Origin of the sequence: Streptomyces vietnamensis, assembly GCF_000830005.1 — a bacterium.
Classification (GTDB): domain Bacteria; phylum Actinomycetota; class Actinomycetes; order Streptomycetales; family Streptomycetaceae; genus Streptomyces; species Streptomyces vietnamensis.
This window is the reverse complement of sequence record NZ_CP010407.1, coordinates 7860314-8087960: the sequence shown is the minus strand read 5'-3', so window position 1 is coordinate 8087960 and position 227647 is coordinate 7860314. Positions and strand designations below refer to the sequence as shown.

Below are 227647 nucleotides of genomic sequence, written 5' to 3'. Positions count from 1 at the left end.
CTCGTACACGCCGCTCGGGTACTCGCTGTGCGGGGTGGTCGAGCAGGTCGGCGCCGGGATCCACGACGTGAAGGTCGGCGACCTCGTGGCCTGCGCCGGCAACGAGCACGCGCTGCACGCCGAGCTGAACTGGGTGCCGAAGAACCTCTACACCCCGGTGCCGGACGGCCTCGCGCCGCGGCACGCGGCCTTCGGCACCGTCGGGTCCATCGCGCTCCAGGGCGTCCGCCAGGGCGAGCCGCAGCTCGGCGAGGTGGCGCTCGTCATCGGCCTCGGTCTGATCGGGCAGCTGGTGGTGCAGCTCCTCACCGCCGCGGGGGTCCGCGTCGTGGGCGCCGACCCCGACCCGGCGCGCTGCGAGCTCGCCGAGCGCCTGGGCGCCGCGGCCTGCGGCGATCCCGGGTCGGCCTCCGTGGAGGCCGCCGTCGCCGAGCTCACCGGTGGTCACGGGGTGGACCAGGTGTATCTGGCGGCCGGTGGCGGCAGCAACCAGCCCGTCGAGCTGGCCGCCCGGCTGTGCCGGGACCGCGGACGGGTCGTCGACATCGGCAAGTGCCGTCTGGACCTGCCGTGGAACGCGTACTACGAGAAGGAGCTCGACGTCCGGTTCTCCCGCAGTTACGGCCCGGGGCGCTACGACCCGGAGTACGAGCTGGAGGGCCGGGACTACCCGATCGGCTACGTGCGCTGGACCGAGCGCCGGAACCTGGCGTGCTTCCTCGACCTCATGGCCCGGGGCAGCGTCGACGTGGAGCCCCTGGTCTCGCACGTCGCCGCCTTCGACGACGCCGTCGAGACGTACCGGTCGCTGAAGGACGGCGAGCTGAAGGCCGTGGCCGTGCTGTTCCGGTACGCCGAGCAGGCGGAGAAGGCCGCGGAGGCGCCGGCGGTGGCCGTGCCCGCGGTGAACGTCAAGCGGACGAAGGCCCGGCCCGCCGGATCGCCGGTACGGCTCGCGTTCGTCGGCGCCGGAAACTACGCCACGTCGATGCTGCTGCCGCACCTGACCGGGCGCGAGGGCGTCGAGCTGTCCACGGTCGTCACCACGACGGCCCTGTCCGCGGCCAACGCCCAGCGGAAGTTCGGCTTCGCCCGGGCCACCACCGACCTCGACGCCGTGCTCGGCGACACGTCCATCGACGCGGTGTTCGTGGTCACCCGCCACAGCTCGCACGCCGACCTGACGAAGAAGGCGCTGCTCGCCGGCAAGGCCGTGTTCGTGGAGAAGCCGCTGGCGCTCGGCGAGGACGAGCTGGCCGGTGTCCTGGCGACGGTGGAGGAGTCCGGCAACGACCGGCTGCAGGTGGGCTTCAACCGCCGGTTCGCGCCGCTGCTGCAGGAGGCGAAGAAGCGGTTCGGTGCCAGGACCGGTCCGGCGAACCTCCGCTACCTGGTCAACGCCGGCCGTCTGGAGCACGGCAGCTGGTACCTCCGGCAGGGCAGCGAGGGCTCGCGGTTCGCCGGCGAGGGCGGGCACTTCGTCGACACGGCGAGCTGGCTGCTCGACGCCGACCCCGTCTCGGTGTACGCGGTGGCCACCCCCGGCAACGAGGACCTCCAGGTCGTCCTGCGCTACCCGGACGGGTCCACCGCCACCATCAGCTACGTCACCACCGGTGCGTCCGGCTTCCCCAAGGAGACCCTCGACCTGGTCGCCGACGGCAAGGTGCTGCGGCTCGACGACTTCGTGCGTGCCTCGGTGTACGGTCCCGAGAAGTGGGTCAGTTCGCGGCTGCCCAAGGCCCGCGACAAGGGCCAGAACGCCGAACTGGCCGCGTTCGTCAGGGCCGTGCGGACCGGCGGGCCGATGCCGGTGCCGCTGGAGTCGCTCGTCGCCACCACGGCGGCCACCCTCGCCGTGCCGGCCGGTCTGGCGGGCGGCGCGCCGGTGACGCTGGAGAAGCGCCGATGACGATGAGCGCGGGCTGGTACCTGCGCCGACTGTCCGCCATGGGGCCGCAGGAGGTCGGCGGCCGGGCGGTCGACGCGGTGCGCAGGCGGCGGTGGCGCACGGCGCGGCCGGACTTCCCGGGCGTGACCGGCGCCCGGTTCACCGCCGTGCTCCCCGCCGGGGCGCTCGACGGGGTGGCTCCGGACGCCGCGAAGCGCCTCGTCGCCGAGGCGGACCGGCTGATGGCCGGGCACGCCGAGTACTTCGGGGTGGAGCGCGACGACCTGGTCGACCCGGACTGGTTCTACGACCCGAAGACCGGGCGGCGGGCCCCGTCGGGGTACGCCTTCGACGTGCCGTACCGGGACGAGGAGACGGTCGGGGACATCAAGCAGATCTGGGAGCCGTCCCGGCACCAGCACCTCACCGTCCTCGCCGCCGCCTACGCGATCACCGGGGACGAGCGGTACGCGGAGCGGGTGGCCGGCCACCTGCGGTCGTGGTGGGCGGCCAACGCGCCGCTGCGCGGGGTGCACTGGACCAGCGGCATCGAGCTGGGCATCCGGCTGCTCTCCTGGGTGTGGGTCCGCCGGCTGCTCGACGGCTGGCCGGGCGCGGCCGCGCTGTTCGAGGAGAACCCGGTGGCGCTCCGCCAGGTCTGGTACCACCAGCGCTGGCTGGCCGCGTTCCCCAGCCGGGGTTCTTCGGCGAACAACCACGTCATCGCCGAGGCCGCCGGGCAGTTCGCCGCGGCCTGCGCGTTCGACTGGTTCCCCTCCTCGGCGCGCTGGCGGGAGGACGCGCTGCGGTCCCTCGACCGGCATCTGCGGAGCAACACCTTCCTGTCCGGCCTCAACCGCGAGCTGGCCTCCGAGTACCACGGCCTCGTCCTCGAACTCGGCCTGGCCGCGCTGGCCGAGGCGGACGCCGCCGGCGTGCCGGTGCCCGCGACGGTCCGGCTCGTGCTGCTGCGGATGACCGACGCGCTCGCGGCCGTCGTGGACGGCCGGCTGCGGCCGCCGCGCCAGGGGGATTCGGACGACGGCCACGGACTGATCGTGGACGGCGCGGGCACCGACCGCTGGGGCTCGCTCCTCGCCACCGGCGACGCCGTGTTCGGCCGGCTCGCCTGGTGGCCGGAGGTGACCGGCACCGATGTGCGCACCCCGCTGCTCACCGCGCTCCTCAGGCCCGCGGAACCGGCCGTGAAGCGGCCGAAGAGCCGACCGGTCCACTTCCCCGACGCGGGCATGACGATCCTGAGGGGTCCCGGAGGGATCTGGGTCCGCTGCGACGGCGGCCCCCACGGCTTCCTGTCCATCGCCGCGCACGGGCACGCGGACGCCCTGTCCGTGGAGGTCCGGCACGACGGGGTCGACGTGCTCGCCGACCCCGGGACGTTCTGCTACCACGGGCAGCCCGAGTGGCGGCAGTACTTCCGGTCGACCCTCGGCCACAACACCCTGCGGCTCGACGGCCGTGACCAGTCCGTCTCCGGCGGTCCGTTCCTGTGGACCCGGCACGCCGAGAGCCGTGTCCTGGTCGCGGACACCTCGAACCCGGAGGTGTCCCGCTGGTGCGCCGAGCACGACGGCTACCGGCCCTCCGTGCACCGCCGCCGGGTGGAGCTGACGGCCGCGAGCCGGGAGCTGCGGGTGGTCGACGAGGTGCGGGGCGACCCGCGCACGGCCGTGGAGCTGGCGTTCCACCTCGGCCCGACGGTCGCCGCCGAGCTGGTGGGGAGCCGGGCGGTGCTCACCTGGACCGTGGACGGCGAGGACCGCTCCGCGGTGCTCGACCTGCCCGCGCAGCTGTCCTGGCGGGCGCACCGCGGCGAGACCGAGCCTCCGCTGGGCTGGTACTCCGCGGGCTTCGGGCGCAAGGAGCCCGCCACCACGCTCGTCGGCACGGGCTCCGCCGACGGCGCGGAGTTCGTCTCCGTACTCGGGTTCCACGGCTAGGGAGGAGGACCTTGGGGATCACGTGGCGGCACCGGGCGGTGCCGGCGGCACTGCTGGCGCTTGCGCTGCTCACGGCGACCGGCTGCGAGAGCGGCACGCCGGACGCGGGGTCGAAGCCGGCCGCCGGCCCTTCGACGTCCGCGTCCGTGGCCGTGGCCCGGGTGTGCGCCGAGCCCGCGGCCGGGCCGGCGCAGGCGCCGGCGGGCGCGGTGACGGTGGACCCCGGGGTCGTCGGTGACCTGGCCGCGAAGACCGAGGACAGCCCCCCGCACACCACGTTCTGGCTGCGGCCGGGCCGGCACAGGCTGGACCCGGGCGAGTACGACCAGGTCCTCCCCAAGGAGGGGAACACGTACCTCGGGGCGCCGGGCGCGGTGCTCGACGGCGCGAAGACCAACGACTACGCGTTCGGCGGCACCGCCCGCGACGTCACGATCAAGTACCTGACCGTGCGGGGTTTCACCGCGCCGCAGGACGAGGGCGTGGTCAACCACGACTCGGCCGACGGATGGGTGATCGAGCACGCGACGATCCGGGACAACTCCGGCGCCGGTCTCATGGCCGGTGCCCGCCAGCAGGTCCGCTCCAGTTGTCTGCGGGACAACGGGCAGTACGCGATGAACGCCTACAAGGCCGGTGACTCCATCAAGGGCCTGGTCGTCGAGGGCAACGAGATCACGGGCAACAACACCGACGACTGGGAGCGGAAGCAGCCGGGCTGCGGCTGCACGGGAGGCATGAAGTTCTGGGCGGTCGACGGCGCCGACGTCCGCGGCAACTGGGTGCACGACAACCGGGGCGTCGGGCTGTGGGCGGACAACAACAACAACGACTTCCTCTTCGAGGACAACGTCCTCGAAGCCAATGACGGTGCCGCCCTGATGTACGAGACCAGCTACAACGCCGTCATCCGGAACAACACGATCCGGCGGAACAACTGGGTCGAGGGCCGCGCGGGCGTCAAGGACGGCGACGACTTCCCGTACGCGACCGTCTACGTGTCCGAGGCCGGCGGCGAGCCGCGGATCCACGCCCGCACGGACAGGATCGAGATCTACGGGAACCTGCTCGAGAACAACTGGTCCGGGATCACCCTGTGGGAGAACGCCGACCGGTTCTGCAACAGCCCGGCCAACACCTCGACCGGCTACTGCACCCTGCTGGTGAAGGACGTCAAGCGCTGCGCGCAGCCCGGGATCGCGACCGCGCCGCTGTACGCGGACTGCCGGTGGAAGACCCAGCGGGTGGACATCCACGGCAACCGCTTCGTCCTCGACAAGTCCGTCCTCGACTGCACGGTCCTGTGCGACCGGATGGCGGTGCTCTCCAACGACGGCACCTCTCCGGACTGGTCGCCGTACAAGGGCGACCGGGTGGCCCGGGCGATCACCCTCCACCAGGACAACCGCTGGCACGACAACGTCTACGTCGGGCCGTGGACGTTCGTCGCCCACGACGCGGGCCGGACGCTCGGCTCCGGGCAGTGGCAGGGCGCGCCGTACCGGCAGGACGCGGACAGCACCTTCCGCACGCAGGACGGTGGTTGAGATGCGTACGGACACCGTGCCGGCGGCCGTCGAGGCGGGCACGGACCACACCCCGAAGGCGGTCGGGACGGCCTGGGCGCTCCTCGCCCTCAACGTGCTCGGCTCCGCCGGGGCGAAGACCGTCGTCCCGATCCCCCGCTCCCTCATCCAGATGGTCACCATGGGAGCGCTGGTCGGCGCGTTCACGCTGGCGCTCACGGTCAACCTCCGGCTGCGGATCCGGCCCAGCGCCTTCGTGTTCCTGCTGACCCTGCTGCTCGTGCCGAGCCTGATCTCCAGCGTGGACGCCGGGGCCGGCGCGCTGTTCCGCTGCGCGCGCCTGGCGCTCTTCGTCGGCACGCTGTGGCTGCTCAGCCGCTGGTGGGACGGCAGCCCGAGGTTCGTCCGGTACCACATCCGCTGGTACTTCGCGGTGCTCGTCCTGGTGGCCGCCGGCCTGGTCATCTCGCCGGGCACGGCCATGCCCGAGTACTACGGCGGGCGTCTCGTGGGGGCGTTGTGGCCGCTGACGCCGCCGCAGATCGGGCAGTACTCCGCGGTGATCATCGGGCTCTCCGTGCTGCTGCTCCTCGGCCGCCGGACCACCGTGGCCGGCGCGGCGGTGGTCATCGTGCCGTCGTTCGTGCTGCTCGCCATGACCCACACCCGGACGGCGACGCTCGGCATGATCATCGGCCTGGTCCTGGCGATCGGCTCCCTGTTCCTGACCAGCGCCGCCGCCCGCCGGTTCTTCGCCTGGGCGGTGCTGTGCGCCGCGGTGGCCGCGGTGGTGTTCGGCTCCGCGCTGCGGACGTGGTTCCTGCGCGGGCAGAGCCAGGAGAACTTCTCCAACCTGACCGGCCGGGCCAAGGTCTGGGACTCCCTCCTCTCGGCGCCCCGGACGACCGGGGACACGGTCTTCGGCCTGGGCCTGGGCGACAAGTCGTGGGACGGGCTGCCGATCGACAACAGCTGGCTGGCCGTCTACAACGAGCAGGGTCTGCTCGGCGTCGCCGTCGTGGCGGCGTTCCTCCTCGCGCTCGGCGGCATCGCGCTGCTGCGGCCGCCGTCGCTGTCGAGGGCCTGCGCGATCTTCCTGATCAGCTACTGCGCGATCTCGTCGTACACCGAGGTCGGTCTCGGCGACGCCTCGGCGTATCTGCTGCACCTGGCCCTGGCCGCCTCGCTGCTCGCGGCGCCCGCCCCGGCCGCGCCGCTCCCGGCGACCGGCATTCCCCGTCAAAAGTCCGACATTCCCCGACGACGCGTCCCTCGATGGGCCCGGAGGTGATCTGAGCATGCATGTCCTGGTGGTGCACAACCGCTACTCCTCGGCGCAGCCGAGCGGGGAGAACAGGGTCGTCGACGAGGAGGTGGGGCTGCTGCGCGCGGCCGGCCACCGCGTCGAGCTGTTCGAGCGGCGCAGCGACGACATCGCCGCCCGGTCCCTGCTCGGCAAGGCCGCGGTGCCGCTGCTCGTGCCGTGGAACCCGGCGGTCCGTACGGAGCTCGCCGCCCGGCTGCGCGCCGAGCGGCCGGACGTGGTGCACGTCCACAACGTCTTTCCGCTGCTTTCGCCCGCGGTGCTCGCCGCGTGCGCCGACGTGGGCGTGCCCGTCGTCGCGACGCTGCACAACTACACGCAGGTCTGCCCGCCCGGCACGCTGCACCGGGACGGCCGGCCGTGCACCGAGTGCGTCGGGTCTGCGGCGTCGCTGCCCGCGATCCGGCACGGCTGCTACCGGAACTCCCGGCTCGCGACGGTTCCGCTCGCGGTCAGCCTGTCGGTCAACCGGCGGCGGTGGTGGTCGGGCGTGGAGCGGTTCTTCTGCATCTCCGCGGCGCAGCGCGACCTCCTGGTGCGGTCCGGCATGCCGGCCGAACGCCTCACGGTGAAGCACAACTTCGTGCCCGACCCGGGCACCGTCCGGACGGGCGCCGGTGAGCATCTGCTCTTCCTCGGCCGCCTCGCGGAGGCCAAGGGCGTGCGGCTGCTCATGGCCGCGTGGGACGAGATCGCCGCGGACGGCGGGGTGGGCGTGCCGCTCGTGCTCGCCGGCGCGGGGCCGCTGGAGCGGGAGGTGACCGCCTGGGCGGCGGGCCGGGACGACGTCCGGTACGCCGGGCTGTACGACCCGGCGGAGGTCCGGAAGGCCGTCGCGCGGTCGGTCGCCGTCCTGGCCCCGTCGATGGCCAGGGAGACGTTCGGCCTGGTGGTCGCGGAGGCCATGGCGGCGGGGGTCCCGGCCGTCGCCGCCGGTCACGGCGGCTTCGTCGAACTCGTCGAGGACGGGGTGACCGGGCTGCTGCACCGCCCGGGCGAGCCCGCCTCGCTCGCGTCCTGCATACGCCGGATCACGGCCGAGCCGGACCGCAACCAGGAGATGGGCCGGGCGGCCCGGCGCCGTTACGAGCAAGGGTTCAGCCCCGCCGTCGGCCTGGAGCGCCTGCTGGAGGAGTACCGCACCGCGATCGCGGGGCGGTCGGGCGGCGGGCACAGCGCGCCGCCGGTGGGGAACGACAACGCCGACTCGCGACGGGTCACCCGCGCGAGCGGAGATGGGGGGAAGTAGATGACACGATGCCGACTCTGCGGTTCGGCCGCTCTGGGGAGCGTCGTCGATCTGGGGGCGACCCCGCCGTGCGAGAGCTTTCTGACCGCGGAGCAACTGGACCGGCCGGAGCCCGCGTACCCGCTGCACCTGCGGGTCTGCACCGACTGCTGGCTCGCGCAGATACCTCCGCTGATCACGCCGGAGGAGACGTTCAAGGAGTACGCGTACTTCTCCTCCTTCTCGACCTCCTGGGTGGAGCACGCGCGCGTGTTCGTCGCCGACGCCGTGCAGCGGGCGGGCCTCGGCCCCGACTCCTTCGTGGTCGAGGTCGCGAGCAACGACGGCTACCTGCTGAAGCACGTCGTGGACCGGGGGATCCGCTGCCTCGGCATCGAGCCGTCGGTGAACGTCGGCGCCGCCGCGCGGGACGCGGGCGTGCCCACGCTCACGGAGTTCCTGTCCCCGGACACCGGTGCGGCCGTCCGCGCCGAGCACGGCCCGGCGGACCTGGTCGTGGCCAACAACGTGTACGCGCACATCCCCGACGTCGTCGGCTTCACGCAGGGCCTCCGGGCCCTGGTGGCCGACGACGGCTGGGTCTCCATCGAGGTGCAGCACCTGCTGACGCTGATCGAGGAGAACCAGTACGACACGATCTACCACGAGCACTTCCAGTACTACACGGTCGCCTCCGCGATCCGGGCCCTCGCGAGCGGCGGGCTCACGCTCGTGGACGTCGAGCTGCTGCCCACGCACGGCGGTTCCATCCGGCTGTGGGCCCGGCCGACCGCGGCGGCCGGCGAACCGTCCGGCCGCGTGGCCGAGGTCCTCGACCGGGAGAAGGCCGCCGGGCTGCAGGAACTGTCCGGGTACGCCGAGTTCTCCGCCCGGGTGGCGAAGGTGCGCCGGGACCTGCTCAAGTTCCTCATCGAGGCGGCCGAGCGCGGCGAGACGGTCGTCGGCTACGGCGCCCCGGGCAAGGGCAACACCCTGCTCAACCACTGCGGCATCCGGCCCGACCTGCTCGCGTACACGGTCGACCGCAACCCCTACAAGCACGGCAGGTACACCCCGGGCACCCGCATCCCGATCCTGCCGCCCGAGCGGATCGCCGAGGACAAGCCGGACTACGTCCTCGTCCTGCCGTGGAACCTGCGGGCCGAGCTGGTCGAGCAGCTGTCCTTCGTGCACGAGTGGGGCGGCCGCCTTGTCTTCCCCATCCCGGAACTGAGCATTGTCGAGGTCGCGCGATGAAGGTCGTACTGTTCTGCGGCGGTTACGGGATGCGGATGCGCAACGGAACCTCCGACGACGTGCCCAAGCCGATGGCGATGGTCGGCCCGCGGCCGCTGATCTGGCACGTCATGCGCTACTACGCGCACTACGGGCACACCGAGTTCATCCTGTGCCTCGGGTACGGGGCCCACCACATCAAGGACTTCTTCCTCAACTACGAGGAGACGACGTCCAACGACTTCGTGCTGCGGGGCGGGCGGACCGAGCTGCTGTCCACCGACATATCCGACTGGACGATCACGTTCGCGCAGACGGGCATCGAGTCGCCGATCGGGGAGCGGCTGCGCCGGGTGCGTCACCACCTGGACGGCGACGAGATGTTCCTCGCCAACTACGCCGACGTGCTCACCGACGCGCCGCTGGACGAGATGATCGACCGGTTCGCCGCGCGCGACGCCGGTGCGTCGATGATGGTGGTGCCGCCGCAGTCCTCCTTCCACTGCGTGGAGTTGGGCGAGGACGGCCTGGTGGGGGGCATCACCGCGGTGGCCGACATGCCGCTGTGGGAGAACGGCGGTTACTTCGTGCTCCGCCAGGAGGTCTTCGACCACATACCGGAGAACGGGGACCTGGTCGCCGACGGCTGCTCGGGCCTGGCCAAGGAGGGCCGTCTGGCGGCGTACCAGCACCGTGGCTTCTGGAAGCCGACCGACACCGTGAAGGAGCGGGCCGCGCTCGACGAGGCCTACGCCCGGGGCGACCGGCCGTGGGCCGTGTGGGAGCGGGACAACGCCGGGGTGGGCGCGTGATCCGGCTCAAGACCGGGCGTCTGGACCGGATCGTCGCGGTGGGGGCGCACTGCGACGACATCGCCATCGGCGCCGGCGGCACCCTTCTGACGCTGTGCCTCGCGCGGCCGGGCATCCGGGTCGACGCGCTGGTGCTCTCCGGCGGTGGCGGCGAGCGGGAGGAGGAGGAGCGGGCCGCGCTCGCCGCCTTCTGCCCGGGCGCCGACCTGCACCTGACCGTCCTCAAGTTGCCGGACGGCCGGATGCCCGTGCACTGGGACGAGGCCAAGGCCGCGGTCGAAGAGCTGCGCGCGGGGACGGACCCGGATCTGATCCTGGCCCCGCGGACCGACGACGCGCACCAGGACCACCGGGGCCTGGCGCAGCTGATCCCCACCGCCTTCCGCGACCATCTCGTCCTGGGCTACGAGATCGTCAAGTGGGACGGCGATCTCGGCCGCATGTCGGCGTACCAGCCGCTGTCGCCGGAGGTCGCCGAAGAGAAGGTGCGGCTGTTGCAGGAGCACTACGCCTCGCAGCGGCACCGGCCCTGGTACGACCGGGAGGCCTTCCTCGGCCTCGCCCGGATTCGTGGCATCGAATGCCAGGCGCGGTACGCCGAGGCGTTCGCCGTCACCAAACTCACTCTCAACCTGGGGGAATGAACCTTGCGCGTACTGCTGACCGGACACCAGGGCTACCTGGGCACCGTGATGGCCCCGGTCCTCGCGGCCGCCGGGCACGAGGTCGTCGGCCTTGACTCCGGCCTGTTCGCGGACTGCGTCCTCGGCCCGTCGCCGGCGGACCCGGCAGGGCACCGGGTGGACCTGCGGGACGTCACGGCCGAGCACGTGGCCGGAGTGGACGCCGTGATCCACCTGGCCGCGCTGTCCAACGACCCGCTGGGATCGCTGGCGCCCGACCTCACCTACGACATCAACCACCACGCGTCGGTACGGCTCGCCCGCCTCGCCCGCGACGCCGGGGTACGGCGCTTCCTGTACGCGTCGACCTGCTCCGTCTACGGCGCCGCCGGCGGCGACGAACTGGTGGGCGAGGACGCCCCGCTGCGCCCGGTGACGCCGTACGCGGAGTCCAAGGTGCGGGTGGAGGACGACCTGCACGCGCTCGCCGACGGCGACTTCACCCCGGTGTACATGCGCAACGCCACCGCCTTCGGCTACTCGCCCCGGCTGCGCGCCGACATCGTGCTGAACAACCTGGTGGGCCACGCCCTCCTCTCCGGCGAGGTGCTCGTCCTCTCCGACGGCACCCCCTGGCGCCCCCTGGTGCACGCCGCCGACATCGCACGGGCCTTCACGGCCGCGCTGACCGCGCCGCGCGAGGCCGTGCACGACCGGGCGTTCAACATCGGCAGCGAGGCCAACAACGTCACGGTCGCCGAGATCGCCGAGCAGGTCGCCGAGGCGGTGGACGGCGCGAAGGTGCGGATCACCGGGGAGAACGGCGCCGACCCGCGGTCGTACCGGGTGGACTTCTCCCGGTTCCGCGCCGCGATCCCCGGCTTCGACTGCGAGTGGACGGTGGAGCGGGGCGCGCTCGAACTCGCCGACGCATACCGGAAGCACGGGCTGAGCCGGGAGGACTTCGAGCGGCGCTTCACCCGCCTCGCCGTGCTGCGCTCGGCGTCCGAGACCGGTTCCGTCGACGACACCCTGCGGTGGCGCCGATGACCGTGTCCGATCCCGGCAAGGAGATGCACGCGCTGGTGGAGCGGTTGTACCCGCTGTGCCGGAGCATCACCGGCGACGGTGTGCGCGCCACCCTGGACATCGTCGGCGAGTACATCCCGCTGCAGGTGCACGAGGTGCCGACCGGGACCCAGGTGCTCGACTGGACGGTGCCGCAGGAGTGGAACATCCGGGACGCGTACATCGCCGACCCTGCGGGCAACCGGGTCGTCGACTTCGCCGCGTCCAGCCTGCACGTGCTCGGCTACAGCGTGCCGGTGGCGGCGACCATGCCGCTGGCCGAGCTGCGCGAACACCTGCACACGCTGCCGGAGCACCCGAGTTGGGTGCCGTACCGCACCAGCTACTACAAGCCGGAATGGGGGTTCTGCCTGGCCCAGGAGACCCTGGACGCGATGCCGGACGGCGAGTACGAGGTGCGCATCGACTCCACACTCGCCGACGGCCACCTCACCTACGCCGAGCACGTGGTCCCCGGACAGGTCGCCGACGAGGTGATCGTCTCCTGCCACGTCTGCCACCCGTCGCTGGCCAACGACAACATGGCCGGCGTCGCGGTGGCGGTGTTCCTGGCCCGGGAGCTCGCGGAGCGGAAGCCGTACCACACCTACCGGTTCCTGTTCGCGCCCGGCACCATCGGGGCGATCACCTGGCTGGCCCGCAACGCGGAGCGGATCGACCGGGTCAAGCACGGCGTCGTGCTGGCCTGCGCGGGCGACCGGGGCAGCCTGACGTACAAGCGGAGCAGGCGCGGCGACGCGGAGATCGACCGGGTGATGCAGTACGTCCTCGCCGCCTCCGGACGGCCGCACAGCATCAACGAGTTCACGCCGTACGGCTACGACGAGCGGCAGTTCTGCTCGCCCGGGTTCGACCTCGGGGTGGGCTCGCTCACCCGGACCCCGTACGCCGGCTACTCCGAGTACCACACCTCGGCGGACAACCCGGACTTCGTCTCCCCGGAGGCGATGGCGGACACGCTCGCCGTCTGCCGCGAGGCGTTCGCCGTCCTCGACCGCAACCGGCGGTACGTCAACCTCAGCCCCTACGGCGAACCGCAGCTGGGCCGGCGCGGGTTGTACGACGCGCTCGGCGGCCGCAGCGACACCAAGCAGGCCCAGATGGCCATGCTCTGGGTGCTCAGTCTCTCCGACGGCGAGCACAGTCTGCTCGACGTCGCCGAGCGGTCCGGACTGCCGTTCGACACCGTCGCCGCCGCGGCGGACGCCCTGGGCGCCGCCGAACTGATCAAGGCATGACGCCGATGACCACCGAGGAGGAGAAGACGACGACACCCGCCGGGTCCGCCCGGCGGGCCGTCGTCGGCCGCCTGTCCTGGGGCCTTGCCGACCAGGCGGCCTCCAGCATGAGCAACTTCGCGGTGGGTGTCTACGTGGCGCGCTCGCTCGGGCCGACCGCGTTCGGCGTGTTCAGCCTGGCCTGGGTGACGTACGGCGTGGTGCTCGGCGCCTCCCGCGGCCTTGCCACCGACCCGCTGATGGTGCGGTTCAGCGCCGTGCCGGAGGCGTCCTGGCGCGCGGCGGTGGCCCGGTCGTCGGGCGCCGCGCTCGGCCTCGGCACCGCCGTCGGCGCGGTGTGCCTCCTGGTCGGGCTCGCCCTCGGCGGCAGCGTGGGGCCGGCGTTCGCCTGCCTGGGCGTCGTCCTGCCGGGACTGCTGCTCCAGGACGCCTGGCGGTTCGCCTTCTTCGCCGCCGGCGCCGGGAAGAAGGCGTTCGTCAACGACCTGGTGTGGGGCGTCGCGCTCGTCCCCGCCATGGTCGTGGCGGACCGCGTGGGCAGCGTGGCCGCCTTCGTGCTCGCCTGGGGCGGGTCCGCGGCGGTGGCCGCGGGCTACGGCTCCCTCCAGTCCGCCATCCGGCCCCGGGTCGCGCAGGCCCGCGGCTGGCTCCGCGAGCAGCGCGATCTCGGCTACCGCTACCTCGTCGAGAACAGCAGCCTCAGCGGCGCGGGCCAGCTGCGGGCGTACGGGCTCGGCGCGATCGCCGGCGTCGGCGCGGTGGGCGCGGTCCGGGGCGCGGAACTCCTGCAGGGCCCGTTCCTCGCCCTCCTCATGGGCCTGTCGCTCGTCACCGTCGCCGAGGCGGCCCGGGTGCTGCGGCAGGCCCCGCACCGGCTCGGCCGGTTCTGTCTGCTGCTCGGCGGCGGGCAGGCCGCCGCCGCACTGCTCTGGGGCGCGGCGCTGCTCCTCGTACCGGACCGGCTCGGCGAGCTCGTGCTCGGCGGCGTCTGGCACTCCGCCTCGGAGCTCATCGTGCCGGCCACGCTCAGTGTCGCGGGCGCCGGCCTCGGCACCGGCGCGGCGGCCGGGCTGCGCGCGCTCGGCGCGGCCCGGCGCAGCCTGCGCGCCCAGCTCTTCGCCTCCGTCTGCTACGCCGGCGGCGGGCTCGGCGGGGCGGTCGTGGCCGGCACGGTCGGCTCGGCCTGGGGCGTCGCCGCCGCGACCGTCGGCAGCTCGGCCGTGTGGTGGCTGCACCTGCGCGCCGGCCGGCGCGAGCACCACGTGAACTCGATCCCCGAAGTGAGGACCTCATGACCGCCCGACCCAGGCTGACCGTCGGCCTGCCCGTGTACAACGGCGAGGAGTACCTCGCCGAATCGCTCGACGCCCTCCTCGGCCAGACCTACGGGGACTTCGAGCTGGTCGTCTCCGACAACGCCTCGACCGACGGGACCCAGGAGATCGCCCGCGCGTACGCCGCGCGGGACCCGCGCGTCCGGTACATCCGGCTGCCCCGGAACATCGGCGCCACGCCGAACCACAACCGGGTGTTCGCCGAGTGCCGCACCGAGCTCTTCAAGTGGGCCTCGCACGACGACCTGTACGCCCGGGACCTGCTGCGGCGCTGCGTGGAGGCGCTCGACGAGCGGCCCGAGGTGATCCTCGCCCACGCCGACCAGGCCGTCATCGACGAGGACGGCCAGGTGAAGGTCCCGTACGACTACAAGCTCGCCACCGGCTCACCGAAGGCGCCGGTGCGTTTCCGCAGCATGCTGTTCGAGCCCGGCGGCGACGACTTCTACGGGGTGATCCGGGCCGATGTGCTGCGCCGGGTGAAGCCGATGGACAGCTACCACCACGCGGACCGCACCTTCGTCTCCGAGATCGGCCTGCACGGGCCCTTCCACCAGGTGCCGGAGCTGCTGTACTTCCGCCGCGACCACCCCACGCGCGCCGAGCGGGCCAACCCGTCCAAGCGCTCCCGGTGCGTCAACCTGGACCCGCGGCGGGCCGGCCTGCTGCACCCCACGCCCCGGCTGCTCGCCGAGTACGTCTGGGGCTTCATCGACGCGATCCGGCGGGCGCCGCTGTCCGCGGCCGACCGGCGCGCCTGCTACCGCCACCTGGTCGAGTGGGCGGCCAGCCGGGCCCGGCCGAGCGCCGGCGAGCGGGTCGAGGACCGCGCGCCGGTCGACCCGGCCCTCCTCACCGTCTCCGTCGACGCGCTCGTCGCCGGGCGCGAGGGCCGTGCGGGGAGGAAGGCGTGACGCCGGTGCGCGTCGGGGTCTTCGGCCTGCTCGGCTCCGGAAACCTCGGCAACGACGGATCGCTCGAAGCCGTGCTCGGGTACCTGCGCGCCGAGCACCCGGAGGCGGTCGTCGACGCGCTGTGCGGCGGCCCCGAGGCCGTCACGGCCACGTTCGGGATCCCCGCGACGCGGCTGCACTGGTACCGCGGGGAGTACCGGACCGCCTCGCGTGCGGGCGCGGTCGCGGGGAAGGGCCTGGGCAAGCTCGTCGACGCCTTCCGCACCGCCGCCTGGGTGCGCCGGCACGACGTGGTGATCGTGCCGGGCATGGGCGTCCTGGAGGCCACGCTGCCGCTGCGGCCGTGGGGCTTCCCGTACGCGCTGTTCCTGCTCTGCGCCTCCGGGCGGCTCCTTCGCACCCCGGTGGCGCTGGTCGGCGTCGGTGCCGCGCCGATCGTCGACCGGCCGACCCGGGCCCTGGTGCGCTGGTCGGCGCGCCTGGCCGCGTACCGCTCGTACCGGGACGCCCAGTCCCGCGACGCCATGCGGGCGATGGGCGTGGACACCGCGCGCGACGAGGTCCACCCGGACCTCGCCTTCTCCCTGCCGGCGCCGCCGGCGAGCGCCCCCTCGGGCCCGCCGGGCGTGGTCTGCGTCGGCGTCATGGCCTTCCACGGGGGCAATGACGACCGCGCCCGGGCCGAGGAGATCCACCGGCGCTACCTCGACGGGACGATCCGCTTCGTCCGTGCCCTGGTCGAGGACGGCAGGCCGGTCCGGCTGCTCACCGGCGACGAGGTCGACCGGCCGGTGGTCGCCGCGATCCTCGACGCGGTGGACTCGCCGCTGGTCACCGCCGCCGAGACGTCCTCCCTCGCCGATCTGATGAAGGAGATGGCGGCCGCCGACAGCGTGGTGGCGATCCGCTACCACAATCTGATCTGCGCGCTGAAGACCGGTACGCCGGTGCTCGCGGTCACCTACGCGGCGAAGAGCGACGCGCTCATGACCGAGATGGGCCTCGGCGCGTACTGCCACCCGGCGCGCGAGGTCGACGCCGACCGGCTGCTCGAACAGTTCCGGGACCTGGAGAAGCGGTCGACGGAGCTGCGGCAGACCCTCGCCGACCGGAACCGGGCCGCGGCACGGCAACTGGCCCACCACTTCACCACCTTGACGACGACCCTGTTCCCCGCGTACCGGAAGGCCTCATGAAAGCGACCGAAGTCCCGGAGATCACCGGCGCGTTCCTCTTCGAACCGACGCCGTACGCCGACGAGCGCGGCTTCTTCTGCCGCACCTTCGACGTCGACGTGGTCCGCTCGGTGGGCCTCGACCCGTACGCCTTCGTCCAGGACAGCGTGTCCCGCTCGGTCCGGGGCGTGCTGCGCGGCATGCACCTGCGCTCGGGCGCCGGCGAGGCCAAGCTGGTGCGCTGCTCGTACGGGAGGATCTTCGACGTCGTCGTCGACCTGCGGCCGGACTCGCCGACCTACCGGAACGTGGCCACCTTCGACCTGTCCGGCGAGACGCAGACGACCCTGTACGTCCCGGCGGGGTGCGCGCACGGCTTCCAGGCGTTGACCGAGACCGCCGACACCTCGTACCGCATCGACCGCCCGCACGATCCGGCCGAGGACGTGACGATCGCCTTCGACGACCCAGAGCTCGCCATCCCCTGGCCGCTGCCGGTCACCTCGATGTCCCGGCGGGACCGGGAGGCACCGAGCCTCGCCGAGGCCCTCAAGCAAGCAGAGAAGTGAGATCAGCATGGACACCGAAGACACCGGAGAGCTCCTCCTGCCCCGCTCGCGGCAGGCGAACGAGCGGCTGCACGCCCTGATCCCCGGGGGCGCGCACACCTACGCCAAGGGCGACGACCAGTACCCCGAGCACCTGGCCCCGGTCATCAGCCACGGCAGCGGTGCCCATGTGTGGGACATCGACGGCAACCGGTACATCGAGTACGGCTCCGGCCTGCGGTCGGTCAGTCTCGGCCACGCCCATCCGCGCGTCCTGGAGGCGGTGCGGCGGGAGCTCGACCGCGGCAGCAACTTCGTCCGGCCGTCCGTCCTGGAGGTCGAGGCGGCGGAGCGGTTCCTGGCCACGGTGCCGACCGCCGAGATGGTGAAGTTCGCGAAGAACGGCTCCGACGTCACCACCGCCGCGGTGCGCCTCGCCCGCGCCGTCACCGGGCGCCCGCGGGTGGCGATCTGCGGCGACCATCCGTTCTTCTCCGTCGACGACTGGTTCATCGGCACCACGCCGATGTCCGCCGGCATCCCGGCGTCGACCAACGAGCTCACCGTGGCGTTCCCCTACGGGGACCTGGTCGCCACGGAGGAGCTGCTCACCCGGTACCGGGACGAGGTCGCCTGTCTGATCCTCGAACCCGCGGGCCAGACCGAGCCCCCGCCCGGGTACCTCGCCGGCCTGCGCGAGCTGGCCGACCGACACGGCTGCGTCCTGGTCTTCGACGAGATGATCACCGGCCTGCGCTGGTCGGAGGCGGGTGCCCAGGGGCTGTACGGCGTCGTCCCCGACCTCTCCACGTTCGGCAAGGCGCTGGGCAACGGGTTCGCCGTCTCCGCGCTCGCCGGGCGCCGCGAGCTGATGGAGCGGGGCGGGCTGCGGCACTCCGGCGACCGGGTGTTCCTGCTGTCCACCACGCACGGTGCGGAGACGCACTCGCTCGCCGCCGCGATGGCCGTGCTCACCACCTACGTCGAGGAGGGCATCACCGCGCGGCTGCACGCCCTCGGCGAGCGGCTGGCCGCCGGTGTCCGCGAGGCGGCGGCCGGCATGGGCGTCGGTGACCACATCGTCGTACGGGGCCGGGCCAGCAACCTGGTCTTCGCCACCCTCGACGGGAACGGGCGGCCTTCGCAGGAGTACCGCACCCTGTTCCTGCGCCGGCTCCTCGCGGGCGGGGTGCTCGCCCCGTCGTTCGTGGTGAGCAGCGCGCTCGACGAGGCCGACATCGACCGCACCGTCGAGGTGGTGGCCCAGGCGTGTGCGGTGTACCGGAAGGCGCTGGACGCCGGGGACCCCACGCCGTGGCTGGCCGGGCGGCCGGTGAAGCCGGTGTTCCGCCGCCTGGCATGAGGTCATGAGGTGACGTGACGTCGGCGGTGGCGCCGTCGCCCCTCAGCGGCGCCGCCACCGACCGTCGTCGGCGATCCGGTCGACCAGCCACGCGGTCGCCGGTGCCACCACGAGGGCGGTGCACCAGCCGCCGAGGGTGTCGGTCGGGTAGTGCGCGCCCGTGACGACCTGCGCCCAGCCCATGGCGGCGCCGGCGACCAGCGAGGCGGCGAGCACGAGTGCCGTGCCGGCCGCCCTGCCGAGGCCGAGCCGGCCGGCCGCGAGCAGGGCCACCATGAGGGCGAGCGCGCTGAGGAAGGCGGTGTGCCCGCTCGGGTAGGACAGGTAACCGCCGTGGATGGTGCGTCCCATCAGGGGCTTGAGCAGCGTCGTCGTCGCCACGGTCGCGCCGGAGCCGGCGACGACGAGCACCGCCGCGCGGGGACGCCGCAGCAGCAGGCAGGCCGCCACGGCGGCCAGGACCGACATCGTCGCTCCGACGGGCTCCCCCAGGAAGTCCAGGGCGTCGGCGACGTTCCACCACGGCGGCCGCACGCCCTCCGCCATCGGCTGGATCCACCTGTCCACCCTGCCGGGCCCGCCGTGGCCGGCGTACAGGCCCCCGAGTGCGGCGGCCGCCGCCGCGGCGAGGGCGGCGATCGGCCCGAGCGACGCGCGCAGCGCCGAGGGCAGCGCTGCGGGCGCGCCAGGACCTGAATATTCCGACACGAGTCCCCCGTCGTGTTCAACGGCCCGCCCCCCAGCGGCTTTTACTGCGTCAGCCTAACCCTAACCGTGACGCATCAGGCGTTTGACGAGGCGGAGTCCGAGCTCGTCGAACGGGGGCTGTACGAAGCGGAGGGTGTCGGGCCTCAGTGGCTTCCTCAGGACGGGCTTGAGGTGGGAGAAGGTGCGCCAGGAGTACGCACCGTGGTAGGCGCCCATGCCGCTCGCCCCGACGCCGCCGAAGGGCAGCCCGGTCGTCGCGACGTGCACGATCCCCGCGTCGTGGACCACCGCACCGGAGGACGTGTTCTGCTCGAACAGGCGGCGGGTGCGGGCGGAGGAGCTGAACACGTACAGGGCGAGCGGCTCGTCCCAGCCGTTGATCACCTCGACGGCCTCCTCGGCGGAGGCGACCGGGACGATCGGGAGGATCGGGCCGAAGATCTCCTCGCGCAGCACGGGGTACGCCGCGTCCGGGCCGATTCCCGTGCCGCCCGTGCCGACGGGAAGGGTCACTACCGTGGGCGCGAAATAGCGTTCCGCCCGGTCGTGCTCGCCGCCGACGACCACGTCCGCCCCGTCGAGGAGGCCGACGAGGCGGTCGAACTGGCGCTCGTTGACGATGCGGCCGTAGTCCCGGCCCGCGCGCGGGTCGGCGCCCCACATGTCCTCGATCGCCGCCCCGAGCGCGGCGACGAGCGCCGGGACCCGGTCCGGCGTGGTCATCACGTAGTCCGGGGCGACGCAGGTCTGCCCGGCGTTGGTGAACTTCGCCCACGCCAGGCGGCGGGCCGCCTGGTGCAGATGGGCGTCGTCGTCGAACCACACCGGTGACTTCCCGCCCAGCTCGAGGGTGACCGGCGTCAGGTGCTCGGCCGCCGCACGCATCACGATGCGGCCCACCGTCCCGCTTCCGGTGAACACGATGTGGTCGAACTTCTGCGCGAGGAGTTCGGTGGTCTCCGGCACTCCTCCCTCGACGACGCGCACCACGCCGTCCGGGAAGTAGCGGGGCACGAGCCGGGCCATCAGCTCCGAGGTCGCCGGTGCCAGCTCGCTCGGCTTGAGCACCGCCGTGTTCCCGGCGGCGAGCACGCCGACCAGCGGGGCGAGCAGGACCTGCACCGGGTAGTTCCACGCGGAGATCACCAGCACCACGCCGAGCGGCTCGGACACCAGCCGGGCCCGCGCCGGCCACAGCGCCACGGGAACGGGCCCGCGTTTCGGTCGCGCCCACCCCCGCAGCCGCCGCAGGGTGTGCTGGAGCTCGGCGAGGACCACGCCGATCTCGGTCGACTGCGCCTCCGCCCGGCCCTTGTGGAGATCGCTCCACAGGGCGGCCTCGAACGCGGCCTCGTTCTCGGTGACCATCGCGCGCAGCGCGTGCAGGGAGCGGATGCGGGCGGGAAGCGGGCGGGTCGCTCCGGAGGCGAAGAGGCGCCGGGCGCCGGCGACCGCCTCGGGAATCCGGGTGGCGGTCGGGAGGACCCTGCCGGGTGTCGTCGTGGGCATGGAGTCACACACCTCAATACGAAACGAAAGCTTTTCGTTTACTGTAGCGGAGAGGGGAGGGCGCGTGCCGCGATGCGAGAGAATCGGTCCATGACGACCAGGGACGACACCACGTTGAAAGGGCGACCGAAGGACCCGCGGGTGGACGCGGCTCTGATCGACGCGGCGGTCGAGGTGCTGAACGAGTCGGGATGGGCCGCCTTCACCACCACGGCCGTGGCCCGGCGCGCCGGCGCCTCCACCGCCTCCCTCTACCGCCGCTGGCCCTCGAAGCAGGCGCTCGCCGGCGCCGTGGCCCGTCGCATCGCCCTGGACGAACTCGGCGGCATCGACACCGGCTCCCTCGAAGGCGACCTCCGGGAGTTCCTCGTCCGCAAGCAGCGGATCCTGGGCGCCTCCACCGGCCCCGCGCTGCTGTCGCTGATGGGCCAGGCCGCGCACGACGCCGAGCTGCGCCAGATCCTCCACGACGACGTGTACCTGATGGTCCGCGAGCAGCTGGACGCCCTCATCGCCCAGGCCGTTCGCCGCGGCGAGCCGATCCGGGGCATGGGGCCCGAACAGATCGGCGTCCTGACCCTGGTCCTGATCGGCACCGTCGCGGCCCGGTCGGTCTTCCTCGCCCAGCCGGCCGCGTCCACCCCCGAGGAGTCCCCCGCCACCGACACCGCCACCGACTTCGTCGAGGCCGAACTCCAACTGCTCCTCGCCGCACTCGGCCGTGCGGCGGGTGCGGCCGAGCGCGGCACCGAGGGCTGAACGCCGCCTGCCCGTACGGGGACGCAACCCCGGAGGCGGTCGGCGCGTCCTCCCCCACACGATGCGCCGGCCGCGCCCGCGCCCGGCCCCACCCGACAGGACACGTGATGAGCGACAAGGCCCGCATCCTCTTCGATGCGCTCGACCTCGACCAGGACGGCACGCTGACCCGTACCGAGGTCATCCGCGCGCTGCGGGAGAAGGGACCCACCCTGGCGGCGCAGGGCGTGATCCCCTTCTGGGGAGTCGGGGACGTCGACGACTCGGCGGCCCTCTTCGACGAGGCCGACCAGAACGGCGACCGCGTCCTGAGCTTCGAGGAGTTCGCCGCGGTGGTCGACCGCCGCTTCGGCTGGTGACCTCGGCCCGCGGCCCACAACGCGTACAGTGGGGGCGGGCGCGGCGTGATCACGAGGAGTATGTGTGACCGCGGTCAGCCTTGAGCACGCCACCGTCCCCGCCGACACCGGCGAGGTGACCCTCCTGATAGCCCGCCGGGTGGAGCCCGGCCACGAAGCCGCCTTCGAGCGGTGGGCGCGGGGCATCCTCGACACGGCGGCCACCTTCCCCGGCCACCTGGGGTACGGCCTCTTCCGCTCCTCCGGCGGCGACGCGCCCTGGTTCCTCGTGCACCGGTTCCGGGACGCGGAGGCCTGCCGGACCTGGCAGGAGTCTCCCGAACGGGCGGCCTGGTTCGCCGACTGCGAGGGACACCACCACACCGAGATCGCGCGGCGCAAACTCACCGGCATGGAGACCTGGTTCGCCAAGCCGGGCTCGACGCGCCCCGCACCGCCCCGGTGGAAGATGGCGATCAGCGCGACCCTGGCGATCTACCCGATCTCCGTGCTCGGCAGCCTGTTCCTCGTGCCCCACCTGACCGCGCTCCCCCTGCTGCTCAGCAGCGCGGTCGTGGCCTGCGTCTTCAACGTCCTGATGACGTACGTGGCGATGCCGGCCGTGAGCCGTCTCCTGCGCGGCTGGCTCACCCCGTAGCGCCCGCCCCGGCTTCGCCCGTCAAGCCCGTCCGACCGCTCACTGCGCCGCGCCGACGGGGTCGGAGGCGCCGAACGCGCGCCGGTAGGCGGCGGGCGAGACGCCGAAGGCCGTGCGCATGTGCGCGCGCAGGGAGTTGCCGGAGCCGATGCCCGCCCGGTGCGCCACGAGGTCGATGGGGAGGTCGGTGGTCTCCAGGAGCTGCTTGGCCAGTTCCAGGCGCTGCGCCGTGAGCCACTGCACGGGCGTCATCCCGACCTCGTCCCGGAACCGCCGGGTGAACGACCGCAGGCTCATCCGGGCGTGCTCGGCGAGCCGGCCGAGGGTGAGCGGCTCCCCGAGGTGCTCCAGGGCCCAGGCGCGCGTCGCGGTCGTACTGGCGAGGGTCGGCTCGGGCACGGGCCGGTCGATGAACTGGGCCTGCCCGCCGTCCCGCCACGGCGGTACGACGCACATGCGGGCCGCCCGGTTGGCGGCCGCGGCACCGTGGTCGCGGCGGATCATGTGCAGGCACAGGTCGACCCCGGCGGCCACCCCGGCCGAGGTGAGGACGTCGCCGTCGTCGACGAAGAGCACCTCCTCGTCGAGCTTGACCTCGGGATACGCCTGCCGGAACTCCGGGGCCAGGTTCCAGTGGGTGGTGGCCGGCCGGCCGTCGAGCAGACCTGCGGCGGCGAGCACGTACGACCCGGAGCATATGGAGACCAGTCGGGTGCCGGGCCGGATCCCGGCGATGGCCCCGGCGACCTCGGGCGGCAGCGGGCCGCCCCGCCCCAGCTCCGGCATGGCGTGCGTCGGCGGGACGACGACGGTGTCGGCGGCGGCGAGCGCCTCGGGGCCCGCCGCCGGCTGGACGACGAAACCCGCGTCGCTCAGGACGGGCGCGCCGTCGGCGGTGCAGACGGTGACCTCGTACAGGGGGCGACCCTCGGCGTCCTGGACGCTGCCGAAGACGCGGGAGGGGATGCCGAGCTCGAAGGGCGGCACTCCCGGCAGGGCGAGCACCGCGACGCGGTGCACCGGCTCGTTCTGGGCCATCTCGGTCATGGCCAAATCCTGTCACATAGTGGCCGGAGGGCCAACACCGTGAGGGGCCGCGGGACGGGATCGTGAACGGGTCGCCGCCGGAAGGGTTCCGGCGGAAGCCGACCGAGAAGGAACGAGGCGGAGAGCATGCGTGCGGTGGTCGTGGAGCAGTGGGGCGGTCCCGAGAAGCTCGTCGAGCGCGAGGTGGAGCGCCCGGAGCCGGGCCTGAACGAGGTCCTCGTGCGGGTTCACGCCGCCGGCGTGAACCCGGTGGACTGGAAGACCCGCGCGAGCGGCGCCCTCATCGCATGGGGCCCGCTGCCGGTCCTCGGCTGGGACGTCTCCGGCACGGTCGAGGCCGTGGGGCCGGGCGTCGGGAACCTCCGCCCGGGCGACGAGGTCTTCGGGATGCCGCTGTTCCCCCGGCAGGCGGGCGGATACGCGGAGTACGTCGTGGCGCCGGCCCGCCACCTCGCGCCGAAGCCGAAGTCCCTCACCCACGTGGAGGCCGCGGCCCTGCCGCTCGCCGCGCTGACCGCCTGGCAGGCCCTGGTCGACGCGGCGGACGTACGGCCCGGCGAGCGGGTGCTCGTGCACGCCGCGGCCGGCGGCGTGGGCCACTTCGCCGTCCAGATCGCCAAGGCCCGCGGCGCGTACGTCATCGGCACGGCCAGTGCCGCCAAGCACGAGCTGCTCCGGGAGCTCGGCGCGGACGAGGTGATCGACTACCGCGAGGCCCCGTTCGAGGACGTCGTCTCCGACGTCGACGTCGTCCTCGACGGCCTCGGCGGCGAGACGGCCGAGCGTTCCCTGAAGGTGCTGCGGGCCGGGGGCCGGCTCATCACCCTTCCCGGCCCGGACGACGTGCCCGCCGCGCCCGAGGGCGTGCGGGCCGCATGGGTCCTGGTCGAGCCCGACCACCTGGGCCTGCGCGAGATCGCCGCCCTGGTGGAGAGCGGCGCGCTGCGCCCGGTCGTCGACGCCGTCCTGCCCCTGTCCGAGGCCGCGAAGGCCCACGAGCTCGGCGAGCGGGGCCGTACGACCGGAAAGATCGTCCTGTCGGTCGTCTGACGCCCGGTCCGGCGGCCCGTCCCCGACCGGCTCCGTCCCCGGCCGGGGACGGGACCGGCCGGGGACGGGCCGAGAATGGCTCGTTACAGTGGGTGGCATGCCTCGAACCTCTCCCTCGGTCGCTCTCGACGCCATGCTCGCCGGCAACGCGCGTTTCGTCGCCGGAACCCCCGACCACCCCAATCAGGACGCCGCACGTCGTGCGCAGCTCGCCCCCGGACAGGAGCCGTTCGCGGTCATCCTCGGCTGCTCCGACTCGCGCCTCGCGGCCGAGATCATCTTCGACCAGGGGCTCGGCGACCTGTTCGTCGTACGGACCGCGGGCCATGTCCTCGGGGCCGAGGTGCTGGGCAGCGTCGAGTACGCCACGAGCGTGCTCGGCTGCCGGCTCGTCGTCGTCCTGGGGCACGACTCGTGCGGCGCCGTCGCCGCGGCCCGGACCGCGGTGGAGGACGGACTGCCGGCGGCCGGATTCGTACGGGACGTGGTGGAGCGGGTGACGCCGAGCATCCTGGCGGCCCGCGCCGCCGGTCTGACGGAGGACTGCGACATCATCGACGAACACATAAGGCACACGGCGCAGTTGCTCATGGACCGTTCCCGCGTCCTGTCCGAGCAGGTGCGGACGGGCGAAGTGGCCGTCGTGGGCCTGGCCTACCAGCTCGCCGAGGGCAGCGCCCGGCTTGTCACCTCCCACGGCGTCGAGAACACGGAGTGCACGACCTCATGACACAGCGATTCGACTGCTCGGATCCCTCGGCCCGCCGGGCCGGCATCGACGCGGCGGTGGCGGCGCTCGGACAGGGGCGGCTCGTCGTCCTCCCGACGGACACCGTCTACGGTGTCGGCGCCGACGCCTTCGATCCGCGGGCCGTCGCCGGTCTCCTCGCCGCGAAGGGGCGGGGCCGCCACAAGCCCTCCCCCGTGCTCGTCGGCTCGCGGGACGCGCTCGACGACCTGGTCGCGGACCTGCCGGAGACGGCCGAGGCCCTCATCGAGGCGTTCTGGCCGGGCGGTCTGACGCTGGTGCTCCGCCACCGGCCTTCGCTCTCCTGGGACCTGGGCGAGACCGGCGGCACGGTGGCCGTGCGGATGCCCGATCATCCCCTCGCCCTCGACCTGCTCGCCGCGGCCGGTCCGATGGCCGTCTCCAGCGCGAACCTCACCGACCGGCCCTCGCCGGAGGACTGCGACGCGGCCCTCGGGATGCTCGGGGACTCCGTGTCGGTGTACCTCGACGGCGGCCGGACCGCCGGACCGGTGTCGTCGTCGATCGTCGACCTCACCGGCGACGTCCCGGTCCTCGTACGGGAGGGCGTCCTGTCCTTCGAGCAGCTGGCGAAGGTCGTACCCGGTCTGATCACGCGCTGACCGCTTTCCTGCCGCTTCGCCGGAAGAGGTCCCGGCGCCGGAAGAAGTCCCGGCGTCAGAAGAAGTCCCGCCACCTTCCCGGTGAGCGGGAACCGGCCCCTGCGCCGGGACCCCCCTCCCTGACAGGCTCCCCTCCGCTGTGGTTCCACCGCCCGCGCCCCGCCGGGGGGCGGGACAGCAGGGAGGACGTGACAGATCATGAGGGGCGCGCAGACCATCGCCGGGCTCGCGGACTGGGCCGCCGAGCGGTACGGGGATGAGGAGGCCCTCGTCTTCGGCGAGGAGCGCTGGACGTTCGCGGAGTTGCGCGACCGGGTCGACCGGGTGGCGCGCGCGGTGATCGCGCAAGGGGTGCGCCCGGGTGACCCGGTCGCCGTGTGGGCGCCCAACAGCGCCCGCTGGGTGGTGGCCGCGCTCGGCGCGGTGGCGGCCGGCGGGGTCCTCGTCCCGGTGAACACCCGCTACAAGGCGGCCGAGGCCGCCGACATCCTGCGCCGCTCCCGCACCCGTCTCCTTTTCACCGAGCACGACTTCCTGGGTACGGACTACCGGGCGCTGCTCGCGGCCTCGGGGGAGGAACTCCCGCTCCTGGAGCGGACGGTGACCCTGCACTCCGCGGACTGGTCGGACTTCCTCGCGGGCGCGGACCGGGTGACCGGAGAGGACCGGCTCGCCCGTACCGCCGCCGTGCGCCCCGACGACACCGCCGACGTCCTCTTCACCTCCGGCACCACCGGCCGCCCCAAGGGCGTGCCCACCACCCACGGCCAGAACCTGCGCGTGTACGACGCCTGGGCCCGTACGGTGACCCTCCGGCGCGGCGACCGCTATCTGCTCGTCAACCCGTTCTTCCACACCTTCGGCTACAAGGCCGGCGTCCTCGCCTGCCTCCTGCACGGGGCCACGATCGTCCCGGAGCGGGTCTTCGACGCCGATGCCGTCCTCGCCCGGATGCAGGACGAGCGGATCTCCGTCCTGACCGGCGCGCCCACGGTCTTCACCTCTCTCATCCACCATCCCGAGCGCGCGGCGTACGACCTGAGCGCGATGCGGATGGCGGTCACGGGCGCGGCGAACATCCCCACCGCGCTCATCGAGGAGATCAGGACGTCCCTCGGCGCGCGGAGCGTCAACACCGCGTACGGTCTCACCGAGTCATCGGGCGTGGTCGCGATCTGCCCGCCGCACGAGTCCCCGGAGACCCTGGCCCGCACCTCCGGAACGGCCCTGGAGGGCACGGAGCTGCGCGTCGACGCCCCGCCCGGGGAGCCCGGCGAGATCCTCACCCGCGGTTACCACGTGATGCACGGCTACCTCGACGACCCCGAGGCCACCGCCCGGGCCGTCGACGCGGACGGCTGGCTGCACACCGGGGACGTCGGGGTGCTCGACGAGCGCGGCTTCCTGCGGATCACCGACCGGCTGAAGGACATGTTCGTCGTGGGCGGGTTCAACGTGTACCCGGCGGAGGTGGAGCAGGTGCTGCGCGGCCACCCGGCCGTCCTGGACGCGGCGGTCGTCGGCGCGCCCGACGCACGGCTCGGGGAGGTCGGCGTCGCGTACTGCGTGCCGGCGTCCGGCGCTCCGATCGACGCGGCCGAGCTGACCTCGTACACGCGCGAGCGACTGGCCAACTTCAAGGTCCCGCGCGCCTTCCACGCCCTCCCGGCCCTGCCGCACAACGCGGCGGGCAAGGTCGACAAGAAGGCGCTGAGGCGGTCGGCGGGGACCACCACCCGATGAGGAGAGTACGAACGTGAACGACAGCAAGATCCAGTCCGTCGATGCCGTCGATGTCGTCGTCATCGGCGCGGGCGTCACCGGTCTGTACGCCGTGCACAGGCTGCGCGGTCTCGGCTTCAGCGTGCGCGGCTTCGAGCGCGGGGACGACGTGGGCGGCGTCTGGTACTGGAACCGCTACCCCGGCGCCCGCTGCGACGTGGAGTCCGTGGACTACTCGTACTCCTTCGACGAGGAGCTGCAGCAGGAGTGGGACTGGAGCGAGAAGTACGCCGCCCAGCCGGAGATCATCCGCTATCTGCGCCATGTCGCCGACCGCTTCGACCTGCGCCGCAGCTACACCTTCTCCACCTCGGTGACCTCGGCCGAGCTGGACGAGGAGACGCTGCGCTGGACGGTCCGCACGGACGGCGGCGAGGTGGTGTCGGCCCGGTTCTGCGTGTTCGCCGTCGGCTGCCTCTCCAGCACCCACATGCCGGACATCCCGGGGGCCGGGGAGTTCGCGGGAGCCACGTACCACACCGGCGCCTGGCCGCACGAGGGCGTGGACTTCGGCGGGCTGCGCGTCGGTGTGATCGGCACCGGCTCCTCCGGCATCCAGGCCATCCCGCTGATCGCCGAGCAGGCGGCGCACCTGACCGTCTTCCAGCGCAGCGCCAACTTCAGCATCCCGGCGGGCAACAGGCCCCTGGACGAGGAGACGCGCCGCCGGCAGAAGGCCGGCTACGCCGAGCGGCGGCGGCTTTCGCGGCTCAGCGGCGGCGGCTCGCCCCACGCGGCGCACCCGTCGGCGACGTTCGAGGTGTCCGCCGAGGAGCGGCGGGCCGCGTTCGAGGAGCGCTGGGAGCTGGGCGGCGTCCTGTACTCGAAGACCTTCCCCGACCAGCTGACCGACCTCGCGGCGAACGAGGAGGCGCGCGCGTTCTGGGAGGAGAAGGTCCGCGCCCTCATCGAGGACCCGGCCACCGCCGACCTCCTCGTCCCCACGGACCATCCGATCGGCACCAAGCGGATCGTCACCGACTCGCACTACTACGAGACGTTCAACCGCGACGACGTGCGTCTCGTGAGCCTGCGGGAGAACCCGATCGAGCGGATCGACGCCGCCGGGATCGTGCTTGCCGACGGCACCCGGGTGGAGCTCGACGCGATCGTGTTCGCGACCGGTTTCGACGCGATGACCGGCGCGATCGACCGGGTGGACGTCCGGGGGCGGGGCGGCCGGCCCCTGAAGGAGGTCTGGAGCGGGGGTCCTCGCACCTATCTGGGCCTGGGCGTCGACGGCTTCCCGAACCTGTTCAACCTCACGAGCGCCGGCAGCCCGTCCGTCATGGCCAACGTCGTGCTCTGCGCCGAGCAGCACGGCGACTGGCTCGCCGACTGCCTGCGCCATCTGGACGAGCACGGCTACCGCGCGATCGAGGCGAGCGCGGAGGCCGTCGAGCAGTGGGTCGCGCAGTGCCGCGACCGGGCGGCGGCGACGCTGTTCCCGGCGGCGAACTCCTGGTACCTGGGGGCCAACATCCCGGGCAAGCCGCGGGTGTTCATGCCGTTCATCGGTGGCTTCGGGGTGTACGGGGAGATCATCACGGACGTCGCGGCCTCGGGGTACAAGGGGTTCGAGCTGATACGCGGCTGAGGCCGGCGCCGCCCCGCAAAGCGCCCCGCCCCTCACCCGATCGGGTGAGGGGCGGGGCGCAGGCGCGCGTACGCGTCGGTCAGCGCGCGGCAAGGGCCTCGCGCAGGGCGGCGAAGGCGGTCTCGCGGGCCTCGGCGGCCGCGGGCAGGGCGCCCGCCATGGAGAGGAAGCCGTGGAACATCCCGGCGTGGTGGCGGGCCTGCACCGGGACCCCCGCGGCGGTCAGGGCTTCCGCGTACGCCAGGCCGTCGTCCCGGAGCGGGTCGAAGCCGGCGGTGACGAGCTGGGCCGGCGGGAGTCCGGACAGGTCGGCGCCGGCGAGCGGGGCCGCGTAGGGGCTGGTGCGGTCCACGGGGTTCTGCAGGTAGCCGTCCCAGTACCAGCGCAGGTGGTCGGCGGTGAGGAAGTAGCCCCGGGCGTTCTCGCGGTGCGAGGGGCGGGAGCGGGTGGGGTCGAGCATCGGGTAGTACAGCGCCTGGCAGGCGATCTCGGGGCCGCCCCGGTCGCGGGAGAGCAGGGTGAGGACGGTGGCGAGGTTGGCGCCCGCGCTGTCCCCGGCGACGGCGATCCGGCGGCCCGGGAAGGTCCTCGCCGCCCAGAGGAGGGCCGTGTAGGCGTCCTCGGGGGCGGCGGGGAAGGGGTGTTCGGGGGCGCGGCGGTAGTCGACGGAGACGACGATCGCCTCCGTGGCGCGGGCGAGGGCGCGGCAGAAGGGGTCGTGGCTGTCGAGGTCGCAGAGGACGAAGCCGCCCCCGTGGCAGAACACGATCACGGGGGCGGCCTCGTGGACGGCCGGGTCGTAGACGCGTACGGGCACGCCGTCGGCGTCCTCGTCCGCCACGCGGGCGACGGGGGGCGGGGGGACGGCGGGCCGGGGGCGGGCGGCGAAGAAGGCGCGCACCTCGGCGATGTCCGTCATCTCCGTCGCCAGCGGCGGGAAGCCGGCGGTGGCCAGGTCGATGACGGCCTGGACGTCGGGGTCGGGTCGGTTCACTCGTCGGTTCCCTTCGGGGTCTGGTTCACGCGTCCGTTCCTTTCGGGGTGAGGAGCGGCATGCGGCCGGCCGACGCGCCGCCGTCGACGGCGAGTTCGGCGCCGGAGAGGTAGGAGGAGTCGTCGGAGGCGAGGAAGGCGACGAGACGGGCGACCTCCTCGGGCTCCCCCACCCGTCCGAGCGGCGCGGCGGGATGTTCCTTGGTGCCCAGGTGGGCGGTCATCGCGGTGGTGATGGCCCCCGGATGGACGGAGTTGACCCGGATGCCGTCCGGACCGAGTTCGAGCGCGGCCGTCTTGGTCAGACCGCGCAGCCCCCACTTCGCGGCTCCGTACGCGCCGTGGCCCCAGATGCCCTGGAGGCCGGCCTGCGAGGAGATGTTGACGATGGAGCCGCCGCCGCTCTCCCGCATCGCCCCCGCGACGGCGCGGATGCCGAGGAAGGGGCCGATCAGGTTGACGCGGAGGATCGCCTCCAGGCGGGCCGGGTCCTCCTCGGTGATGGGCGAGGCGGAGTAGATCGCGGCGTTGTTGACGAGGACGTCGAGCCGGCCGAAGGCGTCCTGGGCGGCGGCCACGGCGGCCGCCCAGGACTGCTCGTCGGTCACGTCGTGGCGTACGAAGCGGGCGGCGGCGCCGAGGGAGGCGGCCGTCGCCTCTCCCTCCGCCTCCAGGACGTCGGTGAGGACGACCTTCGCCCCGAGGGCGGCGAACAGGCGGGCCTCGGCCTCGCCCATGCCGCGAGCCGCGCCGGTGACCAGCGCGACCTTTCCTGTCAGATCGACGGGCATCAGCGGTTCTCCTCGGTCGGTTCCTCGGTCGGTTCCTCGGTCGGTTCCTCGGTGGGTCGGAGGGTCGGGCCGGTCGTCCACCCGCCGTCGACGGCCAGTTCGGCGCCGGTGACGTACGAGGCGGCGTCCGAGAGCAGGAAGGCGACCGCCCGCGCGATCTCCCGGGGCTCGCCGACCCGGCCCATCGGTGTGTCGGGGTACTTCCCCTCGCCCCGCTCGATACCGACGTGCGCGGTCATCGGGGTGTGGATCATGCCAGGGTGTACGGAGTTGACGCGGATCCGGTCGGCTCCGAGTTCGACCGCGCCGAGCTTGGTGAGCCCGCGCACGCCCCACTTGGCCGCGCCGTAACCGGCGGTCCTGGCCAGGCCCATGAGGCCGGCGGCGGAGGAGATGTTGACGATGGAGCCGCCGCCGTTCTCCCGCATAGCCGGGATCACGGCCCGCATGCCGAGGAAGACGCCGGTGAGGTTGATGTCGAGGACCTGCCGGAACGCCTCGGCCGTCTGCTCCTCCAGGAGGTGCGAACCGCCGGAGATCCCGGCGTTGTTGACCAGGCCGTCCACCCGGCCGAAGGCGTCGACCGTGAAGTCGACGACCTCGCGCCAGTCCTCCTCGGAGGTGACGTCGTGGCGGAGGAAGCGGGCGTGGCCGCCGAGCTGCTCGGCCGCGGCCCGCCCCTCCTCCTCCCGTACGTCGGTGAGGACGACCCGGGCGCCCGCCTCGACGGCCGCCCGTCCGGCCTCCGCGCCGATCCCCCGCGCCCCGCCGGTGATGATCACCGTCCGGCCCCGCAGATCCGTCACCGGGACGCTCACCGCGCCTCGGCGGAGCGCGTACGGGCGATGTCGTCGACCGCGAGCCAGCTGAAGGTCATGGCGGGGCCTATGGTCGCGCCGGGGCCCGGGTAGGTCTCGCCCATGACGGCGGACGAGACGTTGCCGGAGGCGTACAGGCCGTCGACGGGGCTGCCGTCCTCCCGCAGCACGCGGGCCGTGGCGTCGGTGACCAGGCCGCCCTTGGTGCCGATGTCGCCCGGGTGGACGGGGATCGCGTAGTACGGGCCCTTCTCGAGCGGCGCCAGGTTGGGATTGGGCAGCGTCGGGTCGCCGTAGTAGCGGTCGTAGACGCTGTCGCCGCGGTGGAAGTCCTCGTCACGGCCCGCGCGGGCGAAGCCGTTGAACCGGTCCACGGTGGCACGAAGCCGCTCCGGGGCGACGTCGATGCGCGCGGCCAGCTCCTCGACGGTCGCGGCCTTCTTGATGAAGCCGCTCTCCAGCCACGGCTTGGGGAACGCCTGGCCCGGGAACAGGCCCATGAAGATGTAGCGGGCCCTGGAGGTGGCGTCGAGGATCAGCCAGGACGGCACGGTGCTCGCCCCGGGCCTGTCGTTGGCGTACATGGCATCGACGAACTCGTGGTACGGGGCGGCCTCGTTGGCGTAGCGCTCCCCCGCCGCGTTGACGATCACCATGCCGGGAACGCCGCGGTCGGCGACGAGGAAGAACGGCTTCCCCTCGGGGGGCACCACCGACGGCGCGCCCCAGACCTTGTCCATCAGGTCGGTGGCGGCGCCGAGGGCCGCGGCCGGCTCCAGGGCGTCGCCGGTCTGGCCCTCTGCGGCGGAGCTCCACTCGGTGGAGGTGGGCGACGGCAGGTGCTTCTCGCGGAGCCGCTGGTCGTGGGAGAAGCCTCCGGAGGCGAGGACGACACCGCCCTTCGCCCGGACCGTGAGCTCACGGCCGTTCCTGGTGATCCGGACGCCGGTGACCCGGCCGTCCTCCTCGACGAGGCCGGTCATCGGGGCGGAGAGCCACAGGTCCGCGCCGAGGGCGTCGAGCGAGTGCCGCATGCGGGCGATCAGCGCCTCGCCGAGGGAGAGCGGTTCCCTGCCGGTGAGCTTCGCCCCGACCGCCTGGGCACCGACCTTGAGCGCGGTGCGGCGGCCGGCCCAGGTGCGCGCCACCATGTTCAGCTGCCGGAAGTCCTTGGAGGTGATGGTGAGGCCGTACGTGGGCAGCCCGGCGCGGCGCATGGTGGCGCGCTGCTCGGGGCCGAGCTTCTTGAAGTCGAAGACCTGCGGTTCGATCGAGCGGCCCTGCGGGTAGCCGCCGAGCCGCTCGGGGTAGTAGTCGGAGTAGCCGGGGGTGTAGACGAAGCGCACGTCCGTGCGATCGTGGAACTCCCGTACCATCCGCGGTCCGTGGGTGACGTAGGCGTCCTTGCGCTCGGCGGTGACCCGGTCGCCGACCGTGGCGTCCAGGTAGGCGCGGGCCTTCTCGGGGGTGTCGCCGAGCCCGGCCTCGTCCAGGTGGAAGTTGTCCGGGACCCAGATCGCGCCGCCGGACAGGGCGGTCGAGCCGCCGTAGACGTCGGTCTTCTCCAGCACCAGGGCGGTCAGGCCGCGCAGCCGGGCGGTGATGGCCGCGGCCATGCCGGCGGCGCCGGAGCCGACGACCACCACGTCGTACGTGTGGTCCCACTGGTCGTTCATGCGGTTCTCCCTGGTCGTGTCAGGTGGGTCGACGGCCGGGGCGGGCCGTCCTCCGCCCCGGCCGCCGGGTCATCGCGCGGTGATCCGCGCGTCGGTGAGGACCGGCGCGTCCTCGCGGTCCGCGGCCGTGGCCGTCAGCCGGTAGCCGTCGGGGGTCTTCCAGACCCGCAGCCGCAGGGTCTCGCCGGGGAAGAAGACCCCGGCGAAGCGGGTGCGGCAGCCGGTGACCGCGCTCGCGTCGCCGTCGAGCAGCCGGTCGGTGACCGCCTTGACCGCCATCCCGAAGGAGCAGAGTCCGTGCAGGATGGGGCGGTCGTGGCCCGCGCGGCGGGCGGTGGCCGGGTCGGCGTGCAGCGGGTTCCAGTCCCCGGTGAGCCGGTAGAGCAGGGCCTGCTGACGGAGCGTCGGGACCTCGGCCACCAGATCGGGTTCCCGGTCGGGTGCGGGGAGGCGCTCGGAGGGACCGCGGTCGCCGCCGAAGCCGCCCTCCCCGTGGACGAAGATCTGGTTCCGCTGGGTGATCAGCGGCTCGTCGTCCTCGCCGATGAGGGTGGACTCCTGGACGATGACGGCGGCCTTGCCCTTGTCGTGCACGGCCACGGCCCGGGTGACCGCGGTCGCCCGTGCGGCGGCGGGCAGCGGGCGGTGCACGGTGATCTCCTGGCCGCCGTGCAGCACCTTCGCCAGGTCGATGTCGACGCCCGGCAGGTCGAAGACCTGGAAGCCGACACCGCCGGTGCCGCCCGCGACGACGCCGAAGGTGGGCAGGACCTGGAGGCCCCGCTCGTGTCCCTCGTACGCGTAACGCAGTTCGCGCGGGTCGGTCTCGGGGACGCCGGCGCCGAGCGCCAGGTGGTAGAGCCGTACGTCGCGCTCGTCCCACCCGACCTCGGTGCGCACCGGCGGCGCGGAGAGCGCCTTCTCGACGTCGAGGGGCATCAGAACGCGCCCACGGCGTAGCGGCTGCGGAAGAACAGCAGCGGCCGGCCGTCCTCGCCGGCGTCGAGCGCCACCACCTGTGCCGTGACCAAGTGGTGGTCCCCGGCCTCGTACACGGCGTCCAGCTCGCACTCCACGTGGGCGAGGGCTCCGTCGATGCGCACGGTGCCGTGCTCGCCGGTGCTCCAGGGCACCCCGGCGAACTTGTCGGGGCCGCTGCGGCCGAGGGCGGCGCAGGTGGCCTGCTGGTCCTCGGCCAGGATGTTGACGCAGAAGCGGCCCGACCGCTCGATCCTCGGCCAGCTGGTGGAGTTCTTGCCGACGGCCAGCATGACCAGCGGGGGGTCGAGGGAGAGCGAGGCGAAGGACTGGCAGGCGAATCCGACCGGTTCCAGGGTGTCGGCGTCGAGCGTCGCCACGACCGTGATGCCGCTGGCGAAGCGGCCGAGGACGTCCCGGAACTCGGACGGCGGGATCAGCCGTTCCACCGGTGGCCCCAGAAGCTGTCGGCGGTGATCTCCTTCGCGACCCAGGTGGCGGGGTCGACGACGAGGCCGTCCCAGCCGTACTCGACCTGGAAGCCGCCGGGGGCCTGGGCGTAGAAGGACACCATGCGGTCGTTGGTGTGGCGGCCGAGGCTGGACGCGATGGGGATGCCCGCGGCCTGCATGCGGTCGAGACCGCGGCCCACGTCGTCGAGGGTCTCCAGCTCCACCATGAAGTGCACGATGCCGGGGGGCAGGGCGCCGGGGTAGAGGCCGAGGCTGTGGTGGCGGCGGTTGGGGCTCAGGAAGTGCATCCAGTGGAAGTCCCGCTGCTCGGTGGCGGTCGGGACGGCCTGCGGCGGCAGCTTCATCGAGTCGCGCAGCTGGAAGCCGAGCAGGTTCTCGTAGAAGTCGAGCGCGGCCTCGATGTCCGGCACCGGGAGCACGACGTGGCCGAGGCCGAAGTCCTCCCCTGCGGGGGTCCCGGTGACGAAGCGGTTGCCGTACGGGGTGCCGAGCGCGGTGTGGTCCTGGGCCTGGCCCCAGTAGATCTCCAGCGGGTTGCCGCCGGGGTCCGTGACGTGGATGAGGCCCTGGACGCGGCGCTCGGCGAGTTCGGCGGGGTCGGCGGCCTTGACGGCGACGCCGGCGGCCTCCAGCTCCTCGGCGGCGCGGGCGAGTGCGGCGGAGTTCGCCACCTCCCAGCCGGCCGCGAGGAGCCGGTCGCTCTCGCCGGCCTGGATGACGATGCGGTAGGCGCGGTCGTCCAGGCGGAGGCAGAGGGTGTCCTCGGTGGTGCCGGTCGCCTCCACCATGCCGAGGACGTCGAGCGCGTAGCGGCGCCACTCGTCCAGGGTGGTGGTCTCCAGGCGGAGGTATCCGAGAGCACGGATGTCCATGGTGTGCACCTCTTCTGTGGAAGGTGTCAGAAAGTTCAGAAGGTTCAGCGGGGTCAGTGGGTGAAGAAGTCGACGGCGAGGCGGTTGAACTCGTCGGCCTGCTCGGTCTGCGCCCAGTGGCCGCAGTGCGGGAAGACGTGCAGACGCGCGTCGGGGATGGTCTTGAGGGCGACGAGGGCGCCGTCGAGGGGGTTGACGCGGTCCTCGCGGCCCCAGGTGAGCAGCACCGGCTGGGTGATGCGGTGGGCCTCGCGCCAGAGCATCGTGGCCTCGGCCCAGGCGGGGTTGGCGAAGGAGGCGCCCATCCGGGCGCTGCCGAGCCGGGTGTCGGGGTCGGTGGCCGAGGCCCAGCGTTCCTCGACGAGCTCGTCGGTGACGATCGACTGGTCGTACGCCATGACGCCGAGGAAGGCGCGCAGTTGCTCCTTGGCCGGCTCGGGTGCGGAGTTGAACTCGAAGAGCCGCTTGATGCCCTCGGTCGGGTCGGGGGCGAAGAGGTTGACCGAGACCCCGCCGGGGCCCATCAGGAGGAGCTTGCCGACCTTGTCCGGGTGGTTCAGGGCGATGCGGACGGCGGTGCCACCGCCGAGGGAGTTGCCGATGAAGTGCGCCCGCTCGATGCCGAGTTCGTCCATGAGGGCGGCGACGGCGTCCGCGCTGTAGCTGAAGTAGTCCTTGTCGAGCTCCGGCTTGTCGGAGCGGCCGAAGCAGGGCTGGTCGACGAGGAGCGTGCGGAAGTGCTCGGCGAACACGGGGAGGTTGCGGCCGAAGTTGCTCCAGGCGGAGGCGCCGGGCCCGCCGCCGTGGAGCATGATCACGACGGGTGCCTCGGCGGCCCGGTCGGCGGGTGCGGCCTCGTGGTAGTGGAGGGTGAGCCCGGCCGCCTTGACGGTGCGGGAGGTCGACTCGTAGCTGAGCTCTGCCATCGTCAACGCCTCTCAGGCCATGGTGTCTTGGATGTCGATGCCGAGCGCGGCCTGCCCGTACATGACCAGGGCCCGCTCGGGGTCGTTCGCGGCGTGGCCGCGGCCGGTGTGGGCGTCGCGCCAGGCGCGCTGGACGAGCCCGGGGCCGGTGCGCATGGCGCTGCCGCCGGAGTTCTCCATCAGCAGGTCGACGGCCGCGACGGAGCGTTCGGTGGCGAGCACCTGGTCGCGGCGGGTGCGGGTGCGCAGCTCCATCGGGATCTCCTCGCCGCGCTCGGCGAGGGCGTACATCTCGCCGATGTTGCGGGTCAGTTGCAGCCAGCTCGCGTCGATGTCGCTGGCGGCGCGGGCGATGCGGACCTGCGCGAAGGGGTCCTCGGCGACCTTCTGCCCGTACGAGACGCGGAACCGCTGCCGGGTGGCCTCGGCGTACGACTCGAAGGCGCCCTCGGCGATGCCGACGATCGGGGTGGAGATGGTGGTGGTGAACACGCCGGCGTACGGCAGCCGGTACAGCGGCTCGGGGTTGACCTCGTGTCCGGGCACGCTCAGGGCGGTGACGGGGCCGAAGCTCAGGGCGCGGTGGTCGGGGACGAAGACGTCCTCGACGACGACGTCGTTGCTGCCGGTGCCGCGCAGGCCGACGGTGTCCCAGACGTCGTCGACGCGGTAGTCGGACCTGGGGATCAGGAAGGTGCGCATGTCGACCGGGTTGCCCTCGCCGTCGGTGACGAGGCAGCCGAGGAGCGCCCAGCGGGCGTGGTCGCAGCCGGAGGAGAAGTGCCACCGGCCGGAGAGCCGGAAGCCGCCGTCGGCGGCGGTGGCCTTGCCGGTGGGGGCGTACGAGGAGGCGATGCGGGTCTTGGGGTCCTGGCCCCACACCTCCTGCTGGGCGCGGGGGTCGAACAGGGCGACGTGCCAGGGGTGGACGCCGACCACGGAGGCGACCCAGCCGGTCGATCCGCATGCCTTGGCGATCTCCTTGACCGCCGAGTAGAAGACCACCGGGTCGGCCGCGCGACCTCCGAAGGCCTTGGGCTGGAGCAGCTGGAAGAAGCCGGTGTCCTCCAGTTCCTTGACGGAGGTGTCGGGCACCCGGCGCAGCGTCTCGGCCTCGGCCGCGCGGTCGCGCAGGGCGGGGGCGAGGTCACGGATCGCTGCCAGGACGTCATCGGCCATGGGGGCATCCCCTTTCGGGTCGTGGTGGGGGAATGCCAGGACCGTACGGCGTGCCGTACGGCAGCGAAATGCGCTGCTCCCACTGAGCGGGAACCCTCGTGCGGGAGGGTTCCCCGCGGGTCAGAGCATGGGGTCGTGGACGTCCATGCCGAGGGCGTCCTGGGCGTAGAGGACGAGCGCCCGGTCGACGTCGTTGGCGGCCTGGCCGCGGCCGGTGTGCAGGTCGCGCCAGGCGCGCTGGAGGACGTCGTCGCCCACGTGGAGCGGTCCGCGGCCGGCGTTCTCCATGAGCAGGTCCACGGCCGTGATGGCGCGTTCGGTGGCGAGGGCCTGGTCGCGGCGGGTGCGGGCGCGCAGTTCCCTGGGGATCGGGGCGCCGTCGCGCGCGAGCGCGTACAGCTCGGTCATGTTGCGGTGGAGCTGGAGCCGGGCGGCGTCGATCTCGCCGGCGGCGCGGGCGATGCGCGCCTGGGCGAAGGGGTCCTCGGCGGCCCGTCGGCCCTGCGGGGCCTTCAGGCGCTCGCGGGCCGCGTCGACCTGGTCCTCGTGGGCGCCCTCGGCGATGCCGACCATCGCGGTGGAGATGGTGGTGGTGAAGACGGCCGCGTACGGCAGCCGGTAGAGCGGCTCCGGGTGGACCTCCTGCCCGGGGCAGCTCAGCGTGGTCACCGGGCCGTAGCCGAGCGCCCGGTGGGCGGGGACGAAGGCGTCCTCGACGACGACGTCGTTGCTGCCGCTGCCGCGCAGCCCGACCGTGTCCCAGACCGCGTCGACGCGGTAGTCGGCGTACGGCACCAGGAAGGTCAGCATGTCCACCGGCCGGCCCTCGGCGTCGGTGACGAGGCCGCCGAGCAGCGCCCACCGGGCGTGGTCGCAGCCGGCCGAGAAGTGCCAGCGGCCGGAGAGCCGGAAGCCGCCGTCGACGGTGGTGACCTCGCCGGTGGGGGCGTGGGAGGAGCAGATCCGGGTGGATCCGTCCGCGCCCCAGACCTCCTCCTGGGCCCGCGGGTCGAACTGGGCCACGTACCAGGGGTGGACACCGAGGACGGCCGCCGCCCAGCCGGTCGAGCCGCAGGCCTTGGCGATCTCGTGCACGGCGGCGTAGAAGACGGCCGGGTCGGCGGCGAGTCCGCCGTACGCCCCTGGCTGGAGCAGCCGGAAGAAACCGGCCTCCGTCAGCTCCTTCACGGAGGCGTCGGGGACCCGGCGCAGCTCCTCCGCCTCGGTCGCGCGCTCGCGCAGGGCGGGGGCGAGGGCGCGTACCGCCGCGAGAACGTCCTCTTCGCGCATGGGCGCACCTCTTGCATTCCGGTCTCGTCGTGCCGTGACGACAGGGAACCTACGCGTTACTGTTCCGAGACGGAACTCCCTCTTCACAGCGCTGTCATCCTCTGGCAATCTCCACGCAATACCGGAGATTACGGACCCAGCCAGGGGTCGATCGGCTGGGCTGTCCGTGTGGGAGGTGCCGATGACGACCAGTGCTGTCGAGGCTGTCGAGGCCGGGATGGCGCCGCTGTCCCTGCTGGAGAAGGCGGCGAAGGTGCTGAGCGCCTTCGAGAGCGCGGGGCCCCGGCTGACACTCACCGAGGTCGTGCAGCGCTCGGGCATCCGCCGCTCCTCCGCGCACCGCATCCTCGACCAGCTGGTGCAGCTGCGCTGGCTGGAGCGCGAGGGCCGCGACTACCGGCTGGGCATGGGCATGCTGGAGCTCGGCGCCATGGCCTCGCACCACAACCGGCTCCGGCGGGCGGCGCTGCCCCATCTGCACGCGCTGCACGAGTCCACCGGCCATCTGGTGCACCTCACCGTGCTCGACGGCTCCGAGGTGGTCTATCTGGAGCGGATCGGCGGCTCGGACGACTCCGTCGTGCCCTCGCGCATGGGCGGGCGGCAGCCGGCGTACTGCACGGCCTCGGGCAAGGCGATCCTGGCCTTCGGGGACGCGGGGCCGGTGGAGCAGGTGATACGGGACGGGCTGCGGCCGCGTACCCCGCGCACCCTCACCCGCCCCGAGTCCTTCCGGCGTGAGCTGGCGATGACGCGGGAGCGCGGCGTGGCCTTCGACCACGAGGAGGGGTACCGCGGGGTCTTCTGCGTGGCCGCTCCGCTGCGCGGCGCCGGCCGGGCCATCGCCGCGATCTCGGTGAGCGGCCACGGCGTCCACCGGGAGATGGAACGGCTCGCCCCGGCCGTACGCGGCTGCGCGCGGTCGGTGTGGCAGTCGATGTTCGGTCCCGGACGGCAGTCGGAGAAGCGGGACCGGTCGGCCGGTGCGGGGGCCGCCGAGGCGCTGCCGCAGCCCTCGATGGACAACATGATGGCCTGGCTGCGGTTCAGCGAGTGGATGTGAAGCGCGCCCGCAGGGCGGCGAGCCCTGTGCCGTAGGTGCCGTCCCCGAAGACCGCCTCCACCTGGGCGACGACGTCGTCCGCGCTCCGGTAGGCGGCGGACCACCGGACCTCGGCACCGTCGGGGTGCGAACGCACGGCGAGCGTCGCCACGTAGTCGTCCACCGGGAGCATGACGGGGTCGAGGAGGGCGTAGCGGTACGAGCGGGCGGCCTCGTCGCGGTCGAGCAGACGCTCCCGGGCGACGGTCACGCCGTCGACCGCGAAGACCCGGACGGTGCCGGGGGCGGCAGGGTCGCCGCCGTCCTCCAGGGCGGACGGCGGCACGTGGGGGTGCCAGTCGGCAAGGGCGCCGAAGTCTCCGACGACCGCCCACACGGCGTCGGGGGCGGCCGGGAGGACGGCGGAGCGTTCGAGCGTACGGGGATTCACGGGCGTCTCCTCGGTAGGGGTACGGCAAGGGGATACAGGGAGGGGCACCCGTGCGGGTGCCCCTCGTTCTCTTGTCCTGGTGTCCTGGTACGGGTCGTCACCAGGTGCGGTCGCCGCGCAGGAGCGCGTCGGCTCCCCCGTCGGCGAAGACGACCTGCCCGGTCACGAGGGCGTTCTCGGGCGAGGCCAGCCACGCGATCAGCGGGGCCAGCTGCTCGGGGCGGGCGTGTCCGTGCAGCGGCATCGGCACGCTCTGCTCCACGAGCCCCCGCATCTCCGGGTCGTCGAGCATCGGCCGGGTCAGGGGCGTGACGACCACGCCGGGGGCCACCGCGTTGAGCGGGACGCCCGCCCCGGCCCACGCGTCGGTGGGTGCGGCGCGGCGGACCCAGCGGGAGATCGCCGCCTTGGAGGAGGAGTAGACGAGGTGCCCCTCGCCGCGGTCGACGGCCGCGCGCGAGGCGGCCACCGCCGCCGTCTCGTCCCCGGCGAGCGCGGCGTCCACGATCGCGGGGTCGGTGGGGTGGACGGAGTCGATGGAGCCGACGACCACGGCCCGCGGATCGGTGCCGGCCGCGAGGAGCGGACGCAGACCGTCGAGCGTGGCCACGGCGCCGAAGTGGTTGACCCTGATCGTGAGGGGGTCGAAGTGGGCGACTCCCGCGCAGGAGACGACGGCGTCGAGACGGCCGCCGGTCAGCTCGCGGGCCCGGGCGACGAGTTCGGCCCGGCCCTCGGCCGTGGACAGGTCGGCGCGGATGTCGCCCTCGGTGAGGTCGGCGCCGATGACGGTGTGACCCTGCTTCCGCAGCAGGGCGGCGGTGGCCTCGCCGATGCCGGAGGCCGCTCCGGTGACCAGACAGGTTCGGGACATGGCGGTCCCCTCCTCAGGAATAGGTGATCTCGACCCGGTCGGTGAGCGGGAGGGCCTGGCAGGCCAGGACGTATCCCTCGGCGACGTCCTGGTCGTCCAGGACGTCGTTGCGGAGCATCTTGACCTCGCCCGTCACGACCCGGCAGGTGCAGGCGCTGCAGGCGCCCTCCCGGCAGGAGTACGGGGCGTCCACGCCCGCGGCCAGGAGGACGTCGAGCAGGGGGGTCGCCGCCGGCCAGGCGACGGTGTGGGTCTCGCCGTCGAGCTCGACCTCGGCCGTGCCGGCGCCCTCGGTCTCCGTGCTGTGTGGCACCGTGGGGGCGTCGAAGACGTCCGCGCTCAACGAGAAGAAGCGTTCCCGGTGGATGCGGTCGCCGGGCGTGCCGAGCGGGCGCAGGGCCTGCTCGACGGCGTCCATGAGCGGCTGCGGGCCGCAGACGAAGGCCTCGCGGTCGGCGTACGGCGCGAGCGCGGCGGCCAGCAGTTCCGCGGCGGGCAGGCCCTGGAGCGACTCCAGCCAGTGGATCACGAGGAGCCGGTCCGGGTGGTCCTCGGTCAGCTCCCGCAGCTCGTCGCGGAAGATGACCGAGGACTCGTCGCGGTTGGCGTACAGCAGCACCACCCGGCCCCGGCCTCCGGCCAGCGCCGATTTGGCGATCGACAGGACGGGGGTGATGCCGCTCCCTCCGGCGACGAGCAGCAGGTCGCCGTCGAGGGAGTCGGGGGTGAAGGTGCCGGCCGGGGGCAGCACTTCCAGCTCGTCGCCTGCCGCGAGCCGGTCGCAGACCCAGTTGGAGCCGTACCCGCCGGCGACCCGCTTGACGGTGATCTTCATCGGCTCGCCGGTGTGGGGCGAGCTGGCGAGGGAGTAGCAGCGGGCCGCGGGGTGACCATCCGCGCCGGGCAGCTTCAGGGTGAGGAACTGCCCGGGGCGGTACGTGAAGCGGTCCGCGCTCTCCGGTGGTGCCTGGAGCACCAGGGAGTGCGCGTCGGCCGTCTCTGCGATGACCTCGACGACGCGCAACCGGTGGGTGCGAGGGCTGGTCGTGGGCTCAGGCATCGCCGGCCTCCGTGGTCGCGGTGCCTGCCATGTCGTACTCCCGGGTGCCGGACTCCGGGCCGACCGGCTCCAGGGTGCTGACCGTCAGGGTGCCGTCCTCGACCGCACGGTCGATGCTCGCCCGCAGGGCCCCGCAGGTCCGCATCCGGGCGGTGTTCCCGCCCCGGCCGACCCGTTCGCCGAACTCCGTGCAGACGACGGCCGCGTCGGCCGTCCACTGCACGGAGGTGTGGGCGATGCTGAACTTCTCGCACAGGACCTGGTTGCCGCAGGCCGCGCACTCCACCGCTTGCATGTCAGGCTCCGGTTTCCGTCTCCGCCGCGCGGCGCGCCAGGTTCTCCTCGACCTCGGCGCGCCATGCCGCGTTGGCGCGCTGCGTGTCGATCTCGAACTCGAAGCGGCGGGTCATCTCGTCCTTGACGTCGGCGACGTCGACGTAGAACTGCTCGTACCAACGCCGCAGTTGGTAGACGGGGCCGTCCTCCTCGGTGAGCAGGGGGTTGTCGATCCGGGTCTTGTTCTGCCAGATCTCCACGTCCTGCTCGAAGCCGACGGTGGCTCCCTCGGCGGTGAGCCGTGCGGCCTCGGCGGCCTGCTCGTCCGTCATCCCGGGCAGCCGCTTCACGATCGCCCCGTACTGGAGCAGGAAGCTGTTCTCGTCGATCGGGTAGTGGCAGTTGATGAGGACGATCTCCATCTCCGCGCCGCCGCCGACGTCGCTGTAGAGGTGGTCGATCATGTAGGAGGGGCCGAAGTAGGAGGCGTCGGAGCGCAGGCGGCCGGAGCTGAGGGTGCCCAGTTCCATGTCCCCGCGGGGGCTGCTCTCCATGTACTGGGTGGCGACGTGGCCGTCGAAGACGTTCTTGAAGTACTCGGGGAACGCGTAGTGGACGTAGTAGAAGTGCGCCATGTCCACGACGTTGTCGACGATCTCGCGGCAGTTGGCGCCCTCGACCCGGAGGGTCTTCCAGGTCCAGTCGCTCCACTGGTCGGCTTCCGGGCCGTGGATGCCCGCGATCTCGGGGACGGTCACCTCGGGGGGCGGGGGGTTGCCCTCGGGGTCGTTCCAGACGAAGAGCTGCTTGTTGCGCTCCAGCGAGATCCAGGCGCGGGTCCTGGCGCGGGGCGGGACGCGGCGGGCGTACGGGATGCCGGCGCAGCGGCCGTCGCCCGACCAGCGCCAGTCGTGGAAGGGACAGGCGACGGCGTCGCCCTTGACGGTGCCCTGGGCGAGGTTGCCGCCCATGTGGGGACAGTAGGCGTTGAGGACGTGCAGCTGTCCGTCGTCCTGGCCCTGGAAAACCACCAGCTTGGTGCCGAAGGCCTCGATCTCGTGCGGCTTTCCGTCCTTGAAGGCGTCGGCGAGGCCAAGGCAGTGCCAGCCCCGGGCGAACCGCGTCGGCGGCCTGCCCGCGTCGATGACCCGGACCTCGTCGTTGAGAGCAGTCATCTCGTCCCTCCTGATGTGTGTCGGTTCAGTTCTGCGCGGCGAGTTCGACGGCGATGTCGATGAGCTGGTCCTCCTGGCCGCCGACCAGGCGGCGTTCGCCCGCGCGCAGGAGGATCTCGGCGCCGGAGACGCCGTAGCGCTCGGCCTGCCGGTAGGCGTGCTTGAGGAAGCTGGAGTAGACGCCGGCGTGGCCCATGAGGAGGGCGAGCCGGTCGAGCCGGCACTCGTCGTCCATGACGGGGCGGACGACGTCCTCGGCCGCGTCGATGATCTTCAGTACGTCGATGCCGGTGCGGATGCCCATCTTGGCGCAGACCGCGACGAGGGCCTCGACGGCGGTGTTGCCCGCTCCGGCGCCGAGCCGGCGGGTGGAGCCGTCGATCTGGAGGGCTCCGGCCTTGACGGCGGCGATGGAGTTGCCGGTGCCGAGGGCCAGGTTCTCGTGGCCGTGGAAGCCGACCTGGGCGTCGTCGCCGAGCTCGGCGACGAGGGCCTCGACGCGGGCGGTGACGTCGTCCATGACCATGGCGCCGGCCGAGTCGACGACGTACACGCACTGGCAGCCCGCATCGGCCATGACGCGGCCCTGGCGCGCCAGCTTCTCGGGGGTCGTGGAGTGGGCCATCATCAGGAAGCCGACGGTCTCCAGGCCCATCTCGCGGGCGAGTCCGAAGTGCTGGTCGGCGATGTCGGCCTCGGTGCAGTGGGTGGCGATGCGGCAGATGCTCGCGCCGTTGCCGTGGGCGGCCCGGATGTCGTCCTTGACGCCGAGTCCGGGGAGCATGAGGAAGGCGATCCTCGCCGAGCGCGCGGTCTCGACGGCGACCTTGATCAGCTCTTGCTCGGGGGTCCTGGAGAACCCGTAGTTGAACGAGGATCCGCCGAGTCCGTCGCCGTGCGTCACCTCGATCACCGGGACGCCGGCGCCGTCGAGGGCGGCGACGATCGACCGTACGTCGTCGGCGGTGAACTGGTGGCGCTTGGCGTGGGAGCCGTCGCGCAGCGAGGAGTCGGTGATCCGGATGTCGAGGGTGTCCGAGTAGGGCATGCGGGGTGCTCCTTACGCGCCGACGGCGAGGATCGCCTTGGCGAACTCCTCGCCGACCTTGGTGGCGGCGGCGGTCATGATGTCGAGGTTTCCGGCGTAGGGCGGCAGGTAGTCGCCGGCGCCCTCCACCTCCAGGAAGATCGCGACGCGGGCCATCCCGCCGCTCGAAGGGCTGGGGTCGTCGAACTGCGGTTCGGCGCGCAGCCGGTATCCGGGGACGTACGAGGCGACCTGCTCGGCGATCTCCTTGACGGAGAGGGCGATGGCGTCCCGGTCGGCGTCCTCGGGGATGGCGCAGAAGACGGTGTCGCGCATGATGACGGGCGGCTCGGCCGGGTTGAGGATGATGATGGCCTTGCCGCGCTCGGCGCCGCCGATGGTCTCGATGCCGCGCGAGGTGGTGCGGGTGAACTCGTCGATGTTCGCCCGGGTTCCGGGGCCGGCCGAGACGGAGGCCACCGAGGCGACGATCTCCGCGTACGGGACGGGGACGACGCGGGAGACCGCGTACACCATGGGGATGGTGGCCTGTCCACCGCAGGTGATCATGTTGACGTTCGGCTGGTCCAGGTGCTCGCGGAGGTTGGCGGGCGGTACGACGGCGGGGCCGACGGCCGCCGGCGTCAGGTCGACGGCCTTGATGCCGAGTTCGGCGTAGCGGGGGGCGTTGGCCCGGTGGACGTAGGCGCTGGTGGCCTCGAAGACGATGTCGGGCTTCTCGTCCTGGGCGAGCAGCCAGTCGACGCCTTCGTGACTGGCCTCCAGGCCGGCCCGGGCGGCGCGGGCGAGGCCCTCGCTGTCGGGGTCGACGCCGATCATCCAGCGGGGTTCGACGTACGCGGAGCGCTGCAGCTTGTACAGCAGGTCGGTGCCGATGTTGCCGGATCCGACGATGGCGGCGGTCGCCTTTGTCTTGATGGTCATGATCACCTCAGATGAACGAGAGGGAGACGGAGCCAAGGCCGGCGAACTCGGCGGTGAAGGTGCCCCCGGCCGCCACGTCGACGGCCCGGGTGCAGGAACCGGGCAGCACCACGTGCCCCTTCTTCAGGGGCACGCCGAAGCGGGCGACGGTACGGGCCAGCCAGGCGACGGAGAGGACCGGATCGCCGAGCACGGCGTCGCTGCGCCCCTCGGCGAGCAGCTCACCACCGCTGCTCAACCGGGCGTCGATCGCCTTGAGGTCGAGCTCGCGGGGATCCCGGCCCTCGCCGATGACGTATCCGGCGGAGGAGGCGTTGTCCGCGATGGTGTCGGCGATGGTGATCCGCCAGTCGCGGATCCTGCTGTCGATCAACTCCAGGGCGGGCACGACGCGTTCGGTGGCGGCGAGGACGTCCGCCGGGGTGCAGGTCTCGCCCGGCAGGTCGTCGCCGAGGACGAAACCGACCTCGACCTCGACGCGCGGTCGGCAGTAGCGGGCGGCACGGACCGGGACGTCCTGGTGGAGCTCCATGTCGTGGAGCAGATGGCCGTAGTCCGGTTCGTCGACGCCCATCATCCGCTGCATCACCGGGGACGACAGGCCCACCTTGTGACCGCGCACCGCCGCGCCGGCCGCGAGGCGGTGGCGGATGTTGAGGAGCTGGATCTCGTACGCGTCCTCGGTGTCGATGCCGGGGAACGCCTCGGTCAGCGGGGCGATCGGTGCGACGTGCTGTTCGGCGGAGCGGAGCAGCTCGGCCGCCTCTTGTCTCTGGCGGTCCGTGAGCATGGCGGGTCCCTCCTGCGGGCGGTTGGGGCTGTCCGGCGAGGCTAGGCCGGGGGCGCGGCGGCCGGGGAGCGCCCGCTCCCGCTGAGCGGGAAACCCCACCGGGCCCCGCGCCATGGGCCTCGGTCCCGCCGGGCCCGCGTCGTGGGCCTGCGCCCGCCACCCGCTGCGGGCTGCGCCCCCGCCGTTGTGGGCGGCGCCCCGCCGTTGTGGGCGATCGTTCCGCTGGGGCGGTGCCCACCCGCCCGGCCGGCGCCGTCCCCGTTGTGGGCGCCTCGTGCCGCCCCCGTTGTGGGCAGTCGTTCCGCTGGGGCGGAACGGGTGGGCACAACGGACCCGCGCCCTGCCGGCGCCCGAGGCTCCCGCGCCCGAACCCGCACCACGTCGTGCGGCGCCGCTGAGGTGCGGGTCCAGGCGCGGAACGCCTAGGCCCGGCCGGGGGCGCCGTCCCGTGTGCCCACCCGTCCCGCCCCAGCGGGACGATTGCCCACACGGGGGTGGGCAACGCCCAGCCAGGCGCGGGCCCACGGGCGAGGCGGGGCGCCGTCCAGCACGGCGCGGGCCCGCACGGGGCGGGGCGACGCTCAGAGGGCGCGGGCCCCGCGCGGGCGGGGGCGACGCCCGGCGCGGGTCCGGGTCCGTGGGGGCGTTGTCTCGCCGGGCGCGGGGGCGTCAGTGGGCCCCGTACACCGGGTGCGGGGGTTCCGAGGCCGCCAGGAGCTTCAGGGTCGTTTCGCCCGCCTCCGTCGGGGTCCAGCGGGCCCCCTTGTCCGCCGTCGGGCCCGGGCGCCAGCCCTCCATCACCGTGATCCGGCCCGCCTCCGCCTCGAAGACACGCCCCGTGACCCCCGCCGAGGCCGCCGAGCCCAGCCAGACGACGAGGGGGGAGACGTTCTCCGGGGCCATGGCGTCGAAGGCGTCTCCCCCCGGCGCGGCCATCGTCTCCGCGAAGGTCTGCTCCGTCATCCGCGTCCGGGCCGCCGGCGCGATCGCGTTGACCTGGACGCCGTAGCGGGACATCTCGGCCGCGGCCACGAGGGTGAGGCCGACGATCCCGGCCTTGGCGGCCGCGTAGTTGCCCTGGCCGACGCTGCCGAGGAGGCCGGCACCCGAGCTAGTGTTGATCACGCGGGCGTCGGGCGTACGGCCCGCCTTGGCCTCCGCCCGCCAGTACGCCGCCGCGTGCTTCAGCGGCAGGAAGTGGCCCTTGAGGTGGACGCGCATGACGGCGTCCCAGTCGTCCTCGTCGAGGTTGACGAGCATGCGGTCGCGCAGGAAGCCGGCGTTGTTGACGAGGGTGTCGAGGCGGCCGAAGGCGTCGAGCGCCGTGGTGACGAGTGAGGCCGCGCCGTCCGTCGTCGCGATGTCGCCGCCGTGGGCGACCGCCTCGCCGCCCGAGGCGACGATCTCGTCGACGACCTGCTGGGCGGGCCCCGCCCCGCCTCCGGTGCCGTCGAGGCCGACGCCGAGGTCGTTGACGACGACCTTGGCGCCCTCGGCGGCGAAGGCGAGCGCGTGCGCGCGGCCGAGCCCGCGGCCCGCCCCGGTGACGACGACGACGCGTCCGTTGCACAGTCCGGTCATGGTGGGTGCCTTTCGAAGAGGGATGGGTGGGTTCAGTGGTTGACCGTCGCCGCGTCCAGGAAGGCCGGGCGTTCCCCGGCCCCGTGGACGAGCAGGCTGGCGCCGCTGATGTACGCGGCCCGGTCGGAGGCGAGGAAGACGCAGGCGTCGCCGATGTCGGCGGGCTCGGCGAGCCGGCCGAGGGGCACGGTGCGGCCGACGGAGGCGATGCCGTCCTCGTCCCCGTAGTGCAGGTGGGAGAGTTCGGTGCGCACCATGCCGGGGACGAGCGTGTTGACCCGTACCAGCGGTGCCCATTCCACCGCCATGGAGCGGGCGAGGTTGTCCAGGCCCGCCTTGGCGGCTCCGTAGGCCGCGCTGCCCGGTGAGGGGCGGGTGCCGCTGACGCTGCCGATCATGATGATGGTCCCGCCGCCGGGCTGATGGCGCATCACCTCGTACGCGGCGAGGGAGGCGGTCAGCGGGGCGACGAGGTTCAGTTCGAGGACGCGGGCCTGTTGCTCGGCGCTCCCCTCGTCGAGCATCCGGAACGGGGTTCCCCCCGCGTTGTTGACCAGGACGTCCAGCCTTCCGTGGTCGTCGCGCACCCGGTCGAAGAAGCCGGCGACGGCGGCCGGGTCGCGCAGGTCGACGGGGAGGAAGCGGGCCGTGCGCCCGGCCGCCTCGACGGGCTTCTCGGGGGCGCGTCGCGCGCAGGTCACGACCTCCGCGCCCGCTTCGAGCAGAGCGCGGGCGATTCCGGCGCCGACGCCCCGTGTGCCGCCGGTGACGACGGCGACGGATCCCGACAGATCGATGGTGACTGGCAAGGGACACCTCCCGCAGCGCGCGAACCGCTGCTATCTTCCACCTAACAAACGTTTGGTGGAAAGGTAGCTGATCTGCTCATGGGTGTCTCCACCTCCGCCCCGGACAAGGGCGACAAGGGCATCGCCGTCGTCACCGTCGACTTCCCCCCGGTCAACGCCCTCCCCGTCCAGGGCTGGTACGACCTCGCCGCCGCGGTCCGCGCCGCAGGGGCCGATCCCGAGGTGCGCTGCGTCGTCCTCACCGCGGAGGGCCGCGGCTTCAACGCCGGCGTCGACATCAAGGAGATCCAGCGCACGGCCGGGCACGACGCCCTCCTGGGCGCCAACCGCGGCTGTTACGAGGCCTTCGCCGCCGTCTACGACTGCGAGGTGCCGGTGGTCGCCGCCGTGCACGGCTTCTGTCTCGGCGGCGGCATCGGCCTGGTCGGCAACGCCGACGCGATCGTCGCCTCCGAGGACGCGACCTTCGGCCTGCCCGAGCTGGACCGGGGCGCGCTCGGCGCGGCCACGCACCTGGCCCGGCTGGTCCCGCAGCAGCTGATGCGGGCGCTGTACTACACCTCGCGCACGGTCACCGCCGAGGAGCTGCACCGGCACGGCTCGGTCTGGCGGGTCGTCCCGCGCGAGCGGCTGCTCGACGCGGCGCTCGAACTCGCGCGGGAGATCGCCGCCAAGGACGGGCAGCTGATCCGGCTGGCCAAGGCCGCGATCAACGGCATCGACCCGGTGGACGTCCACCGCAGCTACCGCTTCGAGCAGGGCTTCACCTTCGAGGCCAACCTCAGCGGCGTGGCCGACCGGGTCCGCGACACCTTCGGCAAGAACGACACCGTGGACACCGGAAAGGAGCAGCAGTCGTGAGCAGGGACAAGACGATGACCGCCGAGGAGGTCGTGGGCCGGCTCCGCAGCGGGATGACGATCGGCATCGGCGGCTGGGGCTCGCGGCGCAAGCCGATGGCCCTCGTACGGGCGCTGCTGCGCTCCGACCTCACCGACCTGACCGTGGTCTCGTACGGCGGCCCGGACGTCGGGCTGCTCGCCGCGGCCGGGAAGATACGCAAGCTGGTCGCGGCCTTCGCCACGCTCGACTCCGTCCCCCTGGAGCCGCACTTCGGCGCGGCCCGGCAGCGCGGTGACTTCGAGCTGGTGGAGCTGGACGAGGCCATGGTGATGTGGGGCCTGACCGCCGCCGTGCACCGGCTGCCCTTCATGCCGATCCGGGCAGGGCTCGCCTCGGACGTGATGACCGTCAACCCCTCGCTGCGGACGGTCACCTCCCCGTACGACGACCGCGAGGAGCTCGTCGCCGTCCCCGCCCTGCACCTGGACGCCGCGCTCGTCCACCTCAACCGTGCCGACGTGCACGGCAACGGCCAGTACCTGGGCCCCGACCCGTACTTCGACGACCTGTTCTGCGAGGCCGCCGACGCCGCGTACGTCTCCTGCGAGCGGATCGTGGAGACCCCGGAGCTGCTCAAGGACGCGGGACCGCAGTCGCTGCTGCTCAAGCGCGCGTTCGTCGACGGTGTCGTGGAGACCCCGAACGGCGCGCACTTCACCTCCTGCGCCCCGGACTACGACCGGGACGAGGCCTTCCAGCGCGCCTACGTCAAGGCGGCCCGGGACCCGGAGGCCTGGCGGGAGTTCACCGCCCGGTTCCTGTCCGGGGACGAGGACGCCTACCAGGCCGCGGTCGCGGCGTTCCAGAAGGAGGAAGCGTGAGCGGCACCCTGACGAACGCGACGCGGGCCGAGTACTGCGTCGTCGCCTGCGCCGAGGCCTGGCGGAGCGCGGGCGAGGTCCTGGCCAGCCCGATGGGCACCGTCCCGATGATCGGCGCCCGGCTCGCGAAGCTCACCTTCTCCCCCGACCTGCTGCTGACCGACGGGGAGGCGCTGCTCATCGCCGACGTGCCGGCGGTCGGCGCCGCGCCGGGGGTGGTGGAGGGCTGGCTGCCGTACCGGCAGCACCTGGCCATGGTCGCCACCGGGCGCCGGCACGTGATGATGGGCGCGAGCCAGCTCGACCGGTACGGCAACCAGAACATCAGCTGCATCGGCGACTGGGCGCGGCCGAAGCGCCAGCTCCTCGGCGTGCGCGGCGCGCCGGTCAACACCCTGAACAACCCGACCAGTTACTGGGTCCCCAAGCACTCGACGCGCGTCTTCGTCGAGCGGGTCGACATGGTCTCCGGCGTCGGCTACGACCGGGCGGCCGCGGCCGGCCCCTCCGCGACCCGCTACCACCGCCTCCCGGACGTCATCAGCGACCTCGGCGTCTTCGACTTCGAGACCCCGGACCGCACCATGCGGCTGCGTTCGCTGCACCCCGGCGTGACGGTCGAGGAGGTCCTGGCGGCGACCGGCTTCGCGCTGACCGTGCCCGACGAGGTGCCGTACACCCGTGAGCCCACCGCCGAGGAACTGCGGCTGATCCGCGAGGAGATCGACCCGAAGGGGCTGCGCGACCGGGAGGTCCCCTCATGAGCGACGTCACGATCGGCACCCGGCTCACCGAACTCGTCGGGGTGCGCCACCCGGTCGTGCAGACCGGCATGGGGTGGGTGGCCGGTCCCCGCCTGGTCTCGGCCACCGCCAACGCCGGGGCGCTCGGGATCCTGGCCTCGGCGACGATGACCGTCGACCAGCTCCGCTCCGCGGTGCGCGAGGTCAAGTCCCGTACGGATGCGCCCTTCGGCGTGAACCTGCGCGCGGACGCCGGGGACGCCGCCGAGCGCGTGCGGATCATCATCGACGAGGGCGTGAAGGTCGCCTCCTTCGCGCTCGCGCCGTCCCGCGAGCTGATCGCGCGGCTCAAGGACGCGGGCGTCGTCGTGATCCCCTCCATCGGGGCCAGGCGGCACGCCGAGAAGGTCGCGGCCTGGGGCGCCGACGCGGTGATCGTGCAGGGCGGGGAGGGCGGCGGCCACACCGGCAGCGTCGCCACCACCGTCCTGCTGCCGCAGGTCGTGGACGCCGTGGACATCCCGGTCGTCGCGGCCGGCGGCTTCCACGACGGGCGCGGCCTGGTCGCGGCCCTCGCCTACGGCGCCGCCGGGATCGCCATGGGCACGCGCTTCCTGCTCACCTCCGACAGCACGGTCCCCGACGCGGTGAAGGCCCGCTACCTCGCCGCGGCGGTCACGGACGTCACCGTCACCACGAAGGTGGACGGACTGCCGCACCGGATGCTGCGTACGGAGCTGGTCGACGCCCTCGAACGCTCGGGCCGGGCCTCCTCGCTCCTTCGCGCGGTCCGGCACGCGTCGGCCTTCCGTCGCGAGTCCGGCATGAGCTGGCCGCAGATGGTCCGTGACGGCCTGGCGATGAAGCACGGCAAGGACCTGACGTGGAGCCAGATCCTGCTGGCGGCCAACACCCCGATGCTGCTCAAGGCGTCCATGGTCGAGGGCCGTACCGATCTGGGCGTGATGGCCTCCGGGCAGGTCGCCGGCCTGATCGACGACCTGCCGTCCTGCGCCGAGCTCGTCGACCGCCTGATGGCCGAGGCGCAGGCCGCGCTCCGCGCCCTGCCCGCCGTGGACTGACCCGTCACCCGCACGAACGTGTCCGCCGGGGTACCTTCACCCCGGCGGACACGTGTTCCCCCTGATCTGCCCCGCACCTACCCCGAACGGAACCGCCATGCCGATCCAGCGGCTGAACCACGCCGTCCTCTTCGTCTCCGACCTGGAGCGCAGCCTCGCCTTCTACCGCGACGTCCTCGAATTCCGGCCGCTGCCGCAGGCGTTCCCCGGGGCGGCCTTCCTCCAGGCGGCGGGCTCCGCCAACGACCACGACCTCGGCCTGTTCCAGTCCCCCGGCCCGGGCTCCGGGCAGCGCACCGGGCGGGTCGGCCTGTACCACCTGGCCTGGGAGGTGGACACGCTGGCGGAGCTGCGCCGGATGCGGACCCGGCTCGCCGAGGCCGGGGCCCTGACCGGGGCGAGCAACCACGCCTCCACCAAGGCCCTGTACGGCCGCGACCCGGACGGCATCGAGTTCGAGGTGTGCTGGCTGGTCCCCGACCACGCGGTGGCCAAGGAGCTGTCGGCGATGACCTCGCCCACCCTCCCGCTGGACATCGACGCCGAGATCGCCGAGTACGGTGCGGAGACCCCCGGCGGTCCCCGCACCGATCACGCGGTGTGGCAGAAGCTCTTCGGCTCCGAGTTCGGGAACGTCACAGACGCTCGATGATCGTCACGTTCGCCTGACCGCCGCCCTCACACATGGTCTGGAGGCCGTACCGGCCCCCGGTGCGCTCCAGTTCGTGGAGCAGGGTGGTGGTCAGCTTGGTGCCGGTCGCGCCGAGGGGGTGGCCGAGGGCGATGGCGCCGCCGTTGACGTTGACCTTCTCCGGGTCGGCGCCGGTCTCCTTCAGCCAGGCGAGGACGACCGAGGCGAAGGCCTCGTTGATCTCCACCAGGTCGATGTCGTCGAGCGTCATCCCGGCCTTCTTCAGCGCGTACGCCGTCGCCGGGATCGGGGCGGACAGCATGCGGATCGGGTCCTCGCCCCGGACGGACAGGTGGTGGACCCGGGCGCGCGGCGTCAGTCCGTGTTCGCGTACGGCGCGCTCCGAGGCGATCAGCATCGCCGAGGCGCCGTCGGAGACCTGCGAGGAGACCGCGGCGGTCAGCCGGCCGCCCTCGACCAGCGGCTTCAGGCCGGCCATCTTCTCCAGGGTGGTGTCGCGGCGCGGGCCCTCGTCGGTGGTGACGTCCCCGTACGGGACGATCTCGCGGTCGAAGCGGCCCTCGTCGATGGCGCGGGCGGCCCGCTGGTGCGAGCGCAGGGCGAACTCCTCCATGTCCCGGCGGGAGATGTCCCACTTGGCGGCGATGAGCTCGGCGCCGTGGAACTGGTTGACCGGCTGGTCGCCGTAGCGGGCGCGCCAGCCCTCGGAGCCGATGTACGGGCCCTCGGTGAGGCCGAGCGGGTCGGCGGCCTGGCGGCTGGCGAAGGCGATGGGGATCATCGACATGTTCTGCACGCCGCCGGCGACCACCAGGTCCTGGGTGCCGGACAGGACGCCCTGTGCGGCAAAGTGCAGGGCCTGCTGGGAGGAGCCGCACTGCCGGTCCACGGTCGTGCCGGGCACCTCCTCGGGCAGTCCGGCGGCCAGCCAGGCGGTGCGGGCTATGTCGCCGGCCTGCGGGCCGACGGTGTCCAGGCAGCCGAAGACGACGTCCTCGACGGCGGCCGGGTCGGCGCCCGAGCGCTCCATGAGCGCCTTGAGAACATGGGCTCCGAGGTCGGCCGGGTGGACGGCGGAAAGGCCGCCGTTCCGCCGGCCGACCGGGGTGCGTACCGCTTCGACGATGTATGCCTCGGCCATGACGGCTCCTTCTTCTCTGTCCACGATGTCATGTCATGTACGGGTGATGAAGGCGATGCCCTCCAGGACCATGGACAGGTACTGGCGGGCGATCTCCTCCGGGCTGTGCTGTCCGCCCGGCCGGTACCAGGACGCGGCGACCCAGACGGTGTCGCGCACGAAGCGGTAGGTGAGGCGGACGTCGAGGTCGGCGCGGAAGACCCCGGCGGCGACGCCGCGCTCCAGGGTCCCGAGCCAGGCCTCCTCGAATCGGTGCTGCGCGTCGGCCAGGTAGCCGAAGCGCGGCAGTTCCTGGAGGTGCCGGGACTCCTTCTGGAAGATGGCGACGGCGGCGCGGTGCCGGTCGATCTCGCGGAAGGACTCGGTGACGAGGGCCTCGATGGTCTGCCGGGGGTCGAGGCCGGCGGCGAGCACGGCGTCGTATCTGCCCCACAGCTCGCGCAGGAAGGACGCGAGGATCTCGTCGAGCATCGACTCCTTGGAGTCGAAGTGGTAGTAGAGGCTGCCGGCGAGCAGGCCGGCCGCGTCGGCGATGCGGCGGACGGTGGTGGCGTCGTACCCCTGCGCGGCGAAGACCTCGGCCGCCGTGTCCAGGATCTCGCGGCGCCGCTCGGGCGCCGGTCTCACGGGTGCTGACTGCTGACGGAGAGGACCTCGCCCGTCAGGTACGAGGAGTAGCCGCTGGCCAGGAAGACGATGACGTTGGCCACCTCCCACGGCTCCGCGTAGCGGCCGAAGGCCTCGCGGGAGGTCAGTTCTTCGAGGAGTTCGGGGGTGGTCACCTTCACCAGGTGCGGGTGCATGGCCAGGCTCGGGGAGACGGCGTTGACCCGTACCCCGTACTCGGCGGCCTCCAGGGCGGCGCAGCGGGTGAGGGCCATGACGCCGGCCTTGGCGGCGGCGTAGTGGGCCTGTCCCTTCTGGGCGCGCCAGCCGATCACGGAGGCGTTGTTGACGACGACTCCCCCGGCGCCCGCTTCCTTCATGCGGCGCAGTGCGGCGCGGGTGCAGCGGAAGGTGCCGTTGAGGGTGACGTCGAGGACCTTGTCCCACTGTTCGTCGGCCATGTCGACGAGGTCGGCGGTGCCGCCGAGGCCGGCGTTGTTGACGACGATGTCGAGGCGTCCGTGGCGCTCGACGGCGAGGTCGAACAGGGCGGCGACCTGGGTCTCGTCGGTGACGTCGCAGGGCAGGGCGGCGACGCGGTCCGCGCCGAACTCGGCGGCGAGTTCGGCCTCGGACTCCTTGAGCCGGCGGGCGTGGGCGTCGGAGACGACCACGCGTGCGCCTTCCTCCAGGAGGCGTCGGGCGGTGGCGCCGCCGATGCCGGCGCCCGCGGCGGCGGTGACGACGGCGTCGCGGCCGGCGAGCAGACCGTGGCCCGGCACGTAGGGGGGTGGGGTGCCGGTCATGGGCGGACCTCCTTGGGCAGGCCGAGGACGCGCTCGGCGATGATGTTCCGCTGGATCTCGTTGGAGCCGGCGTAGATGGTGTCGGAGCGGGAGAAGAGGTAGAGCCGCTGCCAGTCGGTGAGGTCGTACGGCTCGCCGTCGGCCAGCATTCCCCCGGCTCCGCAGACGTCCATGGCGAGTTCGCCGAGCTCGCGGTGCCAGGTGGCCCAGAAGATCTTCCCGATGGAGGCCTCGGGTCCCGGTGCTCCGGCGGCGACGCCGTCGAGCATGCGCAGGGCGTTGAACCGGATGGTCTCCAGGCCGATCCAGGCGCGGGCGATGCGGTCGCGGATCAGCGGGTCGGCGGCGGCGCCGTTGCGCTTGGCCAGTTCGACGAGGGCTTCCAGCTCGCGGCGGAAGCCGACCTGCTGGCCGAGGGTGGACACGCCCCGCTCGAAGCCGAGGGTGGCCATGGCGATCCGCCAGCCGTCGCCGGGGGCGCCGACGACGTGGGAGGCGTGGGTACGGGCCCCGTCGAAGAAGACCTCGTTGAACTCGGAGGTCCCGGTGAGCTGGACGATCGGCCTGATCTCGACGCCGGGCTGGTCCAGGGGGACGAGCAGATAGGACAGGCCGTGGTGGCGGGTGGAGCCGGGTTCGGTGCGGGCGACGACGAAGCACCAGTCGGCCTCGTGCGCGAGTGAGGTCCACACCTTCTGCCCGGTGACCACCCAGTCGTCGCCGTCCCGCTCGGCGCGGGTGCGTACGTTGGCCAGGTCCGAGCCGGCGTCCGGCTCCGAGTAGCCCTGGCACCACTGCTCCTCGACGCTGACGATCTTCGGGAGGAAGCGCTCCCGCTGTTCGGGGGTGCCGAAGGCGATGAGGGTGGGTCCCAGGAGCTGCTCGCCGATGTGGCTGACGCGGGCGGGGGCGTCGGCGAGGGCGTACTCCTCGTGGAAGGCGACCTGCTGTTCGAGGCTCGCGCCCCGTCCGCCGTACTCCTTGGGCCAGCCGACGCAGGTCCACCCGGCGGCGGCCATGTGCCGCTCCCAGGCGAGGCGTTCGGCGTGCGCCTCGTGTTCCCGTCCGGGGCCGCCGCGCCCGCGCAGGGCGGCGAACTCGCCCGTGAGGTTGGCGCTCAGCCAGCCGCGGACCTCTCTGCGGAACTCCTCGACGTTGCTCATGGCCGTACGTTAACCTACCAAACACTTGTTAGGGAAGGAGGGCGGATGTCCGCTGCCCGCACCGCATCCACGGGCCCGGTCCGCTACGAACGCCTCGGCCCGGTGGCCGTGGTCACGATGGACCGGCCCGATTACCGCAACGCCCAGAACTCCGCGATGACCTACGCCCTCGACCGCGCCTTCTACCGCGCGGCCGACGACGACGAGGTGAAGGTCGTCGTGCTCGCCGGAGCGGGGAGGCACTTCTCCGCCGGCCACGACATCGGCACCCCCGAGCGGGACGCCCATCTGCCGTTCGACCGGCGGGCCGGGCTCTGGTGGGACCACTCGGACAAGCAGGGCGCGGAGAGCCGCTTCGCCCGTGAGTCCGAGGTCTACCTGGGCATGTGCCGACGCTGGCGCGAACTGCCCAAGCCCGTGATCGCCTCGGTGCAGGGCGCCTGCGTCGCGGGCGGCCTGATGCTCGCCTGGGTGTGCGACCTCATCGTGGCCTCCGAGGACGCGTTCTTCGCCGACCCGGTGGTCCGCATGGGCATCCCCGGCGTCGAGTACTTCGCCCACCCGTGGGTGATGCCCCCGCGCATCGCCAAGGAGTTCCTCTACACCGGCGACCGCATGGACGCCCGGCGCGCCTACGAGGTCGGCATGGTCAACCGGGTCGTGCCGACCGGGGAACTCAGGGAGAGGACCTTGGAGTTGGCGAACCGCATCGCCGAGATGCCCCGCATGGGCCTGGCCCTGACCAAGCGCGCCGTCAACCAGGCCGAGGACCTCCAGGGCCTGCACACCGGCATGGACTCGGTCTTCGGCCTGCACCACCTCGCGCACGCGCACAACGCCGAGACCGCCCCCGACGCGCTCGGCGGCATGGACATACGCTCGATGAAGGCGGCTGGAGCCTGATGGACCTCGACTTCACCGCGGCGGAGGACGCCTTCCGGGCCGAGGCCCGCGCCTGGCTCACCGCCCACGTGCCCCACACCCCCCTGCCCTCCCTGGAGACGGAGGAGGGCTTCGCCGCCCACCGGGAGTGGGAGGGGACCCTGTCCGCCGACCGCTGGTCGGTGGTCTCCTGGCCCGAGGAGTACGGCGGCCGGGGCGCCTCCCTCCTCCGGTGGCTGATCTTCGAGGAGGAGTACTTCGCGGCCGGCGCCCCCGGCCGGGTCAGCCAGAACGGCATCAACCTCCTCGCCCCCACCCTCTTCGAGCACGGCACCGACGAGCAGCGCGCCCGCGTCCTGCCGTCCATGGCGAGCGGCGAGGTCATCTGGGCCCAGGCCTGGTCCGAGCCCGAGTCCGGCTCCGACCTCGCCTCGCTGCGGTCCACGGCCGTGCGGACCGACGGCGGCTGGCTCCTGCGCGGCCAGAAGACCTGGTCGTCCCGGGCGGCCTTCGCCGACCGCGCCTTCGGCCTGTTCCGCAGCGACCCCGACGCCGCGAAGCCGCACCAGGGCCTGACGTACCTGATGTTCCCGCTCGACGCCGACGGGGTGACCGTACGGCCCATCGGGCGGCTCGACGGCAAGCCCGCCTTCGCGGAGCTCTTCCTCGACGACGTGTTCGTGCCCGACGAGGACGTGATCGGCGCGCCGGGGCAGGGCTGGCGGGTCGCGATGAGCACCGCGGGCAACGAGCGGGGGCTCACCCTGCGCAGCCCGGGCCGGTTCACGGCCGCCGCCGAGCGGCTCACCGGGCTGTGGCGGGAGACCGCCGACCCGTCCGACACCGCCCTGCGCGACCGGGTCGCCGACGCGGTCGTCAAGGCCCGCGCCTACCGGCTGTTCGCCTACGCGGGCGTCTCGCGCATCGCCGCCGGGGGTTCGATCGGCGCCGAGTCCAGTCTCAACAAGGTCTTCTGGTCCGAGCTGGACATCGCGCTCCACGAGACCGCCCTCGATCTGCTCGGACCGCTGGGCGAGCTGTCCGACGGGGCCGCGGACGCGCCCGCGCACGGAGGCTGGGCCGAGGGCCACACCTTCTCCCTCGCCGGGCCCATCTACGCCGGCACCAACGAGATCCAGCGCGACATCATCGCCGAGCGGCTGCTCGGCCTCCCGAAGGGACGCCGGTGATGCGGTTCCTCCTCGACGACGAGCAGCGGGAGTTCGCCCGCTCCCTCGACTCCATGCTCACGGCGGCCGACACCCCGACGGCGGTACGGGCCTGGGCGGCGGGTGACACGGCACCCGGCCGCGCGCTCTGGTCCCGGCTCGCGGAGGCGGGGGTGTTCGCCCTCGCCGTGCCGGAGCGGCACGACGGGCTCGGCCCACTGCCCGTCGAACTGGCCGTCGCCTTCACGGAATTGGGCCGCCACGCCGTGCCCGGTCCGGTGGTCGAGACGGTCTCGGCGGCCGCGTTCCTCGACCGGCTCGACGACGCCGCGGCCGCCGCCTGGCTGCCGCAGATCGCCTCGGGCAAGGCGGTCGTCTCCCTGTGCCTGCCGGCCGCCGGCAGCCCCTACGCCCTGGACCCGGACGCCGCCGACGCCGTGCTCGTCGTCGAGGGCGACACCGTACGCCTGGCGGAGACGGCAGGACCCGTCCAGCCCTCGGCCGATCCCGCGCGCCGGCTCGCCCGCCCGCTCGGCGGAACGGTCCTGGCGCAGGGCCCTGCGGTGGCCGCCGCGGCCGCGCACGCCGCCGAGGTCGCCGCGCTCGCCACCGCCGCCCAGTCCCTCGGCCTCGGCCGCGCGCTCCTCGACCGGACCGTGGAATACGTGAAGCAGCGCACCCAGTTCGGGGTCGCCATCGGCTCCTTCCAGGCAGTGAAGCACCGCCTCGCCGACACGCTCATCGCCCTGGAGTTCGCCCAGCCCCTGCTCCACTCGGCCGCCCTGGCCCTCGCGGAAGGGGCGGACCACCGCTCCGCCGAGGTCGCCGCGGCGAAGGTCACGGCGGGCGAGGCCGCGTACGCCGCCGCCCGCACGGCCCTCCAGCTCCACGGGGCCGTCGGCTACACCGAGGAGCTGGACCTCGCCCTGTGGATCCGCAAGGCCCGGCCCCTCCGCGACGCCTGGGGCACCCCCGCGGCCTGCCGCGCCCGCGTCCTCGCGTCCTGAGCGGTTCCCGCGTCCTCGCTCCGCAAGCGGTGCCCGCTGCCCCGGGCCGGGCAGCGGGCACGTACCCCCACACGTACCCCCAGGCCCAGCACCGCTCATCCCTCCCCACCATCCCTACCGCACCCGGGAGTCAGCGTGTCCCCCGCACCGTCCCCGCACACCCCCGAGAGATCCTCCGACCCCGCCCTGCTGCGCAGGGTGGCCCTGTCGAGCCTGCTCGGCACCGTCATCGAGTACTACGACTTCCTGCTCTACGGCACGATGGCCGCGCTCGTCTTCGGCGAGCTGTTCTTCCCCGAGTCCGATCCCACGGTCGGCACGATCGCCGCCTTCGGGACGCTCGCCGCCGGCTATGTGGCGCGCCCGCTCGGCGGCGCCGTCTTCGGCCACTTCGGCGACCGGCTCGGCCGCAAGTCCATGCTCGTCCTCACCATGGCCCTCATGGGCGTGGCGAGTTTCCTGATCGGCGTCCTCCCGACGTACGGGACGATCGGCGTCGCGGCGCCCGTGCTCCTGGTGCTGTTCCGCGTCGTCCAGGGCGTCGCCATCGGCGGGGAGTGGGCCGGCGCGACGCTCATGGTCGTCGAGCACGCCGATCCGAAGCGCCGGGGCCTGTGGAGCGGCGTGATGCAGATGGGCTCCCCCATCGGCTTCCTGCTCTCCACGGTCGCCGTCACCCTCGCCTCGCTGCTCCCCCGCGACTCCTTCCTGTCCTGGGGGTGGCGGGTCCCGTTCCTGTTCAGCGCGGTGCTCCTCGGGATCGGTCTGTACGTGCGCGTCAGCATCTCGGAGAGCCCGCTGTTCCGGCAGGCGGCGCAGGAGAGCGGCGCCGGTGGGGCTCCCGGCGTTCCGCTGGCGCAGGTGCTGCGCAGGCCCCGCAACCTCGTCCTCGCGTGTGCCGTGGGCATCGGCCCGTTCGCGCTGACGGCGCTGATCAGCACGTTCATGCTCACGTACGCCACGGCCATCGGATACGCCACCTCCGAGGTGATGACCGGGCTGCTCTTCACCTCGGTCACGGGCCTCGTGTCCATCCCGCTGTTCTCCGCGCTCTCCGACCGCGTCGGCCGCCGAGCCGTGGTCCTGGGCGGTGCGGCCGGCATCGTCCTGCTCGCCTTCCCGGTCTACGCCCTGGTCGACGCGCGTTCGACCACGCTGCTGATCCTCGGCATGGTCATCGGCCAGGTGGTGCAGTCCGCGATGTACGCGCCGCTCGGGCCGCTGCTCTCGGAGATGTTCGGCACCCGGGTCCGCTACACCGGCGCCTCGCTCGGCTACCAGCTGGCCGCGCTGATCGGCGGCGGATTCACCCCGATGTTCGCCGGGAGCCTGCTCTCCGGCTCCGAGGACATCCGCAGCACGCCCCTCGTGGTGCTCGCCGTCGTCTGCGGGCTCGTGACCGCGCTCGCCGTCTGGCGCACGGCCGAGACCCGGGGCCGGGACCTGTCGGCGGAGGACCCGGAGGACCCGGCGACGCCGGACGAGCAGCCCCGTACCCGTACGACGTCGAGAGGAGCAGAGGCATGAGGCCGACGGAGGAACAGGAGGAACTGCGGTCCGCCGTGCGGGCCGTGCTCGGACGGCACCCGGGGGAGGCGGCCTGGCGGCCGCTGACCGAGCAGATCGGCGTCGCGGGTCTCGCCGTCCCCGAGGAGTACGGCGGCGCCGGGTACGGGGCCGGGGAAGTCCATGTGGTGCTGGAGGAGCTGGGACGGGAGCTGAGCCCCGTCCCGTACCTCGGCTCCGCGGTCCTCGTGACACAGGCGCTGCTCGCCTCGGGCGACGGGGAGGCGTGCGCACGGCTCCTTCCCGACCTGGCCTCGGGCGCCGTGGTGGGGGCCCTGGCGTGGGCCGAGGCCGGCTCCTGGGACCCTTCGGCCGTACGGGCGGAGGCCACCGCCGGGCCCGGCGGCACGTGGCGGATCACCGGCACCAAGGAGCACGTCCTCGACGGCGCGACGGCCGGGGTGCTGCTCGTGGCGGCCCGTTCGGGAGCGGGCGTCTCGCTCTTCGAGGTGCCCGTGGACGGCGCGGGCGTGGGGCGCGGGGCGACGGTGACGATGGACTCCACCCGGGCGCAGGCGCGCGTGGTGCTCACGGAGGCGGAGGGCCGTCTCCTGGGGGCGGAGGGCGCGGGCGACCGGGTCCTCGCGCACGTACTGGACCTGGCGTGCGCAGCGCTCGCCGCCGAACAGGTCGGCGCCGCCGCGCGCTGCCTCGAAGTCACCCTCGCCTATGCGCGGGAGCGGGTCCAGTTCGGCCGGGCCATCGGCTCCTTCCAGGCGGTCAAGCACCGCCTCGCGGACGCGTACGTCCTGGTGGAGTCGGCGCGTTCGGCCGCGCTCGGCGCCTCCTTCGCCGCCGCCGCGGACGACCCGGAGCTGACGCGGCTGGCGGCCGCCGCCAAGTCCGCCTGCTCGGAGGCGTTCTCGGCGGTGGCGGGCGAGATGATCCAGCTGCACGGCGGCATCGGCATCACCTGGGAGCACGACGCCCACCGCTACTTCAAGCGGGCGCACGGCTCGGCCCAGCTCTTCGGCCCGCCGGCCTGGCACCGGGCCCGTCTGGCGGCCGATCTGGGTCTGGTCACGGCCTGACGGGCCGCGACCGTGGGGGGGCGGGGTCCCCGCCCCCTACGGGAAGCCTTCCCGTCCGTCACCCGGCGCGTACGGTGTCGATGTGGGCGAGCACCGGCGCCGCGCCGTCCTCCGCCGCGATCCCGCGGGCGAGTTCGGCCGCGCGGCGGCGGAGGGACGGCTCGGACAGGCAGGCCGTGATCGCGTCGCCGAGGGCTTCGGCGGTGAGGTCCTGGAACGGCACGGGCCGCGGGGCGACTCCCAGCGCGTGCAGCCGGGACGCCCAGAACGGCTGGTCGTACATGACGGGGACGGGCACTGCGGGCACACCGGCCCGCAGTCCGGCCCCGGTGGTGCCCGCCCCGGCATGGTGGACGACGGCGGCGGTGCGCGGGAACAGCCAGTCGTGCGGAACGTCGCCGACGGCCAGGAGGTCGGAGCCGTAACCGCTCAGTTCTGCCCATCCCGCCTGCACCACCGCGCGCACGCCCGCCCGCTTCACCGCCGCGGCCACCAGCTCGCCGAGCCGTTCGCCCTCCCCCGGCGCCATGCTGCCGAACCCGAGGAACACCGGGGGCGGGCCGGCCTGGAGGAAGTCGACCAGTTCGGCCGGGGGTTGCCAGGCGTCCGGCCGCGCGGGCCACCAGTAGCCCGTCACGTCGACCCCGGAGGGCCAGTCCCCGGGGCGCGGCACCACCAGCGGGCTGTAGCCGTGGAAGGCCGGCCGGATGTCGGCCGCCGCCGAGGGCGTGCCGTCGGGCAGCCCGAGGCGGTCGCGCAGCCGGGTCACTCCGCCGGCGAAGACCCCTTCGGCGCGCCTCATGACGTCCCGGCCCGCGGCGAGGTTGCCCTCCGGGCCCTGGTCTTCGGTGCTCCGCGCGTGGGGCAGCGGGAACTCCCGGGTCGCGAAGGACGGTACGAGGTAGGTGCCGATGACGGGGATGCCGAACGCCTCGCCGGCCGTCCGGCTCAGCGGGGCCGGGCCGTGGGCCGTGAGCAGCAGGTCGGCCCCGCCTTCCACGGCATCCGCCACCCCGTCGGCGAGCCCGTCCGCGTACGCCCTCGTCAGCGCCTGCGCCTCCTCCCGCGAGGCCGCCCGCGACCAGCCCCGGAGGAGCTCCTGGGGGTCTCCCGGCATGGGCCGGTGTTCGAGTCCGCATCCGCCGACGAGTGCGGCGAAGGACGGGTGGGCGGCCACGGCGACCTGATGGCCCGCGTCGAGGAGGCGGCGCCCCAGGCCGGTGAAGGGCGCGACATCTCCCCGGGAGCCGGCGGTGATGATCAGAATGCGCATGGCCCGATTCAACACCCGGCCGGCATCGGCGGGATCCCCGATCAGCCGAGCCCGTCGAAGGTGAGGACCGCCTTCCCGTGCAGGCCGCCGGCGCGCAGGGCGGCGACCGCGTCCGCCGCGTCGTCCCAGCCGCCCCGCCAGGTGATGCCCGGGTCCAGGGTCCCGTCGGCGACGCGGTGGGCGAGCCAGCTCAGATCGCGGTCGAGGCCGGTGCAGTTGAGCAGGAAGAAGGTCACGACGGACCGGTCGTGCCGTCCCTGGTCGCCGAACAGCGCCCCGAACGGGAAGTCCTCGCCCGTGCCGGCGGAGTGCCCGAGGGCGACGAGCGTGCCGCCCTCGCCGAGTGTGTCGTACGCGTCCACGAGGAGCGGGCCGCCGACCAGGTCGATCACCCCGTCCACCGGCCGGGAGACCTCCTTCGGCGCTCCGACCACCTCGTGTGCCCCGAGGTCGCACAGGAGTTCGCCGTTGGCGGCCGGGGAACTCGTGGACGCCACGACACGGGCGCCCGCGGCGCGGGCGAGCTGGACGGCGTACCGCCCGACGCCGCCGGTGGCCCCGGTGATCAGGACGTCGCGCCCCAGGAGCGGGCCGAGGCGGTGCAGGGCGCGCAGGGCGCTCGCGCCGGCGACGGGGACGGTCGCGAGGGAGGCGGGGTCGGCCCCGGTGGGGGCGGCGCCGATCAGGGCGGTGTCGACCGCGCGGAGTTCGGCCCAGGCGCCGTCGGGCATCAGGGTCACCACGGGGGTGCCGGCGGCGGGTCCCGAGCCGTCCGCGGCGGCCCGTTCGACGATCCCGGCGGCGTCCCAGCCGAGGACCGAGCCGGCCGGGGCGGCGCCGAGGCCGAAGGCGATCTCACCGTGGTTGAGCGAGGTCGCGGTCACCCGGACCAGGGCCTGGTGGGGTGCGGGCTCGGGGTCGGGGACGGCGCCGAGCCGGAGGCCGCCGGGGGCGGAGGGGTCGACGAGAAGCGCGCGCATACAAGACCTCCAAGAATCTGCCACTGAGTGGCATAAGCCTATAGGTAGCGTTTGCCGCTCCGATACAGTGGTGGTGATGACGGCCGAAAACTCCTCCCCGCTCCCGCTGCGCGAGCGCAAGAAGCTGCGCACCCGGCAGACGCTGATCGACACCGCGCTCGACCTGTTCGGCACCCACGGCTTCGACGGGGTGACGCTGGACGGGCTCTGCGACGCGGCCGAGGTGTCGAAGCGGACCTTCTTCCGCTACTTCGACAGCAAGGAGGACGTCGCCATGGCCCCCACGCAGGACCTGTGGGCGGCCTTCCTCGACGTCCTGGAGACCTGCCCGGCCGACGGGCGGCAGCTCCTCGCGCTGTTCGAGGACGCCCTCGCCGAGGCGGTCGGCCGGATGCCGGCCGACGGTTGGGCCGGGCGCGTCCTGGCCAGCCGCCACCTCGCCGCCCGGACGCCCTCCACGGACGCGCACGGCCTCGCGTTCTGCGACCGCACCACGCGTTCCGCGCTCGCCGTGGTCGAGCGGCGCTTCGCCCTCCCCCGCTCCGGCGGGCAGCTGCACGCCCGTCTGGCGCTCGACCTCCTCGTCGTCCTGTTCCACCGGGCCCTGGACGCCTGGGTGGCACAGCCGGCCGGACACACCCCCGAGGACCTCGTGCGCCGGCTCCGCGCCACCGCGGCCGAACTGCCGGCGGCGCTCGCCGCGACGGCCGAGCCGTCCGCCTGAGGCCTGAGGCCTGACGTCTGAGGCCTGAGGCCGCGCCGTACAGACGAAGACTCCGGCCCGCCGAGGTGCGTCGGCGGGCCGGAGTCGGTCGAGCGGGCGGATCAGGAGAGCGGGCGGCACAGCAGGGCGTCGGGGACGCCGCCGTGGTTCCACTTCCAGGTGTAGGCGACGCCGGCGAGGTACTCGTCGTCGCGGCACTGGCCCTTGTAGTAGCCCGGCGCCCAGTCGCTGGCGGTCGAGCCGCCGGTCGCGGGCCGGTTGTCGCCGTGGTCGAACCAGAGCACGCGTCCGCCGGTGGGCAGGGCGGTGGCCGCGGGGGCGCACAGGAGGGCCGCCATGGCGGCGCCCCGCACGCTGTAGCCGACGGCGAAGGTGCGGTCGGGGCACTGGAGCTTGCTGTAGCCGCTCGCCCAGTCGCCTCCGGTCACGTACCGCTCGTCGGTGACGACGGTCCAGGCTCCGCTCGCCTTGGCCGGCTGCCCGGCGTCGGTGCACAGACCGCGGCCGCTGCTGCGGGCGAGACCGGTCACGCGCTGGCTGTCCGGGCAGTTGCCCTTGCGGTTGCCCGGGGACCAGTCCGGCTTGGCGAGCATGGTGGCGGAGACGTCGTAGTCGGCGTGGTCCAGGTCGAGCATGTTCCAGCGCGGGGCGTCGGCCACCCTGCCGGTCTTGCCGGGGGCGTTGACGAGCTTGTTCCAGTCGGTGGCGCGCCAGTCGCCGGCGTCCATGACGCCGAGCCGGGTGCCGTCGGCGCTGTAGTTGACCATGGCCCAGTTGTCCTGCGGCGTGCCGTTCGCGTCGGTCCAGCCGACCAGCGGCCAGATGGCGAAGTCGGCGTCGTTCCGCACCAGGATGTCGGTGAAGTTGGTGAACCAGGCGCGTTCCCTGGCGTCGACGTCCCCGCGGCCCGCGGCGCCGAACTCGCTGATCCACACGGGTGCGGTGAAGTGCTGCCCGGACCGGGTGACGAACAGGGCCTCGTCGTCGACGGCCTGGGCGAGCTGTGCGGGGGTGAGCTCCTCGTAGCGGAGGTCGTGCGTCTCGCCGGTGCCGGTGGCGCCGGTGTGGTTCGGGCCCGTGTAGCCGTAGAAGTGGGCCGCGTAGACGAGCTTGTCGGAGCGGATCAGGGTGTTGGACAGGGTGGCGACCGGGGTGAGCATCGGGCGGCCGTGGGGGGTCAGATCGGTGGGTATGCCCTGCCAGTTGATGCCCTCCATGATGACGAGCATGTCGGGGTTGGCCTGGAGGATCTTGTTGCCGGCCTCTTCCATGGCCTTGTTGAGGTCGTGTTCGTCGCCCCAGCCCCAGTTGGGGTCGTCCCAGGTGTCGCGGCGGACCTCGTTGCGCAGGTCGGCTCCGACGACCCGCTTGTCGGCCTGGTAGCGCTTGGCGAGGAAGACCCAGTCGTCGATCCACTCCTTGCTCGACTGGCCGCTGTTCCAGCGCTCGTTGCCGTCCAGGCCGCAGCAGAAGCGGTAGCTGGTGGTGTGGTTGTTGAGGATGACGGCGAAGCCGTCCGTGGTCAGGGCCGCGACGACGGCGTCGAGCACCTGCAGCGGGGTCTTGCCCTTGAGCTGCGGGTTGGCGGCGACGGCCGAGTCCGGTACGACGCTCGTGTCGTGGACCAGCGCGTTGGCGAAGGGCAGCCGGATGCTGTTGAGGCCCAGGGCGTGGAAGTCGGCCAGGATGCCGGCGATCGGCTTCCTGTCGAGGCCGAGCGGAATGTTGTGCGACATCTGCCGGGCCTGGTGGTTGGCGACGTCGCCGACGTCGCCGCTGCCCTGCCAGGTGCCCTGCGCACCCGCCCAGTTCCCGGACTTGAGCTTGAACCGGTCGCCGTCGGCGTCGACGACGTACCGGTCCCGGGTCGACAGCGGGGCGGTCCACGAGGCGGCGAGCTGCGCGCCGGTGAGGGCCGGGGGCGGCGCCGTCCCCGTGTCCGCGACGGCGGCGTTCGGGGTGAGGGTGCCGAGGAGGAGTGCGGACGAGGTGGCGAGGACTGCGGTCGCGCGTCGGAGCAGGGTGAAGCGGGGTGTCACGGGGGCTCCTTACGGGTGGGGACGTACCTGCCTTGTGCGTGGTGCGGGAGGGTGCGTGGTGCGGGAGGTCGGTGCGGTGTGCGGGTCGGCCCCGTCTGCCTGGTGAGGAGAGGGGTGTCGTACGCGAGGGCTGCGGGATGTTCAGCCGGCGCCGGTCGTGGTGGTGACCGCGTACTGCGGGAAGAGGGCCTGGATGGCCACGGCGGCACCGCCGCGGGCCCAGTCCTCCCAGGGGAGCGGCCGCAGCGACAGCGGGCAGCGGGAAGCCGCCCCGAAGGCGTGTGCGGCGTACGCGTCCTGGATGTGGCGGCTCAACAGGTCGTAGGCGTCGACACCTTCGCCGCTGACGACGACCCGCTCCGGGCCGACGAGGTTGACGAGCGCGGAGATGCCGACCCCGATGGCGTGTCCGGCGCGGGCGAAGGCCTCGCGGGCCGCCGGATGGTCGCCCCGGGCCAGGTCGGCGACCTCGCCGAACGTGAGGTGCGGGTTCCCGGTGGCCTGCCGGACTTCCGCGAGGATCGCGTCGGTCGAGGCGATCGCCTCGACGCAGCCGCGCGCGCCGCAGCGGCAACGCGGGCCGCTCGGGTCGACGCAGAGGTGTCCGACCTCGCCCGCGACCCCGTGAGCGCCCCTGAGGAGCTGCCCGTTGACGACGAGGGCGGAGCCGATGCCCGCGCCGATGGTGACGAGGGCGAAGTATTCGGTGCCGATGCCCTCGCCGAACCAGTGCTCCGCGACGGTCAGGGCCCTGACGTCGTTCTCGACGGTGACGGCCAGGCCGGTGGCGGCGGTGAGGAGTTCGGCGAGCGGGACGTCGCGCCAGCCGAGGAGGCCGGAGTGGCGGAGCCGGCCGCCGTCCCGGTCCACGTCCCCGTTCACCGCGACGCCGATGTGGCGCGTACGGGACCGGAACGCGGGTTCGGCGTCGAGGAGTTCGCCGACGAGCCCGGCGGTGAGGGCGGCGGCGGCCTCGGGGGTGCAGTCGTCGAGCGGGCGGACGGCCGTGGCCCGGATCCCGGCCCGCAGATCGCACACGGCGCCGAAGACCTGGTCGGAGCTGATCTTCAGGCCGATGAAGTACTCCCGGTCGGGGGCGACCGCGAGCGGGTTGACCGGCCGGCCGGCGCCGGGTGCGGTGCGCTCCGGCGGGAGTTCGTACAGATAGCCGTCGTCGATGAGGGGCCTGGCCGCCTTGGTGACGGCGGTCGAGGAGAGTCCGGTCCTCCGCGCCAGTTCCACTCGGCTGAGGGGGCCCTCCGCGAGGAGCAGGGCGAGGACCGCGGTCTCGGCGGGTGCACTGACCAGAGGCTGGGCGCGATGTCGCAACACGCGAGCAACATAGAGCAAATAAATAACTTACTCCAGTATTGATTTGACGCCTCGTCATGTGATCGTCCGGCCATGGGTCAACCGCCGACCGCCCGCATCCCCGGCCCCCGGACCCCGACCCCCGGCCCCCACCCCCCGACGAGCAGCCGTACGCCGGACACGCGGAGGGCCGTCCGGATCTCAGCCGAGGCGCTTGGCCATGACGACCACGCCCGGGCCGACGTGTTCGTCCGCGGGGAGCCGGAGTTCGGCGACCGGGTGCAGGCCCGCCTTCTCGATCAGGTCCACGAGTTGCTCCGGACGCCACTGGTGGGTCGTCCAGCTGACGGAGGCGACTCCGTACGCCTCGGTGCGCTCCAGGTCCTCGTCGCCGACGTGCGTCGCGGCGATGAGGTGTCCGCCCGGCTTCAGGGCGCGTGCGAACATGCCGAGCACCTGCGGCAGGATCTCGCGGGGGAGGTTGAAGAGCGACCACCAGCCGAGCACGCCGCCCAGGGACGCTTCGGCCAGGTCGAGTTCCGTGGCGGAGGCGACGTCGAAGCGGCACTCCGGGTGGAGCCGGCGCGCGTTCTCGATCATGCGGGGGGAGAGGTCGACCCCGGACACGTCGAGTCCGCGCTCGGCGAGGTACGCGGTCACCGTTCCGGGGCCGCAGCCGACGTCGAGGACGGGCCCGAGCCCGCCCACGCTGTCGGCGAAGGCGTCGATCGACGCCTTGAGCCACGGGTGGCGACGGATGTCGCCGATTCCCGTCGTCACCACCATGTCGGCGTAGCTGTCGGCCACCCGGTCGTACGACTCGCGGACGACGTCGAGATCTGCCGGACGGTCAATACGGTGAGTGCGCATCCGCCGATGATAGGAGGGCGCGACGGCCTGCCGTGTGGATCTTGTGCGGATCGGCGGCAGGTCTTGTACCGAGCGGGCGTCCCCCGACCGTCCCCCGGCCGTCCCCCGCGTCGACCTCGGTCGTGCGATACGGGCATTTCGCCTTCAAGTGCGCCATAACTCCACCCCATTGACGGTATATCGATCAAGTTTGCGTTTCGCTTCGGCGCTCTGGAACCCTCCGTTCGACTTGTCCGACACATGACCAACGGAGGCAACCCCGTATGCCCTCAAGGCGCATACGCCGCGCCTGGCTCACCGCAGCCGCCGCGGCCTCGCTCGCGTTCACGGGCCTCACGGCTCCGGCCCAGGCCGAGGACGTTCCGCAGGACTTCACGGTCCAGGAGCCCCTCGCGGCCGAAACCGCCCCCTCCTCGTTCGCGGCCACCGCCTGGAGCTCGCCCGGTGGCGCGGCCTCGCCCGGTGACTTCACGATGTCGCCCGGCGCGCTGAACGCCGAGACCGCCACCCGGGTCGCCCGCCTCGACGCGGTGCTCCCCAAGTCGGGTGTGCAGAACCTCCTGGCCGGGGCGAACCGCACCGTGACGCCGTGGTGCTCCCGCGACCCGTTCGGCACCGCCACGGATCCGGACATCAAGTACTGCCTGCAGAACGACGACTCCACCTCGCAGGAGTGGGTCCCCCAGGGTTTCTCGGGCGTCTCCGACGCCCAGGACGACGAGCTGTGGGGCACGGCCGGGAACATCCAGCTGTTCGCCTCGTACGACGGCTGGGACCCGGGCCGCGAGACCGACCCGGACCCGGCGACCGGCGACTGCACCGCGGCCGAGCTGGCGGCCAACGACGCCTGCAACCAGAAGGGCGTCCGTATCACCTTCGTGCAGAGCCGCACGAACCCGGCCACGGGCAGCCCCGAGGTCAAGTACCGGCACGTCCTGCTGGGCTGGACCTACATCAACTCGGCCGACCACGTCTCCTTCGACGGGCTGCACGCCTCCGAGTACCCGATCCAGAAGGGCGTCCACGCCGGCGGCATCGTCTGGTACGGCAACTACCTCTACGTCGCCGACACCCGCAACGGCCTGCGCGTCTTCGACATGCGCTACATCATGGACCTGGACCCGGACGGCGACCCCACCACGCACGACGCGATGGGCAGCGACACCGACGGGGTGCAGACCACTGCCAACACCGAGGACAAGACGAAGGTCGGCCGGCACGACAACGTCTGGTACAGCTTCGGCTACCGCTATGTGATGCCGCAGGTCGCCGCCTGGAAGTTCAAGGCCGCGCAGGGCAATCCCGCGGGTTCCTACGCCTGTGTCGACACCGGCGCCCCGAAGGCCTCCTACATCTCGCTCGACCGCAGCACCACCCCGGACCGCCTGATCATGGGTGAGTACTGCCGTCCGCAGAGCGGCTACCCGTCCACCGGCCGCATCGCCTCCTACTCCGTCGCGGACCTGGAGAGCCGCTCCGCCGACGCGACCGCCCAGGGCTGGGCCAACTACCTGCCGCTGACCAACGGCGGCGCCCAGGGCGCGACGGCCTACAACGGCACGCTGTACGTGAACGAGTCGAAGGGCACGGACGAGCCTGGCAACCTCTGGCGCTTCAACTGGAGCAACGGCCAACTGGTCACGAAGGGCCAGGCCGTCAAGACCGCCCGGGGCGCCGAGGACCTCTACTTCGAGCGCGGCACGGGCCGGCTGTGGTCCCTGTCCGAGCACCGCCCGGGGTCGGCCACCGACTGCACGGCGAACCGGGACGCCGCCGACCCGGTCGGCACGGACTACTGCCAGCGGGTGCTGTACGGGCACAAGCTGAGCTGGCTCGACGGCCGGCCGTAGCCCGGGCCGGAAGTCGTCCCCGCCGTACCCGGACGGAGAGCCGTTCCATCCGGGTACGGATACGGCCAAGGGGACGGGCGCGCTTCCGGCGCACGGGGACCGGCCCCCGACAGGCCCGCGGGGCCTGGCCGGGAGCCGTCCCGGCCCACACCGCTGTCGCGCAAGGATCGCCCCGCCGTCATCGTCCCGTCACACCGTCATCGTCGCCCCATCGCACTCCGCCACCGCACGATGGCTTGAAACCATGTGAATCGACTCCCCCCTCCCCCACCCGCGTTGATCACGTCTTTCTCTCCTCACATACTGCGCTGACCGGCGGCAGGCGTCTTCGTACCCCGGCCGGAATCGACCATTCGACCTCATCCCAAGCTCCTGGGGGAGACTTGCGCGCACACGTGCAGAGAGCACGCGCCTTCACCGTCGCAGCGGCCACATCGGTGGCCCTCGTCGCAGGCATGACCGGACCCGCCACGGCGACGACCGCACCGGACACCACCTCACGCATCGGCGGCACCCAGCGGATCCCGCTCGTCACGGGCGACCGCGTGGTGGTGGACGCCAAGGGCCGGATGGTGGGCTTCGAGTCCGCCAAGGGCCGTGAGCACATACCCGTACAGGTGCAGCGCACCGGGGACCACACGCTCGTGGTGCCCGCCGACGCGCGGCGCCTGATCGCCACCGGCCGCCTCGACCAGCGGCTCTTCGACCTCTCCCTGCTCACCGACCCGCGGCTGCGCAAGAGCCACCGCGACGGTCTGAAGTTGATCGTGCAGTACGAAGGGGGCGCCGGCGCCGCACGCGCCGAGGTCCGCGCGGCCGGTGACACCCGGCTGCGGCGTACGTTCCCGACGATCGACGCCGACGCCGTCCGTACGTCCCGGGACGACGTGGCGAAGGTGTGGGAGGCGCTGACCAACCCTCAGGCCGGCGGGCTGCGCGCCGTCGCCTCCGGCATCGACAAGGTGTGGCTGGACGGGGTGCGCGGCGCGAGCCTGGACCGCAGCGTCCCGCAGATCGGCGCCGACAAGGCCTGGGAGTCCGGGTTCGACGGCACGGGCGTGAAGATCGCCGTCCTCGACACCGGCGTCGACAAGACCCATGACGACCTGAAGACGCAGATCGTCGGCGAGAAGAACTTCTCCGCCTCCGCCGACGCCGTGGACCGCGTCGGGCACGGCACGCACGTCGCGTCCATCGCCGTCGGCACCGGCGCGAAGTCTGGCGGCCGGTTCAAGGGCGTCGCCCCCGGCGCCAAGGTGATCAGCGGGAAGGTCCTCGACGACGAGGGATACGGGGACGACTCGGCAGTCATCGCGGGCATGGAGTGGGCCGCCGCCGAAGGCGCGGACGTCGTCAACCTCAGCCTCGGCGGCCCCGACAGCCCCGGCGTCGACCCGCTGGAGGCGACGGTCGACCGGCTGTCCGCCGAGAAGGGGATCCTGTTCGCGATCGCGGCGGGCAACGAGGGCGAGTCCGGTGCGTCGAGCCTGGGTTCGCCGGGCAGCGCGGACGCCGCGCTGACCGTCGGCGCCGTCGACAAGGACGACAGGCTCGCGCCCTTCTCCAGCACCGGCCCGCGCGTCGACGACGGCGCCGTCAAGCCCGACGTGACCGCGCCCGGCGTCGCCATCACCGCGGCGGCCGCCGCCGGCAGCGCCCTCGACACGCGCCCCGGCATTCCGCACCCCGCACCGGGCTACCTCCAGCTCGACGGCACCTCCATGGCGACCCCGCACGTCGCGGGCGCGGCCGCGATCCTGAAGCAGCGGCACCCCGACTGGAAGTCCGCCGAGCTCAAGGGCGCGCTGACCGGCTCCGCCGAGGACGGCGGCTACACCGCCTTCCAGCAGGGCGCGGGCCGGATCCGGGTCGACGAGGCGCTCGCCCAGAGCGTCGTCGCCGAGCCGGTGTCGCTGAACTTCGGCACGGCCCTCTGGCCGCACGCCGACGACAAGCCCGTGACGAAGAAGGTCGCCTACCGCAACCTCGGGGCCACGGACGTCACCCTCGACCTGTCGGTGTCCGCCCTCGACCCGTCGGGCAAGCCCGCCCCGGCCGGGTTCTTCGCGCTCGGCGCCTCGAAGGTGACCGTGCCCGCGGGCGGCACCGCCGAGGTCGACCTCATCGCCGACACCCGGATCGGTGACGTCGACGGCGCCTACTCGGGCTACGTCACCGCCACCGGCGCGGGCCGGTCCGTCCGCACGGCCGCGGTGGCCGTCCGGGAGGCCGAGTCGTACGACCTCACGGTCCGCACCCTCGGCCGCGACGGCACCGACGCCCCGAACTTCTCCACCACCCTGACCGGCGTCGGCGGGCCCGCCGCGAACTTCCAGGCGCGCGTCGACAACGAACCGGGCGCCCACACGATCCGGGTGCCCAAGGGCTCGTACACGCTCAACACGGCCGTCTACCAGGACCCGTCGGACTACACGGCGGGCACCGACTGGATCGCCCGGCCGAAGCTCGACGTCTCCGCCGACACCACGGTCGTCGCCGACGCCCGCACCACCAAGCCGGTGGACCTCACCGTGCCCGGCCTCGACAAGGCCGACTACGCGGGGACGTACTACGAGCGCGCCACCGACATCGGCCGGGTCGGCAACGGCTGGGTCCTGCGGGGCTTCACCGGCTTCCGCACCGCCCACCAGGGGCCGGCCGTCACCGACGGCTCCCTCCTGCAGACCTGGGACGCGCACTTCCTCAAGGACGCCACCAGCCAGTACTCGGTGGCCTTCGGCGGCAAGGTCGACACGGTCGCGACCGGCTACACCCGGCACGTGAAGGCGGACGAGCTGGCCACGCTGAAGGTCGGTCTCGGCGCCTCGGCGCCCGGGAAGACCGCGCTCGCCTCCCCGTACGCCCATCTGCCGGGCGCGCCGGAGGGCAACGGCTTCTCCGCGCCGCAGCCGGCGCCGGGCACCCGCACCTTCTACGTCTCCACCGCCGACGGCGCCACCTGGCTCACCCGGTTCAACCAGCTGGGCGCGCCGGACCAGTGGGGCTACCCGGCCTTCGAGGGCGCGTACGAGATGGTCCGGCCGAAGCGCTACGAGGCCGGCAGGACGTACCGGGAGACCTTCAACGCCGGTGTCTTCGGGCCGCTCCTGGGCGAGGGCATGGGTGTCTTCCGTACGGCTCCCGACCCGGCGACGGGCGAGCAGCAGCTCGTGGGCGCCGTGCCGCTGTTCACCGACGGCCAGGGTCACCTGCCGGCACTCCCGTACCTCTCGGCCACGACCACGCTCTATCGCGACGGCGTGAAGATCGCCGAGAACGACGATCCGCTGAGCGGCTCGAAGCCGTTCGCGGTCGACGCCGCCGACGCCGAGTACCGGCTGACGACGTCCGCGGAACGGCCGGCGAAGGTCGCCGGGGTCTCCACCCGGATCGAGACGGGCTTCACGTTCCGCTCGAAGCAGGTCGCGGCGACGACGCCGCTGCCGGTGTCCACGGTCCGCTTCGGTGCGCCCGTCGACCTCGCCTCGCGGATCCCGGAGCGCACCACGGTCCTGGTCCCCGTGACCGTGCAGGGCGCCGCGGCCGGGGCGAACCTGAAGTCCCTGGCGGTGTCGGTGAGTTACGACGACGGGAAGACCTGGCAGCCCGCGAAGGTCGTGGGCGGCCTGATCTCCGTGAAGAGCCCGGCGAAGGACAGCGGCGTCTCGTTCTCCGCCAAGGTCACGGACAAGCAGGGGAACACGTCGACGCTGACGATCCACAACGCGTGGCTCGGCAAGTGACCGATCGAAGCTGACGCGGCGTCACCACCTCGGGTGGTGACGCCGCTTCGGCGTGTGCGTCAGGCCCGCCGCAGTGCGGAGCGGCCCGCGAAGCGCGCCGAGTCGCCCAGTTCCTCCTCGATCCGGATCAGCTGGTTGTACTTCGCCGTGCGGTCGGAGCGGGAGAGCGAGCCGGTCTTGATCTGGCCGCAGCCGGTCGACACCGCCAGATCCGCGATGGTGGTGTCCTCCGTCTCGCCCGAGCGGTGCGACATGACGGCCGTCCAGCCCGCCCCGTGGGCCGTGGCGACGGTGGCCAGCGCCTCGGTCAGGGTTCCGATCTGGTTGACCTTGACGAGGACCGAGTTGCCGACGCCGGTACGGATGCCCTCGCGCAGCAGCGTCTCGTCGGTGCAGAACACGTCGTCGCCGGTGAGCTGGCAGCGGTCGCCGACGCGGGCGGTCAGCTCGCGCCAGCCGTCCAGGTCGTTCTCCGCCATCGGGTCCTCGATGGAGACGATCGGGTAGGTGTCGATGAGCTTGGCCAGGTAGTCGGCGTTCTCGGACGGGGTGCGGCGCACCCCTTCGCCCGCGTAGTCGTACACCCCGTCGCGGAAGAACTCGGACGAGGCCGGGTCCATGATGAGGCCGATGTCCGTGCCGGGGCGGTAGCCCGTGCGCTCGATGGCGGACATCACGAAGTCGAGCGCCTCCTCGGCGGTACGCAGCGCGGGCGCGAAGCCGCCTTCGTCGCCGACGCCCGTGGAGTGCCCGGCGGCCAGCAGATCGCGGCGCAGGGTGTGGAAGACCTCGCTGCCCATGCGGACGGCCTCGGCAAAGGTGTCCGCGCCCACGGGCGCGATCATGAACTCCTGGAAGTCCAGCGGATTGTCGGCGTGGGCGCCGCCGTTGACGATGTTCATCATCGGCAGCGGCAGGAGGTGGGCCCCGGGCCCGCCCAGGTAGCGGTAGAGGGGCAGGCGGTGGGCCGCCGCGGCCGCCTTGGCGGCGGCGAGGGAGACGCCGAGGATCGCGTTGGCGCCGAGCCGGGACTTCGTGGGCGTTCCGTCGAGGGCGACGAGCGCGGCGTCGAGACCGGCCTGGTCGGCCGCGTCCCGGCCGCGGACGGCCGCCGCGATCTCCCCGTCGACGTGGGCCACCGCGCGGTCGACGCCCTTGCCGTGCCAGCGCGCGGAGTCTCCGTCGCGCAGTTCCACGGCTTCCCGGGCGCCGGTGGAGGCGCCGGAGGGGACGGCCGCGCGCCCCAGGGACCCGTCCGTCAGGACGACGTCGACCTCGACCGTGGGGTTGCCGCGGCTGTCGATGATCCGGCGGGCGGTGACGGTCTCGATGGTGGCGTCGACGGTTCCGGCTTCCTTGGTGGACATGGTGGTTCCTCCCCGTGGTGGCGTGCCGTGGCCCCGGCTGCGACAGCGCTGGCGCTGAGCCCGACAGACACAGACTCTACAGCAATGCTGTTCAGTTTCCCTGTTCAGTTTGGCTGTACAGCATGGCTGTGTTCGCCGTCCGGCATTGCTGTGCAGGTCAGCCGCACGGCGCGGTCGGCGCGCGGGGTAAAGTGCCGTATGCCCACCCCGGAAGCCGCCGCCATCGCCACCGAACTGCGCACCGCGATGGGCAAGCTCACCCGACGCGTCAAGGACGAGGACCGCATCCCGCTCGGCCAGGCCGCCGTGCTCGGCGCGCTCGACCGGAACGGCGCCATGACGACCAGCGACCTCGCCGCCGATCAGCGCGTGCGCCCCCAGTCGATGGCCCGCGCGGTGGGTCTGCTCATGGAACAGAACCTGGTCACGCGCCGGGCGCACCCCACGGACGGCCGCAAGTCGCTGGTCGAGCTGTCGGACGCGGGCCGGTCCGCACTGGAGGCGGAGCGCGGCCGCAGGGCCGGCTGGCTCGCGCAGGCCATCGAGGCCGAACTCACGGATGAGGAAAGGGCGTTGCTGGCGCGGAGCGCCGCCCTGCTCGAGCGGCTCGCGGCACGCTAGGGCCGGTCCGACCCCGATCCGCCGGACGGGACCTAGCCGCCCAGCACCCGTACGGCCTCCACGATCAGGTCCCAGAACGCGTCCGTGTCGACCTCCATGCCGACCTCGGTGTCGGCGGGTCGGCCCGTCACCCCGTGCAGGTCCACCACCGTCGCGCCCCGCGTGTGCGTGCCGTTCAGCTCCACCGTCACCGCCGCCCGTGCGAGGCTGACGAGGGACGGGTTGATCAGGTGGGCGACGGTGAGCGGATCGTGCAGCGGGGGCGCGTCGAAGCCGTACACCTCGCGGTACGTGGACGCGAAGTAGGTGAGCAGGTCGACGCAGAGCCCGCTGAGCGGGGTGCCGAGCGCGGCGATCCGGGCGACGACCTCGGGGGTGGCCCGCACTTGGTGGGTCGCGTTGAGGCCGAACATCGTCACCGGCCGTCCGCTGCGGAAGACGATGTCCGCCGCTTCCGGATCGCAGAGGACGTTGAACTCGGCCGCGGGCGTGGTGTTGCCGCGTTCCGTCGAGCCGCCCATGAGCACGATCCGCTCGATCCGGTCGGCGAGCTCGGGGTGGGCGAGCAGGAAGACCGCGATGTTGGTGAGCGGCCCGGTCGGTACGAGCGTGACCGGCGCCGGGTGCGCGAGCAGGGTGTCGCGGATGAGGGTGAGGGCGTCGCGCGGGTCCTGCGGGACGTCCGGCTCGTCCTTCGCGAAGCCGGGCCCGTCGAGACCGGAGTCGCCGTGGATGTTCTCGGCGACCCGGGGCGGTCCGTGCAGCGGCCGGTCGCGGCCCGCCGCGATCGGTACGCCCCGGATCCCGGCCGCCGAACAGACCCGGCGGGCGTTGAGCGTGGTCTTCTCCAGCGTCTGGTTGCCCGCGACGGTGGTGATCGCCAGGAGGTCGATCGCGGGATGCGCGGCGGCCAGGAGGATGTTGAACGCGTCGTCGTGACCGGGATCGCAGTCGAGAATCACGGGAACCGGCATGGGTTCACCGTCCCACATCCGGCGCGGTACGCGAAGGACGCCGCCTCAGGAAACGGACGTGCTGCCGGTTCCCGAGGTCGGGGCCCGGGAAGTTCACGTACGCGGCGTCCGTCCGCGGGCGATGCCGGAGGGCGCGGTGGGCGGTACGGGTCCGGGCCAGGAGCGCGGCGACCGGCCGCGAGGGTCCGCGTGCCTTCGCGGCGTCCCCGGAACCCTCCCGTCCGGGCGTACGGGCGTTCTAGCGTGCGGGGCATGACCTCGCTCAGGCACTGGCGTGCGCCGTTGCTCGCCCTCGCGGCCGTTCTGCTGCTGCTCCCCCGGACGGCCGCCGCGGAGGAGCCCGCGGCCGTCCCCGAGGGGGCGGCGACACCGGACCGCCCCTCGTACGACGTGTCGCTGCGCGCCGACGCCGACGGCTCGCACTGGACCGGCCACCAGACGGTGTCGTTCCGCAACTCCTCCCGTACGCCCCTGCGTTCGGTGGACGTACGGCTCTGGGGCAACGGCACCGACGGCTGCGGCACCCCGGGCGAACCCTCCCCGGTCCGGGTGAGCAAGGTCGCCGGCGGCACCCCGCGGGCGCTCACCGTCGGCTGCACCGCACTGCGGATCGATCTGCCCGCGCCACTGCCGTACCGGGCGCGGACGAGCGTCTCCTTCGACGTCGCTCTCACCGTCCCGGCCCGTGTGCACCGCTTCGGCCGGGACGGGGCGTACCGCTACCTCGGCAACGCGCTGCCGCTGCTCTCGGTACGCGACGCGCAGGGCCGGCACCTCGACCCGGACGTCGGTTTCGGCGAGAGCTTCTACACCCTGTCCGGTGACTTCCGGGTCGTGCTCGACCACCCGAGCACGCTCGTCGTCCCCGCGACGGGCACCACCACCCGGCACGCGGGCGCACCCGGCCGGACGGTCAGCACCAGTGTCGCGCACGGGGTGCGGGACTTCGCGTGGGCGGCGGGCCCCTTCCGGTCGAAGTCGGTGACGACGCCCGGCGGCGTGCGGCTCAACGCGTACTGGACGGCCACCACGTCCCGTACGGGCGTCGACGCCGGCCTGAAGGACGCCGCCGGCTCGGTCGACGCGTTCGGGAAGCGGTTCGGACGCTATCCGTACGGGGAGCTCGACCTGGTCATGAGCGACCGCCTCGACGACTTCGGCAGCATGGAGTTCCCGGGTCTCGTCCTGCTGTGGACCGAGCCGGAGGCGTCGGGCGCCGTGCACGAGATCGCCCACCAGTGGTTCTACGGCATCGTCGGCAACGACCAGTTCTCCTCGCCCTGGCTGGACGAGTCCTTCGCCCAGTACGCGACCCAGTCGTACTACCGGGAGCCCACGGCCGGCTGCTGGGAGGACCAGGGCGAGTGGCCCAGCGACACGGCCGCCCTCACCCGGTCCATGGGCTATTACGCGGACGGGCACCGTTCCGAGTACGTCCGGGTCGTCTACATGCGCGGCGGCTGCGCCCTGCACGACCTGGAACGCGTCCTGGGCGGCAAGGCGATGGCGGCCATGATGCGCGGCTACGTACGGGACCACTGGCGGGGCGTCGCCACCACCGCGGACTTCAAGCGCGCGGCGCAGGCGGCGACGGCGAAGGACCTCGGCCCGTTCTGGAGGCGGCACCGGATCCTCTGACGACGGAACCGACGCCGGGCGGGACCGTACACGGCCCGGCCCGGCGTCCGGCGTCCGGCATCCGTTCAATGCGACGGTTCGTCGCCGTGCATCGGTGCGTCGGGGCCCTCCCTGCGGGCGATCGCCAGGCCGACGGCTCCGACCAGGAGCAGCACGGCGACCGTGCCGAGGGTGAAGGCCTCGAACGCCGCCCGGGACATGCCCCAGATGTCGTCGAAGGCGTACTCGATGCCGAGGAGCGCCTCCAGGGTTCCGGGGAAGAGGGCGCACCAGGAGCCGACGAGGATCCAGGCGTAGACAAGGACCGCGCAGGTCATGAAGCCGCGGTTGCCGAAGGGGACGCGGTAGGGCCGTACGACCTCGGGTCGGCGCAGCCGGAGCAGGACGAGGGCGGGGACGATCACCAGGTAGGACAGCAGGAGCGTGGTGACCGCCACGGTGAGGACCACGGCGAAGACCGCGCCCGCGTCGCCCTCCGCGACCCGCATGGCCACGATCATGAAGACGGTGGCCACCGCTCCGGAGAGCAGGTTGGTGCGCACGGGCGTGCCGAGCCGGGGGTGGAAGGCGCCGAGCCTGCGGGTGAAGGAGCCTCCGTCGGCGGCGGCCATCGCCTGCATGCGGTCGCTGACGATCATCCACGCGCTGCCCTGGGTGAGGAGGGCGAGGACGAACATGACGGCGGTGAGCGTCAGGAGCGGACCGGCCGCGGGGCCGTAGATGCCGAACACGAGGCGGGCGCCCTCCATGAAGCCGCCGATGCCGGTGACCTGGTGGGCGGGGACGACGGCGAGGAGCGCGAGGACCGGCAGCAGGTAGCAGCAGGCGGCGACGGACGCGGAGCGTCCGAGGGCGGCGGGCACGTCGCGCTGCGGGTCGTGCATCTCCTCGCCGGCGGCGTTGGGGGCCTCGAAGCCGACGTAGGCGAAGAGCAGGATCGGCACGAGGGCGAGGAATCCGGCCGTGGTCGGGGCGAAGTGGGCGTCGGTGAGGCCGTGGAAGCCGTGTTCGAGCCCGTAGAGCAGGGCGGTCAGGGTGAACACCGCGAGGGTGAGGACCTTCACCGCGGCGCCGAGGGTGGTGATCCATTTGCCGCGGCTGAGGGAGACGACGGCGGTGAGGATGGCGGTCCACACGAACAGCAGCTTGAACGTGTAGTCGGCGAAGGTGCCCGAGCCGAGGTGGAAGACGAAGCCGTCCCAGGTCTCGGCGGCGAGGAAGACCAGGGAGCCGCCCAGCCAGATCGGGTTGGTCACCCAGTAGAGCAGGGTGGTGAGCGCGGCCGCCGAACGGCCGAGGGTGAGCTTGACCCAGACGTACGGGCCGCCCTCCTGCGGGAACGCGGCGCCGGTCTCGGCGAACAGCAGGGCGTAGGGGACGAGGAAGAACAGCGCGAGGGCCGCCGTCCAGGTGGCGGCCTCGCCGCCGCCGGTGGCGATCTGCCCGACGGTGTCGAAGGAGATGACGGCGGCGATGGCCAGGGCGGTGATGTCGAGGCGCTTCAGGCTGCGCCGCAGGGCGGTCGTGGTGTGGGGAGCGCGCGAGTCGGTGGACGACAGGTGGGAGGACACGGGCAGTTCCTAGCGGGGAGAGGGGTACTGCGAGCAGGCGCGAGCGCGGTGACGGCGTGGCGGCGTCCGCGCACGAGCACGGTGACGGCGTGGCGTCCGTGTCGGGGAGGCCCGGCGGGGCACCGGGCCTCCCGGGCGGTGTCAGGCGGGGCGGATCTCGCCGGTGGGCGTGGTGCGCTCCAGGACGCCGCGCAGCGCGGTCGCGACTTCCTTGGCCTCGGTCTCGGTCATGACGAGCGGCGGGGACAGGACCAGGCTGTGGGCGGAGTCCCGCACGATCACGCCGGCTTCGCGGCGGATGACGTCGTGGGGCATGCGGGCCGGGTCGAGGGGCAGGGGTGCGCGGGTGGCGCGGTCCTGGACCAGTTCGACGGCCAGCATCATGCCGACGGAGCGGATCTCGCCGACGATCGGCAGGTCGCCCAGCTGCGCCTTCAGTTCGCCGTGGAGGAAGGAGCCCACGCTCGTGGCGCGGGCGAGCAGCCCCTCCCGCTCGATGATGTCGAGGTTGGCGAGGGCGACGGCGGTGGCGACGGGGTGGCCGTTGTACGTGTAGCCCATGGGGAAGCCGTGGTCGCGCAGGAGCACCTCGGCGAGGCCGTCGCTCACCAGGAGGGCGCCGAGCGGCACGTAGCCGGAGGTGATGCCCTTGGCGGTGACGATGATGTCCGGGGTGACGTCGAAGTACTGGGCGGCGAACCACTCCCCGACCCGGCCGTACGCGGTGACGACCTCGTCGAAGACGAGCAGGATGCCGTGCCGGTCGAGGACCTCGCGCACCCGGGGCCAGTAGTCGGCCGGCGGGACGAGCATGCCGCCGACGCCCATGATGGGCTCGCCGATCATGGCGGCGATGTTCTTCGGGCCGATCTCGGCGATGCGCTCCTCGAGTTCGCGGATGAGGAAGTCGGTCGGGTCCTGGCCGTCGTAGAGCTCGCTGCGGTACGGCCACGGGGGCGTGAGGTGGGAGACGTGCGGCATCATCGGGGCGAAGCCCTCGTGGTAGACGGGGAAGCCGGTGGCCGAGCCGCCGCCGTAGCCGATGCCGTGGTAGGCCTTGCTGCGGGCCAGGATCCACGTCCGGCTGCCCTCGCCGCGCCGGTGGTGGTAGTAGCGGGCCATCTTGATGGCCGCCTCGTTGCCCTCGGAGCCGCCGGAGGTGAAGTAGACGTGGTTGAGCGGGTCGGGGGCGATCTCGGCCAGGCGGGCGGCGAGCTCAATGGCCGGCTCGTTGGAGAACTCCCAGAAGCTGGTGAAGTACTCGAGCTTCTTCATCTGCTCGTGGGCGACGTCGGCGACCTCCTCGCGGCCGTGGCCGATCTGGGCGAGCCAGAGGCCGCCGGTGGCGTCGAGGTAGTCGCGGCCCTCGGTGTCGGTGAGCCGGCAGCCGGATCCCGAGGTCATGATCACGCGCTCGGTGGCGGTGCCCGGCAGGTAGGGGTGGATGATGTGCGCCCGGTCGAGGCGGGTCAGGTCTGCGGTGTGGTCGCTGGTCATGGTGGTGAGTCCCTTGCTGGGGTGAGGGTGTCGGTGCAGGTGTCGGTGCAGGTGTCGGGTCGGGTGCTGCGTCGGCGTCGTTCCGGTCGCCGGCGGGTCAGCCGTACGCGATCCAGGTGGTCTTCAGGCCGGTGTACTTGTCGAAGGAGTGCAGGGAGAGGTCACGGCCGTGGCCGGACTGCTTGAACCCGCCGAAGGGGGTGTACGGGCTGAGCGCGTCGACCGTGTTGACGGACACGGTCCCGGCGCGCAGGGCGTCGGACACGCGGTGGGCGCGGCCGAGGTCCCGGGTCCACAGGGAGGCGGCGAGGCCGTAGGCGGAGTCGTTGGCGAGGCGGATCGCCTCGGCCTCGTCCCGGAAGGGGAGCACCGTGAGCACGGGGCCGAAGAGCTCCTCCCGGACGAGCGGGGCGTCGGGGCCGAGGCCGGTGACGACGGTGGGGTCGAGGTAGGCGCCGTCCCGGTCGGGTCGCGTGCCGCCGCACACGAGCGTGCCGCCCGATGACCGCACGGCTTCGAGGACGCGTACCGCCTGGGCCTCGTCGACGAGCGGTCCGAGGCGGGTGGCGGGGTCGAGCGGGTCGCCGGGCAGCCAGGTGCGGGCGTGTTCGGCGACGCGGGCCGTGAACTCCTCGGCGACGGAGGCCTCGACGAGCAGCCGGGTGTTGGCGGAGCACACCTGCCCGGCGTTGTAGACGAAGCCCCAGGCGGCGCGTTCCGCGGCCGCGTCCAGGTCGGCGTCGGCGAAGACCAGGTGGGGGCTCTTGCCGCCGGCCTCGGGCCAGACCTGCTTCATGTTGGACTCGGCGGAGTAGGCGAGGAACCGCTTGGCCACGGCGGTGGACCCGGTGAAGACGAGGGTGTCCACGTCCGGGTGGAGGCCGAGCGCCCGCCCGGTCGTCTCCCCCGGGCCGGGGACGACGTTCAGCACGCCGTCCGGCAGGCCGGCCTCCGCGGCGAGCTCGGCGAGGAGCAGGGCAGAGAGCGGGGACTGCTCGGCGGGCTTCAGTACGACGCTGTTGCCGGCGGCCAGGGCGGGCGCCAGCTTCCAGCTCGCCAGGTCGAGGGGGAAGTTCCAGGGCACCACCGCGCCGACGACGCCCAGCGGGGCGCGGCGCACGAGGGCCAGGTTGCCCGGCGGGGCCGGGGCGACCTCGTCGTAGAGCTTGTCGACGGCCTCGGCGTACCAGGCGAAGACGCCGGCCGCGCCGGGGACGTCGGTGCCGTACGACTCCGCGATGGGCTTGCCCATGTCGAGGGTGTCGCAGAGGGCGAGTTCCTCGCCGTGCTCCTCGATGAGGCGGGCGAGGGCGAGCAGGACCCGCTTGCGCTCCGCGGGTGCGGTGCGCGACCAGCGGCCGTCCTCGAAGGAGGTACGGGCCGCGGCCACGGCCCGGTCGACGTCGGCGGCGGAGCCGGCCGCCACGTGGGCGGTGGTCTTGCCGGTCGCGGGGTCGACGGTCGGGATCCACCGGTCGTCGGTGGGGTCGGTCCACGCTCCGTCGATGAACAGGCGCGTGCGGGGCGTGAGTGCGGCGGCGCGCTGCTGCCAGTGGGCGTACGTCTGCATGGTGTGGCCTTCGATTGCGTCGTGGGACGTGGGCGAGCCGGTGCCCGTGCGGGGGACGGGGAGGTGCGGCCCGGGCGGTGTGCGGGGGCGGCGGAGAGGGAGAGGAGTCCGGCAGGGAGCATCCGCGCCGACTTCTTTGAGTTGGGATTCAAACAATTGGTGAACCGGCCGTCAATGCTCTGGACGAGAACTTCTTGCACAACCTGATACGGGCATCAGAGAATGGGCGTCATGAGGAAAGCGGGCAGACCACGCGACCAGACGGCACGACGGGAGGCCCTGGTCTCCGCCGCGGGACGGGCCATCGCGGAGCGCGGCCTAGAAGGCCTGCGCATCAAGGACATCGCGGAGGCCGCGGGCGTCTCCCAGGGCTCGGTCCTGTACTACTACCCCGAGCTCGACGACCTCGTCCTGGAGGTGCACCGGGACGCCGTGGAGGGCTATCTGGCCTCCCGGCAGCAGGCCTACGACGAGGCGGCCCCCGACGATCCCGCCGCGCGACTGCGGGCCCTCCTGGACAGCGGCCTGCCGAGCATGACGGACGACCCGGTCCACGGGCTCCTGTACGAGCTGCACCGGCGCGCCGGCCGCAGCCCGGGCCACGCCGAGCTGATGGCCTCGCTCTTCGCCCGGGAGGTCGCGCTCTACACGACCGCCCTCGCGGTGGGCGCCGCGACCGGCGGTTTCACGCTCGCCGCGCCCGCGTCGGACCTGGCGCACGGGCTCGTGGCCCTGGAGGACGGCTACGGACTGCACATCGTCAGCCGCAACGCCGCACTGCGCCCCGACAGGGCCCGTGAACTGCTCCTGGCCCACGCCCGGACGGTGACGGGCCGCGCCGACCTCTGAGTCCGGACGGCGACGGGCCGCGCCGGCCTCTGAAGCGCGAGGTCGCCGTTCAGGCCCCGGCGGGCCGGGCGGCGATCTCCCGCAGCAGGTCCATCACCGCGCGGGCGCGGGCGGTCTGCGCCACGCCCCCCACCGTGGCGAGCTTGACCTCGAGCGGCGGGCCGCCGTCCCGGAGCCGGAGCTCCGCGATCTCGCCGCCGCCGTACGTCTGGCTGGTCGCCGGCCGCTGGTTGAGCACCGAGTAGCCGAGTCCGCGCGCCACCAGGGAGCGCACGGTCTCGTAGCTCTGGGTGCGGTAGCGCACGTCGGGCGCGGTGCCGGTGGCGGCGACCAGCGAGCGGAAGTAGTCGCGACTGTGGGGCAGGTCGAGGAGGACGAGCGGTTCCCCGGACAGTTCGGCCAGCTCGACGCCGTCCCGGCCGGCCAGCGGGTGATCGGCCGGGACGATGACGTACGCCGGGGCCCGGGCGACCGTCTCGGCGTCCAGGTCCGGCTCGGCCGACAGACCGAGGTCGTAGGTGAGCGCGAAGTCGACGCGCCCCGCCGCCAGGGCCTGGACGAGCTGGTCCGACTCCGCCTCCACGACGTCGAGCTCGATGCCGGGATGGCGCCGGGTGCACTCGCTGAACAGGGCCGGCAGATAGTACGGGGCCAGGGTCACGAAACAGCCGACGGCCACCGGCCCGGACAGGGACTCGCCGTCTCCGCGGGCCTCCCGCTCGACCTCGCGGGCGCGGGCGAGGAGCTCCCGCGCCTGCTGCCGGAGCCGCTCCCCGGCGGGGGTGAGCACGAGGCCCCGGCCCCGCCGGCGGATGAACAGCTGGACCCGCAGGTCCTGCTCCAGGTTGTGGACGGCCGTGGACACGGCGGACTGCGCGATGTGCAGCTCGGCCGCCGCCTCCGTCATCGAGCCGCGCTCGGCGGCCACGAGGAAGTAGCGGAGCTGGACGAGTGTGAAACCCACTGGTGACGTCATGCGTGGCCCTCGCGCCTGGTGATCCGGTCGGTTCCGACCTTATGCGGCGCCGGTCGGCGACAGGCCCGTCAGGGCTGCGGGGCTCGTCAGCCCGTCGAGTTCCGCCTCGGTCAGCAGCGCCCGCTCGCGTACGAGGTCGAGCGCGGGCCTGCCGGTGTGGTGGGCCTCCAGGGCGAGGGCGCAGGCGGTCTCGTAGCCGAGTGCGGGGCCGAGCGCGGTGACGAGACCGGTGGAGGCGGCGACGGTCTCCGCGAGCCGTTCCCGGTTGGCGGTGATGCCCCGCACACAGTGCTCGGTGAGGACGCCGATGCCCGCGGTGAGGTGGTCGAGGCCGGCGCCGAGGCTCCGGTGGATGACCGGCCCGAAGGCGTTGAGCTGGAGCTGGCCGCCCTCGGCGGCGAGGGTGACGGTCACGTCGTTGCCGATGACCTCGAAGGCGATCTGGTTGACCGCCTCCGGGATCACCGGATTGACCTTGCCGGGCATGATGGACGAACCGGCCTGCCGTGCGGGGAGGTTGATCTCGCCGAGTCCGGCCCGCGGCCCCGAGGACAGCAGGCGCAGGTCGTTGCAGATCTTGGACAGCTTCACGGCGACGCGCTTGAGCACCCCGGACAGGTGGACGAAGACGCCGACGTCCTGGGTGGCCTCGACGAGGTCGGGCGCGGACTGAAGCGTCGGGATGCCGGTCAGCCGTCGCAGGTGTTCCACCGCGCGCTCCCGGTAGCCCGGGCGGGCGTTGAGTCCGGTGCCGATCGCCGTGCCGCCGAGGCCGAGCTCGTGCAGCAGCGGTCTCACCTCGGCGAGCCGCTGCTCGTCCTCGGCGAGGGTGGCGGCGTACGCCCCGAACTCCTGGCCCAGCGTCATGGGCACGGCGTCCTGCAGCTGGGTGCGGCCCGTCTTCAGGACGTCGGCGAACTCGGCGGCCTTGTCCTCGAAGGCGCCGCGCAGGCCGGCCAGGGCGCGGAGCAGCTCGCCGACGTGTGCGTCGAGGGCGAGTCTCAGGGCGGTCGGGCAGACGTCGTTGGTGCTCTGGCCGAGGTTGACGTGGTCGAGGGGGTGCAGGACCGCGTACTCGCCGCGGGAGCGGCCGAGCAGTTCGAGGGCGCGGTTGGCGATCACCTCGTTGGCGTTCATGTTCGTCGACGTGCCCGCGCCGCCCTGGAGGAGGTCGACCACGAACTGCTCGTGGAGCGCTCCGTCACGGATCTCGGCGCAGGCGTCCGCGATCGCCGTGGCGCGCGTGCCGTCCAGGGCGCCGACCTCGGCGTTGGCGCGGGCCGCGGCGCACTTGACCGCCGCGAGGGCGCGGATCATGTGCGGGCGGGAGGCGAGGGTCTCCCCGGTGAGGGGGAAGTTGACCAGCGCCCGGGCGGTGTGCGCGCCGTAGTAGGCGTCCGCCGGCACGTCGACGTCGCCGAGCATGTCGTGCTCCGTCCGGTACGCGCGGTCCGGCGGGACGGTTCGGCTGGGGTCGGGGGTCGGGGTCATCGGGGTCCTTCGGACGGTCGGGAGTCGAGTGCTCGGTCCACGCCGGTCCAGGCCAGCGCGATCGCCCCGTCGAGCAGGGCACGCTCCGCCGTCCCGCCCACGCAGTACGCGGCGAACTCGTGCTGGTGGTTGGTGGCGGGCAGGGAGCCGATGCCGATGTACGGGTGGATCGCGGGCACGACCTGGGAGACGTTGCCCATGTCGGTGGAGGCGCGGCTCATCCGTGCGGCCTGACCGGGCGGCGCGAACTCCCGTCCCAGGGCGAGGGCGTTCGTGCGGTAGTGGCCGAGGGCGGTGGCGTCGGTGCGGAACTCCGCGTACGGCTTGCTCTCCGGCTCGATCCGGAGCTCGCAGCCCGTCGCGAGGGCCCCGGCCTCGAAGGCCCGCATCACCCGTGGTTCGAGTGCGGCGAGTTCCGCGAGCGTCTCCGCCCGTACGTACCACCGTCCGGTCGAGCGCTCCGGGATGGCGTTCGGGGCGTCCCCGGCGTGGGTCACCACGCCGTGCACCCGGGCGGAGGACGGGAGTTGCTGGCGGAGGAGGCCGATCGCGACCTGGGCGACGGTGAAGGCGTCGGCCGCGTTGATCCCGGCCTCCGGGTAGGCCGCGGCGTGCGCGGACTTCCCGGTGTAGGAGATCTTGGAGTGGCTGACCGCGAACGGGCGGGCCTCGGCGACGTCGACCGGCGCCGGGTGCACCATCATCGCGAGGTCCACCCCGGCGAAGGCACCCCGGTCGAGCAGCTCGATCTTGCCGCCGCCGCCCTCCTCGGCCGGGGTGCCGTAGACCTCGACGGTGAGGCCGGCGTCGTCGGCGACGGCCGCGAGGCCGAGCGCGGCCCCGACCGAACTCGCCGCGATGAGGTTGTGCCCGCACGCGTGGCCGAGGCCGGGCAGCGCGTCGTACTCGGCGCACAGGGCGATCCGTACGGGCCCGCTGCCGAACCGGGCGTGGAACGCCGTCTCCAGGCCCAGGTGGGAGGAGGTGACGTCGAATCCGGCCCGGTCGAGGAGTTCCGGCACGGCGGCCGCGGCCCGGTGCTCCTCCCAGGCGGTCTCCGGATCGGCGTGCAGCCGCTCGGAGAGCGCGATCAGCTCCTCGGCCCGGCGGTCGACCGCCCGCCGGGCGGCCTCCTTCATGTCCCCCGTCACTGGTCCCCCGGGACGCCGTACGAGGGTGCGGAGGCGGGGTCGAGTCCGCGCCGCACGTAGTCGTCGCGCTGCGGCAGCCAGACGTCGAGGAGTTCGCCGAGCCGGTCGACGGGGTCGTCGGCCCAGTCCACCCGCAGATCGGTCACGCGCCAGTCGACGTCCGCGACCACCGCCAGGCCCGCGGAGTGCACGGGCCCCTCCTCGCCGCCTGCCGCGACGGCGGCCTTCAGGGCGGTGAGGAGACGCTCTTCGAGCTCCCCTTCGGCTGCGGCGTAGGCGTCGAGGAGGACGCCGGGGATGTGCGTGCCGGACAGCATGTTGCCTGCGGCGACCGCGCCGTCCGCGGTGGCCGAGGCGTACGTGCCGAGCGTCCGCGCCCCGCTGTGCGCGAAGCCGGGACCGGAGCGGCCGAGGACGGTCAGCTGCCGGTACGCGATGGTCTCGGCGTTCCGGGCGGCGCCGGTGACGTCGGCCAGGGCGCGTTCCGGGTCCGCGTGCTCGGCGAGGCCCGCGAGGAGGCTCGTGCCGAGCGTGGGGTCGGTGATGTTCTGCGAGGTCGCCGCGCCGACCCCGGGCCGCAGATGGGCGACCCGGGCGAAGACGGCCGGACTCGACGAGCTCGCCACGACGCCGAACCGCGCACCGTCGCGTACGAGAAGGGAGAAGGTCATGCCCGTGCCTCCTCGGGGATCACGGCGATCGCGTCGATCTCGCACAGCCACTCCGGGCGGGCGAGGGCGGAGACGACCAGACCGGTGGAGATGGGGTGCACGCCCTTGGTCCAGCGGCCGACGGTGCGGTAGACCGCCTCGCGGTAGCGGGGGTCGATGAGGTAGATCGTCAGCTTGACCAGGTGCTCCATGCGGCTGCCCGCCTCTTCGAGCAGCATCTTGATGTTGGCCATGGCGCGCTCGGCCTGGGCCTCGGCGTCGCCGATGCCGACGGATTCGCTGGTGTCGAGGTCCTGGCCGATCTGGCCCCGGACGTACACCGTGTTCCCGGCGACGACGGCCTGGCAGAGGTCGTTGTCGAGGTTCTGCTCGGGATAGGTCTCGCGGGTGTTGAACGGGCGGATCCGGGTGTGACCGCCGGCGACGATCGGGGCGTTCGGGGCCGTGTTCGAGGTCGTATCCGGGGCCGTGTTCGGGGTCGTGGAGGTCATGGTCTGCTCCTCAGTGCTTCCGGTCGGTGGGGGCGTACGCGAGATAGCCGCGCTGCCGCGCGATGTGGTCGGCGACGTACCGGGCGTCGTGCCAGACGCCCCAGATGAAGCTCGACCCGCGGCGGGACAGCCAGGGCAGGCCCAGGAAGTACACGCCGGGCTCGACGGACACACCCCGCTGCTGGTCCGGCCGGCCGTTCTCGTCGAACGCGTCGACGTCGAGCCAGCCGTAGTCGCTCGCGAAGCCCGTCGCCCAGACGATGGAGGTGACGCCGGCCTCGGCGAGGTCGAGCTCCAGGCGGGGGCTGGTCACGCAGTCCGGGTCCGGCCCGAGGACATGGGCCTCCGGCTCCTCGGGGAGGTCGAGCCCGTTGCGCTCGACGTACGCGTCGGCGGCCCGCAGGAACTCCAGGTACTTGGCGTCGCCGGAGGCGATGTTCTCGGCGAGGTCCGGTGCGAAACGCAGGACGCCGTCGTCGTGGGACGCGGTCAGACCGACGAGTTCGATGCCGGCGGCGGCCAGGTCCCGGAAGTCCACCGTGTGACCGCCGCGCGCACCGCTGACCGCGATGGTGACGTGTTCGGCGCCCCGGGGAGGCGTCTGCGCGTCCCAGATCCCGAGCACACCGAGCCACCAGCAGAAGTCGCGTCCCCGGTACGCGCGGGGCGGACGGTCGTGCGGACCGACCGAGAGGAGGACCCGGCGCCCGGAGCGGCGCAGTTCGTCGGCGATCTGGACCCCCGAGGAACCGGCCCCGACGACGAGGACCGCGCCCTCGGGCAGCTGCCCCGGGTTGCGGTACGCGCTGGAGTGGATCTGCGTGGGGACGGCGCCGTCCGGCACGACGGGCGGGATCACGGGCCGCTGGAACGCCCCGGTCGCGGCCACGACGAAGCGCGCGTCGATCGTGCCCTGCGAGGTCTCGACGCGGAAGCCGGGCCGGCCGGTGTGCTTCCGCACCGAGGTCACCTCGACGCCGCTGCGGACGGGGGCGCCTATCTTCTCGGCGTACGCGACGAAGTAGTCGGCGACCTGCTCCTTCGACGCGAAGGCGTCGGGGGCGAGGCCGGCGAACTCCAGGCCGGGGAAGCGGTCGTGCCACGCGGGCCCGTTCGCGACCAGGGAGTCCCACCGCTCGGAGCGCCACCGCTCGGCGATCCGGTGCCGCTCCAGGACGGTGTGCGGGATGCCGTGGGCGCCCAGGTGCTCGCTCATCGCGACGCCCGCCTGGCCCGCCCCGACGACGACCACTTCGGTCTCTTCATGCTCTTCATGCGGCACGTGTGCCTCCGCTCTCGTGGACTGTGCTACCGCACGGCACATCCTTGGAGCGGCCCATGGAACTGTCCAACAGATGTTTTCGTTGGGGGTCATCTGATTCTCAGATGTACGCAGTTCGGACGGCTCTTGACCTCGGTGATCGCCGGGCATTAATTTGCAGCCTCGACCCATGACGACCGAGAGGAGGCGACCGGCGGATGAACACCAGCTCCGACCTGAGCCGCCTCGCCCACATCACGGTCTGGGTTCCGGGTCGCATCGCCCACGGCTGCTGACGACGCCGTCCCGCCGTGCCCGTCCGCGGGCACGCCGCTGGTTTCCCCGGTCTCCCCGGTTTCCCTTCACCGCTTCCCGGCACGCCGCTGTCGCGTGCCGTTCCGCGCCCGCTTCTCCGCCGTGGCGCGTCTGAACACAGAAAGCTGCCCGACATTGGCGAACATGATGAACCGACCCATCGCGCACGGAAACGAGGGCCCGTCATGGTAGCGGCGCGTATCACCGTCAACGGCGAAGAAGCACCGATCGCACCCTCCGCACCCCACACCACGGTGCTCGACTTCCTGCGCGAGCGCGGCCTCACCGGCACCAAGGAGGGCTGCGCCGAGGGCGAGTGCGGCGCCTGCTCGGTCCTGGTGGCCCGCCCCGGGGTGAACAAGCCCACCGACTGGGTGGCGGTCAACGCCTGCCTGGTCCCGGTCGCGGCGCTCGACGGCCAGGAGATCGTCACCTCCGAGGGCCTCGCCACCGCCGGCGCACCCGGCACGCCGCCCGCCCTGCACCCCGTGCAGGAGGAGATGGCGGTCCGCGGCGGATCCCAATGCGGTTACTGCACACCGGGGTTCGTGTGCAGCATGGCCGCCGAGTACTACCGGCCCGACCGGTGCGCCCACGCGGACGCCGGCACCGATGCCGACGCCGACGCCGAGCACGGTCCCAACGGTTTCGACCTGCACGCGCTGAGCGGCAACCTGTGCCGCTGTACGGGCTACCGCCCCATCCGCGACGCCGCGTTCGCCGTCGGCACGCCCACCGACGAGGACCCCCTCGCGCAGCGCCGCGAGCAGGCCCCGCCCGCGCCGGTCGCCACCGAGTACGCCCGGGACGACAGCGTGTTCGTCCGGAAGGACACCCTGGCCGAGACGCTGCGGCTGCTGCGCGAGCGGCCGGACGCGGTGGTGGTCGCCGGTTCCACCGACTGGGGCGTGGAGGTGAACATCCGCTCGCGGAGGGCGGGTTGCGTGGTCGCCGTCGACCGGCTTCCCGAACTGCGGGAGCTGCGCGTCGCGTCCGACTCCATCGAGATCGGTGCGGCGCTCACCCTCACCGAGATCGAGCGCCGCCTCGACGGCGAAGTCCCGCTCCTCGCGGAGCTGTTCCCCCAGTTCGCGTCCCGGCTGATCCGCAACGGCGCGACCCTCGGCGGCAATCTGGGGACCGGCTCCCCCATCGGCGACAGTCCGCCGGCGCTGCTCGCGCTCGACGCGTCGGTGGTGCTCGCCGACGCCGACGGCGAGCGCGAGGTCCCCCTCTCCGCCTACTTCACCGGCTACCGGCAGAGCGTGCGCCGTCCCGGCGAGCTGATCCGCGCGGTGCGCGTCCCGCTGCCGCTGTCGCCGGTCGTGGCCTTCCACAAGATCGCCAAGCGGCGCTTCGACGACATCTCCAGCGTCGCGGTCGCCTTCGCGCTCGACGTCGAGGGCGGGATCGTCCGCAAGGCGCGCATCGGTCTGGGCGGCGTCGCCGCCACCCCGATCCGCGCGCTCGCCACCGAGGCGGCCCTGGAGGGCAGGCCGTGGTCGGCGGAGACCGTCGAGGCCGTGGCGCCGGTGCTGCGGGAGGAGGGCACGCCGATGAGCGACCACCGGGCGAGCGCGGCCTACCGCTCCGCGATGCTCGGCCAGAGCCTGCTGAAGCTGTACGCGCGAACCACCGAGGCGGTGTCGTCATGAGCCAGTTGTCCCAGCGTCCCGAGAAGTCCGTCGTCGGCCTCTCCATGCCGCACGAGAGCGCCGTCCAGCACGTCACCGGCACCGCGCTCTACACCGACGACCTGGTCCACCGCACCAAGGACGTGCTGCACGCCTATCCGGTCCAGGTCATGAAGGCCCACGGCAGGATCACCGCGCTGCGCACCGGGCCGGCGCTCTCCGTGCCCGGCGTGGTGCGCGTCCTGACCGGTGCCGACGTGCCCGGCGTCAACGACGCCGGGATGAAGCACGACGAGCCGCTCTTCCCCGACGTGGTCATGTTCCACGGGCACGCGGTCGCCTGGGTGCTCGGCGAGACCCTCGAGGCGGCCCGGCTCGGTGCCGCGGCCGTCGAGGTGGAACTCGACGAACAGCCCTCCCTGATCACGCTCCAGGAGGCGATCGCCGCCGACAGCTTCCACGGCGCCCGGCCCGTGATGGTGACCGGCGACGTCGACGCCGGGTTCGCCGACTCCGCGCACGTGTTCACCGGCGAGCTGCAGTTCTCCGACCAGGAGCACTTCTACCTGGAGACCCACGCGGCCCTGGCCTATGTCGACGAGGCCGAGCAGGTCTTCGTCCAGAGCAGCACCCAGCATCCTTCCGAGACCCAGGAGATCGTCGCGCACGTCCTCGGCCTGCACAGTCACGAGGTGACCGTGCAGTGCCTGCGGATGGGCGGCGGCTTCGGCGGCAAGGAGATGCAGCCGCACGGCTTCGCGGCCGTCGCCGCGCTCGGCGCCAAGCTGACCGGCCGCCCGGTCCGGGTCCGGCTCAACCGGACCCAGGACCTCACCATGTCCGGCAAGCGGCACGGCTTCCACGCCTCGTGGCGGATCGGCTTCGACGCCGAGGGCCGCATCCAGGCCCTCGACGCCACCCTGACGGCGGACGGCGGCTGGAGCCTTGACCTGTCCGAGCCGGTGGTGGCCCGCGCGCTGTGCCACATCGACAACACGTACTGGCTGCCCAACGCCCGTATCACCGGTCGCATCGCCAGGACCAACAAGGTCTCCAACACCGCGTTCCGCGGCTTCGGCGGACCGCAGGGCATGCTGGTGATCGAGGACATCATGGGCCGGTGCGCACCGCTGCTCGGCCTCGATCCGGCGGAGCTGCGGGAGCGCAACTTCTACCGGAAGGGCCAGTCGACGCCGTACGGGCAGCCGGTCGTCCAGCCGGAGCGGATCTCCGCCGTCTGGGAGCAGGTCAAGGAGAACGCGGACTTCGCCGACCGCCGGCGCGAGATCGCCGCGTTCAACGCCGCACACCCGCACACCAAGCGGGCCCTCGCGCTCACCGGCCTCAAGTTCGGCATCTCCTTCAACCTCACCGCCTTCAACCAGGGCGGCGCGCTGGTGCTGATCTACAAGGACGGCTCGGTCCTGATCAACCACGGCGGCACCGAGATGGGTCAGGGCCTGCACACCAAGATGCTCCAGGTGGCCGCGACCACGCTGGGCATCCCGCTGCACAAGGTGCGCCTCGCCCCGACCCGTACGGACAAGGTGCCCAACACCTCCGCCACCGCCGCCAGCGCGGGGACGGACCTCAACGGCGCGGCGGTGAAGAACGCCTGCGAGCAGCTGCGCGAACGGCTGCTCCAGGTGGCCGCCACCCAGCTCGGCACGAACGCCTCGGACGTACGCATCGTCGAGGGCGTCGCGCGCGGCCTCGGCAGCGACGGGGAGCTGGCCTGGGACGACCTCGTCCGCACCGCGTACCTCCAGCGGATGCAGCTGTCGGCGGCCGGTTTCTACCGGACCGAGGGGCTGCACTGGGACGCGAAGACCTTCCACGGCTCGCCGTTCAAGTACTTCGCCCACGGCGCCGCCGCGGCCGAGGTGGAGGTGGACGGCTTCACCGGCGCGTACCGCATCCGGCGGGTGGACATCGTGCACGACGTCGGCGACAGCCTGTCCCCGATGATCGACATCGGTCAGGTCGAGGGCGGTTTCGTGCAGGGCGCGGGCTGGCTGACCCTGGAGGACCTGCGCTGGGACGCCGGCGACGGGCCGCACCGCGGCCGTCTCCTGACGCAGGCGGCGAGCACGTACAAGCTGCCGAGCTTCTCCGAGATGCCCGAGGAGTTCCACGTCACGCTCCTTCGGAACGCCGCCGAGGAGGGCGCGGTCTACGGGTCGAAGGCGGTGGGCGAGCCTCCGCTGATGCTGGCCTTCTCGGTACGGGAGGCGCTGCGGCAGGCCGCCGCCGCGTTCGGTCCGGGCGGGATCAGTGTCGAGCTGGCCTCGCCCGCGACGCCGGAGGCGGTGTACTGGGCGATCGAGGCGGCGCGCGACAGGGCCCGGACCGGTGCGGAAGCACTGAGCGGTGCCTGACATGACGTGGTTCGCCGCGGTCGCGCGGCTGCGGGCACGCCGGGAGTCCGGCGTGCTCGTGACCGTCGCGACCGTGCGCGGCCACGCCCCGCGCGACGCCGGCGCGAAGCTCGTGGTGGGACGGACCGAGACCTGGGGCTCGATCGGCGGCGGCAACGTGGAGGCCGTCGCGATCGACCGGGCTCGGGAGATGATCGCCGCGTCCGGGGCGGAGCCGGAGCTGCTCGATTTCGCCCTGAACGACAAGGTGACCAACCGGCACGGCGTGCAGTGCTGCGGCGGCACGGTCTCGGTGCTGCTCGAACCGCTGCCGGTGGTACGGGCGGTGGCGATCTTCGGCGTCGGGCACGTCGGCCTCGAACTGGCCCGGATCCTGGCCCGTCAGGACCTCGACCTCCATCTGATCGACAGCCGCGCCGACACCCTCGCCGAGGAGCGGCTCGACGTGCTCGCGGACGCGGTGGCGCAGGTGCGCGTGCACCACACGCCGCTGCTGCCCGAGGAGGTCCTGGAGGAGCTGCCGCCCGGCACCCACGTCCTGATCATGACCCATGACCACGCCGAGGACGCCGCCCTGTGCGACGCCGCCCTGCGGGCGCCGCACCTCGGCTCCGTCGGTCTCATCGGGTCGGCGGCCAAGTGGGCGAGGTTCCGCAAGCGCCTCGCCACCGAGGGCGGTCACGACGAGGCCGTCATCGACCGGATCAAGACCCCGATCGGTCTCGCCGACATCACCGGCAAGGAACCGGCGACGATCGCCGTGAGCGTGGCCGCCGACCTGCTGCGCACCTTCGAGACCGAGGGGAGCTGACGCCGCGGCGCCCTCACGCCCCGGTCCGTACCCGGGGCGTGAGGGCGTGAGGGGCCCGGGGGCTACAGGCCGCCGGTGTACAGCAGCTTGTTGGGGGTGCCGCCGCTGACGTTGGTCAGGAGGCCCTTCGTCGTGTTGTCGAGGATCCACCCGGCGACCTCGGCCGGGCCTGCCGTGGGGTGCTCGGCCTTGTAGAGCGCGGCGACGCCGGCGACGTGCGGGGCGGCCATGGAGGTGCCGTTCTGGGCGACGGAGCCGCCGCCGATCCGTGCCGAGACGATGGCCTGGCCGGGCGCGAAGAGTTCGACGCACGGGCCGTAGTTGGAGAAGGAGGTCTCCTCGTCCCAGATGTTGGAGGCCGCGACGGTGAGCGCGCCCGACGCCGACGCGGGCGAGACGTCGCAGGCGTCCTTCGAGGAGTTCCCCGCCGCGATGACGGGCAGCACGCCGGCGTTGTAGAGCGCGGTGGCGGCGGCGTTCAGGGCCGCCGACCGGTCCCCGCCCAGGGAGCCGTTCAGGACCGCCGGCTGCCTGGCGTTCCTGGCGACCCAGTCGAGCCCGGCGATCATGCCCGAGTACGCGCCGCGCCCGTCGCAGCCGAGGACCCGGACGCTCACCAGACCGGCCTTGCGGGCGACCCCGTACGTCTTGCCGGCGACCGTGCCCGCGACGTGCGTGCCGTGGCCGTTGCAGTCCTGGCCGAACCGTCCGTCGCCCATCGCGTCGAAGCCGAAGGTGGCGCGGCCGCCGAACTCGTCGTGCTGGTAGTCGATGCCGGTGTCGAGGATGTACGCGGTCACCCCGGCGCCGTTGCCCCGGGTGGTGAAGTCGTTGTCGAGCGGCAGGTTCCACTGGTTGATCCGGTCCAGGCCCCAGGAGGCGGCCGGGCTCCGGGTCTCCGGCGGCGTGGCCGGCTGGGGCGGGGCGAGCGCCACCGCGTCCTCCTCGACCGACGCCACCCCCGGGGTGTTCCTGACGGTGGCCAGCTGAAGCTCGGTCAGCGGGGCCGCGAACCCGTTGATGGCCTTCTCGTAGACGAACGTGGGCCTGAGGTTCAGCTTCCGGGCGGCCTCGGCGGCGTCGACCGTCCTGTCGAGGGTCACGATGTACTTGCCGGGCACCGCGTCGGCGGCGGTGACGAGCGGGGCCGGGGTCGGCTCCGGTCCGGCGGCGGCCCCGGACGCCGCCGTCGGGGCGGTGACGGCGAGGGCGGTCAGGGCGGCGCTCGCGAGAGCGAGTCCGGTACGTGTGTTCATGCCGGTGAGGGCACCATGCAGAAACGATCAGCCCCTACGACATTTCTGAGCGATTCCGATCGATTCCAACGGATGCCGCACAAATCACCGCCCCTTTGCTCCGCCGGTGTCACGATTTCGCCGTACCCGAGATGTCAGGAGACCCCGCATGGCGATCCAGCGGATGGACAACGTCCTCATCGTCGTCGAAGACCTCGACGCCGTCGTGTCGTTCTTCGTCGAACTCGGCATGGAGCTGGAGGGCAGGATGCCCGTCGAGGGACGATGGGTGGACCGGGTCATCGGAATCGACGGCTCCCGGCAGGACGTCGCCATGCTGCGGACCCCGGACGGCCACGGGAAGATCGAGCTGGCGAAGTTCCACGCCCCGAAGGCGATCGGCGACGGGCCGCGGGACACACCGGTGAACACGCCGGGCATCCGGCGCGTCATGTTCGCCGTCGACGACATCGACGCGACCGTCACCCGCCTGCGCGCCTCCCACGGCGCCGAGCTCGTCGGCGAGGTGGTGCGGTACGAGGACGTCTACCGGCTCTGCTACCTCCGCGGCCCCGAGGGCATCGTCGTCGGACTGGCCGAAGAGCTCGGCTGAGCCGCTGCCGACCGGGCGGGTATCACTGGCGCCCCGCACCGGAGTTGTGTTTTCCTGAACCCATGAGCCTTCTCGTGACGCGCCGACACGTGGACTACGTGCGCGTCACGACCATGGCGTGTTCCCGCTGACACCGAGGCCTCGACCCGGCGTCCGGACACCGACGCACACGCCCCCACGACCCCTGGGCGCCCCCTGACGGCCTCGTCCTGCCTTCACACCCTTTCACCCTCAGCAGGAGGAGACGCATGAGCGTCCATGACACCACCCATGCCCCCGAGGCCGCCCGCGAGACGGTCGACGTCGATCCGGAGCTCTTCGCCACGGAGTGGGAGAAGTGGCACCGGGACAAGGACGCCCGGCTCGCCTCGGCGCACGGCTTCCTCGCGATCACCGGTCTGCACTGGCTGTCCGCCGAGCCGCAGGGCTTCCCCGGCGTGCCGGGGACCTGGTCGACGGGCCCCGAAGGCGTCGCCGTGGAACTCGACGAGGGCACCGAACTCGTCGTCGACGGCGTGGCCGTACGAGGCCGGCACCTCTTCGGCGTCATCCCGGAGCGCGGCGGTGTCGACGCCGTCTGGGGCGACACCGTGATCGAGGTCGCCAAGCGCGGCGGCAACGACATCATCCGCCCGCGGCACCCCGGGCACCCGCTGCGGGTCGCCTTCGCCGGCACGCCCGCGTACGAGCCCGATCCGCGCTGGGTGGTCACCGGCCGGTACGAGGTCTTCGACGAGCCCCGGCCGACGACGGTCGGCGCCTCGGTGGAGGGTCTCCAGCACGTGTACGACGCCCCGGGGCGCGTCGCCTTCCGGCTGGACGGACGGGAGTTGAGCCTGACCGCGTTCAACGGGCACGCGCCCGGCAGCCTCACGCTGCTGTTCACCGACGAGACCTCGGGCGTCACCACGTACGCGGCCAACCGGAACCTCACGGTGGAGGCCCCCGGGCCCGACGGCACCGTCGTGCTCGACTTCAACCGCGCGGTCAACCTGCCCTGCGCCTACACCGACTTCGCGACCTGCCCGCTGCCGCCGTCCGAGAACCGGCTGCCCGTCGCGGTCGAGGCCGGCGAGCGGATCCCCCACGAGCGCGGCCCGGTCGACTAGCGGGGCCCGTGGGCGGTGTCGCCGTGGAGTGTTGCCAGGACGTGACGGCGTCGTGGCAACCCCGTGGCGATCCCGTCCGCTTCCCGGCGGCGCGGCCCCGACTCGCCTAGCATCCCGGGACACGGCCCCGCCGCCGGCGCGTTCCGTTTCTCGCAAGGACGCGCAAAGACTCCCAAGGACAGGTTCCCCATGGGCATTTCCCGCACCCTCAGCGTCGACGAAGCACTGCCACGACTGCCCGAGCTGAACGTGATCGACGTCCGTACTCCCGGTGAGTTCGCCTCCGGCCGCCTGCCGGGTGCCGTCAACATCCCCTTCGAGCGCATCGACGGCAGCCTGGCGGAGCTGCGGCAGGCCGCCGAGAGCGGGCCGCTGCTCCTGGTGTGCGCCTCCGGCACCCGCTCCGGCAAGGGCGCCGCGGTCCTCGCCACCCACGGGATCGCCGCCGCGAGCCTCACCGGCGGCACCCGCGCCTGGGCCGACGCCGGGCACGGGCTCGAGTACCCGCCCGGCCCCGTACGAGCGGTCTGGGGGATGGAGCGCCAGGTGCGGTTCACCGCCGGGGCCCTCGTACTGCTCGGCCTGGTCCTCGGGCTGCTCGTGCATCCGGCGTTCCAGTTCCTGTCGGCGGCGATCGCGGGAGGGCTGGTGTTCTCCGCGCTCACCGACACCTGCGGCATGGCGGTGGTTCTGGGCCGGCTTCCCTTCAACCGGCGCGGCTAGAGACCTCCGTACTTCCGGACCGGATGCGGCCGAGCAGCGCGGTGAGGAGGACCGCCGTCAGGGTTCCGGCGACGACGCCGCTGCCCAGGATCGTGCGGGCCCAGCCGGGGAACCCCGCGTACAGGTCCGGGCTGAGCAGCGGGAGCAGTCCCGCGGTGAGCGCGAGCGCGGCCGTCAGCGAGCCCGTGCCCGTACCGGACAGATCGGCGCGGCGGAGCATCTCGACGCCCATGACGGCGATCACGGCGTAGACGACGAGGGCCGAGCCGCCGACGACCGCTTCGGGTATGCCGGCCAGTGCCCGGGAGACGGGCGTGGCCAGGCCGAGGACGACCAGGAGCGCTCCGGCGCCGGCGGTCACGAAGCGGCTGCGGACCCCGGTGAGCCGGCCGATGCCGATGTTCTCGGCGCTGGTGACCATCAGGGAGGTGCCGAACAGGCCGCCGACCAGGGACACCAGGGCATCGGCGCGGGCGACGCGCGGAACGTCCCGCTCGGGAGCCGGAGTCCGGCCCACGGTCTCGCTGTTGAGCACGGTCTGTCCGGTGATCTCGGCCAGCGTGGTGAGGCTGAACACGAGCAGCGGAAGCGCGGCCACCAGGTCGAACCGGGGCGTGCCGAAGGGCAGGAGCACGGGCAGTGCGAAGCCGCTGCCGGCGGCCGGGCCGAAGGAGCCCAGGCCGGTTCCCGCCGCGATGGCGGTTCCCGCCGCCATTCCGATGAGGACGGAGGTCTGTCGCCAGACGCCGCGCAGGAACACGTACGCGGCGACGGTCGCCGCCACCGTGAGCGCGGCGAGGAGCACCGCGCGCGGCTCCCCCGTGCCGTCGGGGCCGGTGACGAGCCGGGCGGCGACCCGGATCATCGCGATCCCGATGAGCAGCACGGTCACGCCCATGACCAGGGGCGGGAAGAGCCGTACGACACGGGCGTACACGGGAAGGACGGCGAGCAGCAGTCCGGCGGCCAGGAGGACGGCGCCGGTGGCGGTCGCCGGCCCGTGCTCCTGGGCGATCTGGAGGAACAGCGCGGTCGCCGCGCCGCCGGGCAGCATCACGAACGGCAGGCGGCCGCCGATCCGCCACACGCCGAGGGACTGGAGCAGGGCGCCCGCGCCGCACAGCAGCAGGACGGTGCTGAGCAGCGAGGCCGTCGCGCCGGGCGACATCTTCAGGCTGCCGGCGACGAGGAAGACGGTGGAGACCGGAGCGGCGATCATCGCCAGGACGTGCTGGGCCGCGAGGGGGGCCAGGCGCCGGAACGGGACGCGTGCGTCGACGTCCTCGGTCCCGGGCCGGTCGGTGGTTCTGATGGCGGTCGTCATGCCGTCGCCTCCAGCCACGGGATGTCGGCCGCGCTGTAGCGGTAGGCGCGGAAGACGGCGTTCGGCTCGGACGGGAAGAGGCCGCGGACCTCGCTCTCGCCGTAGCCGGCGAAGTACGGGACGACGTACTCCCAGCACAGGTAGCCGTCCTTCGTCACCTCGAAGAGGCGGCCGGACGGGGAGTCGGTGACGAGCGTGTTGCCGTTCGGCAGGCGCTGCGCGGAGCCCATGAAGGGCGCGAAGAAGAACTCGCGGGCCGGGTCGTGGTACTCCCACACGATCTCGCCGTCGGTCCGGTCGATCTCGATGACGCGGGAGTACGGGACGTCGTGGCCGGGCCGGAAGACGCCGTTGTCGAAGACGAGGAACCGGCCGTCGTCCAGTTCGGTGGGCGCGTGCTGCTGGCTGACGGTGCCGGGGCGGCTGCGCCAGAGGATCTCGCCGGTGTCGCGGCTGATGACGACGACGGCCGAGACGCTCCGCAGGCTCGCGAGGATGTTGCCGTCCCGCAGGGGCGTGACGCTGTTGATCAGCGGCCAGTGCTCGCGGGCGTAGGCCTCGTGCAGCGGGAAGGACTCGCGGTCGAGGTGCTCGGCGGCGCGCCAGGACCACAGGAGTTCGCCGTCGGGGCCGACCTCCTTGATGGTGTCGGCCCAGACGAGGCCGCCTTCGGCCTCGGAGCCGGGCACTCCGCCGCGTACCGCCGCGGCCTCGGCCCCGGCGAGGGGTTCCAGGGCGGTGTAGAGGATGCGACCGTCGTCGAGGTGGTGGGCGTCGTGGTGCTGGAGGGGGTCCCGGTGCTCGCTCAGCACGGTTCCGTCGGGTGCCGCGCGGAGCATGACGCCGCCCCGGTACTTGTGCCACATCGGGAAGAGGGCCTTCTCCCCCGGGAGGACGCCGTTGTAGGCGAGGGTGCCGTCGGCGAGGAGCCGGGCGTGGCGGCCGGGGCGGTACGGCAGGTCCCACCGGTGGACGGTGCGGCCGTGGAGGTCGATCAGGTGGACCTCTCCGGTGCCGGTGAGCGGTGCGTAGAGGGTGTAGCCCTCGGACGCGGCCGTCTCGTCGAGGGCGATGAGGCCGGTGGGACGGCGGCGGCGTGAGTTCTGGTCGATCGGGGGCACGTCGGAGCTCCTTCTTCAAACTTTCTTTGATGAGAACAACCGACTTTGACGTTAGAGGCGTTGTGTGACGGGCGTGTGTCGGGAGTACGAAACCGTTTCCGGGCTCCGGCCTACCGCCGCGTAGGGTGCGGTCATGCGTCACGGGGCGGGAAAGGACGGGACATCCATGGAGGCCACGAACACACCGCGGGTGGGTGCCGCCGTGCGCCGCCGGCGACGGGCGCTCGATCTGACGCTCGCCGAGGTGGCGCGGAGCAGCGGGCTCTCCTCCCCGTTCCTCAGCCAGATCGAGAACGACCGGGCGCGCCCCAGCATGCGCTCGCTCCAGCGGATCGCGGACGCCCTCGGGACGACGGCGGTGCAGCTGCTCGCGGCCTCGGACGAGACCCGCACGGTCGACGTGGTGCGGGCCGACGACGACAGCGGCCTCGACCGGGAGGCGCGCGTCCGGCCGGTGGTGCGCGGCCGCCATCAGCTGCACGCGCTCGAGTTCGTCGGCGCGCACGAGGCGGACCGCGAGTTCCGGCACCGCAACGACGAGCTGCTGTACGTGGCGGACGGCGCGGTGGAGGTGGAGGCCGACGGCCGCGTCCACCGCCTCGGCCGCGGGGACACACTGCTCCTGTCCGGCGGCGTCCGCCACCGCTGGCGCACCACCGAACCGGGCTCGCGGGTCCTGGCCGTCGCGATCGGCGACCACGTGGAAGTACTGGAGTCCTGAGGAGGGGCCGGGCTCACCGCCCGGGCGAACGCCCTGAGGACGGCCCCGTCACAGCGCCCGGGCCAACGGGGGCGGGGGTCAGGCCTCGCGGGTGCCTTCGTACATGGCCTCGACGAGTTCGGCGTACGCGCGCTCCACGACCGGTCGCTTGACCTTGAGGCTCGGGGTCAGCTCGCCGTGTTCGACGTCGAGGTCGCGCGGCAGGACCGAGAACTTCTTGATCGTCTGCCAGCGCTGCAGGTCGTCGTTGACGCGCCGCACGAAGCCGTCGATCAGCGCGTGCACCTCCGGCGAGGAGACGACCTCCGCGTAGGTGCGGCCCCCGAGGCCGTTCGACGCCGCCCAGGGCATGATCACGCTCTCGTCGAGTGCGATCAGGGCGGTGCAGTAGTTGCGGCCGTTGCCGATGACCAGGATGTTGCTCGCGAACGGGCAGACGGCCTTGAACCGGCCCTCGATCTCCGTGGGCGCCACGTACTTGCCGCCCGAGGTCTTGAACAGGTCCTTCTTGCGGTCGGTGATCCGGACGAAGCCCTCCTCGTCGATCTCGCCGATGTCCCCGGTACGGAACCAGCCGTCGCTCTCCAGGACCTCGGCGGTCTTCTCCGGGAGGTTGTGGTAGCCGCGCATGACGCCCGGGCCCCGCAGGAGGATCTCCCCGTCCTCGGCGATGCGGACCTCGGTGCCGGGCAGGGGCCTGCCGACCGTGCCCACCCGGTGGTCGTCGGCCGGGTTGACCGTGCAGGCCGCGCTGGTCTCGGTCAGGCCGTAGCCCTCCAGGACGGGCACGCCCGCGCCGGCGAAGAAGTAGCCGATGTCGGGGGCGAGTGCGGCACTGCCCGAGGCACTGCCGCGGAGCCGGCCCCCGAACGCCGCCCGGATCCTGCCGTAGACCAGCTTGTCGGCGAGGGCGTGCTGGACGCCGAGCCACAGGGGCACCGTGCGGCTCCCCGTCGCCGCCATGCTCTCCTGCCCGGTCCTGGCGTAGTCGCGGGCGACCTTCGCCGCCCACAGGAAGATCTTGTACTTCGCGCCGCCCTCGGCCCTCGCCCTCGCCGCGATGCCGTTGTAGACCTTCTCGAAGACCCTCGGCGCCGAGGCCATCACGGTGGGCCGGACGACGGGCAGGTTGGTGACGATGCGGTCGACGCGCCCGTCCACCGCGAGCACGTGTCCGGTCCGCACCTGACCGGATATCAGGGCGTTGCCGAAGACGTGGGACAGCGGCAGCCACAGGAACTGCACGTCGTCGGGTTCGAGGAGGCCGCTGACCTCCTGCACGACGCCCTGGTAGGACCAGCAGTCGTGCACCAGGCGCACGCCCTTGGGGCGGCCGGTGGTCCCGGAGGTGTAGATGAGGGTGGCGAGCTGCTCCCGCTCGATGGCCCGGACCGTCGTGTCGATCGCTTCCGGGTGCTCCTGGAGGTAGGCCGTGCCGCGCTCCTCCAGTTCGGCGAGGCTCAGCACCTCGAGCCCCTCGGCCCGGGGCGGGTCCGTCTCCGGGCCGGACTCCGGGCCGGATTCTGGGTCGGACTCCGGGTCGGACTCCGGGTCGAAGAGGATCGCGTGGCGGAGCCCGGGCAGGCGGTCCGCGTGCTCGACGACCTTGGCCAGTTGTCCGGCGTCCTCGACGAAGACGGCCCGGCTGTCGGAGTCGGAGAGGATGTACGCCGTCTCGTCGGCGTTGGTGCTCGGGTAGACGGCCGTCGCGGCGGCGCCCGCGCACATCACCCCCAGATCGGCGAGGATCCACTCCATCCGGGTCGAGGAGGAGATGGCCACCCGCTCCTCGCTCCGCAGCCCGAGGGCGAGCAGACCGGCCGCGATCGCCGTCACGCGCTCGGCCGTCCGGGCCCAGGTCAGCGAACGCCACTCCTCCGCACCGGACGCGCCGTCACCGGTCGCCACGGGGTAGCGGTAGGCCTCCCGGTCGGGTGTGGCCTCGACCCGTGAGAGGAAGAGGTGCGCCACGGAGGGCGGCCGGTTGTCGAGCAGGTACTGCGCGGAACTCATGGCGACCTCCGGACCCGGTGCGCCCGTCAACGTTCATTGACCGGCAGGCGACTTGCACGCGGAGGTGAGGCTACGGGGGAAACCCGTAGCCCCGTAAGGGGTCGGCGCCTGCCCGTCCCCCCGTCCCTACGGCCGGAACTCCCAGGAGCCCGGGCCCCGGTCGTTCAGCAGGGCGCAGACGAACTGCTCCTCGGTCGCGCGCAGTCGGGCCAGCAGGGCCGGGTCCGTCGTGACCTGGCTGGAGACCGAGACCGTCACCGTGCGTCGGCCGTCCCGCGTCGACGCGGCGAACTGCGTGTAGCCGGGGGTGTTGCCGGTGTGGCCGAGGACCGTGCCGCAGCGGGTGGTGTAGCGGAAGAGGCCCAGGCCCGCCGCGTTGGCGCCGGGACCGGCCGGTTCGGAGGCGCCGCCGGGGAGGAAGTCCTGCTGGGCGTGGCGGGTGGTGGGGGTCAGCAGCTCCGGTCCGGCGTAGCCGCCGATGAACCGGCTCAGGTCGGCCGGGGTGGAGACGATGCCGCCCGACGCCCAGGCGCCGGAGGCGCTGACCGCCTCGCTCACGTCCTCCGGCTGCTCGCCGGGGGCGGTGAAGTAGCCGTGCAGGAAGGGGCGGGGAAGCCGGTAGTCCTGGGGGAGGCTGGTCTCCGTCAGATCGAGCGGACGGTACACGAGCTGCCGAAGCAGCGACTCGTACGGGCGGCCGGTGGCCTGCTCGGCCATCAGGGCGACCGCGATGTTGTCCGAGTTGGAGTAGGCGTACCGGCTGCCCGGCGCGAAGGCGAGTGGCCGGTCGGCCACGAAGTCGAGGAGGCGGCGGGAGTCGAAGTGGTGGCGGGGGTCGGCGCGGACGATGTCCTGGAACGCCTTGCTCTTGCTGAAGTCCGGAAGTCCACTGGTGTGCTGGAGGAGTTGACTGAGGGTCACCGCGTGCCAGTCGGAGGGAAGTCGGGGCAGGCGGCGACCGATCGTGTCGTCCAGGTCCAGGGCGCGCCGGTCGACGAGGCTCAGCGCGACCGCGCCGCTGAAGGCCTTGGCCACGCTGGCGATGCGCATGTGGTCGTCGGGCCGGGGCGGGCGTCCCGTGCCCACCTCGGCCGTGCCGGCCCGGTAGACCTGCCGCAGGCCGTCCCGGGTCAGGACCGCGATCGCGCCGGGCGGGCCGCCCGGCGCCGCCACCAGGTCGGCGAGGGCCTTCCGCAGCGCCGGATCTCCGTGACCGGTGTCGTACGGGGCGGCCGTGACCGGCGCCGTCGCCGCGCCGCTCAGGACGGCGCCCGCCACGACCGCTCCGAGGGCCGCCGTGCGCCATCGGCGCCTCGGGCGGGGTCCGGTGCGGCCGCGGACGGAGCTCGTGGAAATCCGGCCGGCGAACGCGGCGGGGACACATCGGGGCATGCGCTACCTCCTCGGTTACGGGACCGGGAACGACGGACGGCGGACGGTGGCCGCGGTCCGGATCCGACCGGACGACCGGCCGTCCGGACCCTCGTCGGCCACTAGGGCCTGTCCGACGGATCAGGGTCGGACAGGCCCTGGGCCGTCCTGTCCCAGGATCCGGCCACCGTCTCGCGGTACGGGCTGCGCCGCGCGCCGCCTGCGCCATCCGGCCCACACACACGCACGCGCGTGGGGCGGGCCCCTCAGCGGGTGGCGGCGGCCCCGCCGGACCCGGTCCGGTAGCCGACGGTGACCAGGACCGTGGCGACCAGGACGACCGCGCCCACCGTGCGCAGCGCCGGGCTCATCGCGTCGGCGAAGGAGCCCGCACGGGCGTCGGCGGCGTGGACGGCGAGTACGGTGCCGGTGACGGCCACGCCGAGGGCGGCGCCGATCTCCCTCGCCGAGGTGCCGAGGCCCGAACCGAGGCCGGCCTGGTGCGCGGGGAGGGCGGAGACGACGCCGACCGTCAGGGCCGGCATGCACAGGCCTGTTCCCGCCGAGATGACGAGCAGCCAGCAGGCGTACAGCGCGTACGGTGTGGCCGCGTCGGCGGTGGAGGCTCCCAGGAGTCCGGCGCCGATCAGGAAGAGTCCGGTGGCGACGGCGGGGCGCGGTCCCGAGGCGGCCTGCCAGCGGGTGGCGACCTTGGGGAAGAGGGCCATGCCGATCGTGAGCGGGACGATGGCGAGGCCGGTGACGGCGGGGCCGTACCCCTTGACGTACTGCAGGTACTGCGAGTTGGCGTAGAAGAGCGAGAAGAGGCCGAAGAAGCCGGTGGCCGTGCCCAGGACGGCGGCGCGCAGCCGCCGGGAGCGGAAGACCCGCGGGTCGAACAGGGCGGCCGGCGAGCGGAGCGCGTACCAGGTGAACAGGCCGGTCAGGGCCGCGCCCACGGCGAAGAGGACGAGGATGCGGGGTGAGGTCCAGCCGTACGTCGGGCCTTCGATGATGCCCGCGAGGAGGGCGACCAGGGCCGCGACGAGCAGCAGGGTGCCGCGCGGGTCGGGGCGGCCGTGCGGGGAGCGATCGGTGCGCGGCACGGCGACCGCGACGGCCCAGGCGAGGAGTACGGCCAGGGGGACCATCAGCCAGAACAGGGCGCGCCAGGACAGGAACTGCCCGACCGCTCCCCCGCCGGCGTTGCCCGCGAGGCCGCCCAGGCCGATGGCGAGGGTCCAGGAGGCGAGGGCCCTGGCCCGGTGTTCCGGTCCGGCGAGCTGGACGAGGATCGACATGGTCGCGGGCGTGATGCAGGCGGCTCCGGCGCCGGACACCCCGCGGCCGGCGATCAGCAGCGCGGGCGAGGCGGCCAGGGCGCTGAGTGCCGCTCCGGCGGCGAACAGCGCGAGTCCGGCGAGCAGCACGCCCTTGCGGCCCCGGCGGTCGCCCAGGGCTCCGACGGGGATGAGCAGTCCGGCGAAGACGATGACGTACGCGTCCACCGTCCAGAGGAGTTCGGTGGCGGACGGATGGAGGGAGGAGGCGGCGAGTTGGGGGATGAGGAGGTTGATGGCGGCGACCATGCTCTGTGCGACGAGGACGCAGGCGCACAGGGCGAGCAGGGTCGACCGCTTGAGCGGGCTCGGCGGGGAGTCCACCGGGGCGTCGGCCGGGGTGGAGGAAGGCGGCGAGAGGGCAGGCGAGGACATGGCTCCTCCGGGGAGCGTCGTGGTGAGGGGATGTGCGCCCACCGTAGGCTCGGCCCGTGGATTACTTCCAGTGCATCTTTCGCAAGGAGTGAGTGCGTATGACGCAATCCGTGGAGGCCGGCGGTCTCGACCTCAATCTTCTGCTCGCCCTCGACGTCCTTCTCGAGGAGCAGAGCGTGCGGGGAGCGGCCCGGCGGCTGCACCTGTCCGAGCCGGCCACCAGCCGCACCCTGGGCCGGATCCGCAAGGCGCTCGGCGATCCGATCCTGGTGCGCGCCGGGCGCGCGATGGTGCCGACGCCGTACGCGCTGTCCGTACGGGCCGAGGTCGGGGCGGTGGTGGAGCGGGCCAGGGCGCTGTTCGCGGCGTCGGGCCCCACCGATCTCCGTACCGTCGCGCGCACGTTCACGGTGCTCGGCCAGGACTCCCACCCCGCGCTGCTCGGCCCCGCACTGCTCGAGCGTGCCGGGCGCGAGGCCCCGCAAGTGCGGCTGCGGTTCCTGAACGAGAGTCACATCGACGCGCCGACGCTGCGGGAGGGCGTCGCCGACCTGGAGATCGGTGTCATCGACACCGTCCATCCCGAGGTGCACACCGAACACGTCCTGGACGACCGCATGCTCGCGGTCGTCCGGGCGGGGCATCCGCTCCTCCGGGGGCGGCTGACGCGGCGGCGGTTCGCGGCGGACGCGGACCATCTGGTCGTCTCGCGCCGGGGACGGCTGCACGGCCCCATCGACGCCGCGCTGGCCGAGCACGGGCTGCGGCGGCGGGTCGTCGCGAGCGTCGGCACGTACCCGGCGTCGCTGTTCCTCCTCCGCGACACCGATCTCGTCGGCCTGATCGGCGCGCGGAGCCGCTCGCTGGCCGACGCCCTCGGCCTGGTCACCTTCGAGGTCCCCCTCGACCTGCCGCTCCTGCAGGTCGGCCTGGCCTGGCATCCGCGGCACGACGCCGACCCGGCGCACGCCTGGCTGCGCGGCTGCGTACGGGACCTGCTGCTCGACCGGTCCGGTTGAGCCGGTCCGCCCCGGACGGCGCTACTGGGGGTCGGCGGCCACCCGGAAGCCGATGTTGCCGGTCGAGCTGTCGGGCGTGTTGGAGCTGCGGGCGGCCACCCGGTACCGGTTGCAGTAGGAGTCGTGGCACAGGTACGAGCCGCCGCGCATCGCCCGCGCGGTCCCGTCGCCGGGGGTGAACGGGTCCGCGCTCCACTCCCAGACGTTGCCGACCGTGTTGTAGAGGCCGAAGCCGTTGGGCCGGAAGGACTTCACGGGGGCCGTGCCCGCGTGCCCGCCTCCGGTGGGCAGGTCCGGGAAGTCGCCCTGCCAGATGTTGCACAGCGGGCGGCCGCCGGACGTGAGTTCGTCGCCCCACGGGTACCGGCGCTGCTCCAGGCCGCCGCGGGCCGCGTACTCCCACTCGGCCTCGGTGGGCAGGCGGGTGCCGGACCAGCGGCAGTAGGCCTGGGCGTCGTGCCAGGACACATGGACGACGGGGTGGTTCTGCCGGTCGGTGACGTGGGAGCCGGGGCCCTCGGGGTGGCGCCAGCCGGCCCCCTCCACCGCCCGCCACCACGGGACGGCCGCCACGGACGCGGAGACCGCGGCGACCTCGTCGGCGAGGAAGGCCCCGAAGACGAAGGAGAAGCCGAAGCGCTCGGCGTCGGTGACGTGTCCGGTGGCTTTGACGAAGGTGGCGAACTGCGCGTTCGTCACCGTCGTGGCCGCGATGCGGAAGGGCTCCACGGCCACCTCGCGGACCGGTCCCTCGGCGTCCGCGGGGAAGCCCTCCGGGTCGTCGGTGCCCATGAGGAAGCGTCCTCCGGGCAGGGCGAGCAGCTGCCGGGCGATCCGGGAGGGGCGGGCCGGCGGGAGGGGCGGGGCGAGGGTCAGGACGGCATGGTGGGCGCGGCCTGGGGTGCAGCATTCGGGCATGACGACTCCGGCGGAATCGGAAGGGTGGGCGGCCGGCCCCGTGCGTCGCGGCACGGGGCCGGCCGGTGGTGCGGTGATGCGGCTCAGGCCACGCGGTCGGCGGCGAGCTGCGCGGCCAGGGCGGGGATGCCGAGGGCCTGCTCGTCGGCCGGTGTGGCCTGGTAGAGCTTGTTGGCCAGCTGGTACGGGTCGTCGACCAGGTCGTAGTACTCGCGGAACTTCACCTGGCCGGTGCCGGACACCGTGCCGTTCACGTCGGTCGTCAGGTCGTAGTACTCCGTGTACTGCTTGTCCTTGGCCACGTACGAGGACCAGGTGGGCGCACCGCCGGTGGTCGTGCCCTGCTTCCACCACTCCACCAGGAGGTGGTCGCGGCTGTAGCCGGAGAGCAGGGACCGGCCGTCCTGCGGTGCGGCCGGGGTGATGCCGGCGGCGTCGAGGATGGTCGGCGCGATGTCGATGTTCGCGACGATGCGGTTGTCCACGGTTCCCGCGCCCAGCCCGCCGGCCGGCCACGAGAGGTAGAACGGCACCTCGTGCGCCGGCCGGTAGGGCACCGACTTGGCCGTCCAGCCGTGGTCGCCCCAGCTGAAGCCGTTGTCGCCGATGTAGATGACGAGGGTGTTGTCGAGCTGGCCCAGGGCCTGGAGCTTGTCCTTGAAGGCCTGTACGGCGTCGTCGACGGAGAGCAGGGTGCGCAGCTGCTCGGCGCGGATGGTCCGGCCGTCGGCGAGGGTGCCGGTGGCGTTCTTGATGTACGCCGGCTTGTCGCTGCGGTCGTTCTCGGGGACCGAGGGGCGGCCGTTCCAGTCCGGGACGACGGTGTCCGCGTACTTCGCCTCGGGGGTGCGGGGGCCGTGGGAGGCGTACGGGGTGACGTACGCGAACCAGGGCCGGGTGTCGGTGGCGGCCTTGTCCAGGAAGTTCAGGGTGCGGTTCTTGACGATGGTCGTGGTGTAGCCGTTGATCGTCTGGACGGTGCCGTTGACGTTCCACTGGGCGTCGACGTACGCGGGCTGGAGGAGGGCGAAATCCTCGAAGTGCGGCGGATTGTCCGCCAGGGTCCAGGAGTTGAGGTACTTGCCGAACAGGCCGGTGCGGTAGCCCGCCTGCTTGAGGTACTTCTGCAGGGTGGTGCTCTGGTCGAGCGCGTACGAGGCCTTGTTGTTGCGCACGCCGTGGTTGTGGGCGTGACGGCCGGAGAACACGCTGGAGCGCGAGGGAGCGCAGAGCGGGGTGGTGACGTGGCCGTTGGTGAACTTCACGCCCTGGTCGGCGAGCCAGGCGACGGTCTTGGGCAGCGCCCATTCGGTGTGCTTGGGCTGGTCGTCGGTGACGATCAGCAGGATGTTCGGCCGGCCGGCGGCAGCGGCGGGGCCGGCTCCGGCGACCTGCGCGAGGGCGGGTACGGCGGTCGCGGCCGCGACGGCGGCGGCGCCGCCGAGGAAGCCGCGGCGGCTGACCTGCGGGCGTCGGTTCTCGCTCATGATGTCCATTCCTCTGGGTGCGACAGCACAGGGGGGCACAGCGGCCGGACGCACGGGAACGTGCGGTCGGGCCGTCGTGGGAAGGGGAAGAGACGGGAGTCGGGCGGGGGCGCCAGGTGGGGATCCCGTGGGGGGAGGGGCGCGTTCAGCGCGCCGGGGCGACCGTACAGAGGGCGCTCGCCAGGTGCCCTTGGTCGACGTGGCGGCGCGCAGTGAGGATTCCTGCTGCCATGTGCACGACAGTATGCGGAATGGATCCGCGGTTCCATGTACGGCGGATGAAAAGGCGGACGGCCGCGTCACCGACGGGCGGGAAGCGGTGCCCGGTGCGAGGCTGATCCGTACAGGACCGCGAAAGGGAACCGTCATGCTCACCACCGCCTTCGTGCCGGGCGCCCCCTGTTGGCTCGACCTCGGCGCCCCCGACGTACCGGCCGCCGCCGCCTTCTACGGCGGCGCGTTCGGCTGGGAGTACGAGTCCATGGGCGAGGGCCGGGACGCGGAGGGCGGGATGTTCCGGAAGGACGGGAAGATCGTCGCCGGGCTCGGCAGGCTGACCGAGCAGGGCGCCCGCTCGGCCTGGATGATCTACTACGCCGTCACCGACGCGGACGCCACGACCCGGGCGGTGGAGCGCGCGGGCGGCACCGTACGGGTGGAGCCGAGGAGCTTCGGCGATGAGGGCCGGATGGCCCAGTACAGCGACCCGCTGGGGGGACAGTTCGCCGTCTGGCAGGCCGGCGACACCAAGGGCTTCGAGCTCGTGGACGCGCCCGGATCGCTGAGCTGGACCGAGCTGTACACGAGCGACGCGGCGGCCGCGAAGGAGTTCTACGGCGAGGTCCTCGGCTGGCAGTTCGCCGACATGGACCTGCCGGGCGATGCGGGCACGTACACCCTCGTCACCCCCGCGGGACTCCCCCAGGAGCGCATGCACGGCGGTCTCATGCAGGTGCCCGCCGACGCCCTCACCCTCGCGAACGGGCGGCCGTACTGGCACCCCGTCTTCGACGTCGAGGACTGCGACGCCACCCTCGCCAAGATCACCGCGATCGGGGGCGGGGTGCAGATGGGGCCGCAGGACATGGAGGGGGTGGGCCGGCTCGCCGTCTGCCTGGATCCGTCGAACGCCGACTTCGTCGTCCTCACCCCGCCGTCCGGCTGAGCGGTCTCCGCCCTGGTCCCCGGACGGCGGTCACGTGAGAATGCCCCCATGACCGATGCAGCAGCGACACCGGCGGACCAGGACGCCGTCCGCGTCGAGCGCTCCGGGCCCGTGACCACGGTGGTCCTGTCGCGGCCCGCCGCGCGCAACGCCGTCGACGGACCGACGGCCGCCCGACTCGCCGACGCGTTCCGCGCGTTCGAGGCCGACGAGGAGGCCTCGGTCGCGGTGCTGTGGGGCGAGGGCGGCACGTTCTGCGCGGGCGCCGACCTCAAGGCCGTCGGCACCGAGCGCGGGAACCGGGTGGCGCCCGACGGCGACGGCCCGATGGGGCCGACCCGGCTGCGCCTGACCAAACCGGTCATCGCGGCCGTCACCGGCCATGCCGTGGCCGGCGGCCTCGAACTGGCCCTCTGGTGCGACCTGCGCGTCGTCGAGGAGGACGCGGTCCTCGGGGTGTTCTGCCGCCGGTGGGGAGTGCCCCTGATCGACGGCGGAACGGTCCGGCTGCCGCGGCTCATCGGCGAGAGCCGCGCCATGGACCTGATCCTGACCGGCCGGCCGGTCGCGGCCGCGGAGGCGTACGAGATCGGGCTCGCCAACCGTCTCGTGCCGAAGGGCCGGGCCCGGGCCGCGGCGGAGGAACTCGCCCGGGAGATCGCCGCGTTCCCCCAGCTGTGCCTGCGCCACGACCGCCTGTCCGTACGGGAGCAGCACGGGCTGCCCGAGCCCGAGGCCCTGGCGGTCGAACTGCGGCACGGCATGGTGCCGCTGTCGGCCGGCGAGACCCTCTCGGGCGCCGCACGCTTCGCGTCCGGGGCGGGACGGCACGGCTCCTTCACCACCTGAGCCGGACGGACCGGGAGGCGGCACTCGGCCGCCGGGCGACGCCGGACGTTGGTGAATGAACCGGAAGATGCATCCCGATGTCTCGTAGCAAGCTCACAATTGCACGGACGCAGGGCCGATTCACCGGGCAGTCATGGTTCCCGCTCCGCGCGGTCGGGTATCACTGGGCGCAGTCGCCGCACCGACCGCCCGAGGGAGATTGACGATGAGTCGCCGTACCGGAGCCTTCGCCGTCTGGGGAGAGGTGGCCCTCCCGGCCACCCTGACCGTCGCGGATCTGCGCAGGGACTGGGCCCAGCACCGGGCCGAGGTCGTCTTCGACTGCGCGACGGCCGGTCCCCGGCGGCACGCCTTCGAGGGCCCGCTGCTGCGCGACGTCGTGGCGGCGACGCGTCCGGGGTTCGATCCGGCCCGCCGCAAGGAGCGGTCCCGTTTCCTGCTCTCCGTGACCGGCGACGACGGGCATCACGCGCTGCTCTCCTGGGCGGAGATCGACTCCGACTTCGGCGCCGCCCCCGTCCTGCTCGCGACCCGGATGGACGGGGAGTGGCTCGACGGTCCCGGTGCGCAGCTCGTCGTCCCCTCGGACCGTTGCGGCGCCCGCTACGTGAGCGGCGTCACCGGCGTCTGGATCGGCGCGTTCCGGGCGCCGCGCTCCCCCGGGGCCGGGGTCACCCGCGTATCCGGTAGAGCCTGACGTCCCGGTTGACGAAGAGGTGGACGTAGCCGCACGACCAGCAGATCAGACCGGTCGCCGACTCGTTCGCCCAGGCCATGTTGAAGAACTCCATCCCCGTGCTGTTCAGCTTCACCTCCCGCTCGCGGAAGGTGTCGTTGTCGCACACCTGGCAGCGGATCGGCTTCTCGCCGATCGCCGCGTGCACGGGCTTGGCCATGCCGTCTCTCGCTTCCTCCGCCGGCTCCGGCGGCGTTCCGGTGCGCGCGGCACGCGTCGGCCGGGCCGTCCTGGTCGATTCCGGCCCCCCGACCGCCCCGCTGCTTGTACCGTGGTGGCTACGGGTCCGGTGCCGCCAACTCCCCCGTTTGCCGGCACCGGACCCCCTGTGATCCTGAGGCATGATCACCCGCTTCGCACTGCCGTGATCCGGCAGTGTTGGACGCCTCCTCGATGCCGGTTCCCCACCCCGGCCACGGGCATGTCACCCTTGATCACCGCGCGTCAAGAACTCGTCAGGGACGCGTCAGGAACGGGGGAGGAACCGTGTCGGAGCGGGAGTCGGCCGAGGAGTACCTGGAGGGGTACGCCGAGATCCTGGCGGGGGTGTGCGCGACCCGTCGAAGACTCAGCCGGGAGGAACGCGAAGCCCTGGGTGCGCTCGGCGAGCGGGCCGCGGAGGCCGGCATCGGACTGCGGGCCCTCGTCCGGGCCCACCTCTCCGCCGCCCAGCGGGTGCGCCCCGGCCTGCCGCCGGCCGTCGCCGACCACCTCCTGAGCGCCGTCGAGCAGGCCGTGGACGCCTTCGCCGAGGGGCACGAGCGGGCCCAGTACCTGGCGATGCGCCAGGAGGAGGCGGCGCGCCGCGAGTTCATCGACGACCTGCTCTACGGCCGGAGCGACCTCGGCCGCCTGGCGGAGCGGGCCGAGCGCTTCGGACTGCTCCTGTCCCACGCCCACGCCGTGGCCGTCGCCCAGGGCCCGGAACCGTACAGCGACGGCTCCGCGGTCACCCGTACCGTCGAGTCCTCGCTCGTCGCCCGCTTCGGCAACCGCCGCATCCTGCTCACCACCAAGGACGGACGGCTGATCTGCGTCGCGCCGGGCGACGAGCCCGAGGTGCTCACCCACTTCGCCAAGCAGGCGTACGCGGCGACCGACGGCGGCCAGGTGGCCATCGGCCGCGCGCACCCGGGCGCGGGCGGCGTCGTCCACTCCTACGAGGAGGCCCTCAACGCCCTCGCCCTCGCGGCCCGCATGAACCTGAACGAGCCGGTCCTGCACGCCGCCGACCTGCTCGTCTACCCCGTCCTCACCCGCGACCGGCAGGCCATGGCCGAGCTCGTCCGCACCGTGCTCGGCCCGCTCCGGCAGGCCCGCGGCGGCGCGAAGCCCCTCCTCGACACGCTCACGGCGTACTTCGACACCGGCTGCGTCACCGCCCAGGCGGCCCGCAGCCTCAGCCTCAGCGTGCGGGCCATGACCTACCGCCTGGACCGCATCCACCGTCTGACCGGCGCCGACCCGGCCGATCCCGTCCAGCGCTACACCCTCCAGACGGCCGTCATCGGCGCCCGCCTCCTCGACTGGCCCGATCAGCCGCTGTAACACGGTCCTCCGCGGCAACGGCCGTGGCAGCGGTCTCGGCAGCGGTCGTGGCAACAGAAGGATCGTTCCGTTCCACGAGTGACCCCGAACTGATCGCCGACGGTGGACAGTTGTCGGTTTCCGGTCGTCCCTGGCGGGCAGGTTTGGAGAGCCGCAGGCCGGGCAGCGCCCGGCCGCGCGGCGTACCGATGAGGGCCGAGGACAGAAGGAGGTCGGTCCCCATGACCGTGCGTGCCGTCGAAGTCCCCCTGCTGTGGATGCCCTACGCGCTGCGGGTGAACCCGCATCTGCCGGCGCTGCACGAGGAGAGCGAGTCCTGGGCGCGCGCCATGGGCATGCTGGACGGCTACCGGGGGCCGTCGGCCCGTCCCGCGATCTGGAGCCGCTCCACGTTCCACGCCATGACCGTCGACCAGCTGACCGCCTGGACCCTGCCCGACGCCTCGCTCGCCGACCTCCGGCTCAACCACCGGTTCAACATCTGGGCCCTGGCCTGGGACGACTACTTCGCCTCCGCGTTCAAGCAGACCGGCGACCTCGCCGGAGCACGGGCCTTCACCACCCGGCTGCACGCCTTCCTGCGGCCCGAGCGCGGCGCCCGGCTGCCCGAACCGACGAACGCCGTCGAGCGGGGAATAGCCGATCTGCAGCAGCAGCTCTTCCCGCCGCGCCTTGCGCACTGGCGGACGGAATTCAACCGGGCCCTGGCGCGGTACATCGACGCGGGGGTCGAGGAACTGGTCAACAGCCGCAGCGGCCGCATTCCCCATCTGATCGATTACGCCCCGTTCCGACGGGAGAGTTTCGCCGCCTATACGGCCCCCTATTCCGTCGAATTGGCGACCGGCGCCCGCATACCCGAACAGATACGGCACACGCGGACCGTCCGCGCCCTGCTCGACGCCTTCATGGATTTCATGGGTCTCGCGAACGACATCGCGTCCTATGAAAGGGAGGTGCACGAGGAGAAGGACGTCAACAATCTGGTTCTGGTCGTCGGAACGTCCCTGGGGATCTCCCTCCGCGACGCCGTGCCCGCCGCGCTGAACCTGGTGAACGCCCGCCTGCGGGACTTCGAGCACCTCAGACGGAGCGAACTGCCGCTGCTCGTGCGCCGGGACGGCCTCGACCGCGAGGAACGGGCCGAGCTGGAGACCTGGCTCCGGGGAGCGTGCGGATTCCTCTCCGGCCTCCACGCCTGGTACACCGGAGCCCCCCGCTACGCCTCGTTACCGGACTGAGGGCAGCGGGGTCGCCCCGGAACGCGCCTATCCCCAGCCCAGGAAGCGCTTGACGCGGATCAGCCACGAGACCCGGGGCGCAGGTCCTCCCGCCGGCGCGTCCGTGACCGGCGGCGGGGCCACCGCGGGGCTCCTCCCGCTCCGGGCCGGCGGGGCCGGCAGCGGGGCCGGGAGGTCGTCGGCCTGCGGGGGGCGCGGGAGGAACTCCACGGGCAGGGCCGTGAGGTGCCGGGCCCAGGTGGAGGAACGCCAGCTGAGGCTCTCCTCGGGGACGGACAGGGCGACGTCGGGAAGCCGGGTGAGCAGGATGTCGATGCCCGCGTCGGCGATGATGCGGCCGATGTCCTGGCCCGGGCATTCGTGCGTGCCGGCGCTGAAGGACAGGTGCGCGCGGTTGTGGTGCACGGGGGTGTCGGCGGTCGGGCGGATCGTCTTGTCGACGTTGCCCGCCGCCAGGCCGAGCAGGAGCATGTCGCCCGCCTTGATCTGCTGGCCCCCGAGGGTGGTGTCGCCGTTGGCCCAGCGGCCCGGGCACACCATCAGCGGCGGTTCGTCCCAGAGGACCTGCTCCACCGCCTCCGGCAGGGTCATCTGGCCGCCCGCGAGGGAACCGCGGAACCGGGGGTCGGTGACGACCATGCGCAGGACGTTGGCCATGAGGTTGGCGGTCGTCTCGTAGCCGGCGAGCAGGATCAGCCGCAGGTGGTGCTGGACCTCCTCGTCGTTGAGGCCCGCGGGGTGGGCGAGCAGCGCGGAGGCGATGTCCTGGCCCGGCCGGCTGTGCTTCTCGACGACGAGCTGTTCGAGGCACTCCAGGACGTAGGCGTTGCTGGCGAGCGAGGTCTCAGTGGCCTTGAACAGGTCGCGGGCGGCGTGCACCAGCTTGGGGGCGGACTCGTCCGACATCCCGAGCAGATGGGTCAGGGTGAGCATGGGCAGGTGCTCGGCGAACTGCTCCACCAGCTCCGCCTCGCCGCGCTCGCAGAACGTGTCGATCAGCTCGTGCGCGAAGCGGGTGATGAGGCGCCGCAGGCCGCGGTGGTCGAACTGGCCGAGGCCGGCCGTGACCGCGCCGCGCAGCCGCTGGTGCTCCTCGCCGTCCGCGCAGACGCAGTCGGGACGCCAGCCGATCATCGGGACGAGCGGGGAGGTGGCGGCGTCGATCTCCCCGCTGCGCCAGCCGTGCCAGACGCGCGGGTCGCGGGAGAACTGGGTCGGGCGGCTGGCCACGTCACGGTTCTCCAGGTACCCGAGGACGAGCCAGGCGCGGACGTCGCCGTCGAGCAGGACGGGCGCCACCGGACCGTGGGCGGCGCGCAGCTGCTCGTACAGACCCATCGGGTCCGTCTCCGCGGCGGGTCCGAAGAGCCGGGTGGCCCCGCCGGGGCCGTCGCCGATGTGGGCCGGGCAGCCCGGGGGCGGGATCGCCCCGGGCTGTGCGGTGGCGTGTTCGGTGGGTGGGACGGTCATGCGGTCTCCTGGGCGGCGGCGAGGGTGCACAGGTAGTCCATCAGCGAGAGCAGGGCGTCGCGGCAGGACGCCCGGTTCCGTGCGTCGCAGGTGACGATGGGCACGGAGTTGCTGAGGGCCAGAGCGGTGCGCAGATCTGCTACGGGGTACTGCGGGGCCTCCGGGAAGGCGTTGACGGCCACGACGAACGGGACGCGGCGGTCTTCGAGTCGGGTGATGACCTCGAAGGAGACTTCGATCCTGCGGGTGTCGACGAGGACCACGGCGCCGAGCGCGCCTTCGAAGATGCCGTTCCACAGGAACCAGAAGCGCTCCTGTCCGGGGGTCCCGAACAGGTAGAGGATCAGCTCCTGGTTGATGCTGATCCGTCCGAAGTCCATCGCGACGGTCGTGGTCTTCTTGCCCCGGGCGCCGGGGTTGTCGTCGATGCCGACGCCCGCCTGCGTCATCGTCTCCTCGGTGGTCAGGGGCGGGATCTCGCTCACCGCCCCGACCATGGTCGTCTTGCCGACTCCGAAGCCGCCGACGACCACGACCTTCACCCCCCTGGCGCCGTGGGGCAGTGGCAGGTCGATGTCGCGCCGGCCGGCATCGAGTACGTCAGAGCTTGCGTAGTCCATGGATCACCGCCTCCAGTAGGCCGCGTTCGGGATAGGCCGCCACGGGCACGGGCGCGATGGCCTCGACCCGCTCCTCCTCGACGAGCTTGGAGAGCAGCGTGGTGACGACGCTGAAGGGAAGGCTGAGGTACGCGGAGAGCTCGGCCACCGAGAGCGGGTACGTGCACAGGGTGAGGACGGCCGCCTGCTCGGGCTGCATGGCGGGGTCGGGTTCGGACCGCGTCGCGATGAGCGTGACCAGGTTGAAAGCTCCGGCCGCGGAGTCCGGGCCGCCGGTAATGACGTAGAGCGGGACGGGATTGCCTTCATTCCAGGGGTCCTGGTTCTCCGATGTCACATCGCCTGCCCGACGTCCTCACGAGGCGGGCTCGTCATGTAGTGACCGATCCGGGTGACCAGCGTCCGCATGCGGCTGCCGAGGAGTCCGGCGTCCACCTCCTGGTCGGCGAGGACCGCGAGGTAGGCCCCCGGTCCGGCCGCCATCAGGGAGAAGTACCCGCCGTCGGCCTCGATCCCGACCATGTGCGTCGATCCGTCGCCCTCCGGGAACATCTGCGCGATGGCCCGCGCGAGGCTCTGGATGCCGGAGCAGGCGGCGGCGATCGCGTCGGCGGTGTCGGGGGCCGTGTTCGCCTGTCCGATGCACAGGCCGTCCGACGACAGGGCGACCACGTGTCGCACGTACGGGACCTCGCCCAGCAGGTCCGTGAGGATCCAGTCCATGTTCGGCAGTGGCTGCATGTTACTCGTCCTCATCTGACGGCTCGCTGGGGGAAAGGGAAGGGGCGGCGACCGGACTCCTGTCGCCTCTGTCGGCGTTGAAGGCCTCCCACATCAGTCCCGGCTCGCGGTGACGGCCGGAGGTGCCCCGGGAGGCCGCCGTGTCGGCGGAGGGCGCGGGCCCGGTCTGGACGATCGGGATCGGTACGGGCGACTCGCGGCGTCGCTGCGGGAGCGCGGGCCCGGGCGACTCCCGGCGTCGCTGCGGGAGTCCGTTGGCGGTCTTCCTGACCTCGACGGATTCCGCGGTGGCGTCGGGCGCCGGCGTGGGCCGGGGCAGGACCGGCCCGCCCGTACGCCGTCGGGCGTGCTGCGGGAGCTTCAGGGCGGACGGCGGCACCGTGGTGATCAGGTCCCGGGGGACGAGCACCACGGCCCGTACGCCTCCGTAGGCGGAGATGCGCAGGTCGACGTCGCAGCCGTGCTGGCGGGCCAGTCGGCTGACGACCGGGAGGCCGATCTGGGTGAGCTCGCCCAGGCCCGAGAGGTTGACGCCGGTCTGCGACTGCGCCATGACGCGTTCGACGCGCTGCCGGACCTCTTCGGTGAGTCCGATCCCGCGGTCCTCGATCTCGATCGCGATGCCGGTCGGCACCTCGCTCGCGGTCACCTCCACGGGGGTGTGGGGCGGCGAGAACGTCGTGGCGTTGTCGAGGAGTTCGGCGAGGAGGTGCATCAGCGGCTCGGCGCCGGGGCCGATCACGGCCACCTCCGCGATCGAGGTCAGCTTCACCCGGGGGAAGTCCACGATGCGTGACATGGCCCCGCGCAGGACGTCGTAGAGCGGGATCGCCTTCGACCACTGGCGGCCGGGCCGGGCGTCGCCGAGGACCGCGACGCTGGCCGCGAGGCGGCCGATCAGGGCGTTGCGGTGGTCGACCTCCTGCAGGCCCCGGGAGACCACGAGGTCGTTTCCGTGGAGGATCTGCATGGCGTGGAGGTCCTTGGCGAGCTGGTGCACGATCGCCTGGACCCTGCGCGCGATCGCCACGAGGGCCCGCTGGGAGGCGTCCCTGGTGTTCTCCTCGGCCTCCACGGCTTCCAGGGAGGTCCGCAGGGCCTCCCTGAGCGCCTCGGCGTAGTCGGGGTCGATGTGCTTGCCGAAGGTGACGGCCCGCAGGATCTCGGAGGAGGAGTCGCCCTTCTGCAGTCGGGCGACGGCCGCGGGGAGGAGCTCCTCGGCGAGCCAGGCGACGGTGGTCCGCTGGTCGTCCAGGCGGGTGAGCAGCGCGGCCTCGCGCTGGGCGTGCTGCTCCGCCGCCTCGACCCTCGCCCGCGTGTGCCGCTGCGCCTCCGCCGCGCGGGTTCGGCGCGCGGCGATGGCCGAGGTGGCGACCGTCAGGAGGACCCCGGCGAGTCCGCACCAGGCGACCGGTGTCCGTATCTCCGCGGAGGAGAAGAGCAACGCTATTACGGAGGCCACGGCCAGAATTCCGGGGGGGAGGAGCCACACCCGGGCGGCCGCGGTCGGCCGGGATCTGGGAATTGAACCTGCACGAACCATCAAGGGGTCCCTAAACCGTCTGAAATGAACGGACTGAGGTGATGCGTCGCGCCGACGGTGACTCGCTGTGAGCGCGGCGCAACACATCGGGGAGCATAGTCAGTTCGGGTTCGCCATGTGACCTTGCTGGAAGGACAGCCTCCAGCGGTCATTGCCGACCTATAAAACGACCATTCGCCGAACGGAAATGTGCGGGACCGATCACATTCTGGCGTCCGTGGTGATGGGTATGCCCCCGGCCCGGCACACATGTGCGCCGGGCCGGGGGCAGCTGCGTCCGGTCGTCCGTCAGGCCGGGGTGCGGGCTCCCCTCGCGCGCCGGCGCAGGTGGATCGCGCCGCCCGCGACGGCTCCGGCGAGCAGGAGGCCGCCGCCCGCGGCGAGCGGGATGCGCAGGGAGTCCGTACCGGCTTCCGCGACGGTCACGGCGGAGCCGGCGGCAGCGGTCCCGGCGGCACCGGCCGCGGCGGCGGGTCCGGCGGGGCGGGACGCCACGGCGGTCCCGGCGGAACCCACGGCGCGGGCCGCCCAGCCGAAGCCGGCCTCGACGCCGCCGTGGGGCCGGCCGGAGATGCGGTACGTGACGGTCTGCTTGATCCGCGGCGGGCACTTCAGGGTGATGGTGTCCGTACCGGAGGCGTCGTCCGGGACGACGAACTCGCCCACCAGGACGCCCTTCCGGTCACCCGGCAGCAGGTGGAACTTGCCGCCCACCTCCGACTCCCCCTTGCCGTAGGTCTCCTTCCCGCAGGCGGTGGTGCTGACGGTGACGGTGGTGCCGGGAGCCGCGTTCTGCGGGGTGATCCGGACATCGGGGTCCTCGGCGGCGAGAGCCGAGGGGGCGGACAGGACGACGGCACCGACGATCAGGCTGACCTGCAGACCGATACGTGCGCGACGCATGCTTTCTCCTTCGGTGGAGCTTTCCGGCCGGCTCCTTAGCGCGGCACCCGTGCTGTGCTCCGTGCACGAGGCAAAGCCCGGTGCGTGACCCCCGCAACCGGGGGAGCACGTTCGGCCGTCCTCCGGCCGGGCTCACTCACGCCACCGTCCGGACCCGTGACAGCAGGTCACCGCGGTGGAGGTGCGTCCCTACGGGTGATCCCGCCCGGCACGCGAACGGACCAGTGCCCGTACGGCCCCGCGGCAGGGGCCCTCGGTCGGCCCCGGCCCACCCGGGGGATCAGCGGTGGCGGGCCGGAACACGCGCTCATAACTTCGCGATATGACGAAACGACAGATCGCCCTCCTGGCGTGCACCGCGGCCCTCACGGCCTCGGGACTCGGCGCCGCCGCACCGTCGGCCGGCAGCTGGTCGGTGCACCGCGTGAAACCGGGCGAATCGATCCAGCAGGCCGTGGACTCCGCGCGCCCCGGCGACACGATCGTCCTCGCCCCGGGCACGTACCGCGAGAGCGTCCACATCACCACCTCGAACCTGACGCTCCGTGGTTCGACCGTCTTCCCCACCGTCATCGTGCCCGCCGCCACCCCCGGCACCGACACGTGCGCCCGGGCGGGCAACGGCATCTGCGTCACCGGCACCGCGGACCGTCCCGTCGAGAACGTGACCGTGCGCTCGCTGACCCTCCGGGGCTTCGCCAAGAACGGCCTGTGGGCCAAGTGGACCGACCGCCTGGAGGTCAAGCGGGTCACCGCCGAGTCCAACGGCACCTGGGGCATCGCCCAAGAGCGTTCCGTACGCGGCGTGTTGCGCCACAACACCGCCCGGAACAACGGGGACGCCGGCCTGTTCCTGGCCAACACCGTCACCGAGGAGGGAGGAGCCACCGACACCGACGGCACGGTCGTCAGCGGCAACCGCGTGTCCGGCAACCGGATCGGCATCACCGTGCGGCGCCTGCGGAACCTGACCGTCGACCACAACGAGGCCACGGGCAACTGCGCCGCCGTGTTCGTGGTCGGCGACGAGTCCACGCCGCGCGCCGGGGCGATGACCCTGCGCCAGAACGACATCCACGAGAACAACAAGCTGTGCCCGAAGACCCCTCGCCTGCCCTTCCTCCAGGGCTCGGGCATCGTGGTCACAGGCGCCGAGGACACGGTCGTCGCGCACAACCGGGTCGAGGACAACGTGGGCAACTCGCCGCTGTCCGGCGGCATCGTGCTCTTCAAGAGCTTCGTGGGCGTCCCCAACGAGCGGATCGAGATCCACGACAACGTGGTGCTGCGCAACGGCACCGCCGACCTGGCGAACCGGGACATCGGCAAGACCAACACCTTCCGCCACAACACCTGCGGCGTCTCCGAGCCCGCGGGCATGTGCTGACCCCCTCTCCCCTCCCCCACCCCTACGGCACGACAGCAAAGGCAAGGCGAAACAGATGACGACCGTCGATTCCGCTCCCCCGCCGCCCATGCGGCTGCGAGAACTCGTCTTCGGCGCGGCGTGCGCCGCCGCCGTGCGCGCGGCCGCCCGCCTGGGCGTGGCCGACGCGCTGGGAGACGCGCCCATGACCGTGGAGGACCTCGCGGCCGCGGTGAAGACCGAACCGCGCACCCTGCGACGCCTGCTGCGCGCCCTGTCCTGCCAGGGCGTCTTCACCGAGCAGCCCGACGGCACCTTCGCCCACACGGAGATGTCCCGGCTGCTGCGCGAGGACGACCCGCACAGCCTGCGCTACATCGCGCTGTGGTGCACCGAGCCCTGGACCTGGGACGTCTGGCCCAAGCTCGACGAGGCCGTGCGCTCCGGCCGCAACGTCTTCGAGGACGTGTACGAGCGGGAGTTCTTCTCGTACCTCAACGAGGACGCGCCCGAGTCCGCGTACGTGTTCAACCGGGCCATGACCACGTCGAGCAGGCAGTCGGCCGAGGACGTCGCCGAACTGCTCGATCTGCGCGGGGCGTCCTCGGTCGCGGACATCGGCGGCGGTCAGGGCCACGTCCTGGCGAGCCTCCTGGAGAAGCACCCCTCGCTCCACGGCACGCTGCTCGACCTGCCGGCGGTGGTCGGCAACGCCGATCCGCGGCTGCGGGAGAACGGCTCGCTGGCCTCCCGCGTGCGCATCGTGCCCGGGGACTGCCGGGAGGACATCCCGGTGCGGGCCGACGTCTACATCATCAAGAACATCCTGGAGTGGGACGACGACAGCACCCGCAGGTGCCTGGCGAACGTCCGGAAGGCCGCGCAGCCCGGCGCCCGCGTCGTCGTCATCGAGAACCTCGTGGACGACACCCCGTCGATGAGGTTCACGACGGCCATGGACCTGCTGCTGCTGCTCAACGTCGGCGGTGCGAAGCACACCCGGCAGAGCATGGTGGAACGGCTCACGGCCGCCGGGCTCGTCATCGGCGAGATCCGCCCGGTCAACGCGTACCTGCACGCCTTCGAGTGCACCGTGCCCGGCTGATCCGGCCGGCCGGAAAACTCAGGCCGCCCGCTCCGCGTCTGTCGCGGGGCGGGCGGCCTCGGGTTTCACCGGGTTCCCGGCTCAGGAGCCGGCGTCACGCTCCCAGCGGTAGAAGCAGTGCGCCATGGCGTCCTTGGGGCTGCGCCAGGTCGTCGGGTCGTACGCGCTGACGTACGCCGACAGACGCTCGCTGACGCCGCGGAACTCGGGGTGTCCGGCCAGCCTGGCGACGTTGGGCGCCGGGTCCTGCTCGGACTCGATCAGGTGCAGGTAGACGTCGCCGAACTGGAACAGGCTGCGCCGGGCGACCCCGACCAGGTGCGGCAGCTCGCCGCGGTCGGAGTCGGCGAACACGTCCGCGATCGCGGGCGCCGAGCCGGGCGCCATGCGGGCGACGATCAGTGCGTGGTGCATCGGTTTCCTTTCTGGGCCGTCAGGCCGGCGTGACCGGCGCGGTCCGGCGCTCGCGCGCGGCCTCGACGAGACGGTCCCGGATGAGGGCCATCTGGATGCGGGAGTTGCGGTTGATGTTGTCCGTCATCCAGGCGTCGTCGACGGGGGCGTCGGGCTTCATCGCGAAGTCCTGGACCCAGCGCATCTGGACGCCGCCGGGCAGCTCCGTGTACTCCCAGGCGATGTTCATGTGCGCGAACGGGCCGGTCTCCACACGGCGGGCCCGCACCTTCCGGTTCTCCCGGTCCACGGTGCGCTCCGACACCCAGCTCCAGACCTTCCCGTTCTCGTCCGGGTGCATGGTCAGGCGGAACCTGGTGGTGTCGCCCTTCCGTTCGAGGACTTCGACGGAGGCGTACTCGCTGAAGAGCTGTGGCCAGTTCTCGATGTCGTTGGTGATGTCCCAGACGAGGTCGAGGGGGGCGTCGATGGTGATGCTGTTGTCGGTGTGTCCGGACACGTCAGACTCCTGCGAGGGCGTTGTTGACGAGGGCGATGAACTCGGCCGGCGTCTTGCAGCGTTCGGCGTCGGTGGGCAGCGACTTGCCGTGCCGGTTCTCCAGCTCGCCGACGATGCCGAGCAGGCCGAGCGAGTCGACGCCGAGCTCGTTGAAGGGGGTCTCGGGGGACTCTTCCAGCCGGGTGGGGTCGACGGTGACGCCGGCCGACTGCTTCATCAGCGTGGCCAGTTCGCCGAAGGTGAGTTCCGTGGTGATCATCTGTTTCTCCTTCCTCGCCCGGTCTAGCGGGCGAGTCCGCCACCGCGGCGCACGACGAGCGCCGCGTTGGATCCCATGAGTCCCCTGCTGAGGACGAGGGCCGTGCGCAGCTCGGCGGGCCGGGCTGCGGACATGACCACGTCGAGGTCGCAGTCGATGTCGAACACGTTGGGGGTCGGGGGCACCAGGCCGTGTTCCATGGCGAGCACGGCGGCCGCGGTGTCCAGTACGGGGGCCCCGCAGTAGGCCCGGCCGTAGCCGGTCTTGGGGGCCGTCACGGGGACGCGCGTGGCGTGCGCGCCCAGGGCGTCGGCGATCGCGAGGGCCTCGGCGCGGTCCGCCTCCGGTACGCCGAGGGCGTCGGGGAAGACGACGTCGATCTCCTCCGGGGCGCAGTCGGCCTCGTCGAGGGCGACCCGGATGGCGCGGGCGAGTCCCTCCCGGGACTCGTTCCAGCGTGAGGCGCCGGTGAAGGTGGCGCCGTGGCCGGCGATGGTGGCCCGTACGGTCGCGCCCCGTTCGAGGGCGCGGGTCTCGTCCTCGACGACGAGCATGCCGCCGCCCTCGGCGGGGACGAAACCGCAGGCCTTCGCCGTGAAGGGGCGGTAGGCGCGGTCCGGGTCGTCGACGGTGCTGAGCTCGGGGTAGCCGAGCTGGCACACCATCGAGTACGGGGCGAGGGGCGCCTCCGCTGCTCCGACGACGACCGCGCCGGTCCCCCGCCGGACGGCGCGGGCCGCGTGGGCGAGGGAGTCCAGGCCGCCGGCCTCGTCGCTGGCGACCACCCCGCACGGGCCCTTGAAGCCGTGCCGGATGGAGATCTGGCCGGTGCTCGCGGCGTAGAACCAGGCGATGGACTGGTACGGGCCGACGAACTTGGAGCCCTGTCCCCACAGTTTCTGCAGCTCGCGCTGGCCGAACTCGCCGCCGCCCGATCCCGCGGCGGTGACGACGCCGATGGAGAAGGGCTCCTCGGGTCCTTCGTCGTGGCCGAGGCCGGCCTCGTCGAGGGCGAGGGAGGCCGCCGCCATGGCGTAGTGGGTGAACCGGTCGGTCTGGACGAGGAAGCGCTCGTCGATGAGGGCCGAGGCGTCGAAGCCCTCGACCTGGCCCGCGACCTTGAGGGGCAGGTGTTCACAGCCCTCGCGGGTGATCCGGCCGAGAACGCCGAGGCCTTCCCGTACGGACTTCCAGTAGGCGTCGGTACGCAGTCCGTTGGGGGCGATCACACCGATGCCGGTGACGACCGCCCGCGGCGACCGCTGTGTGCTCATCGTGTCCTCCCGCCCGGCCCGGTCAGGAGCACGGCGGACTGGAAACCGCCGAAGCCGCTGCCCACGGAGAGCACGTTCCTCAGCTTCCGGGGGCGGGCGGTGCGCGGCACGTAGTCCAGGTCGCACTCGGGGTCGGGGATCTCGTAGTTGGCGGTCGGGGGCACCACCTGGTGCTGCAGGGCGAGCACGCAGGCGGCGACCTCTATCGCGCCGATCGCCCCGAGCGAGTGGCCCACCATGGATTTGATGGAGCTCATGGGCGTGTCGTACGCGTGGGAGCCCAGGGACCGCTTGACGGCGGCGGTCTCGTGCCGGTCGTTCTGGCGGGTTCCCGAGCCGTGCGCGTTGACGTAGTCGATCGACGTGGGGTCGAGCCTGGCCTGGGCGAGCGCGGTGTCGATCGCCCGGGCCATCTCGAGTCCCTCACCGGTCAGACCGGTCATGTGGTAGGCGTTGCCGTAGGTGGCGTAGCCGCTGATCTCGCAGTAGATGTGCGCGTCCCGGGCCCTGGCGTGCTCGTACTCCTCCAGGACGAGGACCGCCGCGCCCTCTCCCATGACGAAGCCGTTGCGGCGGTTGTCGAAGGGCTTGGAGGCGTGCTCGGGGTCGTCGTTGTCGGGGGACGTGGCCTTGATGGCGTCGAAGCAGGCCATGGTGATCGGGGAGATCGGCGAGTCCGACGCCCCGGCTATGACGACGTCCGCCCGGCCCTCCTCGATGGTGTGGAAGGCGTAGCCGACGGCGTCGAGGCCGGAGGTGCAGCCGGTGGAGACGGTCTGCACCGGGCCGCGGGCCCCGAACTGTTCGGCGACCACCGCGGCGAGCGTGCTGGGCGAGAACGCCAGGTGCAGCTTCGGGTCGGCGGCGCGGTGGTCCACGTCCCACCGCTGTCCGCCCGCGCTGACCTGCACGTAGTCGTGTTCCAGGCGGGTGGTGCCGCCGACGGCGCTGCCGAGGCTGACGCCGACGCGCCAGGAGTCCTCGCCGGCGGTGTCGAGCCCGGAGTCGCGTACGGCCTCTCCGGCGGCGACGGCGGCGAACTGGACGTACCGGTCGGCGTGTTGGACCAGATCCGGTGGCAGACCGTGGGCGTACGGGTCGAAGTCGCACTCGGCGGCTATGCGGGAGCGCAGACCGACCGGGTCGAACAGGGTGATGCCGCGGGTCGCCGTACGTCCCTGGGCCAGGAGGTCCCAGAATGCCGCCGTTCCGGCGCCGCCCGGGGCGACCACGCCGATGCCGGTGACGGCCACGCGGCGGGTCACTCGAGGGCCCCCTCGACGGCCTTCGCTGCGGCCTCCTCGGCGGTCTCCGTGTCGACGTGGCCGAGGCTCGGGTGCGGGGCGAGCGGCCCCAGGTGGAAGACCATGCGGGCCTCCACGTCGCCGACGTTGCGGAAGCGGTGCCGGACGCCGATGGGGATCAGGAGGCCCTGGTCGGGGACGAGCGGGTGCGTCTCGCCGTCCAGGTCCACTTCGAACCGGCCCGAGACGACGTACACGAACTCCTCGGAGTACGGGTGGTAGTGCTCGGCGATGCACTCGCCCGGCTGGGCGATGGCCATCCCCATGAAGCCGCTGGTCGACTTCACCGTGGCGGGCGTGAGCATGGCCCGCACGTCACCCCCGCGTCTGCGGTTGGGCTCCGTGTCGCTCAGGTTCACGATGAGCCGAGTCTGCTCGAGCATGGTTGATACCTCCGAGTGTTGCGATGAGATGTGACGGACGGTCGGGGCCGGTGGCCGGGGCCGGTCTCCCGGGAGCGGTACGGCCGGTGGCCCCGGTGCCGTCCTCTCAGGAGTCGGCCGCGCGGCGGTCGGTGACGGGCAGCATGTCGGCGTGCGACAGGAGCCGGTTGAGGTTGCGTTCGTTGTCCAGGGACCCCTCGACGCCGATCGCGGCGCCGTCGAGGAGGCGCTCCAGGACCTTGGCCTTCCTGGCGCCCTTGACGCCGAGGGCGGCGACGGGGTCGAGGTCCAGTTCGCCCTCGACGTCCACGAGCCGCACCACGACGTCGTCGCGCTGGAAGACGGTGCTGCCGTACACGGGGCTGTCGGGATCGACCGCCGCCTCGGCGTCCTGCTGGGCGAGCAGCCGGGCCAGGTCCGTGCCGCGGCCCTCCTTGGCCGGGTAGTACAGGGCGTGGCGCCGCAGGCCGGCCGGCTCGGGCCGGGCGGAGACCACGTGGTGCACGGCCGGGAGGGCCGCCCGGGTGAAGAAGACGCGGGCCGACTCGGGGTCGGTGAGGTCCCGGTCCTGCTCCAGGTAGGGGTTGATGGCCTCCTCGACGGCCCGGACCCCGGGCTGCCGGGCGACGTGCCGCAGGGCGGACAGGAGGTCGCCCTCCACCTCGACGGCCCGCACGACGCGGTTGCCGTGCATGAACAGCGAGGTGCGGCGGAGACGGGTGTTCTCGTCGACCTGGGCCTCGGGCGACTCGTAGCCCGCCAGGAGCTCGGCGACCTTCGACTCGGAGCCGGGCTTGACGGTGAAGGTGAGCGCGTGGCGGGTCACTCCGTCGCCCACGCGGGCCGCCACCTGCTCGCCTGCGGCCGTCTCCGGTGTGAGGGGCCGCTGTGCGCCGGTCTCCCGGAGGATGCTGTAGCGCATGGACCGGGTGTCCCGGACGCAGCTGTGCATGGGCTTGACCATCTCGACGTGTTCCTCGCTGTTCACCCAGGCGAGGAAGGGCGGGGCGCTCTCCCACTCACTGGTGATGAGCCACTGCGAAGGGTTCTCGATGGACTGGCAGAGCTGGTCGCTGATGTGGCCGGGGACGCCGGCCACCTGCTTGCGCATGACCTCGTACGCTTCGAGGAACTGCTGCTGGGCTCCGTCGTACAGGTCGAGCAGCAGGATCACCCGCAGCCTGGACCCGTCGAACACCGACTGCGATATACGCGCCCTGCTGGTCGTCGTGCTGGTCATACGGCGCACCTCATTTCTCGTCTGCGGGAGCGGGGGAAGGACCGCCGGGCCGGCAGGGCCGGGGTCGTCATGTACCGAACGTTGGCTCGGGCGCACGTTCTACGCGAGTCCCACGGGGCGGATGAGTGAACCGCGCGTCATTCGGGTGCCCTCCGCGCACGGTCGGGGGCTCGGGAGGGCAGGCATGTCCATCCCATCCCCGACCCGCGTCACCGGTGACGCTGGAGGCCATCGATGAACCGAAGCGAAGCGACCGGTGAGAACAGACACCGCACGCCCGTCCTCATCGTGGGCGGCTCTCTGGTGGGCCTGTCCACCTCGCTCTTCCTGGGACGTCTCGGCGTGCCGCACACGCTCGTCGAGCGCCATGCGGGCACCTCGGTCCACCCGCGCGGACGCGGGAACAACGTGCGGACGATGGAGGTCTTCCGCAGCGCCGGTGTCCGCGAGCGCATCCACGAGGCCGCGAAGATCCTGTCGGCGAACAACGGGATCCTGCAGACGCCGACCCTGGTGGGCGATGCCGGCGAATGGCTGTTCCGGCACATCGACCCGGGCGGCGGCCTGGCGCGCTTCAGCCCCGCCGAATGGTGCCTGTGCAGCCAGAACGATCTCGAACCGGTGCTGCTGCGGAGCGCGCGGGAGCTGGGCGGGGACCTGCGGTACTCGACCGAGCTGATGTCGTTCGAGCAGGACGCCGAAGGGGTGACCGCGCGGGTCAAGAGCCGGGAGACCGGCGAGCACACCACCATCCGGGCGGACTACCTCGTCGCGGCGGACGGCCCGCGCAGCCCCATCCGCGAGCAGCTCGGCATCGGGCAGACCGGCCCGGGCGACCTGTTCCACAACGTGAGCATCACGTTCGAGTCCCGTGACCTGGCGGCCGTCGTCGGCGACCGGCGCTTCATCGTCTGCTACCTCACGAGCCCGGAGGGCGACGGGGCCCTCCTGCCGGTGGACAACGCCGAGCGGTGGGTCTTCCACGCCCCCTGGCACCCCGAACACGGCGAAACCCTCGAGGAGTTCACCGACGAGCGGTGCAGGGAGCACATCCGGCGCGCCGTGGGCGTCCCGGATCTGCACGTGGAGATCACGGGCAGGGCCCCGTGGCACGCGGCCGAGCGGATCGCCGAACGGTACGCGGACGGGCGGGTGTTCCTCGCCGGCGACTCGGCCCACGAGATGCCGCCCACGGGGGCCTTCGGCTCCAACACCGGCATCCAGGACGCGCACAACCTCGCCTGGAAGCTCTCGGCGGTACTCGGCGGCTGGGCCGGCCCCGACCTGCTCGCCTCGTACGACGCGGAGCGCCGGCCCGTCGCGGAGGCGACGAGCGCCCGCGCCTCGTCGCGTTCGGTCGAGCACAGCCACCCCGGGTACGCCCCCGGGCCGGGCGCGGGCGGGAAGCGGGGCGGGATCCTCAACGTCGCCCTCGGCTACCGCTATCCGCAGGGCGCGGTCCTGGGCGCGGACCCGGCGGTGCCGGTCGTGCCGGACGGGCTCCGTCTGACGGGCGAGCCGGGCAGCCGGGCGCCGCACCTGTGGCTGAACCGCGCGGGTGGGCGGATCTCCACCCTGGACCTGTACGAGCGGCACCCGGTGCTGCTGAGTTCGGCGGGGGCCATCGGCAGCTGGCACACCGCGGCCGCGCACGTCGCCGAGCGCCTGGCGGTGCCCCTGGACTCGTACCGGATCGGCGACGGGCCGGACGCGGAGCTCTCCCCCGTGGACGGCGAGAACTGGGCGGAGGCCCACGGCGTCACGGCGGACGGCGCGGTGCTGGTCCGTCCGGACGGATTCGTCGCCTGGCGGTCCGAGGGCACGTCGGAGGACCCGGAATCGGCGCTGCGGGCGGCCCTCACGGCCGTACTCGGCCTGGACTCCCGGCCCGACGTCCGCTGAGCCGGGCGTGACGGTCCACGCGCCTCAGGGCGGGACGATCCGCGCGCCTCAGAGCGGGATGGTCCACGAATCTCCGGGCAGGGCGGTCCGCGCACCTCAGGGCGGGACGGTCCGTGAACCTCCGGGCGTGGACCGTCCCGCCGGCCGGGAAATCCGTCAGGTCGTTCGCCGGTCTCAGCCGTGCGAGAGGAGCGCCGCGGTGAGTTCGGCCGCGCGCCGGTGCCAGAGGTCCGCGCCCCGGAGCATGGCGTGGCCGCCGGTCGGCATCGGGATGCCCGCCGCGTCGGCGCCCGCCTCCCGGGCCCGGCGGACGAACTCCCAGGACTGCCGGGCCGAGGTGACCCGGTCGGTCTCGTCGTGGAGCAGGTAGAGGCGCCGGCCGCCGAGGTGGTCCACGGGCTCGTCGGTGGGGCACCACGGCGCGAGCGCGACGACCCCGCGCACGGCGGGGTCGCCCGCCGCGCGGAGGGCCGCCCGGCCGCCCATCGAGTGGCCGAGGAGCACGACGGGCACGGGCCCGGCCAGCTCCCGGAGCCGCCCGAGCGCGACCTCGGCGTCCCGGGCCGCGTCGGCGCGCGCTCCGTTCCAGCCGCGGTGGCGGTAGCGCACCTCGGCGACGAGGACCCCCCGGCCCCGGACGGCCCGGGTCACGGCACCGGCGAAGGGGCGCATGCGCAGCGCGGGCAGGTTGAGGGCGGGCGGCGGCTCGGGGCCCTCGGCGCGGCCGCCGTGGAGCAGCAGCACGGCGGCGGTGGGCACGGCGGGCGCGCTGCGGACGACGAGCGCGGTCGGATCGGCACGCCGGGTACGGCACAGCGTCATCGCGCGGCCTTCCCGCTCGGGCGGGCCGGGTGACCGGGCCGCTGCGCCATGGGACCTCCAGGGGTGGTGAGGACGGGACGACCGTGCGGGCCGAAGTCTGCCAGGCCGCCCGGCCTGTCAGGTACACCGCGCTCCCACCTCGCCGAAGTGGAGGTGCGGGGGTGTCCCGCCCGGAACCCGGCTCGGTTCGCACCCTCGACTCGAACGCGCGCACCCGCAAGGATGAGCGCCGTCGGTCCCCGGCTCCGCTTGCGTGGCCGAGGAGGCGGGGGGTCGGAAAGTGGTCGCCCCGGCCTGATCCGAAGGACAGGCCCCCGCCGTCGTCGCGTTCGAGCAGGGAGCCAGATGGGCAGCCGCCTGATCCGTCGTTGCCGCAACACCTTCCTCGTCACGGTGCTCGCCGTCGTGACCGCCGCCGCGCCCGGCGTGCCGGCCCCGTCGGGTGCCGCCGCCGCGCCCGCCTTCGACCCCAGGCCCGCCCGGGCGGCCCTGGAGCGCCTGCTCGACTCGAGGGCCGCCCAGTTCACCCTGGTCCCCGTCGAGGAAGCGGACACCGGGGACTACTTCTCGGTCTCCGGCGAGGCGGGCGCGATCCGGGTGCGGGGCACCTCGCCGGCCACGCTGCTCACCGGGGTGGGCTGGTACCTGGAGCGGGTCGCGGGGGTCGACATCGGCTGGCCGGGCGACAGCGTCGGCCGACTGCCGGACACGCTCCCCGCCGTCTCCGGCACGATCACCCGGTCGGCGGCCGTGCCCCACCGCTACGCCCTGAACGACACCGACGAGGGCTACTCCGGCGCGTACCGCGACTTCGCCTCGTACCGGCGCGACATCGACCTGATGGCGCTGCACGGCGTGAACGAGGTCTTCGTGCCGACCGGGGCCGAGTACCCGTACTACCGGGCGCTCCAGGGGTTCGGCTACGACGCGGCGGAGCTGCGTGCCTGGATCCCCGGTCCCGCGCATCAGGCCTGGTGGCTGCTGCAGAACATGTCGGGCTTCGGGGGGCCGGTGTCCGAGCGGCTGATCGAGGCCCGGGCGACGCTGGGCGGCCGGATCGCGGGGCACCTGCGCGCCTTGGGGATGACTCCCGTGCTGCCGGGCTTCTTCGGCACGGTGCCGCCGGACTTCGCCGCCCGGAACCCGGGCGCGGTCACCGTCCCGCAGGGCAAGTGGGTCGGGTTCGCCCGGCCCGACTGGCTGGATCCGACCGGGCCCGTCTTCGGTGAGCTGGCGGCCGCCTACTACCGGGTGCAGCGGCACCGGTTCGGTGACAGCGACACGTTCAAGATGGACCTGCTGCACGAGGGCGGCACCCCCGGTCCCGTCGACGTCACGCGGGCGGCGGAGGCCGTCCAGGGGGCCCTGGACGCGGCGCACCCCGGTGCCACCTGGGTCATGCTCGGCTGGCAGAACAACCCTTCCGCGAGGCTCCTGGACGGTGTGGACCGGAGCCGGGTGCTGATCGTCGACGGCCTCTCCGACCGGTACGAGGGGCTGGACCGCGAGAAGCAGTGGGGCGGTGCGCCGTACGCCTTCGGTGCGATCGCCAATTTCGGCGGCCACACCAGCCTGGGCGCCAACACCGGTGTGTGGACGGACCGTTTCCACACCTGGCTGACCAGGCCCGACAGCGCGCTGCGCGGCATCGCCTGGCTTCCGGAGGGCACCGGCGGGAACCCCGCCGCGTTCGACCTGTTCACCGAACTCGCCTGGGAGCCGGGCCCGGTCGACCGGCGCGCCTGGTTCGCCGGGTACGCGGCCCGGCGCTACGGCGGTGCCGACCCGCACGCGGCCGCCGCGTGGGAGCAGCTGCGCCTCGGCCCGTACAGCGGGGCCTCCGGTACGTGGAGCGAGCCGCAGGACAGCCTCTTCACGGCACGGCCGAGCCTGACGGCGGCGAAGGCGGCGCGCTGGAGCCCGAGCGCCATGCGGTACGACGCCCGCACGGTGGAGCGTGCCCTGTCGGAGCTGCTCAAGGTGGCCCCGGCGCTGCGGACCTCGGACGCGTACCGCTACGACGTGGTGGACGTGGCGCGCCAGGCGCTCACCAACCGGGGCCGGGTCCTGCTGCCGCGGATCAAGGCGGCGTACGAGGCGAAGGATCTGGAGGGCTTCCGGGAGCTGGTGCGCGAGTGGAACGCCGACGAGGAACTGCTCGGGCGGCTCGTCGCCTCCGACCGTCGTTTCCTGCTCGGTCCGTGGCTCGCCGACGCCCGCTCCTGGGGCGCCGACGCGGAGGAGCGCGACCGGCTCGAGTACGACGCCCGCTCGATCCTCACCACCTGGGCCGACCGGGGGCCGAGCGAGACCGGCGGCCTGCACGACTACGCCAACCGTGAGTGGGCCGGTCTCGTCCGGGACGTGTACGCGCCGCGCTGGGCCGCGTACTTCGCGGGGCTCGACACGGCGCTCGTCCAAGACACGGCGCCGGTCGCCGTCGACTGGTTCGCCCGGGAGGACGCCTGGGCCCACGGCCACCAGGCCTACCCGACGGCCCCGTCCGGTGACCCGGTCGCCCTGGCGGGCGAGGTCGAAGCGGCTCTGGCGCTGTCGTAGCCGGGAAGTAGGCTTCGGTCGACGGAGACGGGACGGGGACGGGGCGGGGGCGCAGATGGCAGACGGAACGGCGCGGAGGTGGGGATCCACCCTCGACTCGGTCGTGGTGTACGCGCAGGGCGCGCTCTGCCGGCGCCTGGCCCGGGGCACCGTGCCGCCGGACGGCCGGGTGCGGGTGACGGGGCTGCCCCGCTCGCTCGACCCGGGTTCGCTGCGGGCCCGGGTCCTGGGCGCCTCCGGGGCGCGGGTCACCGAGGCGCGCGTGGAGGTCGAGGCGGAGCCGGGCGCCACGGGCGCGCCCGACGCGTTGCGGCGCGAGGTGGACCGGCTGCGCGAGGCCCGCGCGGCGGCGCGGGCGCGCCGTGACCGGCAGCAGGGCCTGATCGCCGAGGTCGGTGCCCTGCGGCCCATTGCGCCGAACCGCAAGCGCGACGACCCGCACCGCCGCACCCCGGTCGACGCGTGGCTGGAGCTCGCGGACTTCGTCGACGAACGCCTTACCGGGCTGCACGCCCGGCTCGCCGAGCTCGACGAGGCACTCCTGCGCGTCGAGCACGAGTTCGACGTGGCCTGCGACAGGCTCGACCGCGCCTCCACCGACGCGCCGTCGGCCCATGTCGAGACCACGGTCTGCGCCGTCCTGACCCTCGACGGCACGACGGAGGCGGAGGAAGTGGAACTGGAGCTGGAGTACGGCGTTCCGGGTGCCGTCTGGGTGCCGACGTACCGCCTCACCCACCGTCAGGGCGACAGCGGCGGCCGTCTGGTGCTGCGCGCCTCGGTGGCCCAGCGCACCGGCGAGGACTGGACCGGGGTGCGCGTCGCCCTGGCCACCGCCGATCTGCGGCGCCGCACCGATCTCCCGGCGCTCCGCTCGATCCGGATCGGACGCCGCCAGTCCGCGCCCGCGCCGTCCGGCTGGCGCGAACCGCCGTCGGGGCTCGCCGACCTGTTCAGCGGGTACGAGGCGGCCGGCCCGGCACCTCTCCGGGGCGGTTACGCGGTGGGGGGCGCCGTGGCCGGCTCGGCGGCCCTTCCCGTGGCGGCGCCCGCTTCCGTACCGCCCCCGCCCCCGCCCCCGGCGTTCACCGGGCCGCCGCAGCCCGGTGCCGCGTACGGCGCCGCCCCGGAGTTCCTCGGGGGCGGGACGCCGGACGTCGCACGGGCCGCGGCGCCGCGACCGGCCGGCCGGCCGCGCGCCGGTGGTGGCAGGCCCGGCTTCGGGTCACGCCCGCCGCAGGCCGCCGCGCCCCAGGCTCCCGTGGCTCCGGGCGCGGCGGCGCCACCGCCGCCACCGGCGGCGGGCCCGCCGCAGCCGAGCGGTGCCGAACTCGACTACGCCGCCCTCGTGCTGGCCGGGCCCGAGGAGCCGGGCGCCCGTCGGGGCCGGCTGTTCCCCGGCTCCTCCTCCGACGCGGTGGCCGACGAGTACCGGCGCCGCGCCGAGGCGGTGGCGGGGCTGCCGCTGCCCAAGCACGCGGTGCGCCCCCGCACGTCGGCGGGTTCCTTCGACCACCGCTTCGACGCCGCCGCCCGTGCCGACGTGCCCTCGGACGGCACCTGGCACACCGTCACCGTCGGCGAGATCCCGGTCGTCCTGCACACCGAGCACATCTGCGTGCCGTCCGTGGAGCAGACCGTGTACGCCTCCCTCGCGGTCTCCAACACCACCCGTCAGGCGCTGCTCGCCGGCCCGGTGGAGGTCACCGTCGACGACGACTACCTGCTGACCGCCGCCCTGCCCACGCTCGCGCCCGGCGCGGTCCGCCGCCTCGGACTCGGGGTCGCCGAGGGCATCCGTGTCACCCGCCGCACGCACCTCAAGGAGTCGACGGCGGGCCTGCGGAACAACGTCACCGTGCTCGACCACCGCGTCCACGTCGAGCTGGCCAACCGGCTCGCGGGGCCCGTCACCGTCGAGGTCCACGAGCGGGTGCCGGTCTCCTCCGAGCCGGACGTCCGCATCGAGGAGCGCGCCGACTGGACGGCACCCGAGGACGGCATCGCGCCGGAGCACCACGCCCCGGGCACCCGCGTCTGGCGGGTGGAACTGCCCGCCGGCGGCACCGCCGCGCTCGACGGCGGCTACGAGATCCGCATCCCGGCCGGCAAGGCCCTGGTCGACGGCAACCGCAGGAGCTGACACCCACCATGTCCACGGACCTTCCGCCGATCGCCCTTCCCGTCACCGCCGTCACCTGCCTGGAGGACCGCGCCCACATCGAGCGCACCGCCGTGCTCGACCTGGAGGCCGGCGTCCAGCGCCTGCGCCTCGGCCCGGTCGGCGCGCTCGCCGTCGACCGCACCCTGCACGCCGAACTGACCTCCGACCATCCGGCCGCCGTGCTCGACGTGCGGATCGTCCGCGACTGGACGCCCCGCGGACCGGGCCGGCCCGCCGAGGAGGACTCCGCCCTCCGCCACCGCGAGCACGCCCTCGAAGAGGAGCGCCTCGCCGTGGAACAGCGCCGCGACCGGCTGCGGACCCGTCTCGACGTGCTCGGCCGGCTCGCCGGCGATCTGCTGCGGGAGATCGGCGAGGGCGCCGGGTTCGGCGAGTCCGAAGGGCCCCGCTGGGGCCGCGAACTGGACCGCGTGGACGCCGAACGCGACACGTACGGCGAGGAACTCCGCGCCGCGGAGGCCCGGTTGACGGCCCTCGGCGCCGAACTGGCCGACATCCGGCGGGCGAGGGAGCTCTCCGAGGAGGAGCCCGCCGAGCTGGTCGCCCATGTCGAGCTGACCGTGGAGGCCGCGGCCGCCGGACCCGTACGGCTGCGGCTGAGCCACCTCACCCCGTGCGCGCTGTGGCGGCCGGCCTACCGGGCCGTGCTCGACGGGGACTCGCTGACCCTGGAGACCGACGCCGTGGTCTGGCAGCGGACCGGCGAGGACTGGTCGGACGTACGGCTGACGCTGTCGACCGCCCGGTCGGCGCTCGCCACCGAGCCACCGCGGCTCGTCGAGGACCGGCTGACGCTCAAGGACCGCACCGCGGCGGAGCGCCGCACGATCGACGTCGAACTGCGCGAGGAGGAGATCTCGACGCTCGGCCCGGCCCCGGTGGTCGGCCTGCCGGGTGTGGACGACGGCGGCGAGGCGCGGGTCCTGCACTCCCCCGCGCCGGTCTCCGTGCCCGGGGACGGCCGGGCCCACCGGGTGCCGCTCTCCTCGTTCACGACGGCCGCGCGCAGCGAGTACGCCTGCTCGCCCGAACTGTCCCCGCTGGTCACCCAGGTGGTGCGCTTCGACAACCTGTCCGGCCACGCGCTGCTCGCCGGGCCCGTGGACCTGGTCCGGGGCAGCGGATTCACCGGCCGCGGCACGCTGGACTTCGCGGCCCCCGGCGCCGCCGTCGAGCTCGCCTTCGGCAGCCGCGACGACCACCGGGTGGTCCGGTACGCCGAGGAGTCCCGCGACACCACCGGCCTCGCCCAGCGGACGGTGGTCACCCGCACGGTCCGGCTGCACCTGTCCCGGTTCTCGCCGCCCGGGGAGCAAGGCGACCGGCTGATCGCCCTCCGGGAGCGGATCCCCGTCTCCGAGGTCTCGGCGGTGGAGGTGCGCCTGCGCAAGGAGGCCTGCTCCCCGGCGCCCGACACGGTCGACGACGAGGGCATCGTCCACTGGGACGTCGCGCTTCCGCCCGGCGGCCGCCGTACGGTCACCCTCGTCTACGAACTGACGGCGACGTCCAAGGTCGCGGGGCTCTGAGCCCCGGGGTTCCGGTCTCCGGGCTTCCGAGCCCCGGAATTCCGGGCGCCGGGGTTCCGGGCGCCGCGCACCCTACCAGCGCGGCGCCCTCCCCATCCGGAACTCCCCCTACTCTCCACAACCGTGCGGATGCGTGCGGTAGTCATGGGGGCGGGAGGAGTCACCTTGGTCTTCAGTCTGGGGCGCCGCCGCAAGGCCGCCACCGTCAGCGCCTGTCCGTTCACGCCCGCGCCCGTACCCCCGCCCGGCGGGTGGGCCGTACCACCGCACACACACGCGTCTCCCGTGACGGACCGTCGGGAGGCGGAGAGCTTCGTCCGGCAGTTCCACCACGAGCAGCCCGACGCCGGGGACGTGGAGCGCCGGGTCCGGGAGGTGCTCGCCGACATCGACCGGACCGGTACGTACGCGCACACCCCGGACGAGCTCTCCTTCGGCGCCCGCGTCGCCTGGCGCAACGCGGCCCGCTGCATCGGCAGGCTCTACTGGCGCAGCCTCGTGGTGCGCGACCTGCGGGACGTCACGGCGGCCGACGACATCGCCGCCCACTGCTTCGAGCACCTGAGGCTCGCCGGGAACGGCGGCCGGATCCGCCCGGTGATCTCGGTGTTCGCCCCCGACCGGCCGGGCCGTCCCGCGCCGCGGATCGTCAACGACCAGCTGGTCCGCTACGCGGGGCACCGCACCCCCGAGGACCGCTGGATCGGCGACCCGCGCGGCGCCGCGTCGACCGCCCGCGCCCGCGGCCTCGGCTGGAAGCGGGACGAGGACCCTTTCCAGGTGCTCCCGTTGATGGTGGAGGAGCGTCCGGGCGCGCTGCCGGAGTGGTACGAGGTGCCGGAGGGTTCCGTCATGGAGGTGCCGCTCCGGCATCCGGACCACGGGTGGTTCGCGGAGCTGGGGCTGCGCTGGTACGCGGTGCCGGCGATCAGCGACATGACGCTGGAGATCGGCGGGGTCCGCTATCCGGCGGCGCCCTTCAACGGCTGGTACATGGGGACGGAGATAGGCGCCCGCAACCTCGCCGACGCCGAGCGGTACGACCTCCTCCCGGTGGTCGCCGACCGCCTCGGCCTCGACCGCTCCTCGGAGCGGACGCTGTGGCGGGACCGGGCGCTCGTCGAGCTGAACGTGGCGGTGCTGCACTCCTTCCAGCGGGCCGGGGTGACGATGGCGGACCATCACACCGAGTCCGAGCGGTTCCTGCGGCACATCGCCCAGGAGAGCCGGCACGGCAGGCCCGTGCCGGCCGACTGGAGCTGGATCGTCCCACCCGTGTCCGGCTCCACGACTCCGGTCTTCCACCGGTACTACGACCCGGTGGACACGTCGCTGCGGCCCGCCTTCCTCGCCCGGGGGCGGTAAGGGAGGGGCGCTTCCCCGTCGGCAGGCGTCAGGGCGCGTACGAAGCCTTCCCGACCGGCACCTCTGCCGAGTGGTCCCGCCGGAAGGGAAGGAGGACGCTGGAACTGAGTGCGTCCGGGGCCCGGGCGCCCTGAACGGAGCGCCCGCCCGGTCGGGAAAGGCCGCGTCATGCGCATGCTGCTGAAGGTTGAACTGGACACCCAGGCCTCCAACGAGGCCATCAAGCAGGGCAGGCTGCTGAAGCTCATGGAGGGAACGGTCGAGGAGCTCGACGCGGAAGCCGCCTACTTCACCGTCGAGAACGGCTGTCGGACCTGCTACATCTTCTTCGACATGGCCGACCCCTCCCTGATGCCGAAGATCTCGGCACCGTTCTTCATGGAAGCCGGCGCCAAGGTCTACTATTCGCCGGTCATGAACGCGGAGGACCTCCGCAAGGGCATCTCGGCGATCACGCCCTCGTGACGGGCTTTTCCCAGGTCAGGGAGTACCGGCGAAGCACGTGCCGGCGATACCGCACGCCGGGGAGCAGTCCTCGCGCCACGGCGCGCACTTCTCCGTAGCTCGTCCGCGGCTCGGCGACGGGCATGCCCTCCGGATCGCGCGCGCCGCGCAGCACCTTGGTGATCCGGACGACCGGGGCGGCGGCGATCCTCGCCGTCCAGTCGGCGACGCCCGCGTCACGGGCCAGGCCGACCACCACCAACGTGCCGCCGGGACGCAGCAGTTCACGCATGCGGTTCAGGGCGGCCCCGAGGTCCATGTGATGGACGGTGGTCACCGAGCAGATGAAGTCGTAGCCCTCGGCGGGTAGGTCCGCGGTCAGGAAGTCGCCTTCCACGAAGGCGGGTTCCGGACGGCCGTCGGAGGACCCGCGGGCGCGGGCGATCATGTCCGGGGACAGGTCGATCCCGGTGACGTGCCGTGCCCGTGCGGTGAGTTTCCGCGCGAGCAGGCCGTCGCCGCAGCCGATGTCCAGGGCATCGCCGCAGCCCTCCGGGACGGCCCGCAGGATGCCCGCGTGCCGGGCGACGTTGGTGTTCCAGTACGGCTCGGGGGCGGCCTCGCGCATCGGGCCATCGTAGGGCGGTGCGCCGGTTCGCGGGCTCAGGCGGCCTTCTCCCGGCCGACGTGGCGGACGACCTCGCAGTCGTCGAGGATCACCAGGCCCTCGTCGACCATCTCGTCGAGCCGGGGCAGGAAGGCGCGGATCTTCTGCTCGGTGTCGACGATGACCACGGCCACGGGGAGGTCCTCGCTCAGCGAGAGGAGCCGCTGGGTGTGGATCAGGGAGGAGGCGCCGAAGCCCTCGATGCCGCGGAACACGCTCGCGCCGGCGAGGCCCGCCTCGCGCGCCCGGCGGACGATCTGGGTGTAGAGCGGCTTGTGGTGCCACAGATCGCTCTCTCCCACGAAGACCGTCACCCGCAGGGCCCTGCCCGTCAGCCTGGTCATACTTCGAGTCTACGGTCGTGCCTCCGGGGGGAGGGGCCGGCCTGGATGCCGGCCCCTCCCCTGACGGTGGTCCGTCAGCAGCCGCTCGTGAGCCAGCGGCAGGCGGTGATCAGCGCGGCGGCGTGCTCCTCGCCACGGGCGTCCTCGGTGCGGACCTCCTCGGGCAGGACCTGCAGGGCATCGATGTCGTACTCCGTCATGACGGTCTCCTTCTTCGGGTGTGATCGGATGTTTCCGTGGGACGCCGGCGGCCTGGGGCCGCCGGACACTCAGGGGTGGGCCGGCCTGCCCTCGGGCAGCCAGGCCCGCGGGCCTCCGCACCGCATGCGCAGCAGCAGGGAGAGGCTCCCGGCGAGGCCGGTGGCGTACTCGGCGAGGACGGTCCTGCGGTTCTCGTCGGGCACCAGGAGACGTCCGTCGCGCAGGACGGCCTGCGCGGCCAGGTGCTCGACGAGGAGTTCGGCGGCGGCGCGGTGGCTCTCGTCGCCGGTCCGTTCGGCGGCGTCGAGGAGGAACTCGGCGTTCCCCGCGAGCCCGTGGCAGGTGGCCGGCGAGTCGGTCGCCCTGCCCGCCCGCACCGCGAGCGCCGCGCCGTCCACCAGCTCGCGCAGGGCCTCGTCGGACGTGCCGGTCGCCGCCCAGAGCCGGACCAGGAAGGTGCCGACGCCGGAGGAGCCGCTGCACCAGTGCCGGGCGAGCTCCGGGGAGTCGGAGAGGTGGCGGGCCCGGTCGACGGGCCACAGCGTCCCCGCCGGTCCGCTGCGGGCGGCGGTCACGAGGGTGGCCCCCGCCTCGGTGGCCGCGGTGAGGAACCGTTCCTCCCCGGTGGCCTCCGCCGCGAGCAGGAGGAACGTGCCGACCCCGGCCACGCCGTGCGCGAAGCCGTAGTGCCAGGCTCCGGCCAGCGCCGACCCGTAGTCCTCCGGCACCGGCCAGAAGACCCCTTCGGGGGTGCGCCGCGCCGCGTCGAGCAGTCCGTCCGCGGTCTCGGCGGCGCGGTCCAGGAACCGCGGGTCCCCGGTGGTGCGCCAGAAGTGCAGCTGTGCGAGGCCGGAGCCGGCCACGCCGTGGCAGACGTCCGGGTTGGGCCCGTGCAGGGGCAGACCGAGGGCAAGGGCGACGGCCCGGTCCGTCAGGGCCGTGTCGTCCAGGGCCCGGGCGGCGTCGAGCAGGGCCCAGGCCGTGCCCGCACGCCCGAAGTGCAGCCCCGGGAGCGCGCTCGGCAGCGTCTCCTGTCGTTCCGCCGTCCAGCGGGCGGCGGAGCGGAGGCCTTCGGCGAGTGCGTCACGGGTCACGGCACCGTTCACGGAGGTGGAGAGCCCCGCGTCCCAGTGGTCCAGTGCCCGGGCGAGGAGGGCGACGCCGCCGGCCGAGCCGTGCTGCACGGCCACCGGGTCGCAGGTCTCGCCGAACGAGTCCGAGACCCACAGCCGTTCGGGGTCGTGCGGTCGCATCGTGGCCAACAGGTGGGCGATGCCGTCGTGCAGGAGACGCGCGCGCGTGGCCGCCGCGTCCGGGCGTGCCCCGGGGGCCCGGCCCGCGTCCGGGTGTTCCCCCGGAGCCCCGTCGCCTCCTCGGCCTCCGTCGAGGAACTCCCGTGCCCGGTCCAGGGTCCAGCGGTCTTCGGGTGCGTCCCGCATCAGCCCCCGGATCAGCGGCGAGAAGCGTCGTACGAGCGGGTGGTCGCGGGCCAGGAGGTCCACGAGGTCCGCCAGGCGCCGTTCGTCCGGTCGGGCCGTCTCCCGCGGGAGGTCCTCCGCGAAGAGCGGGTCGGCGCCGCTCAGGGCGTGCAGGACGGTGGCGCCGAGGGCGTACAGGTCGACGCTCGGCGGCAGGGCGGGGGCCACCTGGTCGGCGGCGCGCAGCTCGGGGGCGGTGTAGCCGGGGGTGGCGCCGAGCACCCACCGTTCCCCTTCCCCGGCCGCCATCTCCAGGTCGATGAGGACGAGCCGTCCGTCCGGGGTGACCATGACGTTGTTGGGGTTGAAGTCGTGCAGGGTGACGCCGAGTTCATGGGCGGTGGCGACGAGCTCGACGAGCTGCCGGACCAGGGAGTCGGCCGTACGGTCGTCGGGGCGGCCGCCGCCGTCCCGTGCGAGGCGCTCGGCGACGGTGCGCCGGAGCGTCGCCCCGGGGACCGACGCGGTGGCCAGGAACACGCTGCCCTGCTGCTCGAACACCTCGACCGGCTCGGGGACCCGGTCGGGGCGCACCCGCCCGAACCGTTCGAGCAGCGCGGCCTCGCGGCGCAACAGGTCCCGGACGTCGAGGCCTTCGAGGCCGGCGCCCACGTGGGGCCGTGCCTGCTTGACGACGACCTGCGCGCCGGTGCGGGTGTCCTCGGCCCGGAACACCCCGCCCTTGTTGGAGTGCTGGATCGCGCCCCGTACGAGGAAGCGGTCGCCGAGAAGGACGGGCCTGGCCGTGGCCGTGCTGCGGGCGGGTGCGGCGGGACGGTCGGGGAACGGGTCTCCGGCCCAGGCCGGCGGGCTGAACCAGGCGTTGCGCTCGTCGGCGACCGGCCGGCCCTCGGGGTCGGTGAGACGGGCGGCGAAGGAGCCGTCGGGCGTCAGTTCCCGGACGCCCTTGAACACTCCGTACCGGTAGAAGACCTGGCTGCCGGGGCGGTAGCGCCGGTCGGAGAGGACGGCGGGGCCGGGCAGGCCCTCGGTGGCCCGGTGGAGTTCCTCGGCGAGCCGCCGGAACTGCTCGTCGTCGGCCGGGTACACGGTCAGGAACTTGCCGCCCCCGCCGCGCGCGAAGCGCCCGGACACCAGCGCGGCCGCCTTGGCCGGAGTCCCGGCGAACTTGAAGGCCGCGCGGTGGGCCACGAGCACCTCGGCGGACCGGGCCAGGACCAGGGGCGCCGAGAGCGGGGTGGCCGGGACGTGGAGCTTCCAGCCCTGGGCCCGCGCGACGGCCCCGCCGGGCACGACGTGGCACCAGAACTCACCTGGTTCGACGCTCCAGTCCGAGCACTCGGCCTCGGGTGCGCTCCGGGCGATCACGGCGTGCACGATGTCGGTCAACAGGGCCCGGTCCGCGGCGCTTTCGGTGCGCGACCGCCGGGGGCCGGCCGGGTCGGGATTCGTGGTGGGTGACGACACGCTCTTCGTCCTCGTGTTTCGCAGGGGTGACGAGTGGGAGGGCAGCGTGTCCCTACTGCTCGGGCCGGACGTACTCGTCGCCCCAACTGGTGTCCATGGGGTCCGCGGCGACCGTCCGCGTCGTCTCCGGTGCGTCGTCCGCCGGGGCGACGGCCGTTCCGCCGGCGAGCAGGACGGCGAGGAGAAGGAGGCAGCGGACGGCAACGGACATGGTGCGGCTCCTGGTTCGGGAGAGGAGTGGGGCGGGCGGGAAGCTCCGTGTCTGGCGCGTTCACGCCGTATGTCGGCCTGATGGGGTTTCCCTCGGCCGGACACCACCAGTTCATCCCGGCGAGCCCGCTTGGTCCAGCGCCATGACCTGGCAATACCCTGCATGGCACGGAAGTAGCAGGGCCGCATCACGGGGGAAATGCGTGACTACTGGGGTGGATGTGGACGGAATGCCTCGGCTGGACGCCGGGGCCGTCGCCGTCTTCGCGTACGTACTGGAACACGGGGGCCTCGCGAACCGGCCGCCGGACGGGCTTCCCGACCTCGGCCTCGGCCGGGAGGAAGTGGAGGCCGCCTGCCGCACCTTGAGGCGGCTCCGTCTCCTCCGTCCGGCGCCCGGCCGGCCCGAGGAACTGATCCCGGTGAACCCGGACGCCGCCGCGGCGGAAGTGGTCGGCCCGCTGGAGGCGGAGCTCGCACGGGCCGCCGCGCACGCCCAGTCGCTCCGCGACGATCTGCACTCCCTGATGCCGAGGTACCGCGCCGCCCGGCGCGAACAGGGCCGTCGGGAGGGCCTCGACGTGCTGCCCGACATGGCGGCCGCCTCCGCGATGCTCACCGAGGAGTCGGCCCGCTGCCGGGAGGAGGTGTTCAGCATCCAGCCCGGCGGCGGGCGGGCCGCGCACCGCCTCGGGGACGCCGTCGAACGGGACGTGGCGATGCTCCGGCGGGGCGTGCGGATGCGCACGCTGTACCAGCACTCGGCGCGGTCCAGCCTGTCCACCCAGGGGTACGTGGAGCGGCTCACCGAGGCGGGCGCCGAGTACCGCACCGCCGCCGAACTGCCCGACCGGGCCGTGGTGTTCGACCGGTCCGTGGCCTTCCTGCCCCGGCGTGCCGACGGCGGTACGGGCGAGGGGGCGGTCCTCGTCCGGGACCCCGACGTGGTGGCGTACCTCTGCCGGGTGTTCGAGCAGCACTGGTCGGGGGCGGTGCCGTTCCGGGGCACCAGCGGGGCCGCGTACAAGGAGGTCGGGCCCAGTCTGCGGCGGGCGCTCGTGGGGCTGCTCGCGGAGGGCGCCAAGGACGAGGTGATCGCCCGTCGGATGGGGATGTCGCTGCGCACCTGCCGCCGTCACATCGCCGATCTCCTGGAGGAGTTGGGGGCGGAGAGCCGTTTCCAGGGCGGTGCGCTCGCGGAGCGCGCCGGGCTCACGGGCGCGGAGGTCGGGACGGAGGAGTCCGAAGGCGCGGACCACCGGTAGGGTGCCCTCCTGCAAACAGTGTTCTGCGTGGGGAGACATGGGTTTCATGGGCGGTCAGCAAGCGGACCGGGGCGGCTCCGAGGTGTTCAAGGCGCTGGAGGCGGACGACCCGACGACGGTCGCCGGCTATCGGCTCGCCGCCCGGCTCGGCGCCGGCGGCATGGGCAAGGTGTACCTGTCGTACACGCCCGGCGGCCGGCCGGTCGCGATCAAGCTGATCCGTCCCGAGTTCGGCGAGGACGCGGAGTTCCGCCGCCGGTTCGCGCAGGAGGTGCGCTCCGCGCAGCGCGTCCAGGGGCTGTTCACCGCGCCCGTCATCGACGCGGACCCCGACGGCGCGCAGCCGTGGCTGGCCACCGCGTACGTGCCGGGGCCCTCGCTCGCCGACGCGGTCGTCTCGCACGGCGCGCTGCCCGTGGAGACGGTGCTGCTGCTCGTCGCGGGCATGGCCGAGGCCCTGCACGTCATCCACGGCGCGGGCATCGTGCACCGCGACCTGAAGCCGTCCAACGTGCTGCTCGCCTCCGACGGGCCCCGCGTCATCGACTTCGGCATCGCCCACGCCGCCGACGCCACCTCCCTGACGGGCAGTGGGGTCACCATCGGCACGCCGTCGTTCATGGCTCCCGAGCAGGCGGCGGGACGCAAGGTCACCTCTGCCACGGACGTGTTCGCGCTCGGTCAGGTCGCGGCGTACGCGGCGACGGGCGTCCCGGCCTTCGGCGAGGGCACCGGGCACGGGGTGCTGTACCGGATCGTGCACGAGCAGCCGGACCTGAGCGCCGTCCCGGAGCGGCTCACCGAGCTGGTCACGCGCTGCCTCGCGAAGGACCCCGAGGCCCGGCCGTCGCTCTCCGAGATCATCAGCCTCTGCCAGGCCGCGAACGCGGCGACGGTGCTGCGCCGGCCCGAGGACTGGCTGCCGGGCGCGGTCTCCGCCGAGATCACCGCCCGCGCGGCGGCGCCCGCTCCCCCGCAGACGCCCCCGCCGCCGACGACCGCACCGACAGTGGCACCGGCACCGACAGCGGCACCGCCCGGGTACGCGCCGACGGCGCCGGCCGCGCCGTCCACCCCGCCGTCCACCCCGCCGCCCGGGTACGGACCGCCGCCGCACACGGCCCCCACCGCCCCGGCGGCGCCCGTCGCCTCGTCGACCCCGGTGCCCCCGCCGGCCGCCGCCGGTCCGGCGCCCGCGTACCCGTACGCGCCGACACAGGGCCCCGGCAGCCCGGCGTACGCGCCCACCCAGGGTCCCGGCACCGGGGCGTACGCGCCGACGCAGGGCCCCGGCGGTCCCGCGTACCCGCAGCAGCCCTACCCCGGCGGGCCTGCGCCGGCCGGGTACGCGCCCCAGCAGCCGCCCCAGCAGCCGAAGAAGAGGGGCTCGCGCGGTCTCGTCATCGCCGTGGCCGCCGTCCTCGCCTTCTCCGTCGCGGGCGGCGCGACCGCCTACGTCCTGCTGAAGGACAAGGACAAGGGTGGACAGGCCGTCTCGAACGGCGGCGGGAAGCCCAACGGGAAGAGTTCGCCGAGCACGCAGGGCAGCGGGGGCACGGGGACCGGGACGGGCACCGGGACGGAGAGCTCCGCCCCGAAGCCCTCGACGGCGCCGGCCCCGCAGGCCGCCACGTACAAGAACATCGACCTCACGGCCGGCTACCACCTGACCCTCGGGGACACCGACGTACGGCCCCAGGACGGCGAGGACAACAACTACGACCTCTCCTACGACACCGGCGGCTACCTCGACGCCGAGAGCAGCGGCGGCAACCTGGTCCTGCTCGACCCGGGTCAGGAGGGCTCCCTCGAGGCGTGCCGCGCGGAGACCCGGTTCACCCAGAACATCTACGTGAACAAGCTGTCGCCGGGCCGTCAGGTCTGTGTCACGACGGGTACGGGCCATCTCGGCCTGGTCACCGTCAAGGCCTTCTCGCCGGAGGACTCGCCGAGCACCTACATGACGCTCGATCTGACGGTGTGGCGGAACGCGGCTCCCTCCGCATCGTCGAGCTGATCACTTTCGATGCATATTCCGTAATCTGAATACCGATCCGATCAAGGGAGGTTCCGAACCGATCAAGATCGGTTCTATAGTGCCGTCGTTACGACTCCCCCGTGTGCCTGTTCTCGAGAGTCTGGTTGATGTCGGCGCCGTCCACCCCCTTCCGCCCTGCCCTGCTCGCCTCGTTGCTGACAGCCGCCGCGGGTGGCGCGCTCGCCGTCGCGGCGACCGCCGCGGCGCCGGCCGGGGTCCGTCCCGCACTCGGCTGGTTCGCCGGCGGCGGCGTGCTGCTCCTCGCGGCCGCCGCCTTCGCGGTCACCTGGTACGGGCGGACCTCGCGCTCCCTGAGCCGGAGGGCCGAGACCCTCACCGCCGAACTCGCCTCCCTGGAGGCCCGGGCCGCCCGGCACACGGCCGACGCGGCGCGCGAGACGGCGGCGCTGAAGGAGCGGTACGAGACGGAGGCCGCCGCCGCGGCGGCGGCCCACACCGCGCGGACCGAGGAACTGGTCCGCGCCCACACGGCCCGGACCGCCGAGCTGACCGAGGCTCAGGCCGACGACATCAAGCGCCTCGAGGCCCGGCTGCGCCGGGCCGAGTCCGGCCGGTCCGCCGCCATGGCCGCCGCGGCCAACGCGGCCGGCCGCATGCAGGCCCTCGCCACGAGCATGCTCGCCGACCTGCGGGAGATGGAGCACCGGCACGCCGACGAGGACGTCCTGGCCGACCTGCTCCACCTCGACCACCGCACCGCCCAGGCCGGCCGTCTCGCCGACTCCGTCGCCGTGCTGACCGGAGCCCGGTCCGGTCGGCGCTGGGCCCGCCCCATCGTCATGGAGTCGATCCTGCGCGGCGCCATGGGCCGGATCGGCGGCTACCAGCGGGTGCGGCTGCACTCCAGCAGCGACGCGGCCGTCGCCGGACACGCGGCCGAGGGCGTCATGCACGCCCTGGCCGAACTCATGGACAACGCCGCGAACTTCTCGCCGCCCACCGCCGAGGTCCACGTCTACGTGGAGGAGGTCCCGGCCGGCGTCATCATCGCGGTCGAGGACAGCGGCCTGGTGATGAGCGACGTGCAGCTGCGCCGCGCGGAGGCCGCGGTCGGCGCGACGACGCAGGACCTGGCCGGTCTCTCCGGCACCCGGCTCGGCCTGGCCGTCGTCGGCCGGCTGGCCCGCAAGCACGGCCTGACCGTGTCCTTCCGCCCCTCGGCGCGCGGCGGCACCGGCGCCCTCCTGATGCTGCCTCAGGAGCTGATCAGCCACGCGCCCGTCGAGCCGCCGGCCACGCCCGCCGCCGGCCTGCCGCCCGTGACGGGCCGCGGCCCGGCGACGCCGACGCCGGCCCCCGCCGCGGCGGCCGTGGAGCCCGAGACCACGCACGACAGCGCGGCCGAAAGCACCGGCGAGCACCCGCGGTTCGGCGAGAGCGGTCTGCCGCGCCGCCGCCGCGGCCGGGCGATGGCCGCCGCCCACCCCGAGGGCCCCGAGGCCGCCGAGAAGCCGCGCGCGGCGGGCCCGCGCACCGGCGCGGCGGCCGGGGCGGCGACCCGCTTCGGCAGCTTCCGCCAGGCGGTCCGCGGCGTCGGCACCCCGACGCCCGGGGCCGGGACGGCTCCCGACGCGCTGACGACGACCGGCGAGCACCCCGCGACGGAGGGCGCCGCCACCGAGCACCCCGCGACGGAGGGCCCCGCCATCGAGCCCACCGCCGCCGAGGGCCCCGCCACCGAGCCCACCGCCGCCGAGCCCACCACGGCCGAGGGCCCCGCCACCGAGCCCACCGAGGCCGTCGCCGCTCGGCGCGCCGCCGACGAGTCCGCCGCCACCGAGCGGCCCGCTCCCGAGCACGCCGCCACCCGGCCGGCCCCCGCCCCTCCCGCCCCGTCCGACCCCTCCGACGGCCGGCCGTCCACCCCCCGGACCCCGCCGCCGTCCTCGAACTCCCCGCTCCCGGAAGGCTCCCCGTCATGACCGGCACCACCACCGACGACAAGCTCAGCTGGCTCCTGGAGGGCCTGCTCGAACGCACCCCGGGCACCCGTCACGCCCTGGTGCTCTCCCGGGACGGGCTCAAGCTCTGCCGTACCCCCGAGCTCTCCGTCGACCAGGCCGACCAGCTCGCCGCGATCGCCGCCGGCATCCAGAGCCTGTCGCACGGCGCCTCCGTGGAGTTCGGCGACGGCACGGGCGGGGTGCGCTCCGCGATGGCCGAGTTCTACGGCGGCATCCTGTTCATCGTGGAGGCGGGCGAGGGCGCCCACCTCGCGCTGGTCGCCGACGAGGACGCCGACGCCGGGCTCGTGGGCCACAACATGTCCGAGCTGGTGGAGCAGTTGGGCGAGCACCTGGTCGCGAGGCCCCGGGGATGAGCCGCGGCAGGCCGGGCCGGGACGACTCACCCGACCGGCTCTACACCCTGACCGGCGGCCGCAGCCGCGCCGGGTCCGACGCCTTCGACCTGGTGACGCTCGTCGTCTCCGAGAGCGATCCGGTCGCCGGCATGCAGTCCGAGCACGCCGCGATCCTGCGCATGTGCCGTCTCCCCACGGCGGTGGTGGAGGTGGCGGCGGGGCTCGGTCTGCCGGTGTCGATCACGCGGATCCTCCTCGCCGACCTGCACGACACCGGCCGGATCAGCGCACGGCACCCCCGTGCCTCGTACCGCCTTCCCGATCACGACATCCTGGAGCAGGTGCTCGTTGGACTCCGTAACCTCTGAACAGCGCCGGACCCTGCACAGCACCGCCGACAACGGACTGAAGATCGTCGTCGTCGGCGGTTTCGGAGTCGGCAAGACCACCCTGGTCCGCTCGGTCAGCGAGATCCGTCCGCTGAACACCGAGGAGACCATGACCCAGGCCGGCGAGGGCGTCGACGACACCGTCGGCGTCGCCGCGAAGACGGCCACCACGGTCGCCTTCGACTTCGGCCGGATCTCGCTGGACGCGCACAACGTCCTGTACCTGTTCGGGGCGCCGGGCCAGGAACGGTTCTGGTTCCTGTGGGACCGGCTGTTCTCCGGGACGCTCGGCGCGGTCGTCCTCGTCGACACCCGGCGGCTCGCCGACTCCTGGTACGCGATCGACCGCCTGGAGCACCACGGCACGCCGTTCGTCGTCGCCTGCAACGACTTCGGCGGCCCGGCCCACACCCCCGCCCAGATCCGCGAGGCCCTCGACCTCGCCGACGAGGTCCCGCTGGTCTTCTGCGACGCCCGGTCGCGCGAGTCCAGCAAGCAGGTGCTGATCTCCCTCGTGGAACACCTGCGGACCGTCGTCGCCGCGGCCTCGCAGCCGACCCCCCACCCGATCCCGGAGCCCGCCCCGTGACCCTCCCCGAGCCCCAGCCGGTCCCGCTGAGCGGGCCCCGGTTCCAGACCGACCCCACCGAGCTGTACCGGCAGATACGACGCGAGCACGGGGCCGTCGCCCCGGTCGTGCTCGACGGGGACGTGCCCGCCTGGCTGGTCCTCGGCTACCGCGAACTGCACCAGGTCACCAGCGATCCGGTCCTCTTCTCGCGCGACTCCGAGCTGTGGAACCAGTGGGACGGCATCCCGGCGGACTGGCCGCTGCTGCCCATGATCGGCCGCAAGCAGCCGTCCATCCTCTACACCGTCGGCGAGCGGCACCGAGAGCGGGCCGGGGTCGTCTCCGACGCGCTGGAGGCGATCGACCCGTTCGTCCTGAAGGAGCGTGCCGAGCGCTTCGCCGACGAGCTCATCGACGCGCTGTGCGGCAAGGGTTCCTGCGACATCATCGCCGAGTACGCGATGCTGCTGCCGGTACGGGTCCTCGCCAGCTGCTACGGCTTCTCCGACGAGCAGGGCCCCGGCCTCGTCACCGCCATGAACGACATGATCAACGGCCAGGAGGGCGCGCTCGAGGGCCAGCGCCACCTGGCCGGGTCGATGTTCGCGCTGCTCGCCGCCAAGGCCGAGGCGCCGGGCGACGACGTGGCCTCCCGGATGCTCGCCAACACGGCCGGGTTCACGCTGGAGGAGGTCGCCCAGGACCTCATGGTGATGATGGCCGCGGGCCACCAGCCGACCGCCGACTGGATCGGCAACTCGCTGCGCCTGATGCTCACCGACGACCGGTTCGCGGCCTCGCTCGCCGGCGGCCGGCACAGCGTCGGCGAGGCGATGAACGAGGTCCTGTGGGAGGACACCCCGACCCAGAACGTGGCCGGCCGGTGGGCCTCGCGGGACACCCACCTCGGCGGGCGGCGGATCGGCCGGGGCGACCTGCTGCTGCTCGGCCTGGCCGCCGCCAACTCCGACCCGCACGTGCGCACCGACGCCGGTGCGTTCACCGGCGGCAACAACGCGCACCTCTCCTTCGGCCACGGCGAGCACCGCTGCCCGTTCCCCGCTCAGGAGGTCGCCGAGACCATCGCCCGTACCGGCATCGAGGTGCTGCTCGACCGGCTGCCGGACGTGGACCTCGCGGTCGCCGAGGGCGCCCTCGCCCGCCGCCCCTCCCCCTGGCTGCGCGGCCTTTCCGCGCTGCCCGTGACGTACACCCCGACCCCCGCCCTTGGAGCCCTCGGATGAGCTGCCCGTACGACCACACCGCCGGATCCGACGCCGCCGTGATCACCCTGGACCCCTTCGTCGCCGATCTCGACGGCGAGAGCGCCCGGCTGCGCGAGGCCGGGCCGCTGGCCCGTGTCGTCCTGCCCGGCGGGGTGCCCTGCTGGGCCGTCACCCGGCACGCCGAGGCGCGCAAGCTGCTCACCGACGCCCGTCTCGTCAAGGACATCGACGTGTGGGGTGCGTGGCAGCGCGGCGAGATACCCCTGGACTGGCCGCTGATCGGTCTCGCGAACCCCGGCCGGTCGATGCTGACCGTCGACGGCGAGGAGCACCGGCGGCTGCGGACGCTGGTCGCGCAGGCGCTGACGGCGCGCCGGGTGGAGCGGCTGCGCGCGGGCATCGAGTCGCTGACCGAGGGGATGCTCGACCGGCTGGCCGGGCTCCCGGCCGGTGAGGTCGTGGACCTCAAGGCGGAGTTCGCGTACCCGCTGCCGATGAACGTGGTGGGCGAGCTGATGGGTGTCGACCCGGCCGACCACCCGCGGATGAAGGCGCTGTTCGACAAGTTCTTCTCGACGCAGACGCCGCCCGAGGAGGTGCCGCAGATGATGGCGGACCTGGGTGCGCTGTTCGCGGGGATCGTGGCGGGCAAGACGGAGAAGCCCGGCGACGACCTGACGAGCGCGCTGATCGAGGCGTCGGAGGGCGGCGACCGGCTGACCACGGAGGAGATCACCAACACCCTCCAGCTGATGGTGGCGGCCGGGCACGAGACGACGATCAGCCTGATCGTGAACGCCGTCGTCGCCCTGGAGACCCACCCCGAGCAGCGTGCCCTGGTGCTCAAGGGCGAGGTGCCGTGGGAGAACGTGATCGAGGAGACCCTGCGCTGGTCGACGCCCACCTCGCACGTGCTGATCCGCTTCGCCACCGAGGACATCGAGGTCGGCGACCGGGTGCTGCCGAAGGGCGAGGCGCTGATCGTGTCGTTCGGCGCGATCGGCCGGGACGAGGAGCAGCACGGTCCGACGGCGGGCGAGTTCGACGTGACCCGGACGCCGAACCGGCACATCTCCTTCGGTCACGGCCCGCACGTGTGCCCGGGCGCGGCGCTATCCCGCCTGGAGGCCTCGGTGGCGCTGCCCGCCCTGTACGAGCGCTTCCCGCAGCTGCGTCTGGCGGTCCCCCGCGAGGAGCTCCGCAACAAGCCGGTCGTCACCCAGAACGACCTCTTCGACCTCCCGGTCCTGCTGTCCTGACCGCTCTCCGCGCGTCCTGCTCGACGGCGCCCCGTGGTTTTCCGGTCACGGGGCGCTATGCTGGGTCCATGCATCTGTCGTCGTGCCTCAGCTGGTGGCGCTCCTCCTAGGAGCGGCCACTACTCGCGCACGACCGGGCCGTTCGGACGAACGGCCCTTTGCGTTCCCTGGCTCATGGGTCCTGTCGTCCCGACGGCGCCGCCGACCCACACCGGGAGAACCCATGAGCACCCTCACCACCACCGCCCCCGCCCCCGCCACCACCGCCCCCTCCGTCGACGCGCTCGGGACGTCCGCCGCCAAGGCACGCAGCGCGGTCCTGGAGGAGCAGATCCTCGAGGAGCCGGGGAGGTTCCGCGTACTGACCGGGGACCGGCCCACCGGGCGGCTGCACCTGGGGCACTACTTCGGCACCCTGCACAACCGGGTGCGGCTCCAGGACCTCGGGGTGGAGCTGTTCGTGATCATCGCGGACTACCAGGTCCTGACCGACCGCGACGTGGCGGACCACCTCGCCGAGCGCGTCGAGGAGCTGGTGCTCGACCACCTCGCCATCGGCGTGGATCCGGAGCGCAGCACGGTCTTCACCCACAGTGCCGTCCCCGCCCTGAACCAGCTGCTGCTGCCCTTCCTCAGCCTGGTGTCCGTGGCCGAGCTGAACCGCAACCCCACCGTCAAGGACGAGATCGCCCACTCCGGGCAGTCCGCCGTCAGCGGCCTGATGTTCACCTATCCCGTCCACCAGGCCGCCGACATCCTGTTCTGCAAGGCCGATCTCGTTCCCGTCGGCCAGGACCAGCTGCCGCACCTGGAGATCACCCGGACCGTCGCCCGCCGGTTCAACGAACGCTACGGCAACGGCACCGCCGTCTTCCCCGAGCCGGACGCCCTGCTGTCCGAGGCGCCGCTGCTGCTCGGCACGGACGGCACCAAGATGAGCAAGAGCCGGGGCAACGCCATCAGCCTGGCCGCCGACGCCGACGAGACCGCCCGGCTGATCAAGGGCGCGAAGACCGACTCCGAGCGCCACATCTCCTACGACCCGGTCGGCCGCCCCGAGGTGTCGTCCCTCCTGCTGCTCGCGGCCCTCTGTCAGGGCCGTACCCCCGAGGAGGTCGCCGCCGACATCGGCTCCGCGGGGTCGGCCGTGCTGAAGCGGACGGTGGCGGAGTCGGTCAACGAGTACCTGGCGCCGATCCGGGCCCGCCGTGCGGAGTACGCACGGGACCGCGGGTACCTGCGCCGGGTCCTGCGCGAGGGGAACGAGCGGGCCCGGGCGGTGGCCGACGTGACCCTCGCCGAGGTGCGCACGGCGATGAGGAATCACTACTGACGTATGTTTCCGGCATGGGAATGACGGAGGGGACTCTGGACGCCATCGACCGGGCACTGCTCGCCGAGCTCCAGCGGGACGCCACACAGGCTTACACGGTGCTGGGCAAGGCGGTCGGTCTGTCGGCGGGCGCGGCGCACGAGCGGGTGCGGAAGTTGCGGGAGCGCGGCGTCATCCGCCGCACCACCGTGGACGTCGATCCCTCGGCGCTCGGACAGGACGTACTGGCGTTCGTCATGGTCGACTCGTCCTCCTGGATCGGGGATTCGGCGGCGGAGTTCGCCGCGATCCCCGAGATCCAGGAGGCGCACGTCATCGCCGGCAGCGCCTCGGTCCTGGTGAAGGTGCGGACCGCGACCACGGTCCAACTCCAGGACGTGCTGCGCCGGTTGTACGCGATCGACGGTGTGAGCGGCACGCAGGCGACGGTGTCCCTGGAGACCTTCTTCGAGCGGCCGGTCTCCACAGGCTGACGTCCCGTCGTCCCGCGTCAGGCGGTCGAGCCGCTCTCCAGGATGCCCTTGAGGATCATTTCGTCCCTCGGCATCTCCTTCCGCACGTGCGGGCGGACGACGAGGGGGACGAGGGCCTTGCCGATGCCGTGCCCCTCGAAGTCGAGGGAGAGCGTCAGGCGGGAGCGCTCGCCGTCGTCCAGCGGCTCGATGGTGCCCTGGATGTCGCCGCGCACGGGGCCGTCGATGCCGTGCACGTGCCAGTGCCTCGGCGGCTCCAGTTCGATGACCTGCATGGTCGAGGTGAACTCCCGCTTGCCGAGCCGCCGCGTGACGGCGACCTTGGAGCCGACCGCGAGGGGGGCGTCGCCGATCTTCCGCACCGAGACGGCGCTCTCCTGCCACTCGGGCAGATGCGTCGGGTCGGTCACGTAGGAGAAGACCTCCGCGGGCTTGCGGGAGATGTCGATGGTTTCCGTGATGGCAGGCATGTCGCCTTCTTCGTTCGACGGGAGACCCCGCCGGAAGCGGATGCGCCGGCGCGGACTCGTTGTCGCTTCACACAAATCCTCCCACTCCGGGCGGTCTCCCGCCAGCCTCGCCCCGACGGCCCGCACCGCCCTTCACCCGCTTGCCGGTCCCCAGGTTGCGGCTAATGTCGATAGAGAGGCCATATGTACATCCTCGTTCCCGCGCTCACGAGGTGAGGGAGAGGGGGCGTACGGAAGGAGCCACCCATGACTCGCACATTGCGGAGCGCGATAGCCCTGGCCGGAGCCGCGGCCCTCTCCCTGGGAGTGGTGGCGACGAGCGCGTCGGCCCTGGGCGCGGGAAGCGAGAAACAGGGGGACGTCAAGATCGGGCTGCTGCTGCCGGAGAGCAAGACCACGCGGTACGAGAAGTTCGACCGGCCCTACATCGAGCAGAAGATCAAGGAGCTGGCGCCCAACGCCCAGATCGACTACTACAACGCCGCGGAGAGCGCCACGACCCAGCAACAGCAGGTCAACACCGCGCTCGCCAAGGGCGACAAGGTCCTCATCCTCGATGCCGTGGACGCCAAGTCCATCCAGTCCTCCGTCCAGAAGGCCCATGACGCGGGCGTCAAGGTCGTCGCGTACGACCGCCTCGCGCAGGGCCCCGTCGACGCCTATGTCTCGTACGACAACCACAAGGTCGGCGAGCTGCAGGGCAAGGCGCTGCTCGCCGCGCTCGGCGACAAGGCCAAGAGCGGCGTGATCGTGATGCACAACGGGTCGCCGACGGACCCGAACGCGGGCCAGTTCAAGGCCGGCGCCCACTCCGTCCTCGACGGCAAGGTGAAGATCGGCAAGGAGTACGACACTCCCAACTGGGACCCGAACAACGCCAACCAGCAGATGTCCGGCGCCATCAGCTCCCTCGGCAAGGACAAGATCGTCGGTGTCTACTCGGCCAACGACGGACTGGCCGCCGGTATCGCGACGGCCCTCAAGGCGGCCGGCATCAACGTGCCCCTGTCCGGCCAGGACGCCCAACTCGACGCGATCCAGCGCATCCTGATCGGCACTCAGACCTTCACCGTCGAGAAGCCGTACAAGCCGGAGGCCGACATCGCCGCCACTATGGCCGTCAACCTGGCCGAGGGCAAGAAGCTGTCGTCCGACCTGGTACCCACCACCGTCACCAGCGACGGCGACCGCAAGGTCGCGGCCCAGCTGCTCAACCCGATCGTGGTGAACAAGGACAACATCAAGGACACCGTCGTCAAGGACGGGCTGTACACGGTCCAGGAGATCTGCACTCCGACCTATGCGGCGGCCTGCAAGGACGCCGGTCTCGAATAGCCGGTCCCCAAGAGCCGGTCCCGAAAAGCCGCGGAGCGGTCCACGGCAGCGGAGGAGGCGGTTCCCTTGCCGGAGCCACCCGTGCTCACCCTGCGGGGGATCTCCAAACGGTTCGGCGCGGTCCAGGCGTTGAAGGACTTCGATCTCGAGGTCCACGCCGGCGAGGTCGTCGCCCTCGTCGGCGACAACGGCGCCGGCAAGTCCACCGCCGTCAAGTCGATCGCCGGAGTGAACCCACCCGACGAGGGCGTCATCGAATGGCAGGGCCGGCCGGTCAGCATCAACCGGCCCCACGACGCCCAGAACCTCGGCATCGCCACCGTCTACCAGGACCTCGCCCTGTGCGACAACCTGGACGTGGTCGGCAATCTGTTCCTCGGCCGCGAGCTGCGCCGCTTCGGCGTCCTGGACGAGGTCAGGATGGAGCAGCGTTCGCGCGAGCTCCTCCACACCCTCTCCATTCGGATCCCCAGCGTCAGGATCCCGATCGCCTCCCTCTCGGGCGGCCAGCGGCAGACCGTGGCGATCGCCCGCTCCCTGATCGGCGAGCCGAAGGTCGTCATCCTGGACGAGCCCACCGCCGCCCTGGGCGTGGAGCAGACCGCCGAGGTCCTCGACCTGGTCGAGCGGCTCCGTGACCACGGGCTCGGCACCATCCTGATCAGCCACAACATGGTGGACGTGATGGCGGTCGCCGACCGCATCGCCGTCATGCGCCTGGGACGGAACAACGGCTTCTTCGACAAGCGCTCCACGACCACCGAGGAGATCATCTCCGCCATCACCGGGGCCACCGAAAGCGCCGTCACCCGCCGCCAGGCCCGCAAGCGGGAGGAGGAGCGATGAGACGGGACCGAGCCGCCGGAGACGGCGCCACCCAGGAACCGGCGCCCGAGTCCATGCCGGCGGTCGACACCCGGCTGCTCGTCCGCGAGGAGGGCCTCAAGGGGTATCTCGGGGAGTTCCGCCGCAGGTTGCGCAGCGGAGAGCTGGGGTCGCTGCCGGTCGTCGTCGCCGTGATCATCATCTGGACGGTGTTCGGCAGCCTCGACAGCACCTTCCTCTCGGCGCAGAACCTCTCCGACCTCAGTCAGCAGATCGTCGGCACCGGCATGATCGCCGTCGGCATCGTCTTCGTCCTGCTGCTCGGCGAGATCGACCTCTCCGTGGGCTCCGTCAGCGGTCTGTGCGCCGCCATCTTCGCCGTGCTCAACGTCCTGAACGGCATGAACGAGTGGCTGGCGCTGCTCGTCGCGCTCGCGGGCGGCGCGGCCGTCGGGCTCATCCACGGCTTCTTCTTCGCGAAGGTCGGCGTGCCGGCGTTCGTGGTCACCCTGGCCGGCAACCTGTTCTGGAACGGTCTGATGCTCCAGATCCTGGGCACCAGCGGCACCGTCAACATCCCGAGCGAGAGCATCGTCTCCAAGCTCTACTCGACGATCTTCCACAGTCCCGCGACCGCCTACGTGACCGCGGCCGTGGGGGTCGGGCTCTTCCTGGCGTCCTCGCTCCTGGACGCCAGACGCCGCCAGGCCGCCCGGGTGCCGTTCCGCCCGGTCGCCGAGATCGTGCTCCGTACGGTCGTCATCGCGGCGATCGCGTTCGTCGCGGCGTACATCCTCAACCAGTACCAAGGACTCCCGCTCGCGCTCCTCATCTTCCTGATCGTGCTGGTGCTCCTCGACTTCGTGCTGCGCCGTACGACGTACGGGCGGCGGATCTTCGCCGTCGGCGGCAACATCGAGGGCGCCCGCCGCGCGGGCATCAGCGTGCCGTTCGTCCGGATGAGCGTCTTCTCGATCTCCGGGTTCATGGCGGCGGTCGGCGGCATCTTCCTGGCCGGGCAGATCCAGTCCGCGAGCCAGACCTCCGGCGGCGGCAACCTGCTGATGAACGTCATCGCGGCGGCCGTCATCGGCGGTACGAGCCTGTTCGGCGGGCGCGGTTCGGTCTGGTCCGCCCTGCTCGGCGCGTTGGTGATCGGATCCATCCAGTCGGGCATGAACATCATGGGTGTCAGCAACGCCGTGCAGTTCATGATCACCGGAGCGGTCCTGCTGGCCGCCGTGGTCGTCGACTCGCTGTCCCGCCGGAGCCAGAAGGCCGCGGGCCGCGCCTGATCCGAGGAGACCTCTATGGAGGAGGAGGCCTCTATGGAGGCGGACCCGAAGCCGCCGGAGAGGTCTCGGCAGGGGCCTCGGGACGGGGTGCGGCACGGTCGGAACGAGACCGAGGAGGAGCGGGCCGACCGGCGCTGGACGGATCTCATGCAGGAGATCCGGGTGGCGCAGACCGGCGTGCAGATCCTCCTCGGCTTCCTCCTCACGGTGGCGTTCACCCCGCACTTCCAGGGCCTCCAGCAGACCGACAAGACGACGTACATCGTCACGGTCGTCCTCGGCTCGCTGGCGACGGGCGCGCTCATCGGCCCCGTCGCCCTCCACCGGATCGTGGCGGGCCGCCGGATCAAACCCCGGGCGGTCACCTGGGCGTCACGCCTGACCTTCGTCGGCCTGATCCTGCTCCTGGCGACCCTGACGTCGGCCCTCTTCCTCGTCCTGCGGGTGGTCACGCACGACGCGTACGTGCCCTGGCTCGTCGCCGGCGTCCTCGCCTGGTACCTGCTGTGCTGGTTCGCGCTGCCCCTGTGGATCCGCTTCCGTCACACGAGCGGCGAGTGATCGGCGAAGAGTTCGTTCACCCAGTGGGCGCTCGCCTCGGCGCACCCGGTGTCCGGGGTCCCGGGGAAGAGGCGGAACCAGGAGACCGCCCGGCCGAGCGCGGCGAGCCGGGTGGCGAGCGCCGCTGCGCGGCGCAGCTCCGGGAGGGACGGTCCCAGGTCGGTCCAGGGTTCGAGGTAGGCGTCGCGCAGCCGGTGCACGTACTCGGGGCCGTGGCGCTCCCGGACGGCACCGGCGGGGACCAGCAGGCTGGTGAAGGGGTGGGCGATGTTGGCGTCGCCCCAGTCGAAGAAGGTGAAGCGGCCGGCGGCGGGGGCGAGGAGCTGGGCGTCGTGCAGGTCGCAGTGGTCGAGCGAGTCCGGGATGCCGTACGCGTCGAGCTCGTCGCACCAGTCGAGGAGCCGGGGCCGCTGCTTCCGGAGGGCCCGGCGGGCGTCCGGGTCCAGGGTGGCGTTGCCCTCGACGAGGCCGTCGAAGACGACCGGCAGCCGGCCGGTGCGGCCGCAGGGCACGCCGAGGTCGGTCATCCGGTCCGTGTACGGGGTCAGGGCCCGCTGCATCCGCGCGTACTGGCCGAGCGCCTCCTCCCAGGACTCCGGCCCGGCGCCGCCGGCGTCGAGGACGTGCCGGAAGAGGGGTCCGCCGTCGGGGAGGAGCGACCAGCCCCGCTCGGCGTCGACCGCGAGCGGGGTCACGACGTGCTCGGGCACCCACTCGGCGAGCGCGCCCCCGAGGGCGGCCTCGAAGGCGGCGTCCGGGGCGCTCGCCTTGAACCACACCGCCTCGCGCTCCCCGGTTCCGGTCCGGAAGCGCACGAGGATCGACCAGGGCCGGACCCTGACCTCGCGGGGTCCGGTCTCCGCCAGGCCGTGCCGGGCGAGCTCGCGCTCGGACCATCCGAGGGCTGCCGCCCGCCAGTCCGCCTGCTCCCAGGGGGTGACCGCGTCCTCGAACCGCCCGCGGTCGACCGTCATGGTTGTCGCTTGTCCCATCGGGCGATTGCACCATCCGGCCGTGTCCGGCGCACCCGAATATCGGCGGGACCCGAGGAGGGCGAGAACGGATCCAGAAGAATTCGTATACCAAAATGACGGCCCCCCGAAACCCTTCACTGGGGAAAGGACGTGATCAAATCACCTCTGCCGATCTTCACCCTTGCCCATCACTCTCAATTTGGTATACAAAACGGGGAACCGTCGGCCCCCTCCCCCCAGGAGCTCCCATGTGCCTCGAAGCCACCCCGCCGCCCTCCCCCTCGGTGACCCGCCGCGGCGTCCTCGCCGGTGCGGCCGCGCTCGCCGGCACCGTGGCCGCGGGCGGCACGGCGGCGGCCGCGGCCGGTACGACGGCGGGCTCGTCGTCCCCGGCGGACGCTCCCCGCGGCGGGAACCCGGCCGGAGGCGACCTCGTGATCCGGGGCGGCACCCTCCTCGACCCCGCCACCGGCGAGGTCACCGAGAACGCCGTCGTCGTGATCGAGGGCGGAACCGTGCGCGCGGCGGGCCGCGAGGGCGCCGTCGCCGTCCCGCAGGGCGCCAGGACCCTCGACGCGGACGGCCAGTGGGTCCTGCCGGGCCTGGTGGACGCGCACATCCACCTCAGCACCGCCGCCGAGGCCCGCGACGCCGTCCGCAAGGGCGCGACCAGCGCGCGCAGCGGATCGACCACCTTCTACCAGGACATCGCCGTCCGCGAACTCGCCCGGCACAGCCCGGACCTCGCGCCCCGCCTGACGGCCGCCGGCGTCTTCGTCACCCCGGACCTCGGCGACACCCTCCTCGCCGACCCCGACCTCACCCCGCTCGTGCGCCTCAAGGACGGCGTGCGCTCGGCCGAGGCGCTGCGCCGCGTCGTCGAGGTCAACCTCGCCCGCGGCGCGGACGTCATCAAGACCCGCGTCAACGAGCGCGCCGGGCTCCCGGAGCAGGACCCGCTGGCCCAGGTCTACTCGTACGAGCAGCTCGCCGAGATCGTCGCCGCCGCCCGGCGGCGCGGCAAGGGCGTCCTCTGCCACAGCTACAGCGAGAAGGGCTGCCACGACGCCGTCACGGCGGGCATCCGGTCCCTGGAGCACGGTGCGTTCGTCGGCGAGCGCACGCTGGTCGAAATGCGCCGCAGGGGTACGTACTTCACCCCCACCCTCTCCGCCATCGCCGGGATGATCGACTCCCCGAACCCGATCCTCGCCGAGCGCGGCCGCACCTACCTCCCCCTGCTGAAGCGGGCCGTCCTCGCCGCGCACGAACTCGGCGTCCCGCTCGCCGCCGGCACCGACTCGTCCGGCGGCACGGTGCGGCCGATCGGCCGCGAGGTGGAACTGATGCGCTCGGCCGGCCTGTCGGCGCTCGACGCGATCCGCACCGCGACGACCGGCGCCGCGCGGCTCCTGGGCGTGGAGCGCACGGTGGGGCGCCTCGCGCGGGGCTTCGCGGGCGATGCGGTCCTGGTGTCCGGAGACCCTCTGACCGACGTGACGCTCCTCAAGCAGCCGACCACCGTGATCCGAGCGGGCCTCCCCACCTGACCACCCGCGCGCGGGGCCCGCACCCGGGCCGGGCGGTGCCCACACCGGGACCTGCGCCCCGCGCGTGTGGGCCCGCGCCCGGCTGGCGGCGCCCCGTCCGCCCCGCGCCCGTGCCTCCGCGGACTACAGGTACGGACGCGTGATCAGTTCGATCGCATGCCCGGAGGGGTCCTTGAAGTAGACCCCGCGACCGCCGTGTTCGGTGTTGGTCTCGCCCGGGCGCCGCATCTGCGGGTCCGCCCAGTGCTCGATGCCTCGCTCGCACAGGCGCTGGTACGCCCGGTCGAACAGTTCGTCGTCGACCATGAACGCGTAGTGCTGCATCTGGATGTCCACCGGGGGTTCGGCGAACTGGAGCAGGACGCCGTCGGTGAGCTGGATGTTGAGGAAGGGACCCCAGGACGGTGCCTCGGGGAGTTCCAGCAACTCGCGGAAGAACCGCGCCGATTCGTCGCGGTTCTTGGACGCGATGATGGTGTGGTTGAACGTGACTGCCATGTGGATGACCTCGCTGTTGATTCGACACGTGGAAGGGACTCGCAGTGCTGGTGCACTGGGGGGTCCTCGTGCCGAACCGTCGGGGTGCCTGTCGCGCACCCGTCGGGCGGTCAGTCGTCCACCGGATCGCCCGTCTGTGCGTGGCGTGTCGCCGGTCCGGTGTTCATGACGGACGACGCTACTCGATCAGCCCGTGACGTGACAAGGCGGGCCGCCCGGTTCCGCCCCGGTCGGAGACCGCACCGCCTCAGCTCACGAACTCCCGGTCGCCGTACCGCACCCGCGCCCGGTCCCAGTCGGCGCCGAGGGCGGTCGTGAACCTGCGGGCCAGCGGCAGGTCGTCGACCGGGGCGACGAGGACAAGCCGGCCGTCAAGGGTGACGGAGCCGCCGCCGAGCTTGTCGCGGGCCTCCGGGTCCGCGACGAGCGCCTCGCGCAGGCTGCTCACGCGGACGCCGGGGACCTCGATCTCGACCGCGTCGGTCTCCGGCGAGGTGCGCGGCAGGCAGCGGAAGGTGAGCACGGCCTCCTGCTCGTACCGCTTGGCGATGACGCCCGCGATGTGGTGGAGCCCGTCGCGGCCGACCCTCTCGACGTCGAACTCCCGGGAACGCTCGTAAGTCGCCTGCTTCAGCTCCTCGGACCAGAAGACGCCGTCGAGCAGCTCCGAGGCGCCCGGCCGTGCGCCGTTCGCGCGGATGACCTGCCGTACCTCGTGGCGGAAGCGGGTGAGGCGGGTGTCGAGCCGGGGGTCGTCCGGGTCCGTGATGATTGCGGTGTTGTCGGTCGCGAAGATCTCGGCGGCCGGGCACTCCTGCGTGTCGGTACCGGCGTACGTGCTGGGCGCGCCCACGACGCCCAGGAGCAGGGCGGCGACGGTGGCGGCGAGGAGGCGGGCGCGTCGCCCGGCGCCGACGTCCTTCATGGCGTGGTTCTTCATGGCGTGGTTCTTCACGGCGTGATCAACGAGTCCGGGTGACGACCGGCACGGAGCTCGGCCTTCGCGTACGGGACGCATAGGGTCGGACGCATGACGAGCACATTCAGCGAGAACTTCCTCCTCGAAGCCGAACGGCATGCCGCCTGGGGTGCGGCCCAACTCGACGTCCTCGGCGCGTTCCTGCCCGACGGGCCGTGGACCGCGGACCTTCCGTCCTGCGTCTACCGGCAGGGGGACCTCGAGCTGCGCGTGGCCGTGCTCGGCACGTACGACACGGAGGAGCGGTCCTGGATGTGGGGCTGGGCCAATCCGGGGCTGCGGGGCACCGAGGTGGTGGAGCTGCCCGCCGCGATCGCCCGGTACGGGCGGGCGCACGCCATCCCCGAACTGACCGCGGAGGTCCTGGACCTCTCCGGGTTCGACGACCCCCGGCGCGCCGCCGAGATGCTGGCGTTCACCGGGATGGGGGTGGCGGAGGCCCCCGGGTACATCGGCGTTCCCGCCGGGCCCGGGACCCGGGTGTACTTCCTGCCGGACGACGCCCGGGTGCCGCGCGCCGAGCTCGACCCGGTCTCGCTTCCCCGGCTGCTGCTCACGGGTGCCGGACTGATCGGGCACTCCGCGCGGCAGGTCGTCCACGGGTACTTCGACCACCACGGGGTGCCCCAGCGGGCCGAGGGCGACCGGATCGTCGCCGAACTCCCGGCCGGGAACGCCGCCGTGGTCGGTTTCGACGAGCTCGGGCGCATCTCGGGCATCGACGTCGAGGTGCTGCCCGGCGGGGCGCACGCCGGAGCGTTCGGCTGACTCCCCTGATGCTCCCGATTCCCCTGGCTCTCCGCGGGTGGTTCAGCCGTTCGGGAGGATGACCGTCCGGTCATTGAGCCGCCCCTCGTGCAGCCGCTCGTACGCCTCCGCCGAAGTTGACGACTTCTCGCCAACAGGCGACTCCCCCGCGCCGCGCGGCGCAGAGTGGGACGGATCGCCCGTGGGCCGGCGAGGCCCGCGCGAAAGGAGTGGTGCCGTGCTGTCCGACTTCTTCGACCGGCTCCGGCGTGGCGGCAACGGTTCCGGCGGGGGCGGTCCGGCGTCGACCCCCGCGAACCTCGTCCTCGACGCGGACTTCTCCTCCGCCGAGCAGTGGGTCGCGGGCCGTTCGTGGGCCTATCCCGACGGCGGGCCGACGAACCCGGGCGACAACAAGCTCGACCACTTGACGGAGGACCCCTCGTACAGCCGGACGGGGACCTTCCGGGCCACCCGCAGGACCGACGGCCTGTGGGACGCCGGGCTGCTCACGACGGAGGGCAGCGCGGAGGGGTTCCTGGTGCAGGCGGGCGACGTCCTGGAGGCCCGGGTGCGCCTGCCCGTGGAGACGGGTGCCTGGCCGGCGATCTGGACCTGGCTGGACGGCGGCCAGGAGGTCGACGTCTTCGAGTACCACCCCGACAACCCGGACCTCCTGGAGCTGTCGAACCGGGTGCGGGGCCGGTACCTCTACTTCCGGGACCCGGCGGTCCGGCCGGGGGCGTGGGTGGACCTCCGGGTCGAGTTCGGGGCGCGCTCCGTGGTGTGGTGGGTCAACGGGGCGCGCGTCTTCGCCGACCGCCGGGGGGTGGGGCGTTCCTGGCGGGCCCACCTCATCGTGAACCTCTCCGTCTGCGCGGGCCGGTACCACCCGGCGCCCGACCCGGACGCGTCGGAGATGTCGTACGAGGTGGCGGAGCTGCGCGTGTACAGGGACTGAACCGCCGTCCCCTCCTCGTCGTCGACGCGCGCAACGGGCGGGGAAGGGCGCCTCGGGGCGACGGGTGTTGCGTAGGCTCGAACGGAGCGTTCCGCGTACCCCGCACCGCGCCGTCCCTACGACGAGGAGGACCCTGTGAGCACCGCCGGAGAAGGACCGCAGCAGCTGGACGAGGCCAGTGTCCTCAACGCGAAGAGGACACTCCTCCAGCTGCTCGCCCGCGCGGGGGTCTGGTCCGGCGACGCCGAGGAGCTGATCGGGTTCGTCGAGGCGGGCGCGCTGGCCCTCGCGTACGAGGAGATCGGCTCGGCCGGCCGGAGCGCGCCCGACGGGAAGGGCGAGCCGTACGCCTCCGGCTGGCTGGACGGGGCGCGGGCCGTCACCGACGAACTGGGCGCCCTCTCCGAGCGGGCGCTGCGGCGCGCCGTCGCCGCGGATCCGTCGGCCGCCTCTCCGGACGACCGTCCTCCCGTCAACCGGACGGAGCTGGAGCGGACCAACGTGGCGGTCACGCCGCTCTACCTCTCCTTCACCGAGGTCTCCGATCTCGACCCGGAGGTCACCGAGCAGGTGCTCCGGGCCCTCCTCCGCACGATGAGCTCGCGTCAGCGGGCGGGCTACGCGGGGCGGCTGACGGAGTTCACCTCGACCCACCGGGCGCGTCTGGAGCGGCTGTACGCCGAGTACGGGCCCGGCAGCGCGATCGCGATCCACGGCCGGTACTCCCTCATCCACTCCCCCACCAGCGTCGCCGTCCTGGAACGGCTCGCCACGGCGCCGGCGGACCTGCACGAGGAGTGGGACGCCGCCGAGCTGCCGCCGGCGTGGCTGGACGGCCTGACGACGGCGTGGGAGGCGTCTGCCTGACGACGGCGTGGGAGGCGTCGGCCTGACGGCGCTTCACGGGGCGGGCGTACGGGCCCTGGCGATCCGGACCAGAAAAGAATAGGTTAGGCTCACCTAACAAGCGCCTCGCGATAGTCGCCGCCTCGGCATTCCCGTGCCTGGAGGAGCGTCGGGCGGGGCGTCAGCACACCTCTGCCCGGAGACAAGGATCCGCCATGCCTGCTGTGTTCACCCCCCTTCGCCGTCGCGTCCTCGTGGCGGGTGCCGCCGCGGTCTCGCTCGGCCTCATGGTGACCGGGTGCGGCTCGGACGACAAAAAGGACGGGACGAAGGACACGGCGGCCAAGGCTTCGGCAGGGGCGTTCCCCGTCACCATCAAGAGCGCCCTCGGCGAGGCCGTCATCAAGGAGAAGCCGAAGCGCGTCGTCACCCTCGGCCAGGGCTCCGCCGAGACGGCCATCGCCCTCGGCAACGTCCCCGTCGGCATCGAGAGCTACCCGTGGGGCAGCGACAAGACCGGCTACCTGCCCTGGATCCACGACGCCGTGAAGAAGGCCGGCGCCACGCTCCCCAAGCAGTTCGACGGCGGCGAGGAGCTCGACATCGAGGCCATCACCGAGCTGGAGCCCGACGTCATCCTCGCCCCCTGGTCGGGCATCACGCAGAAGCAGTACGACCTCCTCAAGGACATCGCGCCGACCGTCGCCTACCCCGACAAGGCGTGGAGCACCGACTGGGACCAGCAGATCGACATCGTCGCCAAGGCGCTCGGCCGGCCGGAGAAGGCCAAGGAGCTCACCGCCAAGATCGACAAGCAGCTCGCGGACGCCGCCGCCACGCGCCCGAACTACAAGAACGTCACGTTCTCGTACATCTACAACACCGGCCCCGGCACCCTCGGCGTCTTCAAGCCCGAGGAGCAGCGCGTCGCGATGGTCTCCAAGCTGGGCCTCAAGGTCGACCCGGTCGTGAACACCTTCAAGGAGACCGAGGGCACCGACTCCGCCCTCATCGGCCTGGAGAACGCCAACAAGCTCGCCAAGAGCGACATCGCCTTCACGTTCTACACGGACGACAAGTCCCGCAAGGAGATCGAGGCGCAGCCGCTGTACGCGGCCATCCCCGCGGTCAAGAAGGGCGCGCTCGTGTACAGCAACGACCAGCCCTTCGTCACCGCCTCGTCGATGATCAACCCGCTGACGGTGCCGTACAGCATCGAGCGGTACCTCCCGATGATCGACAAGGCCGTCGCCAAGGCCGGGAAGTAGCAGCGGGTCCCGAGCGTGACCACTCTCTCCCGGATCGGGCAGGGCCCCGCCGTCGTACGGCGGGGCCCTGCCCGGCACTTCGCAGCCGCCGCCCTGTGCCTGCTCCTGCTCGCCCTGGCGCTCCTCGCCAGCGTGATGTTCGGCAGCAAGCCGACGTCCGCGTCCGATGTCCTGCGGGTCGTCACCGGTGACGGCGACGGCTATCTCCGTACGGTCGTCGAGAGCCGCTATCCGCGCACCGCGCTCGGCCTGCTCGCGGGCCTCTGCCTGGGCGTCGCGGGCACGCTGATGCAGGGCATCACCCGTAATCCGCTCGCCGAGCCGGGACTTCTCGGCATCAACGCGGGCGCGTCCGCCGCGATCGTCGCCGCGACCGCGTTCCTCGGCGCCTCCGGGCAGCGCGAGAACATCTGGTGGGCCCTCGCGGGCGCCCTGGCGACCGGTGTGGTCGTCCACCTGATCGGCACGGCCGGCGGCGGCAGCGGGCCGGTCCGCCTGGTGCTCGCCGGTGCGGTGCTGTCCGCCGTCCTCGCCGCGTTCATCCAGGCCGTCGCGCTGTCCCGGCCGCAGGTCTTCGACACGTACCGCTACTGGGTGGTGGGTTCGCTCGGCGGGCGCGGCTTCGACGCCTTCTGGGCGGTCCTGCCGTTCGCCGCCGTCGGCTTCGTCCTCGCCGTACTGCTCGCGCCGGCGCTCAACGCCATGGCGATGGGCGACGACAAGGCCGCATCGCTCGGCATCAGCCCCGCGCGCGTCAAGGGCGCGGGACTCCTCGCGGCGACCCTGCTCAGTGCCGCCGCGACGGCCGCCGTCGGCCCGATCGCCTTCGTCGGGCTCGCCGTTCCGCACCTCGTCCGGGTCCTCGTGGGCGCCGACTTCCGGCTGCAGATCCTCTTCACCTCGCTCGTGGGGCCGACGCTGCTGCTGTTCGCCGACGTCATCGGGCGCGTACTGCTCCGCCCGCAGGAGCTCATGGTCGGTGTCGTCACCGCGTTCGTGGGCGCGCCCGCGCTGCTCTTCGCCGTCCGTCGTATGAGGGGAGCGGCATGAAGACCGCCGAGCGGATCGACACCCCGGCCGTGACGACGTCACGGCCCGGACGGCCCGCGGGCCGGAGCCTGCTGCGGATCGGCCCGTGGATCGCGATCCCCGTACGCCGCACCACCGTGATCGCCGCCGTGGTGACGCTGCTGCTGCTCCTCGGGGCGGCCGTGGCGACCCTGTCCCTGGGCAGGTTGGGCATCGACCCGGCCGACCTTCCGTCGGCGCTCATGGGCGAGGCCACCGGCAAGAACGCCTTCGTGCTGAACCGGCTGCGCGGCCCGCGGCTCGTCGTCGCCATCGCCACCGGCGCGGCCTTCGGCCTGTCCGGGGCCCTCTTCCAGTCGGTCACCCGCAACCCGCTGGGCAGCCCGGACGTCATCGGGCTCGGCGCGGGTTCCGGGGCGGGCGCGGCGGCCGCCGCGCTGTTCTTCCCCGACCTCGTGCCGGTGCCCGTCGGCGCGCTGCTCGGTGCGGTGATCGCCATGGCGGTCGTGTACTTCTCCACGGGGACGGGATTCCGCAACCCCGGCCGCCTGGTCGTGTCCGGCATCGGTGTGGCCGCGATGTCCACGGCCCTCACCCAGTACGTGGTCTACGCCGTCGAGCGGGACAAGGCCAGCGCGCTGACCGCGTACATCAACGGAAGCCTCGCCGCCCGCTCCTGGGACGACGCCACGACGATCTGGGTGGTGCTGCTCGTCTGCCTGCCGCTCGCGGCGCTCCTCGCGCGGCCCCTGAGCATCGGCGAGATGGGCGACGAGCTCTCCACCGGTCTGGGTGCCCGCCCGGCCCGTACGGCGACGGCGGCGGTCACGCTGTCGATCGTGCTGTCCGCCGGCGCCGTCAGCGTCGCGGGACCCATCGCCTTCGTCTCCCTGACGGCGCCGCAGATCGCCAAACGGGTCACCCGCAGCGGCGGCCCGCACCTGGTCATGTCGACCCTGCTCGGCGCACTGCTCCTGGTCCTCGCCGACCTCACCGCGCAGCAGCTGCCGCTCTTCGACAACCTCCCGGTCGGCCTGTACACGATGGCCGTCGGAGGGGCGTACCTCGGGTACCTCCTGCTACGGGAGTGGAAGCGACCGGCCGCCTGATCCGTACGCGTCGACGGCCGAGGGGGACCGCTGTTCTCGCGGTCCCCCTCACCGCTGTCCCAGCGACTCCCCCGCGCGCACGTTCCAGCGGCCCGCGCGACCGCTGAGGTGGACGGCGGTCAGCGGACGCACGTCCAGGCGCCAGGCCATGGCGTCCGGTGCCGCGAGGGCGTGGACCATCGCGGCGCGGACCACGTCCGGTTCGACGACGGCGGTGACGCGTCCGCTGCCGTCCGCGAGGCCGTCGAGCCAGGCGCCGACCCGGACGCGCAGCTCGTGCAGGGACTCCCCGCCGTGCGGGGCCGCCGTCGGGTCGGACAGCCAGGCGGAGACCCCTGCCTCCTCGGCGGCGGCGACGGCCGCCAGGGTCTGTCCGCGCCACCGTCCCATCGCGCAGCCGGCGAGCGCGTCCAGCGGCTCCGCGCCCAGGCCCAGAGCCTCCGCCGTGCTGCGGCAGCGCCGGGACGGCGAGGTGTACGCGCGCGGGGACGCCTCGACGGCGGACGCGACGGCCTCGGCGCGGGCGATGCCCGCCGGGTCGAGAGGACCGTCGTCGTCGAACCGGACCTCGCGCAGCGCCTCGCTCGTCGCGGGCGAGATCAGGGTCAACCGCAGTGTCATCGGGATCCTTTGGGACGGGGGAGGGCGGGAGGTCGGGCGGGCGCGCACGAAGAGTGATCCAGGCCTCACACTCTTGGCGGGGGTCGCGGAGCGCGGTACCGTCAGACGACATCTGAACAGCGTGACGACGGCGAGACGGAAGTCCGGTGAGAGTCCGGCACGGTCGCGCCACTGTAAGCCGTGAGGCCCCCAGGGGCACATCACGGCGAGTCAGACCCGTGGACCGTCGTCCTGCACCACCGTCTGGGACGCGAGTTCCCACAGGAGGTTCCATCATGGCCGAGGCCGTCGTCTCCGCTGCTGTTTCCACCCCGTCCGTCGCCGTACCCGCTCCGCTGCCCGTGCGCGCCGTACTGCCCTGGGCCTTCTTCGTCGGGCTCCTCGCGCTGATCGCGCTGTACTTCGTGGGTGCCGAGCAGGGCGCCACCTCCCTCTTCGCCGGCTCCGACGTGCACGAGTGGGTGCACGACGGACGCCACCTGCTCGGTTTCCCCTGCCACTGAGGGGCGACACGCACATGCACGCCTCGACTGTGAGGACCCTGCTGGTCCGCGGCATGCTCGCGGGCCTGATCGCCGGGCTCTTCGCCTTCGCCGTGTCCTACGTGGTGGGTGAACCGCCCGTGAACAGCGCGATCGCCGTGGAGGAGGCCAAGGCCGCCCAGGAGGCCCCGGCCGCCCACGGGGCGCACGCGGGCCACGGGGCACACGCCGGCCACGGTGGCGGTACGGCCGCCGCCGAGGCCGCCGAGGAGGAGGAGGAAGGGGTCAGCCGCACCGTCCAGTCGACCTTCGGCCTCGCCACCGGCGTCCTCGTCTACGGGGTGGCGCTGGGCGGCATCGCCTCCCTGGCGTTCTCCTTCGCGCTGGGCCGCATCGGCCGGTTCAGCCCCCGGGCGACGGCGGCGCTCACCGCGGCCGGCGCGTTCACCACCGTCTATCTGGTGCCGTTCCTCAAGTACCCGGCGACCCCACCGGCCGTCGGGAACCCGGACACCATCGGGAAGCGCACCACCCTGTTCTTCCTGATGATCCTGCTCAGCGTGCTCCTGGGGATCGGCGCCGTGATCGCCGGACGCCGGCTCGCGCCGCGCCTGGGGAACTGGAACGCGACCCTGGCCGCCGGTGCCGGGTTCGTCGTCGTGACGGCCGTCGCCTTCGTCGTCCTGCCGGACAACGAGGACGCCGTCGCGACGGGCTTCCCCGCCGGGGTCCTCTGGGACTTCAGGCTCGCCTCGCTGGCCATTCAGGTGGTCCTGTGGGCGGTGTTCGGGATCGCCTTCGGCATCCTCGCCCAGAAGGCGCTGGCGCCCCGAACGGCCGCCACCGACACGGAGGTACAGCTCGGGGCCCCCGCCGCCGGCTGACCGACGGACGTTCCGACGACGCTGCCCCGCCCACCCCTCGGTGGGCGGGGCAGCGTCGTCAGGGCCCAGGGCCTGTCCGGCGGATCAGGGCCGGACAGGCCCTAGTCGGAGACCCGTTCCCAGGCTTCCTCGAACAGCTCGTGGAGGGGTGCCGTCGGCAGGATCCGTACGAACGGGGAGCGGATCCACTTGTCCCACATCGGCCGCACCAGGTGGGTCGTCAGCTTCACGGTCTCCAGCGGCAGGTGCGGGGCCTTGAGTTCGGTCCAGTCGCCGGGCAGGAACAGGGTCCGGCCGGCCCGTGCCCGCTTGGCCTCCAGGACCGCGCCGGTGGCCAGGAGTTCCGCCCGGACCTCCGTGTGCCGCTTGGTCGACCAGCCGTTCCACCGCCGTACGTTCCGGTCGGTGGGCGCCGCGAGGGTCGCCAGCTGGAGGTACAGGGCCGCCGCGTCCCCGCCCACCCCGAGCTTCACCGCCACCCGGGCGACGAGCTCCGGACAGGAACGGCGCGGATCCGCCTCGTACGCCCCGGCCGGTACGGCTCCGGACAGGGCGCGCCGCACCATCCGCTCGAGACCGCCGCCCGCGAGCAGCGGTGCCACCCGGTCCAGGTCCTCGGCGAGGTCGGTGACCTCACGGACCGCCTGCCATGTCCCGGGGTCGGTGACGGCCGCGGGACGCAGGAAGGCGGTGCCGTAGGGGGCGCACACCACCAGCGGTCCGGAGTCGTACGCGGTCTGCGGATCCGAGCCGTTCTCCGGGTGCCGGGCCACCGGCAGACGCCGGGGCCCGAACCGCTCGGCGATCCGCTCCGGCGTGTCCTTCACGCAGTACTCGGGGAGTTCGAGCAGCAGCTCGGGGCGGTCCAGCTCGGCGCGCAGCCGCTCGTACAGGGCCTGGGCGCCCGCCAGCGCCGGATCGCCGACGGGCCGGTCCGTCCACGCCCACACGAGGGCGCTCGCGATCTCCGTCAGGGCGAGCCCCACCGGGGTGCGGTACGGCAGTTCGGGCCCGGCCTGCGGTACGGCCCGGACCTCCACTCCCCTGCCCTGCCGGGTCGCCGCCAGCTCCCAGCCGGCCGCGGGCACGGTCGCGTCCTCGGCGGCGTCGTAGCCTCCGGCGAGACGCCGGGCCCACACCTCGCCGAGGCCCAGGTCGGCCTCCAGGGCGTCGGCCGTGTCGTCGTCGACGGCGGGCTGCGCCCCGAGGAGCTCCCGCCACACCCCGGCCATCCGCTCCACCGCCGCCTCGATCCCGCCCGGCCGCCACAGCTCGGCCGGGTCGTCGGGCAGGGCGGCGGCCAGGACGGCCCTGCGGCCCGCGCCGCCGAGCCTGGTACGGAGCTCTTCGTACGACTCCGCCGTGAGCGGGGTCGCCTTGTACGGGGCCTTGCGCACGAGGGCCCGGTTCTCCTCCCGGTCGGCCCGGCCGACGAGACCGGCGACGACGAGCCGGGCCACGGACCGTCGTACACCCGTCAGTTCGGCGAAGCGCGCGGCCGCCGACTCCGGGAGCGGGACCGGCCCGTGGGTGTCGACGGCGGCCACGAGGGCCCGCAGCCGCTCGGCGTCGTCCCGCTCCACGCGCACGTGCCGTGCCTCGGTGGCCACACCGGGGACCGGGTCCGCGTGCGGGTTCTCGGCGACGGGCGCCACGAACCACTGCTTCGCGCCGCCGTCCCGTACGCCTGCGGACGCGATGGCCGTGCCGTCCGCGCGCATGAGGTCCACGAACCCGGGGCCGGACGTCCTCCCCGCCCACCAGCGGCTGCCCGCGCGGGCGAACGGCTGGTCGGCCCAGGTGTCCAGGAGCGCGAGGAGAGCGGCCCGGTCGGCGTCCGGGGTCGGTGCGACCGCCGCCCGCCAGGCGACGGCGTCGATCGCGCCGAGGAGCTGCGACCAGTCGTGCGGCGGGGCGGGCGGCGAGAGCCGGCGCACCTCCTCGACGATCGTCCCGGCCAGGCAGGAGCCGTCGGCGGCGAGCGCGGTCAGCGTCGCCGGCAGGGCCACGTCGGGGGTCCGCCGCCACTGGTCGGGCTCGCCGGTGTCGACGAGGCCGTGCAGCGCGGGGACGAGTGCGGTGTCCGGCACGGACCGGCGGAGCCGCACGGGCGGCGCCTCGGCGAGCAGGGTGACGCGCCGGTGCAGGGCACGCCGCCGCTCCTCCACCCGGGCGGCCCGCTCGGCCACCGCGACGACGGCCTCGACCAGGACGGGATCGGTGACGTCCGGCAGCTCGCGCGCGACGACCGAACGGAGCGCGGACGTGCCGTGGGAGGCGGTCGGGCGGTCGGAGGTGGCCGGACGGTCGGAGGCGGCCGGACGGTCGGAGGCGGCCGGGCGGTCAGAGGCGGTCGCGCCGACGGAGGCGGCCACATCGCCGAAGGCGGCAGCATCGCCGAAGGCCGCCTCATCGCCGGAGGCCGCCGTGCTCTCGGCGGCTGCCGTGAGCAGCGCTTCCGCCGTCTCGCGGCTCACGTTGCGCAGCGCCCTGGACCCGGCCGCGTCCCGGGTGCGGAGCAGGTACCAGAAGGCCGGGGGCAGGGCCACGCCCCCGGACACGGTGACGCGCCGGACCGGCCCCACCCGGGGGTGCCGGGGCGAGTGGTGGCCGTCCAGCTCCCACAGCAGGACGCCGTCGGCGGTGTACGCGCGCACGCCCGTCCGCGTCTCGGCCTCGGCGAGGACCACGTCCTCCACGGCGCCCTCCGGCGGCGCCCACAGGGCCCAGGGCTTCTGCCCCTGCCGGTCGACGGCGAAGCGGGCCGTGCGCCCGTCGATGCTCTGCAGCAGGTAGTGGTCGGGCGCGGGGTCTCGGTGCGGGGTGCGGAACAGGATCCGGGTCCCGACGAGGCCGTCCCTGCTGCCGAGCGGGGAGTCGGCCAGACCGGCGGGCAGCGGTGCGAGGTGGAGGGCCTCGACGGCCAGGGCCATGCCCGCCTCGGACGGTTCCGTCGCCGGGTCGGCACTCGCGGGGCGACCGGGGAAGTCGGGCACCTCGGCGCCGCCCGTCGGCTCACCGGTGACCGGGTCCACGGCCTCCCACGGGCGCCGCCTGTACACGCCGTTGGTCCAGATCCGGGTTCCGTCGCCGAGCTGCAGTTCGTTGCTGTCGATGCCTTCGGTGCCGCCCGGCCGAAGCGCGCGGAGGCCGCCGTGGCGCCCTCCCCCGTCGGCGGTCTCGAACTGGAAGCCGTAGGCCCCGTCCAGCTTCCCGCCGTAGGGCACGAGGCCGCCCTGCTCGTCCGGCGTGAACGGCTCCTCGGGCCGGTCCGCCCAGCAGGCGGTGTCGCAGAAGTACGGATCCGGCTTGACCGACCAGCTCACCAGGAAGGATCCGCCGACGTAGTGGACGGCGTACATCGTCGCGTCGTCCGGCACCGTGAACCGGCAGGAGGCCCGCACCCCGTCCGGGTCGACGGCGACGGCCCGGTCGGCCCCGAACACGGTGAGCACGGGCCAGGTGCAGGTCACTCCGGCGACACCGGGCACGGGCCCGATGGCATCGGCATCGGCATCGGCGGACTCCGCTTCGGCGGCGAACTCCGCGTACACCGACTCGAGCGCCGGCCAGGCCAGTTCCTCCGGAAGCCCGGCCGCGAGCGAGCGGCGCAGCGCGCCCGCCGCGCTCGTCGCCCCGAGGGCGTCGGCGATCCCGCCGAGCGCCGTCACGGTCGGCCGGTCGAGGAGGGTCTCCAGCTCGGCCACGGACTCCTCGGCGCCTGCCATGCCGCCGCCCCCGACCGTGTCGACGAGCCTGCCGACGCGTCCGGCCACCTCGTGGGCGATGCCTTCGTTGCCCGGAAGCAGCGTCACGGCCGATCCGGGCTGCCGTCCGCGCGCCATGTGCCAGTTCGGCAGCAGGTTGGCGTGCACGGTCCCCTCCAGGCGGGGGCCGAACACGGGGTCGGCGGCGAGCGCGGCGAGGTCGCGCCGGGACTTCTCGCCCCAGAACCGCATCCGGACGTCGGGGCCCGGGTCGACGACCGTGACCCCGGCCGCGAGGCAGGCGTCGAGGACGTCCGCGTCGAAGCCCTGGTAGTGGTGGCGGGTGGTGTGCAGGGTGACGGGTGCGCCCTCGGCCCGCAGTCGGGGCCCCAACCGGCCGATGAGATCGAGCAGTTCCCCCGGAAGCGGCTGTCGTGCGACGCCACCGCCCGACTGGAGGGCGTACTGGTACATGCGGACGAAGGTGCCGAGCCACTGGTGCAGCCCGCCCTCCGGGACGACCCGGCCGGCCTCCATCGCCCCGGTCGTGCCGCAGCCGATCAGCAGCCGCAGCCACGCGCCGCCGTCGGTGGCCCCCTCGGGGAAGACCTCCACGAGCCCGGCCGCGATCGTGTCCGTCGGCGGATGGGCCATCAGAATCGGTGCGGCCGCCGTCAGCAGGGCGTCCGGCACGGTCTTCTTCCGGGTGGCCGAGAGGATCGTGCCCACGAGCCGGGCGACCTCCGCGTCACCGAGCCCGGCCGTCTTGGCGGAGGCCCGTACCCGGCGCACCAGGTCCGCCGGCAGGTCGGCGGGCGAGCCCGCCCAGGCGGTGAGGAAGGCCTCCAGGGCGGTGTGCGCCGCCGCCGGCTCCAGCGTCTCAGCGAGGAACCGCTGATGGGCACCGAACTCCTTGGCGGGCATGGCCCCGCCCCGGGCGAACAGCAGCCCGTTGGCCCGGCGATAGGCGGCGTCGACGGGCAGCCCGTGCTGGGCCTCGGCCGCCCGCGCCGCCGCGTACGCCCGCCCGCCCGGCCTGCTCCCGTAACCGATCAGCCGGTGCCCCACGGTGTCCCAGAACCACGGCAGATGCGCCGGCGGCAGCTGCCGCGCCCGCCGCGCCATCGCGTCGACGAACGCGCCGGGCTTGGTCCAGGACCGGTTGAGCTCGGCCCCCATGTCCTGGACCAGCGCACGCGCGCTCTCGACCGCGCCCGGGTCGTGGGCGGCGACCCAGTCGGCGTAGGTGGTCGACAGGTGCGTACCGGTGGTGGGCAGCAGGGCATCCAGCGAGACGATCATGCCTGGGATCGTCGCACGCCCCACTGACACCGCCCCGGGCAGCGGGTGTTCACCCGCCACTCGGATCTTGGGAGCGCTCTCAACAAGTGCGGGCTGCAGATATCCTGGTCCGCGCAGGACCGCACACCACCCGTCGGACACGCACACCGCACACCCCGTCCAGCCGCCGCAGTCGAGGAGCGCACGCCTTGCCCGAGCAGACCACGGGGCCCCGCCCCACGCTGGAAGCCGTCGCCTCGCGCGCCGGGGTCTCGCGCGCCACGGCCTCCCGGGTCGTCAACGGGGGCGCGGGCGTGCGCGCTCCCCTGGTGGAGAAGGTGCGCAGGGCCGTCGAGGAGCTCGGTTACGTCCCGAACCACGCGGCCCGCACCCTGGTCACCCGGCGCAACGGCGCCGTGGCCGTGATCATCGCGGAGCCCGAGTTCCGGGTCTTCTCGGACCCGTTCTTCGAGCAGCAGGTGCGGGGGATCAGCCGGGAACTGACCGCGTACGACGCCCAGTTGGTGCTGTTGTGGGTGGAGGGTCCCGGGGACCACGAGCGGATCTCGCGCTATCTCGGGGGCGGGCACGTCGACGGCGCGCTGGCGTTCTCGCTGCACAGCGACGACGCGCTGCCGTCCGTGATCGAGCGGGCCCGGATCCCGGTGGTCTTCGGCGGGCGGCCCGCCCCGGGGACGGATCCGGCCGTGCCGTTCGTCGACTGCGACAACCGGGGCGGCGCCCGGGAGGCGGTGCGGCACCTGGTGGGGCTCGGGCGGCGGAACATCGCGCACATCTCGGGTCCCGCCGACCAGACGTCCGCGATCGACCGGATCCACGGCTACCGGGACGTCCTCCTGGACGCCGATCCCGGGCTGCTGCGCCGGGGCGACTTCACGGAGGAGAGCGGCGCCCGTGCGATGGCGGAGCTCCTCGACCGGCGGCCGGACGTCGACGGCGTGTTCGTCGCCAACGACCTGATGGCGTCGGGGGCGTTGCGGATCCTGCGGGAGCGCGGGCTGCGGGTGCCGGAGGACGTGGCGGTCGTCGGCTTCGACGACATGGTCTCGGTCGTCGAGCGGACCACTCCCGCGCTCACCACCGTCCGCCAGGACATCGAGGGCATGGGCCGGCTGATGGTGAAGCTGCTCATGCGGCTGCTCGACGGGACCGGTCCCGAGGTCCCGGCCTCCGTGATCACCCCGACCTCGCTGGTCCGCCGCGCCTCCGCCTGACGCCGTAAGGGAAAGCGGCGGGCCCGGGTGGCGTCGCGTACGGAAAAACGGCGGGCCCGGGTGGCTTTCCCGGGCCCGCCGCCTTCCCACCCGGGGGTCAGTCGTACGGGATGACGAGGACGGACCGGTCCGTGCCCGTCTGGAGCCGTGAGTCGCCGTTCCCTATCGCGCTCCAGACCTCCAGGCGGACCGTTCCGCCGCGCAGGTCGCCGAGCGTGCCGGTGGCGGACTTCAGGCCGCGTGTCTGGTTGTACTCCTCCCAGCCGGTGACCGGGTCCGTCGCGAAGTACTGGTAGGTCTCCGTCCGGTCGAAGGTGCCGTCGCCGGTGAGGTCGTAGCTGATACGGGCCTGCTGGCCGAGGCCGACCACCGTTCCGGCGTCCACCTGGAGGCGGAAGGCGGTCGAACCGCCGGGCCTGAGCGTGCCGTTGACGTTCCTCGCCTCGTAGACGAGCGGCCGGTTCGGGGTGCCGTCGTGGTTGGCGCCCTGCGCCGAGGCGATGGTGTCGCTGCCCGCCGTGGCTCCGGTGGCCGTGGTGAGGGTGCCGCCGGTGCGGAGCTGGAAGGTGTTTCCCGTGGAAGGGCCGGGGCCGGGGCCGGGGTCGGTGCTGCCCGTTCCGGTGCCGGTCGCGGTGGAGCGGGCGGGGACCGTGAGGGACTTTCCGTCGGAGAAGGTGACCGTGCGGGCGGTCGTGCCGTGGTTGTGGGCCACGTAGGTGCGGGTGGTGCCCTTCAGGAAGACGGCGGAGGTGGGGATGGAGCCGGTGACCGTGGCGTCGGGGGCGCCGAGGGTGTCCAGTGCCGTGAGCCAGTGGTAGGTGTGGGCCTTCGACTCCCCCGCCTCCGGGGTGTAACCGGCGTTGCCCGCGTCCCATTTGGCCTTGGCGGCGCCGGGGTCGGCGAGGGACTGGAACTCCCAGAGGATGTCGCGCCATTCGACGGCGGGGCCGCCGTTCTCGCGTTCCATCTCGGCGATGTTGCGCCGGACGGCGTCCTTGCGTCCGGCGAGCTGGAGCGAACCTCCGGTCACCGGGAGGACGTTGATGCCGTGGATCTCCTCCGGGTTCGCGGTCCACCAGGTGGAGTAGGCGGCGCCGCTGCCCCACACCATGCCGACGGTGTCGTGCTGGAAGGAGCCGGGGAAGACCTGCTGGTCGGCGTCGAACCAGTACTGGGCGACGGCCTCGCCCTCGGTGGTGAGGAGGTACGTGCCGAGGTCGCGCAGTGACGTGTCACCGGTGGCCGAGCCCCAGAGGACGAGGGCGGCGCTGAGGTTGGTCGACTCCGAGGAGGACTCCTGGTTGTTGCCGGCGGCGAAGCCCTGGTGGCCGCTGGCCCAGCTGTGTCCGGCGTAGACGTCGAAGCCGCGCAGGAAGGGGAAGGCGCTGTCGGTGCGGCTGGGGTTGGCGGTGTCGCGGACCAGGGTCTTGACCATGGCGCCCCACGCGGAGTCGGCGGCCCAGGCAGGGTCGTACTGGGCGACGATCGCGGCCGCGTACACGTAGTAGCCGTAGTGGAAGTGGTGGTCGTTGAGTTCGGTGTCGCTGCCGTAGGAGGCCGGGTAGCCGATGAGGGTCTTCCAGGACTGGTCGTACGAGAACTCGTTGGCGCCGCCGGCCGTGAACCAGTCCTGGAGGCGGCCCTTGATCAGCCCGAGGAGCTTGTCGCGGATCGCGCCCTCGCCGATCTGGTCGGCGAGGGGGACGAGTTGGGCGAGCTTGCCGAGGGCCTTGCCGGTCCAGTACGTGTCGACGGCTCCGGAGAAGGGGTCGGCGGAGTTCGCCACCTCGTTCAGGTAGCCGCGCAGCCTGGCGGGGTCCACGCCGGCGCCCGGGAGTCCGGGCAGGGTGGCGGCGGCCTGCTGGGAGGTCGTGAAGGAGGCGGACTCGCGGACCTTCATGGTGCCGCGCGGCGAGACGTACGTGTACGGGGTGAGCGGATCGGTGGTGTGCAGCCACTGGTGGCGGTAGAGCGCCTGGAGGGTGCCGCGTTCGGTGCCCTCCTTCGCCTCGGTGGTGAGGCTGTAGGTGGCGCGGACGGTCCCCGCGTCGTAACTCCAGTTCACCGTCGACCCGGTGACGAAGCTGTACGCGTACTTCCGGTAGGTCGCGAGGGCGTCGGTGGAGGGCAGGACGGCGACGGAGAAGTAGTCCTTGCCGCCGAGACCGGCGGTGACGGTCGAGCCGGAGACGTTCCAGTCGGTGCCGGTGGGCGCGAAGAGGGCGTAGTGGTGGCCCGCGACGGTGATGCCGAGGACGTTGCCCTGGTCGGCGAAGACGGTGGGCGCCTCGGCGGTGGTGATGCGGGCGTCGCCGCCGGTGCCCCTGGCGTACACGAAGGGCAGGCCGTGGCCGATGGTGGTGCGCAGGGTGCGGGTTCCGTCGGACCAGTAGGGGGTGACGGTCCAGTCGGACCAGGCGTCGGCCCTGGTGTCGGGCGAGTTGAGGCCGGTGAGGCCGAGGGTGAGGTCGCGCTTGTGGGCGAACTCGTACTGGCGTCCGTCACCGACGATCGCGGGGCTGGTCGGGTAGCCGATCTCCAGGCCGCCGGCGACGGCCTGGTAGGTGAGCGGGTGGCCGTACATGGGGGTGGAGTACGGGTTGTCCCCGTACCGCTGGAAGGCGAGCGAGGACCACCAGTCGTTGGTGGGGACCGGCTTCCCCTGGGCGGCGGGGGTGACCTTGGGCGTGACCGGGGTGCCGGTGTTGGTGGTGGGTCCCGAGGTGCCGGCGGGGCGGGTGTCGGAGTAACTTCCGGCGCCCGTCGGGACGGTGGCCGCCGCCGCGGGACCGGCGGCGGGGCCGATTCCCAGGGCGGCGAGGGCGGAGACCAGGACCAGCACGGCGGCCGGCCTGCTGCGGGGGGCTGGCATGAAGGAGCACCTCATGTCGTCGAGGGGTGGGGGGTGTGCGGCGAAGAGGGTGAGAGCGCTCTCAGATCGCCGGAAACGTAAAACCCGCGAAACGACTGTGTCAATGGGTTGAACATAGAAGGGAGTTGAGCGCTCCTCCCGTCCGATGCTCCTTCGAGTCTTGACGGATACGCCTCTTCACGGGCACGCTCCCCCCGCAGACTTGAGAGCGCTCTCAGAGACTCTCGCTCGCTCCGGAGCCAAGGAGGCTTCCCATGACCGTCACCCGCGCCGCCAAGAGAACCGCCGCCCGCCTGGGGGCGGTCGTGCTCACCGGGGCACTGCTCGCCGCCTGCGGAAGTTCGACGGACGGCGCGTCGGGGGACGGCGCCGGTGGCGAGGTCACGATCACCGTGGACCTGTTCGGCTCCTTCGGATACAAGGAGGCCGGGCTGTACGCGGAGTACGAGAAGCTCCACCCCGGTGTCACGATCAAGCAGACGGACACCGAGGACGAGGCCGACTACTGGAAGTCTCTCCAGACCCGGCTCGCCGGCGGCGGTGGCCTCGCCGACGTGCAGGGCATCGAGGTCGGCCGGATCGCCTCCGTCGCCAAGGAGCAGGCCGAGCGGTTCGAGGACCTCAGGAAGTACGGGGCGGACGCGCTCGAGGAGCAGTTCGCCCCGGCCAAGTGGGCCGCCGCCACCGGCGGGGGCGGCGAGGTCCTCGGCCTCGGCACGGACGTCGGCCCGGAGGCCCTCTGCTACCGCGCGGACCTGTTCAAGCAGGCCGGACTGCCCACCGACCGCGAGGAACTGGCGAAGAAGTGGGCCACCTGGGACGGCTACCTGGAGCTCGGGAAGCAGTACAAGGCCAAGGCCCCGGGCAAGCACGCGTGGATCGACAGCGTCGGCAGCCTGTACTCCATCATGATCGGGCAGGAGAAGGAGCGGTACTACGACGCCTCCGGCAAGCTCATCTGGCAGGACAACCCCGCCCTGCGCACCGCCTGGGACCACTCCGTCGAGGCCGCGCGGAGCGGGCTGAGCGCCAAGCTCGACCAGTGGTCCCCGCAGTGGAACCAGGCCTTCGCCGCCGGTTCGTTCGCCACGATCCCCTGCCCCGCCTGGATGCTCGGCTACATCAAGGGCCAGGCCGGTGACGCCGGCAAGGGCAAGTGGGACGTCGCCGCGCTCCCCGGCGGCGCCGGCAACTGGGGCGGCTCCTACCTGGCCGTGCCGAAGGCCGCGCGGCACAAGAAGGAGGCGTACGAGCTGATCAAGTGGCTCACCGCGCCCGAGCAGCAGACCCGGCTCTTCGAGAAGCAGGGCAACTTCCCCTCGGCCACCGGCGCGATCGAGAAGGTCGCCGGCGCGAAGGACGCGTACTTCTCCGGCGCCCCGATCGGGAAGATCTTCGGCGACGCGGCGAAGGCGGCCCCGGTCCAGGTGCTCGGCGTGCACGACCAGAACATCGCCCAGCAGATCACCAACGCGCTGAGCGAGGTCGAGCGCAAGGGCACGTCGCCCGAGGAGGCCTGGTCGAACGCGAAGAAGGGCGTCGAGAACACCCTCGGCTGACGCGAGCCGCCCGGCGCCCGCCCCGCGCCACCCTGAACGCCCGCGCCACCCCGAATGCCCGCGTCTTCCCGAAGGCCCGCACCGCCCCGAACGCCCGCGCCACCCCGAACGCCGGCGTCTTCCCGAAGGCCCGCGCCTCCCCGAACGCCCGCGCCGCCCCGACTCCCCCGCCCCGCTCTCCCACCGAAGGGCCGCACCGTGACCCTCGCCGCATCCCAGGCACCACCGGCCCCACCGCGCGCCGCCGCCCCGCCGCCCCGGCCTGGGCCCGCCCGGCGGGCCTGGCGGACGGTCTCGCCGTACGCCTATCTCGCCCCGTTCTTCACCCTGTTCGCCGCCTTCGGCCTCTTCCCGCTGCTCTACACGGCCTTCGTCTCCCTCTACCGGGTCGAGCTCCAGACCCCCGGCGACATGGAGTGGCGCGGCCTCGGCAACTACACCGCGCTCCTCGGCGACGCGTACTTCTGGGTCGCGCTGCGCAACACCTTCACCATCGGCGTCCTGTCGACCGTGCCGCAGCTGGTGATGGCCCTCGGCCTCGCGCACCTGCTGAACTACCGCATGCGCGGCCGCACTTTCCTGCGGACGGCGGTCCTGCTGCCGTACGCGACCTCGGTCGCCGCCGCCACCCTCGTCTTCGCCCAGCTCTTCGGCCGGGACTTCGGGCTGGTCAACTACGGGCTCGGCCTCATCGGCATCGATCCCGTCGACTGGCAGAACGGCACGGTCGCCTCGCAGATCGCCGTGTCCACGGTCGTCATCTGGCGCTGGACCGGCTACAACGCGCTGATCTACCTGGCCGGCATGCAGTCCATCCCCGACGAGCTGTACGAGGCCGCCGCGATGGACGGGGCCTCGCGGTGGCGCCAGTTCTTCCACGTCACGCTGCCGGGCCTTCGGCCCACCATCCTCTTCACCGTCGTCGTCTCCACGATCGGCGCGACCCAGCTGTTCGGCGAGCCGCTGCTCCTCGAAGGCTCTATCTCGGGCGGCATCTCGCACCAGTACCAGACCCTCGGCCTCTACCTGTACGAGCAGGGCTGGGGCTTCTTCCACCTGGGGCGGGCCGCCGCCATCGCCTGGGTGATGTTCCTGCTCATCGTGGTGCTCGTCGGGCTCAACGCCCTGATCGCGCGCCGCCGTTCCCGCAAGGAGGCCGGCCGATGACCGCGCTGGTCCGCCCGGCACGGACCGGCCCCTCCCGGGCCGGCCGCACCCTGCACGCCGGGCCGCTCGCCCACACGATCCTGATCGTCGCCGTACTGTTCTCCGCCTTCCCCTTCTACTGGACGGTCGTCGCCGCGAGCCGTTCCAATGCCGACCTGGCGAAGGTCCCTCCGGCCCTGCTGCCGGGCCCGCACCTGATGCGCAACTTCGAGGCGGTCCTCGAAGAGGCCGACATCGGCAAGGCGCTCCTGAACTCGCTCCTCGTCTCCGGGTCGATCACCCTCGGCACCGTCCTGTGCTGCACGCTCGCCGGCTTCGCCTTCGCCAAGCTCCGCTTCCGGGGCCGGGGCGCGCTGCTCGCGGTCACCGTGGGCACCATGATGATCCCGCCGCAGCTGGGGGTGATCCCGCTGTTCATGCTGATCGCCGAGCTCGGCTGGGTGAACCAGCTCCAGTCGGTGATCCTGCCGGGCCTGGTGTCGGCGTTCGGGGTGTTCTTCATGCGGCAGTACCTGGTGCAGTCGCTGCCGGACGAGCTGATCGAGGCGGCCCGGGTCGACGGCGCGTCCACGGCGAGGATCTTCTGGTCGATCGTGGTGCCGATCGCCCGGCCCGGCATGGCCGTGCTCGGCCTGCTGACCTTCATGGCCGCGTGGAACGACTTCTTCTGGCCCGTCGTCGCGCTCTCCTCCTCCGAGCCCACCGTCCAGGTCGCGCTGCGCCAGCTCGGCGGCGGCTACGTCCACGACCAGTCCGTGATCATGGCGGGAACCCTGCTCGGGACCCTGCCGGTGCTGCTCGTCTTCGGCCTCCTCGGCCGGCAGATCGTCGGCGGGATCATGCAGGGCGCCGTCAAGGGCTGACGCCCGCGCCTCCTCCCCCTCCACCACCCTCTCACTCCAGGGAGTCACCGTCCCATGACCGCGCTCGACGCCCGCTCCGGCCCCACGACCGCTCTCCGCTTCCCCGAGGGTTTCCGCTGGGGCACGGCCACGGCCGCGTACCAGATCGAGGGGGCCGCCGCCGAGGACGGCCGCACCCCCTCGATCTGGGACACCTTCAGCCGTACGCCCGGAAAGGTGCGCAACGGCGACACCGGCGACATCGCCGCCGACCACTACCACCGGGTCGACGAGGACGTCGCCCTGATGCGGCGGCTCGGGGTGACCGACTACCGCTTCTCGGTCGCCTGGCCCCGGGTCCAGCCCACCGGGCGCGGCCCGGCCGTCCGCAAGGGCCTGGACTTCTACCGGCGGCTCGCCGACACGCTCCTGGAGGCCGGTATCCGGCCGGTGGTGACGCTCTACCACTGGGACCTGCCGCAGGAGTTGGAGGACGCGGGCGGCTGGCCGCACCGGGAGACGGCGTACCGCTTCGCCGAGTACGCGGGGATCATGGCGGACGCCCTCGGTGACCGGGTCGCCACCTGGACCACGCTCAACGAGCCCTGGTGCGCGGCCTTCCTCGGCTACGGCCAAGGCGTGCACGCGCCGGGCCGGACCAGCGACCTCGCCGCGCTGCGCGCCGCGCACCACCTCAACCTGGCGCACGGCCTCGCGGCCCGGACGCTGCGCGGTGCGCTGCCCGGTGCGGCGGAGGTGTCCCTGACCCTCAACCTCCATGCCGTACGGGCGCGTTCGCAGACTCCTGAGGACCTGGACGCGGCCCGCCGGATCGACGCGGTCGGGAACCGGATCTTCCTGGACCCGGTCTTCCACGGCCGGCTCCCCGAGGACCTGGTCCGCGACACGGCGGCCGTCACGGACTGGTCGTTCGTCCGGGACGGCGATCTGGCGACGGCGGCCGCGCCGATCGACTCGCTGGGCATCAACTACTACTCCCCGGCGGTCGTCGCGGCGGGCAGCTCGGAGTCGCCGTCGCCGTGGGCGGGCGCCGAGCGGCACGTACGGTTCGAGCCGGCGCCCGGGCCGCGGACGGCCATGGACTGGCCGGTGGACGCGGACGGGCTGCACGGGCTCCTGGTCCGGCTGCGGGACGAACTGCCGGGCGTACCGCTGGTCATCACCGAGAACGGCGCGGCGTACGACGACTACGCCGACCCGTCGGGGAACGTGAAGGACCCGGAGCGGGTGGCGTATCTGCACGCGCACCTGGCGGCGGTGCACCGGGCGCTCGCGGACGGGGCTGATGTGCGGGGCTACTTCCTGTGGTCGCTGCTCGACAACTTCGAGTGGGCGTACGGCTACAGCAAGCGGTTCGGCATCGTGCACGTGGACTTCGCGACGCAGCGCCGGACCCTGAAGGACAGTGCCCGCTGGTACGCGGAGGTGATCGCCCGGGGCGGCCTCGGGGAGGCCTGAGACCGCCCGGCCGGGCCCCTACTTCTTCAGCGCGCCGGCGACGAAGTCCTGGGTGAGCCTGGCGGCCGAGTCGACCGGGACGTACTGGTCGTCGAACGGGAAGAAGTCGAGGACTCCGGCCGCCCCGTAGTTCGCCCAGAGACAGGTCGTCATCGGGAAGGTGTCGGTGACGTTCTGCCGGCACTTCACGACGAGGGAGCTGCTGGTGACGGTCTTCGGGGCGCCGGTGAGGTTGCGGCCGTAGTCCTTCGCCAGGTCCATGGACGCGTCGAAGATGCGGTTCAGGGAGGCGGTGGGGTCGGGCACGTCCTCGTACAGGTGGGTCCTGGCGGTGAACGTGGGCGCCGAGGCCGACATGGTGCCCTTGCGGAGGACGTTGCGGGGGCTGCCGAAGCAGGACACCTCGTCGGCGACGTCCTGGCCGTCGCCCTCGATCTCCTTCAGGCCGTCGTCGCCGGTGACGCTCATGTCGAGGTCGCTGCCGAAGTGGAAGCCGCCGTCGCCCTCGTCGCAGACGAGGCCTTCCATCGTCGGCACGGCGACGGTGGTGTAGCGGGTGCCGGGGTCGGCGGCGAGCTTCTCCGCCTCTGCCTGCCCGCTGGAAGGATTCTTCGCCTCTGCCTGCCCGTTGGAGGGCTTCGCCGCGGTCGGCTTGTCGGCCGGCCGTGTGGCGTCCGCCGGTCCCCCGGAACCGCAGCCCGCCACCGCGGACGCCAGTACGACCGCGGCGACGACCGCCCTCACCCTGTTCACGTGCTGATACCCCCGGGAATGCGCGATGTTGATCATGATCGGGGTGATCATACGGGCAGGTGGGGTCAGGAGGCGTTCGGGCCCACGTCCGTGGGGGTGAGGGGGCGGCGGACCGGGGCCAGGGTCGAGTACTCGTCGGCGCCGATGTCGCGGGCGGTGCCCCGGGCGTGGCCGTCGATGTCCTCGGGGACCGAGAGGGTGGTGAGCGTCGCCGCGCCGATCGCGGGGCTGCCGGCCGCGAGCCGGTGGACACCGTCGGAGGACGGCACCAGACGGGGATCGACGCGGGTGTAGCCCGCGTTGGGGAGGGTGCCGTCGGAGGCCGCGCCCCAGAGGATGTTGCCCTGCCAGATGAAGCCGGTGTTCGCGCCCAGCGCGACCAGGCTGCCGCTGTCCCCGACGATGAGGTTGTCGGCGACGACCACGTCGCGGGGCTCGTACGTGCGGGTCTCGCCCGAGAGGGAACTCTTGTTGGCGCGCAGGGTGTTGTGCACGATCACCGCGCGGTCGCAGGCGTCGTTGCCGCGCCGCTCCTCGGTGGTCTCGCCCTCGTGGTGGTCGCGCGTGGTGCCGCTGCCGATCACGAGGGCCCGGCCGGTGAGGCCGGCGAGGTGGTTGTTGACGACCAGGTGGTCGTTGCCGTACAGGCGGATGCCCTCCTTGCCGCCGAGCAGCCAGTTGCCCTCGACGGTGGAGTGGTTGCCGTGGCGCAGCACGATGCCGCCCTGGCTGTCGCGGAGCGTGTTGTACCGGATGGTGTTGCCGGAGGACTTCACCGAGATGGCCTCGGGGTCTCCGTCGCACCGCTCGAACAGGTTGTACTCCACGATCGCGTCGGCCGTGGACAGCGCCCGGCTGCTGACGCCGAGCCGGATCGACTCGCCGCCGTTGGTGCCCGCGTACGCGTGGCCGGAGAAGTGGTTCTTGAAGACGTGGAGGCGCTGGGCGACGGCGGTCGTGCCGGGTCCGTCGACGACGAGGAAGATGCCCTGCGTGGTCCGGTCGTGGAAGTGGTTCCGGTCGACCTTGGCGTCGTCGCCCTCCACGAGGACCCAGTCGAGGCCGTCGACGTCCGCGAAGCGGATGTCGTTACGGGTCAGGCGGATGCCCGTGGTGCCGGCGGGGATCTCCAGGGTGCCGCTCTGGCGGAGCGCGAAGCCGCTGATGGTGATGGCGCTCGCGCCGTCGAGGACGAAGCTGCGCGGGCCCTGGAGGACGGCGCCGCCGCGGGTCTGCGAGACGATCGTGATGCCGCTGCGCCCCGAGACGTCGATCGCGCCGCCCGAGGGGACGGTGTAGGTGCCGTCGGCGACGACGATCCGGTCGCCGGGCACCGCGCGGTCGATCGCGCTCTGCAGCGCGCTCAGCGAGGTGACCGGTGCCGGCTCGGCCGCCGAGGCGCCGGTGGCGAGCAGGGTGTCGAGCGGGACGGCGGCGGCCGCCGCGCCGAGCAGCGAGCCCTTGAGGAAGGTACGTCGTCGCATGATGCCTCCTGGTGGTGAGGGGAGTTGGTCGTCCTGTGTCCTGTGACCAGGGGGCGTGGAGCGCCGGGACGCCGGGATTCCGCGGCGGCCCCGGCCCGTCGGGGCCCGGGGTGGGCCCCCACGGCCCGCCCCGGGTCCCGACCGGTCAGGGCCGGCGCGGACGCTGCCTTCCCGGCGGCGTCGACGCGTCCTGACGGATGCCGCCCCCACGACGGCGCCCGTCAGGACGACGGCCGCCCCCGGCGCCCGCCTCGGTCCTGCTCGTTCCGGTCTGCTGTCCGGAACGCGTCGACGGGCGTGCCGGGCGGGCGGTCACCCCTCCCTGGCCTGCCGACCCGCACCACCCTGCCCTGCGCCACTCACGTCTCGCTCACGTTCCACTAACGCCCGAGGCGGGACGGACCTGCGCGAACCGCCCACGGGCCACCCGCCAATCGGGTACATCTGAAAGCCACAACCGGCCGACGGGGCGTTCGCGCGCGGCGGCCGGTTCACGATGAGGCCGGCGGAGCGCCCCGGTCTTCGTCCTCGTGGGTTCACCTGAAGGGGGAGACATGGCCGGCCGACGCAGGGCGATCGCCCGATTCCTGACGATGTTGCTGACGGCGGGCGTACTGGGCGGGACGGCCGGCGGGACCGCCGTCCCCGCCCCTGTTCCGGCCCCCACCCCTCCCTCCGCGGCCGTCGCCCCGGCCCTCCCCTTCGCCTCCGCCGCCGACCAGACGACGATCTCCCAGGACAACCTGCGCACCGGCTGGGACCGGGACGAGCCGGGTCTCGCCCCCGACCAGGTGTCCAGTTCGGACTTCGGGCAGCAGTTCTCCACCACCGTCGACGGCCAGGTCTACGCCCAGCCGCTGGTCGTGGGCAGCACCCTGGTCGCGGCCACCGAGAACAACAAGGCGTACGGGATCGACGCGGCCACCGGCGCCGTCAACTGGACGAAGAGCTTCGGCGCCCCCTGGCCCGCCTCCGCCATCACCTGCGGCGACCTGGTGCCGAACATCGGGGTCACCTCGACGCCGGTGTACGACCCGGCGAGCAACGCCGTGTACCTGACCGCGAAGGTGAACGACGGCCCGGACGTCCAGCACCCCAACTGGTACGTGCACGCCCTCGATCCGGCGACGGGCGCCGAGCGCACGGGCTGGCCGGTGAAGGTGGCGGGCGCGCCGGTGAACGATCCGGGCCGGGCGTTCAACCCGTACACCGCCGGTCAGCGGCCCGGGCTGCTGCTGATGGGCGGTTCGGTGTACGCGGCGTTCGCCTCGCACTGCGACCGGGGGCCGTACGTCGGCTACGTCATGGGCGTGAGCACCTCGACGCGGAAGACGACGCTGTGGGCCACCGAGGACTCCTCCGCGAACGGCATGGCGGGGATCTGGATGAGCGGGGGCGGTCTGGTCTCGGACGGTCCTGGCCGGATCCTGTTCTCGACGGGCAACGGGGTCTCCCCCGCGCCGGGTCCCGGGAACCGGCCGCCGGGCCAGCTCGCGGAGTCGGTGGTGCGGCTCGGGGTGAACAGCGACGGCACGATGTCGGCGCAGGACTTCTTCAGCCCCTCCGACGCGTCGGTGCTCGACCTGAACGACACGGACCTGGGCTCGGGCGGCCCGGTCGCCCTCCCGGAGCCGACCTTCGGGACCAGCCGGTATCCGCGGCTCCTCGTCCAGATCGGCAAGGACGGGCGGCTGTTCCTGCTCAACCGCGACGATCTCGGCGGCCGGAGCCAGGGCCCCGGCGGCACCGACAAGGTGCTCGGCACCTTCGGTCCGTACGAGGGCGTCTGGGGGCATCCCGCGGTGTACGGCGGGCAGGGCGGTTACGTGTACACCATCGGCTCCCGCGGGCCGCTGCGGGCGTTCGCGTACGGGCTCAGCGGCTCGGGCGTGCCGGTCCTCGCCAACACGGGCAGCAGCACCCAGTCGTTCGGCTACACCTCGGGGTCGCCGGTGGTGACGTCGACGGGGACGAACGCGGGTTCGGGTCTGGTGTGGGCGGTCGCGTCGGACGGGGCGAACGGCGCCAACGGGCAGCTGCGCGCGTACGACGCGGTGCCCGTGAACGGGGCGCTGCGGCTGCGCTGGTCGGCGCCGATCGGCACGGCCTCGAAGTTCTCGGTCCCTGCCACGAACGGCGGGCGGGTCTACGTGGGGACGCGGGACGGGCACGTGATGGCCTTCGGCCGTCCCGCCAACGCGGCGCTCACGGGTGGGCCGGTGGACGCCGGCCAGGTCGCGGTGGGCTCGACGGGGACCGTGACGGCCACCGTCACGGCGACCCGGGACGTGACGATCACAGGGGTGAGCACACCGGCGGGCAGTGCGTTCTCGGCGTCCTCCACGGGGCTGCCCCGGACGCTGCGGGCCGGTGAGACCCACACCGCGCAGGTGTCGTTCTCGCCGACCGCGCCCGGTCCCGACACCTCGTCCCTGACCTTCGCCACCGACCTGGGCGACAGCTCCCTCGGCCTCACCGGGTACGGGACCCGGCCCGGCCTCGTCGCGTCCCCGGCCGCGCTCGACTTCGGGACGGTCCCCACGACGTCGCGGAAGACGCTCGGCGTGACGTTCACCAACACGGGGACGGCCGACGAGACGATCTCCTCGGTCTCCCTGCCCGGCAGCCCGTTCACCGCCTCCGACCCGCCGGCCGCCGGCACGGTCGTCCCGCCGAGGCAGTCCGTCACCGTGCAGGTGGCGTACGCGCCGACGGCCGCGGGACAGAACACGGGGACGCTCGCCGTCACCGGGACGAATGGCACGGTGTCCGTCGCCCTGAGCGGCACCGCCGTGACCGGCCGGGCGCAGCTCACCCTCACGCCCACCTCGACGGACTTCGGACAGGTGAGGGTCGGCGAGTCCGTGACGAAGACCTTCGACATCAGCAACACCGGCAACATCCCCCTCACCATCACCAAGGCGAAGGCTCCGGCAGCCCCCTTCCAGGTCACCAATCCGATCAGTGAGGGCCAGGTCCTCGGCCCGGAGGACGTCGTCCACCAGGCCATCACCTTCTCCCCCACGTCCATCGGTGCGGTGACGGCCGCGTACGAGCTGACCGCCGACGACGGGACCGGCTCCCACAGCGAGGCGCTGACCGGGTCCGGCACCGCCGGGACCACGGTCACCGTCCCCACGCCCGGCGCGGGCGGCTGGAAGCTGAACGGTGCCACGCGGATCTCCGGCAACGACCTCCAGCTGACGCAGGCGAGCACCTCCCAGCGGGGCTCCGCGGTCTGGCCGGTGCCGGTGCTGACGGACGGTCTGAAGGCCTCGTTCACCACGGTGATCGGCGGCGGCACCGGCGGCGACGGCCTCACGTTCTCGCTCCTCGACCCGGCGAGGACCACGCCTTCCGCGCTCGGCGGCGTCGGCGGCGGCCTCGGGTACGCCGGCCTCCCGGGCGTGGCGGTCGCCTTCGACACGTACAAGAACCCGAGCGACCCGTCCGCCAACTACGTCGGCATCGCCACCGGGGGCACCACATCGGGCCTCACCTACGCGTCGACGACGACGAACGTGCCGAACCTGCGGTCGGGGACCCACGCGGTGTCCGTCACGGTCACCGGCAAGACCGTCACGGTCTCCGTGGACGGCACGCAGCGGCTGCGGACCACCGTCGCCTCGCTCCCCCCGACCGCCCTGCTCGCCTTCACCGGCGGAACGGGCGGCGTGACCGACATCCACGCCGTACGGGGCGCGTCGATCACCGCCTCCTCGTACGCCGTGCCGCCGCCGGGCCCCAACGGCTGGAAGTACAACGGCAGCGCCGCCCTGTCGGGCACCAGCCTCGTCCTGACCCCGGCCGAGGCGTACCTGAAGGGCTCGGCGCTCCAGGCCATCGCCGTCCCCTCCGCCCGCCTGCGGGCCCGCTTCACGGCCACCCTCTCGGGCGGCACCGGCGGTGACGGAATGGCGCTGCTGCTCCTCGACTCGACCCGTGCGACGACCGCCTCCCTCGGCGACGGGGGCGGCGGGCTCGGCTTCGGCGGTCTGCCCGGGGTGGCGGTCACCCTGGACACCCACCGCAACGCCGGTGACCCGTCGTCGAACTTCGTGGGCGTCGCCACCGGCGGCTCGGCCTCCACCCTCCGGTACGCGGCCACCTCGACGGCCGTCCCCGCGCTGCGTACCGGCAGCCATGTGATCGACGTCAACAGGACCGCCGCAGGACGCCTCATCGTCCTGGTCGACGGCGTCCAGGTCATCGACGTGGCGGTGGCGCTGCCCGGCAACGTCCTGGTCGGATTCTCCGGCGCCACCGGCGGATTGACGGATCGTCACGCGGTCACGGGAGTGCGGATCGGTTACTGAGGTACCCTGCTCGCCGCTCGGAGCACGTACCCGATCTCCTCGGAAGAAGCGAGTGGTGGCGATGACCGAACTGAGCCGGACATACGTGGACGCGTGCCTGCGCGGGGACGGCGGGCTCGCGACGGCCGTCGCGCGGGCCGAGCTGCCTCCGGCCTTCGAGGAGGCCTGGCGCCCGCACCTGCTGCCCCGGCCCTGGTTCGTACGGGCCTCGGAGACGGCCGCGTTCGCCCGCGACCTGGAGGGCCTTTTCGACCTCCTCCTGTCGCTGCCGGAGCGGCTCTTCGACGGGGACGTAGAGCGGTACGCGGCGGAGATCGGGCTCGAACCGGCGCTCACGGCGCTGCTCCGCCGGGCCGGGTCGGGCGTCCCCGCCAAACTGGGCCGCGCCGACGCGTACCACGACGGCACCGGGTTCAAGCTCCTGGAGTTCAACCTCGGCAGCGAGGTCGGCGGCCTCGACATGGACGTCTTCGACCAGGCGCTGCTGCGGGTCCCCGAGTTCGCCGGCTTCGCGCGCGAGCACGGCCTCGGCCATGTGGACATCGCCGCGCGGATGGCCGCCGTCCTGCGCGACCGGGCCCGCCCCGCCCTGTCCGGCTCCACGGAACCGGTGATCGGTCTGATCGAGGGGCGCGGCGGTGTCGGCCCGTACGGACGGCTGATGCGCGCCACCCAGGAGGCGATGGCCGAGCAGGGCCTCGATCTGAGGATCGGCGAGATCGGCGACGTACGCGCGCGTGCCGACGGAAAACTCACCCTGGACGGCACCCCGCTCGACCTCGTGCTCCGGAACTTCGCGGCGAGCCAGCTGCTCGACGACCCGGAGGGCCCGGGGGTGGCGGAGCCGTTCTTCCGCGCCCACGAGGCGGGCAGGACCGTGCTGTTCACGTCGCTCGAGAGCGGCCTCTACTCCCACAAGAGCGCCCTCGCCCTCCTCTCCGACCCGCGCCGGGCCGACGCCTTCGACGCCGCCGAGCGGGCCCTGGTCGAGCGGGTCCTGCCGTGGAGCCGGGCACTGCGCGCCTCCGGGCCCACCGGGCTCATCGGGCTCTGCCGGGAGCGGCGGGAGCGGCTCATCCTCAAGCCCGGGGCCGGATACGGCGGCCTGGACACCTTCGTCGGCTGGGAGTGCACCGACGCCGAGTGGGCCAAGGCCCTGGACCTCGCGGTCGAGCGCGGCGGCTACGTGGCGCAGGAACGGGTCGTGCCGCGCCCCGAGCCCGTGTACGACCCGGTGACCGGGACCGTGGACGACTGGATCGCGGCCCTGGGCTTCTTCCTCACCGACGAGGGCTACGCGGGCGCGCACGCGCGCGTGAACCGAGCCGACGGAGGCGCGATCGTCGGGATGAGCAGCAACCCGGACACCCGCATGGTCGGGGTGTTCACCCACCCGTGAGGGCCGGCGCGGCGGGAGGGACTCCCGGCTCCTGAGGGGTCAGTTCCGGGGGGCGTCGTGTTCGACGTACTGGCGGATCCTGCGCAGCGTCTCGGGGTGCGGTTCCTTCACGCCGTAGGTGCGGTCGGCGGTCACCGGTGCCACGGCGATCCGGCCGTCGCGGAACAGGGCGGTGGAGTCGGCGTCCTCCACGGTCTCGGTGCACGGATCGCCCGGCGTCTCCTCGCAGAGGCCGAGGCCGATCGCGAAGGAGTCCTCGCCGGTCTGCTCGTAGGCGTGCCAGACGACCTGCCCGTGGCCGACGCGCGTCCAGACCGGGGCCCCGGCCCGCCGGCCGGCGCTGACGTCGGGGTAGTCGACCTTGAGGGCGAACTCGGGGGTGAGCAGGCCGCGTTGCCTGAGCCCCGCGACGAAGCGGGCGCCGAACTCGGCGTTGGCGCGGTAGTTGACCCGGGGGAAGGTCGTGTTCGTCTCGTCGCCGGAGGAGGAGAAGGCGATCGCGGGGACGTTCTGGTCGATGGCGGCCACGGCGGCGCCCACCGTCCCGGAGTCGTTGACCTGGGCGGAGACGTTGGGTCCCGAGTTGATGCCGGTGAGGACCAGGTCGGGGGCCTCGGACCAGCCCGCCTTGGCCTTCAGGCCCGCGCGGAGGGCGAGTTTGACGGTGTCGGCGGGGGTGGCGGACGGGGAGTCCTTGGTGCAGGGGCCGTCGGCGAGGCAGACGCCGTAGACCGGGCCTCCGGAGGGGGCCTGGGCGCAGTCGTCCTCGTAGCCGGCGGGCAGGGCGGTGCGGCGCTGGGCGGTGAGGACGCCGCCGTTGGTGACGGCGGTGCCCTTGCCGGACTGGACCTGCCAGGGCGCCATGACGACGACGTCGGCGCCGGCGGCGCACATCGCGCGGCGGAGCTCGTACAGGCCGAGACCGTCGGAGTTGCTCGCCTTCGCCGCCTGCATCGAGTCGTCGTTGGAGATCAGGATCCGCATCCCGGCGAGCGGACGGTGGCCGGTGGTGCTGCCGGGCGTGGTGGCGTACGCGGTGACTCCCGCGGCGGCGAGCAGTACGGCCCCTGCGGACGCGAGTGCGAGTCTTCGCGTGGTCGGCTTCATCTGCGACATGGGCGTGATCCCTTCGGTGGGGAGGGTGCCGGGCGGCGCTCCGTCAGGTCGCGCCGCCCGGCGTCGCGGCTCCGGGAGGGCCGCGAGTCGGGGGGAGGTGGATCCGGTGGGTCCTCGCGGGCTCAGCGGACCGACTTGATCGGGATGACCGCCGCGGCCCCGGCCAGGGTGATGAGGGCGGCCGTGAGGTAGAGACCGTCGTAGCCGATCGCGCCGACGAGCATCGAGGCCAGGAACGGGGCGAGGATCTGCGGGCCGGCGTTGGCGATGTTGAGGACGCCCATGTCGCGGGCCGCGTCGTCGGCGCTGGGCAGGACCAGGGTGACGAGTGCGGTGTCCACGGCCATGTAGCAGCCGAAGGCGAGGCCCATGACGACCGTGAAGACCAGCATGCCGGTCCAGTCGGGCTTGACGACCGGGACGAGCATCGCGATGCCGCACAGGGCGCAGGAGAGGGCGACCAGGGGCTTGCGGCGGCCCATGCGGTCGGAGAGCAGGCCGCCGAGGACGGTGGCGAGCAGGGTGACGCCGGCGTCGATCGGGGCGATGAAGGCGACGGCCTCCTCGGGGTCGAGTCCCTCGGGGAGGGCGATGTGGTCCTGGAGGATGTACATCTGGAAGAGGGAGACGGAGAAGAAGCCGAGCATCATCAGGAAGCGGCCGATGAAGACCCAGCGGAAGTCGGCCGACTTCATGGTGTCCGCGAAGGCGGCCAACTGCTTGCGCAGCGACACCGGTTCGCCTGCCGGTCGCTTGCGTTCGCGGACGACGGCGGTGAAGAGGACGGCCGCGCCGGCGATCACCGCGCCGAACACGAGGTAACCGAGGGCGATGTCGGAGGGGACGAACAGGGCGGCGGTGGAGATGCCGACGGCGGAGCCGATGGGGGTGCCGATGCCGACCATCGCGGAGGCCAGGCCCCGGCGTTCGACGGGGACGCGGTCGGGGACGACGGCGGTGAGGGCGGCCTGGTAGATGTTCATCGTCGCCTGGACGAGGCACCAGCCGATGGTGACGAGGAGGACCGTCCGGGCGGCGCCCAGGAGCGCGAGGGCGCCGAGGGCCGCCAGACCGCCGCACAGGATCCAGGGGTTGCGCCGTCCGGAGCGGTCGGAGAGCAGACCCGCCAGCGGGTTGAACAGGGTCGCGAAGATCGCGGCGACGCCGGAGACGAGACCGAAGTTGGCGACCTTGTTCGCCGGGTCGAGCAGTTCGACCTGGACCGGCAGGAGGACCGCGCCGATGCCCATGTAGAGCATGTACATGGTGGCGTTGGCCACCGTGAGCATGGGCATCAGGCGCCACAGGGCGCCTCGGTCGGCGGCCGGGGCGGGGGTCGGGCCGGCGGCCGGGGCGGTGGCCTGCGGCTCCGACTCCGCCGGGGGCGCCGGCCGGACTCCGGATGCGTTCATGTCGTTCTCCTCGGCCGCGGCCCCCGGGAGGTGGGGCGTGCGACGGGTCATGCGTGAGCGGGCGGGTGGTGCGAAGTGGTGCGGTGCGGGTCAGCTGTCGAAGCCGAGGCCGAAGCGGTCGAGGGTCCGCAGCCAGAGGTTGCGGCGTCCCTCGTTCAGGTCGGCGCGCGCCATGGACCACTTGGTGATGTTGATGCCGATGGAGCGGACGGGCTCGGGCGGGAAGGGCAGCGGCTTGCGGCGTACGAGTTCCAGGCGGGTGCGCTCGGTCGACTCGCCCGCGAGCAGGTCGAGCATCACGTCGGCGCCGAAGCGCGTGGCGCCGACGCCGAGACCGGTGTAGCCGGCGGCGTAGGCGACCTTGCCGTGGTGACTCGTGTCAATGAATACGCAGAAGCGGGTACTGGTGTCAATGGCCCCGCCCCAGGCGTGACTGAACCGAACTCCTTCCAACTGCGGGAACGTCGTGAAGAAATGCCCGGCGAGCTTCGCGTACGTCTCGGGCCGGCGGTCGTGCTCGGCGCGGACCGGACCGCCGTGGTGGACGGCGTCGTAACCGCCCCAGAGGATGCGGTCGTCGGCGGAGAGCCGCACGTAGTGGAACTGGTTGGCGCAGTCCGCGAAGCCCTGGCGGTGCTTCCAGCCGACGGAGGCGAGCTGCTCCTCGGTGAGCGGCTCGGTCATCAGCGCGTAGTCGTACACGGGAACGGTGTACGGGCGGTGGCGCCGGAGCAGGGACGGGTAGGCGTTGGTGGCGAGCGCGACGCGGCGGGCGGTGATCCGGCCGTAGGGGGTGCCGACGGAGACGACGGCGCCGTGTTCGGCGAGCGAGGTCGCGGGGGTGTGTTCGTGGATGCGGACGCCGAGGTCGAGGCAGGCCTGCTTGAGCCCCCAGGCGAGGCGGGCCGGGTTGACCATGGCGACGTCGTCCCGGTTCCAGAGGCCGCCGAGGAAGGTGGGCGAGTCGATCTCGGCGCGGACGGCTTCGGCGTCGAGGAGGAGGGGCTTGCCTCCGTAGCGGGCGGCCGCCTCGGCCTCCTCGGCGAGGCCGTCGAGCTGGTAGCGCTCGGTGGCGACGACGAGGGAACCGGTGCGCTCCCAGTCGCAGTCGATGCCGTGGCGCTCGATCGCGTCCTCGATGGCCTGGAGGTTCTCGCGGCCGAGGCGTTCGAGGAGGCCGATCTCCTCGGGCCAGCGCCGGAGGCCGTTCGCCAGGCCGTGGGTGAGGCTGGACTCGCAGAATCCGCCGTTGCGGCCGGAGGCGGCGCCGCCGACCTCGTCGGCCTCGACGAGCACCACGTCGGTGGAGGGGTCGCGTTCCTTGGCGATCAGGGCGGTCCACAGGCCGGTGTAGCCGCCGCCGACCACGAGGAGGTCGCAGGTGGTGCCGCCGACGAGGGCGGGGGCGGGCTGCGGCCGGCGGGGGTCGTCGAGCCAGAAGGGGGTGGGCGCGGCGTCCCGGAGCGAGCTGAGGTGGTCCATGGGGATTCCTTCGCGGTCGCGGAGACGCCCGGGCGCGGGGAGTCTCCGAAGTGCCGCCATGAGACTCCGCCGCGTACGACAAGGTCAATGGTGTTGACGTAAGGGCCGAGGGACGCCCGCTTCCACGGCGCGGATCCGGCTACGCCTCCGGTTCCCAGCGGTCGAGGATCTCCTCCGCGATCCGCCGGGCCCCCGGCTCGAAGCCGGCGGAGAGCTCGCGGAAGAGCGTCTCGGCGGCCTCGGCGGGCCAGTCGGCAGGGAGGTGCTCGGCGGGCAGGTGCGGGTCGCGGCGGACCAGGTCGAGCCAGTCGGTGTGGAGCAGGAGCAGCCGGCCCAGGTCGTCGCGCGCCTCGGCGGGGGCGGCGCCGGCGCCCCAGCGGGCCAGGAAGGCGCGGTAGCCGTCGGCGATCGCGTCGACGTCGAAGGCGGTACGGAGCAGGGGGCCGGCCTCGGTGGGTGCGGCGGCCTCGCCGTGGAAGGCCCTGATACGGTCCGCGAGCCCGAGCTCGGCCGCGATGGGGGCGACGTCGACCCGGCCGGGGGCCACCCAGAGGCCGTTCTGGAGCGGGCCGAAGCCCGCCCAGACGAGGCGTGAGCGCAGGTCGTGGCGTTCCCGGCGCCAGGATTCGGGCAGCGAGAAGCCGACCAGGGTCCATGTGCCGTCCCAGGCGCGGTTGACGGCGCCGGTGCGGTGGATCCGCTCCTCGCCGTCGGCGAGGACCTCCGCGGCGCGGGGCGTGAGCGAGAAGTACATCCGGCGGCCGCGCCGGTGCCGTTCGAGCAGTCCGCGGGCGACCATGCGGGTCAGCGTGGAGCGGACGGCGTCCTCGCCGACGTCCACGCGCGCGAAGGCGTCGATCACGCTCGCCGAGGACAGGGCGGTGCCGGTGCCGAGGACGTGGATGCCGAAGAAGGTCAGCATCAGGGACTGGGGGCGGGGCGGAGAGCCGGGCTCGGTGGGGGGTCCGGTCTCGGCGGTCGGGGCGGGCTGCGTCACGGGGACAGCGTAGGGCGGGTTCGGGGAACCCACCCCCAACATTCGGCAATTCATTGACGGCCGACACGAGAATGCCTAACTTGTTCGCTCGACGGTGTGTGATCGGTCGCGATTCCCCGCGCCCCGCACCGCGTTCACGGGAAAGGACCCCCGTTCATGACTCATGTGGATCTCTCCGGAAAGGTCGCCGTCGTCACCGGCAGCGGCCGCGGACTCGGCCTCGCCTACGCCCGCTCGCTCGCCGCCGCCGGCGCCTCGGTGGTGATCAACGACGTGGATGCCGAGGCCGCCGCCGAGGCCGTGCGCCTGATCACCGCCGACGGCGGGCAGGCCGTCGCCGAGGTGGTGCCCGTCGGCTCCACCGAGGCCGCCGAGGCCCTCGTCGCCCGCGCCGTCGACGCGTACGGCCGGCTCGACGTCATGGTCACCAACGCCGGCGTCCTGCGGGACCGGGTGCTGTGGAAGATGACGGACGAGGACTTCGACACCGTCGTCGAGGTGCACCTGCGCGGCACCTTCACCTGCGTCCGCGCCGCCGTCGAGCGGATGCGCGCCCAGGGCGAGGGCGGCAGGATCGTCGTCGCCGGCTCCCCCGCCGGGCAGCGCGGCAACTTCGGGCAGACCAACTACGCCGCCGCCAAGGCCGGGATCGCCGCCATGGTCCGCACCTGGGGCATGGAGCTGGCGAAGGCCGGCATCACCGCGAACGCCGTCATCCCGGTCGCCGCGACCGCGATGACGAAGACGATCCCCGTCTTCGCCCCGCACGTCGAGGCCCTGGAGCGGGACGGCGTCGCGTTCCCCGACAGCCTGCGCAAGGGCGAGGGCTTCGGCACGCCCGAGGACGTCGCGGGCCTGGTGACCTTCCTCGCCTCCGACGCCTCCGCCGGGGTGACCGGCCAGTGCGTCGGCATCGGCGGCGACAAGCTCTCCCTGTGGTCGCACCCGCAGGAGGTGTCGGTGGCGTACGCCGACGGGGGCTGGAGCGCCGAGGCGATCGCGGCCGCCTGGCCGGTGACCGTCGGGCGCACCCCCGAGACCTTCGGCATCCCGGCGCCGCAGCTGTGAGCGGCGACGGCCCGGTGTCCCCGATGGACGTGGACGCGCTCGTCGCGATCGACATGCACACCCACGCCGAGGTGTCGGAGAAGGGCGGGGCCTCGCTCTCCGCCGAGCTCGACGCCGCCGCGGGCGCGTACTTCAAGGCGGAGCACCGCCACCCGACGCTGCCGGAGATCGCCACGTACTACCGCGAGCGGCGGATGGCCTGCGTGGTGTTCACGGTGGACGCGGAGTCGGCGACCGGCACCCCGCCCGTGCCGAACGAGGAGATCGCCGAGGCGGCGCTGAAGAACCCGGACGTGATCATCCCGTTCGCCGGCGTCGATCCGTACAAGGGGAAGGCGGCGGCCCGTCAGGTCCGGCGGCTCGTCGAGGAGTTCGGGGTCAAGGGCTTCAAGTTCCACCCGAACATCCAGGCCTTCCACCCCAACGACCGGATGGCCTACCCGCTGTACGAGGCGATCGAGGAGGCCGGTGCGATCGCGGTCTTCCACACCGGCCAGACGGGCATCGGCGCGGGCGCGCCCGGCGGCGGGGGCATCCGGCTGAAGTACTCGAACCCGATGGACGTGGACGACGTCGCCGCGGACTTCCCGGGGATGAGGATCGTCCTCGCGCACCCGTCCTTCCCCTGGCAGAACGAGGCGCTCGCGGTGGCCACCCACAAGCCGCAGGTGTACATCGACCTGTCGGGCTGGTCGCCGAAGTACTTTCCGCCGCAGCTGGTCCGGTACGCCAACAGCCTCCTGAAGGACAAGGTGCTGTTCGGCTCCGACTTCCCGCTGCTCGCCCCGGACCGCTGGCTGGCCGACTTCGCGGAGCTCCCGATCAAGGACGAGGTCCGTCCGAAGATCCTCAAGGAGAACGCGGCCGCGCTGCTCGGTCTCACCGGACGCTGAGGGGTACCCCATGCGCAACCAGGGCATCGGCTCCTGGCCCGCCCGCCGCAACCGCAAGTCGCCCCGGCGCACCGCCCTCCTGCACGAGGGCCGGGCGATCGACTACGCCGAACTCCACGACCGCTGCACCCGGTTGGCCCACGCCCTGCGGGGCGCCGGGGTCGAGCGCGGCGACCGGGTGGCGTATCTCGGCCCCAACCACCCGGCGTACCTGGAGACGCTCTTCGCGACCGGGCTGCTCGGGGCGGTGTTCGTCCCGCTCAACACCCGGCTCGCCGTGCCGGAGTTGCTGCATCAGCTGACCGACTCGGGCAGCGGCGTCCTGGTGCACGCCGGGCAACCGGCCGAGCGGATGGAGGAGCTGGCGGCGGGATCCGCCGTCGTCACCCTCCTCGCCGTGGACGGCGGTCCCGGGGCCTCGTACGAGGAGCTGCTCGCGGCCGCGCCGGCGGAACCGGTCGACGAGGAGGTGGGGCACGAGGACGTCTGCCTCATCATGTACACCTCGGGCACCACGGGCCGCTCCAAGGGCGCCGTCCTCACCCACGGCAACATCGTCTGGAACAGTCTCAACGTCCTCGTCGACACCGACCTCGCCGGCGACGAGGTGGCCCTGGTCTCCGCGCCGCTCTTCCACACCGCCGCACTCAACATGAGCTGTCTGCCGACCCTGCTGAAGGGCGGCACGGTCCTCCTGGAGTCCTCCTTCGACCCGGACCGCACCCTGCGGCTGGTCGAACGGCACCGGGTGACCTGCATGTTCGGCGTGCCGACGATGTACGACGCGATGGCGGCGGCCCCCGGCTGGGCGGACGCGGACCTGACCAGTCTGCGCACCCTGCTCTGCGGCGGCGCCCCGGTGCCGAGCCGCACGGCCTCCGCCTATCTCGACCGGGACCTCGCCTTCGTCCAGGGGTACGGCATGACGGAGACCGCGCCGGGCGCCCTCATCCTGGACCGGGCGGACTCGCTCAGCCGGGCCGGTTCGGCGGGCGTCCCGCACTTCTTCACCGACGTACGGGTGCTGCTGCCGTCCGGCGAGGAGGCGGCGCCCGGCGAGAAGGGCGAGGTCGTCGTCGCGGGGCCGAACGTGACCCCGGGCTACTGGAACCTGCCGGAAGCGACCGCCGCGGCCTTCCGTGACGGGGGGCGCTTCCGGTCGGGCGACGTGGCCACCGTCGACGAGGACGGCTACGTACGGCTCGTCGACCGCCTCAAGGACATGATCATCTCGGGCGGCGAGAACATCTACCCCGCCGAGGTCGAGGACGCCCTGCTCGGACACCCGGACGTCGCCGAGGCGGCCGTCATCGGCGTGCCCGACGCCCGCTGGGGCGAGGTGGGGCGGGCGGTCGTCGTCACCCGCGCCGGGGCGACCGTCACCGAGGGGGAGCTGATCGCCCACCTGGAGGGCCGGCTCGCCCGCTACAAGATCCCGCGGAGCGTCGTCCTCGCTCCCGAACTCCCCCGCAACGCCGCCGGAAAGCTGCTCAAGGCCCCCATCCGGGCCCGCTACGGCACCGATGTCTGACCCCTTTCCGATTCAGAGGAGTACCACCATGGCTCTCACCGTCCACGGCATCGACGAGATCAAGGCCCGGGCCGGGGCCGACCTCGGCCACAGCTCCTGGGTGGAGATCGCCCAGGACCGCGTCGACACCTTCGCCGACGCCACCGACGACCACCAGTGGATCCACGTCGACGCCGAGCGCGCCGCCGCGGGCCCCTTCGGCGGCACCATCGCCCACGGCTACCTCACGCTCTCGCTGCTCATCCCGATGTGGAGCGAGCTGCTCCAGGTCGAGGGCGTGTCGATGGCCGTCAACTACGGCCTGAACAAGGTCCGTTTCCCCTCCCCCGTGCGCGTCGGCTCGAAGATCCGCACGCACGGCCGCGTGGTGTCCGTGGAGGACGTCAAGGGCGGGGTCGAGGTCGTCGTGGACCTGACCGTGGAGATCGACGGCGTCGCCAAGCCGGCGTGCGTCGCGCAGGCGGTGTACCGCTTCTTCGCCTGACCTGCCCGTACGCGGAAGGGGGCGGCTGCTTCGAGCAGCCGCCCCCTTCTTCGTACCTCGGACGCTTCGTCAGTTCGTCCTGAATCCCACGTAGTTCTCGGCGAGCGAGGCCGAGGCGGCCTCCGATCCGGCGAGGTAGCGCAGGTGCGAGAGGCGCAGTTCGCGGTCGAAGCCGGACTCGGCGGGGTCGGCGTGGAGCAGGGTGGTCATCGTGTACGAGAAGTGCTCGGCCCGCCAGATCCGGCGCAGCGCGGTCTCCGAGTAGGCGTCGATCGCCGCCTCGTCGCCCTGCGTGTGGTGGCGGGTGAGGGCCTGGGCGAGCAGGGTGACGTCGGCGATGGCGAGGTTGAGGCCCTTGGCGCCGGTGGGCGGCACGATGTGCGCGGCGTCGCCGGCGAGGAACAGGCGGCCGTGGCGCAGGGGTTCGGCGACGAAGCTGCGCATCGGGGTGATGCTCTTCTCGGTGATCGGGCCGCGCCGGAGGGTCCAGTCGCCGTCGACGGCGAAGCGGGTGTCCAGCTCGTCCCAGATCCGCTCGTCGGACCAGTTGTCGACGCTGTCGTCCGGGTCCACCTGGAGGTAGAGGCGGCTGACCTGCGGCGAGCGCATGCTGTGCAGGGCGAAGCCGCGCTCGTGGTGGGCGTAGATCAGCTCGTCGCAGGAGGGCGGGACGTCGGCGAGGATGCCGAGCCAGGAGAAGGGGTACGTCCGCTCGACGACGGTGAGGAGGTCCTCGGGGAGGGAGCGGCGGCCGATGCCGTGGAAGCCGTCGCAGGCGACGACGTACGCGCACTCCAGGGTCTCCTCGGCTCCCTCGTGGCGGTAGCGGATGGTGGGCCGGTCGGTGTCGGCGCCGTCCACGGAGAGGGCCTCGGCCTCGAAGAGGACGGTTCCGCCGTCCTTGAGGCGCAGTTCGACGAGGTCCTTCACGACCTCGGTCTGGGCGTACACCATGACGGAGCGGCCGCCGGTCAGCGACGGGAAGTCGATGCGGTGGGAGCGGCGGTCGAAGCGGAGCTCGATGCCGTGGTGCTCCAGGCCCTGGCGGTCCATCCGGGCGCCGGCGCCGGAGGCGCGCAGCACGTCGACGGTGTCCTGTTCGAGGATGCCGGCGCGCTGGCGGCGCTCGACGTACGCGCGGTCGCGCAGTTCGAGGACGACGCTGTCGATGCCCTGCCGGTGGAGCAGGTGGGAGAGGAGGAGGCCGGCGGGACCGGCGCCGATGATGCCGACGGTGGTGGTGCGGGCTGTGGACATGGAGGGCTCCGTGAAGGGTCAGGAAGCGGTCGCGTCTTCGGCGAGGACGCGCTGCGCGGTGGCGAAGACGAGGTTGCCGTGGCGGTCGCCGCGGGCCGCGCGGACGAGCGCGAAGTCGGTGGTGATGCCGTGTTCGAGGACGTGCGGGCGTCCGTCGTACTCGCGGGTCTCCTTGGGCGGGGAGGCGACGGCGACGGTGCCTCCCCCGGACTCCGTCCGGGAGGTGCCCCCGTCCGCGTACCGCCAGGGCAGTCCTCCGTCGGCGGCCTGGGTGCCGACGCCCGCGGGGGTGAAGAAGGCGGGGATGCCGCAGCCGCCAGCGCGGAGCCGTTCGGCCAGGGTGCCCTGGGGGGTGAGTTCGAGTTCGAGTTCGCCGCCGAGGTAGCGGCGGGCGAACTCCTTGTTGTCGCCGATGTAGGAGCCGGTGACGCGGCTGATCCGGCCGGCGGCGAGCAGGATGCCGAGGCCTCCGCCGTCGACGCCGCAGTTGTTGGAGACGACGGAGAGGTCTCCGGGGCCGTGGGCGTGCAGGGCGCGGATGAGCACGTCCGGTACGCCGCTCAGACCGAAGCCTCCGACGGCGAGTGAGGCGCCGTCCTCGATGTCCGCCACCGCTGCGGCGGCACTGGCGACCACTTTGTCCATGTAACGACCCGTTTCGCTGGGGATTCACTCTGGATTGACGCTGCGGGTGTTCGCCTGATGAACTTGCGTTCAGAATTTTGGCGGGGGTGAGTGTCCATCCACGCCACGGGCCGTGTCAACGGCGCGGGTACGGTTTCCCCGCGCTTCCGCCGCGCCCCCTCCACCCACCACCGCCCCGAGGAGTCCGGACGATGCCGCAGCCCACCGAGGCCCAGGGCGCACCCGACCCGGCCGACACGCCGGACACACCCGACGAGCTGGTCGGGCCGCTCGAACGCGGACTCGCCGTGCTCCGCGTCATGGCCGCGGGCCCCGAGGTCCGGCACCGGCCCGGCGACCTCGCCCGGACCACCGGGCTCGCCCGCTCCACGATCGACCGGGTCGCGACGACGCTCGTCCGCCTCGGCGTGCTGCGCACCGAGGGCCGCGACCTGCTGCTCGCACCCGGGGCCGCCGAACTCGGCAACGCCTACCTGGCCTCCTGCGGGCTGCCGGAACTCCTCGGCCCGCACGCCGTCGCCCTCGCCGACGCGCTGGACGAATCGGTGTCCTTGGCCGTCCCGGACGGCGACGGCGTCCGCTTCCTCGCCCAGGCCACCCGGCGCCGGGCGATGGCGATCTCCTTCCGGACCGGGGACCTGCTGCCGGCCGAACGGTGCGCTCCCGGCGCGCTGTTCGCCGCGCGGTGGGACGCGGCGGACCTCGAAGGGTGGCGGGCCCGGCGCGCGAAGGACCCCCTGGACACCGGCTTCCCGTCCGTACCGCCCCGCCCCGCGTCCCCTGCCGATGAGGTCGAGACGGAGTTCCTCGACCGGGTACGACAGGCCCGCGAGACCGGCCTCGCGGTGGACGACCAGCTGATCGAGCCGGGGCTGCTCGCCGTCACCCTGCCGGTCCGCGGCCCGGACGGCGCGGTGGTCTGCGCGGTCAGCGTCGTCAGCCACACGAGCCGGCACAGCGCCGCGACCCTCACGGAGACCGCCGTACCGCCGCTGCGCCGGGCGGTGGCGGCGATGGAGGAGGCGCTGGCGGCGGCGAGGGAGCAGGAGGAAGCGCCCGGCGGCGCACCGGCATCCGCGCCGACCGCTTCCGCGCCCGCGCTCAAAGAGGAGCTCGGCTCGGGGTTCCTCCAGTCGCTCGCGCGCGGTCTCGACGTCCTGCGCGCCTTCGGCTCGGTCCGGGGTCCCGTCCGGCTCTCCGAACTCGCCCGGCTGACCGGGCTCCCCCGCGCGACCGCCCGCCGGTCGCTGATCACCCTGCGCCATCTGGGATACGTACGGGAGGAGGCCGACGGGTTCCTCGTACTCCCCCGGGTCCTGGAACTCGGCTACGCCCGCCTCTCCGGTCTGAGCCTGCCCGAGATCGCCACCCCGCACCTCGTCGCGCTCGTGCTGCGCGTCCACGAGTCCGCGTCCGTCGCCGTCCTCGACGGGGACGACATCCGGTACGTCGCCCGGGTCGCCAGCACCCGCATCATGCACATCGACATCACCGTCGGCACCCGACTGCCCGCGTACGCGACCTCCATGGGCCGCGTCCTGCTCGCGGCCCTGCCCGAGGCGGAGCGGGCCGCACGGCTCGGGCGGATCACGCCGGAGGCACTCACCCCGCACACGGTGACGACCCGCGAGGGACTCGACGAGACGGTGACGGCGACCGCCGCGCGCGGATACGGGTGGGTGGAACAGGAACTGGAGGAGGGTCTGCGCTCACTGGCGGTGGCGGTCACGGACGGCGCGGGGCGGGTGGTCGCGGCGGTCAACGTGGCCCTGCACGCGGGCCGGGCGACACCGGAGGAGAGCCTCGCGGCGCTGCTGCCGCCGCTGCGCGAGACGGCGGCACTGATCAGCGCGGACCTGGCGGCCGTGGGCCGCTTCTCCCCCGTCACGACGGGCTGAGCCGCCCCGTTGTGGGCCGGCGCCCCGCCGTTGTGGGCAATCGTTCCGCTGGGGCAAGGGGGTCCCCCCTTGCCCTGCGGGACGATTGCCCACACGGCGGGTGGGCACCGCCCAGCCGGGGCTCGGGACCGTGCGGAGCGGATCGGCGCCCAGCCGTTACCCGGCGACAGCGGAAGCGAGTTCGCGCCACTCCCGCTCCGGCAGTGCGGTCGGATCGGCGCTCAGCACCTGCAGGCAGACGTGGTCGGCTCCTGCATCGAGGTGCTCCCGCACGCGGCGGCGGATCGCCTCCGTGTCGCCGTACGCGACGATCGCGTCCACCAGCCGGCGACTCGGGCCGCCCGTGACGTCCCCGTCGCCGAAGCCGAGCCTGCGGACGTTCGCCCGCTGGTGCGGCGCCATCGCGACGTATCCGGCGACGTGTGCCGCGGCCACCTCCCGGGCACGACCGAGGTCGGTGTCCAGGACGACGGCCTGCTCGACCCCCAGAAAGGCATCCGGACCCATGATCGTCCGGGCTCGCGCGGTGTGCTCGACGGGCACGAAGTAGGGGTGCGCGCCCCAGGTGCGCTCGGCGGCCAGTTCGAGCATCTTCGGCCCGAGGGCGGCCAGGACGCGGCGCGGGGCCGGGTCCGGTACGGGGCCGTGGGCGGGGGTGACGTCCATGGCTTCGAGGTAGGCGCGCATCGTGGCGACCGCCCTGCCCCGGGCCGGGACGGGATAGCCGTCCACCTCGTGCACGGTGTCGTCGACCCGGTGCCCGCCCAGGCCGAGCAGGTAGCGTCCGGGGAAGGCCTCACCGAGTGTGCGTGTCGCGTTGGCCATGGCGATCGGGTCCCGGAACGCGATGTTGGCGATGCCGGAGGCGACGGTGATCCGGCGGGTCGCCGACAGCAGTAACCATGCCTGGCCCACCGTGTCGCGGCCGAACGCCTCACCGTGCCAGATCGCTCCGTAACCCAACTCCTCCAGCTCCGCGGCCGATTCACGTACGCGTCCGGCGGGTTGTCCCTCGTAGGCGAAGGTCCAGATCCCGACCCGGCCGAGCCCGGTCCGCGCGTCGTCAGTCATCCGTACTCCTCGGGCAGCTTTCCGGAGAGGTTCTCCGTTTCTTGTCGGGCTAGAATACGGAGAACCTCTCCGGTTCGCCATCCCTGGAGTCGATCGAAGGGCAGGACGATGACGAACAGTCAGGGCCGCACCCCGGCCGAGCCTTCGCGACGCACGGACGCCCGCCTCAATCGGGAACGTCTGGTGGCGGCGGCGCGAGAAGTGTTCGCCGAAGCCGGACCCGGCGCCTCCCTCAACGAGATCGCCCGCCGGGCGGGGGTGGGCCCCGGCACCCTGTACCGTCACTTCCCCCACCGCTCGGCCCTGCTGACCGCGGTGCTCGGAGACCGGATCGAGACACTGGGCGCCCACGCGGAACGGCTGCTCGCCGCGGAGAACGCCGACGAGGCCCTGGAGCAATGGCTGCGAGCCTTCCTCGCCCACGCCCGCGTGCACCAGGGCATGGGCAGCGCCCTCCTGGTGGAGTCGGCCGGCGAGTTGGGCTTCGACTGCCACCGGCGCATCCTGGACATGGCGACCGGCCTGCTCTCCCGAGCCCAGCGGCACGGAACGGCTCGCGCCGACCTGAGCGCCGACGACCTCCTCCGACTCGTCGTCGGGATCGCGCTGTCCACGGCCCACGGCGAGCGGGCCGGGCAGCCCGAGGCGCTGCTGGATCTGGTCCTGGACGCCGTGCACGGGGCACCGCGCCGGAGGAAGTGACTCCCGCCCGGACCGGCGTTCGTTCCCCCTCCGGCAAGGCGGGGCGTCAGGCCTCCGGTCGCGGTGGACGCAGGGACGCGATCGCGCTCAGCATCAGTTCCAGCGCGAACGGATAGCCGCTGTCGCGCATGTCGGCGGCCAACAGCGGGAACGTCGCGGCGATGTTCGGGTGGGTGTCCGGCGACAGTCGGCCGTAGACCGCGTGCCAGACCTCCGCCTCCTTCTCCTGGGCGGCGGGCGGCAGGGCCTGTGCGGCCGCGTCCTGGGCCGCGAAGGCGAGGGCCTGGTCGACGAAGGCGTGGTAGATCCGGACGGCGAGGGCGTCCGGGAAGCCGGCCGAGCGCAGGACGCCGAGGATCCGCTCGACGGCCCGGGTCTCGTACGGCCGCCCGGTGGTGCGGTGGGCCGCGAGGGCCGCCGCCTGCGGGTAGGCCTGGTAGCAGCCGTGGATGCGGAGGCCGAGGTCACGGAGGTCCACCCGCCAGTCGCCGGTGGCCGTCCAGCCCTCCTGCGCGCGGCCGATCATCTCGTCGGCGATGGCGAGGAGCAGGGCGTCCGTGTTCCTGAAGTAGCGGTAGAGGGCGGTGGGGTCGGCGCCGAGCGCGGCGCCCAGCCTCCGTACCGAGAGGGCTTCCGCGCCGTGCTGCGCGATCAGGCGGAGCGCGGTCTCGACGATGAGCCGCTCCGAGAGGACGGCGCCCTGCTTGGTGGGGCGGCGGCGCTGCCGCCTGCCCTCGGGGACCACGCGTTCGGACATGGCCGGAACCTTACGTCAACACCATTGACGTGTAAACGGTCCGGCCGCTTGCATGGCGCCCACCAACCGACACCACCTGTTCTGGAGCGCCCATGACCACGGCCGATCTGGTCTTCACCCGCGGTCCCGTCTTCACGGCGGACCCGGCCCGCACCCGGGCGACCTCGCTCGCCGTCGTCGGCGAGCGGATCGCGGCCGTCGGCCACGACGAGGTACGGGACCTCATCGGGCCGTCCACCGAAGTGGTCGACCTGGCAGGGAAGTTGCTGCTCCCCGGGTTCCAGGACGCCCACATCCACGCCGTCTCCGGCGGCAAGGAGCTGGCCGAGTGCGATCTGACTGGCACGGTCGGCGTCGCCGACTACCTGGAGCGGATCAGGCAGTACGCGGACGCCCATCCGGAGCACGCCTGGATCACCGGCGGCGGCTGGTCGATGGAGAGCTTCGAGGGCGGCCTGCCCACCCGGCAGCTGCTCGACTCCGTCGTCCCGGACCGGCCGGTCCTGCTGTCGAACCGGGACCACCACGGCGCCTGGGCCAACTCCCGCGCCCTTGAGCTCGCCGGGCTCACCGCCGCCACCCCCGACCCGGCCGACGGGCGGATCGAGCGGGAGGCGGACGGTTCCCCGAGCGGCATGCTCCAGGAGGGCGCGATCGGTCTCGTCGCCCGGCTCGTGCCGGCGGCGACCGCCGAGGACCGGCTCGCCGGTCTGCTGCGGGCCCAGAAGCTGCTGCACTCGCTCGGCATCACGGCCTGGCAGGACGCGCTGCTCGGCACCTTCGGCGGCATGGCCGATCCCTCGGAGGCGTACCTGACGGCCGCCGGGGACGGTTCGCTGACGGCCAGGGTGACCGGCGCGCTCTGGTGGGACCGGGAGCGGGGCGCCGAGCAGATCCCCGAACTCGTCGCCCGCCGCGAGAAGTCGAGCCTCGGCCGGTTCCGCGCCGGTTCGGTGAAGATCATGCAGGACGGCATCGCGGAGAACTTCACCGCCGCCATGACCACCCCGTATCTGGACGGCTGCGGCTGCGCCACCGCCAACAGCGGGCTGAGCTTCGTCGACCCCGAGGCGCTGCGCGGGTACGTGACCGAGCTCGACGCCCTCGACTTCCAGGTCCACTTCCACGCCCTGGGCGACCGGGCCGTCCGTGAGGCCCTGGACGCCCTCGAGGCGGCGATCGCCGCCAACGGGCACCGCGGCAACCGCCACCACCTGGCCCACCTCCAGGTCGTCCACCCCGACGACCTGTCCCGCTTCGCGGCGCTCGGCGCCATCGCCAACATCCAGCCGCTGTGGGCCGCGCACGAGCCGCAGATGGACGAGCTGACCATCCCGTTCCTGGGTCCCGAACGCGCCGCCTGGCAGTACCCGTTCGGCGATCTGGTACGGGCCGGGGCCACCCTCGCCGCCGGCAGCGACTGGCCGGTCAGCAGCCCGAACCCGATCGAGGGCATCCACGTCGCGGTCAACCGCCGCGACCCCGAGGCCACCGACGACCGGGTCTTCTACGCCGAGCAGCGCCTCGACCTCACCACGGCCCTCGCCGCGTACACCGCGGGCACCGCGCACGTGAACGGTCTCGACGACACCGGCAGCCTGCGCCCCGGCCACCTGGCCGACCTGGTCGTCCTGAACCGCGACATCCTCACCGGCCCGCCGGAGGAGATCGCCGAGGCCCGGGTGGAGCGGACCTACGTCGGTGGCCGGCTCGTGCACTCCCTCTGACCGGACCTCACCTGCGGAGCGAGGACGCCCGTACGTCCAGACGCGTCGGTACGAGCGTCCCGGCCGGCTCCCGGCGGCCGTGCTCCAGGACCGCGACCAGGTGCTCCACACCGGCCTCCGCGACCGCCTCGGGCCGCAGGCTCAGCGTGGTCACCGGCGGTTCGGTGTGCAGGGCCGTGGCATCCTCGCTGACCAGGACGACCAGCAGGTCGTCCGGGACCTCGTACCCGTGGCGGCGCACCGCCTCCAGAACGAGGGGCGGGCTCGCCTCGGCCACGACCAGGAGGGCGTCGGGCCGCTCCGGCCCGTCAGGAGTCAGGGCGGTCTCGACGGCGCGCACCACCGGCCCGTTGCCGGCCTCCGCGACGCGTACCGCCCGTTCGGGCAGGCCGTGGGCGGCGCACCACTCCCGGTGGGCCGCGTACACCTCGGCGTGGAAGCGGGTGGTGCTGTCCGGCACGACGAGGACGGGCCTGCGGGCCCCCTGCTCCCGGAGGTGGTCGAGGGTCTCGCGGACGGCGCGGCCCCCGTCGACGTCCACCCAGTACGCCCCCGGCAGCCCCTCGACGGATCGGTCCGTGAAGACGGGGATGCCGGCGGCGAGGAGGTCCTCCACGACCGGGTCGTCGGCGACGGGGTCGGCGACGACCACCGCGTCGAGGGACAGGTCGGCCCACTCGCTCTGCAGGGAGCCGGCGGGCAGCAGCACCACGGCGTAGCCGCGGCGCAGCGCCGTGGCCGCCGTGGCGCCGGTCAGCCGGGCGAAGTAAGGCGACTCGAGAAAGGTCCAGGGAGTGGCGGCGAACTCGCCGACCACGTATCCGATCAGCCTGGCCCGTCCCGCGCGCAGCTGGCGCGCGGTGGCGTTGGGCCGGTAGCCCATTCTGCGCGCGGTCTCGCGGGCCTTCTCCCGTACTTCGGGGGAGAGTCTGCCGGTGCCGTTGAGTGCCGCCGAGACGGTCGTCTTGGACAGGCCCGCCTCGCGGGCCACGTCGACCAGGCGGACGCGCGGGAGGGGCGGCGAGGGCTGCCCGCCGTGCCGTGAAGCTTCGGTCATGGGGTTGATGCTGCCACCCCCGTGACCTCTGCAAAACCGTTCCCGCAAAGTCGGGCGCAGCTCTTGTGCGGGAACGTTCCCGCACCAATACTCGCTCCATCCCCCCGAGCCCGTCACTACACCTGTAAAGGGGTGGGTCCCTCCCCATGCGCATGCCCAGAGCCCTCGCGCTTCTCGCCTGTACCGCCGCCCTCGCGGCCACCACGTCCGCCTGCTCCGGCGCCACGAAGCCCGCCGCCGGCGGCGGCACGGACTTCAAGGTCAGCCCGACCTCCCCGGCCGCGCAGGGCCCGCTGGACTCCTTCACCTGGTCCCTGTACGCCGAGCCGTACACGCTCGACTACGCCCTCGCGTACGACTACCCGCCGAACACCGTCCTCGCCAACGTGTGCGAGCAGCTGCTGCGGGTCACGCCCGACCTGAAGATCGTGCCCGGCCTCGCCGTGAAGTGGTCGCAGCCCGACCCGCGCACCCTCGTCTACACCCTGCGGCCCGGGGTGAAGTTCCACGACGGCACCACCATGACCGCCGACGACGTGGTCGCCTCCCTCAAGCGCCAGATGGACCCGAAGACCGGCTCCCCGTGGGGCTCCTCCTTCAAGAGCGTCGACTCCATCGAGAAGACCGGCCCCCTGGAGGTGACGATCCGCCTCGGCAAGGAGGACGTCCTCTTCTCCGAGCTGATGGCCGCCTCCCCCGGCACCGTCGTCAGCGCCGCCTCGCTGAAGAAGGAGGGCAAGGACTACGGCACCCCCAAGGGCAAGCTGAACTGCACCGGTCCGTACGCCCTCGACTCCTGGGCCCAGGGCGACAGCATCACCCTCAAGAAGAACGCCGCCTACTGGGACAAGACGCTCACGCCCAAGTCCGAGAAGGTGAAGTTCACCTTCATCGAGGACGCCGCGGCCCGCTCCAACGCCTTCCTCTCCGGCACGGCCGACGGCGGCTACCTGGTCCCGTCCTCCTCCTTCGCCCAGCTGAAGGCCGGCAACAAGGGTTCGCTCCTCTTCGGCCCCAACACCGCCGCCGCCGACCTCGCGGTCCTCGACTTCCACGGCGTGCTCGCCAACCTCAAGGTGCGCAAGGCCCTGTCGATGGCCCTCGACCGGAAGAACATCATCAAGGCCGCGGCCGGCGGCGTCGGCGTCCCCGCCAAGGCCCCCGCGGCGCGCGGCGCCTGGGCGCTGGCCCCGGAGAAGACGGCGGAGCTCTACGACACGCTGCCCGAGCCCGTGTACGACGTCGAGGCAGCGAAGAAGCTCGTCCAGGAGGCCCACGCGACCGGCCGGACGCTCACCATCGCCACCAGCACCCTCGCGCCGGAGATCAGCGTCGTCGCCAACGCCGTCCAGGACGCCGGCCGCCGGATCGGCCTCGACGTCAAGCTGAAGCCGGTCTCCCCCGACGCGTACAGCAGCATCTTCGTCGACCCGGACGCGCGCGAGGGCCTCGACCTGGTCATCACCAACGGCTACGACAACACGCCCGACCCGCTGGAGTTCTACCAGTACCTGCACACCGGCGACTTCGGGAACTACGGCCGCTGGTCGGACGCCGAGTACGACGTCGCCTTCGACAAGGCCAACTCCGAGCCCGACCCCGCCAAGCGCGCCGAACTCACCGCGAAGCTCCAGAAGATCGCGATGGCCGAGCTGCCCATCATCCCCGTGTACGAGGCGCCCTTCTCGGTCTACCTCGGCAAGCGGATCACCGGCGCCCCGACCGGCATCGCCCAGCTCTACTTCCCGTGGGCCGCGACGATCGGGGCCTCCCAGCGATGACGCGCTACCTCGTCGGACGGCTCCTCGGCCTGGCGGCGGTGCTGTTCGTGACCTCGCTCGTGGTCTTCGGCTCCGTCCACCTGGCCCCCGGCGACCCGGTGTCGTTCCTCCTGCACGGCCGCCCCGCGACCCCCGCGACCGTGGCCGCCCTGCGGGCCGAGCACCACCTCGACGACCCGCTGGTCACGCAGTACGCGAAGTGGCTCGGCTCCGTCCTGAGCGGCGACTTCGGCCGCTCCGCCCAGTACCACCAGGACGTGGCCTCGCTCATCGGCTCCCGGCTGCCCGGCACCGCCCTGCTCGTCGGCTACGCCGCCGTGCTCGTCGCGGTGCTCGGCATCGCGGCCGGCGTCCTCGGCGCGCTGCGCCCCGGCGTCCCGGACCGGGCGGTCCTCATCGGCACCGGCGTCGCCACCGCCACGCCCTCGTTCGTGACGGCCATCGCGCTCGTCTCGCTCTTCTCCGTGCAGCTCGGCTGGTTCCCGGGACCGGGCGGCGGCACCCCGGCGGGCCTCTCCGAGCGGCTGTACCAGCTGACCCTGCCGGCCTTCGCCCTGGCGCTTTCCTTCGCGGGACTCCTCGCCCGGGTGACCCGCTCGGCGATGCTCGACGAACTCGGGCGCGAGCACGTCGAGGTGGCGCGGGCCCGGGGCGTCGCGGCCCGGTCCGTGGTCCGCCGGCACGTGCTGCGCAACGCCCTCGGCCCCGTCGTCACCGTCGGCGGCACGATGCTCGCCGGTCTCCTCGTCTCCACCTCGATCGTCGAGACCGCCTTCGACGTCCCCGGCCTCGGCTCGCTGCTCGTGCAGTCGGTCACCTCCAAGGACTTCGCCGTCGTCCAGGCGATCACGCTGCTCAGCGTGGCGGCCTTCGTCCTCGTCAACCTCGTCGTCGACCTGCTCGCCCCGCTCATCGACCCCCGTCTCTCCCTCGGGGAAGGCTCCTCATGACCTCCACCACCTCCGCGGTGCCGTACCGCAGGCCGGGCTTCCGCGCCCTGCGCCTGTTCGGCCAGGGCCCGCTCTTCGCGGTCTCGGTCGCGGTGCTCGCCCTGCTCGTCCTGGTCGCCCTGCTCGCACCCGTCCTCGCCCCGTACGACCCCGACGCGCTCGACCTGTCGGCGAGTCTCGTCGGCACCACGGGCGACCACCTGCTCGGCACCGACCAGTCGGGCCGGGACGTCCTGTCCCGGCTGCTGGTCGGCGCCCGCACCGGGCTGCTCGGGCCGCTGCTCGTCGTCGCCGTCTCCACGCTGCTCGGCACGCTCCTCGGCGTGGTGGCGGCCTGGCGCGGCGGCTGGGTGGACACGGTGCTCTCCCGGTCCATGGACCTGGTCTTCGCGATCCCCGGTCTGCTGCTCGCGATCCTGCTCGTGTCGATCGTCGGCTCGGGACTCACCGCGCCCGTGATCGCCATGTCCGTCGCCTACACCCCGTACGTGGGAAGGCTGGTCCGCGGCATCGCACGGCAGGAGAAGGCCCGGCCGTACATCGAGGCGTACCGGGTGCAGGGCTGGTCCGGCTGGACCGTCTGCGTACGCCATCTGCTGCCCAACATCGCGCCGACGGTCTTCGCCCAGTCCGCGATGAACTTCGGGTACGCGCTGATGGACCTGGCGGCGCTGTCCTTCCTCGGCTTCGGGGTGCAGCCGCCGGACGCCGACTGGGGCGCCATGATCAACGAGGGGCAGGCGGCCGTCCTGCAGGGGGCGATGCTGCCGGCCCTCGCGCCCTCCGCGTGCATCGTGCTCGCCGTGGTGGCGTTCGGCATCGTCGGCGAGGGGCTCGCCGACCGGATCGCGAAGCGGGAACGGTGAACGCGATGAGTACGGTGCCGAAAGCACCCCTTCCGAAGACCGCGCCGGTCCTGGAGATCGAGGGCCTCGGCGTCCGCCTCGCCGGCGACCGGGCCGCCCGGCCGATCCTGGACGGGGTGAGCCTGACGGTACGGCCCGGGGAGACCGTCGGCCTGGTCGGCGAGTCCGGCTCCGGCAAGTCCGTGGCCTGCCGCAGCGTCCTCGGGCTGCTGCCCGGGGGCGCCCGCACCGAGGGGGAGGTCAGGGTCGCCGGGCGGAACGTCCTCGCGATGAACCGCGCCGAGCTCACCGCCCTGCGCGCCCGGCAGGTCTCGATGGTCTTCCAGGACCCGCGCGCCTCCGTCAACCCGCTGCGGCGGGTGGGCGACTTCCTCACCGAGGGGCTGCGCGCGGCCGGGACCCCGGCCGCCCAGGCCACCGCACGCGCCGAGGAACTCCTCGACGCGGTCGGCATCCGCGACCCGCGCGGCGCCCTGCGCCGCCATCCGCACCAGTTCTCCGGCGGCATGCTCCAGCGGGTCGTCATCGCGGCGGCCCTCGCGAGCGAGCCGGCCCTCCTCGTCGCCGACGAGCCGACCACCGCGCTCGACGTCACCACCCAGGCCGAGGTCATCTCGATCCTGGCGCGGCTGCGGGCCGAGCGGGGCACGGGCATGCTGTTCGTCACCCACGACCTCGAACTGGCCGCGTCCGTCTGCGACCGCGTGTACGTCATGTACGCGGGCCGGATCGTGGAGACCCGCTCCACGGACGAGCTGTTCGACCGGCCCCGGCACCCGTACACGGCGGGCCTGCTCGCCTGCACCCCGCGTCTCGAACCGGACGCGCCGGCCCCCCGGCCCATCCCGGGCCGCCCCGTCTCCCTCGCGGAGGCCCCGCCCGGCTGCTCCTTCGCCGCGCGCTGCGCCCATGCGGTGCCGCGCTGCACGGAGGAGAAGCCCGTGCTCGTACGCCACGGCGACGGGCTCGCCGCCTGCCACCGTGCCGAAGAAGGGATCACGCTGTGACCGTCGCGCTCAAGGAGGGCCTCGTCGTCGAGGGCCTGCGCAAGCGGTACGGGGACCACACGGCCGTCGACGGCGTGTCCTTCGCCCTCGCTCCCGGGTCCTGCCTCGCGCTCGTCGGGGAGTCCGGCAGCGGCAAGACGACCACGGTCCGCATGCTGGTCGGCCTGGAGCGCCCCGACGGCGGCACGGTCCGCCTCGGCGGCCGGGACCGCTCCGCCCGGCCCCGGGGGCGGGCCGAACGGCTCGCCAGGGCCCGGGAGATCCAGATGGTCTTCCAGGACCCGTACCTGTCGCTCGACCCCCGGATCACCGTCTCGGGCTGCCTGGACGAGGTCCTGCGCCTGCACACCGACCTCGACCAGGCGGGCCGGAAGGCCCGGGTCGGCGAGCTCCTCGACCAGGTCGGTCTCGGCGCCCGCGAGGCCTCGGCCCTGCCCCGGGGCCTCTCCGGCGGGCAGCGGCAGCGCGTGGCGATCGCCCGCGCCCTCGCCGTGGAGCCCAGGGTCCTCGTCCTCGACGAGGCGGTCGCCGCGCTCGACGTGTCGATCCAGGCGCAGATCCTCGAACTCCTCGGCACGATCCGCCGCGAGTCGGGCATCGGCTATCTGTTCGTCACCCATGACCTCGCGGTGGTCCGGCACGTCGCGGACGAGGTCCTGGTGCTGAAGTCCGGCCGGGTAGTGGAGACGGGCCCGACCGCGCAGGTCCTGGACCGGCCGGAACACCCGTACACCCGGCTCCTCCTGGACTCCGTACCCCGACGCGGCAGGCGGCCGGCGGGAGGGTGACGGGCGGGCCGGGGCCGGAGCGTCCCTCCGTCCCCGGCCCGCCCGCGTCAGCCCTTCAGCAGCTCTTCAACTTTTCCGCCCGTCAGCCCGTCAGCCGTGCCAGGACCGCCCCCGTCAGCCCGTCAGCCGTGCCAGGACCGCGCTCATGGACCGCTCCAGGACCGCCCGGGACTCGTCGGTCCGGTCGACCAGTTCGAAGGCGTGGTGGGCGTGCGGCGCGTCGATGATCTCCACGTCCGCCCCGCGCTCCTTCGCGGCGGTCAGGAACTCCTCGACGGTCGCCGCGATGGCCTCGTGTTCCAGACCGGCGCGGGTGAGGACGACCGGCGGCCCGTCCGCGGTGCCCACGGTGTCGACGGGGCGGAAGCGGGACTCCACCGTCTCCCAGCCGGGCAGCGGTGCCAGGGCCGGATAGTTGGCCGCCACGCACCGCAGCCACGGCGTGGGCGCGGCGAGCCAGTCCGCGGCGAGAAGCCCGCCGGTGGAGAAGAACCAGAGCGCGATCCGGTCCCCGTCGACGCGCGGATCGGCGCGGACCTGCTCGACGGCCTCGACGAGGTCCCCGGCGGCCTGGGGGTAGTCGGCGAGGCCGTGGAGCCGAAGGTCCACGGTGACTCCGACGACGCCCGCGCCCGCCGCGTAGCGGCCGTACCCCACGAAGCACGGCGTGTCCCGTGGCGTGGGCCGCCGGTCGGGTTCGATGGGGCCGCCGTGGACGAAGACGATCGCCGGCCGGGGCCCGTCGGCGTCCGGGAGGTGGAGGTCGACCCGTCCGAGGCGGTCGCGCGGCCGCTCCGGCAGGTCGAGGAGGAAGGGCAGCAGGTGGGAGGGCTGCTCGTGCCCGTCCTCGGGGGCGGTCACCCGGTGGCCCTCGCCGGCCGCCGCGCGGAGCAGCACCTCGGCCAGTTCCCCGGGTGCGGAGAGCATCGGCCAGTGGCCGGTGGGCAGGTCGAAGAAGCGGAACCGGTCCTCGGTGAACACCCGGAGCTGGGGCGGGCCCGAGGCCACCGCCATCTCGACCATGGCGATGCTCTGCCCGTTGGCGTTGCACAGGACGCCGGTGGTCGGCAGGGCGGCCGCGGCGCCGGTCAGGCGGAGCGGCTCGGTGAGCGTGCCGGCCGGCTGGGGCGCTGCCTCGCGCTCCAGGCGTACGAGGGCCTCGGCGGGGATCCCCTCGACGCTGCCCCAACGCGACCAGGTGCCGGGCGCCGGCGGCGGAACCGGCTCGTCGGGCCGCTCGGACAGCAGTGCGCGGACCTCCGGGTCGGGTACGGAGCGGACGGCGGCCTCGCCGGCCCCCGGGGGGCCCGTGTCCACGGAGACGATCCGGGCGACGCGTCCGGCCCGCCGGTCGGCGGCGCCGAACACCGGGTGCAGGCCGTACCCGTGGCCGACGAGGACCACCTCGGCCGCCGTGATCCCGTCGACGAGCCGGACGAGTTCCTCGATGTGCGTCTCCAGGCCGGTCCCGGGACCGGCCTCGTCACGCCGGTCCCCCATCCCGGTCAGGGTCACCGGGTACGCCTCCGCTCCCGCCGCGCGCAGCCGGGCGGCGGTCTCCTCCCACACCCAGCCGCCGGTGAAGGTGTCCGACACCAGCACGAACGCCGTCATGACCGTCTCCTCTGTCTCTTCCGGGGATGTCCCGCGGTCACGCTAGGAACTCCCCCTGCGGGAGATTCAAGGGACCTGTCCGGGGCGGTCCGGCCGGAGGTCAGAATGGACGGGTCCGAAGGTGATCGGAGCCCGCTGAAAGAGGTTCACCTCGTGTTGTCCGACGGTCTGTGGAGCATCGGGGAGCTGGCCGCGCGGGCGGGTGTCACGGTCAAGACCGTGCGGTTCTACTCCGATCGCGGTCTGCTGCCGGAGGCGGCCCGCAGTTCCGGGGGCCATCGGCGGTACGGGGCCGAGGCGCTCGACCGGCTGCGGTTCATCCGGTCCCTGCGCGCCCTCGATCTGCCGGTTCCGGAGGTGGAGCGGGTCCTTGAGCGGGACGGGGCCGACGAGGTCCTCGAGGAGGCCGTCGCGGGGCAACTGCGGGACGTGGGCTCCCAGTTGGTGGCGCTGCGCTGGAAGGAGGCGTCCCTGCGGCTGCTCCAGGAGTGCGCCGCGGGGGAGCGCGCGGAACGGCTGCGGCTGCTCGGCGCGCTGCCCGCCCCACCGGACACGGACGCCCTGGCCCGGTTCTGGCGGCGGGCCCTGCCGGCGCGGCTGCCGGGCCGCGTGGTGTCCATGGTCCTCGACGCGGTGGTGCCGCAGCCTCCGGAGGAACCGGGCACCGACCAGGTGCTCGCCTTCGCCCGGCTGCACGCGCTCGTCACCGACCCGCGGCTCGAACGGCCGGAGTTCCGGCCCTCGCCGCCGCTCCCGGACGGCGCGTACCGTCCGGTCGTGCTCTACGAGGGTCTCGCCGAGGCCTACACGCTGGCCTCGGCCGAGATGCGGGCCGGGCGGGCGCCGGGGGACGGCGGGGCCCTGGACTCGTTCGTCTCCGCCTACGCCCACGCGCGCGGGGAGCCGGACACGCCGGCCTTCCGGCGCCGGCTCCTGGGGCTGCTCGCCCTGGACGACAGCCCGGTGCTCCCCCGGTACTGGAAGCTCGCCGCCGGCCTGTTCGCCCCGGAGGAGCCGGTCCTCGGCCTGCTGCACCACCACCTCTCGACGGCCCTCCGCGCCGAGGTCCACGGCCCGGCCGCCTGAGGTCTCCCACATGGTGGGCGGCCTGCTGTCCACGTGCTGGGCGCCCGGGTGGCGGATCTTCCCGCCTCCTCGCCGTCGCCGCAGGTCAGAGGCGTACGGAGGGGGTGTCAGGTGGCGCAATACTGCGGCAACACCACCGGGGCCGGTACGCCGCTACGTTCCGTGCCATGCCCGCCGAACCCGCTCCCGCCGCCCGCCCCGTCGCCGCCGCCCGCCGCCGGCGGCTGCGCGCCGACCGGGCGCGGCAGCTCGCCGATCTGCTGCGCCACCAGATCCTGGCGGGCGGCTTCCCCGGCGGGGTCCTCCCCCTGGAGGACGTGATCGCGGCCGACTACCGGGCCAGTCGCAACACCGTCCGGCAGGCCCTTGACCTGCTGCGCGGCGAGCAGCTGGTCGACCGGCAGCCGGGGGTCGGGACGGTGGTGGTCTGCGAGAAGTACCCGCACGGCCTGGACCGGCTCCAGGGGCTCGCCGAGACCCTGCACGAGCACGGCCGGGTCACCAACGAGGTCCGGACCGTGGGCCCGGTCGGCGCCCCCGGCCCGGTGGCCCACCGGCTCGGCCTGCCCGAGCACGCGGACGTGCTCTGCATCGAGCGGCTGCGGCGGCTGAACGGGCTGCCGCTCTCGCTCGACCTGTCGTACCTGCCGATGGACGTCGGGGGTGAACTCCTCGGCTGCGACCTGGAGAACACGGATGTGTTCCGGCTCCTGGAGCAGCTGACGGGCGGCCCGCTCGGGCACGCCGAGATCACCCTGGAGGCCGTCAACGCCGACGCGCACTCCGCCGCCGTCCTCCAGGCGCCGCGCGGCGCCGCCGTCCTGATGCTGGAGCGGCTGACCCGTCTGCCCGACGGGCGGCCGGTGGACCTGGAGTTCATCCGCTTCCGCGGCGACCGCATCACCATGAGCGGCGTGCTCCGCCGCTCCCTCTGAGCCCGCACTCCCTTTTCGTACACCCCCCTTTCCTGGAGACAGCCATGCCCGTGGTCCCCCAGCGCGGCGACGTGCCCGTGACCGTCGACGAGTCGAAGTGCATCGACGGCTGCACGCTCTGCGTCGACATGTGCCCGCTCGACTCGCTCGCGATCCGCGAGGAGGACGGCAAGGCGTACATGCACGTGGACGAGTGCTGGTACTGCGGCCCGTGCGCCGCCCGCTGTCCCACCGGCGCGGTGACCGTCAACATGCCCTATCTGCTCCGTTGAAAGGCCGAACTCCCATGCGGACACGAAGACTTGCCCTGGCCGTCCCCCTCGCCCTGCTCCTGCCGCTCGCCACCGCCTGCGGGGGCGACGCGGCGGGCGGATCCTCCGACGGGAAGACGGTCACGGTGACCGTCGGCTACCAGTCGAAGACCATCAACACGGTCACCGCCGGGACCCTGCTGCGTTCCCTCGGCTACTTCGAGGAGGAGCTCGCGACGGCCGGCAGGAAGGACGGCGTCACCTACGAGGTCGTCTGGCAGGACTACGCGACCGGCGCTCCGATCACCGCCCAGATGACCGCGGGGAAGATCGACATCGGCTCGATGGGCGACTTCCCGCTGCTGATCAACGCGGCGCGCGGGAAGCAGCTCAAGGAGCCGACGCGGCTCGTCGCGGTGACCGGATACAACCTGCGCGGCGGGCTCAACACCGTGGTCACCGCCCCGGGTTCGCCGCTGCGGACGCTGAAGGACCTCAAGGGCCGCAAGGTGTCCACGAGTGTCGGTTCGGCCGCCGACGGCACGCTCGTCCGGGCCCTGCGGCGGGCCGGGATCGATCCGGCGAAGGACGTCCACAAGGTCAACCAACAGCCGAGCGTGGGTGCTTCGGCCCTGGCGGCGGGCAGCGCCGACGCGCTCTCCCAGTTCGTCGCCTGGCCCGGTCTGCTCGCCTTCCAGGGCCGGGCGACGGCGCTGTACGACGGGGCCGAGCTGAACCTGCCGACCTTCCACGGGGTCACCGTCCGCGAGCGGTTCGCGAAGGAACGCCCGCAGGTCCTCGACGCGTTCCTGCGGGCGCAGCGGCGGGCCACGGACGAGCTGCGCACCCGGCCGGTGGCCTCGGCCGAGTCGGTGGCGAAGGCGACGGGGCTGCCCGCCGAGGTGGTCTACCTCTACAACGGCGCGCACGGCATCGCCACCTTCGACCCGGCGCTCCGGCCCGAGCTGGTCGCCGCGCTCAAGGAGGACGTGCCGGTCCTGAAGGAGGCCGGTCTGGTGAAGGACGTCGACGTGGACGCCTTCGTCGACGCGGCTCCGCTGCGGCGGGCGGTCCCGGGCGCCTCGTACCCGAAGGCGGTACCGGCGAAGGCCGAGCTGTGGCTGGAGGGCCAGGAGTCGACCCGTACCTTCGACAGCCCGAAGGCGCTGCTCACCGCGCTCAAGGGAGCCCGGGTCCGGGCCGCGTACGTGCCGGACGCGGTGACCGGGACGCTCTGGTTCGCGGACCGGGCGGTGTGGGTCGAGGACGGCGGCGAGTGGCGCGCCTTCGTGACCCGGGAGGGCGCGGAGCGGTACGTCTCCGGGCACGCCGGCTCGCGGATCGTGGCGTACGCGGACGCCGTCGGGCTCGCGTCATGAGCACCGTGGGCCTCGGCCGCCGTCTGGTCCGGGTGGCCTCCCCGCTCGCGGCGCTCGGCGTCTGGCAACTGCTGACCTCCCTGGACGTCAATCTGTGGCTGCGGTTCGAGCAGTTCCCCACGGTCGTCGAGGTGGCCTCCGCCCTCGCCGACCGGATCGGCACCGAGGCGTACTGGCAGGACCTCGGCCACAGCCTGCGCCGGATCGCCCTCGGCTTCCTGCTCGCGGCCGTCCTCGGGGTGGCGGCCGGGACGGCCGTCGCCCGGTCCCGGTGGGCCGCCGACGTCCTGGGCCCGCTGGTGGAGGTGGTGCGGCCGATCCCCGCCATCGCCCTCGTGCCGGTCGCGATCCTGCTGCTGCCCACCAACGAGCAGGGCATCGTCTTCATCACCTGCGCCGCCGCCGTCTTCCCCGTCCTCGTGTCGACCCGGCACGCGGTGCGGGCCCTGGACCCGGCGTGGGAGGAGGCAGTGCTCACCCTGGGCGGCGGCAGGGCCCGGGTGCTGTTCTCGGTGGTCCTGCCGGGCGCGCTGCCGGGCATCTTCGGCGGTCTTTCGGTGGGCATCGGCGTCGCCTGGATCTGTGTGATCTCGGCGGAGATGATCTCCGGCGAGTACGGGGTGGGCTACCGCACCTGGCAGGACTACACGGTCGTCGACTACCCGGGGGTCTTCGTCGGCATGGCCACGATCGGCGTCCTGGGCCGGCTCACCTCCACGGCGGTGGAGGCCCTCGGCCGCCGGGTCACGGCCTGGCTGCCGAGCGCCGCGGAGGGCGGCGGCCCACCCGGCCCGCCCTCCGCGACGCGCACCGCCCCGACCTCCGCGCGCCGCGCGAGCACGACGGGAGCGGCGGAAGCGACAGACCTGGCGGAGCCGAAGGAGCCGGCCGATCCGGCGAACCCGACGGAGCTGGCGGAGCCGGCCGACCCGGCGAACCCGACGGCCCTCACAGGCCCGGCCGACGTGGTCGGTCCCGCCTCCGTCCGTGCCGCCGTCGTCCCGCCCGTACCCGACAAGGAGCCGGTCACATGACCACCGTGAGCCCGCCCGTCACCACCTCCGTGCCGACCGGGGCGGAACTCGTCCTGCACGGCGCCCGGCTCGGACACCCGGACGGCGCCGCCGTCTCCGGCCCCGTCGGGCTGCGGATCGCGCCCGGCGAGCTCCTGACCGTCGTCGGCCCGTCCGGCTGCGGGAAGACGACCCTGCTGCGGACGCTCGCCGGGCTGCTGCCCCCGCTGGAGGGGCGGGTCACCCAGGACGGGGTGCCGGTCCGCCGGCCCGGCGCCGACCGGGCGCTGGTCTTCCAGCACGACGCCCTGCTGCCCTGGCGTTCGGTCCGCGCCAATGTGGAGCTGCCGCTCGCCATCCGCCGCGTCCCTCGTGCCGAGCGGCGCCGCACGGCGGAGGAGTGGCTGGAGCGGGTCGGGCTCGCCGGGCACGCCCACAAGCTGCCGCACCGGCTGTCCGGCGGGCAGCGGCAGCGCGTCCAGCTGGCCCGGGCGCTCGCCGGACGGCCCCGGGCGGTCCTGATGGACGAGCCGTTCGGCGCGCTCGACGCGGCGACCCGCGCCGGGATGCAGGACCTGCTCGTGGAGATCCTGCGCGGCACCGGCGCGACGGTCGTCTTCGTCACGCACGACGTGGACGAGGCCCTCCACCTCGGCGACCGGGTCGCCCTGTTCGCGACCGGCGAGGTCCTGAACGTGCCGCACCCGCGGGTGCGGGACGCCCGGGACGCCCCGGCCACGGAGGCCCTGCGCCGCCGCGTCCTCGACTCCCTCTGAAAGGCATCCTGTGGAAACCCCCCTGACCGTCCCCGACCTCGCGGACGCGACCGAGCTCTCCTGCGACGTGCTCGTCATCGGCGGCGGCACCGCCGGCACGATGGCCGCGCTGACCGCCGCCGAGCGCGGGGCGGACGTCCTGCTCCTGGAGAAGGCGCACGTCCGCCACTCCGGCGCCCTGGCCATGGGCATGGACGGCGTCAACAACGCGGTCGTGCCCGGCCGGGCCGAGCCCGACGACTACGTCGCCGAGATCACCCGCGCGAACGACGGCCTGGTCGACCAGTCCACCGTGCGCCAGACGGCGACCCGCGGCTTCGCGATGGTCCGGCGCCTGGAGTCGTACGGGGTGAAGTTCGAGAAGGACGAGCACGGGGAGTACGCGGTCCGGCAGGTGCACCGCTCCGGCTCGTACGTGTTGCCGATGCCCGAGGGCAAGGACGTGAAGAAGGTCCTCTACCGGCAGCTGCGGCGGCGCGAGATGCGGGAGCGGATCCGGATCGAGAACCGGGTCATGCCGGTCCGGGTGCTCACCCACCCGGAGGACGGCCGGGCCGTCGGCGCGGCCGGGTTCCACACCCGCACCGGGGAGTTCGTCGTGGTCCGCGCGGGGGCGGTGATCCTGGCGACCGGCCCCTGCGGGCGGCTCGGGCTGCCCGCCTCCGGCTATCTGTACGGGACGTACGAGAACCCGACGAACGCGGGCGACGGCTACGCGATGGCGTACCACGCGGGCGCGGCCCTCACGGGGATCGAGTGCTTCCAGATCAACCCCCTGATCAAGGACTACAACGGCCCGGCCTGCGCCTACGTCGCCAACCCCTTCGGCGGGTACCAGGTGAACCGGCACGGCGAGCGGTTCGTGGAGTCGGACTACTGGTCGGGGCAGATGATGGCCGAGTTCGCGGCCGAACTCGCCTCGGACCGGGGGCCGGTGTACCTGAAGCTGAGCCATCTCCCCGAGGAGACGATCGGCGCCGTGGAGTCGATCCTGCACACCACGGAGCGGCCGACCCGGGGCACCTTCCACCAGAACCGGGGGCACGACTACCGGACCCACGACATCGAGATGCACATCTCGGAGATCGGCCTGTGCGGCGGCCATTCGGCCTCCGGGGTGCGGGTCGACGCCCACGCCCGCACGACCGTGCCGCGGCTGTACGCGGCCGGGGACCTGGCCTCCGTACCGCACAACTACATGATCGGCGCGTTCGTCTTCGGCGACCTGGCGGGCGAGGACGCCTCCCGGTACCGGGCCTACGAGGGCGAGTTGGACGCCGGGCAGCTCGCGGCCGCGCACGAGCTCGTCTACCGGCCGCTGCGGAACCCCGACGGTCCGCCGCAGCCGCAGGTCGAGTACAAGCTGCGGCGCTTCGTGAACGACTACGTGGCGCCGCCGAAGACCGGTGCGAAACTCTCCCTGGCCGTGGAGGCGTTCGACCGGATGTCGACGGAGATCGCCGGGATGGGGGCGCGCACGGCGCACGAGCTGATGCGGTGCGCGGAGGTGTCGTTCATCCGGGACTGCGCCGAGATGGCGGCGCGGGCCTCGCTCGCCCGGACGGAGTCGCGGTGGGGCCTCTACCACGAGCGGCTCGACCATCCCGAGCGGGACGACACGGGCTGGCTGCACCATCTGGATCTGCGCAAGTCCCCCACGGGGACGATGGAGTTCACGGCGCGGCCGGTCGAGCCGTACGTCGTCCCGGTGCCGGAGTTCTCGCCGCCGGGCGGTCCGGAGCGGCTCCTGGGCGAGGTGGCGCTCGTGCCGGTGGCCACGGCCGGAGCCAGGGACGCGGCC

Annotated in this window: 198 protein-coding genes and 2 pseudogenes (2 of these 200 cut by a window edge); 110 read left to right on the top strand and 90 right to left on the bottom strand. The window is 73.1% G+C overall.

From position 1 onward, the window contains the following. The 15 genes in view from SVTN_RS36065 to SVTN_RS35995 are tightly spaced (at most 11 nt apart) and all read left to right on the top strand, a layout consistent with a single transcriptional unit that may run on beyond the window. Nucleotides 1-1912: the 3' portion of a bi-domain-containing oxidoreductase gene (locus SVTN_RS36065; protein WP_041132852.1), read on the top strand. The gene continues 263 nt to the left of window position 1, outside the view; the window shows 1912 of its 2175 coding nt (coding positions 264-2175); its start codon lies beyond the left edge, outside the window; it ends in the stop codon at nt 1910-1912. Next, nucleotides 1909-3852, top strand: coding sequence for an alginate lyase family protein (locus SVTN_RS36060; protein ID WP_041132851.1), 1944 nt, complete (start codon nt 1909-1911; stop codon nt 3850-3852). The genes SVTN_RS36065 and SVTN_RS36060 overlap by 4 nt, the downstream gene beginning before the upstream one ends. Before the next feature lie 11 nt (nt 3853-3863). Continuing rightward, complete coding sequence (locus SVTN_RS36055) at nt 3864-5399, top strand: right-handed parallel beta-helix repeat-containing protein (protein WP_041132850.1); 1536 nt, start codon at nt 3864-3866, stop codon at nt 5397-5399. Between the two features lies 1 nt (nt 5400). Beyond that, a complete protein-coding gene (locus tag SVTN_RS36050; protein ID WP_052499505.1) occupies nt 5401-6669 on the top strand; it encodes a hypothetical protein in 1269 nt (422 codons plus the stop codon). 7 nt (nt 6670-6676) lie between these two features. Next, nucleotides 6677-7951: a glycosyltransferase gene (locus tag SVTN_RS36045; protein WP_041132849.1), complete on the top strand. Its 1275-nt coding sequence runs from the start codon at nt 6677-6679 to the stop codon at nt 7949-7951. Next, nucleotides 7952-9187, top strand: coding sequence for a class I SAM-dependent methyltransferase (locus tag SVTN_RS36040; protein ID WP_041132848.1), 1236 nt, complete (start codon nt 7952-7954; stop codon nt 9185-9187). It begins immediately after the preceding gene. Further along, nucleotides 9184-9978, top strand: a complete 795-nt coding sequence (locus SVTN_RS36035; protein ID WP_041132847.1) for a sugar phosphate nucleotidyltransferase — start codon at nt 9184-9186, stop codon at nt 9976-9978. Before SVTN_RS36040 ends, SVTN_RS36035 begins: the two co-directional genes overlap by 4 nt. Beyond that, complete coding sequence (locus tag SVTN_RS36030; RefSeq protein WP_041132846.1) at nt 9975-10622, top strand: PIG-L deacetylase family protein; 648 nt, start codon at nt 9975-9977, stop codon at nt 10620-10622. The genes SVTN_RS36035 and SVTN_RS36030 overlap by 4 nt, the downstream gene beginning before the upstream one ends. Before the next feature lie 3 nt (nt 10623-10625). Then, the gene (locus tag SVTN_RS36025) at nt 10626-11651 is read left to right on the top strand and encodes an NAD-dependent epimerase/dehydratase family protein (protein WP_041132845.1); all 1026 of its coding nucleotides are present in this window, start codon (nt 10626-10628) and stop codon (nt 11649-11651) included. Further along, complete coding sequence (locus SVTN_RS36020) at nt 11648-12928, top strand: DUF4910 domain-containing protein (RefSeq protein WP_041134612.1); 1281 nt, start codon at nt 11648-11650, stop codon at nt 12926-12928. Before SVTN_RS36025 ends, SVTN_RS36020 begins: the two co-directional genes overlap by 4 nt. 5 nt (nt 12929-12933) lie before the next feature. Continuing rightward, the gene (locus SVTN_RS36015; RefSeq protein WP_041134611.1) at nt 12934-14223 is read left to right on the top strand and encodes an MATE family efflux transporter; all 1290 of its coding nucleotides are present in this window, start codon (nt 12934-12936) and stop codon (nt 14221-14223) included. Beyond that, complete coding sequence (locus tag SVTN_RS36010) at nt 14220-15176, top strand: glycosyltransferase family 2 protein (RefSeq protein ID WP_041132844.1); 957 nt, start codon at nt 14220-14222, stop codon at nt 15174-15176. The genes SVTN_RS36015 and SVTN_RS36010 overlap by 4 nt, the downstream gene beginning before the upstream one ends. Continuing rightward, complete coding sequence (locus SVTN_RS36005; RefSeq protein WP_052499504.1) at nt 15173-16372, top strand: polysaccharide pyruvyl transferase family protein; 1200 nt, start codon at nt 15173-15175, stop codon at nt 16370-16372. Before SVTN_RS36010 ends, SVTN_RS36005 begins: the two co-directional genes overlap by 4 nt. Continuing rightward, nucleotides 16369-16920, top strand: a complete 552-nt coding sequence (gene rfbC / locus SVTN_RS36000; RefSeq protein ID WP_041132843.1) for a dTDP-4-dehydrorhamnose 3,5-epimerase — start codon at nt 16369-16371, stop codon at nt 16918-16920. The genes SVTN_RS36005 and rfbC overlap by 4 nt, the downstream gene beginning before the upstream one ends. 7 nt (nt 16921-16927) lie before the next feature. After that, a complete protein-coding gene (locus SVTN_RS35995) occupies nt 16928-18262 on the top strand; it encodes a glutamate-1-semialdehyde 2,1-aminomutase (protein ID WP_041132842.1) in 1335 nt (444 codons plus the stop codon). Between the two features lie 42 nt (nt 18263-18304). On the opposite strand, the gene SVTN_RS35990 is transcribed toward SVTN_RS35995, so the two are convergent. Further along, on the bottom strand, nt 18305-18970 hold the full coding sequence (locus SVTN_RS35990; RefSeq protein WP_041132841.1) for a phosphatase PAP2 family protein: 666 nt from the start codon (nt 18968-18970) through the stop codon (nt 18305-18307). A gap of 60 nt (nt 18971-19030) precedes the next feature. Beyond that, nucleotides 19031-20479 (bottom strand): aldehyde dehydrogenase family protein, encoded by a 1449-nt coding sequence (locus SVTN_RS35985; RefSeq protein WP_052499503.1) that lies wholly within the window; start codon nt 20477-20479, stop codon nt 19031-19033. Between the two features lie 90 nt (nt 20480-20569). Between SVTN_RS35985 and SVTN_RS41275 the strand changes: the two genes are divergently transcribed. The 3 genes from SVTN_RS41275 (at nt 20570) to SVTN_RS35970 (ending at nt 22234) form a co-directional block, all read left to right on the top strand. After that, entirely contained in the window at nt 20570-21238 is a 669-nt protein-coding gene (locus SVTN_RS41275) for a TetR/AcrR family transcriptional regulator (protein ID WP_159026554.1), read from the top strand. Nucleotides 21239-21345: 107 nt separating this feature from the next. Continuing rightward, the gene (locus SVTN_RS35975; protein WP_041132840.1) at nt 21346-21597 is read left to right on the top strand and encodes an EF-hand domain-containing protein; all 252 of its coding nucleotides are present in this window, start codon (nt 21346-21348) and stop codon (nt 21595-21597) included. 64 nt (nt 21598-21661) lie between these two features. Next, nucleotides 21662-22234: an antibiotic biosynthesis monooxygenase gene (locus SVTN_RS35970; protein ID WP_052499501.1), complete on the top strand. Its 573-nt coding sequence runs from the start codon at nt 21662-21664 to the stop codon at nt 22232-22234. 39 nt (nt 22235-22273) lie between these two features. On the opposite strand, the gene SVTN_RS35965 is transcribed toward SVTN_RS35970, so the two are convergent. Next, nucleotides 22274-23281, bottom strand: coding sequence for a GlxA family transcriptional regulator (locus tag SVTN_RS35965; protein WP_041132839.1), 1008 nt, complete (start codon nt 23279-23281; stop codon nt 22274-22276). A gap of 126 nt (nt 23282-23407) precedes the next feature. On the opposite strand from SVTN_RS35965, the gene SVTN_RS35960 reads away from it, so the two are divergent. The 5 genes from SVTN_RS35960 (at nt 23408) to SVTN_RS35940 (ending at nt 29081) form a co-directional block, all read left to right on the top strand. Then, nucleotides 23408-24331 carry an NADP-dependent oxidoreductase gene (locus SVTN_RS35960; RefSeq protein WP_041132838.1) on the top strand — a complete coding sequence of 308 codons (924 nt, stop codon included), beginning with the start codon at nt 23408-23410 and terminating at the stop codon, nt 24329-24331. Between the two features lie 97 nt (nt 24332-24428). Then, nucleotides 24429-25061, top strand: a complete 633-nt coding sequence (locus tag SVTN_RS35955) for a carbonic anhydrase (RefSeq protein ID WP_041132837.1) — start codon at nt 24429-24431, stop codon at nt 25059-25061. After that, the gene (locus SVTN_RS35950) at nt 25058-25702 is read left to right on the top strand and encodes an L-threonylcarbamoyladenylate synthase (protein ID WP_041134606.1); all 645 of its coding nucleotides are present in this window, start codon (nt 25058-25060) and stop codon (nt 25700-25702) included. The genes SVTN_RS35955 and SVTN_RS35950 overlap by 4 nt, the downstream gene beginning before the upstream one ends. Before the next feature lie 198 nt (nt 25703-25900). Further along, entirely contained in the window at nt 25901-27445 is a 1545-nt protein-coding gene (locus SVTN_RS35945) for a FadD3 family acyl-CoA ligase (protein WP_041132836.1), read from the top strand. Nucleotides 27446-27458: 13 nt separating this feature from the next. Then, nucleotides 27459-29081 carry a flavin-containing monooxygenase gene (locus SVTN_RS35940; protein WP_041132835.1) on the top strand — a complete coding sequence of 541 codons (1623 nt, stop codon included), beginning with the start codon at nt 27459-27461 and terminating at the stop codon, nt 29079-29081. 79 nt (nt 29082-29160) lie between these two features. Here the strand turns inward: SVTN_RS35940 and SVTN_RS35935 are convergent, their stop codons facing one another. From SVTN_RS35935 to hsaA (SVTN_RS35890), 10 genes are all read right to left on the bottom strand, one after another. Then, nucleotides 29161-30075: an alpha/beta hydrolase gene (locus SVTN_RS35935; protein ID WP_041132834.1), complete on the bottom strand. Its 915-nt coding sequence runs from the start codon at nt 30073-30075 to the stop codon at nt 29161-29163. Nucleotides 30076-30100: 25 nt separating this feature from the next. Continuing rightward, nucleotides 30101-30865: a glucose 1-dehydrogenase gene (locus SVTN_RS35930; RefSeq protein ID WP_041132833.1), complete on the bottom strand. Its 765-nt coding sequence runs from the start codon at nt 30863-30865 to the stop codon at nt 30101-30103. Then, nucleotides 30865-31671 carry a glucose 1-dehydrogenase gene (locus SVTN_RS35925; protein WP_041134605.1) on the bottom strand — a complete coding sequence of 269 codons (807 nt, stop codon included), beginning with the start codon at nt 31669-31671 and terminating at the stop codon, nt 30865-30867. The genes SVTN_RS35930 and SVTN_RS35925 overlap by 1 nt, the downstream gene beginning before the upstream one ends. A gap of 8 nt (nt 31672-31679) precedes the next feature. Next, nucleotides 31680-33359 (bottom strand): FAD-dependent oxidoreductase, encoded by a 1680-nt coding sequence (locus SVTN_RS35920; RefSeq protein ID WP_041132832.1) that lies wholly within the window; start codon nt 33357-33359, stop codon nt 31680-31682. Between the two features lie 69 nt (nt 33360-33428). After that, the gene (locus SVTN_RS35915) at nt 33429-34298 is read right to left on the bottom strand and encodes a MaoC/PaaZ C-terminal domain-containing protein (RefSeq protein WP_041132831.1); all 870 of its coding nucleotides are present in this window, start codon (nt 34296-34298) and stop codon (nt 33429-33431) included. Further along, entirely contained in the window at nt 34298-34786 is a 489-nt protein-coding gene (locus SVTN_RS35910) for a flavin reductase family protein (RefSeq protein ID WP_041132830.1), read from the bottom strand. The genes SVTN_RS35915 and SVTN_RS35910 overlap by 1 nt, the downstream gene beginning before the upstream one ends. After that, a complete protein-coding gene (locus tag SVTN_RS35905) occupies nt 34774-35682 on the bottom strand; it encodes a VOC family protein (RefSeq protein ID WP_041132829.1) in 909 nt (302 codons plus the stop codon). Before SVTN_RS35905 ends, SVTN_RS35910 begins: the two co-directional genes overlap by 13 nt. 53 nt (nt 35683-35735) lie before the next feature. Beyond that, the gene (gene hsaD / locus SVTN_RS35900; RefSeq protein WP_041132828.1) at nt 35736-36608 is read right to left on the bottom strand and encodes a 4,5:9,10-diseco-3-hydroxy-5,9,17-trioxoandrosta-1(10),2-diene-4-oate hydrolase; all 873 of its coding nucleotides are present in this window, start codon (nt 36606-36608) and stop codon (nt 35736-35738) included. 12 nt (nt 36609-36620) lie between these two features. Further along, a complete protein-coding gene (hsaA, locus tag SVTN_RS35895; RefSeq protein WP_041132827.1) occupies nt 36621-37787 on the bottom strand; it encodes a 3-hydroxy-9,10-secoandrosta-1,3,5(10)-triene-9,17-dione monooxygenase oxygenase subunit in 1167 nt (388 codons plus the stop codon). A 120-nt stretch (nt 37788-37907) separates the two neighbouring features. Beyond that, on the bottom strand, nt 37908-39077 hold the full coding sequence (gene hsaA / locus SVTN_RS35890) for a 3-hydroxy-9,10-secoandrosta-1,3,5(10)-triene-9,17-dione monooxygenase oxygenase subunit (protein WP_041132826.1): 1170 nt from the start codon (nt 39075-39077) through the stop codon (nt 37908-37910). 181 nt (nt 39078-39258) lie between these two features. On the opposite strand from hsaA (SVTN_RS35890), the gene SVTN_RS35885 reads away from it, so the two are divergent. Next, nucleotides 39259-40140 carry an IclR family transcriptional regulator gene (locus tag SVTN_RS35885; protein WP_041132825.1) on the top strand — a complete coding sequence of 294 codons (882 nt, stop codon included), beginning with the start codon at nt 39259-39261 and terminating at the stop codon, nt 40138-40140. Here the strand turns inward: SVTN_RS35885 and SVTN_RS35880 are convergent. From SVTN_RS35880 to SVTN_RS35835, 10 genes are all read right to left on the bottom strand, one after another. Continuing rightward, nucleotides 40124-40570 carry an SRPBCC family protein gene (locus SVTN_RS35880; RefSeq protein WP_041132824.1) on the bottom strand — a complete coding sequence of 149 codons (447 nt, stop codon included), beginning with the start codon at nt 40568-40570 and terminating at the stop codon, nt 40124-40126. The two genes, SVTN_RS35885 and SVTN_RS35880, sit on opposite strands and share 17 nt — an antisense overlap. A 97-nt stretch (nt 40571-40667) precedes the next feature. Then, nucleotides 40668-41444 carry an SDR family oxidoreductase gene (locus SVTN_RS35875; RefSeq protein ID WP_041132823.1) on the bottom strand — a complete coding sequence of 259 codons (777 nt, stop codon included), beginning with the start codon at nt 41442-41444 and terminating at the stop codon, nt 40668-40670. A gap of 13 nt (nt 41445-41457) precedes the next feature. Next, entirely contained in the window at nt 41458-42504 is a 1047-nt protein-coding gene (locus SVTN_RS35870; protein WP_052499500.1) for a ferredoxin--NADP reductase, read from the bottom strand. Next, a complete protein-coding gene (locus SVTN_RS35865; RefSeq protein WP_063782303.1) occupies nt 42497-42799 on the bottom strand; it encodes a hypothetical protein in 303 nt (100 codons plus the stop codon). Before SVTN_RS35865 ends, SVTN_RS35870 begins: the two co-directional genes overlap by 8 nt. 1 nt (nt 42800) lies before the next feature. Continuing rightward, on the bottom strand, nt 42801-43955 hold the full coding sequence (locus SVTN_RS35860; protein WP_041132821.1) for a 3-ketosteroid-9-alpha-monooxygenase, oxygenase component: 1155 nt from the start codon (nt 43953-43955) through the stop codon (nt 42801-42803). Between the two features lie 25 nt (nt 43956-43980). After that, the gene (dmpG, locus tag SVTN_RS35855) at nt 43981-45003 is read right to left on the bottom strand and encodes a 4-hydroxy-2-oxovalerate aldolase (protein ID WP_041132820.1); all 1023 of its coding nucleotides are present in this window, start codon (nt 45001-45003) and stop codon (nt 43981-43983) included. A gap of 12 nt (nt 45004-45015) precedes the next feature. Beyond that, nucleotides 45016-45927, bottom strand: coding sequence for an acetaldehyde dehydrogenase (acetylating) (locus SVTN_RS35850; protein ID WP_218922698.1), 912 nt, complete (start codon nt 45925-45927; stop codon nt 45016-45018). 7 nt (nt 45928-45934) lie between these two features. Then, nucleotides 45935-46717 (bottom strand): 2-keto-4-pentenoate hydratase, encoded by a 783-nt coding sequence (locus SVTN_RS35845; RefSeq protein WP_041132819.1) that lies wholly within the window; start codon nt 46715-46717, stop codon nt 45935-45937. Nucleotides 46718-47386: 669 nt separating this feature from the next. Further along, the gene (locus SVTN_RS35840; RefSeq protein WP_041132818.1) at nt 47387-48298 is read right to left on the bottom strand and encodes an SDR family oxidoreductase; all 912 of its coding nucleotides are present in this window, start codon (nt 48296-48298) and stop codon (nt 47387-47389) included. 32 nt (nt 48299-48330) lie between these two features. Further along, nucleotides 48331-49107 (bottom strand): SDR family oxidoreductase, encoded by a 777-nt coding sequence (locus SVTN_RS35835; RefSeq protein ID WP_041132817.1) that lies wholly within the window; start codon nt 49105-49107, stop codon nt 48331-48333. A 78-nt stretch (nt 49108-49185) separates the two neighbouring features. Here SVTN_RS35835 and SVTN_RS35830 point away from each other — a divergent pair, with 78 nt between their 5' ends. The 5 genes from SVTN_RS35830 to SVTN_RS35810 all read left to right on the top strand — a co-directional run bounded on the left by SVTN_RS35830 (nt 49186) and on the right by SVTN_RS35810 (nt 53308). Next, on the top strand, nt 49186-49968 hold the full coding sequence (locus SVTN_RS35830; RefSeq protein ID WP_041132816.1) for an enoyl-CoA hydratase family protein: 783 nt from the start codon (nt 49186-49188) through the stop codon (nt 49966-49968). Nucleotides 49969-49982: 14 nt separating this feature from the next. Continuing rightward, nucleotides 49983-50831 (top strand): CoA transferase subunit A, encoded by an 849-nt coding sequence (locus SVTN_RS35825; protein WP_041134602.1) that lies wholly within the window; start codon nt 49983-49985, stop codon nt 50829-50831. Beyond that, nucleotides 50828-51595 (top strand): CoA-transferase subunit beta, encoded by a 768-nt coding sequence (locus SVTN_RS35820; protein WP_041132815.1) that lies wholly within the window; start codon nt 50828-50830, stop codon nt 51593-51595. The genes SVTN_RS35825 and SVTN_RS35820 overlap by 4 nt, the downstream gene beginning before the upstream one ends. After that, nucleotides 51592-52656 carry an NAD(P)H-dependent flavin oxidoreductase gene (locus SVTN_RS35815; protein WP_041132814.1) on the top strand — a complete coding sequence of 355 codons (1065 nt, stop codon included), beginning with the start codon at nt 51592-51594 and terminating at the stop codon, nt 52654-52656. Before SVTN_RS35820 ends, SVTN_RS35815 begins: the two co-directional genes overlap by 4 nt. 97 nt (nt 52657-52753) lie before the next feature. Next, a complete protein-coding gene (locus SVTN_RS35810; protein ID WP_041132813.1) occupies nt 52754-53308 on the top strand; it encodes a VOC family protein in 555 nt (184 codons plus the stop codon). On the opposite strand, the gene SVTN_RS35805 is transcribed toward SVTN_RS35810, so the two are convergent. The 4 genes from SVTN_RS35805 to SVTN_RS35790 are packed head-to-tail and all read right to left on the bottom strand — an operon-like array spanning nt 53292 to nt 57024. Further along, the gene (locus tag SVTN_RS35805; protein WP_041132812.1) at nt 53292-54449 is read right to left on the bottom strand and encodes an acetyl-CoA C-acetyltransferase; all 1158 of its coding nucleotides are present in this window, start codon (nt 54447-54449) and stop codon (nt 53292-53294) included. The two genes, SVTN_RS35810 and SVTN_RS35805, sit on opposite strands and share 17 nt — an antisense overlap. A 33-nt stretch (nt 54450-54482) precedes the next feature. Further along, nucleotides 54483-55076: a TetR/AcrR family transcriptional regulator gene (locus SVTN_RS35800; RefSeq protein WP_041132811.1), complete on the bottom strand. Its 594-nt coding sequence runs from the start codon at nt 55074-55076 to the stop codon at nt 54483-54485. Beyond that, on the bottom strand, nt 55073-55861 hold the full coding sequence (locus tag SVTN_RS35795; protein WP_041132810.1) for an SDR family oxidoreductase: 789 nt from the start codon (nt 55859-55861) through the stop codon (nt 55073-55075). The genes SVTN_RS35800 and SVTN_RS35795 overlap by 4 nt, the downstream gene beginning before the upstream one ends. Further along, the gene (locus tag SVTN_RS35790; RefSeq protein ID WP_041132809.1) at nt 55858-57024 is read right to left on the bottom strand and encodes an acyl-CoA dehydrogenase family protein; all 1167 of its coding nucleotides are present in this window, start codon (nt 57022-57024) and stop codon (nt 55858-55860) included. Before SVTN_RS35790 ends, SVTN_RS35795 begins: the two co-directional genes overlap by 4 nt. A 45-nt stretch (nt 57025-57069) precedes the next feature. Here SVTN_RS35790 and SVTN_RS35785 point away from each other — a divergent pair, with 45 nt between their 5' ends. From SVTN_RS35785 to SVTN_RS35765, 5 genes are all read left to right on the top strand, one after another. Beyond that, nucleotides 57070-57927: an enoyl-CoA hydratase gene (locus SVTN_RS35785; RefSeq protein ID WP_041132808.1), complete on the top strand. Its 858-nt coding sequence runs from the start codon at nt 57070-57072 to the stop codon at nt 57925-57927. Then, nucleotides 57927-59096 carry an acyl-CoA dehydrogenase family protein gene (locus SVTN_RS35780; RefSeq protein WP_041132807.1) on the top strand — a complete coding sequence of 390 codons (1170 nt, stop codon included), beginning with the start codon at nt 57927-57929 and terminating at the stop codon, nt 59094-59096. The genes SVTN_RS35785 and SVTN_RS35780 overlap by 1 nt, the downstream gene beginning before the upstream one ends. Then, nucleotides 59096-60082 carry an acyl-CoA dehydrogenase family protein gene (locus SVTN_RS35775; protein WP_041132806.1) on the top strand — a complete coding sequence of 329 codons (987 nt, stop codon included), beginning with the start codon at nt 59096-59098 and terminating at the stop codon, nt 60080-60082. Before SVTN_RS35780 ends, SVTN_RS35775 begins: the two co-directional genes overlap by 1 nt. Before the next feature lie 135 nt (nt 60083-60217). Then, nucleotides 60218-61609, top strand: a complete 1392-nt coding sequence (locus SVTN_RS35770; protein WP_041132805.1) for an MFS transporter — start codon at nt 60218-60220, stop codon at nt 61607-61609. After that, entirely contained in the window at nt 61606-62679 is a 1074-nt protein-coding gene (locus SVTN_RS35765; protein ID WP_041132804.1) for an acyl-CoA dehydrogenase family protein, read from the top strand. The genes SVTN_RS35770 and SVTN_RS35765 overlap by 4 nt, the downstream gene beginning before the upstream one ends. Before the next feature lie 58 nt (nt 62680-62737). Here the strand turns inward: SVTN_RS35765 and SVTN_RS35760 are convergent, their stop codons facing one another. Both SVTN_RS35760 and SVTN_RS35755 read right to left on the bottom strand, forming a co-directional pair. Continuing rightward, complete coding sequence (locus tag SVTN_RS35760; protein WP_041132803.1) at nt 62738-63952, bottom strand: glycosyltransferase; 1215 nt, start codon at nt 63950-63952, stop codon at nt 62738-62740. Between the two features lie 41 nt (nt 63953-63993). Beyond that, nucleotides 63994-64932, bottom strand: a complete 939-nt coding sequence (locus tag SVTN_RS35755; RefSeq protein ID WP_041132802.1) for a zinc-binding dehydrogenase — start codon at nt 64930-64932, stop codon at nt 63994-63996. A 76-nt stretch (nt 64933-65008) separates the two neighbouring features. Here SVTN_RS35755 and SVTN_RS35750 point away from each other — a divergent pair, with 76 nt between their 5' ends. After that, entirely contained in the window at nt 65009-65656 is a 648-nt protein-coding gene (locus SVTN_RS35750; protein WP_041132801.1) for a TetR/AcrR family transcriptional regulator, read from the top strand. Between the two features lie 101 nt (nt 65657-65757). Here the strand turns inward: SVTN_RS35750 and SVTN_RS35745 are convergent, their stop codons facing one another. The 3 genes from SVTN_RS35745 to SVTN_RS35735 all read right to left on the bottom strand — a co-directional run bounded on the left by SVTN_RS35745 (nt 65758) and on the right by SVTN_RS35735 (nt 69876). After that, on the bottom strand, nt 65758-67695 hold the full coding sequence (locus SVTN_RS35745) for a glycoside hydrolase family 5 protein (RefSeq protein WP_245727762.1): 1938 nt from the start codon (nt 67693-67695) through the stop codon (nt 65758-65760). 141 nt (nt 67696-67836) lie between these two features. After that, nucleotides 67837-69027 (bottom strand): ROK family transcriptional regulator, encoded by a 1191-nt coding sequence (locus SVTN_RS35740; RefSeq protein WP_099055255.1) that lies wholly within the window; start codon nt 69025-69027, stop codon nt 67837-67839. A 180-nt stretch (nt 69028-69207) separates the two neighbouring features. After that, nucleotides 69208-69876: a class I SAM-dependent methyltransferase gene (locus SVTN_RS35735; RefSeq protein ID WP_041132800.1), complete on the bottom strand. Its 669-nt coding sequence runs from the start codon at nt 69874-69876 to the stop codon at nt 69208-69210. Nucleotides 69877-70139: 263 nt separating this feature from the next. Here SVTN_RS35735 and SVTN_RS35730 point away from each other — a divergent pair, with 263 nt between their 5' ends. Together SVTN_RS35730 and SVTN_RS35725 are read left to right on the top strand one after the other, a co-directional pair. After that, nucleotides 70140-71726, top strand: a complete 1587-nt coding sequence (locus tag SVTN_RS35730) for a hypothetical protein (protein WP_041132799.1) — start codon at nt 70140-70142, stop codon at nt 71724-71726. Between the two features lie 455 nt (nt 71727-72181). Further along, nucleotides 72182-75469, top strand: coding sequence for a S8 family peptidase (locus SVTN_RS35725; RefSeq protein WP_078908636.1), 3288 nt, complete (start codon nt 72182-72184; stop codon nt 75467-75469). Nucleotides 75470-75528: 59 nt separating this feature from the next. On the opposite strand, the gene eno is transcribed toward SVTN_RS35725, so the two are convergent. Next, a complete protein-coding gene (eno, locus tag SVTN_RS35720; protein ID WP_041132797.1) occupies nt 75529-76836 on the bottom strand; it encodes a phosphopyruvate hydratase in 1308 nt (435 codons plus the stop codon). A 198-nt stretch (nt 76837-77034) separates the two neighbouring features. Here eno and SVTN_RS35715 point away from each other — a divergent pair, with 198 nt between their 5' ends. Further along, nucleotides 77035-77457 carry a MarR family winged helix-turn-helix transcriptional regulator gene (locus SVTN_RS35715; RefSeq protein WP_041132796.1) on the top strand — a complete coding sequence of 141 codons (423 nt, stop codon included), beginning with the start codon at nt 77035-77037 and terminating at the stop codon, nt 77455-77457. Between the two features lie 32 nt (nt 77458-77489). On the opposite strand, the gene SVTN_RS35710 is transcribed toward SVTN_RS35715, so the two are convergent. Beyond that, nucleotides 77490-78431, bottom strand: a complete 942-nt coding sequence (locus tag SVTN_RS35710; protein WP_041132795.1) for a nucleoside hydrolase — start codon at nt 78429-78431, stop codon at nt 77490-77492. A gap of 252 nt (nt 78432-78683) precedes the next feature. Here SVTN_RS35710 and SVTN_RS35705 point away from each other — a divergent pair, with 252 nt between their 5' ends. Further along, complete coding sequence (locus SVTN_RS35705; protein ID WP_041132794.1) at nt 78684-80069, top strand: M1 family metallopeptidase; 1386 nt, start codon at nt 78684-78686, stop codon at nt 80067-80069. 65 nt (nt 80070-80134) lie between these two features. Here the strand turns inward: SVTN_RS35705 and SVTN_RS35700 are convergent, their stop codons facing one another. From SVTN_RS35700 to SVTN_RS35690, 3 genes are all read right to left on the bottom strand, one after another. Next, the gene (locus tag SVTN_RS35700) at nt 80135-81640 is read right to left on the bottom strand and encodes an APC family permease (RefSeq protein ID WP_041132793.1); all 1506 of its coding nucleotides are present in this window, start codon (nt 81638-81640) and stop codon (nt 80135-80137) included. A 141-nt stretch (nt 81641-81781) separates the two neighbouring features. Next, complete coding sequence (locus SVTN_RS35695; protein ID WP_041132792.1) at nt 81782-83137, bottom strand: aminotransferase family protein; 1356 nt, start codon at nt 83135-83137, stop codon at nt 81782-81784. A gap of 97 nt (nt 83138-83234) precedes the next feature. After that, entirely contained in the window at nt 83235-84707 is a 1473-nt protein-coding gene (locus tag SVTN_RS35690) for an aldehyde dehydrogenase family protein (protein ID WP_041132791.1), read from the bottom strand. A gap of 231 nt (nt 84708-84938) precedes the next feature. Here SVTN_RS35690 and SVTN_RS35685 point away from each other — a divergent pair, with 231 nt between their 5' ends. Continuing rightward, nucleotides 84939-85556, top strand: a complete 618-nt coding sequence (locus SVTN_RS35685) for a TetR/AcrR family transcriptional regulator (protein WP_041134599.1) — start codon at nt 84939-84941, stop codon at nt 85554-85556. A 49-nt stretch (nt 85557-85605) separates the two neighbouring features. Here the strand turns inward: SVTN_RS35685 and SVTN_RS35680 are convergent, their stop codons facing one another. Genes SVTN_RS35680 through SVTN_RS35655 form a run of 6 tightly spaced genes read right to left on the bottom strand, consistent with a single transcriptional unit; the run spans nt 85606 to nt 91618 of the window. Beyond that, nucleotides 85606-86520, bottom strand: a complete 915-nt coding sequence (locus SVTN_RS35680) for a LysR family transcriptional regulator (RefSeq protein ID WP_218922697.1) — start codon at nt 86518-86520, stop codon at nt 85606-85608. 51 nt (nt 86521-86571) lie between these two features. After that, nucleotides 86572-88023 carry an aspartate ammonia-lyase gene (locus tag SVTN_RS35675; RefSeq protein WP_052499499.1) on the bottom strand — a complete coding sequence of 484 codons (1452 nt, stop codon included), beginning with the start codon at nt 88021-88023 and terminating at the stop codon, nt 86572-86574. Then, nucleotides 88020-89162, bottom strand: a complete 1143-nt coding sequence (locus tag SVTN_RS35670; protein WP_041132789.1) for a M20 family metallopeptidase — start codon at nt 89160-89162, stop codon at nt 88020-88022. The genes SVTN_RS35675 and SVTN_RS35670 overlap by 4 nt, the downstream gene beginning before the upstream one ends. A gap of 8 nt (nt 89163-89170) precedes the next feature. Further along, a complete protein-coding gene (locus tag SVTN_RS35665) occupies nt 89171-89845 on the bottom strand; it encodes a DUF1028 domain-containing protein (protein WP_041132788.1) in 675 nt (224 codons plus the stop codon). After that, on the bottom strand, nt 89842-90336 hold the full coding sequence (locus tag SVTN_RS35660) for a RidA family protein (protein ID WP_218922696.1): 495 nt from the start codon (nt 90334-90336) through the stop codon (nt 89842-89844). Before SVTN_RS35660 ends, SVTN_RS35665 begins: the two co-directional genes overlap by 4 nt. Before the next feature lie 10 nt (nt 90337-90346). Further along, on the bottom strand, nt 90347-91618 hold the full coding sequence (locus SVTN_RS35655) for a flavin-containing monooxygenase (RefSeq protein WP_041132787.1): 1272 nt from the start codon (nt 91616-91618) through the stop codon (nt 90347-90349). A gap of 479 nt (nt 91619-92097) precedes the next feature. Between SVTN_RS35655 and SVTN_RS35650 the strand changes: the two genes are divergently transcribed. From SVTN_RS35650 to xdhC, 3 genes are read left to right on the top strand one after another with little or no spacing between them, the layout of a single operon-like run. Continuing rightward, entirely contained in the window at nt 92098-93567 is a 1470-nt protein-coding gene (locus SVTN_RS35650) for a xanthine dehydrogenase small subunit (protein ID WP_041132786.1), read from the top strand. Beyond that, nucleotides 93564-95924, top strand: a complete 2361-nt coding sequence (gene xdhB, locus SVTN_RS35645) for a xanthine dehydrogenase molybdopterin binding subunit (protein ID WP_041132785.1) — start codon at nt 93564-93566, stop codon at nt 95922-95924. The genes SVTN_RS35650 and xdhB overlap by 4 nt, the downstream gene beginning before the upstream one ends. Nucleotide 95925: 1 nt before the next feature. After that, a complete protein-coding gene (xdhC, locus tag SVTN_RS35640) occupies nt 95926-96735 on the top strand; it encodes a xanthine dehydrogenase accessory protein XdhC (RefSeq protein WP_041132784.1) in 810 nt (269 codons plus the stop codon). Between the two features lie 62 nt (nt 96736-96797). Here xdhC and SVTN_RS35635 read toward each other — a convergent pair whose 3' ends face one another. Beyond that, complete coding sequence (locus SVTN_RS35635) at nt 96798-97991, bottom strand: S8 family peptidase (protein ID WP_041132783.1); 1194 nt, start codon at nt 97989-97991, stop codon at nt 96798-96800. Nucleotides 97992-98139: 148 nt separating this feature from the next. Between SVTN_RS35635 and SVTN_RS35630 the strand changes: the two genes are divergently transcribed. The 3 genes from SVTN_RS35630 to SVTN_RS35620 all read left to right on the top strand — a co-directional run bounded on the left by SVTN_RS35630 (nt 98140) and on the right by SVTN_RS35620 (nt 100415). Further along, complete coding sequence (locus SVTN_RS35630) at nt 98140-98583, top strand: VOC family protein (RefSeq protein ID WP_041132782.1); 444 nt, start codon at nt 98140-98142, stop codon at nt 98581-98583. A 248-nt stretch (nt 98584-98831) separates the two neighbouring features. Beyond that, complete coding sequence (locus tag SVTN_RS35625) at nt 98832-99692, top strand: DUF1684 domain-containing protein (RefSeq protein WP_041132781.1); 861 nt, start codon at nt 98832-98834, stop codon at nt 99690-99692. A 189-nt stretch (nt 99693-99881) separates the two neighbouring features. Then, on the top strand, nt 99882-100415 hold the full coding sequence (locus SVTN_RS35620; RefSeq protein ID WP_052499497.1) for a rhodanese-like domain-containing protein: 534 nt from the start codon (nt 99882-99884) through the stop codon (nt 100413-100415). Here the strand turns inward: SVTN_RS35620 and SVTN_RS35615 are convergent. Both SVTN_RS35615 and SVTN_RS35610 read right to left on the bottom strand, forming a co-directional pair. Then, complete coding sequence (locus tag SVTN_RS35615) at nt 100399-101739, bottom strand: uracil-xanthine permease family protein (protein WP_052499496.1); 1341 nt, start codon at nt 101737-101739, stop codon at nt 100399-100401. The genes SVTN_RS35620 and SVTN_RS35615 overlap by 17 nt on opposite strands. Next, complete coding sequence (locus SVTN_RS35610; protein ID WP_041132780.1) at nt 101736-102860, bottom strand: aryl-sulfate sulfotransferase; 1125 nt, start codon at nt 102858-102860, stop codon at nt 101736-101738. Before SVTN_RS35610 ends, SVTN_RS35615 begins: the two co-directional genes overlap by 4 nt. Before the next feature lie 166 nt (nt 102861-103026). Between SVTN_RS35610 and SVTN_RS35605 the strand changes: the two genes are divergently transcribed. After that, entirely contained in the window at nt 103027-103581 is a 555-nt protein-coding gene (locus SVTN_RS35605) for a helix-turn-helix domain-containing protein (protein ID WP_041132779.1), read from the top strand. A 78-nt stretch (nt 103582-103659) separates the two neighbouring features. Here SVTN_RS35605 and SVTN_RS35600 read toward each other — a convergent pair whose 3' ends face one another. The 3 genes from SVTN_RS35600 to SVTN_RS35590 form a co-directional block, all read right to left on the bottom strand. Further along, the gene (locus SVTN_RS35600) at nt 103660-105594 is read right to left on the bottom strand and encodes an AMP-dependent synthetase/ligase (RefSeq protein WP_041132778.1); all 1935 of its coding nucleotides are present in this window, start codon (nt 105592-105594) and stop codon (nt 103660-103662) included. Between the two features lie 126 nt (nt 105595-105720). Further along, nucleotides 105721-106986, bottom strand: coding sequence for a serine hydrolase domain-containing protein (locus tag SVTN_RS35595; protein ID WP_052499495.1), 1266 nt, complete (start codon nt 106984-106986; stop codon nt 105721-105723). 245 nt (nt 106987-107231) lie between these two features. Then, nucleotides 107232-108680 (bottom strand): MFS transporter, encoded by a 1449-nt coding sequence (locus SVTN_RS35590; protein ID WP_052499494.1) that lies wholly within the window; start codon nt 108678-108680, stop codon nt 107232-107234. A 92-nt stretch (nt 108681-108772) separates the two neighbouring features. Here SVTN_RS35590 and SVTN_RS35585 point away from each other — a divergent pair, with 92 nt between their 5' ends. After that, a complete protein-coding gene (locus SVTN_RS35585) occupies nt 108773-109699 on the top strand; it encodes a LysR family transcriptional regulator (RefSeq protein ID WP_425429033.1) in 927 nt (308 codons plus the stop codon). 21 nt (nt 109700-109720) lie between these two features. Here the strand turns inward: SVTN_RS35585 and SVTN_RS35580 are convergent, their stop codons facing one another. Next, nucleotides 109721-110617: a formylglycine-generating enzyme family protein gene (locus SVTN_RS35580; protein ID WP_041132776.1), complete on the bottom strand. Its 897-nt coding sequence runs from the start codon at nt 110615-110617 to the stop codon at nt 109721-109723. 83 nt (nt 110618-110700) lie between these two features. Further along, nucleotides 110701-112104, bottom strand: coding sequence for a sulfatase family protein (locus SVTN_RS35575; RefSeq protein ID WP_041134592.1), 1404 nt, complete (start codon nt 112102-112104; stop codon nt 110701-110703). A gap of 367 nt (nt 112105-112471) precedes the next feature. Between SVTN_RS35575 and SVTN_RS35570 the strand changes: the two genes are divergently transcribed. From SVTN_RS35570 to SVTN_RS35560, 3 genes are all read left to right on the top strand, one after another. Beyond that, on the top strand, nt 112472-113269 hold the full coding sequence (locus SVTN_RS35570) for a VOC family protein (RefSeq protein ID WP_041132775.1): 798 nt from the start codon (nt 112472-112474) through the stop codon (nt 113267-113269). Nucleotides 113270-113317: 48 nt separating this feature from the next. Then, complete coding sequence (locus SVTN_RS35565; RefSeq protein ID WP_041132774.1) at nt 113318-114118, top strand: crotonase/enoyl-CoA hydratase family protein; 801 nt, start codon at nt 113318-113320, stop codon at nt 114116-114118. 205 nt (nt 114119-114323) lie between these two features. Beyond that, nucleotides 114324-114815: a molybdopterin-dependent oxidoreductase gene (locus tag SVTN_RS35560; protein ID WP_052499493.1), complete on the top strand. Its 492-nt coding sequence runs from the start codon at nt 114324-114326 to the stop codon at nt 114813-114815. Here the strand turns inward: SVTN_RS35560 and SVTN_RS35555 are convergent. Then, nucleotides 114790-115014: a hypothetical protein gene (locus SVTN_RS35555; protein ID WP_041132773.1), complete on the bottom strand. Its 225-nt coding sequence runs from the start codon at nt 115012-115014 to the stop codon at nt 114790-114792. The two genes, SVTN_RS35560 and SVTN_RS35555, sit on opposite strands and share 26 nt — an antisense overlap. A gap of 326 nt (nt 115015-115340) precedes the next feature. On the opposite strand from SVTN_RS35555, the gene SVTN_RS35550 reads away from it, so the two are divergent. After that, complete coding sequence (locus SVTN_RS35550) at nt 115341-116402, top strand: PucR family transcriptional regulator (protein WP_041132772.1); 1062 nt, start codon at nt 115341-115343, stop codon at nt 116400-116402. Between the two features lie 221 nt (nt 116403-116623). Beyond that, a complete protein-coding gene (locus SVTN_RS35545; RefSeq protein ID WP_041132771.1) occupies nt 116624-117643 on the top strand; it encodes a terpene synthase family protein in 1020 nt (339 codons plus the stop codon). Between the two features lie 27 nt (nt 117644-117670). Here SVTN_RS35545 and SVTN_RS35540 read toward each other — a convergent pair whose 3' ends face one another. From SVTN_RS35540 to SVTN_RS35515, 6 genes are all read right to left on the bottom strand, one after another. After that, nucleotides 117671-119113 (bottom strand): cytochrome P450, encoded by a 1443-nt coding sequence (locus tag SVTN_RS35540; RefSeq protein ID WP_052499492.1) that lies wholly within the window; start codon nt 119111-119113, stop codon nt 117671-117673. Beyond that, the gene (locus SVTN_RS35535; RefSeq protein ID WP_041132770.1) at nt 119110-119733 is read right to left on the bottom strand and encodes a GTP-binding protein; all 624 of its coding nucleotides are present in this window, start codon (nt 119731-119733) and stop codon (nt 119110-119112) included. Before SVTN_RS35535 ends, SVTN_RS35540 begins: the two co-directional genes overlap by 4 nt. After that, entirely contained in the window at nt 119714-120070 is a 357-nt protein-coding gene (locus SVTN_RS35530; protein ID WP_041132769.1) for a DUF742 domain-containing protein, read from the bottom strand. The genes SVTN_RS35535 and SVTN_RS35530 overlap by 20 nt, the downstream gene beginning before the upstream one ends. Further along, nucleotides 120067-120474 (bottom strand): roadblock/LC7 domain-containing protein, encoded by a 408-nt coding sequence (locus SVTN_RS35525; protein ID WP_245727761.1) that lies wholly within the window; start codon nt 120472-120474, stop codon nt 120067-120069. The genes SVTN_RS35530 and SVTN_RS35525 overlap by 4 nt, the downstream gene beginning before the upstream one ends. 1 nt (nt 120475) lies before the next feature. After that, complete coding sequence (locus SVTN_RS35520; protein WP_245727760.1) at nt 120476-121936, bottom strand: sensor histidine kinase; 1461 nt, start codon at nt 121934-121936, stop codon at nt 120476-120478. Nucleotides 121937-122305: 369 nt separating this feature from the next. Further along, complete coding sequence (locus tag SVTN_RS35515; protein ID WP_041132768.1) at nt 122306-122920, bottom strand: hypothetical protein; 615 nt, start codon at nt 122918-122920, stop codon at nt 122306-122308. Between the two features lie 322 nt (nt 122921-123242). On the opposite strand from SVTN_RS35515, the gene SVTN_RS35510 reads away from it, so the two are divergent. Both SVTN_RS35510 and SVTN_RS35505 read left to right on the top strand, forming a co-directional pair. After that, nucleotides 123243-124307, top strand: coding sequence for a right-handed parallel beta-helix repeat-containing protein (locus tag SVTN_RS35510; RefSeq protein ID WP_041132767.1), 1065 nt, complete (start codon nt 123243-123245; stop codon nt 124305-124307). A 55-nt stretch (nt 124308-124362) separates the two neighbouring features. After that, nucleotides 124363-125391, top strand: coding sequence for a methyltransferase (locus SVTN_RS35505; protein WP_041132766.1), 1029 nt, complete (start codon nt 124363-124365; stop codon nt 125389-125391). 81 nt (nt 125392-125472) lie between these two features. Here SVTN_RS35505 and SVTN_RS35500 read toward each other — a convergent pair whose 3' ends face one another. From SVTN_RS35500 to SVTN_RS35470, 7 genes are all read right to left on the bottom strand, one after another. Then, nucleotides 125473-125805 (bottom strand): TcmI family type II polyketide cyclase, encoded by a 333-nt coding sequence (locus SVTN_RS35500; protein WP_030690533.1) that lies wholly within the window; start codon nt 125803-125805, stop codon nt 125473-125475. A gap of 19 nt (nt 125806-125824) precedes the next feature. After that, nucleotides 125825-126304, bottom strand: a complete 480-nt coding sequence (locus SVTN_RS35495) for an SRPBCC family protein (RefSeq protein ID WP_041132765.1) — start codon at nt 126302-126304, stop codon at nt 125825-125827. A 1-nt stretch (nt 126305) separates the two neighbouring features. Next, entirely contained in the window at nt 126306-126563 is a 258-nt protein-coding gene (locus SVTN_RS35490; protein ID WP_041132764.1) for an acyl carrier protein, read from the bottom strand. 23 nt (nt 126564-126586) lie between these two features. Continuing rightward, a complete protein-coding gene (locus SVTN_RS35485; protein WP_041132763.1) occupies nt 126587-127837 on the bottom strand; it encodes a ketosynthase chain-length factor in 1251 nt (416 codons plus the stop codon). Beyond that, complete coding sequence (locus SVTN_RS35480) at nt 127834-129102, bottom strand: beta-ketoacyl-[acyl-carrier-protein] synthase family protein (RefSeq protein ID WP_041132762.1); 1269 nt, start codon at nt 129100-129102, stop codon at nt 127834-127836. Before SVTN_RS35480 ends, SVTN_RS35485 begins: the two co-directional genes overlap by 4 nt. Beyond that, complete coding sequence (locus SVTN_RS35475; protein ID WP_041132761.1) at nt 129099-129524, bottom strand: cupin domain-containing protein; 426 nt, start codon at nt 129522-129524, stop codon at nt 129099-129101. Before SVTN_RS35475 ends, SVTN_RS35480 begins: the two co-directional genes overlap by 4 nt. Before the next feature lie 106 nt (nt 129525-129630). Further along, entirely contained in the window at nt 129631-130764 is a 1134-nt protein-coding gene (locus SVTN_RS35470; protein ID WP_041132760.1) for a SchA/CurD-like domain-containing protein, read from the bottom strand. A 234-nt stretch (nt 130765-130998) separates the two neighbouring features. Between SVTN_RS35470 and SVTN_RS35465 the strand changes: the two genes are divergently transcribed. Next, the gene (locus SVTN_RS35465; protein ID WP_041132759.1) at nt 130999-132666 is read left to right on the top strand and encodes an FAD-dependent oxidoreductase; all 1668 of its coding nucleotides are present in this window, start codon (nt 130999-131001) and stop codon (nt 132664-132666) included. 174 nt (nt 132667-132840) lie between these two features. Here the strand turns inward: SVTN_RS35465 and SVTN_RS35460 are convergent, their stop codons facing one another. After that, nucleotides 132841-133488, bottom strand: coding sequence for an alpha/beta hydrolase (locus SVTN_RS35460; protein WP_107072779.1), 648 nt, complete (start codon nt 133486-133488; stop codon nt 132841-132843). A gap of 345 nt (nt 133489-133833) precedes the next feature. Between SVTN_RS35460 and SVTN_RS35455 the strand changes: the two genes are divergently transcribed. The 5 genes from SVTN_RS35455 to SVTN_RS35435 all read left to right on the top strand — a co-directional run bounded on the left by SVTN_RS35455 (nt 133834) and on the right by SVTN_RS35435 (nt 141591). Further along, entirely contained in the window at nt 133834-136047 is a 2214-nt protein-coding gene (locus SVTN_RS35455; protein ID WP_052499490.1) for an alpha-N-acetylglucosaminidase, read from the top strand. A 55-nt stretch (nt 136048-136102) separates the two neighbouring features. After that, on the top strand, nt 136103-138190 hold the full coding sequence (locus SVTN_RS35450; RefSeq protein ID WP_052499489.1) for a DUF4139 domain-containing protein: 2088 nt from the start codon (nt 136103-136105) through the stop codon (nt 138188-138190). Between the two features lie 8 nt (nt 138191-138198). Then, complete coding sequence (locus tag SVTN_RS35445; RefSeq protein WP_041132757.1) at nt 138199-139761, top strand: mucoidy inhibitor MuiA family protein; 1563 nt, start codon at nt 138199-138201, stop codon at nt 139759-139761. Between the two features lie 144 nt (nt 139762-139905). Beyond that, a complete protein-coding gene (locus tag SVTN_RS35440) occupies nt 139906-141126 on the top strand; it encodes a nitric oxide synthase oxygenase (RefSeq protein ID WP_078908633.1) in 1221 nt (406 codons plus the stop codon). 168 nt (nt 141127-141294) lie between these two features. Beyond that, on the top strand, nt 141295-141591 hold the full coding sequence (locus tag SVTN_RS35435; protein WP_041132755.1) for a hypothetical protein: 297 nt from the start codon (nt 141295-141297) through the stop codon (nt 141589-141591). Here the strand turns inward: SVTN_RS35435 and SVTN_RS35430 are convergent. The 5 genes from SVTN_RS35430 to SVTN_RS44485 form a co-directional block, all read right to left on the bottom strand. Continuing rightward, on the bottom strand, nt 141578-142198 hold the full coding sequence (locus SVTN_RS35430; RefSeq protein WP_041132754.1) for a class I SAM-dependent methyltransferase: 621 nt from the start codon (nt 142196-142198) through the stop codon (nt 141578-141580). The two genes, SVTN_RS35435 and SVTN_RS35430, sit on opposite strands and share 14 nt — an antisense overlap. A gap of 35 nt (nt 142199-142233) precedes the next feature. Beyond that, a complete protein-coding gene (locus SVTN_RS35425; protein ID WP_041132753.1) occupies nt 142234-142581 on the bottom strand; it encodes a DUF190 domain-containing protein in 348 nt (115 codons plus the stop codon). A 74-nt stretch (nt 142582-142655) separates the two neighbouring features. Further along, nucleotides 142656-142781 (bottom strand): hypothetical protein, encoded by a 126-nt coding sequence (locus SVTN_RS46275; RefSeq protein ID WP_255325155.1) that lies wholly within the window; start codon nt 142779-142781, stop codon nt 142656-142658. Nucleotides 142782-142850: 69 nt separating this feature from the next. After that, complete coding sequence (gene lanL / locus SVTN_RS35420) at nt 142851-145688, bottom strand: class IV lanthionine synthetase LanL (RefSeq protein WP_052499488.1); 2838 nt, start codon at nt 145686-145688, stop codon at nt 142851-142853. Nucleotides 145689-145740: 52 nt separating this feature from the next. Continuing rightward, entirely contained in the window at nt 145741-145899 is a 159-nt protein-coding gene (locus SVTN_RS44485) for a hypothetical protein (protein WP_159026553.1), read from the bottom strand. Nucleotides 145900-146128: 229 nt separating this feature from the next. Here SVTN_RS44485 and SVTN_RS35415 point away from each other — a divergent pair, with 229 nt between their 5' ends. From SVTN_RS35415 to SVTN_RS35370, 10 genes are all read left to right on the top strand, one after another. After that, complete coding sequence (locus SVTN_RS35415; protein WP_052499487.1) at nt 146129-147163, top strand: hypothetical protein; 1035 nt, start codon at nt 146129-146131, stop codon at nt 147161-147163. A gap of 46 nt (nt 147164-147209) precedes the next feature. Further along, on the top strand, nt 147210-149180 hold the full coding sequence (locus SVTN_RS35410) for a serine/threonine-protein kinase (RefSeq protein WP_041132752.1): 1971 nt from the start codon (nt 147210-147212) through the stop codon (nt 149178-149180). Nucleotides 149181-149308: 128 nt separating this feature from the next. Next, on the top strand, nt 149309-151144 hold the full coding sequence (locus SVTN_RS35405; protein ID WP_063782302.1) for an ATP-binding protein: 1836 nt from the start codon (nt 149309-149311) through the stop codon (nt 151142-151144). Continuing rightward, the gene (locus SVTN_RS35400) at nt 151141-151542 is read left to right on the top strand and encodes a roadblock/LC7 domain-containing protein (protein ID WP_041132751.1); all 402 of its coding nucleotides are present in this window, start codon (nt 151141-151143) and stop codon (nt 151540-151542) included. The genes SVTN_RS35405 and SVTN_RS35400 overlap by 4 nt, the downstream gene beginning before the upstream one ends. Further along, nucleotides 151539-151892, top strand: a complete 354-nt coding sequence (locus SVTN_RS35395; protein ID WP_041132750.1) for a DUF742 domain-containing protein — start codon at nt 151539-151541, stop codon at nt 151890-151892. The genes SVTN_RS35400 and SVTN_RS35395 overlap by 4 nt, the downstream gene beginning before the upstream one ends. Continuing rightward, nucleotides 151873-152502 (top strand): GTP-binding protein, encoded by a 630-nt coding sequence (locus SVTN_RS35390; RefSeq protein ID WP_041132749.1) that lies wholly within the window; start codon nt 151873-151875, stop codon nt 152500-152502. Before SVTN_RS35395 ends, SVTN_RS35390 begins: the two co-directional genes overlap by 20 nt. Continuing rightward, a complete protein-coding gene (locus SVTN_RS35385) occupies nt 152499-153728 on the top strand; it encodes a cytochrome P450 (protein ID WP_041132748.1) in 1230 nt (409 codons plus the stop codon). The genes SVTN_RS35390 and SVTN_RS35385 overlap by 4 nt, the downstream gene beginning before the upstream one ends. Then, nucleotides 153725-154969 (top strand): cytochrome P450 family protein, encoded by a 1245-nt coding sequence (locus tag SVTN_RS35380; RefSeq protein WP_052499486.1) that lies wholly within the window; start codon nt 153725-153727, stop codon nt 154967-154969. Before SVTN_RS35385 ends, SVTN_RS35380 begins: the two co-directional genes overlap by 4 nt. 223 nt (nt 154970-155192) lie before the next feature. Further along, complete coding sequence (gene trpS / locus SVTN_RS35375) at nt 155193-156302, top strand: tryptophan--tRNA ligase (RefSeq protein WP_041132747.1); 1110 nt, start codon at nt 155193-155195, stop codon at nt 156300-156302. Nucleotides 156303-156337: 35 nt separating this feature from the next. Next, a complete protein-coding gene (locus SVTN_RS35370) occupies nt 156338-156775 on the top strand; it encodes an Lrp/AsnC family transcriptional regulator (RefSeq protein ID WP_041134581.1) in 438 nt (145 codons plus the stop codon). Nucleotides 156776-156792: 17 nt separating this feature from the next. Here the strand turns inward: SVTN_RS35370 and SVTN_RS35365 are convergent, their stop codons facing one another. Further along, nucleotides 156793-157245 carry an SRPBCC family protein gene (locus tag SVTN_RS35365; protein ID WP_041132746.1) on the bottom strand — a complete coding sequence of 151 codons (453 nt, stop codon included), beginning with the start codon at nt 157243-157245 and terminating at the stop codon, nt 156793-156795. A 246-nt stretch (nt 157246-157491) separates the two neighbouring features. On the opposite strand from SVTN_RS35365, the gene SVTN_RS35360 reads away from it, so the two are divergent. The 4 genes from SVTN_RS35360 to SVTN_RS35345 all read left to right on the top strand — a co-directional run bounded on the left by SVTN_RS35360 (nt 157492) and on the right by SVTN_RS35345 (nt 161261). Next, complete coding sequence (locus tag SVTN_RS35360; RefSeq protein ID WP_041132745.1) at nt 157492-158580, top strand: substrate-binding domain-containing protein; 1089 nt, start codon at nt 157492-157494, stop codon at nt 158578-158580. A 66-nt stretch (nt 158581-158646) separates the two neighbouring features. Then, on the top strand, nt 158647-159426 hold the full coding sequence (locus SVTN_RS35355) for an ATP-binding cassette domain-containing protein (protein WP_041132744.1): 780 nt from the start codon (nt 158647-158649) through the stop codon (nt 159424-159426). After that, on the top strand, nt 159423-160700 hold the full coding sequence (locus SVTN_RS35350; protein ID WP_041132743.1) for a sugar ABC transporter permease: 1278 nt from the start codon (nt 159423-159425) through the stop codon (nt 160698-160700). The genes SVTN_RS35355 and SVTN_RS35350 overlap by 4 nt, the downstream gene beginning before the upstream one ends. A gap of 15 nt (nt 160701-160715) precedes the next feature. Next, the gene (locus SVTN_RS35345; RefSeq protein WP_425429032.1) at nt 160716-161261 is read left to right on the top strand and encodes a DUF6328 family protein; all 546 of its coding nucleotides are present in this window, start codon (nt 160716-160718) and stop codon (nt 161259-161261) included. Here SVTN_RS35345 and SVTN_RS35340 read toward each other — a convergent pair. After that, the gene (locus SVTN_RS35340) at nt 161243-162253 is read right to left on the bottom strand and encodes an aminoglycoside phosphotransferase family protein (protein WP_041132741.1); all 1011 of its coding nucleotides are present in this window, start codon (nt 162251-162253) and stop codon (nt 161243-161245) included. The two genes, SVTN_RS35345 and SVTN_RS35340, sit on opposite strands and share 19 nt — an antisense overlap. Before the next feature lie 230 nt (nt 162254-162483). Between SVTN_RS35340 and SVTN_RS35335 the strand changes: the two genes are divergently transcribed. Continuing rightward, nucleotides 162484-163785 carry an amidohydrolase family protein gene (locus tag SVTN_RS35335; protein ID WP_041132740.1) on the top strand — a complete coding sequence of 434 codons (1302 nt, stop codon included), beginning with the start codon at nt 162484-162486 and terminating at the stop codon, nt 163783-163785. Between the two features lie 123 nt (nt 163786-163908). On the opposite strand, the gene SVTN_RS35330 is transcribed toward SVTN_RS35335, so the two are convergent. Further along, complete coding sequence (locus SVTN_RS35330) at nt 163909-164283, bottom strand: VOC family protein (RefSeq protein WP_041132739.1); 375 nt, start codon at nt 164281-164283, stop codon at nt 163909-163911. A 247-nt stretch (nt 164284-164530) separates the two neighbouring features. Next, nucleotides 164531-165238, bottom strand: a complete 708-nt coding sequence (locus SVTN_RS35325) for a hypothetical protein (protein ID WP_425429031.1) — start codon at nt 165236-165238, stop codon at nt 164531-164533. Between the two features lie 75 nt (nt 165239-165313). Here SVTN_RS35325 and SVTN_RS35320 point away from each other — a divergent pair, with 75 nt between their 5' ends. From SVTN_RS35320 to SVTN_RS35295, 6 genes are all read left to right on the top strand, one after another. Beyond that, nucleotides 165314-166030 carry a DUF6882 domain-containing protein gene (locus tag SVTN_RS35320; protein ID WP_041132738.1) on the top strand — a complete coding sequence of 239 codons (717 nt, stop codon included), beginning with the start codon at nt 165314-165316 and terminating at the stop codon, nt 166028-166030. 217 nt (nt 166031-166247) lie between these two features. Next, entirely contained in the window at nt 166248-166970 is a 723-nt protein-coding gene (locus SVTN_RS35315; RefSeq protein ID WP_052499483.1) for a LamG domain-containing protein, read from the top strand. Nucleotides 166971-167105: 135 nt separating this feature from the next. Further along, entirely contained in the window at nt 167106-167837 is a 732-nt protein-coding gene (locus tag SVTN_RS35310) for a hypothetical protein (protein ID WP_041132737.1), read from the top strand. Nucleotides 167838-168031: 194 nt separating this feature from the next. Beyond that, the gene (locus tag SVTN_RS35305) at nt 168032-169084 is read left to right on the top strand and encodes an iron-siderophore ABC transporter substrate-binding protein (protein WP_041132736.1); all 1053 of its coding nucleotides are present in this window, start codon (nt 168032-168034) and stop codon (nt 169082-169084) included. A gap of 15 nt (nt 169085-169099) precedes the next feature. Beyond that, nucleotides 169100-170134, top strand: a complete 1035-nt coding sequence (locus SVTN_RS35300; protein WP_041132735.1) for a FecCD family ABC transporter permease — start codon at nt 169100-169102, stop codon at nt 170132-170134. Next, the gene (locus tag SVTN_RS35295) at nt 170131-171222 is read left to right on the top strand and encodes a FecCD family ABC transporter permease (RefSeq protein ID WP_052499482.1); all 1092 of its coding nucleotides are present in this window, start codon (nt 170131-170133) and stop codon (nt 171220-171222) included. The genes SVTN_RS35300 and SVTN_RS35295 overlap by 4 nt, the downstream gene beginning before the upstream one ends. Nucleotides 171223-171270: 48 nt before the next feature. Here the strand turns inward: SVTN_RS35295 and SVTN_RS35290 are convergent, their stop codons facing one another. Beyond that, a complete protein-coding gene (locus SVTN_RS35290; RefSeq protein WP_041132734.1) occupies nt 171271-171843 on the bottom strand; it encodes a histidine phosphatase family protein in 573 nt (190 codons plus the stop codon). Nucleotides 171844-172118: 275 nt separating this feature from the next. Between SVTN_RS35290 and SVTN_RS35285 the strand changes: the two genes are divergently transcribed. Continuing rightward, the gene (locus SVTN_RS35285; protein WP_041132733.1) at nt 172119-172346 is read left to right on the top strand and encodes a CbtB domain-containing protein; all 228 of its coding nucleotides are present in this window, start codon (nt 172119-172121) and stop codon (nt 172344-172346) included. A gap of 14 nt (nt 172347-172360) precedes the next feature. Further along, nucleotides 172361-173209: a CbtA family protein gene (locus SVTN_RS35280; RefSeq protein WP_041132732.1), complete on the top strand. Its 849-nt coding sequence runs from the start codon at nt 172361-172363 to the stop codon at nt 173207-173209. 101 nt (nt 173210-173310) lie between these two features. Here the strand turns inward: SVTN_RS35280 and SVTN_RS35275 are convergent, their stop codons facing one another. Then, nucleotides 173311-178218, bottom strand: coding sequence for a hypothetical protein (locus tag SVTN_RS35275; RefSeq protein WP_041132731.1), 4908 nt, complete (start codon nt 178216-178218; stop codon nt 173311-173313). Nucleotides 178219-178406: 188 nt separating this feature from the next. Between SVTN_RS35275 and SVTN_RS35270 the strand changes: the two genes are divergently transcribed. Further along, entirely contained in the window at nt 178407-179432 is a 1026-nt protein-coding gene (locus SVTN_RS35270) for a LacI family DNA-binding transcriptional regulator (RefSeq protein WP_041132730.1), read from the top strand. Nucleotides 179433-179529: 97 nt separating this feature from the next. Here the strand turns inward: SVTN_RS35270 and SVTN_RS35265 are convergent, their stop codons facing one another. Beyond that, the gene (locus tag SVTN_RS35265; protein ID WP_041132729.1) at nt 179530-182304 is read right to left on the bottom strand and encodes a glycosyl hydrolase; all 2775 of its coding nucleotides are present in this window, start codon (nt 182302-182304) and stop codon (nt 179530-179532) included. A gap of 254 nt (nt 182305-182558) precedes the next feature. On the opposite strand from SVTN_RS35265, the gene SVTN_RS35260 reads away from it, so the two are divergent. The 4 genes from SVTN_RS35260 (at nt 182559) to SVTN_RS35245 (ending at nt 187351) form a co-directional block, all read left to right on the top strand. Continuing rightward, on the top strand, nt 182559-183863 hold the full coding sequence (locus SVTN_RS35260) for an ABC transporter substrate-binding protein (protein ID WP_041132728.1): 1305 nt from the start codon (nt 182559-182561) through the stop codon (nt 183861-183863). 198 nt (nt 183864-184061) lie between these two features. Next, entirely contained in the window at nt 184062-185030 is a 969-nt protein-coding gene (locus SVTN_RS35255) for a carbohydrate ABC transporter permease (RefSeq protein ID WP_041132727.1), read from the top strand. Next, on the top strand, nt 185027-185893 hold the full coding sequence (locus tag SVTN_RS35250; protein ID WP_041132726.1) for a carbohydrate ABC transporter permease: 867 nt from the start codon (nt 185027-185029) through the stop codon (nt 185891-185893). The genes SVTN_RS35255 and SVTN_RS35250 overlap by 4 nt, the downstream gene beginning before the upstream one ends. Before the next feature lie 54 nt (nt 185894-185947). Continuing rightward, complete coding sequence (locus tag SVTN_RS35245) at nt 185948-187351, top strand: GH1 family beta-glucosidase (RefSeq protein WP_041132725.1); 1404 nt, start codon at nt 185948-185950, stop codon at nt 187349-187351. An 18-nt stretch (nt 187352-187369) separates the two neighbouring features. Here SVTN_RS35245 and SVTN_RS35240 read toward each other — a convergent pair whose 3' ends face one another. After that, nucleotides 187370-188104: a hypothetical protein gene (locus SVTN_RS35240; protein ID WP_159026552.1), complete on the bottom strand. Its 735-nt coding sequence runs from the start codon at nt 188102-188104 to the stop codon at nt 187370-187372. A 65-nt stretch (nt 188105-188169) separates the two neighbouring features. After that, the gene (locus SVTN_RS35235) at nt 188170-189588 is read right to left on the bottom strand and encodes a polysaccharide lyase 6 family protein (protein WP_041132723.1); all 1419 of its coding nucleotides are present in this window, start codon (nt 189586-189588) and stop codon (nt 188170-188172) included. Between the two features lie 554 nt (nt 189589-190142). On the opposite strand from SVTN_RS35235, the gene SVTN_RS35230 reads away from it, so the two are divergent. Next, a complete protein-coding gene (locus SVTN_RS35230; RefSeq protein WP_052499481.1) occupies nt 190143-193904 on the top strand; it encodes a choice-of-anchor D domain-containing protein in 3762 nt (1253 codons plus the stop codon). 61 nt (nt 193905-193965) lie between these two features. Beyond that, nucleotides 193966-195303: a hypothetical protein gene (locus SVTN_RS35225; protein ID WP_041134576.1), complete on the top strand. Its 1338-nt coding sequence runs from the start codon at nt 193966-193968 to the stop codon at nt 195301-195303. A 39-nt stretch (nt 195304-195342) separates the two neighbouring features. Here the strand turns inward: SVTN_RS35225 and surE are convergent, their stop codons facing one another. The 4 genes from surE to SVTN_RS35205 all read right to left on the bottom strand — a co-directional run bounded on the left by surE (nt 195343) and on the right by SVTN_RS35205 (nt 200310). Next, entirely contained in the window at nt 195343-196419 is a 1077-nt protein-coding gene (surE, locus tag SVTN_RS35220; RefSeq protein WP_052499479.1) for a 5'/3'-nucleotidase SurE, read from the bottom strand. A gap of 122 nt (nt 196420-196541) precedes the next feature. Next, complete coding sequence (locus SVTN_RS35215) at nt 196542-197831, bottom strand: MFS transporter (RefSeq protein ID WP_041132722.1); 1290 nt, start codon at nt 197829-197831, stop codon at nt 196542-196544. Between the two features lie 90 nt (nt 197832-197921). After that, nucleotides 197922-199313, bottom strand: a complete 1392-nt coding sequence (locus SVTN_RS35210) for an NAD(P)/FAD-dependent oxidoreductase (protein ID WP_041132721.1) — start codon at nt 199311-199313, stop codon at nt 197922-197924. A 139-nt stretch (nt 199314-199452) separates the two neighbouring features. Then, a complete protein-coding gene (locus SVTN_RS35205) occupies nt 199453-200310 on the bottom strand; it encodes a PaaX family transcriptional regulator (protein WP_041132720.1) in 858 nt (285 codons plus the stop codon). A 156-nt stretch (nt 200311-200466) separates the two neighbouring features. Here SVTN_RS35205 and SVTN_RS35200 point away from each other — a divergent pair, with 156 nt between their 5' ends. Genes SVTN_RS35200 through SVTN_RS35185 form a run of 4 tightly spaced genes read left to right on the top strand, consistent with a single transcriptional unit; the run spans nt 200467 to nt 204286 of the window. Continuing rightward, nucleotides 200467-201378, top strand: coding sequence for an SDR family NAD(P)-dependent oxidoreductase (locus SVTN_RS35200; RefSeq protein ID WP_041132719.1), 912 nt, complete (start codon nt 200467-200469; stop codon nt 201376-201378). 23 nt (nt 201379-201401) lie between these two features. Then, nucleotides 201402-202271 (top strand): amidohydrolase family protein, encoded by an 870-nt coding sequence (locus SVTN_RS35195; RefSeq protein WP_041134574.1) that lies wholly within the window; start codon nt 201402-201404, stop codon nt 202269-202271. Nucleotides 202272-202281: 10 nt separating this feature from the next. Next, on the top strand, nt 202282-203802 hold the full coding sequence (locus tag SVTN_RS35190; protein WP_041132718.1) for an acyl-CoA synthetase: 1521 nt from the start codon (nt 202282-202284) through the stop codon (nt 203800-203802). A gap of 28 nt (nt 203803-203830) precedes the next feature. Then, nucleotides 203831-204286: a MaoC family dehydratase gene (locus SVTN_RS35185; protein WP_041132717.1), complete on the top strand. Its 456-nt coding sequence runs from the start codon at nt 203831-203833 to the stop codon at nt 204284-204286. A 69-nt stretch (nt 204287-204355) separates the two neighbouring features. Here SVTN_RS35185 and SVTN_RS35180 read toward each other — a convergent pair whose 3' ends face one another. Together SVTN_RS35180 and SVTN_RS35175 are read right to left on the bottom strand one after the other, a co-directional pair. After that, entirely contained in the window at nt 204356-205543 is a 1188-nt protein-coding gene (locus SVTN_RS35180; protein WP_041132716.1) for a 4-hydroxybenzoate 3-monooxygenase, read from the bottom strand. Nucleotides 205544-205591: 48 nt separating this feature from the next. Continuing rightward, nucleotides 205592-206188 (bottom strand): annotated as a pseudogene (locus SVTN_RS35175) (CoA transferase subunit A); the annotation flags it as partial. Nucleotides 206189-206379: 191 nt separating this feature from the next. On the opposite strand from SVTN_RS35175, the gene SVTN_RS35170 reads away from it, so the two are divergent. Beyond that, nucleotides 206380-208086 carry an IclR family transcriptional regulator domain-containing protein gene (locus tag SVTN_RS35170; protein ID WP_041132715.1) on the top strand — a complete coding sequence of 569 codons (1707 nt, stop codon included), beginning with the start codon at nt 206380-206382 and terminating at the stop codon, nt 208084-208086. 156 nt (nt 208087-208242) lie between these two features. Here the strand turns inward: SVTN_RS35170 and SVTN_RS35165 are convergent, their stop codons facing one another. Continuing rightward, nucleotides 208243-209157 (bottom strand): TIGR03620 family F420-dependent LLM class oxidoreductase, encoded by a 915-nt coding sequence (locus SVTN_RS35165; protein ID WP_041132714.1) that lies wholly within the window; start codon nt 209155-209157, stop codon nt 208243-208245. Between the two features lie 108 nt (nt 209158-209265). On the opposite strand from SVTN_RS35165, the gene SVTN_RS35160 reads away from it, so the two are divergent. Next, complete coding sequence (locus SVTN_RS35160) at nt 209266-209859, top strand: TetR/AcrR family transcriptional regulator (RefSeq protein WP_041132713.1); 594 nt, start codon at nt 209266-209268, stop codon at nt 209857-209859. A 46-nt stretch (nt 209860-209905) separates the two neighbouring features. On the opposite strand, the gene SVTN_RS35155 is transcribed toward SVTN_RS35160, so the two are convergent. Further along, entirely contained in the window at nt 209906-210616 is a 711-nt protein-coding gene (locus SVTN_RS35155; protein WP_041132712.1) for a TetR/AcrR family transcriptional regulator, read from the bottom strand. Between the two features lie 92 nt (nt 210617-210708). On the opposite strand from SVTN_RS35155, the gene SVTN_RS35150 reads away from it, so the two are divergent. After that, nucleotides 210709-212343 (top strand): amidohydrolase, encoded by a 1635-nt coding sequence (locus SVTN_RS35150; RefSeq protein WP_041132711.1) that lies wholly within the window; start codon nt 210709-210711, stop codon nt 212341-212343. 7 nt (nt 212344-212350) lie between these two features. Here the strand turns inward: SVTN_RS35150 and SVTN_RS35145 are convergent, their stop codons facing one another. Then, the gene (locus SVTN_RS35145; RefSeq protein WP_041132710.1) at nt 212351-213400 is read right to left on the bottom strand and encodes a LacI family DNA-binding transcriptional regulator; all 1050 of its coding nucleotides are present in this window, start codon (nt 213398-213400) and stop codon (nt 212351-212353) included. 146 nt (nt 213401-213546) lie between these two features. Between SVTN_RS35145 and SVTN_RS35140 the strand changes: the two genes are divergently transcribed. The 5 genes from SVTN_RS35140 to SVTN_RS35120 are packed head-to-tail and all read left to right on the top strand — an operon-like array spanning nt 213547 to nt 218792. Next, nucleotides 213547-215181 (top strand): ABC transporter substrate-binding protein, encoded by a 1635-nt coding sequence (locus SVTN_RS35140; RefSeq protein ID WP_041132709.1) that lies wholly within the window; start codon nt 213547-213549, stop codon nt 215179-215181. Beyond that, entirely contained in the window at nt 215178-216131 is a 954-nt protein-coding gene (locus SVTN_RS35135) for an ABC transporter permease (RefSeq protein WP_041132708.1), read from the top strand. Before SVTN_RS35140 ends, SVTN_RS35135 begins: the two co-directional genes overlap by 4 nt. Continuing rightward, entirely contained in the window at nt 216128-216997 is an 870-nt protein-coding gene (locus SVTN_RS35130; protein ID WP_041132707.1) for an ABC transporter permease, read from the top strand. The genes SVTN_RS35135 and SVTN_RS35130 overlap by 4 nt, the downstream gene beginning before the upstream one ends. Before the next feature lie 5 nt (nt 216998-217002). After that, nucleotides 217003-218004, top strand: coding sequence for an ABC transporter ATP-binding protein (locus SVTN_RS35125; protein WP_052499478.1), 1002 nt, complete (start codon nt 217003-217005; stop codon nt 218002-218004). Further along, nucleotides 218001-218792 (top strand): ABC transporter ATP-binding protein, encoded by a 792-nt coding sequence (locus tag SVTN_RS35120; RefSeq protein WP_041132706.1) that lies wholly within the window; start codon nt 218001-218003, stop codon nt 218790-218792. Before SVTN_RS35125 ends, SVTN_RS35120 begins: the two co-directional genes overlap by 4 nt. A gap of 114 nt (nt 218793-218906) precedes the next feature. Here the strand turns inward: SVTN_RS35120 and SVTN_RS35115 are convergent, their stop codons facing one another. After that, entirely contained in the window at nt 218907-220406 is a 1500-nt protein-coding gene (locus SVTN_RS35115) for an alpha/beta hydrolase (RefSeq protein ID WP_041132705.1), read from the bottom strand. A 153-nt stretch (nt 220407-220559) separates the two neighbouring features. On the opposite strand from SVTN_RS35115, the gene SVTN_RS35110 reads away from it, so the two are divergent. From SVTN_RS35110 to SVTN_RS35080, 7 genes and pseudogenes are all read left to right on the top strand, one after another. Then, nucleotides 220560-221492: a MerR family transcriptional regulator gene (locus tag SVTN_RS35110; protein WP_041132704.1), complete on the top strand. Its 933-nt coding sequence runs from the start codon at nt 220560-220562 to the stop codon at nt 221490-221492. A gap of 167 nt (nt 221493-221659) precedes the next feature. Beyond that, nucleotides 221660-222427, top strand: a complete 768-nt coding sequence (locus SVTN_RS35105) for a GntR family transcriptional regulator (protein ID WP_041132703.1) — start codon at nt 221660-221662, stop codon at nt 222425-222427. A 44-nt stretch (nt 222428-222471) separates the two neighbouring features. Continuing rightward, nucleotides 222472-222699: a 4Fe-4S dicluster domain-containing protein gene (locus SVTN_RS35100; RefSeq protein ID WP_041132702.1), complete on the top strand. Its 228-nt coding sequence runs from the start codon at nt 222472-222474 to the stop codon at nt 222697-222699. A 14-nt stretch (nt 222700-222713) separates the two neighbouring features. After that, nucleotides 222714-224057 (top strand): ABC transporter substrate-binding protein, encoded by a 1344-nt coding sequence (locus SVTN_RS35095; RefSeq protein WP_052499477.1) that lies wholly within the window; start codon nt 222714-222716, stop codon nt 224055-224057. Then, nucleotides 224054-224822 (top strand): annotated as a pseudogene (locus SVTN_RS35090) (ABC transporter permease); the annotation flags it as partial. The gene SVTN_RS35095 and the pseudogene SVTN_RS35090, both read left to right, overlap by 4 nt. 265 nt (nt 224823-225087) lie before the next feature. After that, on the top strand, nt 225088-225846 hold the full coding sequence (locus SVTN_RS35085; RefSeq protein ID WP_052499476.1) for an ABC transporter ATP-binding protein: 759 nt from the start codon (nt 225088-225090) through the stop codon (nt 225844-225846). Nucleotides 225847-225868: 22 nt separating this feature from the next. Continuing rightward, a protein-coding gene (locus SVTN_RS35080) for a fumarate reductase/succinate dehydrogenase flavoprotein subunit (protein ID WP_041134568.1) crosses the window boundary here: on the top strand, nt 225869-227647 show its 5' portion. The gene runs 951 nt beyond the window's last position; 1779 of the gene's 2730 nt are visible here — the first part of the coding sequence; the start codon lies at nt 225869-225871; the stop codon falls past the right edge of the window.

Coding starts and splice junctions, on each gene's coding strand:
- SVTN_RS35275 (WP_041132731.1), bottom strand. CDS start 178,218: ATGATCGTCTCGCTGGATGCCCTGCTGCCCACCACCGGTACGCACCTG.
- SVTN_RS35105 (WP_041132703.1), top strand. CDS start 221,660: ATGCCCGCCGAACCCGCTCCCGCCGCCCGCCCCGTCGCCGCCGCCCGC.
- SVTN_RS36015 (WP_041134611.1), top strand. CDS start 12,934: ATGACCACCGAGGAGGAGAAGACGACGACACCCGCCGGGTCCGCCCGG.
- SVTN_RS35180 (WP_041132716.1), bottom strand. CDS start 205,543: ATGTCCACAGCCCGCACCACCACCGTCGGCATCATCGGCGCCGGTCCC.
- SVTN_RS35505 (WP_041132766.1), top strand. CDS start 124,363: ATGACGACCGTCGATTCCGCTCCCCCGCCGCCCATGCGGCTGCGAGAA.
- SVTN_RS35135 (WP_041132708.1), top strand. CDS start 215,178: ATGACGCGCTACCTCGTCGGACGGCTCCTCGGCCTGGCGGCGGTGCTG.
- SVTN_RS35650 (WP_041132786.1), top strand. CDS start 92,098: ATGGTAGCGGCGCGTATCACCGTCAACGGCGAAGAAGCACCGATCGCA.
- SVTN_RS36050 (WP_052499505.1), top strand. CDS start 5,401: ATGCGTACGGACACCGTGCCGGCGGCCGTCGAGGCGGGCACGGACCAC.
- SVTN_RS35675 (WP_052499499.1), bottom strand. CDS start 88,023: ATGACCCCGACCCCCGACCCCAGCCGAACCGTCCCGCCGGACCGCGCG.
- SVTN_RS35760 (WP_041132803.1), bottom strand. CDS start 63,952: ATGCGCATTCTGATCATCACCGCCGGCTCCCGGGGAGATGTCGCGCCC.
- SVTN_RS35450 (WP_052499489.1), top strand. CDS start 136,103: ATGGCAGACGGAACGGCGCGGAGGTGGGGATCCACCCTCGACTCGGTC.
- SVTN_RS35590 (WP_052499494.1), bottom strand. CDS start 108,680: ATGTCCTCGCCTGCCCTCTCGCCGCCTTCCTCCACCCCGGCCGACGCC.
- SVTN_RS35320 (WP_041132738.1), top strand. CDS start 165,314: ATGACGAGCACATTCAGCGAGAACTTCCTCCTCGAAGCCGAACGGCAT.
- SVTN_RS35885 (WP_041132825.1), top strand. CDS start 39,259: ATGACGACCAGTGCTGTCGAGGCTGTCGAGGCCGGGATGGCGCCGCTG.
- SVTN_RS35440 (WP_078908633.1), top strand. CDS start 139,906: ATGGGGGCGGGAGGAGTCACCTTGGTCTTCAGTCTGGGGCGCCGCCGC.
- SVTN_RS35335 (WP_041132740.1), top strand. CDS start 162,484: ATGTGCCTCGAAGCCACCCCGCCGCCCTCCCCCTCGGTGACCCGCCGC.
- SVTN_RS35785 (WP_041132808.1), top strand. CDS start 57,070: ATGTCCGCTGCCCGCACCGCATCCACGGGCCCGGTCCGCTACGAACGC.
- SVTN_RS35455 (WP_052499490.1), top strand. CDS start 133,834: ATGGGCAGCCGCCTGATCCGTCGTTGCCGCAACACCTTCCTCGTCACG.
- SVTN_RS35795 (WP_041132810.1), bottom strand. CDS start 55,861: ATGACCGGCACCCCACCCCCCTACGTGCCGGGCCACGGTCTGCTCGCC.
- SVTN_RS35485 (WP_041132763.1), bottom strand. CDS start 127,837: ATGAGCACACAGCGGTCGCCGCGGGCGGTCGTCACCGGCATCGGTGTG.
- SVTN_RS35280 (WP_041132732.1), top strand. CDS start 172,361: ATGCACGCCTCGACTGTGAGGACCCTGCTGGTCCGCGGCATGCTCGCG.
- SVTN_RS35815 (WP_041132814.1), top strand. CDS start 51,592: ATGAGCGACGTCACGATCGGCACCCGGCTCACCGAACTCGTCGGGGTG.
- SVTN_RS35955 (WP_041132837.1), top strand. CDS start 24,429: ATGCCTCGAACCTCTCCCTCGGTCGCTCTCGACGCCATGCTCGCCGGC.
- SVTN_RS35960 (WP_041132838.1), top strand. CDS start 23,408: ATGCGTGCGGTGGTCGTGGAGCAGTGGGGCGGTCCCGAGAAGCTCGTC.
- SVTN_RS35290 (WP_041132734.1), bottom strand. CDS start 171,843: ATGACACTGCGGTTGACCCTGATCTCGCCCGCGACGAGCGAGGCGCTG.
- SVTN_RS35250 (WP_041132726.1), top strand. CDS start 185,027: ATGACCGCGCTGGTCCGCCCGGCACGGACCGGCCCCTCCCGGGCCGGC.
- SVTN_RS35945 (WP_041132836.1), top strand. CDS start 25,901: ATGAGGGGCGCGCAGACCATCGCCGGGCTCGCGGACTGGGCCGCCGAG.
- SVTN_RS35365 (WP_041132746.1), bottom strand. CDS start 157,245: ATGCCTGCCATCACGGAAACCATCGACATCTCCCGCAAGCCCGCGGAG.
- SVTN_RS35425 (WP_041132753.1), bottom strand. CDS start 142,581: ATGACCAGGCTGACGGGCAGGGCCCTGCGGGTGACGGTCTTCGTGGGA.
- SVTN_RS35350 (WP_041132743.1), top strand. CDS start 159,423: ATGAGACGGGACCGAGCCGCCGGAGACGGCGCCACCCAGGAACCGGCG.
- SVTN_RS35100 (WP_041132702.1), top strand. CDS start 222,472: ATGCCCGTGGTCCCCCAGCGCGGCGACGTGCCCGTGACCGTCGACGAG.
- SVTN_RS35985 (WP_052499503.1), bottom strand. CDS start 20,479: ATGCCCACGACGACACCCGGCAGGGTCCTCCCGACCGCCACCCGGATT.
- SVTN_RS46275 (WP_255325155.1), bottom strand. CDS start 142,781: ATGACGGAGTACGACATCGATGCCCTGCAGGTCCTGCCCGAGGAGGTC.
- SVTN_RS35595 (WP_052499495.1), bottom strand. CDS start 106,986: ATGCCCCGATGTGTCCCCGCCGCGTTCGCCGGCCGGATTTCCACGAGC.
- surE (WP_052499479.1), bottom strand. CDS start 196,419: ATGTCGCAGATGAAGCCGACCACGCGAAGACTCGCACTCGCGTCCGCA.
- xdhB (WP_041132785.1), top strand. CDS start 93,564: ATGAGCCAGTTGTCCCAGCGTCCCGAGAAGTCCGTCGTCGGCCTCTCC.
- SVTN_RS35525 (WP_245727761.1), bottom strand. CDS start 120,474: ATGCAGCCACTGCCGAACATGGACTGGATCCTCACGGACCTGCTGGGC.
- SVTN_RS35235 (WP_041132723.1), bottom strand. CDS start 189,588: ATGCGACGACGTACCTTCCTCAAGGGCTCGCTGCTCGGCGCGGCGGCC.
- SVTN_RS35545 (WP_041132771.1), top strand. CDS start 116,624: ATGACCGTGCGTGCCGTCGAAGTCCCCCTGCTGTGGATGCCCTACGCG.
- SVTN_RS35805 (WP_041132812.1), bottom strand. CDS start 54,449: ATGGCCGAGGCATACATCGTCGAAGCGGTACGCACCCCGGTCGGCCGG.
- SVTN_RS35405 (WP_063782302.1), top strand. CDS start 149,309: ATGTCGGCGCCGTCCACCCCCTTCCGCCCTGCCCTGCTCGCCTCGTTG.
- SVTN_RS35715 (WP_041132796.1), top strand. CDS start 77,035: ATGCCCACCCCGGAAGCCGCCGCCATCGCCACCGAACTGCGCACCGCG.
- SVTN_RS35830 (WP_041132816.1), top strand. CDS start 49,186: ATGGGTGTCTCCACCTCCGCCCCGGACAAGGGCGACAAGGGCATCGCC.
- hsaD (WP_041132828.1), bottom strand. CDS start 36,608: ATGGCAGAGCTCAGCTACGAGTCGACCTCCCGCACCGTCAAGGCGGCC.
- SVTN_RS35260 (WP_041132728.1), top strand. CDS start 182,559: ATGACCGTCACCCGCGCCGCCAAGAGAACCGCCGCCCGCCTGGGGGCG.
- SVTN_RS35725 (WP_078908636.1), top strand. CDS start 72,182: ATGACCGGACCCGCCACGGCGACGACCGCACCGGACACCACCTCACGC.
- SVTN_RS35195 (WP_041134574.1), top strand. CDS start 201,402: ATGGACGTGGACGCGCTCGTCGCGATCGACATGCACACCCACGCCGAG.
- rfbC (WP_041132843.1), top strand. CDS start 16,369: ATGAAAGCGACCGAAGTCCCGGAGATCACCGGCGCGTTCCTCTTCGAA.
- SVTN_RS35755 (WP_041132802.1), bottom strand. CDS start 64,932: ATGCGCGCGCTTCTCGTCGACCCCTCCGCCCCCGGCGGCCTCCGGCTC.
- SVTN_RS36010 (WP_041132844.1), top strand. CDS start 14,220: ATGACCGCCCGACCCAGGCTGACCGTCGGCCTGCCCGTGTACAACGGC.
- SVTN_RS35345 (WP_425429032.1), top strand. CDS start 160,716: ATGGAGGAGGAGGCCTCTATGGAGGCGGACCCGAAGCCGCCGGAGAGG.
- SVTN_RS35380 (WP_052499486.1), top strand. CDS start 153,725: ATGAGCTGCCCGTACGACCACACCGCCGGATCCGACGCCGCCGTGATC.
- SVTN_RS35790 (WP_041132809.1), bottom strand. CDS start 57,024: ATGAGCAACGTCGAGGAGTTCCGCAGAGAGGTCCGCGGCTGGCTGAGC.
- SVTN_RS41275 (WP_159026554.1), top strand. CDS start 20,570: ATGACGACCAGGGACGACACCACGTTGAAAGGGCGACCGAAGGACCCG.
- SVTN_RS35560 (WP_052499493.1), top strand. CDS start 114,324: ATGAGTCGCCGTACCGGAGCCTTCGCCGTCTGGGGAGAGGTGGCCCTC.
- SVTN_RS35555 (WP_041132773.1), bottom strand. CDS start 115,014: ATGGCCAAGCCCGTGCACGCGGCGATCGGCGAGAAGCCGATCCGCTGC.
- SVTN_RS35160 (WP_041132713.1), top strand. CDS start 209,266: ATGACGAACAGTCAGGGCCGCACCCCGGCCGAGCCTTCGCGACGCACG.
- SVTN_RS35860 (WP_041132821.1), bottom strand. CDS start 43,955: ATGACTGCTCTCAACGACGAGGTCCGGGTCATCGACGCGGGCAGGCCG.
- SVTN_RS35130 (WP_041132707.1), top strand. CDS start 216,128: ATGACCTCCACCACCTCCGCGGTGCCGTACCGCAGGCCGGGCTTCCGC.
- SVTN_RS35710 (WP_041132795.1), bottom strand. CDS start 78,431: ATGCCGGTTCCCGTGATTCTCGACTGCGATCCCGGTCACGACGACGCG.
- SVTN_RS35465 (WP_041132759.1), top strand. CDS start 130,999: ATGAACCGAAGCGAAGCGACCGGTGAGAACAGACACCGCACGCCCGTC.
- SVTN_RS35865 (WP_063782303.1), bottom strand. CDS start 42,799: ATGCAAGCGGTGGAGTGCGCGGCCTGCGGCAACCAGGTCCTGTGCGAG.
- hsaA (WP_041132826.1), bottom strand. CDS start 39,077: ATGCGCGAAGAGGACGTTCTCGCGGCGGTACGCGCCCTCGCCCCCGCC.
- SVTN_RS35995 (WP_041132842.1), top strand. CDS start 16,928: ATGGACACCGAAGACACCGGAGAGCTCCTCCTGCCCCGCTCGCGGCAG.
- SVTN_RS35200 (WP_041132719.1), top strand. CDS start 200,467: ATGACTCATGTGGATCTCTCCGGAAAGGTCGCCGTCGTCACCGGCAGC.
- SVTN_RS35625 (WP_041132781.1), top strand. CDS start 98,832: ATGAGCGTCCATGACACCACCCATGCCCCCGAGGCCGCCCGCGAGACG.
- SVTN_RS35635 (WP_041132783.1), bottom strand. CDS start 97,991: ATGAACACACGTACCGGACTCGCTCTCGCGAGCGCCGCCCTGACCGCC.
- SVTN_RS35905 (WP_041132829.1), bottom strand. CDS start 35,682: ATGGACATCCGTGCTCTCGGATACCTCCGCCTGGAGACCACCACCCTG.
- SVTN_RS35285 (WP_041132733.1), top strand. CDS start 172,119: ATGGCCGAGGCCGTCGTCTCCGCTGCTGTTTCCACCCCGTCCGTCGCC.
- xdhC (WP_041132784.1), top strand. CDS start 95,926: ATGACGTGGTTCGCCGCGGTCGCGCGGCTGCGGGCACGCCGGGAGTCC.
- SVTN_RS35920 (WP_041132832.1), bottom strand. CDS start 33,359: ATGAACGACCAGTGGGACCACACGTACGACGTGGTGGTCGTCGGCTCC.
- SVTN_RS35750 (WP_041132801.1), top strand. CDS start 65,009: ATGACGGCCGAAAACTCCTCCCCGCTCCCGCTGCGCGAGCGCAAGAAG.
- SVTN_RS35295 (WP_052499482.1), top strand. CDS start 170,131: ATGAAGACCGCCGAGCGGATCGACACCCCGGCCGTGACGACGTCACGG.
- SVTN_RS35475 (WP_041132761.1), bottom strand. CDS start 129,524: ATGCTCGAGCAGACTCGGCTCATCGTGAACCTGAGCGACACGGAGCCC.
- SVTN_RS35150 (WP_041132711.1), top strand. CDS start 210,709: ATGACCACGGCCGATCTGGTCTTCACCCGCGGTCCCGTCTTCACGGCG.
- SVTN_RS36040 (WP_041132848.1), top strand. CDS start 7,952: ATGACACGATGCCGACTCTGCGGTTCGGCCGCTCTGGGGAGCGTCGTC.
- SVTN_RS35660 (WP_218922696.1), bottom strand. CDS start 90,336: ATGACCTCCACGACCCCGAACACGGCCCCGGATACGACCTCGAACACG.
- SVTN_RS36020 (WP_041134612.1), top strand. CDS start 11,648: ATGACCGTGTCCGATCCCGGCAAGGAGATGCACGCGCTGGTGGAGCGG.
- SVTN_RS35330 (WP_041132739.1), bottom strand. CDS start 164,283: ATGGCAGTCACGTTCAACCACACCATCATCGCGTCCAAGAACCGCGAC.
- SVTN_RS36035 (WP_041132847.1), top strand. CDS start 9,184: ATGAAGGTCGTACTGTTCTGCGGCGGTTACGGGATGCGGATGCGCAAC.
- dmpG (WP_041132820.1), bottom strand. CDS start 45,003: ATGCCCTACTCGGACACCCTCGACATCCGGATCACCGACTCCTCGCTG.
- SVTN_RS35810 (WP_041132813.1), top strand. CDS start 52,754: ATGCCGATCCAGCGGCTGAACCACGCCGTCCTCTTCGTCTCCGACCTG.
- SVTN_RS35410 (WP_041132752.1), top strand. CDS start 147,210: ATGGGCGGTCAGCAAGCGGACCGGGGCGGCTCCGAGGTGTTCAAGGCG.
- SVTN_RS35155 (WP_041132712.1), bottom strand. CDS start 210,616: ATGTCCGAACGCGTGGTCCCCGAGGGCAGGCGGCAGCGCCGCCGCCCC.
- SVTN_RS35490 (WP_041132764.1), bottom strand. CDS start 126,563: ATGATCACCACGGAACTCACCTTCGGCGAACTGGCCACGCTGATGAAG.
- SVTN_RS35230 (WP_052499481.1), top strand. CDS start 190,143: ATGGCCGGCCGACGCAGGGCGATCGCCCGATTCCTGACGATGTTGCTG.
- SVTN_RS35400 (WP_041132751.1), top strand. CDS start 151,141: ATGACCGGCACCACCACCGACGACAAGCTCAGCTGGCTCCTGGAGGGC.
- SVTN_RS35500 (WP_030690533.1), bottom strand. CDS start 125,805: ATGCACCACGCACTGATCGTCGCCCGCATGGCGCCCGGCTCGGCGCCC.
- SVTN_RS35515 (WP_041132768.1), bottom strand. CDS start 122,920: ATGCGTCGCGCACGTATCGGTCTGCAGGTCAGCCTGATCGTCGGTGCC.
- SVTN_RS35775 (WP_041132806.1), top strand. CDS start 59,096: ATGCGGTTCCTCCTCGACGACGAGCAGCGGGAGTTCGCCCGCTCCCTC.
- SVTN_RS35915 (WP_041132831.1), bottom strand. CDS start 34,298: ATGCCCCTCGACGTCGAGAAGGCGCTCTCCGCGCCGCCGGTGCGCACC.
- SVTN_RS35415 (WP_052499487.1), top strand. CDS start 146,129: ATGCCTCGGCTGGACGCCGGGGCCGTCGCCGTCTTCGCGTACGTACTG.
- SVTN_RS35965 (WP_041132839.1), bottom strand. CDS start 23,281: ATGACCGAGATGGCCCAGAACGAGCCGGTGCACCGCGTCGCGGTGCTC.
- SVTN_RS35600 (WP_041132778.1), bottom strand. CDS start 105,594: ATGAGTTCCGCGCAGTACCTGCTCGACAACCGGCCGCCCTCCGTGGCG.
- SVTN_RS35575 (WP_041134592.1), bottom strand. CDS start 112,104: ATGAGCGAGAACCGACGCCCGCAGGTCAGCCGCCGCGGCTTCCTCGGC.
- SVTN_RS35950 (WP_041134606.1), top strand. CDS start 25,058: ATGACACAGCGATTCGACTGCTCGGATCCCTCGGCCCGCCGGGCCGGC.
- SVTN_RS35875 (WP_041132823.1), bottom strand. CDS start 41,444: ATGTCCCGAACCTGTCTGGTCACCGGAGCGGCCTCCGGCATCGGCGAG.
- SVTN_RS35765 (WP_041132804.1), top strand. CDS start 61,606: ATGAGGCCGACGGAGGAACAGGAGGAACTGCGGTCCGCCGTGCGGGCC.
- SVTN_RS35435 (WP_041132755.1), top strand. CDS start 141,295: ATGCGCATGCTGCTGAAGGTTGAACTGGACACCCAGGCCTCCAACGAG.
- SVTN_RS35265 (WP_041132729.1), bottom strand. CDS start 182,304: ATGCCAGCCCCCCGCAGCAGGCCGGCCGCCGTGCTGGTCCTGGTCTCC.
- SVTN_RS35690 (WP_041132791.1), bottom strand. CDS start 84,707: ATGCAGACGTACGCCCACTGGCAGCAGCGCGCCGCCGCACTCACGCCC.
- SVTN_RS35085 (WP_052499476.1), top strand. CDS start 225,088: ATGACCACCGTGAGCCCGCCCGTCACCACCTCCGTGCCGACCGGGGCG.
- SVTN_RS35670 (WP_041132789.1), bottom strand. CDS start 89,162: ATGAAGGAGGCCGCCCGGCGGGCGGTCGACCGCCGGGCCGAGGAGCTG.
- SVTN_RS35840 (WP_041132818.1), bottom strand. CDS start 48,298: ATGACCGGACTGTGCAACGGACGCGTCGTCGTCGTCACCGGGGCGGGC.
- SVTN_RS35540 (WP_052499492.1), bottom strand. CDS start 119,113: ATGACCGTCCCACCCACCGAACACGCCACCGCACAGCCCGGGGCGATC.
- SVTN_RS35930 (WP_041132833.1), bottom strand. CDS start 30,865: ATGCCCGTCGATCTGACAGGAAAGGTCGCGCTGGTCACCGGCGCGGCT.
- SVTN_RS35845 (WP_041132819.1), bottom strand. CDS start 46,717: ATGCTCACGGACCGCCAGAGACAAGAGGCGGCCGAGCTGCTCCGCTCC.
- SVTN_RS35665 (WP_041132788.1), bottom strand. CDS start 89,845: ATGACCTTCTCCCTTCTCGTACGCGACGGTGCGCGGTTCGGCGTCGTG.
- SVTN_RS35850 (WP_218922698.1), bottom strand. CDS start 45,927: ATGACCATCAAGACAAAGGCGACCGCCGCCATCGTCGGATCCGGCAAC.
- SVTN_RS36045 (WP_041132849.1), top strand. CDS start 6,677: ATGCATGTCCTGGTGGTGCACAACCGCTACTCCTCGGCGCAGCCGAGC.
- SVTN_RS35225 (WP_041134576.1), top strand. CDS start 193,966: ATGACCGAACTGAGCCGGACATACGTGGACGCGTGCCTGCGCGGGGAC.
- SVTN_RS36060 (WP_041132851.1), top strand. CDS start 1,909: ATGACGATGAGCGCGGGCTGGTACCTGCGCCGACTGTCCGCCATGGGG.
- SVTN_RS35215 (WP_041132722.1), bottom strand. CDS start 197,831: ATGAACGCATCCGGAGTCCGGCCGGCGCCCCCGGCGGAGTCGGAGCCG.
- SVTN_RS35825 (WP_041134602.1), top strand. CDS start 49,983: ATGACCGCCGAGGAGGTCGTGGGCCGGCTCCGCAGCGGGATGACGATC.
- SVTN_RS35570 (WP_041132775.1), top strand. CDS start 112,472: ATGCTCACCACCGCCTTCGTGCCGGGCGCCCCCTGTTGGCTCGACCTC.
- SVTN_RS35460 (WP_107072779.1), bottom strand. CDS start 133,488: ATGACGCTGTGCCGTACCCGGCGTGCCGATCCGACCGCGCTCGTCGTC.
- SVTN_RS35730 (WP_041132799.1), top strand. CDS start 70,140: ATGCCCTCAAGGCGCATACGCCGCGCCTGGCTCACCGCAGCCGCCGCG.
- SVTN_RS35170 (WP_041132715.1), top strand. CDS start 206,380: ATGCCGCAGCCCACCGAGGCCCAGGGCGCACCCGACCCGGCCGACACG.
- SVTN_RS35780 (WP_041132807.1), top strand. CDS start 57,927: ATGGACCTCGACTTCACCGCGGCGGAGGACGCCTTCCGGGCCGAGGCC.
- SVTN_RS35445 (WP_041132757.1), top strand. CDS start 138,199: ATGTCCACGGACCTTCCGCCGATCGCCCTTCCCGTCACCGCCGTCACC.
- SVTN_RS35395 (WP_041132750.1), top strand. CDS start 151,539: ATGAGCCGCGGCAGGCCGGGCCGGGACGACTCACCCGACCGGCTCTAC.
- SVTN_RS35430 (WP_041132754.1), bottom strand. CDS start 142,198: ATGCGCGAGGCCGCCCCCGAGCCGTACTGGAACACCAACGTCGCCCGG.
- hsaA (WP_041132827.1), bottom strand. CDS start 37,787: ATGGCCGATGACGTCCTGGCAGCGATCCGTGACCTCGCCCCCGCCCTG.
- SVTN_RS35735 (WP_041132800.1), bottom strand. CDS start 69,876: ATGCGCACTCACCGTATTGACCGTCCGGCAGATCTCGACGTCGTCCGC.
- SVTN_RS35975 (WP_041132840.1), top strand. CDS start 21,346: ATGAGCGACAAGGCCCGCATCCTCTTCGATGCGCTCGACCTCGACCAG.
- SVTN_RS35340 (WP_041132741.1), bottom strand. CDS start 162,253: ATGGGACAAGCGACAACCATGACGGTCGACCGCGGGCGGTTCGAGGAC.
- trpS (WP_041132747.1), top strand. CDS start 155,193: ATGAGCACCCTCACCACCACCGCCCCCGCCCCCGCCACCACCGCCCCC.
- SVTN_RS35705 (WP_041132794.1), top strand. CDS start 78,684: ATGACCTCGCTCAGGCACTGGCGTGCGCCGTTGCTCGCCCTCGCGGCC.
- SVTN_RS35145 (WP_041132710.1), bottom strand. CDS start 213,400: ATGACCGAAGCTTCACGGCACGGCGGGCAGCCCTCGCCGCCCCTCCCG.
- SVTN_RS35140 (WP_041132709.1), top strand. CDS start 213,547: ATGCGCATGCCCAGAGCCCTCGCGCTTCTCGCCTGTACCGCCGCCCTC.
- SVTN_RS35580 (WP_041132776.1), bottom strand. CDS start 110,617: ATGCCCGAATGCTGCACCCCAGGCCGCGCCCACCATGCCGTCCTGACC.
- SVTN_RS35210 (WP_041132721.1), bottom strand. CDS start 199,313: ATGGACCACCTCAGCTCGCTCCGGGACGCCGCGCCCACCCCCTTCTGG.
- SVTN_RS35620 (WP_052499497.1), top strand. CDS start 99,882: ATGGGCATTTCCCGCACCCTCAGCGTCGACGAAGCACTGCCACGACTG.
- SVTN_RS44485 (WP_159026553.1), bottom strand. CDS start 145,899: ATGTCCGTTGCCGTCCGCTGCCTCCTTCTCCTCGCCGTCCTGCTCGCC.
- SVTN_RS35095 (WP_052499477.1), top strand. CDS start 222,714: ATGCGGACACGAAGACTTGCCCTGGCCGTCCCCCTCGCCCTGCTCCTG.
- SVTN_RS35870 (WP_052499500.1), bottom strand. CDS start 42,504: ATGCCTGAGCCCACGACCAGCCCTCGCACCCACCGGTTGCGCGTCGTC.
- SVTN_RS35470 (WP_041132760.1), bottom strand. CDS start 130,764: ATGACCAGCACGACGACCAGCAGGGCGCGTATATCGCAGTCGGTGTTC.
- SVTN_RS35615 (WP_052499496.1), bottom strand. CDS start 101,739: ATGACGACCGCCATCAGAACCACCGACCGGCCCGGGACCGAGGACGTC.
- SVTN_RS35360 (WP_041132745.1), top strand. CDS start 157,492: ATGACTCGCACATTGCGGAGCGCGATAGCCCTGGCCGGAGCCGCGGCC.
- SVTN_RS35305 (WP_041132736.1), top strand. CDS start 168,032: ATGCCTGCTGTGTTCACCCCCCTTCGCCGTCGCGTCCTCGTGGCGGGT.
- SVTN_RS35510 (WP_041132767.1), top strand. CDS start 123,243: ATGACGAAACGACAGATCGCCCTCCTGGCGTGCACCGCGGCCCTCACG.
- SVTN_RS35685 (WP_041134599.1), top strand. CDS start 84,939: ATGAGGAAAGCGGGCAGACCACGCGACCAGACGGCACGACGGGAGGCC.
- SVTN_RS35605 (WP_041132779.1), top strand. CDS start 103,027: ATGGAGGCCACGAACACACCGCGGGTGGGTGCCGCCGTGCGCCGCCGG.
- SVTN_RS35185 (WP_041132717.1), top strand. CDS start 203,831: ATGGCTCTCACCGTCCACGGCATCGACGAGATCAAGGCCCGGGCCGGG.
- SVTN_RS35190 (WP_041132718.1), top strand. CDS start 202,282: ATGCGCAACCAGGGCATCGGCTCCTGGCCCGCCCGCCGCAACCGCAAG.
- SVTN_RS35535 (WP_041132770.1), bottom strand. CDS start 119,733: ATGGACTACGCAAGCTCTGACGTACTCGATGCCGGCCGGCGCGACATC.
- SVTN_RS35565 (WP_041132774.1), top strand. CDS start 113,318: ATGACCGATGCAGCAGCGACACCGGCGGACCAGGACGCCGTCCGCGTC.
- SVTN_RS35125 (WP_052499478.1), top strand. CDS start 217,003: ATGAGTACGGTGCCGAAAGCACCCCTTCCGAAGACCGCGCCGGTCCTG.
- SVTN_RS35245 (WP_041132725.1), top strand. CDS start 185,948: ATGACCGCGCTCGACGCCCGCTCCGGCCCCACGACCGCTCTCCGCTTC.
- SVTN_RS35630 (WP_041132782.1), top strand. CDS start 98,140: ATGGCGATCCAGCGGATGGACAACGTCCTCATCGTCGTCGAAGACCTC.
- SVTN_RS35165 (WP_041132714.1), bottom strand. CDS start 209,157: ATGACTGACGACGCGCGGACCGGGCTCGGCCGGGTCGGGATCTGGACC.
- SVTN_RS35115 (WP_041132705.1), bottom strand. CDS start 220,406: ATGACGGCGTTCGTGCTGGTGTCGGACACCTTCACCGGCGGCTGGGTG.
- eno (WP_041132797.1), bottom strand. CDS start 76,836: ATGTCCACCAAGGAAGCCGGAACCGTCGACGCCACCATCGAGACCGTC.
- SVTN_RS35695 (WP_041132792.1), bottom strand. CDS start 83,137: ATGACCAGCGACCACACCGCAGACCTGACCCGCCTCGACCGGGCGCAC.